Here is a 230,686-nt window from a genome sequence, read left to right on the forward strand (position 1 = left end):
CCAAGTCTGAATAGGGCGTATAGTTGCATGTCGTAGACCCGAAACCGGGTGACCTATCCATGGCCAGGATGAAGCGGAAGTAAAATTCCGTGGAGGTCCGAACCACGTTGGTGTTGAAAAACCATGGGATGAGCTGTGGATAGCGGAGAAATTCCAATCGAACTCGGAGATAGCTGGTTCTCCTCGAAATAGCTTTAGGGCTAGCGTCGATTAATTGAGTAATGGAGGTAGAGCACTGAATGAGCTAGGGGCTGACAACAGTTACTGAACTCTATCAAACTCCGAATGCCATATACTTTTATTTCGGCAGTCAGACTGCGAATGATAAGATCCGTAGTCAAAAGGGAAACAGCCCAGACCATCAGCTAAGGTCCCAAAGTGTAAGTTAAGTGGAAAAGGATGTGGGATTTCTAAGACAACTAGGATGTTGGCTCAGAAGCAGCCACTCATTCAAAGAGTGCGTAATAGCTCACTAGTCAAGAGATCCTGCGCCGAAGATGTCCGGGGCTAAAACTTACCACCGAAGCTATGGGTGTACACTATGTGTACGCGGTAGAGGAGCTTTCTGTACTGGCTGAAGTCATACCGTAAGGAGTGGTGGACGGTACAGAAGTGAGAATGTTGGCATAAGTAGCGAGAGTTAAGTGAGAATCTTAACGGTCGAAAACCTAAGGTTTCCTGAGGAAGGCTCGTCCTCTCAGGGTTAGTCGGGACCTAAGCCGAGGCCGAAAGGCGTAGGTGATGGACAATCGGTTGATATTCCGATACCACCAATGGACGTTATTAGAAATGGGATGACGCAGGAGGATAAGATGTGCACACTATTGGATGTGTGTCTAAGCATTTAGGCGGAGCAAGCAGGCAAATCCGTTTGCTCTTAACGCTGAGATGTGATGGGGAAGGGAATTTATTCCTGAAGTATCTGATTCCACGCTGCCAAGAAAAGTCTCTATCGAGGATATTGGTGCCCGTACCGCAAACCGACACAGGTAGGTGAGGAGAGAATCCTAAGACCATCGGAAGAATTGCTGTTAAGGAACTCGGCAAATTGACCCCGTAACTTCGGGAGAAGGGGTGCCTACGAAAGTAGGTCGCAGAGAATAGGCCCAAGCAACTGTTTAGCAAAAACACAGGTCTCTGCTAAAGCGAAAGCTGATGTATAGGGGCTGACGCCTGCCCGGTGCTGGAAGGTTAAGGGGATTACTTAGCGCAAGCGAAGGTATGAACTTAAGCCCCAGTAAACGGCGGCCGTAACTATAACGGTCCTAAGGTAGCGAAATTCCTTGTCGGGTAAGTTCCGACCCGCACGAATGGCGTAATGATTTGGGCACTGTCTCAACAGCACATCCGGCGAAATTGTAGTGCCAGTGAAGATGCTGGCTACCCGCGATTGGACGGAAAGACCCCGTAGAGCTTTACTGTAGCTTAGCATTGAATTTCGGTATTGTCTGTACAGGATAGGTGGGAGACTGAGAAACATGGGCGTCAGCCTGTGTGGAGTCATCCTTGGGATACCACCCTGACAGTACTGAGGTTCTAACTGGAGGCCATGAATCTGGTCACAGGACATTGTTAGGTGGGCAGTTTGACTGGGGCGGTCGCCTCCAAAAAAGTAACGGAGGCGCTCAAAGGTTCCCTCAGCGCGGTTGGAAATCGCGCGAAGAGTGCAAAGGCAGAAGGGAGCCTGACTGCGACACCTACAAGTGGAGCAGGGACGAAAGTCGGACTTAGTGATCCGGTGGTACCTCGTGGGAGGGCCATCGCTCAACGGATAAAAGCTACCTCGGGGATAACAGGCTGATCTCCCCCAAGAGTCCACATCGACGGGGAGGTTTGGCACCTCGATGTCGGCTCGTCGCATCCTGGGGCTGAAGTAGGTCCCAAGGGTTGGGCTGTTCGCCCATTAAAGCGGCACGCGAGCTGGGTTCAGAACGTCGTGAGACAGTTCGGTCCCTATCCGTCGCGGGCGTAGGAAATTTGAAGGGAGCTGTCCTTAGTACGAGAGGACCGGGATGGACAAACCTCTGGTGCACCAGTTGTCACGCCAGTGGCATCGCTGGGTAGCTATGTTTGGAAGGGATAAACGCTGAAAGCATCTAAGCGTGAAGCCCACCCTGAGATGAGATTTCCCATAACTCGTGCGTAAGCACGGTGTTAGTAAGACTCCTGGAAGAACACCAGGTTGATAGGTTAGAGGTGTAAGCATGGTAACATGTTCAGCTGACTAATACTAATAAGTCGAGGGCTTGACCTTAATATATATATGAAGCGAAAATTTCACTGTGCAATTTTGAGAGAATATAATTTTCTCAATCTGGTGATTATGGCATGAAGGTAACACCCGTTCCCATACCGAACACGAAGGTTAAGCTTCAATGCGCTAATGGTACTGCAGGGGCAACCTTGTGGGAGAGTAGGTCGTCGCCAGGTAAAAATGGATCTTTAGCTCAGCTGGTTAGAGCTACCGGCTCATAACCGGTCGGTCCGGGGTTCGAGTCCCTGAAGGTCCACCAAAAAAAACAGTTCTATTGAACTGTTTTTTTATTTTCAACAATTATTAATTTTAAAAAAAATTTTTTTATTAACATAAATCACGCGGATATGTGTGGATAATGTTGATACATTTTGTATAAAAGATAAGTATATATACTTACGAAAGCAAAACTGTACAGTTATGTTTAATATAAATGATTTATATTTACTCACATATATTAAAGAAGGATTGGCATAAATATTTATGCCAATCCTTTTGGTGTTTAAAAGAGATGTATTTTAAACAAGATTTAATTATTAAAATATATGGACACTCATTCAGGCGTGTCAGTATAGTTAATTCTTAGTATTTTTGAGTAATATGGAGCATACAAACACTAATGTTATTATATAAATGTTAGTTAAAATACAAAACTATATTCTTATGATAAGATATTCCTTGTCGTTGCGAATGAGTAACGATAAAAACAAATTGGTCTTTGAAAATTAAACAGAGAAATAGGTAAAATAGCGAAATAATATTTCGCTTGACCAGTTAATTACTTTAGATAAAAAAGTAATTTTAGTCGTAAGACTAAAAAGTATGTAATGAGCTTGCTAACCAGCTTAACAGTTGGCGCAGATTATTCATTTCAAATAAAAAGTGTAAACTTTTAAATTGAGAGTTTGATCCTGGCTCAGGACGAACGCTGGCGGCGTGCCTAACACATGCAAGTCGAGCGATGAAACCCTTCGGGGTGGATTAGCGGCGGACGGGTGAGTAACACGTGGGTAACCTGCCTCAAAGAGGGGAATAGCCTCCCGAAAGGGAGATTAATACCGCATAATATGTTTTGATCGCATGATTGAGACATCAAAGGATTCTCTTTAGAGTTTCCACTTTGAGATGGACCCGCGGCGCATTAGCTAGTTGGTGAGGTAACGGCCCACCAAGGCAACGATGCGTAGCCGACCTGAGAGGGTGATCGGCCACATTGGAACTGAGACACGGTCCAGACTCCTACGGGAGGCAGCAGTGGGGAATATTGCGCAATGGGGGAAACCCTGACGCAGCAACGCCGCGTGAATGATGAAGGCCTTCGGGTTGTAAAGTTCTGTCTTCTGGGACGATAATGACGGTACCAGAGGAGGAAGCCACGGCTAACTACGTGCCAGCAGCCGCGGTAATACGTAGGTGGCAAGCGTTGTCCGGATTTACTGGGCGTAAAGGATGCGTAGGCGGACATTTAAGTCAGATGTGAAATACCCGAGCTTAACTTGGGTGCTGCATTTGAAACTGGGTGTCTAGAGTGCAGGAGAGGTAAGTGGAATTCCTAGTGTAGCGGTGAAATGCGTAGAGATTAGGAAGAACACCAGTGGCGAAGGCGACTTACTGGACTGTAACTGACGCTGAGGCATGAAAGCGTGGGGAGCAAACAGGATTAGATACCCTGGTAGTCCACGCCGTAAACGATGAATACTAGGTGTCGGGGGTCGAACCTCGGTGCCGCAGTTAACACAATAAGTATTCCGCCTGGGGAGTACGATCGCAAGATTAAAACTCAAAGGAATTGACGGGGGCCCGCACAAGCAGCGGAGCATGTGGTTTAATTCGAAGCAACGCGAAGAACCTTACCTAGACTTGACATCCCCTGCATAACCCAGAGATGGGCGAAGTCCTTCGGGACAGGGTGACAGGTGGTGCATGGTTGTCGTCAGCTCGTGTCGTGAGATGTTGGGTTAAGTCCCGCAACGAGCGCAACCCTTATCATTAGTTGCTACCATTAAGTTGAGCACTCTAGTGAGACTGCCCGGGTTAACCGGGAGGAAGGTGGGGATGACGTCAAATCATCATGCCCCTTATGTCTAGGGCTACACACGTGCTACAATGGTGAGTACAAAGAGATGCAAGACCGCAAGGTGGAGCCAAACTCAAAAACTCATCCCAGTTCGGATTGTAGGCTGCAACTCGCCTACATGAAGCCGGAGTTGCTAGTAATCGCGAATCAGCATGTCGCGGTGAATACGTTCCCGGGCCTTGTACACACCGCCCGTCACACCATGAGAGTTGGTAACACCCGAAGTCCGTGAGGTAACCGTAAGGAGCCAGCGGCCGAAGGTGGGATTGATGATTGGGGTGAAGTCGTAACAAGGTAGCCGTAGGAGAACCTGCGGCTGGATCACCTCCTTTCTAGGGAGTAGATGCAAAGACTTCGGTCAATGCAAAACATCTACTGTAATTACTCGTAACCTATTCTCTGTTTAATTTTGAGAGACTAATTTTAGTTACTCTTTAGAGTTAAATTAATTCTTCCGAGTTAACTAATAAATAGTTTTTCTAAAGTGAAATTCCAAAAATGGGGGTATAGCTCAGCTGGGAGAGCACCTGCCTTGCACGCAGGGGGTCAAGGGTTCGATTCCCTTTACCTCCACCATTAATGGGTCTATAGCTCAGCTGGTTAGAGCGCTGCTCTGATAAGGCAGAAGTCGATGGTTCGAGTCCATTTAGACCCACCATTTTTTATGTTCTTTGAAAATTGCACAGTGAAATTAAAGTTGTTTTAATAAGTTTAAAACTACGTAAGTAGTTATGAATGAATTTAATACAATTTCGCAAAATCAATCAAACCGTCTATTTAAATAGGCGAAGTTGTCTATGCAAATAGACAAAGATAAAGGTTAAGCTACAAAGGGCGCATGGCGAATGCCTTGGCACTAGGAGCCGAAGAAGGACGCGTTAAGCTGCGATAAGCTTTGGGTAGGCGCAAATAGCCTGTGATCCAAAGATTTCCGAATGGGGGAACCCACATAGTAACAACTATGTACTGCATACTGAATAAATAGGTATGCAGAGGTAGACCCGGGGAACTGAAACATCTAAGTACCCGGAGGAAGAGAAAGAAACATCGATTTCCTAAGTAGCGGCGAGCGAAAGGGAAAGAGCCCAAACCTAGGTCTTTGACCTAGGGGTTGAGGATAGATCATAAATACTGCAATTCCTTAATTGAAGATAGCTGGAAAGCTGCTCCGCAGAAGGTAATAGGCCTGTAAATGAAAAGGAAAAACAGTCAGATCTAATCCAGAGTACCACGAGACACGTGAAACCTTGTGGGAAGCAGGGAGGACCACCTCCCAAGGCTAAATACTACCTAGTGACCGATAGTGAAGAAGTACCGTGAGGGAAAGGTGAAAAGAACCCCGGAAGGGGAGTGAAATAGAACCTGAAACCGTGTGCCTACAACCGGTCGGAGCACTTTATATGTGTGACGGCGTGCTTTTTGTAGAACGAGCCAACGAGTTACGATATGTAGCGAGGTTAAGTACTTAAGGTACGGAGCCGAAGGGAAACCAAGTCTGAATAGGGCGTATAGTTGCATGTCGTAGACCCGAAACCGGGTGACCTATCCATGGCCAGGATGAAGCGGAAGTAAAATTCCGTGGAGGTCCGAACCACGTTGGTGTTGAAAAACCATGGGATGAGCTGTGGATAGCGGAGAAATTCCAATCGAACTCGGAGATAGCTGGTTCTCCTCGAAATAGCTTTAGGGCTAGCGTCGATTAATTGAGTAATGGAGGTAGAGCACTGAATGAGCTAGGGGCTGACAACAGTTACTGAACTCTATCAAACTCCGAATGCCATATACTTTTATTTCGGCAGTCAGACTGCGAATGATAAGATCCGTAGTCAAAAGGGAAACAGCCCAGACCATCAGCTAAGGTCCCAAAGTGTAAGTTAAGTGGAAAAGGATGTGGGATTTCTAAGACAACTAGGATGTTGGCTCAGAAGCAGCCACTCATTCAAAGAGTGCGTAATAGCTCACTAGTCAAGAGATCCTGCGCCGAAGATGTCCGGGGCTAAAACTTACCACCGAAGCTATGGGTGTACACTATGTGTACGCGGTAGAGGAGCTTTCTGTACTGGCTGAAGTCATACCGTAAGGAGTGGTGGACGGTACAGAAGTGAGAATGTTGGCATAAGTAGCGAGAGTTAAGTGAGAATCTTAACGGTCGAAAACCTAAGGTTTCCTGAGGAAGGCTCGTCCTCTCAGGGTTAGTCGGGACCTAAGCCGAGGCCGAAAGGCGTAGGTGATGGACAATCGGTTGATATTCCGATACCACCAATGGACGTTATTAGAAATGGGATGACGCAGGAGGATAAGATGTGCACACTATTGGATGTGTGTCTAAGCATTTAGGCGGAGCAAGCAGGCAAATCCGTTTGCTCTTAACGCTGAGATGTGATGGGGAAGGGAATTTATTCCTGAAGTATCTGATTCCACGCTGCCAAGAAAAGTCTCTATCGAGGATATTGGTGCCCGTACCGCAAACCGACACAGGTAGGTGAGGAGAGAATCCTAAGACCATCGGAAGAATTGCTGTTAAGGAACTCGGCAAATTGACCCCGTAACTTCGGGAGAAGGGGTGCCTACGAAAGTAGGTCGCAGAGAATAGGCCCAAGCAACTGTTTAGCAAAAACACAGGTCTCTGCTAAAGCGAAAGCTGATGTATAGGGGCTGACGCCTGCCCGGTGCTGGAAGGTTAAGGGGATTACTTAGCGCAAGCGAAGGTATGAACTTAAGCCCCAGTAAACGGCGGCCGTAACTATAACGGTCCTAAGGTAGCGAAATTCCTTGTCGGGTAAGTTCCGACCCGCACGAATGGCGTAATGATTTGGGCACTGTCTCAACAGCACATCCGGCGAAATTGTAGTGCCAGTGAAGATGCTGGCTACCCGCGATTGGACGGAAAGACCCCGTAGAGCTTTACTGTAGCTTAGCATTGAATTTCGGTATTGTCTGTACAGGATAGGTGGGAGACTGAGAAACATGGGCGTCAGCCTGTGTGGAGTCATCCTTGGGATACCACCCTGACAGTACTGAGGTTCTAACTGGAGGCCATGAATCTGGTCACAGGACATTGTTAGGTGGGCAGTTTGACTGGGGCGGTCGCCTCCAAAAAAGTAACGGAGGCGCTCAAAGGTTCCCTCAGCGCGGTTGGAAATCGCGCGAAGAGTGCAAAGGCAGAAGGGAGCCTGACTGCGACACCTACAAGTGGAGCAGGGACGAAAGTCGGACTTAGTGATCCGGTGGTACCTCGTGGGAGGGCCATCGCTCAACGGATAAAAGCTACCTCGGGGATAACAGGCTGATCTCCCCCAAGAGTCCACATCGACGGGGAGGTTTGGCACCTCGATGTCGGCTCGTCGCATCCTGGGGCTGAAGTAGGTCCCAAGGGTTGGGCTGTTCGCCCATTAAAGCGGCACGCGAGCTGGGTTCAGAACGTCGTGAGACAGTTCGGTCCCTATCCGTCGCGGGCGTAGGAAATTTGAAGGGAGCTGTCCTTAGTACGAGAGGACCGGGATGGACAAACCTCTGGTGCACCAGTTGTCACGCCAGTGGCATCGCTGGGTAGCTATGTTTGGAAGGGATAAACGCTGAAAGCATCTAAGCGTGAAGCCCACCCTGAGATGAGATTTCCCATAACTCGTGCGCAAGCACGGTGTTAGTAAGACTCCTGGAAGAACACCAGGTTGATAGGTTAGAGGTGTAAGCATGGTAACATGTTCAGCTGACTAATACTAATAAGTCGAGGGCTTGACCTTAATATATATATATGAAGCGAAAAATTTCACTGTGCAATTTTGAGAGAATATAAATTTTCTCAATCTGGTGATTATGGCATGAAGGTAACACCCCTTCCCATACCGAACAGGTCGGTTAAGCTTCAATGCGCTAATGGTACTGCAGGGGCAACCTTGTGGGAGAGTAGGTCATCGCCAGGTAATGTGGCTGGATAGCTCAGTCGGTAGAGCAGAGGACTGAAAATCCTCGTGTCCCTGGTTCGATTCCTGGTCTAGCCACCAGTTTTTGGCGCTATAGCCAAGCGGTAAGGTCAAGGTCTGCAAAACCTTTATTCCCCGGTTCAAATCCGGGTGGCGCCTCCAAAGCACTTTGTAAATATACAAGGTGCTTTTTTTTCGTTCACTATGATTTAATGAATATATTGAAATAAAACTTCAGAAGCCTTATAAAGTGGGTAATCCTACAAAATATTGTAGAACATTAAAATGAAAAATGGATAATTTTATAAGCTGAAATGTATAAGTTTACATTTATGGAGATACACTTATACTAAGTTCATATTCTTTAATAGGTATAAATAAATGATATGACAATAACATTTTATAAAAAGTAGTAATATAGAGATAAACTTAGAAATACATATGTTGATACATATAAACTACTATAAACATGCTATATGCTCATATACTAAGGTTATACACACTATAAGGAACTTAGGACAAGTAGATTAATATATGAAATGCTAGTATAATCACATATGTTGGACACAAAACTATTTATGCCTAACTTTTTAAATTACTTCAGGGGGTCTAAAATTTTATGTATAAAGAAATGGTTCAAAGAAAAAAATTTCCAGCTGTGGTATTATTGTTTATTACACTAATAACGTTTATATGCCTATCAGATTTATTACCTAAGATAAGTATAGGTAGCATAAATTTAAAAACATTTATAACTATGTTTTTTAATACATTAATGCTAGCTCTTTGCTATATTGAGTTTTCAAAATGTAAGATTAAGTATAAATATTCTATTGTGGCAGATCAATTTATTATTCATAAAATAAAAGGTGAAGATGCTAAAATACTAGAGGATATTAAATTAAAGGATATAGAGTTTATTGGTAAATATAGTAATTGCAATGCAGATATTCATGTTAGCAGTAGTAAAAAGTATTTGTGTTCTACATTTAATGGAAATAAGTTTTGTTGTGTATATAAAGCAGGGGATAAATTCAAAAAGTTTTACTTTGAGCCTAGTGATGGTCTTATGAGTAAGATTAGGTCAATAAAAGCTAAACCATTATTTTAAAAAATAAAATTAGAGATTTATATAAGAAGTATAATTAAATTATGATTATACTTCTTTTTTTTATTACAAAGATATTTTCTAACTGTTAATCATATGTTATTTTACTTCAACTGTAATTTCTTTGAGTAAATCTTCTTTTTCAATAATGTCTAGCCCAGTTATGGCAAGAGCTATTGCGGCTTTTATAGTATTATCTTTACTGAAGTCTGTCTGAGTTTCTAGAGCAAATGCTTGCGATGGGCAACTTATTAGGGACTTCTGTGTAATAGCTATTGAGGGGTATATGCATGGAGTAATATGGCTTATAGAGCCTATACCTAATCCATATCTTGCATTTTTACATGGTTCAATATCAATAATGCCGGATTCTTTTAAGTTATGTGTAAATATCCTTGATAGTGATTTATTAGTTAAAAGTTCTTCAGAAGGTAATTCAAATAGGCTAATATCTGCAGTCATATTCATTATTTCAGACATTGATCTAGTAAGATCCAACACAGTTTTTTCTAATACTTTAGCCTCAGTTAGTTTAGTAGCTGTCAAATATAGTTTAGCCTCGGACTTAGAAAATGAGTTAGGACAAGAGGATACATTCTTTATAGAGACAGCATCAATAGATAAACTCTTGTTTAATCCTTTTATTAATTGATTTAAGGCATTAAGTATAAACAAATAGGTATCTAAAGATGAAAAGTTACTAAGCTCTTTATTCTTAGTATTAATATCTTGCCTATACACAATTTTAATTGGAATGGTAGCCATGGAGGTACCACTTTCTGCATTGCTTATATCAGAGTGAGGTGCAATGATAACATCAATATCTTCAAAACATTTTTCTTTTGTTAGTGTCAATTCTGATCCATTGGAGTAACCACCTGGACATCCTAGTAAAATTACACTCCCACCACTTTTAGATATTACCTTTGATAAACCCAGGGCTGCTGCAGTAGAAATACTTGCATTTACGTTATTACCAAAAATATGACCTACATTTTCGGTGGCTGTATACTTGCATATATAACATATCTTAGGATGACCACTCCCGTATTCAGCATAAAAAGAAGTAGGAATATTACAATAGTTTTCTTGTATTTCGAAATTATGATCTTTTAACATATTTATTATATAGGAACAACCCTTATATTCTTTATAACTTGTTTCTGGATTATCATAGAGGTATTTAGATAAATTATGTATATCGTCTTTTATAGTACTTAAATAACTTATAATCTCTTGTTTCATGCAATGAACTCCTCTCAAATTTTCGATATTATAACATAGTTAGTATAACCTAAGGTGCATAAATATATTGATATTAACAAATAAAGTTTTATAAGGTCATATAACAATTTTTAATAGCTTGTTTTGGCTTAAAATGTAGATAAATATATTTCCAATAATTATGTGGACAAAATAAGAAACCGTACTTACTTGAATAAAATATATAATAAGAGGCTATACTTTAGGTAGTTTTAGATACACCTAGGGTGATGATTTAAGAGAGCAAGTTTAAGGGGGAAATTATGAAAAAAGAAAAATGTATTATATGTAGAAAGCCTCTAAATGATGGTATAATAATAAATGGAAGAGGAATTTGTGTGAATTGCGAAGGAAGAATTATAGAAGCAAAGGCTAATACGGATTTCTATGAATATTACAAGAACTGTATAAGAAAGACTTTGGTACAGTTTATACCAAGAGGAGTGACTAAAGATTGTCAAGACTACCACTTGTAGAAGGAGTGTTAAAATATATAAAAGAAAGAAATATTCCATTTGCTATGCCAGGTCATAAAGGTGGGCGTGGATTTTTAAAAACGGTGAAAGGTAAGGAACTTTATAAAAATCTTATAAAAGGCGATATTACTGAGGTTTTCGGACTAGACAATCTTCATTGTCCAGAGGGCATAATAGAGGAATCTCAAAAGTTGTTGAGTGAATACTATGGAAGTATTAAATCTTATTTTCTAGTGAATGGAAGTACTAGTGGGAATCTAGCTATGATTTTCTCATGTTTTAACGAGGGCGACAAAATTATTGTAGAGAGAAATTGTCATCGTTCCATATTTAATGCCATTATCATGAGAAAATTGAAACCAGTATACATTAAGAATAAAATTAATTCTAAATATGATGCTCCTTTTCCCTTAGATAAGGAGCATTTTTTATATTTAATTAATAAAAATAAAGATGCTAAAGGTATTATTGTTACCTACCCTAATTATTATGGTATATGCTTCGATTTACCATATGTCATTGAAGTAGCTAGAAAATATGATATGAAGGTATTGGTAGATGCTGCACATGGTGCTCATTTTGGGGCATCGGTGTTATTACCTGAAAATCCTTTGAAAATAGGAGCAAATATGGTAGTTATGAGTGCACATAAAACACTACCTAGTTTAACACAAACAGCTTTTTTACATGTTGGTGAAGGTATTGATACTAGTAAAGTAGATTTTTATGTAAGTGCTTTTTTAAGTACAAGTCCCTCCTATATGCTTTTATGCTCTATGGATTATGCAAGATTTTATATTGAGGAGTATGGTGAAAATGACTATGAAAAGTTAATTGAACTCTGCCAGTTTTATAAAGAAAAAATTAATAGTCTAGGAAAATTTTATATTTTAGGACCTGAAGACTTACATGAGATGTCAGTAAATCATGATGAGGATATTAATAAGTATACTATGGATTTAACTAGGTATATACTAAATGTACCTAAAGGTTATAGTGGGCATAAATTATTAGAATATTTAAGAGTAAACAAAATTCAAGCTGAGATGAGTGATAGTAGAAACGTAGTTTTAATATTCTCTCCCTTTAATTCGCAGCAAGATTTTAAGTTCTTGTACAAAGCTCTTAAAAACTGTGATATGAATACTTTAAAAGAGGAATATGTAGAGATAATAGATTACGATATTCCAATTCCAATTATGTACCCATATGAAGTAATGGGTATGGAAAAAACTATGGTAGAGTTAAGAAAATCAGCGGGTAAAATAAGTGCTGTAGCAATAGTACCATATCCGCCAGGAATACCTATTGTAATGCCTGGAGAAAGACTAGATGAGCATACTATAGATGTAATAGAATATTACATGCAGTGCAATGTAACAGTGCTAGGAATTAATGAGGGAAAAGTTGAAACAGTAGAGAAATAGATATTATAATTAATATCTATTAATATATACATATTGGTGGAGGGGATTGCATGGAAATTGGTCGTCTAATAGCATTAGAGGGTCCAGATGGTTCAGGAAAAACTACTCAAATAGAATTATTGGAAGGGTATCTAAAACAATCAGGATATGAGGTAGTAAGAACAAGAGAGCCTGGAGGAACAGAAATTAGCGAGAAAATCAGAGAAATAATATTAGATAACGATAATTCTAATATGAGCTATATGTGTGAAGCATTGCTCTATGCCGCGTCTCGTGCACAATTGGTTAATGAGGTTATAAAGCCAGCTTTAAAATCTGGCAAAATGGTCATATGTGATCGCTTTGTTTATTCTTCAATGGTGTATCAAGGAATTGGTAGAGGTCTTGGAATAGAGCGAATAAGAAGCATTAATCAAGCTGCCTTAGATGGACTAGAGGCAGATTTAACTTTTATGATTACCATCCCCTATGAGGAGGGACTAAAGAGGAAAAAAATGCAGGGGACTTTAGATCGATTAGAAAACAGTGGAAATGAGTTTCACAAAAAAGTTTTTGAAGGTTACTTAGATATTTGTAAAAAATATGATAAAATAGAAGTAATCAATGGCAATAGAAATGTAGATGAAATACATAAAGATATAATAAGGGCTATTAAAAAAATAAAATTATAAAAGGATGGGGTTATATGAAATTAGTTATTGCAATAGTACAAGATGATGATGCAAGTGATTTAATTGAGGTAATAACAGATAAAGATTTTAGAGTTACAAAACTCGCCACAACAGGTGGGTTTCTAAAATCAGGAAATACAACATTGCTAATAGGTGTGGAGAAAGAAAAGGTAGATGAAGTTTTGGCTATTATAAAGGATGTATGCAAGTCAAGAAAGCAAATAGTAACATCACCTTCACCTGTAGCAGGATCAACAGGAGTATATATGCCTTTTCCTATTGAAGTTGACGCAGGTGGAGCAAATGTATTTGTAGTTGATGTAGATAAGTATATAAAGGTATAACTATTTATAAGCAAGTATATAAATATAAATATATACTTGCTTATATGTATATGGAGGATTAAAATGAGTTTTGAGAGCATAATAGGTCATGATAATATAAAAAATCAAATAAGTAAATCTATAAATTTAGATAAACTATCGCATGCTCATCTTTTAGTTGGAGAGGATGGAATAGGAAAAAGTAAACTTGCAAGGAACATAGGGCTTAAGATTTTGGGAAAGAATAAAGATATGCAATACGCTGATTTAGTGGAATGGCATATAGAAAAAAATAAAAGTACTATAGGTGTAGGTTCTATAAGAACTTTAATTGAAGAAATTAATAAAAAACCCTATGAAGGGGATAAGAAAGTTATAATTATTTACGAAGCAGATAAAATGACGCCTCAAGCCCAAAATGCGTACTTAAAAACAATTGAAGAGCCACCTGTGAATGTGACTATACTTTTATTATGTGAAAACTTAGAAGTTATATTGGACACAATAAAATCAAGATGTCAAATCCACAAGCTAAAAAGTTTAACTGTAGATGAGATGGAAAAATTTCTAAAAATAAATTATCCGAATTTATCTTTAGAAGAAATAAAGGTTATTGTGGCCTTTAGTGATGGAATACCTGGAAAAGCAGAAAGATTTATTGGAGATAGTAATTTTAAGGATATTAGAAATATTACCTTGGAAATATTACTCCAGCTTAATAAAGTGGGAACTGAAGAGTTAATGAAGTATGAAAAGAAATTGTCCAATCAGAAGGAAAACTTTAAAGAAATATTAACTGCATTTCTTTCGTATATTAGGGACACTATAATATATAAAGAAATTGAAGAAGAAAATATAATTATTAACATAGATAAGTTATTAAGTATAAAAGAATTAGCCAATATATTTTCATTTAACAAATTAAATGGTATTATAAATATAATAAATGATACTAGAGAGAATTTGGATAGGAACGTTAACCCAGGGCTTACGTTCGAAGTAATGCTACTTAAGATGCAGGAGGTTTAACATGGTTACAGTAATAGGAGTAAGATTCAAAAAAGCTGGTAAAATATATTATTTTAGTCCGAATGATATAGATATTCAAAAGGGCAATAAGGTTATTGTTGAAACAGTAAGAGGTATAGAATTTGGAGAATGTGTTATTGGCATAAAGGAAATAAAAGAAGATGCTATAGTGTCTCCTCTCAAATGCGTTATTAGAAAGGCTACAGATGCAGATGCAGAAAAAGATTCAGAAAATAAAAGAAAAGAAAAGGAAGCCTATGAGGTTTGCTTAGATAAGATTCATAAACACGAACTTGATATGAAACTTATAGATGTAGAGTATACTTTTGATAATAATAAAGTTATATTTTACTTTACAGCAGATGGAAGAGTAGATTTTCGAGAACTCGTAAAGGATCTTGCGGCGGTGTTTAGAACAAGAATAGAGCTTAGGCAAATAGGCGTCAGAGATGAAGCAAAAATGATAGGTGGGCTTGGACCATGTGGTAGATCTATGTGTTGTTCTACTTTTTTAGGAGAATTTGCACCAGTGTCTATAAAAATGGCTAAAGAGCAAAACTTATCATTAAACCCTACAAAAATTTCAGGTATTTGTGGGAGACTTATGTGCTGTTTAAATTATGAGCAAGATACTTATGAAAAAATAAGAAAAACACTACCTACTATAGGATCCATAGTTGATACACCTTATGGTAGATCACAAGTTATCGGTAATAGCGTTGTAAAAGAATCTGTGAAAATTAAGATAAAACTTAATGGTAGCGATGAAGAAATAGTGGAGGTTAAAATTGAAGACCTAACATTAATTTCAGGAAGCTATGAAGATGCTGTAATTGTGGAGGACATTAAATTAAAATTAGAATTGGTTGAAAATGAAGAAGATTCATATATAATAAAAGAATTATTTAAAGATAATTAGGGGGATATAGATGAAGTCAGTTATAAAAGTATGCAATATGAATACTTCAAATGATATTAGTAATGTTAATCTAGCAATATCAAATAATCAAGGAGTTATTGCTTGCCAAATAAATGGTGAAAGTAAAGAGATAGAAATAATATATGATGATTATTTTGTTTCATTGGATAACTTAATTGAATCCATTGAAGATGCCGGGTACGCCGTTATATAAAAAATGACCCTTAATTAGAGTTTTATAAATGCCGAGTAAATAGTTTGAACAACTATTTATTTGGTGTTTTTTTATTTTGGTTTTTACAAGGTTAAAGCCTTAAGTATAATCATGACCTGTGAATACACTTTTTTTTATTGGAGATAATAATTTTGAAGGGAGGAGTGAATTATGAAGAAAGTGGCAGTGCAAAATGGATTGACCGCAATTAGTGATTACTTATGCAAAGAAGGATATAAAGTGAGAGAATTTGATAACAGGAAAAAAAATGCAGGTAATTTTTTGGATAAGTATGATGCAGTTGTTGTAACTGGTGAAAATCAAAATTTTATGGGAATAGAGGATACTATTTCGAGCACCCCAATTATTGATGCAACTGGGATGACAGCTGAGGAAGTTGCCAAGCGAATAGAAGCAAAGGAATAGATAATTAAATAGGAGTATAGAGGTTGTTCACTTATACGAGAGGTTGTTAACTTATGTGCAAAGTTGACAGCCTATTTTTATTTGCCTTGTCTGATTTAAATAGATATTAATAATATGATTTTAGAAAATAAAAAAATATTATTATATGTATGAGATTTTTAAATTCTGTCAATAATTAAAATGTAAATAATTTACTAATAAATATGAAAGGGGTTATAAAGATGAGAATGAAAAAAGGAATAATTAGTGTATCTACTATTGTTGTAGTAATCTTAGGAGTATTTTTTGCTTTAAGGTTTATTGGAGGATCCAAAACAGCTACTAATATAAAACCAACAGATGATAGTATAGTGCAAAAAAGTAATGAGGGATTAACAAATGAAAATGAAGGAAGTAATCTTAGCACTAGTGAAACACAGCAGGGAATTGAAAATACTGAGGGACAAAGTACTAATGAAATGGATGTTGCATATATAAATGACAAAACTAATGTTGGCATATATACTGTCAAAAAAGATGATACAGTATTTAGTATAGCAAAAACATATATGCCTAGTCAGGATAAAACTAAAATTGTAGAATTTATTAAAAATAGAAACAGTATAGATGCATCTTACAAAATTTCAGAGGGGCAGAAGATAGTAATTCCTTATGAAAAAACAATAGAAACATCAAAGACTGTGGAAACAGACGTTAATACTAGCGAATACATTATTAAAAAGCAAGATACCTTAACTTCAATTGCTAAAGTTAACATGCCTACTTATGCGGTAAAACAGGCTATAGAAATGATAAAAGAAACAAATAAAATTACAGATGAGAATAATATCAAAGAAGGAACACATATTTATATTCCTAAATAATAGCCAAGATAAGAAGCCTATTTTGAGACAATCAAAATAGGCTTCTTTTTTAGTACAATTAATTAAAATGATTTAAATCTTAAGTATTTTCATTTTACTACTTTCAGCAAAAAGAAAATCACCGTCCAAAGTCAGTAAAAAATCTATATTATTGTACTCCGCAGTAGCTAGGTGAAAAGCGTCATTTACAGATAATAAATTTTCGCACATAAAATTTTTAACTAGAGATATACAACCTTCAGAAATGTTGAGATATTTTATATTTATAATTTTTTCAAGTTCTGATATTATTTCTACAGACTTATTATAATATATACTTAATAAATTTCTTCGCATGGAATTTTTAGAAATATTATCAAAATACCTTTTATATGGAATATGAATAAGTCTGTCTTCTTTCCTTTGCTTTAATATTTTTGTGTCATGGCGGCTAAAGCTATTTGTTATAGCCCTAACGTTGTCAATTGAGTTATAGGGGCTAATATTATTTATTTTAGATTCAATGTCACTAATGAATAATTTGTACAGTATTTGATTTAAAACTTCTGCAGATATGATACTGGTAGTGTAAAATTCGGAGCCGCCTTCAGAAAGTTGCTTTAAGCATGACAGACAATCACTATGTTTAATATCGTCATCATATATTAAGCTAAGCACGAAAGAGGCATCTAATAATACAGAATTTTTGTTGAAAACCATATTCTTAAAAGGATATAATATTAATTCCATTTTAACCTCATTAAAATCAATTATTCTATAATTAATATATATTCAACAATGGTAAGTAATAGTAGTTTTATGAACTATGAATAATGAATTTATTATTTTATAAATAGTATCCCCTTGATTTAACAATAAAATTTGAGGTATACTTCTTTTAATGCTATTTATATAGTTAACATAAATTTCAAAGAGAGGAGATACATAATGGAGTTTTTAAGAAATGATGAAACTTTAGATGATCTTCAACTAAAGGGTATTCAGGTTATACAAAAGAAAGATGCTTTCCGCTTTGGTGTGGATGCAGTACTACTTGCTAATTTTGCGAAAGTAAGAAAAGAGGCTAAAGTTGTTGATTTATGCAGCGGTACGGGCATAATTCCATTCATATTAGCTGGAAAAACAACTGCAAGCGATTTAATTGGTATAGAGATTCAAGAAGAACTTGTAGAGATGGCAAATCGTTCTGTAAGATTTAATGATTTAGACCGTAAAATTAAATTTATACATGGAGACTTAAAGGACGTAGAACTTATTAAAAGTATCTCCAAAGTAGACATTGTTACAGTTAATCCACCTTATAAACTTCAAAATTCAGGCTTAATAAATTTAAATGATAAAAATGCTATAGCAAGACATGAGATTTGTTGTACATTAGAAGACGTAATTATTGCATGTAGAATTCTACTAAAGGATAGTGGAAGGGTGTATATGGTACATAGACCTGATAGATTAGTTGATATTTTATGCACTATGAGGAAGCATAGAATCGAGCCTAAACGTATAAGAATGGTGCATCCTTGTGTAAATAAAGCACCAAACATTGTACTCATCGAGGGGCAAAGAGATGGAGGAGCCTTTTTAAAATGGGAGACACCCCTTTATGTTCATACAGAGGACGGCGGATATACTAAGGAAATTACTGATATGTACAATTCGGATACAATTTAATACTAGGTACATTCAAATAAATGCAAATATCAAAGTAAAGGGTGATAATAATGGTAGGAAAATTATACTTAGTCCCAACCCCTATAGGGAATTTAAAGGATATTACACTTAGAGCACTAGAGGTGCTACAAAATGTAGATATAATAGCGGCAGAAGATACAAGGCAAAGCTTAAAACTCTTGAATCATTTTAATATAAAAAAAACACTTATAAGTTATCATCAACATAATGAACAAGGGAAAAGTGAAAATTTAATTGATCAGATAAAAGAAGGTAAAAACATAGCTATAATTAGTGATGCTGGCTCGCCCGGGATATCAGACCCTGGAAGTGTCATAGTTCAAAGGTGCATAGAGCAGAATATAAAATTCGAGGTGCTACCTGGAGCTACAGCAATAACTACTGCACTTGTATATTCCGGCCTTGATACTACAAAATTTATATTTAGAGGGTTTTTACCTAGAGAGAATAAAGAGAGAAAGCCTATTATAGATGATTTGTTAAATAGGAGTGAAACTTTAATTTTTTATGAGGCACCTCATAGACTTTTAAGTACTTTAGAATTCTTATATGAAAACATCGGAAATAGAAAAATATCAATGTGTAGAGAACTTACAAAAATGTATGAAGAAATAATTAGACTGACATTAGAACAAGCTATAGAATACTATAAAGAGAAAGCTCCTAGAGGAGAATATGTATTAGTAATAGAAGGTAAGAGTAAGGAAGATATAGATAAAGATGAAAAAGCAAAATGGGATACACTAACTATAGAGGAACATATAGAAAAGTATATGAATGAAGGAACGGATAAAAAAGATGCAATGAAAAAGGTTGCAAAGGATAGAGGTATGGCTAAATCTGAAATATATAAGCATTCATTGAACATTTAATGATATTTCGCCTTCGAGGATTATAAACAGCTACAGTGCAGGTGATGATTTAACCACTCTGGAGTTGACAATATGAAAGCATGGAAAATGAGAAAATATATACAAATATAGTAAAATAAACATAAATTTTACAATTATCGTGAAAATATATGTTTAAATATAAGGATATGTAAAAAAGTTTACATTTTAATCTATGTTTTTCATTGAGGTTGGTTTAAAGTAGTGTTATAATAAAATTGTTGATTTAAGAAGGCTTAAATTATATGAATACATATTTCCATATAGGGGGGATTAGATTGCGTAAAAGGATGTTATCATTGTTAGTAACAATAGGACTTGTTACTTCGATAAGTATGCCAATATTTGCAGACCCATTATCAGACAAGCTTAAAAATCAAAAAAATCAGCTTGAAGAGCAAAAGAGCGCATATAAGCAAGCTCAAAGCAAGGTTGATGACATAGAGGCGTCTATTGAAAAAATGGATGCAGACATAGAAAAAATTTATGCAGAAGTAGATAAAACAAAATCTAAAATAGGTGAAACTGAGCAGCAAATAGAAACAACAACAAAAGGTATACAAGTTGCAGAGGCAAGTATTAAAGAAGAGGAAGACTTATTTAATAAGAGAATGCGAAGCATGTATATGAACGGTGTTGACAGTTATGTAGAAGTTTTATTGGACTCAGAGGGAATAGAAGATCTTATTTCGAGAGTTGAGAACATAAAAAAGATTGTTGAATATGATAATAAAATTATCGGAGAATTAACAGAGAAAAAGAGTAAAATTGAAGCTCAAAAGGTGACACTTGAAACTGAAAAGACTAATCTAGTGCTTTTGAAAACTGAGAATGAAAATAAAATAGACAAGCTTAAAGTGAAAAAGGGAGAACAAAATACATTAATCGCAGAAGCTAAAAAGCAAGAACAATTATATTCTAGCAAAATAGGCGATGCAGAGGCAATTGTAAATGCTACTATGAAGCAAATACAAGAAATAAAAAATAGGGTTCCTAAGTATACACCATCTAGAGGTGCTTCATCACTTAGCAGTGATTCAGTAGTTGCTTATGCATGTAATTTTTTAGGAACACCATATGTTTGGGGTGCTGCAGGTCCTACAAATTTTGATTGTTCTGGTTTTATGCAATACATATATGGGCATTTTGGTGTCTCATTAACTAGAACTACTTTTACACAGATAAATGAAGGATCATATGTTGCTCGAGAAAATTTACAAGCCGGAGATTTAATTTTCTTTGGTACAGATGCAGATCCACATCATGTGGGAATGTATGTAGGTAATAATTCATATATTCATGCACCGCGTACCGGAGATGTTATTAAAATATCGGCATTGACGAGAAGCGATTACCTTACTGCAAGAAGAGTTAAATAAATTTGAAACTGGACAGGCTACTTTAATTAGCCTGTTTTTTTCAAGAGAATTATAAAAAGGAATCCTATAAGTTATAGGATTCCTTTTTATTAGTTGGTGCATTTATTTTTCTTGTTTAAGTTGTTCAAGACAAGGCTTGCAGATATTTTTACCTCTGTAATTAACTACATCTCTGGCATCACCACAGAAAATACATGCTGGTTGATATTTCTTTAGTATAATTAGTTCGCCATCAACGTAAATTTCTAAAGCATCCTTTTCAGCAATATCCAGGGTTCTTCTAAGTTCTATTGGGATAACAATTCTTCCAAGTTCATCTACTCTTCTTACAACACCGGTTGATTTCATAATAATTCCTCCTTAGGATAACAATTTCCGACAACTTAATTTTGAAATATTAATAAATATGACGTATAAAGTCAAAATTTCACTTGATTAATTTAGTTAATATTACAAAATTAATATTTACTTCCATCTAAAGTTAATATACTACCATATAATACAAATGTCAATATATTTTTTAAAAAAATACAAATTTTTACCATGCTTCTAATGTCTTTAAAATCAATAAATAACACTATAAAAACCTTTCAGAGCCACAAAATTCAATGGGAAAACAGTTTTTTGTAGCATAGAAATATATCACAAGTAAAATAGTAATTTTATGGATATATATATTAATATATGTCGAAGGGTTGTACTACTAATTGTGTATCTAACAATCTAATGATTATAAAAAGCAAAATATAGTATTAATCATTTAAAAATTTAAATATTTTGACATTAATGGAAATTAATATAAAAGAAAGTCAGTTTAACCTGCTGGATTGTAAAAAAAAAGAAAATTTATTATAAATAAAAAAATATAAAATAAAGCTAATAAAAAAAAGTATAAAAACCATATTGTATCAAGGCATATTTTATAATGTTAATGTGTTAATGTATATAAAGTGATATAGTTAGAGGGGGAAAAGAGATGTGAGCCCTTTCATGGGTAGATTAGATGATATAGGAACTTCTAGTTCTAATTACAATAGTTCATTGAAATAGTACAAAAACAAATAGCAGAAAAAGGTGAAAATTGAAAGTAAATAAGTAACATCATACTGTTTATTCCACACAAGGATTAACAGGTTATGCACAGTCCATAATTGGACAATGTGGATAATAAACTTGTCAAAATTACTTTTAATATGTAAAAGCCTTTGAATAGTGCTTTCAATATAAATTAAGTTGTCCACAGCTTCTGTTGATTAAATGTTGAAAACTGTGGATAACTTAATTATAATGTTTAGAATTTGGCTATTTGCAATATTAATTGTGGGTTAAATCACATATATTTTTTTAGTTCTAAGTTTAAATCTAGGCGACTAAGGCTAGCTATCTCATTATTTAAATTATTATCAAAATTTAATTCTGTCAAAGCGGATATAAAGCATTCTTTTTTTTGTAAACTTTCTTCAATATTTGAAATACACATTGAATTATTTCTAATTGACATATTGCCAATAATTTCATTTATCTTTTTATGAGCTTCAGCCACATTGTATCTAGCAAATGCTTCATTTCTATATATTTTCATATCATATATATTTTGCTGCAGTTCCCTTAGTTGTAATTTTAAAGCTTCACCCTTTGTAGTTGCATTGTAATAACTTGTGTTTAGTAAGTCAAAATATTTATCATTATCTAATCTTTTTTCAAGGATTTTTTTAGCAAGTGCCTCATTACCTCTATTTAATGCGAGTTTAATTGTTTGGCTATATTCATCAGATTCTTTAGATAAGCTGTCTAGTCTCTTCTCAATTTCATGTATATTACCTAAAATTTTTGCAGAGGAAAGTTTTGCATCATTTAAGATGAATTCCATATCCCTTATCTTTTGATCTAGCAGTTCTAAGGGGCTTTCAAATTCATCTAAAATACTGCTTATTTTAGATTTTATAAGATAATACAGTCTATTTATAATTGTCATAGTAACCTGGTTTCTTAAATCTAAACATATATGAACATTTAATTTTAAAAACCAGTATTCACCTCACTTTCTATTTTTTTAATTTTATGAAAAACGTATACTATTCGGTCTTGAAATAATGTTAAGACTTTTTAACCCATATCTTTTTAGTATAATATTATCTTTAGTTGTCATATTAAACTGTTTTCTATCTGGATATAATGCTGTTATATATCCAATATAACATACGCCATTTCGTTTAGTATATTTAACGTAATCTCTTAATTTAAACCCATCAACAACGGTTTCTACATCACCTTTTGATTTTTTGCGTAAAGGTTTTATATGCCAATCTTTAATGTTGATATCTGTAGATTTAATTTCAGTGCCACAAACGACTAATGCATCATTAGAATGACTTTTTTCTATATTCCAGTCTATTCTATGATTTGCAGTATCTGCTCCCGTAGTCAAAGATAGTGGTGCTATTTTTTCAAGTTCCACTTGCAGATATTTTTTACCCTGCATAACGTGCATTGGATGTCTAAGACACAAACTCTTACCCTTGATTTTGGTTAAATATTCATCCATCAGCTGCAATTCTTTGCCAAAAGTTTTTATATGGCATTTTTCGCATAGAGTTACGCCATTATAAATACTATCTGCTCCACCACTATTTTTGGGTTTAGCGTGGTGCATTTGAAGTTTAATGTTAGAGTTACAGTCTACGCATTTAAAGTTATCTCTCATAAATACAGCTAATCTAATATTATTATCAAGTCTATTTGACTTTTGATACTGCCATTTGTATAGGGCTTTACCCTCAACCATTGCCCTTATGTCTATAAGAACATCTTCAAGATATATTGCATCTATCTTAGTCCATTTTAACAGTTTATTTACAACCCTTAATATAGACTGTTTCTTTTGTAGTATAGTTGGCGCAAGTCTATTCTCGCGTTTAGATGTGCGTCTGTTATCAAATCTCTTTTTACGATATCTTTTATGGTACCTATGATACATTCTATAGCCCTTTCTTATCGTCATTTTTTTAGAAACATCTTGCCTTAATTCTATGGTACCCTTAAAAATCGTTTTAACTTTTGTGTTACATTGCTGAATTATTCCCAGGCCAACATTTTTACTTCCATCATCAATTCCTAGATAATTTTTAACATCATCATTATTGTCGTCATTAACTATTTTTTGTAACTGTATTACCATTGGAAATTTATTAAGCATTTTAGCTTTGTTTTTCCTAATTAGATAATATGATTTATTTTTGTTGCAGGGACTTAATCTGTTGCCAGCTAAGTCCACTACAAAAGAATATTCGACCATCTCTAGTCATCCTCCTAATGGGCATTTTTCTTCTTGCCAATGTCAAATGGTGGTGTATTAAGTTTTGATGTGTCTAACCATAGCAATGCCTTAGGTTAGTTTCTTTCTAACTATCGTAGGGCTTCAGACTGAAGTACATCTAAAGGTACGTCTTTAACCAGTCATCTAACGTAGTTCATCGTGCTATTTCTTTTTCAAGAAACTACACTCACTGGGGCTTGAAAGCAACCTTCACTCCTTACAGTTTGTATAGTTTTGTTCAATATTGTTAAATGTTTTGTAAGCAGTTTGGTAGCTCCTTATTTTTACATATTTATAAAGATTGGAATATATTTTAAAGAATTAATAGTTTATTAAGAAAATTTCATTGCTACTATTATGGTAATATCTTTCTTTATATATACTATAATTTATATATACATTTTTAGATGAAAATATGAGGTGGTTTACAGTCAGAAGATAAAAGAAAACGCAAAAAACAATAGCATACAGGAAATAACTTGTAATAGGGTTATACTTACCTTATAATACAAATATAATCGAATTTATATTCGACAGAATATAAAACTTATTTTAATTGGGATATTAATTTTTGGAAGGTGATAAAAATTGGATAAGGCCAAATTTACCCTAGAAACTATAAACTTATTATCAAAATCAATATCAGAAAGTAGTATAATTCCCTATGAGGAATTACCTCAATATGACTTGTTTTTATCTCAAGTTATTGATTATTTAAATGATAAATTTGAGGCTGACAAGTACACTAATAATATAGTACAGAATTATATAAAAAGTGAAGTTATATCAAAACCAGAAGATAGTAAAAAAAGAGGATATACAAAATTACATCTTGCGCAGTTGGTATTACTTAGCCATATGAGACCTGTACTTACAGCAGAAGAAATTAAAAAAGTTTTTAGATTAGCCTTTAATGAAATTAATGATAGAGATGATGATATTATTTCATGGGAAAGTGCTTATAAGATTTTTTCGGATATGCAAAAGGAGAGTTTTAATGATTTTTCAGGGAAACAGTTTTGTGACGAAGAAAAATTAGAAAAAACAATTGATGCACTAGATTTAAAAGAAAGTGATAAGGAAAGAATATCAGTTTTTTTGGTTGTAATGACTTTAGTATCTCAAGCTAGTGCAATAAAAAAATTAGTTCAAAGAATTGTAGAGGATTATGAAACTTAAAAAGTAGAATATTCTAGAAAAAATAAAAGATCCTATAAATTATAGGCCTTTTATTTTTTTATTGCTATTTATTATTAACATGAACTATTTGCAGTTTCCGTTGTTATTATTTTAAAGGATTCTCCAAATATGCTTTTAGTGTATATGATCTTTGTATCTTCAAAAACATAGGAAGACTCATTATCTACTATAAAGTTTATTCCGTTTACTGACTGTAAAATATCATCTTCTTGTTGTTCGTCCAGAACAACACCCAATATTGGGCCTCCTCAACCAAAGCCTTTTATAAGCAATCTAACTGAAGATTTACCTTTTTGTAAAAGTTGTTTGTTTAATGCGTTTTTAGTAACTTCATCAAAAGAAATATTCATATCTTATCCTCCTTGTACCCACCAGGGGTATGTATTAATATTATTATATGGGTTATTTATTATTATGTCAAATAAAATATGAAAATATAAAATAATTAAATATGAAAATATAAAATAATTTTTATAAAATTTATTCATTAAATGTATATATTTATACAGTTAAGAACACCGTTTCTTTTATATTTTATAAGGTTATAAAGAATTTTAATAAATCAAAGGGAATTGGGCAGAATACTTATGCAAATATAATGAAATCTCAATGGTTGACAAGGGTTGTATAACAGGATAGTATAAAAATATGGATAATATAAAAATATTGTAAAAATAAAAAAATATTTTGGGGGTTTAGTAATGAAAATAGTATTAGCATTAGGCGGAAATGCACTTCAATCAGATCCTAAAGACAAAAGCCCAGAGGCACAGCTTAAAACTTGTAAGGAAACAGCTAAGTCAATAGTGGATCTCATAGAAGAAGGACACAGGGTATCTATAGTTCATGGAAATGGTCCTCAAGTAGGTCAAATTGTTGCAGCAGTAGAAGCCGCCCAAAAATTCGATGAGGGAAATGTATTGTTCCCATTTGATGTATGTGGAGCATTTTCACAAGGATATATAGGATATCACCTTCAAAATGCTATAGGTGAAGAATTAAGAAATAGAAGTATAGATAAGACTGTAGGAACTATAGTAACTCAAGTAGTAGTTGATAAAGATGATCAAGGCTTTCAAAATCCAACTAAACCCATAGGTTCTTTTTATACTGCGCAGGAAGCTAAAAAATTAGAAAAAGAACATGGTTATATAATGAAAGAGGACGCAGGCAGGGGATATAGAAGAGTGGTTGCATCTCCGAAGCCTATTGATGTTATAGAAAAGGATTTAATAAAAGAGTTAGTGGATATGGGAAATGTGGTTATATCTTGTGGTGGCGGGGGAATACCTGTTATTCGCGATGGCGGCATGGTTAAGGGTGTTGCAGCGGTTATAGATAAGGATTTTGCTGCGGAAAAACTTGCAGAAATACTAGATGCAGATGTGCTTTTAATATTAACAGGAGTAGATAGAGTTTGTGTAAATTATAATAAACCAGATCAGAAGGAACTTAAACAAATTACGCTTGATGAGCTTAATGACTATATTACTCAAGGTCAATTTGCTCCAGGGAGTATGCTACCAAAGGTTGAGGCTTGCAAAAAATTCATAATGAATAATAAAGATAAAACAGCGATTATAGCATCATTGTCAAAAGCTAAAGAGGCATTAAAAGGTTTGTCAGGAACAAAAATTATATACTAATTATTTCAAATAGGAGGGTAAAAAGAGGATGGATAAGAGAAAAATCAATGTTTATTCAGAAATAGGCAATTTAAAAACTGTTCTTATACATAGACCTGGAGAAGAAATTGAAAATCTTATACCAGAATATCTAGAAAGACTTTTATTTGATGATATTCCATTTCTAAAGGTAGCCAGACAAGAACATGATAATTTTGCTAAAATATTGCAAGAGAATGGTGTGGAAACCTTATACCTTGAGGAGCTAGCTGTAGAAGCAATAAAAGATCCACAAGTTAAGGAATTATTTTTGGATGAAGTTATAGAGGAATGTGGTATAAATGAAACTAAAATTATAACATCACTAAAGGATTATTTATATTCATTACCTGAAAAAAAAATGATAGATAAGGTGATGGCAGGAATAAGAAAAAAAGAAATTGAGATTAAAGAACAGTATGATGAGTATCCATTTATAATGGACCCTATGCCAAATCTATATTTTACAAGGGATCCTTTTGCATGTATTGGAAACGGAATAAGCTTAAACTCTATGAAAACTAAAACTAGAAGGCGTGAAACAGTGTTTGGGAAATATATTTTCAAGTATCACCCAGAACTAAAGGATTCAGCAATACCATTGTGGTATGACAGAAATGAGGTATATAATATAGAGGGTGGAGATGAATTAATCTTATCAAAAGACGTTATAGCTATCGGCCATAGTGAAAGAACTGATAAAGAAGCAGTTATAAGTATGGCTAAGAATATATTTGAAAAGGGCGAGTCTTTTAAAACAATTTTAATTTTCGATATTCCTAAAACTAGAGCATTCATGCATCTAGATACTGTATTTACAATGATTGACTATGATAAATTTACTGTTCATCCAGGAATTGAAGGTACCTTAAAGGTTACAGCTATAACTTATGATCACAAGAATAAAGAATTAATAACTAGAGAAGAAGAAGGCAGTTTGGAAAAAATACTTTCTAGTCATTTAAAAAAGGACATTACTTTGATACGCTGTGGTGGCGGAGATAAGGTTATATCAGGGAGAGAACAATGGAATGATGGATCAAATACACTAGCTATATCTCCTGGTACCGTAATAACTTATGAGAGAAATTATGTTACTAATGAGATTTTAGATAAAAACAATATAAGAGTACTTCAAATGCCTTCAGGTGAGCTATCAAGAGGCAGAGGTGGCCCTAGATGTATGTCTATGCCATTCTATAGGGAAGATTTAATATAATTATAAAAAAATTCGATTAAAGATACGAGAGGGGAATTTATTATGTTTAACTTAAGAAACAGAAACTTTTTAACGCTTATGGATTTTTCACCAAAAGAGATTAATTATTTTCTCGATTTAGCGAGAGATCTAAAAAGAGCTAAATATGCAGGAACAGAACAGCAAACATTAAAAGGTAAAAACATTGCATTAATATTTGAAAAGAGTTCCACAAGAACAAGGTGTGCTTTTGAAGTAGGAGCACTAGATCAAGGAGCACATGTAACTTACCTTGGACCTACAGGGACTCAAATTGGTAAAAAGGAATCTGTAGCAGATACAGCTAGAGTTCTTGGAAGAATGTATGATGGAATAGAATATAGAGGATATGGTCAAGAAGTAGTTGAAGAACTAGCAAAATATGCAGGAGTGCCAGTTTGGAATGGATTAACTACTGAAGATCACCCTACTCAAATTCTTGCTGACTTTTTAACAATACAAGAACACTTTACAAAACCTCTAAACGAAATCAAATTTGTTTATGCTGGTGATGGAAGAAATAACATGGCAAATGCTCTTATGATAGGAGCTGCGAAGATGGGTATGGACTTTAGAATAGTTGCTCCAAATTCATTATTCCCTGAAGATGCACTAGTTAATAAATGTAGAGAAGTAGCTGTGGATACAGGAGCCAAAATCACTATTACTGATGATGTAGCACAGGGAGTAAAGGATGCAGATGTAATATACACTGATGTTTGGGTATCAATGGGAGAAGCAGATGAAGTTTGGGAACAAAGGATTAGTGTATTAAAACCATATCAAGTTAATAAACAAATGATGGATTTGACACATAATAAAGATACTAAATTTATGCACTGTCTACCAGCATACCATGATTTAAAAACTGGGGTTGGTAGAGAAGTGTTTGAAAAATTTGGAATGAATGGTGTTGAAGTTACAGATGAGGTATTTGAAAGTTCAGCTTCAATAGTATTTGATGAAGCTGAAAATAGAATGCATACTATAAAAGCAGTTATGGTGGCAACACTAGGAAATTAACATTATATCAGTTTAGGTGATATTTAATTTAAGGATATATTTTATTAATAAAAACTTTCGGATTTATTCTGAAAGTTTTTTGTTTTGAAATTATATGTTTTTTTATATTGTCTTTTAGTAAAATATAAAAGAATAATTCAAAGTTATCAAAAATTACGCATAAATATTGGTATACCATAATATTTATTAATTTATACTTAATAAATATAAAAGGGGTAGATATATATGCTGGGTAAGATACCATTATTAATTTATGATATTTTTGGGGATAAAGTAGAAGTTATGAATTATACGAAAGTTTATTTTCAAAATAGAAATGAAGAAGGGTATGTACTTCATGTAGAGCAACATGATAGAATTACATCTATAAGTGAGTTCGACTTAGAGAAAAGAGAAGATAAGTATTATTGTAACAGGAAGTTATTTAGTTAAGTAAACTTTAAATATAGTGTTTAACAGGAGAAATCTTAAAATCATACATGATTTATAAATCATAAAACTTGTGTGATTTTTTGTATTTATAGCAATATAATATAGTTGTAGTATAATCAAATAAAGAGGACTATATTTTGCTTACTAAATAAAAGATATTGCCTAAAATATAAGTGTGAAATAACCTGAAATTAGTGAAAAACATAAATTTATGCGAAGTTAATAGTTTATACACTGTTAAATTCAATAGAAATGGTTTATAATTTTATAACATTAGCATTTGAACATTAATAAGTCTGGATAAAGGTATGTTTATCTATATTATAAATGACAGCATAATCACAATAACTGATACAGGGGGTAAAATATGCTAAGCCAGCAAGAAAAGATAATGGTTCTAGAAAATTTTAAAGAAGAAAATCAACCTATAGAGATAATAAATGAATTAAATGATGGAGAATCTGGTGCAGCAGTATATACTGTGGAATTTGGTGAATCTCGAAAACTCGGAGTTTTAAAGATTCAAGAAATGAATGAAAGTGGATTACATAATAAAGCCTTTTTACAATCAACCGAGAATGCTATTGAAGGATATATACCTAAAATTATTGACGAAGTGGAAATACAATGCAAAAACAATTTAATAAGATTCGGTGTGTTATATGAACTAGGGGGAGATAACGTACTAGGAATTAAAACCCTAAAATATTCATTAGAAAATGAATTAGCAATAGTTAAGCAAACTTCAGAACAAGTAGCTAAATTTTTGTACACATGGAATAAACCGCACACGTCCGAAATTAGTTCTCCTATTGATATAATGAAAACCTCCTTAGGTTATAGATTTATGGATGAAAAACTTATAAGAGCTTTTGAGACCTTAACGATTGATGAAGATAAAAAATGGTTAGTTATTGATGGAGTGGACAAATTCTTCCCAAATCCCTATAGATTCTTTACAGATGAAGAGGTTTGGGGTGGTAGTGAGGTGAAATATTTACATTCCTGTATACATGGAGATTTTCATGGAGGGAATATTATTGTTTCAGTGAAGAAACCCTCTATTATTGATTTTGGAAGTTACCAAACTCATAGTAATATTTTTTATGATACAAGGTACTTAGAATTACATTCACTAATGGACTATCTAAAATTTGATAGTAATAAGCAAAGAAAATTTTGGATTAGTTTATGTGAAGAATTAACCAAAAATGTAAAGTACGTTGATATACCAGATGGCGATGGAGCTAGTATACTTAGGGATATAATACCAGAATTAAGACATGGTATAGACTATTTACTTTCGGATTCTAGAAATAAATTATATGAGCCATCTTTTTATTTAGCTGGAGTATCTGCAGGACTTAACTTCATTCGTAAAACAAAGGATGAAAATAAAAGAATGGCAGCGATGATATATACAATGTATAACTTAAGGGCTGTTTTAAAACATGAACTTATAGATTTATATAATCCTAGCCTATCCTCATGCACTAGTGTTCAGTGGTTTTTAGATGAAACTTCGATAAGCGAATATTTAGATAAGGATTCAATATATAAGATTGATCAAAAGGCATATCATATTTCAGGTATAATAAAAAATAAATCAATAGAGCTTACTGTGGAGCCTATTATAAACTTAAAAAGTGGAAAGGTTAAGTCATTAGAAATACTAGTTAGGGATTCAAGATTAGAATTCTTCCCGGATGAAATGTTTGAAAAGGCTAGGCTTACTGGAGACTTGGAAAATCTTACATTGCTAGCTTGTGATAAATTGTGCAATTATCTAGATAAACTCAAACCGTTTATTGAAGAAGGATTATTTTTCAAACTTCAATCGGATACAACAAGGCATACTATAAAAAAAGTTATAAATAAATTACAAGGTACAAACTTAGTTTTAGAAATTACTCAACGTATACCAAGAAGTGCGTTTTGGCGTAATTTTGCTCATGAGTTAAAATTCAAATTAGCAATGGAAAACTTCGGGGAAGGTAATTCTAATATGGTGGAATTAATAAAACTGAAGCCACATTTTATAAAAATTTCTCCACAAATTGTTAGAGATGTTCATAAAGATGAAATAAAAGCATTAATGGTAGAGCACATGGTTAAAATGGCTATAAAAACTAATATGAAAATTATAGCTGAGGGAATACGAACTTTAGATGAAAAGAAAAAGCTAATAGAACTAGGAGTTGAATACGGACAAGGTACACATTTTTCTTCTACCATGCTTATTGATCATGCAGATTATGAAATTTGGGAAAGTGGATTTTAGGGTCTTAGGTATTTATTTGTGGACATTTCTTTTATAAGAAGTGTCCACAGTTTTTTTATTTTAGAAAAATTGTAAGAATCTATTTTAAAAGGCATATGGCATTAGAAGAAATTCCCTCGCAGCGACCAGTAAACCCAAGACCTTCCTCTGTAGTAGCTTTAATATTGATTTTATCTATAGGTAATTGTAGTGCCAATGCAATATTTTCTACCATATAAGGGATGTGAGGAGCCATTTTAGGTCTTTGTGCAATGATTGTAGCATCGATATTTTCAATTATATAATCCTTAGCTTTTACTAAATCACCTACATGTTTAAGAAGAACAATGCTACTGGCACCTTTATATGTGGCATCAGTATCAGGGAAATGCTTCCCAATGTCACCTAGAGCTGCGGCACCTAAAAGAGCATCCATAATAGCATGAATAAGAACGTCTGCATCTGAATGACCTAATAATCCAGTTTCATGGGGTATGTTTACTCCGCCAAGTATTAAATTTCTATCTTTAACTAATTTATGAACATCGTAGCCCATTCCAATTCTCAATCGAATTACCTCTTTTCAATTTAAATATTTATTATTTTCATGTGCCTAATATAGCATTTTATAGTGAGGTAATCAAGAAAATTTATTATGGAATGGTTACAAGTATATAATTGTAGATATAACTACCATATTTAAATATGATATAATATTTAGATATATAGAAAAAAATTACAAAATGGATGGGGGAAAAGTTGTGAAAAAGAGCTGGATTGGAATACTTATGATGATTATAGGAGCAGTTATTATTATTTCTGCACTATCTATGAGATATCAGGCGAGTAGAACACAAAAGGTTATGATTGAAGATTTTAAGAAAAATATTCAAAAGGCGGATGAGCAGTTAGGTATTAGTGAAAATATAAAGACTGTTGATAAAAAAGCTTCAACTACCACTAAAGGAACCATTGGAATTATCTCCATTCCTAAAATCAATCTAACTGTAGCACTTAGCGAAGGGGTTGGAATGGATATATTAAAATATGCAGTAGGTCATTTTACTGGAACCCCAATGCCGGGAGTTAAAGGCAATTTTTGTGTTGCAGGTCATAGAAGTTATACCTATAATCAATATTTTAATAGATTAGATGAATTAAATATAGGTGATAAAATAATGGTTACCACTATGGCTGGAGAGTTTGAATATGTGGTTTATGAAAGTAAGGTGGTAAAACCAGAAGAAATATCTGTTTTAGACAACACAGAAGACGCAGAAATAACATTAGTAACCTGTACTCCCATAAGAGTAGCTACTCACAGACTTATAATAAAAGGAAAAATTGTAAGCAAATAGTCGAAAAGTTATTAACATGTTATCAACAAAACTGTGGATAATGTGCATAACTTTAAAATATAATTTTCAATAATTTTCATTAAAATAAAAAAAATACAATATATTTTTTAAAATTTCTCTAATTAATACTAATAATCACTCCATATTATCAATTCCACAAGTTATACACAGAGAAATTGTGGATAATGTGCATAAGTATTGAATTGTATATAATAATTTTTAAAAATGATACATAGTTTTAATACATTTGTGGACTAGTAAATTTTAATGTGTATAATCTGTTAGTCTAAATAAAAAACAATAAAAAAAATAAATTATCAACAAAATTTTAAAAATAAAAAATATTTAAGTAAAAGATATTTGTGCAAAATATGAAATTTATCATTTATATTTGTAAATTTAAGAATTTTTACCATCACAATACTTGATTAAATACTTTTTAATGGTATAATATGTTTTGTGGCAAATTAATACATTAAAAAATAGTTACACAAACACAAATGAGTATTATGCTATTTGCTTTAAAGTATAAAGACAATAGTAAATATAAATAACATTACTTAGGAGGAAATTTAAATGGTTAAAAAAGTTCTATCGAGTATTTTGGTATTGGTAATGGCAGGATCCTTAGTGGCTTGCAAAAGTAACAAAATTGTAACTAAAGATGATACAGCTACAAAGCAAACAGAAACAAAAAAGACTGAAACTGCAGAGCCTGCGAGTGAGGTAATTAAGTTTGAGTCAGTAGGTCAAATGATGGATAGCATCTCAGAGAAAGATCACTATTACTCAGATCAATATAACTTAAAGATATTGAAAAAGGAACCACTTGCAGTGTACGAGGCTAAGGCAGATGTCATAACGCAAAAGGCTATGGTAGATAAAAAAATTGATAACAAAAGTGCAAAGGTATATAAGTACTACAACAATATTAATGGCGTACGCTTTGAAAAGGACTACATAGTTGTATATGATGCGAGTAAAGTGCCTACAACAGTATATGAAGTAATAATATCATTGTCAGATAAAGATGAACCATCTTTAAAAGAAGTTAAAGAAAATAAAGCAATTATAACTGATGAATTTAAAGCATTATTTCCAAAAGAGTTAGAGGTTAAATAAAATAGTTATTGTTAGCTAAGATTAACAAGTTATCCACAGCCTAGCTGTGGGTTATGTTGATAACTCTACATAAATAAAAAAAGGCACACAATTTTGTGTGCTTTTTTAATATAAAAGCAAGCTATAGGCTATATTACTTTGAGGCATTTTCAGTTTTAATTGAATCGGAAATCAAATCATTAATTCCTAATAGTTCATTTGGTGTTAAGTATCTCCATTTACCGATAGGTAGTCTATCTATAGAAACATTCATAATTCTAAGCCTCTCAAGTTTTACCACCTCATAACCTAAACACTCGCACATTCTTCGTATTTGACGGTTAAGGCCTTCTGTTAAAATTATTCTAAAGACATATTTGCTTTCTTTTTTTACAATACACTTTTTAGTTACCGTATTAAGTATAGCTATGCCATTTCCCATATTTTTTATAAAATCCGGGGATATAGGTTTATCTACAGTAACAATATATTCTTTTTCGTGGTTATTGCCTGAACGCAGAATTTTATTTACTATGTCGCCATCATTTGTTAGAAATATAAGACCTTGAGAAGGTTTATCAAGACGTCCTATGGGAAAAATTCTTTTTGGAAAGTTTATAAAGTCTATAATGTTACCCACAATCTTATGCTCCGTAGTGCAGGTTATTCCAACAGGCTTGTTGAAAGCTAAATAAACTAATTCCTCGTTATGTTTTAAGTGGTTACCATTTATTTCAATGTAATCTGCTGCAGATACCTGAGTGCCCATTTCAGGGAGCTTACCATTTACTTTGACCTTACCTTCAACGATCATTTTATCTGCCACGCGCCTAGAGCAAAAACCAGTTTCACTTATATATTTATTTAATCTAGTTTTTGAAGTGCTATTTTCACTGTGCTGAATAATGGTTTTTTCTTTATCATTATGTATGGGTTTCATTTCACACCGTCCTTTGGAATTATAGAGCAAAATTAAGTTGAATAATTAATAATATATGGTAAAATATTATAATATATGGTTAAATATCCATACATATATAAATAATGAAATAATTACTGGAAAAACTGATTCTAAACAAAAATAATATTTTACTTCATTATATTAAATAATCATCGAAATATAAAGAGAAATGATAAATTAATTAATTGAATTTTATTGTGAAGTCTTTAATTAAGATACTTTAGTGAAAATTTAATGAAAAGTATAGGGGGAAGGTAAATTGCTAAATAAAAATTCTTTAAACAAGGTAAGTTTATTTCTAATAGTGATATGTGGTTTATTTCTATTTATACCAAACACTGTTATAGCGGCCGGAAATCCGACTCAGTGGGTACAGAAAAATGTAAAAGTGGAAGCTAATAAAGTATGGAAGATTAAGTTTAATCAAGAAATAAATGTGGACAAGCTTAGTACAAGTGTTAGGGTTTACAATCCTAGCGGACTTCCAGTACAGATAAGGACATCCTATGCCAATAATACTATAACAGTAGTACCAGTTTCAGCTTATATACCTGGACAAACTTATTCACTCCAAATTTCTCAAACTATAACGGGCTTACATAGTAATCAACTCAAGGCACCTATAACTATGAGTTTTACAATAGCGGTACCAGATAATCCGCAGTTAATAAATACTGTTAATAAGAACTATGTTTATAAGCAATATGATACGACATTAGATCAAATGGTAGCTATACAAAGTAAATGTAGCTCGGTTAATGTTGTAAATAATTATTATTTAACTCCTAGTAATATAGATATTTATCAATACTTGAATCCTAAAAATTTTGAGTACCATGATTATGCGGTATATCAATTTTTAACATTAAATTATATTGAAGGAATTACTGCAGAAGAGCTAAACAGTGTATTAAAAGGAAAGGGAATACTAGAGGGACAAGGAAAAACATTTTTAGATGCTTGTTTTAAATATGATGTGAACCCGGCATATGCAGTTGCGCATGCTTTCTTAGAAACTGGCAATGGTAGCTCAATACTCGCTAATGGTGTGATGGTAAGTGAAGTTGGTGGACAAGTATTAGAAGAAAGTAAAAGTACATATAATATGTTCGGTATAGGAGCTTTTGATATAGATCCAAATAAACTAGGTTCAGAAAGAGCTTACATAGAGGGATGGTTTACGCCAGAACTTGCTATAGATGGTGGGGTCAAATGGATTGCTACCCAATATATAAAGAATGTTACCTACAATCAGAATACATTATACAAAATGAGATGGAACCCAGCAATTCCAGCAAATACTTATCGTCACCAATATGCAACAGATATAGCTTGGGCATATAAGCAAAGTTATAGAATAAAAGAAATTCTTGATAAATGTACAAATGCAAATTTAAAATTTGAAATACCTCAATATAAATAGAACTAAGGGTATCCTGCAAAGGATATCCTTTATTTTTTATAAATTTAATACCAATCTTTTGAGTTATAAAGTAAGGTTAAAATAAGTAATTAATATTATTTGGTAAAATCACCATATTATATGGTAAAATGGTGATATAGCTATAAATAATGGAATATTTGTATGATGAATTGTTCATTAACAAAAATAATGGCTAATATAATTATGTTTCTTGGTTAAGCCGGTAACTAAACCACATTAGTGGATTTAAATAAAAAGTATAGGGGGAAGATAAATTGATAAATAAAAAGTTTTTAAACAAGTTAAATTTATGTCTAGTAATAATGTGTGCGTTATTTATATTTATCCCAAACCGCGTAACAGCAGCTATAAATTTGAATGTGAAGCAAATGGAACATAGGAACAATGTAAAAACTGATAGAGTATGGAATATTAAATTTAATCAGGGGATTTGTGAGGACAAGCTCACTGCGGGGGTTGTAGTCTATAGTCCACTTGGAGAGATAGTAGGCACAAAGATATCTTATGACCCTATAAATAATATCGTGAAAATAGAACCACCGGTGGCAGGATATAAAGCAGGGCAAACTTATTCCCTACAAATTAATGATAATATAAAGGATTTATATAGTAATTCAATGAAGGCACCTGTTATAATGAATTTTACCATAGAAGCAGCAGATACAGAGCCAGTAAGTAATAGCAATAAGGAATATATTGCAAATGAATATGACACGACGCTAAATCAAATTGTAGATATGCAAAGTAAATTTAAACCTGTTAATGTAGTAATGAATTATGATTTAAAGCCTAGTAACTTAGATATTTATGAATATATGAATCCTAAAAATTTTAAAAACCATAATTATGCTGTATATCAATTTTTAAAGCTAGATTCTTATACTGTGGGTATCACTGCAGAAGCTTTAAATAGTTATCTTAAAGGTGGGTTAGGTAATGGTGTATTAAATAACCAAGGAGAAACTTTTTTAAAGGCAGCTAGTGAAAACAATATTAATGTAGCATACCTAACTGCACATACAATGTTAGAAACCGGACATGGAAAATCAAATTTATCTAAAGGTATTATGGTAAGCGAAGTTGATGGCATACAAGTTGCACCTAGATTAACATATAACATGTTTGGTATAGGAGCAACTGATATTGCTCCTGATAAAAATGGTTCTGAGTACGCATATCGTAATGGGTGGTTTACAGTAGAGGATGCAATAATGGGTGGAGCCAAATTTATTTCTGATGAATATATAAATAATGTAGCACGAAAACAAAATACACTATATAAAATGAGATGGGACCCGGCTAACCTAGGGAGTGTAGCAACTCATCAATATGCTACAGACATAGCTTGGGCGTACAAAATCAGTTATACAACTAGAGAAATTCAAGATAAAGATATAAATGCAAATTTAAAATTTGAAATACCACAATATAAGTAGAACTAAGGGTATCCTGCAAGGATACCCTTAGTTATTTTTAACTAGTCCATTATTATTTACTAATACCTTAAAATTATGAGCACTAGCATATTTTATAAACTCAGTTAAGTCAACGGGGGTATCATTTTTATATCCGGAAATAAATATAGAAATTTTAAAGCCATCATCCGCATGAGCTTTAGTTAGGTATTTTTGTTTAATAGACTCATCTAGAATTAATTTTAAGGCTTGTCCTAATGAATTATGTTCTAGTGAAAGAAGTTGCTTAATTTTGTAGCCTCCAGAGCTTATACCTTCAACTTTTTTAATTTTATCTGTACCGGTTACCTCCATCTTTAAAGAGCAATTCATGTCTACTATAACGGAGTAATTATCTTTATTATCTAAATATAATTTTTTTATTGAAAATAAAAGTACTAGCAAGCAAACTATTACTAATAAATATTTCCAAATGGCTACGCTTTGAAATTCTTGACCTGCATATAGCTCACCTATTTTGGGTTCAACTGTGTTCTTTTCAAGAGTAGCAAATTCATTATTTGCAGTTATGATATACACTTTGTTTTTTTCAACATTGATTATTTTACCAGCTTTACGCATAAGAGCACCTCTTTCATATGATAATAGGTAGTATACTATATATTTATAATGCTTGACATAAGGTGAAAAAATTGGTACTTTCATTGTAGTAAAGTATTAAATTATGGCTTAAATTTAGAAATATATAAGATGATCAATAGTATCGAAGATGATTAATAGCATCGATGATGATTAATAGTAAACAGAGGTATATTATGATAGAGATATTTTCAAATAAAGGTTATTTATTTATAGGTATCATAATTATAGCAAATATTATAGCTTTTAATGAAATAATTAAAATATTAATGATTAAAAAGTCTAGAGAATTTGATGAAAAAATTAATGCTACTACTAATATATTTAAATCTACAATGGATATCAAAGATATTTTAGATGCATTAATAAAAAATCTATATGAAATTTTAGATTTTGATGCAGCTATAAGTATATTTAAAAATGATAATGATTATGAGCTTATGGCTTGTCATGGATATGGTGAGAAAACAAACATAAGTAGCTTTTTACAAGAGAATAAATGCATCGAAATAATAAAAAAGGTTATAGAGCTTGATAAGCCTTACTATATTAAAGATTTAAAAAAAATAGAATATACATATTATAACACTGAGTTTCAATTGTTATTATATCACATGAGGAGCTTACTTATAATTCCAATAATATATAAAAAAAATATATATGGATTAGTTATGATATTAAATAATAAGAAAGCGGCATACAATGTAGCGTCAATAGCTAAAGCTTCATCCCTAGCTAGCCAAGTGGCTGTAGCTATAGAAAATGCTATGCTTTTTCAAAAACTTAAGGATATGGATAAGATGAAAACAGATTTTTTATCTACTGTTTCTCATGAACTTCGAACGCCATTAACTTCAATTATTGGTTTTGCTGAAATGGTTAAGCGAAAATTCGAAGGGTCTATAATGGAGGAACTAGATCTTGAAAATGAAAAAAATAAAAGAGTAGTTGGTACGATAAAGAGAAATATAAATATAATTTTATCAGAAGGTGAGAGATTATCTTGTCTTATAAATGATTTATTAGATATATCAACAATGGAAGCGGGAAAAATTAGTTTGAATATGAGAGAAATTGACATAGAGGAAATTATAAACCAGGTAATAACCTTAACTAATCCAATTATTAGAGATAAATCGGTTCAAGTTATACTAAACATAAGAGAGTCACTTCCTAAAATTATGGCAGATAAAGATAAATTAGTTCAGGTAATAATTAACCTTATTTCTAATGCCATAAAGTTCACGGAGCAAGGGTGCATAGTATGCACAGCTAGAGCAGTGGAGGGAAATATAATAGTAAGTATTAGTGACACAGGGATTGGTATTAGGGAGGAAGATAAAAAAAATATATTTGAGAAATTCAGCCAAGTTGGCGATACTCTTACAAAGAAACCTAGAGGAACAGGACTTGGACTATCAATATGTAAGTATATTATTGAAGAGCATGGTGGAGAAATATGGGTTGAAAGTGAAATAGAAAAAGGAAGTGATTTTTCATTTAGCATACCTATTTCAGGGCAAAAATAAATAAATATCATAACTTATATATATAGAATAAAAAAAGTATTTCGTGTATAATATATTCATTGGAAACTTGTTGCAAGTTTACCAACTATAGAAATTAATGGTTATGATAAAATATTAACAAGTGAACTGTAAAACATGAAATAAATAACAAAATCTTATTTATAACACTTGTGGACTAAAATCAAAGGGGGTGGATTTTTGAGGAAAGGTAAAGAAGTATTTAAAGTTTTGTTACTTATATTCCTTACTATAATTTTAAGTGGGGATTTTAAATATGTAATGGCAGTAGAACAAACCGTCAAGGTAGCTTTTGTAGGAGTAGACCATTCTCCATTAATTGAAGGGGATAGTGAAAGCTTTTATTTAACCGCTGTGGGAGCTAAAAAAGTCAAATATAGAGTTTTTTTATTGGATGTTAACATGAATAAAAAAATAGAAATTACTAAGGGTTATACAGAAGCTTTAGATGCTACTAAACCTTATATAATTAGGCCCAGTGAGAACTTTAAATTAGGCAAATACAAGTTTATAGTTTGGGTTAAAGAAGAAAGCTCTGTAAAAAATTATGATAGTGAGTATATAGCTAGTTTAAATTGTGTAAATAGAGATGATAATAATAGGGTGTATTCAGCAGGTGATATTGACATTTCCAGAGATGTTTACACAGTAGGCGAAAAGGTAATGATAAATGGAATTAAAAATATTAGCGGCATGAAAGGTCCATATACATATAAACTTCATGTATACGATACTGAAACCAATGAGTGGATAATAGATAATAAGGGGTATAGAAATAATTTAGAATGGGTGCCTACAAAAGCTGGAACTTACGTTTTAGTAGTTTGGGATATGTCTTATAACTCTACACTCTGGAAGAACTTAATGAAAAATCCGGAAAGCAGGTTATATGAAGGCTGGAAACTTAAAGTTATCACAGTAAAAGATGCAGAAAAAAATGTACAAGTATCTTTTGTGGGTGTTGGGCATTCACCACTAGTAGCAGGTGAAAAAGAGAAATTTTATCTTACTTCAAAGTATGCGGAAAAGGTTCAATATAGAGCATGGATATATAGCGAAAACACAAAGACCTGGGAAGATATTACTAATGGTTATACTCCTTTAGTAGATGCAGATAATCCCTACGAAATTTCTCCAGATAAGAAGTTTTGGGTTGGAAAATATAAACTTTGGATATGGGTGAGGGGCGAAAAATCACTGAAAGAATTTGATAATTATAATGTTTCTTATCTGAATTGTGTTGGAAAAGATGATGGCGAGAGAGTTTATACCATAAATGATATGAATATAGAGAAAAGCACATTTAAAGTAGGAGAAAAAGTGACAGTAGCTGGGATTAAAGATATAAGCGGAATGGTTGGGCCATACACGTACAAGCTTCACATTTTTAATACTACAACAGGTAAGTGGATAATAGATACTAAACCATATAGAGGGCAAGCAGAATGGACGCCCACTGCTGCTGGTACATATGTTTTAGATTTATGGACAATGTCTTCTAATTCTACACTATGGCAAGTTATGAAAAATGATCCTAGCCAAAAACTCTATGAAGGCTGGAAATTGAAAGTTATAAAAGTTATTCCTCAAGATGATCCAGGAACTGTAGTGGAACCAGCGAGGCCTTATACTGCAGTTAATAGTTTTTCAGAGTTATATACGGCTATAGATAATAAGTATGATGTAGTAATAAATGATCCTAAGGTAGCTGCAGTATATGACAAGGCGAAAAACATTGTAAATAATATAACTAACAGCAATATGAGTGAATTAGAAAAGGAATTAGTTATTCACGAATATGTTGTGAAAAACACAGCCTATGATTATGATAATTATATAAAGGAAACAGTGCCAGAGGACTCTTATACAGCTTATGGAACATTAATTATTGGAAAGGCTGTTTGCCAAGGATATGCTGATACAATGAAGTTACTATTAAATTTAGCTGGGATAGAGGCCCAAGTTGTAGAAGGTTATGCAAAAGAACCTCATGCTTGGAATATGGTAAAAATTGAGGGAGAATATTATCATCTAGATGCCACCTGGGATGACCCAATTCCAGATGCTGGGGATAAGGTGACATATACTTATTTTAATTTATCTGATGATCAAATCTCTAATAAATACCATGAGTGGAACAAGAAAAATTATCCAGTGAGTGTCAGTGACAGATTTCAATATCTACAATCAATGGAACATGCTGTCATAGATGGGACTTGGATATATTTTACTAATCCACTAAATGACAATAAATTATATAAAATGTCACTAGACGGAAAAATACAAGCGAAACTTGTTGATTCAGAAGCTTGGTATGAAGCAATAGATGAACAGTGGATTTATTACAGTAACTATTCAAATGGGGGATTTTTATACAAGATAAGAAAAGATGCCCTGGGAAATACTAAGTTAAATAATGAATGGTCTGTTGACGTACAGGTTCAGGGTGATTGGATATTATATAAAAACAAGTTGGAAAACAGAGTTTATAAAATGAAAAAAGATGGAAGCGAGCGACAATTAGTAAATTAATCATCTAAAAGAATAAAAGGCATTAATGAAGTGGTTGATTTTTAAAAATTAACCACTTCATTAATACTTAAGTAAGTTTTGGGGTAAAAAATCTAAAGGTTTACAATTAAACATTCATGGGGGGCAAAAAATTGAAAAAGAAAATGTACATAATAAGTTTTGTGGTATTGTTTTTTACAATAATAGGATTTCAATACAAAGTGGAATATGATATAAGGTCACAACCACCATCGGATAAATGGAGTAAAGAGGTGGCCATTTCTAAAGGCAATGTTACATCCTTTCCTAAAATATTAAAGAATGATAAAAATAACATTGTAGCATTTAATGATGGGGAGAAGTTACAGCTTGTAGAAACAGATGATTTAGGGAAAAAAATTGTGGAGAAAACCTTTGAAACCAAGACCACTTTAGTCAAAGAAGTTAATTTGTTAAAGGTACAAGATTTTTTTTATCTTAGTTACAATTCTTATGAGAATGGTACTAATAGCTTGAAAATTATAAAATTGGATAAAGAACTAAAGGAGCTAGAGACAGCAAGAATAGAAAATATAACGGAGACCTATCAAATCGGTGAAGATATTTTAATAGTAGGTTATAAGGACAAAATTCAAGTTTTAGATATGACTAAGGATTCTAAGATGGATTTTAATATAAAAGGAGCAACCTTATTTTCAGGTGTGAAAACTGAAAGTGGATATATCTTTACATATTCTAATGGAGAAGAAGGTTTTAGTTATATAACGGTGCAGGGTGGAGTGGCATCATCGCCTAAATTAGCAGGTGTGCTAATCAAAAGTGGAGCTATGACATTCTTGCACACTGCCACCTCTAGCGACAGTAAAAACGGATATTTATTAATTGAATACAGTGTACAAGGAGAAATCGTAGGGAATAGAATTCTAGAATTTGCACTAGATGGAAGCAATAAAAACTCTAGTGATTTGTACATTAATGATAATAAAAATATATATAATGTGGTTGGTACTTATTCCAAGGACGGTGCTAGATTTTTTGCCACAACTGAAAGAATATTTGGAATTAAAGATAGTCAACAGAGTATAGTTGATTTTATTTTAAAGGATAATAAGGTAGCTAGCTATAGCTATGTAACAAGATTAACGGGACTTACTACTTATCCGGCAATAAGTGGAGACACAGTTGCATACGCTAGTTATAATAAAAAAGACGAATATGGGGTTTACCTAGGATCACAAAATGAAGAGTTTAAGAAAGCTAACAACGTCCATTTACCTATAGAAACAAAGCAAGCAACCACAAATACTCTGCAAGGGTTTGTATATAGCTTAGTTTATTTAATATATCCTATTAAATGGCTAATGCCTACAGCTTTTTTAATATCTATTATGACTTTTTTTTCTTATAGTTTTACAGATAAAAAAAAGAAATTATATTTCATACTTATTTCAATTGTGAGCTTTGCATTAAAAATATCAGTTATATTGAGTAATTCCTATGGAGATAAGATCTATTTACTTCCACATGTTTTAGCACATAAATGGATGGCAATATTGACTGGCATTGTTATAAGTACCTTATGCTATTCTTTTGGATATAACCTATATAATAAAGATTTAGAAGCAATGCCAATTAGCAAATTTGGTATAGCTTTAGTATTAGACACAATGTTAACTATGATGATATTTGTACCGTTCTTTTTAACATTTTAAAAAGTACTAAAGCGTATTAGGCACAATTAAATAAAAGGTCCCACAAACATAAAAAATGTTTGTGGGACTTTTTCATATTATATATATCTAAACCTATAGTGGCAATAAATTTTCATTATAGTATAGGAGAAAGTAATCTTGACACAGATTCCTTGAACTTAACAATAAAACTTCTATTAGTATATTTTTGGAGAGTTAACTCATCACAAAACTTTAAATCATCATTAAAAAAGCCATCTAATTTAGAAGTTATATCTTTATCATATATAAAAGCATTAATTTCAAAGTTCAGAGTAAAGCTTCTAATGTCAAGATTAGCAGTACCTACGGAACTTATAGAACCATCAATAGAAAGGAATTTACTATGGAGAAAGCCCTTAGTGTAGGTATAACATTTGACACCAGATTCTAGTAGTTCTCCCATGTATGATGTAGAGGCCCAATAAACAAAGGGATGATCTGGTTTACTAGGTATAATAATGCGTACATCCACTCCAGACAGTGATGCTATTCTTAAAGCCTCTAATATACTATCGTCCGGAATAAAATAAGGAGTTTCAATAAAAATATTTTTTTCAGCTTTACTAATCATTTTCAAATACCCATTTTTAATAGAAGTGAAAGTTGAATCAGGGCCGCTTGAAACCATTTGAAGACCTGTTTTACCAAGGTGGGTTCTGTGAGGGAAATATCTGCTATCAAAAACAGAATCTTCATTGGCAGCAAATCTCCAATCCATTAGGAAGTGGAGTTCCAATGCGTCTATTGCATCTCCTTGTATGTATAAATGGGTATCTCTCCAAAATCCAAATCTTTTAGAAAGTCCTAAATATTCATCACCAATATTAAAACCACCTACAAATGCATACTTCCCATCAATAGTGCAAATTTTACGATGATTTCTAAAGTTTACTCTAAGATTTATATAAGGAAGAAAGGGGGGAAAGAAACAAGCGACTTTTCCGCCAGCCTTAGTTAAAGAAGCGAAAAAAGACTTAGAAACTTTAAGGCATCCCATACCATCATAGAGTAATTTTACTTCTACCCCTTGTTTAGCTTTTCTACATAGAATATCAAGAATAGTATTTCCTAAATTATCATTTTGAATTATATAATACTCCATATGAATATATAATTTTGCATCTTCAAGGTTTTTTTTAAGTTGATCAAACTTTGATTTACCATCAATAAATATAGTTACCTGGTTATTATTAGTGTAAAAGGCATTATCGCTGCAAAGATTGAGTTCCATCATATCAGAATATTTACTTAAAAAAGGATTGGTTTTAATTAGTACTTCATTATTTAAAAAATCCTTTTGCTTATCTATAATAGAGGTAAGATTTTCTTTTTCCTCTTTTTTTAGCAAAAACATTCTTTTTCTTTTCAAATTTTGACCAAGAAATAAGTACAATATAAAGCCTATGCTTGGTAAAAATAGTAACACCATAAGCCAAGTCCATGTGCTTGCGGGGTTTTTCCGCTCAATAAAGACAACTGCTAAGGCAAAGAGGATATTTATAAAAAACAACAAATTGAAAAAACGTAATAGCAATTCACTAGTAAACATATGAGCCTCCAAAAAATTCATTATATATTATAACTATAGTATACAGATAAAAGTGTATAAAGAAACATGTAAAAAATAAAAAATATATGATTTTTATAAAAAAAATCTAAAAAAATAAATATTTCAATTTTATAATTTATAATAGTAAGGAAGTAGTGAGTTATATGGTATAATAATAGTAAATTGCTAAAGCCAATTTATGGGGGATAAGGGTATGGGCGGAGTTCATAGAAAAGTTAATGAGGAAATAAGCCAATCCTTAGAACTTATAAAAGAATTAGAGAATGTGGTGAATGAGATTCAGAAAAATGAAGCCCTATTCCATTCTGATATCCAAAATATGTCATTAGAGAGCAAACTGTGTATATTAGATAAATGGGTTAATTACGTAGGATGTTATAATGGACTGAATGAAATTAGGAAAAAATATAAAAATGAACTTATATTAAAACATACTGAAGATTCACACACTAAATTTAAAAATATATTATTAATTTATGCTTCCACCATAGCAATACGTAAAAACTCTGTATTATTGGCAAGCATCATTGAAAAAAACAAGTATCTGGAGTCAATGTTAAATGAAAGTAGGCCTGAATACAATATTAACAAAAAACAATATTATCACATTACACAAGAAATTACAGAAATTTCTTATATGATATCACTGTTTAGAAATAAACACTACTTTGATTTTATGGTAAATTACTATGAGGTTTCTGGTTACGTGCGAGATGAAATTGAAAGAGAATTATTAGATTATGCAAGTTATAATTATTTAAATGTAATAAAACTTGTTAGAAATCATAGGAGTATTGTTTTTAACAATATGATTGATTTTTTTGGGAAAAACGTTTTTGATTTTTGGTTCCCATTTCAAAAATGGGTTGCTATAAGTATTACTGGAGTAGATTACTCTAGTAGAAAAGAAAAGTATGTTAGCAATGAAGACATTAATATTATAAAAGCTGAATTGCTACCAGGTGATGTACTTTTAAAGAGAAATAATTACCAATTAACCAACATAGGATTACCTGGATTTTGGACTCATTCTGCCATTTATATAGGTTGCTTAGAAGAACTAGATGAGTATTTTGTGGACATACCTCTAGATGGTTGTTGTTTGTGTGTGTCAGAGTATTTAAAAGTAAGTTATCCTAAAGTATATGATAGTTTATGTGAAATAAATAATGGACAATATATTATAGAAGTTATTGCTCCCGGTGTGGTAATAAATCCCCTAGACTCTATTGCAAAGGTTGATTATTTTTCGGCCTTACGCCCTAAACTGTCTAAGGAAGATAAATTAAAAGCATTATTTGTAGCTTTTGAATATTTAGGAAAGGCATACGATTATAATTTTGACATTATGACAGATAACTCTTTGTTTTGTAGCGAACTAATTTATAAGTCTTATTTATGTTCAAGCAATAAGAAAGGACTTACATTTATATTAGAGCCAAAAGCAGGGAGATTATTACTTTCACCCAATAGCATTATCAAAAAATTTGATGTAGAATTTAATAGTGAAAATGCAGAATTTGAGTTTGTACTATTTTATGATGGTAGTGAAAGAGAAAGAAAAGCTATAAGCAAAAGTGCAAAAGAATTAAGCGCAACTTGGAAGTTGAATAAGTGGAGAATTGTAAAACGTAGGATTATTTTAAATACACAAACAAGGTATCCTGTAGTAAAGTTTCATTCAGTGTTATCAAAGTTAAGAATTATTTTATATGGTATGTTTTATTAATCGGGATATATGTATATAATATAAAGTATGTATTAAAAAACACAGTTAAAATATTAGATTAAACTCTAAAATAGAAAGTAGGATAAATAATAAATATGAGAAATATAAAAATTGTAATAGAATATGATGGTACTAAGTATAAAGGATGGCAAAGACTTGGAGATAGTGATAATACGATTCAACACAAAATAGAAACCGTTTTAAGCAAAATGGCGGGGGAAAATATCGAAATTACCGCGTCTGGTAGAACAGATGCAGGAGTACATGCAACAAACCAAGTAGCGAACTTTAGAACAGAATCTAGTATGTCAGACCATAAAATGCGTAGTTACTGTTATGAATATTTACCAGAAGATATTGTAGTGAAATCAGTTGAAGAAGTTGATATGAATTTCCATGCAAGGTACAATGCCAAGGTTAAAAAGTATGTTTATAATATTTGTAATAATAAAGCACACAATGTATTTAACAGAAAATATGAATACCATATACCACAACCTTTAAATATTGAAAAAATGAGAAAAGCATCAGAATATTTAATAGGAGAACATGATTTCCAAAGTTTTACAACGCTTAAAACTAAGAAAAAATCAACTGTAAGAAACATTTATACTATAAATATTGTGAATGAAGATGGAAATATAGAAATTAGTATTCAAGGAAATGGATTTATGAAAAATATGGTAAGGTTAATAGTTGGAACTCTTATTGAAGTAGGTCTGGGTGAAAGACCCGCAGACGGAATCAATGATATTTTAGATAAAAAGGAAAGAAAATATTCAGGACATATTGCACCAGCTAAAGGATTATTTCTAGATGAAGTTAATTATTAAAAATTTAGCTGCGTTGTAACCACAATTTGCACAAAGATTAAATGTCTATAAAAATTAATTTAATATTATACCTTGCCTCTAAATGTGTTAAATGGTTAGAGACAAGGTATTTTTTATAACTATTTTTTATATATATTAACAGTATTCTAAACGAATTTTGTTACTATTGTTAAAGGATTATCAGAAAAAAATATATTGAGAAGCATTTATAAAGACATGCTTTACTATAATATTGTATTGTTGTATGATAATGTTAGTAAATATCTAATTATAGTATGAAGGTGGTACCAAGTGGAAAAGTTGTATATTAACATTGATAATACTGAATATCTAAAATTTAAAGTAATGGATAATATAAAGAATAATGGTTATAGTAGTAATTATTGGGGGGGAGACTTTATTTCTATTCCTGCTATAAAAAAAATATCTAATTGTATCGTTGATCTTATTGAAGGTATTAATGGGGTAGAAAATCAAGCAGAGTACACAGAAATTTCATCTATAATTATTAATAATATGATTAAATATATTGAAGTGCAAGGCATTGAAAAGCTTAATATTGGATTTATTATAGGCACGTTTAAGTGCTATAGAAACTCATATATTGATGTTGTTTTAGAAGAGGATTGCCATAATAAAAGTAAGCTGAGAATTACTAATTATATAGAGAGATTTTTTGATAAATTAGAAATAGCGGCTTGTAGTGAGGAATTATTCATTGGAAAAGTAAAGAAAACTGAAGATGCACTAAGAGAAAGTGAAGACCGTTATAAAAAGCTTATAGAAGTCATGCCAGATGCTATGTATGTTCATGACCATGGCAAGATAGCTTATACAAATAAAGCTGGTGCTAAGCTAATGGGATATTTAGAGCCGGAAGAAATATTAGGTAAATCATCCTATGAATTGTTAGAAATCGACGATTATAATAAAATACTAATACAACAGCAAGATGATATTACCATGAGAAGTGGCTATTTATCTCCTGTTGAAAGAAAATATTTTAGAAAAAGTGATGGTAAATGTTTGGAAGTAGAGACTACAGCCACTGTAATAACATCTGATAGTGAAAAAATAATTTTAAGTATTACAAGAGACATATCTGAGCGTAAAAGGATAGAATTTTTAAAACAAAAAGTTAGGCAAAAGACACTTTTACTAAATAAAACTATTGAATATAATAAACTAAGAACAGAATTTTTTGCCAATATATCCCATGAATTAAGAACACCACTAAATATGATACTGGGATCTATTCAACTTGTAAACATTACAACCAATGATAAGGTAATAATAAACCCTGAAATTAAGATTGAAAAATATATGTCCATCATAAAGCAAAATTGTTACAGATTAGTGAGGCTAGTAGATAATCTCATAGACATTACAAAAATTGATGCAGGCTACTTAGATATTAGTTTGCAAAATGGAGACATTGTAAAAGTAGTAGAGGATATAGCGTTATCTGTAGTAGAATATGTTGAGAGTAAGGGTCTAGAACTTATTTTTGACACTGATATTGAAGAAAAGTTTATGGCCTTTGATGCAGATAAAATTGAAAGAATTATGTTGAATTTAATATCCAATGCTATTAAATTTACTAAGCCTTGCGGGAAGATATATGTTAACATACAAAACAAACAGGAAAATATAGTAATATCTGTAAGAGACACAGGAATCGGTGTGCCAATAGAAAAACAAAATGAAATTTTCGAAAGATTTATTCAGGTAGATAAATCACTATCTAGAAAACAAGAAGGTAGTGGTATAGGTTTATCACTAGTTAAATCATTAGTTGAAATGCATGAAGGAAAAATATACATCAATAAAGAAATAACTGAGGGTACCGAATTTGTCATTGAACTGCCAGTTAAAATTTTAGATAATATAAAAGCAAGTAATGAAATTTACAATTCAGCTGAAAATGATATCGAAAGGATAAAAATCGAGTTCTCTGATATATACTCATAAAAGCCATTAAGGGACTAATATTATTAGTCCCTTAATGGCTTTTATAAGCTTAAGTATAAACTAGATAATTATGTGCCTTTTATAGTTGCAAAGACAAATTACAGTATACCTTCATTTTTTAATATATCTTCAATTTCATCAACTTTTTTAGAGAGGATATAAAAACTTTCTTTTAATACATTCTTTGGAAGAGGCATTTCTTTTATAGTTTTTTCTAAGGCTTCTATAGTTTCTAGTGCATCATCAATTCCCTTTTGTGCTAGCTTTATATTGTTTTCTTTCATTTTTCAATCTCCTTTAACTTTTGTTTTGTGTATACTCAAATTTTAACATTAGTAATTACTAATTTCAAATGAATTAGAATTTCTATTTTATAGGAAATTATGAAATTAGCTTTTCTTATTCTTATAAACCTTATTTTTAACATCTTTTAAAATAGAATCTAGACCCTTGAATTTTAAGTCAGGAAAGGCTTTTATAAGCCTTGAATAATCGGGACATTTTTTTATAAACAAGGAATCATATTTTATTTTCAATTCTTTTATAATATTTTCAATTTCAGATTTCTTCTTGCTTACTTTCATTTCAGCATTTTCTATTAACCCATCCAACCTAATTTTAAGTTCAAATATATCTTTAGTATTACCTAAATTTAATTTAAAATCTGATAGTTTTTCAGTTAAATCTGAATATGCTGTATTTAATTGAGTTAAAAGAGATCTTAATTTAAATATTGTTATTACAGTAATTGTAAAATCAATTATGAAATATACAAGCGTAATATTAAAAAGTATTCTGCCGGTGCTCGGTGGAACTAAATTTACTATATGTGCAATATAGGGATGAACTACCTTTAAAATGAACATGGAAACAAGCCCCCATATTAAAGAAAAGGATAAGCAAATTCTTCCATGAAGATTATAGGGAGTATCACTGTAATCCCACCAAGTACAATTAAATGCAGTTTCTAGAATATAACCTGTTATGTATTCTAGAAAAGAAGTTAAGAATACTGAACCTAAAAAAAGAAAAATATAATTATTTCCTATAGGTTTTAGCAAAATAATTATTGACAGTGTACCAAAGCCGTAAATAGGACAAAAGGGACCATGGAGGAAGCCTCTATTAACGAATTCCCTTTTGTTTATAGTCGCATATACTGTTTCAATGCACCAGCCCATAAAGGAATAGATAACAAAATAATAAAAAAATGTAAATACACTAGAATTTAATAAGGATGTATTAATCATATATTGGCTCCTTTTTTAGTGTTAATGACATTTAAGATGATGATTAATCGTATATTCAACAAGAAAATGATAACACAAAAAGTGTTTTTTTTATAGTAAATAGAATGAATAAAATATTAACACATGCAATTATATACGAATAACAACATATATATTAATGAAGCACTGATGATTTATTTAAATTTTAGGAGGAAATATATGATAAATATCATTTGGTTTTTAATTTTGTCCTTAGGAATAGTTATTGGAATTTTAACAGGAAGAGGAGAAGTTTTATCAAAGGCAGTCGTTTCATCAACATCTGGTGCTGTTGAACTGGTAATGGGCCTGGTTGGAATGATGTGTCTTTGGTGTGGCATAATGAAAATTGCTGAAAAAAGTGGACTAACTGATAAATTGGCAAGTGTACTTAAACCAATTTTAAAAATTGTATTTAAGGAAGCTGGAAAAAACCAAAAGGCAATGTCTAGTATTACTATGAATTTAACAGCAAATATGATGGGGTTATCAAATGCTGCCACTCCTTTTGGTATAAAAGCTATGGAGGAGATGCAGAAAAATAATAAGGTCAAAGATACAGCTAGTAATGACATGGCATTATTTTTAGTTTTAAATGCTGCCTGTATTCAGTTTTTGCCTACAACAGTGATATCTATAAGAGCTGCTTATAATTCACAAAATCCAGCAATTATTATATTGCCAGCCATAATTGCTACAGGTACTGCTGCAATTTTAGGGGTAATTTATTGTAAAATTTTGCAACGCTACTTTTAATAGCATTTAAGAAGGAAAATTTCTTTAAATGGTTTAATGTAAGAATAATAAATATTGATATTAAAATTTAATGGGGTGGGTGAATTAAAGTGATTGTGGGCAATTTAGTATCATATATTTTAAAAGGAATAATTCCAATTATTATTGGATTTGTAGTAATTTACGGAGTTATTAAGAAGGTAAAGGTATACGAGTGCTTTGTTGAAGGAGCAAAGGATGGAATAACTATTTGTCTGAAAATTTTTCCGTACCTTTTAGCTATGATTATAGCTGTTAATGTATTTAGAGCTTCAGGGGCTTTAGACTTTTTTATTTATTTAGTAAAACCGGTTGTTGTGTTTATTGGACTCCCACCGGAGGTTGTTCCCCTAGTTTTAATAAAACCTCTTTCAGGAAGTGGGGCGCTGGGAGTATTTACTGACATCATAAAACAATATGGAGCAGATAGTTACATAGGAAATGTGGCATCTATAATAATGGGCTCAACGGAGACTATCTTTTATACCTTGACAGTATATTTTGGAGCAGTAAATATAAAAAATATTAGGCACACACTATTTGCAGCAATACTAGCAGATATAACAGCAATTATAATGGCGGTTAACTTAGCTAAGTTTTTCTTTTAATGAAAGCTCAACAGCAACGGAAACTAGGTCGGAAACACAATACCCAAATATGACAATATTATAACATATATTGTAAAAAAGTGAAAAGTGTGATAGTATAACTGTGGATATATTAGTTTGTTAAAAAATTAATAATTGTTATCTGCCACAGAGAAAGGCAAGGAGGAAGAATATGATTGAAATAATTGATGTGAATAAGAGTTACAATGGCAAGGATAAAGCAGTAGACAACATAAGTTTAACTATAAGAGATGGTGAAATTTTTGGATTTCTAGGTCCAAATGGAGCAGGTAAAACTACTACCATAAAGATGATTACAGGAATATTAAGTGCTGATAGCGGAAAAATCACTATTAATGGAATCGATATAGAAAAAAATGATTTAGAGGCTAAAAAACAATTTGGCTTTGTGCCAGATAATCCGGACATGTTCTTAAGACTTAAAGGTATCGAATATTTGAACTTTATGGCAGATATTTATGATGTACCTAGCAAACTTAGAAAAGAAAGAATTGAAGCCTTGGCAAATAGATTTGAAATGAGTAATGCACTTTCAGATGGGATTCAAAGTTATTCTCATGGCATGAGACAAAAAATAATTATTATGGGTGCCCTTGTTCACGAGCCAGAAGTTTGGATTCTAGATGAACCAATGACGGGGCTTGACCCTAAATCTTCATATGTTTTGAAAGAAATGATGAGAGAACATGCAAATAACGGTAAAAGTGTATTTTTCTCAACTCATGTTTTAGAAGTAGCTGAAAAAATATGTGATAGGGTTGCAGTAATAAACAAGGGGAAAATGTTGTTCTGCGGAACACTAGATGAACTAAGGGAGCACTTCAAAGCTAGTGGGTCACTTGAAAAAATCTTCTTGGAGATGACTGAAAATGAGTAAATTTGTAGCTTTAACTAGGGTGCTATTAAAAACTGGAACTGGATCCTCCGGTGGCAAGAAAAATAAAAAACAAATAAAAGGGATACTTCTTGGACTGCTTTTAATCATAGCGCTCACACCTATGGCAATAGGGTTTGGAAAGTTTATATCTGCGGCCTATGATGGATTACATGCCATGGGACAAGAAGCAGTTATTTTGGGCTTTGGATTGTCTGTAGTATGTGTGGTTGTTTTTTTCTTTGGAATTTTTTATGCCATGGGTATATTCTATTTTTCTATGGATGTAGAAAATTTATTACCGCTACCTTTTAAGCCCTGGCACATTATGGGGGCTAAATTTGCTGTAGTATTAATTTATGAATACCTTACTGAGCTTATATTTTTTCTGCCTACAATAATTGCTTATGGTATAAAGAGTAGCGGTGGAGTCTTGTATTATATCTATGGAGTTATTATATTTTTATTATTACCTATAATCCCATTAGTAATGGCGTCTGTTATAAATATGATTATAATGAGATTTACTAATATCGCAAAAAACAAGGACAGGTTTAGACTAGTAGGTGGACTTATAGCAATGGGTTTTGGTATAGGAATTAATATTTATACCCAAAGGTTTGCACAAGATATTAGTGGAACAGAAATTACCAAAATGTTTGCAAAGGGAAATAATTCACTAGTTGATTTGGTAACAAAAATGTTCCCTAGTACTAAGATAGCTGTAAATAGTCTAATTAAGACATCTAATATTCAGGGGTTTATCAATTTGATTTTATTTATAATAATAACAGTAGCTGCATTAATGATATTTATAATATTAGGTCAAGCATTGTATTTTAAAGGGGTTATGGGAGTATCTGAAACATCTTCAAAGAGGAAAATCCTTACCAGCAGTGAACTTATAAAAAATACAACGCAAAATTCTTCTTTAAAGGTATATACATTTAAAGAATTAAAATTATTATTTAGGACGCCAATTTATTTTATAAATTGTGTTATTATGAATTTTTTATGGCCAGTGTTTTTACTTATACCAATTTTTGCACAAAAGGGTGGTTCAGCGCAACTTAACATGTTAACTGAGTTTTTACAAAACAACAAAAGTTCAGGCATAGCAGTAGGTGCTTTCTTTGCATTTATGGTGTTTGTATCTTGTAGCAATGCAATCGCTACTACAGCAATATCAAGAGAAGGTAAAAACCTGTATATATTAAAATATATACCTATGAAATATAAAGATCAGCTTATGGCAAAGGTATTATCAGCAGTAGTTTTAGGAGTAGCTGGTATGCTTATGGTGTGCTTAATTGCTCTAGTATTGCTTAAAGTACCATTGGATTTAGTTTTATTAATGATTATAGTTGGGTTTTTAGGAATATTATTTACATCCTTTATAGGAATATTTATTGATTTGAATTTCCCTAAACTTCAGTGGGATACAGAGCAGAAGGCTGTAAAGCAAAACCTTAATGTGATTATTAGCATGATTATTTGTGTAGCTTTAGGTGGGATTACAGTATTTATGGTTATCAAATTTGAGCTAACTAAATGGGCTGTATTTGCTTTAATATTAGTATCATTTACAATTGTAGATTTACTTCTATATTATTTATTAGGCACAAAAGGCGTAAAAATGTTGAGGAAAATAGAATCTTAGTATAAAATAATATAACCTAAGTATAATTTTAGAATTTTAGGTTAAAAATATTGACACAGTGATTTAATTGTAATATACTTACTATTAAACAAATGCGATGATGAGAAGAGTAATGGGTCTAAATGTTAAAAGCGAGCTGAGATAGGTGAAAATCAGTAGCATGGAAACTTATGAACATGGCCTCTAAGCAGATTATCTGAATAAGAGTTTGAAAGCATAATTATAAAATATACTTTTGAATTTAATTATTAGGAGAATACGGGTTCAACCGTTATATTGACAGGTGATGATGGTCACCCATGGAGTTCTTTATAGTGATGTAAAGATGAATTAGAGTGGTAAAACGTTAATACGTCTCTAAACAGAAAGTTTTTTCTGTTTAGAGGCTTTTTTTATTTTCCGGGAAATTATAATATTTTAGGATTATTATAAGTTAATTAATATATTTCTACATGTTTTTGTTTTCCAAAAACTTAAAACGACAAATAAATTTAATTTGAGAGGTAGGAGAAAAATATGACTAAAAAAACTTATTACATTACCACACCAATTTATTATCCATCAGCAAATCTACACATCGGCAATACTTATACAACAGTATCTGCGGATGCAATTGCTAGATTTAAGAGGCTTACGGGGTATGATGTAATGTTCTTAGCCGGAACAGATGAGCATGGTCAAAAGATTCAAAGAATAGCAGAAGAAAAAGGCGTTACTCCAAAAGAGTATGTAGATGAAATAGTAGCAGGCATAAAAGAATTGTGGAAAATAATGGACATAAGTTATGATAAGTTTATAAGAACTACAGACGATTATCATAAAAAAGCCGTTCAAAAACTATTTAAGAAGTTGTATGATCAAGGTGACATATACAAAGGTGCATATGAAGGTTGGTACTGCACTCCTTGTGAATCTTTCTGGACAGAGACTCAGGCAGTAGATGGAAAATGTCCTGATTGTGGAAGACCAGTAGAGAGAGCAAAGGAAGAAGCATATTTCTTTAAAATGTCAAAATATGCGGATAGACTTATAGAGTACATTGAAGCTCATCCTGAGTTTATCCAGCCAGAATCAAGAAAGAATGAAATGTTAAATAATTTCTTAAGACCAGGTCTTCAAGATTTATGCGTTTCAAGAACAACATTTAACTGGGGAATACCAGTAGAATTTGATCCAGGTCACGTTATATATGTATGGGTAGATGCTCTGTCTAACTATATAACGGCCCTTGGATATAATGGAGAAGATACTTCCCTTTATGAAAAATACTGGCCAGCGGATGTCCACCTAATAGGTAAAGATATACTAAGATTCCATACAATATATTGGCCAATTATGTTAATGGCATTAGAACTTCCTCTTCCTAAACAGGTATTTGGTCATGGCTGGCTTCTTTTTGATGGTGGAGTGAAAATGTCAAAATCTAAAGGAAATGTAGTAGACCCAGTAATACTAGTTAATCATTTTGGAGTAGATGCGGTAAGGTATTATTTGCTTCATGAGATACCATTTGGTTCTGATGGAATATTTACTAATGAAATATTCATAAAGAAAACAAATTCGGACCTCGCTAATGATTTAGGCAACTTGTTATCAAGAACTGTAACAATGATAGAAAAATATTTTGATGGAGTTATTCCAGCACCCTCAGAAAGTGCAGATGTTGATAATGAACTAATAGAACTAGCACTTGCAGTGCCAGGTAAAGTAGAGAAGGCTATAGATGAGCTTAAAATTCCTGAAGCATTGGATCACGTTTGGGCACTTATTAGGCGAACTAACAAGTATGTAGATGAAACTTCACCATGGATACTTGGAAAAGATGAATCCCAAAAGGGAAGACTTGGTACAGTACTGTATAATTTAGCAGAATCATTAAGAATGACATCAGTGTTAATATCAGCATTTTTACCAACTACAAGTGGTAAAATAAATGATCAACTAAATGTAGAAGCAACTACCTGGGACAGTTTGGCATCCTTTGATGGAACAAGTGCGGGAACAAAAGTTAATAAGGGTGAAGTAATGTTCCCAAGAATAGATGTGGAAGCTAAAATAGAAGAGCTTAACAAACTTGTAGAGGAAAATAGGAAAGCAACACAAAAACCTACTATGGAGAAAGTAAAAGAAGAAATAACTATAGAAGATTTCGAAAAAATAGATATGAGAGTGGTTAAAGTATTAGAATGTGAACCAATGAAGAAATCTAAAAAACTCCTTAAGTTAAAAGTAGATTTAGGCGGAGAAATAAGGCAGGTAATATCAGGAATAGCCCAGAACTATAAACCAGAAGAATTAATTGGAAAGTATGTAGTCCTAGTAGCTAATTTAAAGCCTGTTACACTTAGAGGTGAATTATCACAGGGGATGATCATTGCAGCAGCGTCTCAGGACGATAGTAAGTTATTTGCAATATCAATACCAGGGGAATTGCCTACTGGAAGTACAGTAAGGTAATTCCAGTAGACAAAGCATGAAGTGCTAGTAAATTAGGCTTCATGCTTTTGTATTTAAAATAACACAGTCTATTGAATTTTAATAAAGTTAGATTTATAATTAGTAATTGTAACTATTTCAGAGAATAGCAAAGATCAAAACAATTAATAATTGTTTTGTACTACAAAGAACCGTGAGGGGAGATACAATTGAAAATTGTTTCGTACTCCAGAGAACGGCAAGGAGGAAAAATAATATGAAATTTCTTATAGGTTCCTTAGTTGGAGCTGTTATCGGGTACATAACCAATTGGTTAGCTATAAAAATGTTGTTTAAGCCACACAAAGAGATTAGAATCGGTAAATTCAAAGTTCCATTTACCCCAGGACTTATACCAAAAGAAAAGTCTAGGATAGCTAAAAGTGTAGGTGAGGCCATAGGCCAGAATCTTTTGACGAAGGAAACAATTATACAGTCATTATGCAGTGAAAATATGAATGAACAATTGGATTCTTGGGTGCAAACTAAAATTAGTGCTATAGAAAATAGCGAGGCTACAGTAGAAAATGAGATAAAAGGCTTATTAGGTGATGAGTATTCTAATTTTTTAGGGAATACTAATAGTAATATTTCTAAATTATTTATTGAATATATAAATGAAGAAGATGCTAAACAAGCCATTGCTAAATATGTAAGCACCCAAATAATGTTAGAATTAACAGCATCGCCACAAGCAATTTGTGAAAGTGAATTATATAATTCAATAAAAAATAAGATGATAAGTGCGGCTATTGAGTATAAGGGTACAGAGGGTTTTTACGGAGAGATTCAAAATATATTAGATGAAAAGTTAAATGACTTAAAGGTTTTAGATAAGAATTTTGAGGAAGTTATACCTAAAGGGATAATAGATAATGTGAAAGTATATGTTTATGGCAAAAGATATGATATAGCTATGGCAATAAAGAAAATAATGAAAGAAGAAAAAAATAGGAAAAAATTGAGGAAAATTGTAGGAGAAACAATAACAACTAAACTAAATCCCATGATAGCAATGTTCGTGAATGCTGACAATACTTATGAAAAAGTTGTTACGGGTATAAATGAATTCTTAGATGAAGATGAAAACCATAATGATATTGCACTAATTATTAATGATATAATAGACAAGTTTTTGAAGAGCTCAATATCTAGCGTGTTTTCTGAATTTTCTAAAGAAGGTATTGACGATGGGTTAAAGCCTCTAATTGATTTGTTTACAACAAAGATTGTAGATGAAAAACTTATTAGAAATACCTTTGATAAGCTTGAGGATAAGTTTAATAATTATATATCTATTGAGGCGGTACTGGAAACAACAGGAATAGATTATAAAAATGCAATAGAAAAAATTATAAAGAGTCGAATAGAAGCTATGGCGGAAAGCAATTCTGTTAAAATAAAAATCACAGAAATAGTTTCATTGTTAATTAATAGATTGTTAAATGTTGAGATTAAATCAATATTTGTGGGAGAAGGGGACAAAGTATCTAAGTCTATTTCTAAAGTGGTTAAAGAATTATACAATAAATTTATAGAGAATAAGGCTGCTGATGTAATTGAAGTGTTAGATGTAGCTAAAATAGCTGAAGATAAAATTAATGAATTTGATGTAGCTTTTTCAGAAAAAATCATACTGGAAATTGCTAGTAAAGAGTTAAGCGCAATAACTTGGCTAGGAGCACTGCTAGGAGCAATTATGGGATTACTATCTCCTATATTAGGTTCACTTTAACGACATTTCAGTGGGAGGATAACAATTGAGAATTGTTATCTGCTCCAGAGGTCTACATGGGGGTAAATCTCCTTCTGAAGTAGTTAATTGTAGCTTCGAGGATGATGATTTAATACATTGAAAGGAAGGTGAAAGCTGTAATTAAACTTATGAAATTATTGAGTTTAATACAGTATTTATTATGATATTTGATTCACATGCACATTATGATGATGATGCTTTTAATGAAGATAGAGAAAAAATAATACTGGGATTAAAGGATAAGGGTGTAATAGGGGTTTTAAACTGTGGTGCATCATTGGAAGGTGCACGAAGGTCAGTAGAATTATCAAGTGAATATGACTTTATATATTCGGCAGTAGGAATCCATCCTGAGTATGCAGGCATTGTTAATGAGGAAGTTATTGAAGAACTAAGGAATTTAGCTCAAAACCCAAAGGTAAAAGCAATAGGAGAAATAGGGCTAGATTATTATTATGAAGAAAACCCACCTAGAGATATTCAAAAGGCTGCATTTAAACTTCAAATGGAGTTAGCAAGAGAACTTAAATTACCGGTGGTTATACACGACAGGGATGCTCACAAAGATACTTTAGATATATTAAAGGAATTTCCTGAGGTTATTGGCACCGTTCACTGCTTCTCAGGAAGTGTTGAATTTGCTGTGGAATGTTTAAAGTTGGGGTATTATATAGGATTTACTGGAGTCATAACCTTTAAGAATGCAAAAAAAATAGCAGAGGTTGCAAAGGTTGTACCAATGGATAGGATACTAGTAGAAACTGATTGTCCATATATGGCACCAGAACCAAATAGAGGTAAAAGAAATCAGTCTGATTACATTGAGTTCATAATAGAAAAGATATCAGAAATCAAGGGCAAAACCATAGAAGAAATAGAAAATATAACAATTTTTAACATAAAAGAGTTGCTAAAAATAAACAAATAGTATATAATTATTAGTAATTCTATCTGTTGGAAAAAAAATACAATAAATCTGTAATTAAAATTATGTAAAGTACATATAATTTTAATGGTAAATACTATTTTACTAATTTACCCTGAAAGACTGGATTAATCATTTTATTTTTAAATTATAATATAATATAATTTTATATTATAATTGTATGCACAATGATGCATTTACAGTCAAAACTAAGAGTAATGGGGAGGGAATTTGACATATTTCTTGCTTCAAGGTATAATACCCAAGTACTCTTGACTAAGGGAGGGAATTTTTATGATGAAAAACGCGAAAAATAATTTGAAGTACTATTTTTCAAACGGGCCCAAGACAGTTTTTATAGTAATGATGTTATTAACATGTATTACGGTGACTATATTTAACATGAAAAAAGTTATATCGGTTATTGTTGATGGAAAGTCCATACAAGTTATAACTTTAAAAAGCAATGTTAATCAAATACTAAAAACTAATAATATAGCACTAGGGGCAAAAGATCAAATAACAGTTAGTTTAGACAGTGAAGTAAAAGACGGAGACAAAATATATATAAAAAAAGCTGTAAATGTTAAAGTTAAAGTTGATGGGAAAGAATTGAATATTCAAACTGCCGAAAATACAGTAGCAGATATGCTGAAAGCAGAAAATATTGTATTAAGTGGTGAGGACAAGGTTACCCCGTTAAAAAGTGATTCGCTAAAATCAGGGTTACAAGTACAAATAACAAGAGTAAACACTGATGTTCTTCAAGAAGTTAAAGCGATTGACTTTGCAACTGAATTTAAAAACAGCAACGAATTGGACAAAGGTGTAAAAAAAGTTATTCAAACAGGAAAAGCGGGTCAGAAGGTTATTACTTCATCTGTTGTCTATGAAAATGGCAAAGAGGTATCTAGAAAATTAGTAAGTGAAAAACTTAAATCACAGCCGGTTAAGCAAATAGTTGCACTAGGTACTCTTGGTGTATATACACCATCACGTGGAGGCGACATTCATTATACTGAAAAGCTTAGGGTTAGGGCAACAGCATATAATGCTGATTTTGATAGCACTGGTAAAAGCCCTGGTGATTCTGGCTATGGTATAACTTCCACTGGAGTGAGGGCAAAAAGAAACACAGATGGCTATAGTACTATAGCTGTGGACCCTAGAGTTATTCCACTGGGAACCAAGCTTTGGGTAGATGGATATGGACTTGCAATTGCTGAAGATATAGGTGGAGCAATAAAAGGTAATCATATAGATTTATATTTCGATTCAAATAATGAAATGATGGATTGGGGATCTCGGAGTGTCGATATTTATATTTTGAAGTAGGAGCATTAGCTCCTTTTTTTTGCTTTATAGTTCACTAATAAATAGTGTTCACTATTTATAAGTAAAATGATATTATAGATACAGTAATAAAAAGAAATACTAAAGGATATCTTTATTTTTTATTAATATATAATAGTAAGTGCCTTAGATTAGTATGGTATGGAGGATGACATGGATAATATTATGATTAAAGAAGTAATAGTAGTTGAAGGAAGAGACGATGTTACAGCGGTTAAAAGAGCAGTAGATGCTGAGCTAATTTCTGTAGGTGGTTTTGGAATCAACGAAAAGATAATCAACAAAATAAGAGAAGCTCAAAAACGAAATGGCGTAATAATCTTTACTGATCCAGACTTTGCTGGAGAAAAAATAAGAAGAATTATTTCCAAAAGAGTAGCAAATGTAAAGCATGCATATATATCTCAAAAGGAAGGTACCAAAGATGGAGATATTGGTGTTGAAAACGCATCACCTGAAACAATATTAAGAGCTCTAGAAACTGCAAAATTTGAAGTTCAAGAGAAAAGAAGTGAATATAATATAAAGGATATGATATTTTTCAAGTTGACAGCCGATAGTAGAGCAAAAGAAAGACGGGATGCACTAGGGAAAGAATTAGGTATAGGATACGGTAATTCCTCACAATTTATAACTAGGTTAAATAATTATGGAATTGTAAAGGAAGAATTTATAGAAGCCCTTAAAAAGATAGATAAGGAGATGGACTATGGAAAATTTAACCATTAGCGAAGTTGCAAAGAAATATGAGTTTAGGTTTAAAAAGGGCCTGGGTCAAAATTTTTTGATAGATGACTCTGTGCTAGAAGACGTGGTTAATGGAGCAGAGGTTAATGAAGAGGATTTTATTATAGAAATAGGACCGGGGTTTGGAACATTAACTAGAGAACTTTTAAAAAGAGCTAAAAGTGTTTGCGCAATTGAATTGGATGAAAAGCTTTTTCCCATTTTAGAAGAGGAACTTAAAGATTACAATAATTTTGAGCTTATTCATAAGGATGCTCTTAAAGTAGATTTTAATGAACTTATGGGGGATGAAAAATCCGTAAAGCTGGTGGCTAATTTACCATATTATCTCACCACTCCAATAATTGTTAACTTACTTACCAAAGGTTATGATTTTAAATCACTAACTATAATGATACAAAAGGAAGTTGGAGAAAGGATAGACTCTGATCCCGGCTGCAAGGCTTATGGAGCCTTTTCAATATTAGTTCAATACTACTGTGATACAAAAATTATACGATTAGTGCCACCATCAGCATTTATTCCACAGCCCAAGGTAGAATCTATTGTTATTAGATTAGATAGATTAAAGGAGCCCAAGGTTAAGGTTAAAGATGAGGCCTTATTCTTTTCTATAGTAAGGAAATCTTTTAATATGAGAAGAAAAACTTTATGGAATGGTATCAAAGATATTGGTATTGGTAAAGAAGAATTACTAAAATGTTTTGAAAGAGCAAACATTGATTCTAGTAGAAGAGGCGAAACACTATCACTTCAAGAATTCGCGTTGCTTTCAGATGAAATAGGGTCTATAAAATAAATTTCCAAATGTTGTTCACTTTTTATTACATACTTCATATAGTATAATGAATAAGTTTTATATGGAGGTAAAAGAAGGTGACACCTAAAAAAAGTTATAGTAGGTACTTTATTATATTGCAAGAAGATGAAAAAGGTTATTCTTTAGACTCTGATAAAATTCCTTCCGGTTATGCAAAGTTAGAAATGAAAAATAATAAGTGCAAGATTTCATACTATGTGCAAAACCTAAGGAAAGAGAAACAACCTTATTACATGATTTTAATATGTGGTAAAAAAGATGTGAATAAAATTGTAAAACTGGGTAAATTGAACATAGACGATTATGGTAGGGTAGACATTTCTAATGAATATGACATGGAAAATATTGCAGATACGGGCATATCAGCTGAAAAGATTGTTGGAGCTGCAATTGTGAAATTTCTAGATACCAATGTGGTATCAATAATGAGCGGATTTTCAACAACAGACAAACCAAATGAATGGAGAAACTATCAATTAGCAGATTTCAATAGTGGAAACAAAGAAACAAGAACGGATGATATAATTAATGAATTTGATGAATATGAACAAAATATTGAATTAATTAAAATAAAAAATGATGAAGTAGTTGAACATTCAGGAGCTCAAAACAATGTGGGTGAAGAAATAAATACGGACCAAAGAGGTAAAGTTGAAGATGTTGAAATTTCAGATGAATTAGAAGAGATTAAAGCTAAAGAGCCGGAAGCCAGAGAACCAGAAGCCAGAGAACCAGAAGCTAGGGAACCAGAAGCTAGAGAACCGGAAGCTAAAGAACCGGAAGCTAGAGAACCAGAGGCAAAAGAGCATGATGATGTTTCTGATGGAAATAGAAATAAGGATAAAAAACAAAATAAAGAAGAGCAAGAAAACAAGCAGAGTGATTATGATAAATGTGAATATCCTAAAGGTGCTATGGGAAATTTCTTTAAAACAGTAGCACTAGGTTTTGATGAAGCACCTAATTTTTCTAAAGAAATGAAATGGTGCAAATGGTATAAAGTACCTGTGAATACTCTAGAGAGTATGTATGACTTCAGTGACTATAATAAATATACAATAGCATATTATCCTATGATTTGTTACTATCCATATATTAGAAACTATAAACATTTTATGCTAGGATATAAATGTGACTCCACTGGAAAAATGAAATATATTGTTTATGGAATACCTGGAAGCAGATCTAAAGGTCATCAGCCCTATGGAGGCAAAACTGGTTTTGTATCTTGGATTGCGGATAGTGAAAATAGTGAAATGGGGCACTGGCTGATGTTTTATGATTTTAAAAAATCTACAATTGTTGTCCCTTTAAAAAAATAATATATGAAATTAAATGTGCGACTATATAATTTAGTCGCACATTTAATTTTTTAATATTTTTTTAATATGTATCATATAGTATATTAATATTAATATAGGGAGGGGCATATTGAGGATTATATTTATAAACAGAAAAAAACTTGGAATTATAGTAATACTAATGGGCCTTATGATAACACTTTTAGGAATATCAAAAGGATTCGATAAACAATTAAAAACCACCATTCTTGTAGAGCATAATATTAATTTGCTAAATGATTTCCATGCTTTAAATGGGAAAGTAAGTTATAAATTACCAGAAGGATGGACAACTAAAGAAAAAAAATTTTCTGGTGGCGAGATTATATATCACAATGATTTTCAATCATCAGATGCAGTAATTCATGGATTTGTAGAAGTGTGGACAAGTAAACAGAATTTGAAAACATTTTTAGATAATAGTAAAAAAATATCTCAGGAGCAAAATGCAATTAAAAATTATAAATTAGACAGTGTTATTATAAATGGTAAAAAAACATATTTAGTGCAATACTTAATTAATGTAACTGATAATAATTGGTACAAGGTCTATGAGTATTTTATAGATGATGGAAGTGAATTTTATAGATTTTCATTTTTCACAAGGAATGTTAATTTTAAAGAAGCTTTTGGAGCTATTTATGAAAGTATAGTGGAGACATTTAAAATTAATTAAAGTTGCTTAAAACTTTTTAAAGTATTATAATTTAGCTAATGTCATTTTAAAAGAAGAAGTTATAACTAAGGAATCCATAGCTACATTGTAAGTGTATATAGCGTCTTTAACGAACTTTTAATTAAGAGGAGTATTATTGTTCTCTTAATAATTGATTGTGCTAGGTGGCTTAAATAATAAGATTAAGGCAAATTAACTAGTAATATACAATTACATCTGATAGTTAGGATAACAATTGATGATTGCTATATCCCGCAGAGAGTAGCGAGGAGGATAACAAATGCACAAAAATAAAAATAAGCTCCTTATATTTTCATTTATAATCATAGCCGCGTTTATATTTACAGGATGTAAAAGATTTGATGGAATTAAAGTAAAGCTTGGAGTAAAGAATAATGATTTTGAATATATTAAGCAAGGCAGAATTAAAAAGATAATAATACAAAGTACTAGGGATAAAAGTTTTAGATTTGTGGTTACGGATGAGATAGCCATAAAAGACTTGTATGAAATTTTATCAACATCTAAGGAAGTTGGTGAAAAGTCAACACTTGAGTCTGATTATATATTTGAAATGTATGAGGGCATAGATAAAGTTCACAAATTCAACTATATAGCAGGGCTTGATGAAAAAGATGGAGCCAATTTGTACAGCACAGATAAGAGTTATATTGTATCTAAAAGAATTGATAATGATATAATACAAAACTTTTGGAATATTAGAAAGCCTATAGATTTTAAAACTGTATATTATGATTCAATTTCAAAGGTATTAGATAAGTATGTAAAGAGTAATGCTAAAGTTGATGATAAAGGCAAAAAAATAGGTATTGATATAAGTGAAGATAATAGTGTAGCTAAATTTGTACTATCAACTGATTTAGAAACCTTTAAAAGTAAAATACTAAATGATTACAATGCTGTCCTACTAAAAGGTAAAAGTGCAGATTATGATGTATTAATAAAGGTTAAAACAGAAGGGTATAAAGCTACCATATACAAGTCCTCTGTTACAATTAAGACTGCACTTAGTGAGAAAGAAAAGTTATATTACGTAGTAGCCAAATATGATAAAGGACTATGGAACATTGAAACTTTTGAAGATAAAAAACCTGCCAAATTTTAAAGATAGTTAATTAAGTCAATCAAAAAAAATAACTAGCGAGTATGCTAGTCTATTTTTTTAGATGTCTAAATAATAAAAAGTTATATTTGTAAATAAATACAGCTTTTTATTATTTAAATTCTATTAGAAAAAACTTTCCATTTTATCGTTGAGAAAATTAGTGGTACCAATATTTATATCAACAGAATCTCCTATTTTTGAATCTTTAGGTAAACGAGAAATACTTACATCCATAGTAGTTCCATCTAAAAAATTTATAAAAGCATCTGTATTGTCCATATCTATTATTTTTCCAAACATTATGAAAACATCCTTTCATAGTTTATAAACTAGTTCTTGTATAGTTTTAGCAAAAATCACTATTATATTCATGAAAGTGATAATGTTTTTGTGCAATAATAAAACAAAGTACAGAGCAGTATTTAAGTTTATTACGTATAGCAGATATAACTAAAAACCACCTATCACAAAGTGATAGGTGGTTTATCTATAATTGATGTATATTATAGATTACTTTAGATTTTGAATTATAATCTAGTAACGTTTGAAGCTTGAGGTCCTCTAGCTCCAGTAGTTATTTCGAATTGAACTTGTTGTCCTTCTTCTAAAGATTTATATCCGTCTCCTTGAATAGCTGAAAAATGTACGAATACATCTTCTTCTCCTTCTACGGATAAGAATCCAAACCCTTTTTCTGAATTAAACCATTTAACTGTACCTGTTTTCATATAACTTTCCTCCTGAATAAAAAAATTTGTAACATTTGTAACATAAAACATTTGTAACATAACTATTATAATACTACACTTTAGTAGATTTTTAAATAGTTTTTCAAAAATAAAATAAATAATCCTATAATTTCTTTATTTATTTACTAAAAATTCTTCTAAACCCAATTTATTTTATTATATTATTTCATAATTTAAAATGCATATAGGCTAGCTTATTTTTATAAAACTATTTTAATTTACAACACTATATTATTTATAATAGTTTTAATAGTGATTGCTTTATGTTCTAAATATAGTTTGGCTTTTAATATTATTTTTATACTATTTAATTTTTTTTAAATTTTTAATGTCAACAGTACAATATGGATAAAAAACCAAAGGATATTGAGATAATCAAAACTTAAATGGGTTTATTATATGATAGAAGTTAATTTTGAAATTGAAATAAAATTTTCACTAGAGTATAATAAGCAAAGTACAAGATATTGTGTTTAGGGAGGCCTAGTTATGCTACATGTAGTCAAAAGAGATGGACGAGAGGTTCAATTTGATTCAATAAAAATAACAAATGCCATAAGAGGAGCGGCGGATGAGATAGCTTTTAACTTAAAAGAAAGTGAAATTATAGAGCTAACTCAAAAGGTGCTTGAAAGAATTGAGGATTTGGACAAGCAGCAACTTTCTGTGGAGGAAATACAGAATATTGTTGAAGATAAGCTTTTAGAAAACGGTCATAAGCCTATTGGAGTAGCGTTTTCTAATTATAGGCGTGAACGTAACAAGATTAGAGAAATAAAATCAGACCTTATGAAAGCTATAGAAAAAATAGGAGTAGAGACAGATAGAGATAATGCTAATGTTGGCAATAATTTTAGTTCTAAGTTACTTAGAATTGCTAGTGAATCTAACAAATGGCATAATTTATCTATGATGCCTAAGCATTTAGCAAAAGCACATGAAAATGGTGATGTATACTACCATGATTTAGATAGCTACAATTTAACTGTAAATTGTTTGCATATACCAACAAAAGAAGTTTTAGAAAGAGGTTTTAATACAGGCTACGGTTATATAAGGCCAGCAAAAAGGATAGAGTCTGCAGCAGAGCTCTCATGTATTTTACTTCAATCAACGCAGAATGATATGTTTGGTGGCCAATCACATCCAAATTTTGATAATGATATGGCTGCATTTATAGAATATACAAGGCAGGAAATAAGGCAAGAAATTAGAGAGCTTGGCGTAGATGAAAATAAGATTAATGAGTTTGCAGAGCGTAAATTAAGAAGAGCTATAGAACAATCCATGCAGGGCATAGTATATAATCTAAATACAATGCATAGCAGGGCAGGATCACAAGTGCCTTTTAGTTCAATGAATATTGGAATACCAGAATCTAAAGACGCGGCACTAGTATGTGAAATATTTTTAACTGAATATGAAAAGGGACTTGGAAAAGGAGAACAACCAGTATTTCCAAATATAATTTTTAGAGTTAAAAAAGGTGTGAATAGAGAAAAAACTGATCCATATCACTATTTATATAAGCTTGCTTGCCGCGTTGCTAGCAAGAGAATGAATCCTACTTTTATGAATTTAGATGCTGATTTTAATAAATTCTACTATGATCAAGGAATTACGCCAGCTACCATGGGATGCCGTACTTATATCTGCTCTAATGTAAATGGAGAGGCGGGAACAAAAGGCAGAGGCAATATTGCACCTGTAACTATAAATCTTCCTAGGCTTGGTATATTAGCTAAGGGGGATGTAGATAAGTTTTATAGATTACTATATGTTAAGTTAGAACTTTCTAGAGAAGCACTTATGCATAGATATGATGTGCTTAAAAAATTAAGGGTTAAGGATTTACCTTTTGTAGCGGGCCAAGGACTAATGCTTGGAAGTGAAGGACTCGCACCTAATGATTCTATAGAACCTATTTTAAAGAATGGGTCATGGGCTATTGGGTTCATAGGTCTTGCTGAAACCCTAGCTGCAATAACCGGTAAACATCACGGTGAATGCGCAGAGTCTAGAAAATTAGGGGTTGAAATAATATCCTACATAAGAAAGTATACTGATAGGTTAATAGAAGAAACTAAGCTTAATTGGAGCACTTATGCAACGCCGGCTGAAGGGTTAAGTGGTAGATTTATACTTCAAGATAAGGCTGTATTTGGTGAAATACCAGGAGTTACGGATAAGGAATACTATACAAATAGTTATCATATTCCCGTAGGGTATCCAATATCCATTGCTGAAAAAATAGATATTGAAGCACCTTATCATAATTTATGTAATGGTGGACATATTAGCTATATAGAACTGGATGATTACCCAACAGGGGAAATTATAATGGACATATTAGATTATGCTTATAAGCAAACAAACATTAGTTATTTAGGAATTAATTTTCATATAAGATATTGTAAAGACTGCGGAACCTATCTCCAAAGTGGGGTTCAAAAATGCACGAAATGTGGTAGTCATAATATACAAGGGATTTCAAGAGTAACTGGTTACTTAAGTTTGGATGAAAGATTTGGTAGTGGAAAAACAGCAGAGAGAGCAGATAGAATATCTCATACTGGGAATCATATAGCTACCTATTAAAAGGCGGTGTACTTTAGTGAAACTTCAAATAGGTGGGTTTTTAGATAATTCACTAGTCAATGGGGATGGAATGAGAGCTGTAGTCTTTGTATCTGGATGCATGCATAAATGTGTGAGTTGCCAAAATCAGGTTATGCAAGGATTTGATTATGGTGATTCTGTTTCAGTACATGATATTCTAAGTAAAATAGCGAAGAATATGCCCATAATAAAAGGAGTAACTTTTTCAGGAGGAGAACCTTTTGAAAGTGCATTAGCACTATCAAAATTGTCAGAAGGAGTCAGAAACCTAGGATTAAATATTTGGTGTTATAGTGGGTACACTTATGAAGAGATAATACATAGTGGAGATAAAGACAAACTAGCTCTACTAAGATACATAGACGTACTTATTGATGGTAAATTTAATGAAGAATTAAAGGTAGGTGCTTGTAAGTATACTGGCTCATCAAATCAGAGAATCATTGATATAGGGAAAAGTATTTTAAAAAATGAAATTATATTATGGGAATAAATATACAAAGAGAAGCCCTCCACTTTTGAAGTGGAGGGCTTCTCTTTTAGATATAATTTAATATTTTGACAGACATTGAGTCCCTTATCTCATCATTAATTAACAGTTTGTTACTATCTATTTTTGTTGCATTTTTCATATACATAAGAAATGTTTCTACCCCATCTAAGGGAAAGGTCACTAGTGAAGTTTTATAGTGCATGGGTATAACTATTTTGGGGTTTATTCTCTTAGTAACTTCCGCAGCTTCCTTGCCATTAAGGGTGTAATTACCACCCACAGGAATAAACAATATATCTACAGTCCCAATAGCATCTATATCGTCATCTGAAAGAAGGTGGCCTAGATCACCTAAATGGCATAAGGTATATTCATCCATCTTAAAAGTGAATATTATGTTATCACCACGTTTTGCACCTTTATTTTTATCGTGATAAGAGGGAGTACCTTTTATAGGTATATCACATAGATAAAACATACCAATTTTATCTATGATTTTATAATTACCATTTAGCTCTTTAGTATAATTATGATCAAAATGTTGATGACTTATGGTTACAATGTCTGGACTACCTTTATAAATTTCATATCCTATAGTAGCATCAAAGGGATCTGTTAAAAGCTTTCTACCTTTTGAATCTTGCAAAAGAAAAGATGAATGACCTAGCCAAGTTATTTCCATGTAAATTCTCCTTTTGTTAAAAGATTTTTAAATATTTTATCTTAAATTGAAACAAATTGTTAAATGGTACGTATTGTATAGTGAGAGAATATTTTATCTGGTTGTTTATCATTCAATTATGGCACATTTCCTTTAGTAATATACTATCTCAAAAGTAAATATATTAAATTTAATAAATCTTTGGAAAATATTAAAAAATATTTATAAACTATAGAGATGGGAATAAAATTGTAGTATAATTATCTCAGGATTAATACCATAATTTACAATCAAGCTTAAGATTATCTAAATAATGATATAAATAAATAAATAAATAAATAAATATGAAGGTTTAGGAGGGGTTATATGAAAAATATCTTTAAAGTATTTACAATTATGATTTTAACTTTTGCATTGCTGATACCTATGCAGACAATAGTTAAGGCTAGTACCTATGTAGATATGGGTCCTAAGACAAATGTGGTAGTTAGCAAACCCTGGACAGTGAGCTTTAATAAATCTTTGAGTTCTACTACTGTTAATGCCACTAACATTAAGGTGCTCGGAGAAAATAATAATTACATAGACATTAATGTTGGTTTAGCTAATGACAATAAAAATGTAATAGTCCAACCTGTAAAAAATTATGAGGCTAATAAGACATATACTTTGGTAGTTACTCAAAATGTTAAATCTACAGACGGAAAACCTCTTCCTAAAGAAGTTAGAATGGCGTTTAATACTAAAAGTGCACCTACAAGACCAAGTGAGGTTACTGTATGTATAGATCCAGCGCAGTACTTTAAAAATATCACTGGTGCAAATGGTGCTAAGGCTAAGGATATAAATTTAAGTGTAGCGTTAAAACTAGGTGCTATACTAAAAACAAGAGGATTCAATGTAGTATATACTAGAACAACTGATTCAGTACCTTGGAGCGTGAGTGGCGAGGATGATGCAAAAGCGGCAATAGCAAAGAATGCAAAGGCTGATGTGTTTTTAAGTATAAATACTAATAATTCTTCAAATACTGAAGCAAGTGGTATTGAAACGTATTACGTATCTGATGTTAGTAATAACAATAAGGTATTAGCAGGTTCAATACAAAGTGAACTTGTAAAAGCAACAGAATCAATTGATAGGGGAATAAAATTAGCAAGTGATACAGCAACTTTTGAAATATTAAAAAAGACAAGCTGTCCCGCAGTAATGATGGAATTAGGGTTTTTAAGCAATCCAGTAGAAGAGAAATTAATAAGCAGTGACAAATATCAAAATAATGCTGCAAAGGCTATGGCTAATGGGCTCATGAATTATGCTGGCTTTGCAAATACAGATGCTAATTATGTTTCTATTTTTGATATATCTTCAGTTGGAGATATAATGGTTAATTTACAACAAGGTAGCACCTATATTTTCCCTAAAACGGTACAAGCTACTATGAGTAATAACGTGGTAAAAGATGTTGCAGTAGAATGGCTTAAAAGTTCAGTTGCTCTAAATGATATAGGTATTTATACTTATGAGGGAGTTATAGCAAATTATAGTAAGACAGTTAAAGTTACAATTAATGTTACTAAAAAGACCTTCAAGATAGTAATAGATCCAGGGCATGGGGGATATGATCCAGGAGCAGTAGGAGCAATGGGAACTCAGGAAAAGGCTATAGTATTACAAATTTCTTTTAAGATAGGAGATATATTAATTAGAAATGGTGTTGAAACTGTATACACAAGAGAAATTGATAAAACACAAAGTCTTCAAGAGAAATGTGATGTTTCGAATAATGCTAAACCAGATTTTTTTGTAAGTATTCATGCCAATGCCGCTACTCCGTCAGCTAGTGGCATTGAGACTTATTATTCTAGTGGGAGTGCAGCTGGGCAAAAGCTGGCTCAAACTGTTCAAACTGAATTAATTAATACAATGGGAAGACTGGATAGGGGAATTAAAACTGCAAATTTTTATGTTTTAAATAATACAGATGCTACCGCTATATTAGTAGAAACATCCTTCGTCTCTAATCTAGAAGAGGAAAAACTACTAATTACCGATGATTATCAAAATAAATTAGCTTTGGCAATTTCAACAGGTATTCTTAAGACTCTAGGAATAACTAATATAGTGCCTTAATTAAAATCACAATAAAAAATCACCTAAATAGTATTTATACTATTTAGGTGATTTTTTCATTACAGTGGATATATAGTTTAGATATCTAATAAATTCTTTTTATAGTTGGTATAACAAAGTCTAAGTTCTTCCATTTGTGCATCTAATTGTAGTTGTAAGGCAGAAAGCTCTTTGTAGTTTTCTATTTTGGAAGCTTCTTTTATTTTAGTAAAAAGGCTAGTCTTAGAATAAGTGTCCTTCATTATAAAGTGTCTTAAATCATTAATTCTTTGCCAATTTGCTAAATCTAAATCTAAAGCCCTTTCTGGAGTATGAATCATTTTAGAATTTCGAATTTCTTCTGCATAAGCATTCAATATTCTATTATTTATTTCAGTAACCCATCTAGTAGTTATTGCCATTTTAAAACTATTTAATAAACTAGTAGTAAATACATCATGAGCCTTAAGAACTTCAAGTTTTTCAGGATATTCATCGAGTCCAAGAAGATTTTCATAAATGGTTTTAGGTGCTTTTCCGAAATACTCCTCACGCTCTTCAGTTGTGTAGAAATCAAATACATTTTCTTCACTTCTGTATGCTCTATGCTTTTCTAAATAATCACTGTCCTCGCCGGGTGCTTTAGATAATTCTTTCAAAAGGTCATCTTCAGATTTATTGTTTTTTATAGAGTATACAAGTCCATCTAGCATTCCCATATATATGGTAGCTAAAGCTAGGTAAGTATTAGTATGTGGATTTGGAGCTCTAAGCTCAAATCTTGTAGCAAGGGGATTATCAAGGTCTCTTATTAGCGCGAGTAGTATAGATCTATTTCTTGAAGGAACATCTACACTATGGCCAAGTGAAGTTACTATGCAAACAGGAGCCTCGAAACCAGGCTTTAATCTTCTTAGTGAATCATTTGTTGGAGAAATAAATGGATTTATTACTTCATAATTTTTAAGTACGCCCATTGCGGATGCATAACCTATAGTGCTTAGGAAGTGTTTTTTAGTTGAAGTAAATAAGTTAACTCTCTTGCCGTTTTTTAATTTTACAGTTACACCAACATGAGTATGTTTACCACTGCCAGCTACATCTTGCACAGGTTTTGCTAGAAAGGTAACATCTAACTTGTTACGTCTAAATGTTTCTCTTACTAAATTTCTGATAAATAGTTCATTATCCGCGCATTGAAGAGCATCAGAAAATTTCCAATCTATTTCAAGCTGTTCCATAATATGCGTTAGAGAACCAGTTTCTCCTAGTTGAGCTTTTACACCACCAACCTCTTTATGTCCCATTTCTGGTTCAAAACCATACTCTCCCATTAGAGTAAGAGATTGTTCTAGGGCAGTTCTAACACTTCCTTTAAGTCTACTCCAATATTGCTCTTTTAGTTCTTGAGAAGTAGATAGTTCCTCTATATCAGCGCTATTGCTATCATTAGGTGTTTTTACCCAAAACTCTAACTCAGTAGCAGAAGTAAGTAGGATTTCATCAATATCTTCATATGAAAAATTAAAGGAAGCTAATGCTGATGGATATTCTTTAAATAAATTAAGAAGGGTTGTTTTGAAAGAGCTAACGGATTTTTTTAAGATAGATCTTGAATCCACTGGAATATTATTATGCAATAATAAACATGGAATCTTTAATGTCCCTACAGGTAGATTTGTTTCACGGTCAATATTTTCATAATTGTAGTCGATGAACCAATTACAATCAAAATCTGCTAGCATGTCTGTTTTAGCATTATTTAGAGTAGCGATTCCAGGGAATACTACGGATGAACCGTCAGTTTGTATAGCCCCCTTAGAGAAACCACTAATGTCATTTAAAAATACAGTCATTGGAATTCTTTCATCGGTGTCATTTCCGGATAGGTCAATACCTACTAGAGAAACGAATTTCACCTCAGCGTGGGCAAGTAAAATTTCTTTAATATCTTTTTCAGAATGATTTTCTTTTGGAATTACATAAATCAAATTTTTCAAAATAATCTTCCTCCTTTAAAATATATTCTTTTTATTTAAAAGCCACGAAAGCGACTCCATTAATATTTTTAGAAATAGAATAATGTTCACATTAAAATAACACTTTCATTTATATATATGGAGATTATTTGTCTAAGACACAACTAAATAAAATGATTTTATTACAATAATGAAAGTATGTCAATACAAAACATCATGAATTATATTTAAATACAAAACAATCAGGCTATTTTGCAAGTTGAGTAAAATATGAATTCATTTTGTAAACGTATTCTAGTCTTATTTTTAATTCAAATTACGGTAAAATTCTTTTTTATCTAATATTATATCACATATATCTATGAAAAAATGCATATTTCATAATGAAAGTTGTAATTATAGCCATAAAACCATAGTATTCACGTACTATTTTAATAAAATAGGTATGAATGTTCGTAAAAATAAAATTTGAATTTTAAGTGTATAGCCTTCTTTATGGAAAATATAAGAATAAATCAAAAAGAAATTGACAATAAAAATTCATTATTATATAATTGTAGGAAGTTCATACTGATTTATAATGTATTTAAATTATTATGAGTAAAAAAGGCACTGATTAGGAAAAGTATTTAAGCAGGTAACTTACAGAGAGTGGGGCAAGGTGTGAACCCATAGTGAAAGTTTGAAGAAAATCACCTAGGAGCTGAGAGCTGAAGATGTAGTAAGCTTATCCGTATTTCTGCGTTAAAGGAAAAAGTATGATAGTACTTTAATTTGTATTTATGATATAGGTGGCATAACGAATTTAACTTCGTCCTATTTAGGATGGAGTTTTTTTATATTTAAAAATATTGTAGCCCGTAGGTTATAAGTAGCTGCTAAGATGATGATCAGCCCCGCAGGTGATAATTTAAATAATTATTCCATAAATTCAACCAAATCTAAGTGCCTATTATTAAGTCAATGAAATAAAGAAAGGAGTTTTATTATGTACAAGAAAAATGACCCTTCAAAAAGTTTTATGGATATAGAAAAAGATATACTGAAGCTTTGGAAAGAAAAGGACATTATCCAACAGAATTTTGATTTAAATGAGGAAGGAGAGTTCTTTACTTTTTATGATGGTCCACCAACAGCCAATGGTAAGCCACATATAGGACACGTTTTAACAAGAGTTATGAAGGATATAATTCCAAGATATAAGGTAATGAAAGGTTACAAAGTTCCTAGAAAAGCAGGTTGGGATACTCATGGACTACCAGTAGAACTAGAAGTAGAAAAAAGACTTGGGATTAATGGTAAACCTGGAATAGAATCATATGGAGTAGAAAAATTTGTAACAGAATGTAAGAATAGTGTTTTTAGCTATGTTAGCATGTGGGAAGAAATGTCTGAGAGAGTTGGATACTGGATAGATATGGAGAATCCTTATGTAACTTACCATAACGATTATATCGAATCAGTTTGGTGGGCATTAAAGCAAATGTGGGATAAGGACTTAGTATACAAAGGGCATAAAATAATGCCGTATTGCCCGAGATGTGGAACATCGCTATCCTCTCACGAAGTAGCTCAAGGATATAAGGATGTAAAAGAAACTTCAGTTTATGTGAAATTCAAAGTAAAAGGCGAAGAGAAGTCTATACTTGTGTGGACTACAACTCCTTGGACGCTTCCAAGTAACGTGGCACTTGCAGTGAACAAAAAATATGATTATGTTGAAGTGGTACAGGAAGATGAAACTTTAATACTTTCAAAAGAATTACTAGGAAAATTAGAGGGAGATTATGAAGTAGTACGAGAATTTAAAGGAGAAGCGCTTTTAGGCCTTGAATACGAACAAATGTTTAAATTCGAAACACCTAAAGAGAAAGCCTTCTATATAGTTCATGGGGACTTTGTAACTCTGTCAGATGGTACAGGTATAGTTCATATTGCCCCTGCTTATGGTGAGGACGATAACATGCTTGGAAAACAAAATGATTTGCCACTTATTAATTTAGTTGATATAGAAGGTAAGTTTATAGATTGTGTTACTCCATGGAAGGGTGTTTTTGTCAAAGATGCTGATGCTAAGATAGTAGAATATCTAAAAGAAAATAATGTCTTATATAAATCAGAAAAATTCACACATTCCTACCCGCATTGTTGGAGATGTGATACACCACTTTTATATTACCCAAGAGATAGTTGGTTTGTAAGAATGTCTTCAGTTAGAGATAAACTTATAGAAAATAATAATAAAGTTAATTGGATGCCAGATAACGTAAGAACAGGAAGAATGGGTAAATTTCTTGAAGGAGTTATAGATTGGAGTATAAGTAGAACTAGATATTGGGGAACTCCACTTCCAATTTGGGAATGTGAATGCGGCCATCGCGAAATGATAGGAAGTATAGCAGAGCTAAATGAAAAGGGAATTGATGTACCAGAAGGAATAGAACTTCATAAACCATTTATAGATAAGGTACATTTAAAATGTCCAAAATGTAATAAATCAATGACTAGGGTAGAAGAAGTTATAGATGCCTGGTTTGACTCTGGGTCAATGCCATTTGCACAACATCACTATCCATTTGAAAACAAAGAAATGTTTGAAGCAAACTTCCCAGCTCAATTTATTTCAGAGGCAGTAGATCAAACAAGAGGTTGGTTCTATACACTACTTGCGATATCAACTACTGTATTTGATACAAACCCATTTGAAAACTGTATAGTACTTGGTCACGTCTTAGATAAAGACGGACTTAAAATGTCTAAGCATACAGGAAATGTGCTCAGTCCATTTACAGTGCTAGATAATCAAGGAGCAGATGCTCTAAGATGGTATTTTTATACTGCTAGTGCTCCATGGCTTCCTTCAAGATTCTATGAGGATGCAGTTATTGATGCACAAAGAAAGTTTATAGGAACACTTTGGAATGTATATTCCTTCTATATTCTATATGCTGATTTAGACAATTTTGACCCAACTAAATATGAGAATTTTGTGTCTGAGAATATAATGGACAAATGGATGATGTCAAAATTAAACTCATTAGTTAAGAGCACAGATGACCATTTAACAAACTATAGAATAACTCAAGGAGCTCTTGAACTTGAAGCCTTTGTTGATGAACTTTCTAATTGGTATGTAAGACGTAATAGATCAAGATACTGGGTAGAATCACTTACAGATGATAAGATAGGCGCTTATATGACATTATATAGAGTTATAACAACTTTTGCTAAAATAGCGGCTCCTTTTATACCATTTGTAACAGAAGAATTATATCAAAACCTAGTAGTTACCTTCGACAAAAACGCTCCAGAAAGTGTTCATTTATGTGCTTGGCCTGAATATAGAGAAGACCTTGTGGATAGTCTTTTAGAAGAAGAAATGGATAAGGCTTATAAAACTGTTAAACTAGGAAGAAGTGCTAGAAATGCTGCTAATATAAAAAATAGACAGCCACTAGCAAAAATGAGAGTTAGTCTTGGATCTCTTCCAGAATATTATGGAGACATAGTAAAAGAAGAACTTAACATTAAGGAAGTAGAGCTAGGAGCTGATCTTTCTAAATATGTTAAATTTGAAATAAAACCAAACCTTCCTGTGCTAGGAAAGCCATATGGTAAATTTATACCTGGCATCAAAAAAGCTATAGGAGCTATGAACCAGATGGAACTTGCTCAAACGATAAATAATGGTGGGGTAGTTACTATAGAGGTAAATGGAACAGAAATAGAATTAAATAGTGAAAGATTACTTGTTACTATGCAAGGGCTAGAAGGCTATGCATTTGCTGGAGAAGGCGAAATGGGAGTAGTCTTAGATACTAACATCACAGAAGAACTCAAAGAGGAAGGAAACGTACGCGAGATCTTGAGTAAAATTCAAAACATGAGAAAAGAAAGCGGTTTTGAAGTTGCTGACAAGATCAGACTGTATGTGTCTGGAAATGAAATGCTTCAAAATATAATTTTAAAATTTGAAGAGCAAATCAAACGGGATACATTATCTGTAGAAGTTGTATACAATGCCAAAAGAGAATACATTGCAGTTAAGATAAATGGAGAAGATTTGGAACTCGCTGTAGAAAAAGTATAATTAATAATTTGGAAGTATGCGATATTTGTCGCATACTTTCTTTTTAATCATAAAGTGAAGATATTATTGTAAAATTTATTTAAATGGGCAACACTATAATTATACTTATAGGTAAAGTTCGTATTATAGCTTGAAATAAGAAGATTTTATAAGTATAATGATATGATGAGTGCTTTCTTAGGACACGAAAAATAATCGGATAAGAAAAAAAATAGGAGTTGAGAAATATGGCTGCTTCAATAAAAGATGTTGCAAGAGAAGCGGGAGTTTCTATTGCCACAGTATCTAGAGTTTTAAATGATATAGATGTGGTAAATGAAGATACGAAGAAAAAGGTAAAGGATGCTATAAAAAAATTATCATATAGACCTAATATAGTTGCTAGAAGCTTAAAAACACAAAAATCTAGTACTATAGGAATAATTATACCGGATATATCAAATCAATTTTATCCGGAAATTGTTAGAGGGTGTGAGGATGTAGCTAATATTTATAATTATAATATTATGCTTTGCAATGCGGATTTAGATGTAGATAAAGAAATGGAAGCACTAAGAATACTTAAAGAGAAAATGATAGACGGAGTTATATACATGAGTAATTCCATAGAGCAAAATATTATAAGTTTAATAAAAGAGCTTGAAATGCCAACGGTGCTTGTAGAAACTACGGATGCTGATGGAATATTTCCTAGCGTTTCTATTGATAATATAACGGCAGCCTCAGACGCAGTAAAATATTTGATAAATAAGGGCAACAAAAAGATTGCATATGTAGGTACCACTACAGATAAAGTTAATGCATTATCTAAAAGGTACACAGGTTACAAAAAAGGATTAGAGGAAATGGAAATAAACCTTGATAAAGAGATAGTTTATTTTGGTGGAGTTAAGGCTAGAGATGGTTATGCAGGAATTAATACTATATTAGATAATGGTACAAAGGTAGATGCAGTATTCTGTGCTAGTGACGAAATTGCTATGGGAGTAATAAATGCACTAAGAGATAGAGATATTAAAGTTCCTGGCGACGTAGATGTTATGGGTTTTGATGATATCTATTCAGCTTCAATATTCTATCCAAAACTTACTACAGTATCTCAACCAATGTATGATATGGGCTCTGTAAGTATGAGAATGCTTATAAAATCTATAAACAATTTAGTGGTTGAGGAAAAACATTTTATATTACCTTATAAAATAGTGGAGAGAGACTCCTGTAAATAATAATAAGTCTTGTTAAAACAGATTCTGTTTTAATAAGACTTTTTACATTATTTGAATGTGACTTATACAAAAGATAATTTAATTAAGAAGTTGGAGGTATTAAAACTTTGAATATTAATAATAAAGTAGAGAAAGTATTTTCGTATTTATTGTGTATTAAAAATATGAATGAGAAAACTATAAGAAATATTAATGAATATGAAAGTGTATATTGGCAAAAAGAACTTCAAAACATTAGCGGATGTACATTTAACTGTGATGAAAATAAGGATTATTGGTTAACTATAGATGGGAGAGCAGAAAAACTATATAATCAGTTTCAAAAAACATATCTACAATTAGAAAAAAACAGTGAAGATTTAGAGATCATTTGGTCAAATGGACTTTTAACTTGGGAAAAGGAAGGCAAAAAAATAGTCCATCCTATTTTTACAACTAAGATGGAAATAAAATTTGACATAGTGAAAAAAACATTTACTCTAAAGCCATATAATAATCAAACCAATGTAGAACTTGAGTTTTTAAATGAATATTTAGAGGTTAACTTAGATAATTTACTAGCCCTTCGCAATAAAGCAAAAGACATGGCTCTAGATGTGAGAAATATCGAAATGGCTTCAAATATTTTTGAAGAGATAGCTATGCTTTTAAAAGCGCACAAGGAAGGCGCTTATATTGAGGATCTAAGTGATGAATCCGATATACTGATTCAATCTAATATACAATTTTACAATGCACCTTGCATAATACTACGCAAGGTGGACACAAGACTCTGGAATGTGGAACTAAATGATGTATTGGCACAAATAAGAGCGGGGTTTCCTATACCTAAAACTATAGAGGCCTTGGTCTCGGATAAAGAAGTAGTACAAGATATTGAAATGCTAGATGAGTGGAAGGAGGTAGGAGAAGATGTGTTATTTCCACTACCTGCGAATCAAGAACAAATGGAAATAACTAAGAGACTTGCTGAGAATTATGGCATTGTTGTACAGGGACCACCAGGTACTGGTAAAAGCCATTCTATAGCTAATTTAATATGTCATCTATTGGCTCATGGTAAAAGGGTATTAGTTACAAGCCAAACAGATAGAGCATTAAGAGTTTTATCTAATAAAATACCAGAAGATGTTAGAGCATTATGCATCAGCATATTGGGAAATGATACGAAATCATTAGAAGAATTGGACGAGTCTGTTAGAAAAATAACAGAAAATTTATCCATGGACACTAAAGAATTACGTAAAGAAATAAAACTCCTAAAATATAAACTTATTAATTGTCGTGAGTCGCAGAAGAATTTATATGGAGAGTTAAAATGTATTGAGGATAGAGAAAATGAGAAAATAGAATATGAGGGTCAAAAATATACCTTAATGAATATGGCTAAGTGGGTTAAAGAGAATGAAGTGGATCATTCTTGGCTTGTAGATAAGCTTTCTTTTAATACGGAAAAGCCACTGGACACTGAGGAGTTTAAAAAGCTAGTTACCTTGTCAAGTATAATTAAAAAAGAACAAATTCATGAAGTAAATAACATGAAAAAGTACATAGAAGTACTGCCTAAAGAAATTGATTTATGTGATAAAACTGCAGAATTATTTAAATTAGAAGAGCAGAAGCAAATTTACCAGGATAATATTAAAGATTTAAATAATGCAAGTGATATAGACTATGGAAATAGAAGACTTCTAAAACTTGTAGATGATGCCATAGAAAGACTTGAAGGATTTGAAAATAACTGGCTAAAGAATGTGATGAAATATTATTATTCTAATAATGAGGCGCAAGGCCTTTGGCAGCAATTAGTACAAAAATGCAATGAATATATAAAAAACATAAATAAAATTAAACAAGAATTAAACAATCACAAATTAGAGCTACCAAAGGATGTTGATATAAACAAATTTAAAGTGGACTTTGATGTTGTAGCAAAAGCAATTAGAGAAAAAGGAAGACTAGGAATCATATTTAAGATGCTTCATGGAAATCTTAAATATTTATTTGAAGACCTTAAGGTGGATTTTGAGCTTATAAATAGCGGAGACCAAATAGTGGTGGTTGATTTATATATAAAGTTACAGTTATTAGAAAGAGAACTCAAAAATTTTTGGAACAATACAGTAAAAGAGTATGGTAGAGTGCTTATAGATGATTCAGATTTGAACTATATAATGGGTGTGTCTGAGGATATTGAAAGTATTCAAACAATTATTGACTTTGACAAAGACTTTAGAAATAACATAATAAATTTTTTACCGGATAAAAATTTTACAGGCAAAAAATTGCCTGGCAATAATTTGCCCGGCAATAATTTGCCTGGCAATAATTTGCCAAGTAAGCTATCTTGGTATGAGAAAGAAACATATATTTATCTTAAAAAGGGATTCGAGAGTTTAAAGTATATAAATGAATATAATAAATTGAACTATGAAATGGAAGAAATTAAGAAAAATTTTCCTAGTGTAGGGTGTTTAGAAAAATTACACAACGCTATAAACAAAAGGTGCATTAATGATATACAAGTTGTTTATTTAGAAATAGATAGTCTAATGAAAGTAGCTCCTCAGGTGTTAGAATTAAAAGAGCTAAGTAATAAATTACAAGCATGTTGTCCAATTCTACTTAATAACATCACAAATGGTGAAGATGAAATTATGAAGAATTTACAGTGTGCAGATTGGGAAAAGGCATGGAAGTGGAGTAAATGGAATGAGTTATTGAGTAAATTAGGTGAGGTCTCTGTAGAAGCCTTAGAGAAAAATATATCACAGGAAAAAATTAAAGAAAAATATATTATAGGAGAACTTGTTTCTAAAAGAAGTTGGTTTAATCAAATAGAGCATACTACAGAAGCTCAAAAAAGAAGCTTATTTACTTGGATGGAAGCTATAAAAAGAATAGGCAAAGGAACAGGTACCCAGGCAGTAAAGTATAGAAAAATTGCACAAAAGGAAATGGACAATTGTAAAGATGTAATTCCTGTGTGGATTATGCCAATAAATAGAGTTATGGAGAATTTAAAGCTTACAGATAATTTATTTGACGTGGTAATTGTGGACGAGAGCAGTCAAAGTGACATATCAGCTATAACGGTTTTGATGCGGGCTAAGAAGGCAATTATCGTAGGAGATGAAAAGCAAATAAGTCCTGAAGCCATTGGGAAGGACCATTCGGTTGTAGAAACTTTAATTAATACATACTTAGAAGATATCCCTCATGCTGAGTGGTTTGATTTAAAAACTAGTTTATACAATACTGCACTAAGAGTATTTCCAAATAGGTTGTTATTAAAAGAACACTTTAGATGCGTGCCTGAAATAATTGGCTTTAGTAATGAATTGTGTTATTCAAACGAAATAATACCTTTAAGAAGAATAGATGCTTTGGAAAAAGTCGGTCCCTTTATAGTAACCTCTAAAGTAATAGATGGATGCAGGGATGGGACTAAGGCTCTAAATATACCTGAGGCAGAGTGCATTGTAGAGAAGATATTAGAGTGTTGTAGTAATGAAAGGTATAACGGAATGACTATGGGTGTTATATCGCTTCTAGGTGATGCCCAAGCTGAATTAATACAAAGCCAATTAGTAGAGAGGCTTGGCATGGAGGAAATGCTACAAAGAAGACTTATCTGTGGAGATGCTTATTCCTTCCAAGGGGATGAAAGAGATGTAATGTTCCTATCTATGGTTATTGCAAATAATGCTAAGTTTGCCGCTCTAACTAAAGGGTCAGACATAAGAAGATTTAATGTGGCTGCAAGTCGAGCCAGAAATCAAATGTGGCTATTTCACTCAGTAGATTTAGAGAACCTTAATAATAAATGTGTTAGGTACTCCTTATTAAAATATTGTTTAGAGCAGAATGAACCAAAGGAAGAGATTAAATCCTTTGAATATTTATTACTAAATGATTTTGAAGAGCATATAGCAGGAAGTATAAAAGGCCTTGGATATAAGCTTACACCAAAAGTTAAAGTTGGAAAATACACTATAGATTTTGTTGTAGAAACAGATTTATCCTCGGAAATGAAGCAGGCTAATTATAAAAAAATAGCAGTGCAGTGTATCGGAATGACTGCGGATGAAGATTATAATTGGCAAAAGCACTATGAAATGCAGATGTGTCTTGAAAGAATGGGTTGGGAATTTTATAAAATACGTGCTAGTGAATTTTATAGAAATCCAAGAGTAGTTATGGAAAAATTGAAAGAAAAATTAAGCGATTTTAAAATGCAAATGTAATAATAGGTATTATGACAGCAATATACTAAAGTATAAATCTTTTAAATAAGAGGGTGAGAGGGATGACTAGCGACGTGAAGAATATAATATGGATGATATGGAGGAATAGCGAAGGTGAATCCTTTAAAGTAGGCGAATTATCTAGACGAGAAGAAAAATATTATTTTAAATATGATGCTTCAGGTGTTAAAAAGGCTGAAGAATATGGATTCTCTCCATTACCTAATTTGCCTAGAATAGATGTAGAGTATTTCAGAGAAGAATTATTTAGTTCCTTTTCAAAGCGTCTTCCTGGGCATGGTAAGAAGGATATAAGCTCTGTTTTGAAGCAATATGAACTTGAAGAATATGATGCCTTTGAATTACTAAAAAAAAGTGGAGGTAAAATTTCAACAGATAACTTTGAATTTATTTACCCACTTGATGAAGAACGCATTATTTTGGATGAGAAATAGATATGTTTAAATATAAAGTGTGTAAAATGAAAATATATGTTTTCATTTTACACACTTTATATTTTTAAAACCATGCAAACTTTAGTATTTAGGAAATATTGAAAATTCATTAAAAGTATCATCTGGGTCTTCCTTATCTGGATATTCATGGTTTTTATCTTTATCATTATCTTTCGGTGCAAAGGGTCCTATAGAACTTACTAACTCTCTAAACTCTCCAAAATAATTCTCTTCAGGCATATCATCATAAGGGTAAGGAGTATCCTTAGGTAACATAGTCTAATTCTCCCTTTCTAAATATATTTTAAAAAGCAAGCAATGAAAAAATTGCTTTTCACTATATATATTGGATAAAAACATATTAAATTATGCAGAAAAATACACACAACATTATTTATTATAAATTGTGCTCACAACATAGACTAAGGCATCATAAAATGAAATGAGTAATAAATTGGGGTGGTATTTTTTGCTATATGTACTAATTTTAGCAGGTGGAAAAGGAACAAGACTTTATCCTCTATCTCGTGCACAAAACCCAAAGCAGTTTTTGAATATTATTAATAATAAGAGCTTTTTAAGAAGCACTGTGGATAGAATAAAATGCTTAGTTAGCAATGAAAATATTTACGTAGTTACAAATGAAGATTATTTCGAAAAAATTTGCAGTGAACTTCCAGAAATTCATAAATCTAATATATTTGTAGAGCCTAGTAATAAGGAGACCGCTACATTAACTTTATAGGTCATTTTTAAAGCGAAAAATCCCCCTATGTTTATACATAGGGGGATTTCAACACTAATGCTTAGTTAAGTTTTAACATTTGTATTCCTGTTAGAGAACTCGTAGCATCCATTTTGAATGTAGTTTGAGCTTCTGCAGTAGTGAAATATACATTTCCTATAACTTTAGTATCTATTAACTGGAAGTTTTTTGCTGATACATAAATGTCACCAACAAAGATTCCTTTTTGAATACTAGCATCGATACTCTTAATTGTCAATTTTGGAGCTGTTAAAGTAAATCTACGAGTTACAGCATACTTATCATCTTGAGAATAAAGAGCTATTTTTCTCATTGAAACTGGAGGAGTTTTTGTATTCATTTTATCGCCATCTAAAACAAGTTCTTTAGTAGTAGTTAAATCTTTTGAAACAGAAGCAATCCAATTACCCTTTGTGCTAATTGCATTTTCAAAAGCAGCTACATCATTTACTAATGAGGCGCTTGTTACAGCATCTACATCTATTAACTCTTTGTTTCCTGTTACAGAACTTGTAGCATCCATTTTGAATGTATCTTTAGCTGCTTGAGTAGTGAAATATACATTTCCTTCAATTCTAGCATCAACTAATTTGAAGCCTGTTGCTGAAACATAAAGGTCACCCTTGAAGATTCCTTTTGAAATATTAGAATCTTTACTTTTAATAGTTAATTTTGGAGCTGTTAGAGTAAATCTAGCAGTTGTATAGTTATCACCATCATGATAGTAAAGACCTATCTTACGGCCTGTTGGAACTTGTACTGGTGGAACAGCTTTAGTATCAAGCTTTGTAAGGTCGCCTTCTAAAACAAGATCCTTATTAATAACTAAATCTTTTACAGGACAAATAATCCATGTACCAGTTTTACCTATTGCGTTCTCAAAAGAAAATTTATCGTTATCTACTAATGAAGCAGACGATATTGAATCTACCATTGATGGCGCTTGTGACAAGGTCTGTGTTCCTGTTACAGTGCTTCCAGCTTCGATTATGAATGTCTTTTGTGCTTCTATATTATCAAAATACACATTTCCTTCAATTTTTGAATTACCTGCTAATTTGAATTCTGTTGAATGAACGTAAACATCTCCTATAACTTTAGAATCTGTTAATTTGAAGTTACGAGAACTAACGTAAAGTTTACCCTTGAAAATTGAGCTTTGAATATTAGCTTCTGGGCTCTTAATTGTTAATTTTGGAGCTGTTAGAGTAAATTTATTAGTTACAACGCTTTTACCATCTTGTTTAGCTGAAGTATAAAGAGCTATTTCACGTTGGATAATATCAACACCTGCAGCATCTTTTTTGCCATTTGAAATTTTTCCTTCTAAAACAAGTTCTTTAGTAGTAGTTATATCACTTAGAGAAGCGGCAATCCATTTACCATCTTTGCTTATTGCTTTTTCAAAAGCGGTAGCATCATTTACTATTGAAGCTGTTGTTACAGTATCTACTTTTATTAAATCTTTAGTTCCTGTTACAGAGGTTGTAGCCTCTGGTTTGAATGTATCTTTAGCGCCTTGAGTAGAGAAATATATGTTTCCTTGAATATTAGCATTTTTTGTCATAGTGAAGTTTGTTGCTGAAACATAAACATTTCCTACAACTGTAGCATCTATTAATTTGAAGTCTGCTGATGTAACATAAAGATCACCCTTGAAAATTCCATATTCTAAACTGCTCATAGGACTCTTAATAGTTAATTTTGGAGCTGTTAATGTAAATCTAGCAGTTATAGCACGTTTATCGTCTTGAGTGTAAAGACCTATCTTACGTTGGATAAGGTCAGCGCCTGTTACAGTATCTTTCTTACCATTTTTAAAATCGCCTTCTAAGACAAGTTCTTTAGTACTAGTTAAATCTTTAGTAGTAGTAACAATCCACTTACCATCTTTGCCAATTGATTTTTCAAAAACGGCAGCATTATCTACTAGTGAAGCAGAAGTTACAGTATCAGGTGGCGTAACAACAGGTGGCACTACAACTGGTGGAGTAACTACTGGTGGCACTACAACTGGTGGTTTAACAACTGGTGGTTTTGGCGCTACTGGTTTTGCATTTAACTTAGCAAAAGTAGCTGGTCCAACTAATCCATCAACAGCAAGAGCATTCTTACCTTGATAGTTCTTAACTGCAGCTAAAGTTAGATTTCCTAAAATACCATCAACAGTAAGTTTGTATCCTTTTAAGTTAAGAGTAGTTTGTAGAGCCTTAACATCGTTACCCATAGAATTGAATCTAAGTAAACGAGTTACACCTGTTGATGTATTATAAGCAGGTGATGTATTTTGATTAGTTGACGTAGATGGTTTAGATGGTTTAGTTGGTTTAGCCGGAGTAACTGGAGCTACTCCAGTAGCAGCTGAAACAGCATCTACACCAAAGAGTCCGGTCTTTGGACTATCTACTGCAATTGAAAGTGCGAATATTGCTACTAAAGCGCAGCTTAATGCTTTTAACCTTTTATTCAATGAAATCCCCCCTATTTATTATATGTATATAATATTTCAACGAAATAAAAACAATTTTTTTCTAGGATAATAAAATCACAACTTCGTTTGTTAAATATCAAACTAGGAATATATTGTTATTATACGTAAAATATTTACAAGCAAATTATACCAATAAAATAGTAAAAAGTAATTATATTGTTCATATTGTTCACAATCATTTGAAAATTCATTTTAAATTTGAATTAATTTAAGGGGAATTGCAATAAAAGTACCTAAATTTATAATATACATGACTATTATTTTTAAAGCATATATTAAAGTGAAGTACTTAGTGGAGGGGTTACAGTGACAAAAATTATTTTCAAAATAGAGAGGCACTATGGAAATAAGGATTTAAAAACAATAATAGAGAATCTGTTGTCAATGAAGCTTTCAAATTTAAAATTTAATAGTGAAGCATATGATAAATTTTATTACAATATGGATAATGATAAAAAAGCCATCATTCAGGGGGCAAGTAATAAGTGAATAGTTTGAGAAAAACATGGGATGTAGCGGTTTATGCAAGAGTTTCATCAGATAAGAAGGAGCAGCAAGAGTCCATGCCAGCACAGGTGGAAAGTTTAAAAAAATGGTTACTTGAAAAAAGTGAAACGGACTGTGAGTCTGTATATAATCTTGTAGAGATATATGAGGATGTGGGATTTTCTGGTTCTAATTTTGAAAGAGATAGCTTTATTCGAATGAAGGAAGACATAGAGCAAGGTAAAATAAATATGATTGTAACCCGAGATCTTTCAAGATTTTCAAGAAACTATATTACAGCAGGATATTATTTAGAGGAGTATTTCAAAATAAATGAAGTGCGTTTTATATCTGTGCTTGATAATGTAGATACACTACAGGAAATAAATGATATAATACCATTTAAAAACATACTAAATGAGATGTATATTAAAGATTGTTCAAGACGGTCTAGGGATGGATTAAAGCAAAGAATGATACGGGGGTCATCAATTGCCAGTAAGCCACCCTATGGCTATAAGTTTGAAGAAGAATACGCGGGTAATGTAAAAACAATAAGGTTAGTGGCAGAAGATGATGAAACAACGGAAACTGTAAAAGAAATATTTGAACTATATCTTAAAGGGTATGGGTTTGGAAGGTTAGCGTCTTATTTAAATTCTAAGGGCATAGCCCCGCCTTCTGCGAAATTAAATAATTTTTCACTTTCTAAATTCGGACTTTGGACTAATAATACCATTAAAACAATTTTAAATAACCCTAAATATGGTGGCATTATGGTCCAAGGAAGATGGAGAAAAATCAGTTATAAAATAAAAAAAGTAAGACCTACCCTTCAGGAAGAATGGATCTATGGGGGGGAATTTAAAGGAATAGTATCAAAAGAAATATTTGAACAAGTTCAAAATATTATAAGTAAAAGATCTAAAAGTTATAGATACAAAGGCCAAAATATATATATGTTTTCTTCTGTACTGAAATGTAATGAATGTGGAGGAGGTATGTCTTATAGAAAAAAATTTCAAGGATATAAATGCACTAATAGTCAAATGGGGGGAGGAAGATGTACTGCACATTCTTTAAAGGAAGATGAGCTAAAGGATATTATAACTTACGATTTAATGCAATCTGCTTTAAGAGAATTAAATGTACAAGAGATATATAACAATATAGATAAGTTCATTAATAAGAGGGAAAATCATGGTAACAAATATAAAAATATAGAAAGTGAATTAAAAAAATTGGATAGACAATTTGAGGAATTATATTCGGATAAGTTTAATGGAAGAGTAAGTGAAAGAAATTTTGAAATTTTATCTAATAGTATTGAAAAAAAACAACAAGAATTAGTTAATCGAAAAAAAGAAATGCTAATAAATCTAGAAGTATCCAGAAATTATGATGATATGTATGTAGTTTATAAAAACGAGATTGACAAAGTTTTGAGGTTCCAAAACTTAGATAGAATTATGGTAGAAAACTTAGTAGAAAAAATTATTGTTTCTGAAGATAAGAAAATGGGACAAAAGAGTATTGATATATTTTACAAATTTAAAATTTGATTATAGAGTAACCCATAAGGTTAATAAGGAGACTGCTACGTGTATAGGTCTATCTGCTGCCAAGCTATTAAAACAAGACAAGGAAGCAACTATGATAGTGCTACCATCTGATCATTATATAGAAAACGAAAAGGAGTTTAAAGAAACTGTGCTACAAGCAGTTGAAATTGCAAACAAAAAAAGAGTGCTAGTCACCATAGGTGTTCAGCCTACAAGACCAGAGACTGGTTATGGTTATATAGAAATGGGAGACAGGGCAACTGGTGATATACCCACGTTCAAAGTAGAACGTTTTTTAGAAAAGCCTAACACCGAAGTAGCAAAGGATTTGCTCTTAAAAGGAAACTTCCTTTGGAATAGTGGTATGTTTGTATGGAGAGCAGATGCTCTCCTTACCAAAAGGCATTACGTCAAAAAAAAATTTTTTGGGAGAATTATTCATGAGTCTTCTCCCACCAATACTAATTTGACTTTCTTCGTTTTACCATCCCAATAAACTCTTTTAACAACAGAGGATATTAAAATCTTTTTTTCTTCATGAGAGGCAAAGTCAATCATATCTGAGAACCTAAAATATGATTGTATGAGAACATCGAGATTCATTTGATATTGCAGAACTAGGTTATCACTTTCTTTAAGTTCTTTTATTTTAAAGTTATCGTCTTTCTTTTGTTTGTTGAGAGTTTCTATCCTATTTAGTATGACTTTTGAAGTGTCTCTATCTGAAGTAAGTGAAAGAGTTGTTAATAGGTTTTCTATAGAAAGGTCAGATTGTATTATTAAGTCAGTTAGCCTTTGTATTTCTGTTTCTACGGAACCCTTTTGAATCTCATTTTTATAACTTTTAAGTCTTTCAACTAAAAGACCATTATCACAGCATATTTCTTTAAGTTCATTTAAAACAACGGTTTCTAGTAAGATTGCATCAGCATTATTGTTTTGGCACCTTGTGTGACCAGAATCATATTTTAAAGAGCACACATAGTAGAATTTTCTCTGTTTAGTTTGTAAATCTATTCCACCATACTTTACTCTCATATAACCGCCACATTGAGCACAACGTATTAATCCTGTTAATAATGCTGTATTTGTCTTTCCCATACGAGGTGCTCTCTCTTTATTTTCAATAAGTAAATTTTGTGCTTTAAGCCAATCCGTATCGGAAATAATACCTTCAGCATTGGCTATAGCAAATACCCATTCAGTGGGGTCTTTTAGCTTACTGCCTGACTTATCTTTTGTTTTATTATAAGTTAGTATGCTATGTACCCCGTCAGGCTCTCCATAAACTGAAACTCCTTCTTTTTCAAAGAAATTCACAATCACTCTTGTTGCTTTCACATAAACAGGATTATTTAGAATGTAGCTTATTTTACTTCTAGCCCATTCAGTATTATTTCTGGTTTTCATATTATTACTTAGTAGATATTTTACAACCTGACTCATAGATTTTAGCTCTAAATACTTACTGTAAATATCTTTAACCATGACTACTTCTTCAGGAACATGGCAGAGTTTAAAGTAGTACCTTTCCTTGCCATTGGGGTCTTTAAAGGTTACTTGTTCACTTTTATAACCTAATGGTGTTGTACCGCCAAGCCACCTACCTGTCTTTGAAAGCTCTAGCATATTATCACGAATTCTCTCGCCTATACTCTCACGCTCTAATTGTGAGAATACTACTGAAACACCCATCATAGCTCTTCCCATTGGGGTCGTGGTGTCGAAATTTTCAGATACGCTTATAAAATCTATTTCTAATTTATCAAGTTTTTCTCTTAAAATTGAGAAGTCTAAAACGCTACGGCTGATTCTATCTAATCTATAGCAAATAATTACAGAAAATTTGCTAGAATTTGCATCTTCAATCATTTTTTTATACATCGGTCTATCAGTGGATTTACCGCTGTAACCCTCGTCTTCATAAATTAAATGTTCATCTATATCCAATCTTTTCAAATATTCCTTGCATGCGGTTATTTGTTGTCCAATGGATTCACCTTTACCTGTGAATTTAGATTTACGTGTGTAAATTGCGGCTGTTTTCATAATTTATTATTAATTGATGATAAAGAAAAAAGATGTATCACCAGATTAACGTTCACCTCTAATCGGTTTTATTTTTAATATTCTATTTACTGATATAGTTATCTTTTTTAGTATTTGTTTTTTTAAGTTCTAAGATTAATTGTTCAATACTAGAGGATGATAGTTTATTTTTTAAAATCTTGAAAACTGCTTCTGTGTAATTATTTCTAAGTTCAGATTTATCTTTAGGGTGTACAACTTCAACAAAGTATTGTAAATCCAAAACATACCCCTTAAAATTAATATCAATTTATTATATGCTAAGGATTTTATGAATAGGACAGGTCTGTAAGAACTCAAAATTATGTGTAGTCGATATATTGGGAATCTTAAGAAATACTGAAAGGGTCTCCCCATTTATACCATGATTGACTGTGATTTTATCAATAATGTCATCAATTATCATTCTTTTTAATCTTAGTTCTGACGGGCAAAGTTCTTTTGTCTCTAAGTTTTTTATGTCACGAAATGATGAAAAAACTTTACTGAAATTAAATCTAAACTGTTCATAAGACATAACATCGAGGTCTGCTATTTTAGCACATGTTTTTATCTCGATTTCTAAGTTATTTTTTCTGATGCTAACTAAAGATATTGTTTTATTAATAGCTATAAAAAAGTTATCATTATAAAATTCAACATCTTGGTTTTTTAAGATAAGGTTATTTTCGATAACTTTAGTGCCAGCAATAATAATAGCATCTAATTCGGCAACTTCTACTTTTTTCTTATCTATTAGTAAGCGTACATTATTTTTTTCATCTCTAAGAATATTAGAATATACTGAATAATATTTTTCAATCAAGCTAGTATCTTGAATTGGCTTTCCAATATAGCTATAAAGCAAATCAAAAACATAGACTTCAATTTCCTTTTGGGGAATGGAAATACTCCATTTAGTATATGATTTCATTTTATTATTAATTAATTTCTTATATTTTTCATTGTTACAGGAACAATAGTATACGCTTTTCTTGCCCTTGCCATAGTTTTTCGCTTTTAAAGGTTTAGCACAACCCCCGCAAATTAGCTTTCCTTTTAGCAAGAAATTGCTTGTATAAGACATATTATTTATGCCCTTCTTAGAATTTTTAATTTCATGAATCCTATTAAAGAAGTCTGAGGATACTATTTTAATATTATCGTCTAGCAACGACCTTACAATATCGTCATTCTCTCCAAGCTGATGTTTAGATTTTCTATTCCAAATTAAGTTACCTATATACATTTCATTATTTATTATTTGAGACAGTGTACTCTTGCTAAAGCTTTTGATATTTTCACTGGGAAACTCATCATTTATTATTTTAGTTATCTCAGAGTAAGAAAATCTAAGATTATAAAGAGAAAATATCCTTTTAACTATGTGGGCTTTGTCAATATCTTTGATGAAGATTTTTTTCTTTGCTATAGGATGATTTACCAGATTATATCCATAAGCAACAGGTCCGCCAGCATAATATCCATTTTCAATATTCTTTTTTTGACCACCCTTGGCACGTTGACCAATGAGCCCTGCTTCTAACATCGCAATATTAGAGAATACTAAATCCGTAAATTTATCTATATAATCATCATTTTCAGATAATTTTTCTGAAGTGCCTACATAGTGGATAGTTACTTTGGCTTTAAATAATAAGCTTTTTATTATTAAAGCTTCAGAAAAGTCGCGGGCTAGCCTATCTCTGTAGGTTAATATTAGGTGATTAAATTCATGTTTTGCTGCTCTAACTAAAATTTCCTCAAAGGCAGGTCTATTAGTTACAAGTTCCGTTGTTGATGATTTTTTAATTTTAGTGGCAGATTTAGATTCGTCTAGAATCTCTATCAAATCCAGGTCATTTTCTATTGCATAATTTCCTATAGCTTCTATCTGAAAGGGAACACTACTACCATCAGTTTTTTGTTTTTCAGTAGAGACACGAGCATATCCTATGGCTTTATTTAATATCTTAGAACTTGACTTGTTATTTTTTGATTTAGTCATTTAACATACACACTCCGAATAGCACTTTTTAAAAAATTAATTGGTACTGACTTATTGTTAGTAAAGTATTTAATTAGATTTTCTCTAAGATTAAATATCTCATTAGTACCTTGAGGTGATTGTTCAGCTATTTCCTTTAAGTAAGTTATCTTTCTTTGTTGTAATGTTGTAATGAAAAGCTGTATCTCTTTAGATTTTTCAGATTCAGAATTAATTAATTTAGATGAATCTTTTGAATTTTGTGTTATATAGTCTAAAGCTAGTTTAATACAATTCTTTTCATGTTTTTTTACCTTATTTTCTAGATGGATTATGTTTAAATCTATTTGTCGTATAATCAAATTTACTTCTCTTACAATTAGTCCGAAAATATTATTTTCAATTAATGCGTCAATAACCAAATCTGAGATTTTGTTTTTAGATATGGTAATGCTGCACTTGGGACAAGTGTACAAGTCATTGCTGAATATTAGTTTGGATTTACAGTTGTCACATTTTACTTTTATGCCTAAAATATCTTCAGTTTCTTTAGGGATTTCCAATCTTTTGAAATTCAACACATGCGTAGCAACTTCAAACCAGAGGTCCTTATCCACAATAGCATCAATATTAACTGCCATGTTATAAACATTATTTTCATTTAATAGATAGCGGGAATCATTATTATCGAAAATTAAAAGTTCGTTATTGTTACTAGCATTAATTACATTTATTCCACAATAATGATGGTTTGTGAGCATATACTCAAGAGTAGCAGGGTTAGAGCAGTGAGTGCAACATTTGGTTAGCATCAATTTAAGTTCTGTAGGAGTGTACTTTGAGTTTTTCTTTTGAAGTTTTTTTATTTCTTTTTTTATAGGTGAATATTCAATTTCATCAGAAATATTCTCCACTATATTTTTAAAATTAGTTTCGATTTCATTATTAAATATTTTACCTAGAGCGATTATTTCTTGCTGAACTTTTTTAAATCTAATGATATAATCACCAGAAGCATTATTATAAATTTTGAAGCAAGAATTAATAAAAGCGGCTTCTAATGGTTTCTTTTCATAATAGATTTTTACTTCTTTGACTACATCTGCATCATTAATTTTATCTGTAATATATGCTCTATTTTTTATTGACGTATACCCAAAATTTTCATATCTAAGGAAAAGTATGCCATTGATGCGTTTATGATTTCTACCATTTGTTGTTTTTTCTTTTATTTTATTGGGTTCTAGTTCTGCAATTGAAAGAAACATATTAACCATAAAGTTTCTATAAATTGGGTTCATATTTTCAAATTCAAGCATATCTGAGAAAATTAATTTTACACCTAAAGATTCTAAAAGTTTTACTGTGTCATGGTAGTCATTAGTCTGTCTCCATAAACGGTCAACTTTCCAGATAATAAGATTTTTAAAATGACCAGCCTTTGCTTCTAAAATCAGTTGTCTAAATCCTTTTCTTTTTTCTGGCGGAATGGTAAACCCAGACCCTTCATCTTCAAAAGATTTATATACAATGAGATTAAGTTTTGAAGCAACTTCTTTACATTGGTCTATTTGAGTCACGTTAGAAGTGCTCTTAGTATCTTTGGTTGAGTGCCTGGCATAGATAGCAGTATAATTTTCAGGAATTAATCCTTGATATAATTCGTCATTCATCAGTGTTTTGTTCCTCCGATTTAGAATTTTCTATTATATATTCTATAAAATCACTAAGGAAAATATGCAATGCATGTTGATTCTCAGTATAAATTATTTTAATTTGGTATGTGTCACTGATATTTTTTCTTATAAAAATCAATCCTTTCTTTTAAACTATGTAAAAACTATCCATTTAATAAAATTTGTTGAAATATTAAAAAAAACCTACATATACGCTCGGTAATTAAAAATTAAAAAAAGATTATATAAAGTTTATATAAAATTTATATAGTAATTATATAAAAACTATATAGAATTATTTTATGATAGGTAATAGTTGTTTGTAGCTAAATTAAATTTTTAAAATGATAAAAAATGATGTGCCATAAGCGTATATATAGGAAAATAAAATTAAGTATGATTTAGAATTTGGAATATTTAAAATTAAAAAACATATTAAGTAAATAAATTTCTAGGAAGTTTGGTGTAGTAAAAGAAAATCACGTTGTATTTCTTTAACGGTATCAGCAAAATGTTGTTCCAAACGTCCAATGTCCTCTTGCTTAACAATGTAGGATACTTTTATATTTTTGGATATATAATAGTAACTTATAATCTTAGGATAATATCCTAACCTATGCTTCACTAAAATTAAGTAAAGAGAAAGTTGAGAGTCATCCATAGGATTCAAAACATAATTCACGTAGGCAGAGCTTTTGTAGTCTAAAACTTCTAGTTGACCGAAATCATTGATGAAAGCCTTATCCACCTTTCCAAATAGCACTGTAGTACTGCTTATTTCTTTAGTAATCATCTCCTCCACTAATAATATTTTTCTGGATTTATCCTTAGGGTCTTCATAATACAACTTCAAGATATCCAAACCTTTTATAAAGTACCTGGTTTCTTCTTCTTTAGTTTCATAACCAAGAGATATCCAACTTTCTTTAAAAAATTGGTTAAGAATTTCTAGAGTTTTATCTCTATCATTTTTAATAACGTTAAATTTAGCAAGGGTTACATGTAGGCTATCTCCAAAAGCCAGATACTTGTTATATTTACTCTTGCTGTAAGATTTATTACCTGTATAGTTTTTAATGAATTCTTGTTTATCTCTAGAGTATTGGGTTATGCTACAATGTCCAAGGTACAATTTCATATAGTCACACCTCCTTCATTTAGTAGTATAACCAGTTTTTGTTGCATTATTCATATATATGAAATTCATTAAAATGAAAAAAGGCTACCCAATTGGGTAGCCTTCAACAATTAATTATTTTATTTTAAAATCATTAATATAATTTATTTCAGATAAAATTTTAACAGTAAATTTTTTTATGAATTCCATATCATAGCTATGATGCCGTATACTTTCAATATATGCATTTGCAATAGCGGTAGCATTTCTTGTGATTAGTTTTTTGTTTGCCTCGGGAAATTCAAATAAACTTTCAGATTGGTATATGTTGTCTAAGCGTAAATCTAAGTCCATATCAATATTAGGTTCTGGTATAAAGTCTAAAGGTGACATACCCAGTGACTTACATAAGTTAGACATTAAATCGATATTAAAAGTATCAGTTTTCGCATTTTCTAAGTTGCTCATAAATCCCACAGATACATTTAAAATGGTAGAAAGCTGTTGTATGTTTAAGCCCTTTTGAAGTCTTTTTTCTTTAATTAAATTCCCTAGATTGATTTTATAGCTCCCCATAAAGCACCCCCATTATCGTAAATATTTCTATTGTTTGATATTCAACATTTGTTTTTAATTTCCTTTAATCAGCATAATAAAAATCACCATTATATATATGTATAGTAATTTTACATTAACTCAAGCCCATATTACTAAACAAAAATACTATGATTGGGTTACTTTTAAGTAATTCAATTATACATGTGAAGTATAATAAAGATTAATTTGAAGAATAAGTAATGAAAAAGTAATATTTTAGAATATATATTGATTCATTTGATTTTATGGCAAAATGTGAGATAATATATTCAAGTAGTACATTTTAATATATGAAAGTATATTTTGAAAGAAAAACATAATTATTAATATGATTTAGAGGGTGTGTGTATGGAAATAAAATTAGATTTAAGAAAAAATTTAAGTGCGAGTAAAAAAATTAGAATTGAAGAAATACAAAAACAAATCGTACCTGTTATTGCTAGGACAACTAATATTAATATAGATTTTACTGAGCATGATATAAGTCATGCATTAAGCGTAGAAGAAATGTATACTAATTGCTTCCCTAATATTGATGAAGTTTTAACTGAAGACGAGAAATATTTACTCATAATTTCCACATTAATTCATGATGTTGGTATGGTAGGTCAAAGTAAGTACAAGCTTGAAGAAAATTATGATAAAGAGCTTAGAGAAAGTCATAATTATAGGTCAGGTGATTTTATAAAACAATACAGTCATGTTTTAGGTATAATGGATAGAGATGCAAGGGTTATAGAAAAGATAGCACAGGGGCATAGGTTAGTAAACTTAAATTCCCTACCAGAATCAGAGCCATTTGGAATTGGCAATAGTATTAGGATAAGACTTTTAGCTGGTCTTTTAAGATTAGCTGATGAATTTGATATTCTTGAGGAAAGAGCACCTTATTTGGTAAAAGAATTTTTGAATGTAAATACTGAAAGTGCAGTACACTTTGACGTTCATAGGACATTTCAAGGAATAGAATTACATGGAAATACTTTAAAGATTGTATCATATGTGCCGAATAGTGAACTAGAAGATGAAGTAATTAAGTTATGTGCAGGAATATGTAAAAAATTTGATGAAGTTAAACCTATTTTAAATGAAAATGATATTAACCTTATTTCAATTGAAGTAAATATAGTTGCAACTGAGGTCGTTAAGCATGAAATTATGCTGTGTTTAGCATGTAAAGGAATTATAGAAGAAGATGAATTAATTAATGAATTTAAGATTAGAAAAATGGATGATGTGATTGAAGCTCTCAGAGAGCTATATGCAACAGGGATTATAGAAAAGAATGCTATGGGATTAGTTTTATCTGAAAAATTAAGACATTTTAAATATATCAAGGATATATTTATTGGTAGCAGACATGAATTGGAATTTACAAAATCAATATATTTAAATACTTATTTAAAAAACATCTTTGAAGATTACGTAAAGAGCAAATTTGGTGTTTTTTATGAGAAAGGTCAATGTGAAGACCGTATAAATATTCTGACACATTCTCCAACAAGTATAAAGTATTTTTTTGACTCAAATAATACTCCCTATGAAATTGGAAGTGTTGATAGAAGGACAACCTTAGAGCTAGGATTACTTCATGCATTAGCTATAGATGCATTAAAGTATCCCGAAGAGTTAACAGAAGAGGTTTTACTTTCATCAAAGGCTATTGAAGAAGAAGTAAATAATAAATTATATAGTTTCTTGAAACTAATTTCCGCTATCCCACAAGCAGAAAAAAAAAACAACAGTTTATAGAAAACAATAATATATTGGGTGAAAATTTAGAAACTAACCCAGATTCAAAGGGTAGGTTTAAAATAGTCAGTACGTATTCTCAAAATCAGCTTAAGAATACAGATTTTTTCACTCTTTATTTGGCTTCAGCAATTTCAGGACAGGAAGTTAATTTTGCAAAAGATATAGAAATAAGAGATATTGAATTTGATGAGCATGAGTTAGACATGAAAAGTCAAAATATTGTATCATTTAAGATGATACCTAATATGGATTATAAGCCGAGTGAGATTGATACTTTCTTCAATTTAGAAATAGATGAAGTAATGAATGTTATGACTATGTCACTTTCAATTACAGATAAAGATAAATTAGAAAAATATAATTATTGCATTAATTTAAGATTTACTGAAGGTGGAGAACTAAAACTTAAATTTAATTATAATAATACAACAAATATTAATAAAATAATGAAATTTAATAGGATGATGAATATATGGAGTATAAAAGGGTTTAGAAGATTCTATATTAAAGACAATGAAGGAAATATTCTTTTGAGTACTGTCATGGGAAAAAATGATGAAAGTAAAAATGAAAATATATATTTTGATAATTTAATAGGTGTGTTTAAAAACAGTAGAGAGGTTATTGAGAGTATACCACTATGTATCTCGTCGGAGAGTATAGCTGATATTGAAAGTTGGGATTTAAAAAGTATTAAGATTAACAATGAAGAGTTGTTATTAGTAGATAGAATAAAAGAAAAATTATCCCAAAATGTATCAATAGTTAGAATGTTTTTAATAAATCAAGAAAATAAATATATAATTTCAGTAGTTCATTTAGGATGTCTACCTTATTTACTTAATATGGTAAGTTTTCTAATGAAAACGAGTAACAAGAAAAAAAATAATGAGGTAGAACAAAAATTAAAAAATGATGATGTAACTTTAACATTTGAAAAGTACATTTTTAGTAGCTACCCAACAGATATTTATAAGGTTATTAAAACTATGTTTTACTCTACAAATAAACCTTTAGAGAAGATAATTAACTATGTACTTAATGACAAAGGCGAAAAAGCGATAGGGAAAATTCATATTGATTTGAGTGAAAAATATTCAAGTTATTGGCATAATAAAATACAAGATGTGGATATAAAAATTTATATATGTGAAGAAGAACTTTGTAAAATTAATGAACTGAATACTTTGCAGCAAGAAAAGAAGTATGTGCAAGCAATTCCTTTAATGGAGAATTTTCAGCATAGAAGTTTTGTTTCTAAGGAAAATTTAGCTTTTGCTTATTGTTTAAATAAAGATTTTGATAAATCAATAGAATTATGTAAAATCGTAATTAAAGATAATTATAAATCAGTTTGTCACTTTACTAAAGGATTGGCATTAGTATTGAAAGGAGAGTTAGATAAGGCATATATTTCATATATGTATGGGTTGCATCTTATAGATAAGAGTATTTGGTATCCCCATATCAAGGATAATTTATTAAATGAAATTCAGAAAAATGGAACAGAAAAAGGAGATATGGTTAAAAGAATTCTAGAAAATATTGAGTTATTCAATATAAGGAATACAAATGGTAGGCATAAAAGATGTTTTTGTGGAAGTGATAGAAAATTTAAGGATTGTCATGAAAAAAAATTACTTGAAACAATAAAAAACGATTTATTTTGATATGAATTTGGGTTTAATCCATCGTGCTTGACTTCGCAAATAAAAACCTCGACTAATTAATTAATTAATCGAGGTTTTTCTGTGCTCTAATTTACTTGTATTACAGCATAAACCATTTTACTTAATGTGAAATGAGGAAACAGCTATTTAGTTATAGCTGTTATCTTTATTAGTAAATTATTTTATGTACATTATCGCTAGGATGAATATGGATTAGAAAATTTTTTTCTATTATTATAGAATTATTCAAATATGTGGTAAAATCATAAGCGTATTTACTTTAATTGGATTAACTATAGTATTGTAGTATATAGCTAAATAAGTGCGATATATGATAGAATAAAAGAACTGAGATAAAAAAATAGATTTAGTCAAGGATGTGAATATATTGGTTATGGAACTTGAATATAGTGCAAAGTTAACTGGAGAATCTTTTTTAATGTATGAATTTAAAATTATAGCAAAGTTAAAAAAAGAGGGCTATTCAGATAAAGATATAAGAAAAATGGTCTTGGAGGAAAACTTATTTCAATATAAGTTCAAATCAAGTATTACTAGAAGGTTAACTCCATTAATACAAAGAATTAACATAATAGATGATAATTTAATAAATATGCTATTACTTGACCCATTAGGAGATGGGTCAATAATAAATTTGTATGCAATAATGAAAAACGATAGATTGTTTTTTGAGTTTATGAACGAAGTTGTTAGGGAAAGAATATTAACTAATGATTTATATTTGGAAAAGAAAGATATAAATGTTTTTATTACAGAAAAGAAAGAACAGAGTGAAGTGGTTGATAAATGGACTGATGAAACTATAGCTAAGCTAAAACAAGTTATTTTTAAGATATTATCAGAAGCAGGTGTGTTAGAGGATAAAAAATCAGGTAAGCTAAGTAGGTTAATAATAACATCAGAGATTAAGGATTATCTCATAGACATAGGAGATAAAGTTTACATTCAAGCTATGGGAGAATATATGATATAAGGAAGTGAAAAATGGTGAATGATTTATATGATAGACTTCAAAAGATAATAGATAAAGTTAAAACAGAAAAGTTTATTGAAGGAAGAGGTCTTGGAAATGAAATTAGTTACTACATATTTGATTATGACCCAAAAGAAGAACTAGTTGTCAGGGAGTATGTTCAATATATAAAGAAACAATTAAATAAATTGGATTCTAATAGAAAAGTAATAGAGTTTGATTTATATAAAATTTTTATAGAGCTTTTGAAAGAAGAAGATGTTTTTGAAAAGATTGTTTCTTTAGAGAAAGAATCAGGTAAAGAATATGTGCTAAATGCAGTAACTCCATTTATTACATCAGGGATGTTTGCTGAAAAAATAGCTAGGGAATCAGAAGGATATGACTTAATATTTTTAACTGGTATAGGAAAAGTTTATCCGTTTATGCGTTCGCACAACATTCTTAATAGCTTACAACAATTTTTAAATAAAAGACCATTGGTATTATTTTATCCAGGTAATTATAGTGGACAAGATTTAACATTATTTAATTTATTCAAAGATGAAAATTATTATAGGGCTTTTCCGTTAGTTACAGATAAATAATATTATTTCAAACACAGAATGAGAAAATTTGGGGAGGATTAACATGATTATTAAAGACATGTTTATTAGGGATATAGGGCGTGAAATTAGCGGGGTTATAAAGGTAGGACAAACAGATGAAAAAAAGGTTTACCAAGAGTTAGATGAGTATGTTGTTACTAAAGAAATATCTAAGCATTTATCGAAGTTTTATGAGAATTACAGTAAAGGCATTAATGGAAATACAGATAAAATGGGAGTTTGGATTTCAGGTTTTTTTGGAAGCGGTAAATCTCATTTCCTTAAAATATTGTCATACTTATTAGACAATGAAAAAATTAAGGGTGAAGATGCAATTGATTATTTTAAAGGAAAAGTAGTAGACCCAATGCTTTTTGCAGAAATGAAAAAAGGTGCTAATACCGATACAGAAACTATAATTTTTAATATTGATTCTAAAAACCCGATTAACAATAAGAGTAAAGAAGACGCTATTTTGAGAATATTTGTTAAAGTGTTTAATGAGCATCGTGGTTTGTGTGACGAAATACCAGGTGTAGCTTATATGGAGCAACAGCTTATAAAAGATGGTGTTTATGAGCAATTTAAACAAGAATTTTATGATATCAGTGGAAAGGAATGGACACATAGGAGAAATGGGTTCTTTTTAGATAAAGACTTTGTTGCAAAAGCTATATCTAAGGTTCTAAATACATCTCTTGAAAGTGCAAATGAGTTTGTAACAAAAGGTGTTAGCGATTATGAAGTGAGCATTGAAAAGTTTGCAAAAGAAGTTAAAGAGTATATAGATACTAAAGGGAAAAATTTTCACTTGATTTTCCTTATAGATGAAATAGGTCAATACATAGGAGATAATCCTACATTGATGCTAAATCTTCAAACTGTTGCTGAGGATTTAGGTACATACTGCAAAGGTAAAGTGTGGATAATGGTAACTTCACAGGAAAGCATAGATTCCTTATTTAAAGTTAAGGGAAATGACTTCTCAAAAATACAAGGGAGATTTGATACAAGACTAAGCTTATCTTCAATATCCGTTGATGAAGTAATAAAGAAGCGTATACTTGACAAAGGACAGGATGCAGTATATCTTCTAAAGGATTTATATAAAGAAAAAAGTGCTATACTAAAAAATCTTATAAGCTTTGATAATGCAAGGAAGGATTTACTCGGATACTGTGATGAGAAAGAATTTGCAGAAGTATATCCCTTTGTTCCATACCAGTTTAAAATATTGCAAAATGTATTTGAGCAGGTAAGGAAGCATGGAAGTTCAGGAAAGCATCTATCAGAAGGTGAGCGGTCAATGATTTCTGCTTATAAAGAATCTGTACTTAAATATGCTGATGATAAAGACGGAGTTTTAATTCCTTTTCATGCTTTTTATGATACTATAGAAGAATTTTTAAATCCTACTATTTCAAGGGTTATTGAAAGAGCTTCTGAAAATCCTGAATTAAAAGAAAATCCTATGAATTTGAAACTTTTGAAAGTGCTGTTTATGATTAAATATTTAAGTGATGAACTACCTGGAAACTTAGAAAATATTGCAACACTTATGGTTAATAGTATAGATGAAGATAAATTAGAACTAAAAGAAAAAATTAAAGAATCATTAAGAAAACTTCAATCTAATACTCTTATACAAAAAAATGGTGACACTTTTACGTTCTTAACTGACGAAGAGCAAGATGTTAATAGAGAGATTAAGTTTGAAAAGGTAGAGGAAGATGTTATAAAGAAGGAATTATCAAATTATGTTTTTTCAGGTATATATGAGGACACAAAATTTAGACACACAAAACCGTACTTATTTCAGTTTAATAAAGTGATGGATGAAAAACCTTATGGTAATCAAACAAGTAATATAGGAATAAATATTCTTACTCCATTATCAGATGATTATTATAAGAGTGATAATGAACTTATATCAAAGTCATTTCTAAATAAAGAAATGATTGTTAAGCTTGGTGGTAGCGAGGGCTATATTGAGGAACTTACTGAAGCAATGAAAATTGATTCATATATTAAAAAGAAGAATGTAAATTCTCTACCAGAAAACATACAAATTATTATTACAACTAAACAGGGAGAGATGAGATTAAGAAAGTTAAGGGCTAAAGAGTTATTAGAAAGTGCAATACTGCAAGGTACATATTTTGTAAATGGAGAAAAGATAGATATAAAAGGGGCAAGTGCTAAAGAAAAAATAAACTATGGATTTAGTATACTTGTTAATAGTATATTTAATAAGCTTGGATACATTAAATGCAATTTATCAACTGAAAGTGAAATGGTATCACTTCTAAAAAATAATATTGAGCAGTTAGGGTTTGATGCTGTAGAGCAATACAATAATGAATTAGCTGAAAATGAAGTATTTAATTTTATATGCCTTCAAGAAGATAATCTTCAACAAATTAGAATGAAGATAGTATTAAACCGATTTAAAGATGCACCTTATGGTTGGAATGAAATAGATATTTCTGGAGTAGTAGCAAAGCTATTTAAACAACAGAAAATAAAATTAAGATTAAATGGAGAATTTTTAGAAATAGATAGTGCAAATAAAGTAGTTGATGCTTTAACAAAATCAACAGAAGTAGATAAAGTTATAATTAATAAGAAAGTAAAAGTAGATGAACCACTTATCAGGGCTGTTAAAAATATAAGCTTAGAGGTATTTGGAAAAATTAATCTACCAGATGATGAAGACGGATTAGCGAGGGCTGTAAGAGATAAAATTATTACAAAAATTGATGAGTTAAAAGAATATATAAACAGATATGGAAGTAAGAAATATCCAGGCAAGAGCTTGTTTGAAAAAGGAGTAAAAATATTTAAGGAAGTAATTGAAAATAAAGATAATTTAACTTTCTTTACATCATTAAAAGAGAAAGAGGATGAATTACTTGATTGGGTAGATGATAGTGCCTATGCTTTTGCTTTCTTTGATAATCAAATTGATATATTTGATAAAGGATTAAACATTTTTAAGAAGTGTCAAGAGAACAAAGATTATTTAAATGAAGCACTTATTCAAGATATAAAAAGTTTGGAAGATATTCTGCATGACCCAATCCCATATAAACGTATCAGAAATATTATTGACATTGTTCAAAATATAGAAAAAAGGTTTAATGTTATAGTCGAAGAAAAAAAGGATAAATCTAAGATTAAAATAAAAAATGATTTTGATTATTGTTTGCTAAAATCAAATCAGTACGGGGTAAGTAGTAATACCGCAGAACTAATTAGAACATTTTATAATAGCTTAATTTTAAAGATAGATGAATATACTGACATATTCAAGATTGATGCTTCTATAACCCAAAGCAATAACAAAAGGGAATATTTTGACCAATCTATTAATAAAGAGATTGCAGAATATCTAAGGAAGAAGAAAGCAGAAGAGGCTATAGGTATAACAATTGCAGACCCCCCAATAGTAGAACCTGAATCAATACCTAAGAAAGTTGAAAAGGTTAATGTTGCAGGGTTAGTTCAAATTAAATCATTAAAGACTGTAGATGACATAGAGGTGTATATTAGGGAGCTAAAAAGTAAACTCAGAAGCATTATAAATGATAATAAAGAAATAGAGATTGAATAATTAATGTTAGTGGGAGATTATATTTATCTCCTACTAATTTATTTAATAAACTGGAGGGTTAAGATGAATAAGAATGCACTAAAGATTTTTGCGATTGAATCCAGAAAAGAGTTAATAGAAAAAATACAAATAAAAGCTATGCAGTATGGCATAGAAAAGGATAAGATTAAAAATTCTCAAACAGTGAGTAGTGACTCTATAGTTATTAATGGAAAACCACTTAGTAAAGAAGAAAAACTACAAAGAGAAAAGCTTATAACAAAAATAAGGGACATTAATGAAAAAGGTGAAGATGGATATAGTAGTGCAATTGAAGAAGTTGCATATACTTGGTTTAATAGATTCACAGCATTAAGATTTATGGAAGTGAATAATTATATGCCTACAAGAGTTAGAGCCTTATCTTCTGCTACTGAAGGAAGTGTTGAACCAGACTTAATAAAAGAAGCCAGTAATGTAGACCTTCCTGTAGATAAGCAAAAAATATATGAAATGAAGCTAAACAATGATATGGAAGGTTTATTTAAGTATATGATTATAGCTCAATGTAACTCTTTAAATAAGACTCTTCCATTTATGTTTCAAAAAATTGGAGACTATACAGAATTATTGCTTCCAGATGGTCTTTTAAATGAAGGCTCTTTTGTAAGGAAACTTACAGAAACTAAGCTAATAGAAGAAAGTGATTGGGAAGATGTAGAGATTATAGGATGGCTTTATCAATATTATAATTCAGATGAAAAAGATAGAGTAATTCAAGCTAAAAAGAAATATACAAAAGAAGAAATACCATTTGCAACTCAGTTATTTACACCTGATTGGATAGTTAGATATATGGTCCAAAACTCATTGGGAAGGTACTGGGTAGAATCTCATCCAGAGCATAGAGAGTTAAAGAAAAACTGGGAATTTTATCTTGAAAGCCCTAATGGAGAGACAGAATTTGAAGATAAATTAGCACCATATATAAATAAGGATTTAAAGGTTGAGGACATAAAATGTTTTGACCCAGCTTGTGGTTCAGGACATATATTAGTGTATATGTTCGATATGTTATACCAAGTATATGAAAAATGTGGATATATGAGTAGAGAAATACCAAAGCTTATCATAGAAAATAATATTTATGGACTTGATATAGACGATAGGGCTTATCAACTTGCTTGTTTTGCTGTTATTATGAAGGGAATGAAGTATAATAACAGACTTCTTAGAAATATAGAAAAAGATGGCATAAAGATTAATATAGCATCTATACAGGAAACTAATAATTTAAATGATGACGATATAGAGTATATAGCAGGGGGAGCTTCAGGGGAAAATTATGATAAGACAAAGGCTTTTATTAAGCAATTTGAAGATGCTAAAATATATGGCTCTCTTATAAAGGTAGAGGAGGTTGGTAAAGGATTTTTAGAGAAAAGGTGTGATTATATATCTAATAATCCAGTAGAAAAGATAGAGTATCAATCTTCAAAAAACAAACAAGTAGATGAACTGTTAGAAAAATTAATAAAACAAGCAGATATAATGATTAAGACATATGATGTTTTAGTAACAAACCCTCCATATATGGGGAGTAAATTTATGAGTTCTGAATTAACAAATTATATTAAGAACAATTATAATGATGTAAAGTCAGATTTGTTTTCTGCATTTATGGATTATAGCTTTAAAAAAGTTCATAATAATGGTCATTTAGGATTTATGACTCCTTTTGTTTGGATGTTTATATCAACTTATGAAAAATTGCGTGAAATGATAATTAATAACTTTGATATTAGTAGTTTGATACAACTTGAATACTCTGGCTTTGAAGAAGCAACAGTACCTATTTGTACGCTTACATTGCGAAATTATAGCAACGATTTAAGTGGAGAATATATAAGATTGTCAGATTTTCCAGGAAGTCATAATCAACCAATTAAAACATTAGAATCAATATCAAAGCCTAATTGCGGATATAGATATAGTTCTTTAAATAAGGACTTTAGTAGAGTGCCAGGCTCCCCGATTGCATACTGGGCTAATGAAAAAATCAGGGTGATTTTTGAAAAAGAGCAACATATAAAAGATATTGCGTATACATGTATAGGAATGAGAACTGGAGATAATAGTAGATTTTTGAGATTATGGTATGAAGTTAACAATGAAAAAACAGGATTTGCTTATAGTAACAATATTGATGCAAAAAAAAGCAAATTCAAGTGGTTCCCATATAATAAGGGTGGAGAATTTAGAAAATGGTATGGGAATCAAGATTTTGTAGTAAATTGGGAAAACGATGGTGAAGAAATAAAGAAAGAAACTCGTCTTAAATATCCTCAATTAGGAGAAAATTTAGGATGGAAGATTAGTAATGAAAAATTTTATTTTAAAAAATCTATAACATGGTCATTTATTAGTTCTTCAAAATTTGGAGTTAGATATTCACCAAACGGTTTTATATTTGATGTAGCTGGGTCATCTGTTTTTCCTAAAGAAGAAGATATATTTTACTTAATGGCTTTTTTATGTTCAAAATTAGCCTTTGAATTTTTGAAAATGCAAAATCCTACTTTGAATTTTCAAGTTGTAAATATTGCATCATTGCCACTTATTTTACCGAAAAGTAAAATAGTAAAAGAAAAGATAGATTATTTAGCAAAATCAAGTATAGATATATCAAAGAATGATTGGGATTCTTTAGAAACATCTTGGGACTTTAAAAAACACACCATATTAGCATTCAAGGATGATACTAATATAATAGATATAGCTTACCAAAATTGTAATGAATTTGCTGAAAAACAATTTTACCTACTAAAAGAAAATGAAGAAGAATTAAATAGGATGTTTATAGAGATATATGGTCTTCATGATGAAATGACACCAGAGGTTGAAGAGAAGGATGTGACTATAAGAAAAGCAGATAGAGAAAAAGATATTAAATCCTTGATTTCCTACGCAGTAGGTTGTATGTTTGGTAGATATTCGTTAGACCAAGATGGTCTCGTATATGCTGGAGGAGAGTTTAACTCTACAAAGTATACTACATTTAAGGCTTATGAAAATAATATTATTCCAATACTTTCAGATAGTTATTTTGAATATGATATAGTGGCTAAGTTTGTGGAATTTGTTAAGGTGACTTTTGGAAAAGAAACATTATCAGAAAACCTTACTTTTATAGCAGAAACTCTGGGAAATAAGAATAGCGAAACCGCTAAAGATACTATAAGAAGGTATTTCCTTAATGATTTCTTCAAAGACCATGTTCAAACATATAAGAAAAGACCTATATATTGGTTATTTACATCAGGTAAACAAAAAGCCTTTAATTGCCTAATTTACATGCACAGATATGATAGAAACACATTATCAAGTATAAGAACAGATTATTTGCATGAACTTCAAGATAGATTAGATACAGAAAGTAGGGCATTAGTAGATGTTAGAGAAGGTGATTATTCTACTAAGGAAAAGAGTGAGGCTAAGAAGAAACTTACCCTATTTGACAAGCAAATAGATGAATTAAAGAAATATGATGAAGTCCTTCATCATATGGCTGATATGCAGATTGAAATTGATTTAGATGATGGAGTAATTGCAAATTACGAAAAATTCAAGGGCTTATTAGCGAAAATTTAATATATAATTGTATAGTCCCTATTATAAACGTTATAATTATAATAGGGACTTATTTCTAATTGAATTACTTTATATTATTCATATTAGAATACAATCCTATGAATGAAACAATTTTACTTTAGGGAGATGAAGGAATGGCGAACATTGATGTAATGGATTCCCTTAAAAATGAATTTAATCAGCCTTTGAAAAATGGGGAAAAACGAAAGATTATTTTTTGGAATGATTATGACAGAGAATTTGAGGATGTAATTAATGAGGTTAATATAGAGGGAGTTAGGATTCATAGATTAACTCCTACAAATAGTTTTTTTACCAAATATCTTATTGAGGAAGAGGATATTAAATCGAACTTTTTATTATATAATACAGTAAAAATTCAAGATAACAAAGAGAATTGGCTATTAGATATAGTTGTATATTCAGAGCAATTCTATGCTGATAAAACTTCTTTAACAATGAAAGAACTTGAAATAGATATTTCTCTAAGAGATATATTTAGTGAACATAAAGAGTTTTTTAATTCAATGGAAAGAAGAAATAAGTTTGATAGATTTGAAGAAAATATTGATACAAAAGAAAAATTAGAATTGGGCATTTTAGGAGCAGTATGTAACTCAAAGACTATAGAGTTTGAAGAAGTTTTAAAAGTAGTATTGATGGAATCTTTAAATCAACAGGATAATAAATACTATACTGCTTTTGAAAAATACAACATAGAAAAAGTGTTTTGGGATTATGCAAAAATAAAGTACGGGTTTGTTAAGGAGAATAAAACTTTAACAAAATTATTTGTATACATTATATCAACTGTATTGGGTAGCTACATTAATGAAGAAAAATTAAGCAGAATTAGTGAGTTTATTGGGAAAAACAAACCTAATTGTGTTGTTTTTATAGACCACTGGATAAATCATAAAATAGATTATATGAAGTACGATTTGTTAGCAGAGGAGTATGAAAAAGAAGTTAATGCTTCACAACTTATAGAGGTATTAGATATTGATGATTATAAAGATATAGACGTATTAAAGGTTTTTGATAGAGCAATAATTAAAAATATTGTGGAAAGCTTGGAAAATAAAAGTGAGGATTATGATAGATTTATAGAACTTATAAGAGGAAGAAGGACTAAACATTTCTATGAACAATATGAGGGTGTTTACGAAGCACTATTAAACGTTGTTGAAATGCACAAGTTTTACAAAAAACATAATATGGGAATTCCACAAAAGAATAATGAAAAAATATTTAAAGATTACGTTTCTGAGTATTATAAGATGGATACTTTTTATCGAAAAGTTTATTATTTTTATGATTTACAACCAGAGAGTAATGTTATTAATAGGCTTAAATCATTAGCTGAAAATTTGTATGTAAATTGGTACTTACCTGAAATTGGGACTAATTGGACTTCAGCCATAAGTGAGGATATGAAAAAAGATTGGAGAATACCTGGAATAGATAATCAAAGGGATTTTTATAGAACATATGTTAATCCTTTGGTATCTAAGGGAGACAGAGTATTTGTAATTATATCAGATGCCCTTAGATATGAGGTTGGAGCAGAAATAGCTACAAAGCTTAACGAAGAAGTAATTAATTCAACGATTATATCTTCAATGCTATCCACTGTACCATCCATAACTAAACTAGGGATGGCTGCATTACTTCCACATGATACTATAAGTATTAAGGCTGATGGCAGAGTATTTGTAGATGGAAATGATAGTAGCGGAGTACAAAATCGAAATAAAATATTAAATAAAAACTTTGATAATAGCATAGCTGTTGATTATCAGAAATTACCTAAGAATAAAATAGAATTTTCTGATGCTCTAAAGGGGTATAAGCTCGTATATGTTTATCATGATACTATTGATGCAACTTCAGATAAGGGAGCGACAGAAATATATACAGTTGAAGTGGTGCAAAAGGCTGTGGATGAAATATTGGATTTAGTGCATAAAATAACTGATTGGCTTGGAGGAATAAATGTTCTTGTTACAGCAGACCACGGATTTATATATCAGAGAAGCGATTTAGAAGAGAGTGACAAGATAGGTAAAGAAGCTGTTGAAGTTATAGATAAGAACAGAAGAAGTTTCATTACAAAAGAAAATAGAGAAATTGATAATCTTTTAAAAATAGATATGAAGTATCTATTAAATGAAAATGATGTTTTTGCCTATATGCCAAAATCAAATATTAGGTTTAAAGTTCAGGGAGAAGGTAGTAAATTTGTACATGGTGGAGCTACTCTACAAGAGTTAGTTGTTCCAGTAGTTTCATTTAAGAATATAAGAAGTTCATATAAAAATAGCATTAAGGCTGAAAAGGTTAAAGTTAAATTAACAAATGAAGTTAGAAAGATTACTAATAGTATATTTAAGCTTAATTTTTTTCAAACAGAAAAAATAAACAAGAAGATAACTTCCTCAACATTAGAAGTTTATATGATGGATGTAGAAAAGAATATTGTTTCTAATATTGAAACCATGATAGCTGATTCAATTAATGAAAGACCTGAGGAGCGAGTTTTTAAAATTAAATTAACATTAAAAGCCATGAATTATGATAAAAATAAGAAATATTACCTTATTATTAAAGATAAAGAAACAGGCATTGTATTAGAAGAAATACCATTCGTCATTAATTTAGGAATAGCAAGTGATTTTGATTTTTAAGAAAGGTTTGGGGAGGATATAAATGGAGAACGATGGAATTAGTTTAGATTTAGATAAGAAGCTTAATAAATATTTTTCTGGTAGGGTAGTTAGAAAAGACCTTACAAAATCCATTAAAGAAGGAGCAAACGTGCCAGTTTATGTACTTGAATATCTCTTAGGAATGTATTGTGCTACTGATGATGAAGATAGTATAAATGAAGGTGTAGAGAGAGTAAAGGATATTCTTTCTCAGAACTTTGTACGCCCAGATGAAGCGGAAAAAATAAAATCTAAAGTTAGAGAGCTTGGACAATTCACTATAATAGATAAACTGACGGTAAAATTAAATGAAAGAATAGATACATATGAGGCGGAGTTTTCTAACCTTGGACTAAAAGGTGTGCCTATATCTCCGAGTTATGTTAAAGAATTTGATAAGCTACTTCAGGGTGGTATATGGTGTATCTTAAAAATGGATTATTTTTTTGATGAAGAGGTAAAAAATTCAAATCCATTTAGTATATCAAGTTTAAAACCAATTCAAATGCCTAATATGGACATTACAGAAATATTTGAGGGAAGAAAAAACTTTACAAAGGAAGAATGGATAGATGTTATTGTTCGTTCAACTGGGATGGAGTGTACGCAGCTTGAAGATAAAGTTAAGTGGCATTTACTTGAGAGGCTTGTGCCATTAGTTGAGAATAATTATAACGTATGTGAACTTGGACCAAGAGGGACAGGTAAATCACATGTTTATAAAGAAATTTCGCCTAATAGCATTTTAGTTTCGGGGGGACAAAGTACCGTTGCTAATCTTTTCTATAATATGTCTTCAAGAAAAGTTGGATTAGTTGGCATGTGGGATGTTGTTGCTTTTGATGAAGTTGCTGGAATTAGCTTTAAAGACAAAGACGGAATACAGATTATGAAGGATTACATGGCTTCTGGTTCTTTTTCAAGAGGAAAAGAAGAAAAAGCTGCGTCCGCTTCCATGGTTTTTGTAGGAAATATTAATCAAAGTTTAGATTCACTGATAAAAACTTCTCATTTATTTGCCCCATTCCCTGAAGAAATGGCTAATGACTGCGCTTTCTTTGACAGGATGCACTTTTACATACCTGGTTGGGAAATTCCTAAAATGAGACCTGAGTTTTTAACAGATAATTATGGATTTATTGTGGATTACATGGCAGAATTTTTTAGAGAAATGAGAAAACGTTCATTCTCTGACGCTATGGATAAATACTTCAAGCTTGGTAATAATTTAAATCAAAGAGATGTAATATCGGTTAGGAAGACTGTTTCAGGGCTTCTAAAGCTTATCTACCCTAATGGTGAATTTACTAAAGAAGACGTAGAAGAAGTATTAAAGTATGCACTTGTAGGAAGAAGAAGAGTAAAAGAACAGCTCAAGAAGATAGGTGGCATGGAGTTTTATGATGTACACTTCTCTTATATAGATAAGGAAAGCTTAAGTGAAGAGTTTGTTTCAGTTCCAGAACAAGGTGGAGGAAAACTTATACCAGAAGGTCTTGGAAAACCAGGGCATGTATATGTTGTAGGACATGGTGACTCAGGAATGATTGGTGTATATAAAATTGAAAACGAAGTAGTAAGTGGAACTGGAAAGTTTGGAAAGTCTGGAGCAGGTTCAAACAGAGATGTAAAAGAAGCTTTAGATACTGCATTTAGGTATTTTACATCAAATTCAAAGAGTATTAGTAATTCTATAAGCACAAAATCAAAGGATTTCTTGATGCACATAAGTGATATGCAGGGAATAGGATTAACACCAGAGCTGGGAATCGCAGAACTCATAGGACTTTGTTCAGGTGCGCTAGAAAAGCCTGTTCAAGAAAGCCTTGCTGTATTAGGTAATATGACTGTTGGAGGAACTATAAGTAAGATAGAAGGATTTGCTAACTGTTTACAGGTGTGTGTTGATGCGGGAGCAAAGAAGGTTTTAATACCAGCTTCAGCAGTTGTTGATTTTCAAACTGTACCACCAGAGCTGCTTATTAAAGTTCAACCAATATTCTACTCAGACCCTATTGATGCAGTATATAAGGGATTAGGGGTAAGTTAAGTAGAGCAGTTAATTATTTTTTAATTAGTTGAGTTGAGGTAATTGAATTAGTGGTTGCAATTATGTGTTTTAAATCTAAACATTAAAATACAAAATTGCGTTCATTCACATTTTCAATTGTTTATTATAAGAAATCAGTTAAAATTTATTTTAAAGATACTAATAAAGAAATTGTGGGGGGGGAAAATAGTGAAAGAAGATGGAGACAAGTTATCTCTAAAATTCACTTTAGGTTTGGCTGCAAATACATTAAGCAAACAATCTGAAAGAACAAGTAAGGTGTTGAGTGGTATGGCACTTAGTAATATGGCGGCAATGAGTACATCATCAATTAGCGCATCAATACTAGGCGTTAGTGAAGTGATGGAACAGTTTCAAAACAAATTGGGAAAACAGTTTAAAGGTATAGACTTTGGCATGATTTCAGCACTGAGTACATATTCAACGAATACATCATCAATTAGCGCATCAATACTAGGCGTTAGTGAAGTGATGGAACAGTTACAAAACAAATTGGGAAAACAGTTTAAAGGTATAGACTTTAGCATGATTTCAGCACTGAGTACATATTCAACGAATACATCATCAATTATGGCATCAATACAAGGTATTAGTGGAATGATGGAACAGTTTCAAAACAAATTGGGAAAACAGTTTAAAGGTATAGACTTTAGCATGATTTCAGCACTGAGTACGGCAACACTAGGAATTAATGGAATGATGGCACAATTTCAAGATAAATTGGGCGACCAGCTTAAAGGTATAGACCTTAGTAATGTAAAAATAAATGAGAATGGAACAGTTGATTATTTAGATGAAACTATTAACATTAAAGATGCTATAGAGGATGTTAGTTCATATTTCTTAGAGAATATGGAATCAGAACAAGAAGTGGAACAGAGCGCTAAATCCGTAACAAAAATAAAGTCTATTATTAATATATTAATGTTTATTTTCATGTTTGTACTAATTATAAACACACAGCCCCAATTGGTTAGTACATCACTTGAAAAAACACCTATTAAACAGCAAATAGCAGAAAATATAGGGAAACTAAGTGGAAATGTTGAATCTGGATTAGATGAGATGGTAAAATTTTTTCTTTTTATTTTTGCATTTGGGAACAAAGTAAATGGGGAAATAAATGCGTTTGCCATTGCGAATCCTGCATCGTTTATCTTTAGATATGAGGCAATAAAATATATTTTAAAAAGAATTTACAATACTCTAAAGAAACAAAGAGAAAGCAGTAACTATCCAGATGAGATTTTAAATGATAGAAAAAGGATTATAAAATTGATTAAAAGCCAACTTAAAGTTTCGATTGAAAAGCATTTTAATAGCGAAATAATCAATAAGATTTATCAAGGCAATTTTGGCTTAGTTAATAAAAAGTCATTAGATGTGAGGACAAGCAATAATTTTAAATCCCAAATAATATATAAATTGATATTAGGTGAGGTAGTTATTATTATAGGGAAAAATAGGGAATGGACGGAAATACAATTTGTTGGTAAGGACAATTGCGATTATGGGGGGTGGGTATCTACTAAATACATACACAGAGTTGATTAAAATAGAGGTCTTTATTATTATCTAGAGGGTAGCAAACATAAATTTCCATTTATGGTACAAGCTCGGGGGGCGTAAAAATAACTGGAAGTTATTGGTAGATAGTGCCAAAATGAATTAAAAAGCTGAGGAACTACAGCAAGTAAGAAGTCTTCATATAATTAATGATAAATTTAGACTAAAAAATAGTAGCCCTCCGCCGCAAGTGGAAACTACTATTTTTGATTTTAAATTTTAGTAATATCAGTTCAGTTGTCTAAACAACTAGAATTGTATTTTAGCAGGATGTTAAAGCAACCTACTACTATTATTATATCTATCTCTTATAATTATACAACATTATTTTGGCGTATTGATTTCGGTTATTTCTGCATCGTTTTTTTCAATCTACCTGTGAGGAAATTTCTACCTATATTATATTAAATTTCAAGATTAAATATTATGTTAGACTTTTACTTAATTATGATAACTCTGCTTTTAGCAAACATAAATTTTCAGTTTATGGTACACCTCGGGGGACGTAACAATAACTGGAAGTTATTGTTTGCTATTAATTTTAAGCATGAGGCAGAATAGCCTTTTAATAACGCTGATAGGATAATGTTAAGACATAATAAATGAACATTGCGACTTAACTCTTTTTAATTGCCATTTCCCACTTTTTCTGTTAATTTGCTATACCTATCACTATTTATACCCCATCCAATTAGAGAATTTAATAAACCCGTAATAGCACCAAATATCAAAGCAACAAACATAGTTTGGCTTTGTTCATATCCATACATGCTAAGTTTGTTCAATATAAAAACTATGCCAATTATACCCATCATAATAGCGTAAGAAATAATATTTTTAATAGTAAATCTTAACATTCCTTTTTCCTTTATTTTTTTCCAAGATTTAATGAAACTTTCATCATCGTCATGAAATAGCCTCGATACTTTGCTAGGCTTTATCCTATTTGTTTTAATTAAATATTGGAGAGTAAGACTTAAAACAGGAATTGCAACAAGAAAAATAATTAATATTTTTAATAACCCCATGTTAAAACCTAATCTTTCCCATGCTACCATAACAATACCCCCTTTTTTATATTAAAAGTATACCTAATCTATTTATATCTATGTCTAAGTGATAAATCTTTGCTTCGTCCAATTATACAAGTATGTCCTTATTCAATTATATAGAATATTAATGTAAATTTCAAATATTTAACATATAAATAGCAATTTTATTTTCAATGAGACAATTCAATATTTATATTAAATAATACTGTATCTTCCATTGTGTACGACCATCAATTGATTATTACCGTATATAATATATATTTATAAAATATAATAAAGATGGCTAATATGGTATTATGTTTATGTGAAATAATTATAGAGGTGATAGGAATGGTTGAAGGAAAAAATAAACCAATAAAGGGAAAGAACTGTTTAAACCTGCAATTAAGCTATGAAATTACAGACAAATACTTAAATACGTCCAATTTTGTTAAATATAGATTTAACTTATCTTTTGAAGAAATAGTTAATTCACTATACAGTTGGGCTAAAAAAAATAATTTTAAAGATATGTGGAAAATAAATAATATGCTTGAAATACCTAAAAAAATATCTCAATTTGAACCATGGGCATTTCTAGAATTTAATAATGGAAATTTTTATACCTATGGAACAATATCAAAAGGAAGCTTGGAAAAAATAAAATATATGCTGTTAGGTAATATTTATGACTTCATTAAAGAAAATAAAGTGCAGCTAAATATAAATGAAAACTATGAGTATACAAATTCAATAGTTGGTATAGATGAGATAAAAGTACATGAGAAGTTAGTAAAAGCAAAAATAATTCTAGATATATGCTCTAAGCCATTTATGTATGATAATAAAGAGTATAAATTTTTGCCATGTCATAATCCTAATGGCGGATTAGAAGCTGTAACAGAGGTTATCAGTTACACTGTGGATGATGAATATTATGAAAATGGTAATTTGAAAAGTAAAGGTAATACATATAAAATTTCTTATGTTATAAAACCTAATCTGGTTAATTATAGCGGAAAAATGTATTTTGAGCCTGATATTGTTGTGAGAAGGTATGTTGATAATGCAGTAAATTCTGAGAATCTTGGTACACAATTCCGAAAAAATAGGGTTATTAATATAAAACACACTCTATACATAAAGAAAGAGGATAGATATATTACAATAAGAATAGCTAAAAATGATAAGTACGACGAAAATAATGAATATAGTTTTCCTATAAGATTTTACTATAAAGATTTTGTGTTAGAAAATTGTTTAGCTACTAAAGAACAAATAAAATTAAAAGATGTAGTGCAAGCATTAACTCATAAGAGTAAAAATGATGATATTCTACTGGGATATCATACGTCTATGGATGATGATATTTCCACAGGGATTGGAAGCGGAGCACATGCAAATGATAAAGTATTAATACATAAACATATCCTCAGTTGCTGTAAAGGTGCAATTCATTTGCCGCCTTTTAGAATTGTTCCTTTTAAATATGATGACTACCTTAAATTTCGAGAAAAAAAGAAAATAACCTCAACAGCAATAGATGAGGGTAAAATTGATTTTAATAAAATAAGGATAAAAAAAGATGTTGATAATTTAAATTTATACATATTTAAAACGGCTCAACAATTGCCTAAAGAAAACACTGATGCCAAGGAAATAGAAAGCCATGAAGGTATAAGCGCTGAAGATGAAGCATCATTATGTAGTGAGGAAGATAATTTTAAAGTTAAAAAAACTTTAGATATTACTAAATATATAGATGAATTTTTCCAATATCCAACTATAGTACTGGCGGATATTGAGAACACAAATTTTTCTTCGGAAGAAACTAAAAACACCAAAATCAACAAAAATATTAAAAAAATAGATACATTGAAAAAATCAAAACTACTTACAACAAAGGTTGATGAGGTAACATATTTATTACATTTGCAAAATAAAGATTTAGTTTTAAATATAATTGAGATTGAAGATAAAGATATTGTTTCAAGAAAAAAAACTGAAAGTGAAACATCAATAGAGAGGGCTAATATTATCAAAAGCAAGTTAGGTTCATTTAAGGAAAACTCAGTGGCTTTAATAGAACTCAAGCAGGAAAATGCAAGAATAGATGCAAAGGGTATTATTAGAGATGCTTTAAATAAAATGGGAATTGTTAATCAGTTTATAATACCTATTGGGTCTACGAGTAAAATGAATAATAAAACAAGGGCATCTTTATTAGATTTATTTAATGATTTTGGATTTACTAATTCAAATATAAAATTAGGTGACAAAGTTATATATTCATTTGGATATATAGACCTAAACCCAAATGAAAAGGAAATATATGAAGAGGCTAAAAATGAAACAACTTCAGATAAAACATGCAAATCAAGGCAAGTTATTTCATTTGTTATAAGAATGGATGATGATACTATTGAGGTTCAACCCATACTAGAGCAATATACAGAACAATGGTTTCATATATCCGAAATTAATAATATTTTATATAAAATAAAGAAACAAAGGGCAACATCTTTAAATATACCATTTAAGACAGATGAAGAAATACTTGAAGAGATAAGGAGCGTAATAGAAGAAGACGAAAGGAGTAAAATAGTAATTATCTCCCATCAGCTAAAACAACCAGAAGAATTGACAGCAAGAATGTTTCTATCATTGATGAATGCATCCATTGTTCAAACTAGTATTTCAAAAACAGAGCTTGCTCAAATAAATGAAGAAACTGATAAAACGGGTATATTAAAATGCATATATAGGCTTAATGACTTGTATTATCGTAGCGTTGGAGAAAAAGTAATAGGTATGAAGCCAAATGCTAATGAATTTAAATATGACGATTTTACCAAAGAATACAAATATAGGAATCTATTTGATATAAAAATTGTTAAAAGTGATATGGATAACGATATATTAGCATCAATAATACACAATTTAAGAAATACAGTAACTACAAAGGTACACCTAAACACTGATATATTAACAGAACATGTATTTTCATTTGGAAAACATTTATTCTAAGTGGTAGAAAATATATATTGAACATTACTTTTAAGCGGGAGGGAGGAATTTATATGGATAAGGTAGAAGATGAATTTAGAATGTTTGAAGAAATCATAGAATTTTTTAATAAATTTTCTAGAGCAAACGATATAAAGGGGCTATATATTTTATTTCAAAGGTGTAAACTTAATCTCTCATCAGTGGAGCAGTGCAATACATTAACCGATTTTGTTAGGCTCCTAACAACTGAAGCAGTAACTAAATTTGGATTACAATCTGATAATAGATATTTTAGTGCAGACAAATTATTAACTCTAACAGTATTAGATGAAGGTTACAATCTTCGAGAAGAATGGAAAAACTTTTTATTAGACTTTAGGCAGGGCGGAGGATATATTGAAAAGAGATTCCAAAATTTAATGAGGTTATGTAGCAATGTTGCTAAAAGTGGTGGGAATGGACAAGCAATGTATAACCTATTTAGGATGGACTACCTAATAGTTAAACCAATTGCTAATTTTTATGATTTTGAAGCGGATGTATATGGCGTCCTAAAACATTTAGGTAATAATTTTATAGGAGATTTCCGTAAATTATTTTGGGATTTCTATGAAAAAAATAATTTTGAAAAAGAATATTATATATGCTCAAACTGCAAATATAAGGTTACAGAAGATATTAAACATATTTTTTGTAAAAATGCCAAGATTGAAAAAATTGAACTAAAGAGTGGAGAATATATTATAAAAGAGGATGTATATAAGGATTATACTTTAAGAGGCATAGTTGAAAAGGACATGTATAACGCCTTAATTGAAAACGGTTTTGAGGCATACTTATATCCATCACTTGAAAAAGAAGGGGATATTAAAGTAGTAATATATAACAAAGTATATTTTCTTGATGGTAAATCATATACTCAAACAGCAAAATTAGTTAAGGATTTGAAAGAAGAAAAATATAATAATAGAATTATTGTGGTTCCAGACTTAAATTATAAGGACCAAAAGGAATATATAATACAATTGCAAAAAGATGGAGAATTATATTTTGATGGAGAGGCAAGAGTTTTTAATGTTACAGATTTAATTAAGTATTTTAAATTAGAAAGACAATATATAGAAAATGAAGTTGCTGTGGAGGTGGAATAGTGAATAAAAAGTATACTTTTAAAGAGATAGCTAATTCTAAACAGCCTTGGTTTAAAGCTGTATATGGTGATATTGCTGAACTAAATCAAGATACACTAGCATTTGATTCTATAGATAATTACTCTAAAAAGATATTTGAATATCAGAAGAAAATGTTTATATATGCGGAACACTTATTGTTTTCTGGTTATTTAATATATGGTAAAAAATTTACACTTGATGATGTATGTGCAATATATACAGCTATGCCAGAAGCCTTTACCGATTTAAATTATGATAAATATAAAGTTGCTATTAATTCATTTTGGTATTTAAATGACTTTGAAGCAAGTGAAAGGGATAAAAGAAGTTGCATTAAATTTTATTTGAAGCAAAAAAACGAGCTCGTAAAAGACATTAAAATGTTTAAGCAATCTATAGATGGGTTAATAATCTTTAATGAGCCGAATTTTTTCTCGGAAAGAATTAATATATATACAAATTTATTTGAAAATAATAATTATACATTAGACCTAATTGGAGAGGTAAATAAGAAAAGGCAAGAGGGTGAAGAAGAGAATTACAATATTTTAGGGAAATATGTAGAACATAGAATAATTGAAAAAAATAATTGTGGAACTGAAATATATGAAAAGCTAAATGGAGCATTAGATACAATTGATGATGAATTTTTACATGCAATGGGGGAACACTTTGTTGATAATACTAATAATACAACAATTTTTAAAGTAAATGATGGAAATGTTACCCCTATAGGAAAACTTTTAAAACTTCAAGGTGATTATACACATATTGCGGGTAAAACAGGTACAGGGAAAACGGTTCAGACTAATATAATTAATAAAAAATTATCTGAAACTAAAAACAAAATTCTAATAATAACAGACACTCATGCTAATAGTAAAAGATGCAAGAATGAACTAGACAAACTAGGTATAACATCAACCATGCTTATGGGAAGAAATCGAAGTGATTATGTTAAAGAGTTTCATGAAGCCATGTCACAGGGTTATTCAGAATTAAATGGATTACAAGTTATTATGGATAATGAAGATTTTTACGAAAATTTAGATTATTCATGTAATTATTCAGGCAATAAAACAATTCTTGACCCTAAAGATGGTAAATTTATACACAATTGTTCCGCCTGTAAAGATGCTAATTCTTATATGACCTGCGGATTTAATGAAATGTACAGAAGAATTATTGAAAGTGATATTATTATAGGAACAGCTAGAACTTTATTACAATCAAAGGCTCCTAAAAACTTAGATAAAGAGCGCAGAACTCTTTTTGAATTATGCATTCTTATTAGCGATATAGTAATTGTGGATGAAGTAGATGAAATACAGAAGCAATTTGACGATACTTTTTATGAAAAATTGAAAATATACTCAAGTAAGTCTGTTGACAATAAACTACAATCTGGAGATGTAGAAAACTATATACGCTTAATTAATAGCATAGATAGAACACATACTGTTAACATAAAAAAGATAGCTCAGTTTAAAAGTCTTGTTATGAAATTGGATGATACTGTAGATATACTAGTTAACATGTACCTTCAGGAAGGTAAGCAGGATTTTGTAAGGGATATTATAAGAGTAGGCAATAATTTTAATATACCTTCATTGATTGAAACGTATTTCCATAACTATATAAAAAATACGAATGATGAGGAATTCCATAAAAATAAGTTTGAGTTTTACAGATTTCTTAACAATGAAGACCGACTTAATTCTTTATATGATGATTATTTTTTAAGGATTAAGACTGTCATTTCAACTGAATTTGATGTGGATGAAGAGCAACAAAGCTTACAGGAGGCTTGCATTGGAGTTTTTAAAGATTTTCATGATAAAATAAAAAATAAGGCACTGTTTGAGTTAGTTTCAATTCAACTTAAATCAATTAGAGCAGGTAAATATAAAAGTAAGGACCAAAGAGAAAGCGAAAGAATATTATTTTTCATATTTATATTACTGTTATCAATTATTGACCTGCTATATATACAAATTAAAAGACTAGAAATTGGAATTGTTGGATACGCAAAAAATAGTGAAGATGAGCAGCTTAAACAATTTATATCAAGAGCTTTATCAGTAAACGACATTCCATTTTTACCAAATAACTTAATAGATAATTCTATGAATGGGTATAGTCTTAAAGATGAAAATAACTGCTTAATCCTTAATAAAATTCAATACTATGGAATAGGAAGAGAACTTTTGTTTAACACAACTAAAGTCCTTTCGGTTATGTATAATACAAAGGTAGTTCCTATGCTAATGGCTTCTGCAACTAGCATAGATACCCAAGGTTCAATGTATACAGTTAAGCATAAGGCTAATTTACTGTTAGAGAACAGAAAATCTAGTGATAGTAACTCTAAGAAAGGTAATCCAGGAGTAGTAGTAAAGTGCCACGTTTTTAGAGATGAGAATGGGATATGCACTTTATCTGGTACAGATTTCTCAAATAGAGATAAAAATACTATAAGACTTGGAAAGCAAGTTACAAGTAAGCTATTGATAGACTTACTAGAAGAAACAAAAGAAAGTGGAAATGGTATATTAATTACGGTGTCTAGTTCGAAATTAGCAACATTATTATATAACACTATTAATATTCCTTATATTAATAAAAAAATGCTATGGACGAAATCCTTTGAAGAGAAATTTGACAATTCAATACATATAGACAAATCCAACGTAGAGAGGTCATCAGAATTAGGTATTGATATACTTATTGCAGTTAATAAATCAATAGCACGGGGATACAATATACTTAAGCTTGATAAAAATATGAAGTATATTGATAAATCTTATTTTCAACATATTATAATATTTAATAGATACTTGCCATCTGTTGATGATGATTCAACTACAATATCCTATACTCATGACTATATTACAAGGCAATACTTTAAAAAGGTAAAAAGTCATGGTAAGGACTTGATTGCTTTGAGACAAAGGATAAATAAAATGCTGTTAAAACTTAAGTTTCAAAATTCTTATAAATCATATGATGATGATGTAAAGAGCATGATAGCTGGTAATATGTTTGCAGATTTATCACAGATAAAAGGGAGAGGGCAAAGAGGAGGAACAACATGTTTTATACATTTAGTAGATGCTAGTTTCTATCTTGGAACTGCTAGAGCTACAGAAAGGATAAATGTAAGGCAAGTCATTTCTTCAAAGAATAAAGAGTTATCAGATGATTTAATTGAATTTGATGATAAGGAATCTATATTCCAGAAATTTATAGATATATTAAATGTAGAAGATATTCTTGTAGATAGACTATTTGATGATATGAAAAATGGGTTTGCTAATCATACAGTTATTACTCATGATTAATATCTGTGTGACTAATATAAAAAGAAATAAGATATAGCTTGATATATAAATAATAGGAACCTCTATTCAAGGCATATTCGCCTACCCAATAGAGTTTCCTTTACTTAATTAAAACCCAACCAAAATAGTTCCAAGTTTGAGACTTAACAATGATAAATTAGAGTGGAATTATCCCAATTTGACAGGGTACTAGCAGCAAACATACAGGCTTCATATAGAAGAATATATGTAATCAAAGAGGATATCCTGAAATATCTTTGAGTCCTTAATTTGTTCTACTGCCTCTAAATTATGCTTATCTTTTAACTTTTCTATCGCTTTATTAACTAAGTCCTCACTCAATGTTAAGTCATACCGTTTACTTTTAGAGGAAGTAAGTTTTAAAACTTCTTGAACAATAGTTGAAGTATCGGGGGTGTATGTTCTCAAAGTCTCCTCAGTTTTGGTGTTGATTTCAGGGGTTAGCCCTACTAATGATTGCAGTATCTCCGCACTTAATAGTTCCTGTTTCAAAATTCGCTCCGCCAATTCGGATATGTGGTTGTTATATTGGAGAGATTTTAATTCGTCATCAGGTACATTAAGTTCAGGAGGGTTTTTTACAACTTCATTTAATTGTATTAAGGTAAGAGGGTCTTCGTTGTTAATTGATGTTAGCCCAGAAGTGCCTAAGATTTGAGTCTCTTGAGCTACTACGGAGTTCACCCATCTTTTACTTACGTCATCATATTCAATTTCACTTTCTTCTAAGAAAGCTCTTATTTTATCGTTTGTAAGTCCTTTAACTTTAATTTCTCGGTTTTTGGAAAGCTTTATTATATTAGAGTAGTTTAAATTTTCATTAATTATATTTGGTTGTATCTCTTTTAAAAAACTAAGCTGGGTAGGATTAATTTTGTTATCAGGCATAAATAACTCCTTTATAAATTTCTAAGCATTATATATTTATAAAGAAATATTTGAAAATAGAACGAAATTTTAAAAAACACATTAATTAATAGTAGGCAAGTCGTTCCATACGGTATGCCGTATGGAACGACTTGCCTACTATTAATTTAATATATTTAAATTATTTTACTATTTATATTAATAATTTATTTAATTTTTAATAAAATTATATTATACTTTTTTCTTAATTTATAAATTGATTTCTTCAATATTTGTTTATTTTAATATCTAAATCTGGTTTACACATAGAGTGCATGTGATAATTAAGGGAAGCCCTTTTATTTTGGGTTTCCCTTAATTATCATATTATATAAATTGTGACTTAACCATAACAGAGATTAAGCATATTTGGTACAGTCAATACCATTACGACGCACTTTAAGAAAATTATGTTATACTTCCTTTGCATTGGAGTATCCAAAAGTTGGAGGTTGATATAATATATAAAGTGGGTTAAAATTACTATGGATTTTCGTTTTTTTTATGCCGTTTTAAAGAAGTAACCCAAATTTTTAAGCGTGTTCCTAGCACGAGAAACCAAATTTTAAACTAGGAGGGAAAAATAACTATGAATTACAAAATTATCAAAGTAAAATGTAACATAAAAAAAATTTCATTGGCATCCAGTAGAAGTAGTAAAAAAATTATCCTAAATGATGGGAAAGAATTTTATGTTCCTATAAGCGAAAATTTAGTGTGTGGAGATTTAATTGAAGCCGAACTCAGATATCAAGGTACCGCGTACAATGGACAGTTAATTATGTTTGCCGAAAACATTAAAAAGGTAAAAGAATAAAAGAGTGTGATAAACAGGAAATAGAAAGGTAGAAATTTTTGAAATTCTTATCTTTCTATTTTTTATAAAGTATTCATTTCTAATATAACAAAAGCTGCACTAGTAAGTACAGCAATAATTAATAGGATTTCATAATCATCTTCACATAAAAACATTTACTGACTTAATCATAATTAAATAAATTTCATTATATCTTAAATAGTATGCATAAGTATGCTTAAATTTCACCAAAATAATCTCTTAACCTAATCTTTAAAGCTTCTGACATATATAATGCATCTGAAGTGCTGAACAGCTCTAGAGGGCTAAAATCATCATATTCTCTATCATTAAAATTATTAAATAAATTAAATGCTAACTTTGTTACTTTTCTACTACTAGAAGTCTGCCAACCTCTATCTAATGCTTCTGGTTCTATGTGCCTACCTTCAAAATTATATAAGCTATTTATACTTCGCCTAGTATCCTTATTTAAAGCCAACAGATAAAACAAAGATAATCTCTCCACATCATTCACTTCTACATTATCACTAGCTATAAACTCTAAAAAGGATTGTTCATGCTCAGTATCTTTAAATCTAATATTCATTTTTATAACCTCTCTTATTTAATAATTTCTATAATGTTATGTTGCCACAGTTGTGTTTATGTAATATTTACATAAAATATATAGAATAGTGTGCCATAAAGAGCTGTAAGGACAGCCTCGAAGCTCAAAGAGCTAATTAAAAATATGTTTTTAATTATACTAAATCTTTAAATATTTGAGGTAGGACCTTTCTATTTAGTAAATTTATTCTAAATTGTTTTGGTGTAGTCATATTATTGAAAAACTTAAGGATATTGAAATATGGGTCGGAGATTGCAATCCATACCACATCTAGTGGGTAGTTTAAAATATATAATTTTTCTTTAAGTCTAAAATCATCATCTGGTTTATTAATGCCCTCGTAAAGTGTATTGGAATAAATAAGATAGCTCTTCCCTTCAACATTTATTTTGATTTTTTTATGGGTATTTTGTAATGCCAGTATATATTTACTCATTTAATTACCTCCTTTAATTTTATGAATTGATATCGTGATGGATATGAAAGCTTTCTTTCCCAATCGCCTATATCAACTGGACTTATCTTTAAAATCTTAGCGGCTTTCTTTTGGGTAATTTTTTTGTTTTGTCTCCAATCAAGTATTTTTGTAGAGTAATCAGAAAAGATAAATGAATAGTAGTCGTCATAGAATATTGAAGGGGATAGGTTGGAGTTAGTACATATAGATTCTAATATTTCAGGTCTTAAAAAAATATCGTCCAAAGATTCTAGAGTGCAGCTATTACAAACCAGCTCTATAGTATCGTTAATCTTGTCTTGCTCTATTTTGTTTTCAACCATTTTAGGAACATAAATTGAGGTGAAGACATGCTTTAGATATGATTTTTCAACAAAAAATTCGTAAGAATTGGTTAATGCACTTTGGTACAGAGAGCAGATGTGTTCTTGCGAGAGATGGAGAAGTACTTACCTAAGATGTATAAGCGATTAATGATGGTATATCAAGCAATAGATACTGATGAAGAAAGTGAAGTGATAAAAGAACAATACAATGAAATAGATGGAATATCAGTGGATTTTGGTATAATGCAAAAAACTAGAAAGGCTTTTGTTATAAAATGTGAGTTTGTATGGGATGACATAGGGACATTTGCAGCACTTTCAAGATTCTTAAGCAATTTACGGGGCAACAATGTTTTGGGTAATACATTTATGGAAGAAAGCCAAAATTGCTCAGTATTTGGTAAAGATAGATTGATAATTGGGTTTGGTATAAAGGATCTCATAATTGTAGATGCAGGAGATGTTATATTGGTAATGGATAAAAATAAGGATCAAGAGATCAAGCATCTGGTTAATGAACTTAAGGAGTATGAAGTAACGGAAAAATATATATAATCTAATAATAAGAAATAATTCCATCACATATAATGTGGTGGAATTATTTAGTTGTTATAAGTATTACAGGAATGTTTGTAAATAATGTTGACATTTATGCATTTCTTTTGTATAATTAAAATTGTCTTCGGGGTGTAGCGCAGCTGGGAGCGCGCGTGGTTTGGGACCATGAGGTCGCAGGTTCAATCCCTGTCACCCCGACCAAAAAAAGAGTTGTCTTATGATAACTCTTTTTTTTATGTATTATATTTTTAAAGCTTTATTCTGAATTGTAATATACTCGTCCAACTCTTCAAGAGATCTTGTTATAAATTCATAGATAACATATTGTGGATCAATTAAATTAATAAGTTTTTTCACATCTACATCACTAAAGGGTTTATGCATGTCTATCTTCATTATATGAAAAAGTACATTTTTTTTCATTTCATTTAATGGTAATTTGCTTTTGTGATTTACTTCTATTTGCTCTTTTACATACTTACCTGATAAGGAACAGTTAAGGTGTATACCTCTAGCATAAATCCTTTATTAGAGTACTGAACCTTTTTTAATAATTGAAGTAGCATATCTTTGCTCATGATCTCCTCATCAGTATATGTGAAACCATAGGTGTATGAATGCTCCACTTGCACATGCTCACATGAAAAACCACATATTCAGCTCCAATTTTATCCTATATTATGTTTTCCTAAAAAATTTGTTATTTTTGAGCTATTGCCATGAAATCTGTCCGTATCACATTTGTAGGTTGAAAGATTTATAAGTTTTAGCAATTAGCACACCTCCCTTTTATTCTTAATTCAAATCCTAATTCCATCTATAGATACTTTTAAAATAGTATATCATATATTTTGAAAATTGTTGTTTTATTAGAAATACATGATGATTTTAATTTGATTGTAAATGCTAATTTCCTCATTATAACAATTTACATAAATACACGAAATACACACAATGTTGACACGGTGCTGACATGATAAGTGGATAATATGTAAAGTATACAAACAATAAAATTTATAAATGAGGAGAGATTAAAATGAAAAGTATATCTTTAAAAACAAAAATAGTAACAGGATTAATAACAGGAGGCATGCTTTTATCCTCTGTTAGTTTAGCTTTTGCAACAACTACTAAACCAGAAAGTGTTAATGGAAAGGCACCTTTTAAAAATGAATTTAAACAACCCAAAGATGAACTAGAAGCTACACTTAAATTAGGTGTTAGTTCAAACATAATTACACAGGCAGAAAGCGATAAAATTTTAGCATATGAAAATAGCAAAGTTAAAACTAAAGATAGCAAAAAAATGAATAAGGGAGAAAAACCAGATTTGTTTAAAGAATTAGTCAGTAGCGGTATATTGACACAGGCAAAGGCAGACGCTCTAAAATCTAGTGAACGAATTCAAAGAGATGCTAAAAGACAACAGGAGTTAGGAGCAAATTTAGCAAAGCTTGTAACTGATAAGACTATAACTCAGGATCAATCAGATAAAATTAAAGCTGCCATAGTTAAAGAAGAAGCTTTAAAGAAAGCAGATTTTGAAAAGACTAAAGCTATGACTCAGGAGGAGCGCAAAGCATATATGGATGCGAGCAAGGCGAGTCATGTTAATCCACTAAAAGCTCTTGTGGATAGTAAAGTTATAACGGAGGCTCAAGCTGACAAAATAGGCTTTGGTGGTCCTGGTAAATTTAATGGGAAGGCACCTTTTGAAAAGGAATTTAAACAATCAAAAGCTGAACTAGCATCCACACTTAAGGTAGCTGTTACTTCAAACATTATTACACAGGCTGAAAGCGATAAAATTTTAGCCTATGAAAACAGCAAAATTAAAACTAAAGGTAACAAAGAAGTGAATAAAACAGAAAAACCTGATTTGTTTAAAGAATTAGTCAGTAGCGGTATATTGACACAGGCAAAGGCTGATGCTTTAAAATCTAGTGAGCAAATTCAAAGAGATGCTAAAAGAGAACAGGCTTTAGAAACCAGTTTAGCAAAGCTTGTAGCTGATAAGACTATAACTCAAGATCAATCAGATAAAATTAAGGCTGCCATGATTAAAGAAGAAGCTTTAATGAAAGCAGATTTAGAAAAGACTAAAGCTATGACTCAGGAAGAACGCATTGCATATATGGAGGCAAACAAGGGGAGTCATATTAATCCACTAAAAGCGCTTGTAGATAGTGGAATTATAACTCAGGCCCAAGCTGAAAAAGTAGGACCTGGTAGCCATGGTGGACCTGGCGAAGGCAGACATATGTCAGGGTTTAAGGGTAAATAATTTTTTGTAAAAATTAAATTATAGCTGAAATATAAATAGAGGGAGCATGCTAGGGATAAACCTATCATGCTCCTTTGCAATTTTAATATTTATAATAATTAAATTGAAAATTTAGGTAAGACCACACCCTGTGCAATATAACGACATTTTAATAAATATATAGTATACTTAAAAGAGGTTAGATTTGAGTAAATTAAAGAATACAATAAGTTAGAGAGTGTGATATCATGAAATTTTTAGGAAATATAGAAAGAGAAGATATATGTATTAAACAAATGTCCATAATCAAAGCTTTTTTTGTAATGATCATATCATTTTTACTGGAATCCTTAGGACAAATACCAATAGTAATATTAAATCTATTTTCTAAACAATATACAAATATAGCACCATATATAAACTTTGCTGCGGGGGTATTAGTTAAATATTTTGTTATTATTATTTTATTAAATTGGTATAGTAAAAAGTCATATGATAAGCCTCGTAAACACAGTTTAAACGGGAAAAAATTTATTTATGTGGCTTTAATTATTATAGGCTTTCGTTTAGCCTATGATAATAGCTTAATTTATTGGGTTAATATGATACCTATGCCTGAGATTATAAATGAAGCCTTTGACGAAATAGCTATTTCACCTATTATTTTGATACTTACTGTTGCGGTTATAGCACCTATATATGAGGAAGTTATTTTTAGAGGAATTTTGCTAAAGGGTATGGCGAGTAAAATAGACCCTACATTAGCACTTATATTATCAGCCTTATTTTTTGCATTGGTTCATATGAATATTCCTCAGGGTATAAACGCATTTTTACTAGGATTAATTATTGGAGCTATATATCTAAATACAGGTTCAATTTATTTATGTATATTTGCACACTTTATAAATAATTCCTTGGGAATCACCATATCAGGAGTTTTCCAATTAATAAGCGGAAAGTATGCCATATTAATTCGTGGGACAGCTTTCATTGTAGGAATTACAATTTTAATTATTGCCTATGGATGGTATAAGCGAAATAGACCAGGAGATATGTTAGACATATACAAAGAATTTATAGAAATATAATATTAATCACAAAACAAAGGCCTCCACTATAAAGATAATCATGATTATCTTTATAGTGGAGGCCTTTGTTTATTTTATTAATTTATATGGAATGATTGTTTTAAATTATCACAAAAATGTAATTTAGTATGAAAGGAAGATATTGTTTTGCATGGAAAATTACTTATAGATTCAATTTTTATTACAGCTATTATTAGAAAAAAATGACGGATTACTCATATGAAATTGCATAATATCTTTACAAATCTATCGTTAGACTATATAATAATCTTTAAATTGAATTATTAATATATATACAATTCATAAAACTTATAATTATACGTAATAGTTAAACAAGAAAAAGTGAATTAGGAGGATAACAAATGAAGAAGCTGCAAATAACAAATTATAATGATGCGCATAGGATGGGAATAACCAATTTACAGGCAAAGCATGGGCAGCAGCCTATGTTATTCAAAGATATATTCCCATACTCAGAAATTCCAAAGGTGGTTTTTGGAAGCCAGCAGATTCCAATGTTTATACCTGAAGATATTTGGATTACGGATACTACATTTAGAGATGGACAACAGGCTATGGACACCTATACTGAGGAGCAAATCATTAAAATATTTGACTATCTACACAGGCTTGATAATAATTCTGGAATAATTAGACAAACAGAATTTTTCTTGTATACTGAAAAGGATAGAAATGCAGCTTTTAAGTGTTTGGAAAGAGGGTATAAATTTCCAGAGGTAACTTCCTGGATAAGAGCTAATAAGGAAGATTTTAAGCTGGTAAAGGACATGGGACTTAAGGAAACGGGAATGCTTATGTCATGTTCAGATTATCACATCTTCAAAAAACTTAATATGACAAGGCAGCAGGCAATGGATTTATATCTTTCCTTAGTGGAAGAAGCCTTAGCAAATGGTATAGCTCCAAGATGCCATCTTGAAGATATAACTAGAGCTGATTTCTTTGGATTTGTAGTACCCTTTGCACAGAAGCTTATGGAACTTTCTAAGAAGTCTTGTATTAAGATAAAAATCAGAGCCTGTGATACACTGGGACTAGGATTACCTTATTCAGGAACGCAGCTGCCAAGAAGTGTACAACATATAATACATGGCTTAAGGGTTTATGCAGGGGTTCCACCAGAGTCTCTTGAGTGGCATGGGCATAATGACTTTCATAATGTAGTATCAAATGCTACTACTGCATGGCTTCATGGGTGCTCAGCTATAAATACCTCGCTTTTTGGTATTGGTGAGAGAACAGGCAACTGCCCACTTGAAGCTATGATTATAGAATATGGTCAAATAAAAGGAAATGTAAAAGATATGAATCTAAAGCTTATATCTGAAATCGGTAAGTATTTTGAAGGGGAGTTTAAATATAGCATTCCACCTAGAACACCATTTGTAGGTAGTGAATTCAATGTTACTAGAGCTGGGATACATGCAGATGGAATATTAAAGGATGAAGAAATATATAATATTTTTGATACTGAAAAAATATTAGGTAGACCAATTGTTGTAGCAGTTAATGAACATTCGGGTCTTGCGGGAATAGCAGCTTGGGTTAATACTTATTTTAGATTAAAGGAAACAGACAAGATAGACAAAAAAGATCAGAGAATTCATATTATAAAAGAATGGGTAGATAAGCAATATGAGACAGGGCGAAACACTGTAATGAAAAATGAAGAGCTAGAATCAATTGCAAAGAAAATTATTCCGGAGTTAAGTGTAGAATCACAAAACACTACAGCTTGTTAATATGAGTTAGGTATTATATATATATGAAGAATGGAGGAATATTATGTCGTTTAATGTTGCGCAAAAGATAATTAAGGGCCATTTAGTTAAGGGTGAAATGATTTCTGATCTTGAGATTGCAATTAAAATTGATCAAACTTTAACTCAAGATTCTACAGGAACCATGGCCTACCTTCAATTTGAAGCTATGGGAATTGATAGTGTCCAAACAAAAAAATCCGTTGCTTATATAGACCATAATATTTTACAAACTGGCCCGGAAAATGCAGATGATCATTTGTATATACAGACCGTTTGCAAAAAACATGGCATATATTTTTCTAAACCGGGTAATGGAATTTGTCATCAAGTTCATTTAGAAAGATTCGGAATTCCAGGACAAACACTGCTTGGATCTGACAGTCATACTCCTACAGGCGGGGGCATAGGAATGCTTGCTATAGGCGCTGGAGGACTAGATGTAGCAGTTGCAATGGGTGGTGGAGAATATTATATAATAATGCCTAAAATTGTAAAAGTAGAGTTACTAGGACAACTTAACCCCTGGGTTTCAGCTAAAGATATTATATTAGAATTATTAAGGCGTTTAACGGTTAAGGGTGGAGTTAATAAAATATTTGAATATGCAGGAGTTGGCGTTAAAACTCTAACAGTACCAGAAAGAGCGACTATTACAAACATGGGTGCGGAACTTGGAGCCACTACTTCAATTTTCCCTAGTGATGAGATAACCTATAAATTTTTAAGTGCACAAAGTAGAGAAGGGGATTATATAGAGCTTAAGGCAGATGAGGGCGCAGTATATGATGAGATAATCCAAATAGATTTGAGCACAATTGGGCCTCTTGTTGCTTGTCCTCATAGTCCAGATAAGGTAGTTTTTGTATCATCACTAAAACAAATAAAAGTAGACCAAGTGCTAATAGGTAGCTGCACTAATTCATCCTATGTTGATATGATGAAAGTTTCAAAAATACTTAAGGGAAAAACTATACCAGAAGAAGTATCGCTTTCTATTGCGCCAGGTTCGAAGCAGGTTTTAAGTATGCTTTCTAAAAATGGTGGACTTTCTGATATGATAGAAGCTGGTGCAAGAATTTTAGAAAGTGCCTGTGGTCCATGTATAGGTATGGGGCAAGCCCCTTCAACGGATGCAGTATCACTAAGAACCTTTAATAGAAACTTTAAAGGTAGATCTGGAACCATGTCAGCTCAGGTGTATATTGTGAGCCCAGAAGTGGCTGTTGCATCAGCAATTGCAGGGTATATAACGGATCCAAGGGAGCTTGGTCAAGCTATTGAAGTGACCATGCCAGAAAAATTCACAATTAACGATAATTTAATAATAAGTCCCGCAGAAGAGGGCACCAATATAGAAGTAAAAAGAGGACCTAATATTAAACCATTTCCTAAAGTGGAAAAATTAAAAGAAAATGTACTAGGGAAAGTTTTAACTAAATTACAGGATAACATTACAACGGATGATATAATGCCATCCAATGCGAAGTTACTTCCCTTTAGATCTAATATTCCTTATTTAGCAGAATTTTGTTTAACTCCTTGTGATGAGAATTTTCCAGCTGTAGCTAAAGAAAATGGGGGTGGAATTATAGTCGCAGGCTCAAATTATGGGCAAGGTTCTAGCCGTGAACATGCTGCACTGGCACCTCTTTATTTAGGAATTAAGGCTGTTATATCAAAATCTTTTGCAAGAATTCATAAGGCTAATTTAATTAATAACGCTATAATACCCTTGGTATTTGATAATTCTAATGACTATGAAGACATAGATGTGATGGATGAATTAATTATTGAAGATGCTGCAGAGCAGCTTAAAAGAGGTATTGTTATTGTACGTAATATAACAAAGGGAGTTGTGTATAAAACTCTACCTGAAGTAACACAAAGAGAAAAAGAGATGCTTATTTATGGTGGCTTAATTAATCTTATGAAAAACAAGAAAAAGGTAGGTGAATAGAATCATGGAACATAATATTACACTTATACCTGGTGATGGAATTGGACCAGAAGTAACCTCAGCTACCGTTAAAGTAATAGAAAATAGTGGAGTCCGAATTAATTGGGAAATAGTGCGTATGGGTGCAGAAGTTATAGAGGAATTTAATACTCCTATACCACCCTACGTTTTAGAAAGTATTAAAAAAAACAAAGTTGCATTTAAAGGGCCTGTAACTACTCCAGTTGGTACAGGGTTTAAAAGTGTGAATGTCACTCTAAGGCAGGAATTAAATCTTTATGCTAACATAAGGCCTATAAAAACATTTGAAGGGGTTCCATCAAGGTATGTTGATGTAGATTTAATAATAGTAAGAGAAAATAGTGAAGATTTATATGCAGGAATAGAGCATATGATTACAGAGGATATTGCGGAAAGTATAAAGATAATAAGCAAGAAAGCTAGCGATAGAATAGTAGAGTATGCTTTTAAATTGGCAAAAGAGCAGAATAGAAAAGAAGTAATAGCTGTTCACAAAGCAAATATTATGAAGCTCTCCGATGGATTATTTTTAAAATGTGCAAGGAACATAGCAGATAAGCATAAAGAAATAGCTTTTGGAGACATGATAGTGGATGCTATGAGCATGAAGCTTGTTATGAACCCAGAAAAGTATGATGTACTTGTAATGCCTAACCTATATGGAGATATTCTATCGGATATGACAGCAGGCCTAATTGGCGGACTTGGACTAGTTCCAGGTGCAAATATCGGAGAAGAAGGTGCAGTTTTTGAGCCAGCTCACGGATCTGCTCCAGACATAGCGGGTTTAAACATAGCAAACCCTACTGCTTGCATTTTATCTGGTGTAATGATGCTAAGATATATAGGCGAAGTAGAAGCGGCGGACAAAATAGAGAAAGCTGTGGAAGCTGTGTTAAAAGAGGGGAGATATTTGACCTGTGATTTAGGTGGTAATACTGGAACTCTCGAGTTTGCACAAGCTGTAATTAATGAAATGGGAAAATAAATAGTTAATAGCTATTAATTTAATAGTTACCCAAAAGATAACTCATGATTTGTTTATGAGTTATTTTTTTTGTATCTAATTTTAAAGTAGATATGTATTTGCTATAATGAAGATAATATATTGAAACAAGAGAAAGGATAAAGGTTTTAAAATGAGAATAAATAAACTCCTTAGTAATCATGGTATTTGTTCCAGAACATACGCCAATAGACTTATCCAGGAAAAAAGAATAATAGTAAATGGACACCTGTGCATACAAGGTCAATGGGTGGAAGAAGAAGATATTATTCTTATTGATAATGAGCCTATTCCTGTGAAAGATAAAGTCTATATTGCACTAAATAAGCCAGTGGGAATTACCTGTACTGCAGAAAAGAGCGTGGAAAGTAATATAATCAGTTTTATGAATTATCCAGAATATATATTTCCAGTAGGAAGACTCGACAAAGCCTCTCAAGGATTAATATTGATGACAAATGATGGAGACCTTGCAAATAAAATTTTAGAATCAGAAAACCAGCATGAGAAAGAATATATAGTAACTGTAAATAAGCCTTTTGATGAATGTTTTATAAAAGGAATGTCTGAAGGTGTGCAAATTTGTAGTGTTATCACAAGAGCTTGCAAAGTTAGTAAGGTAAGCGCAGATACTTTTCGTATTATTTTAACCCAGGGACTCAATAAACAAATCCGCAGAATGTGCGGTGCTTTTGGATACAAGGTTGTGAGACTAGAAAGAACTCGAATTATTAATATAAAAATTGAGGGAATAGATAACGGCGAGTGGCGCCACTTAACAGAGAAAGAGGTAATGGAATTGAGGAATGGATAGAAATAATAAGTTATTTATAAATCTGTTAAATACAATCTTTATAATCCTTGACTAAAATATATGAAAAAGAAAATACTATACTGAAAAGTATTTTTGTAGGAGGATTATAAATGAAAAAATTTGTTTGCACAGTATGTGGATATATACATGAAGGAACTGAGCCACCAGAAATATGCCCAATTTGTAAAGCTGATAAAAGTAAATTCAATGAGGTAAAAGATAACTTAGAATGGGCGGATGACCACATGATTGGGGTGGCAAAAGATGTGGATAGTGAGATTGTAAGTGACCTAAGAGCAAACTTTATAGCTGAATGTACAGAGGTGGGTATGTATCTTGCTATGGCAAGGCAGGCATATAGAGAAGGTCTTCCAGAGGTTGGTGAGGCATATAAAAGAATTGCTTCTGAAGAAGCAGAACATGCATCTAAGTTTGCAGAGCTTTTAGGTGAAGTGGTTAAGCCCAATACGAAAGAAAATTTAAAGGCGCGAGTTGAAGCCGAGTATGGAGCCTGTGCTGGAAAGAAAAAGCTTGCAGCTCTTGCAAAAGAAAAAAATCTTGATGCTATTCATGATACAGTTCATGAAATGTGCAAAGATGAAGCAAGACATGGAAGGGCTTTTAAAGGGCTTTTAGAAAGATATTTTGATAAATAAATAGTTACAAAGGGCCCCTTAGATAGATACTAAGGGGCCCTTTTTTTATTAAAAACATTTGTTTATGTGGTTTTAAAAGTTGAACAATTAGTTTCTAAGTACAAATTCACATTATCGCCACTGACATTTATAGATTTAGCACTACAGAGATTATTTGAGTTATAGCTACAAGTGCCTACGTTGCAGGTAATTGCGGTACATTCATTACCACTTTCATTAACATTATTGGTAAGATCACTATAGATTTTAGCATCTAAAAAAGAAGCACAACATGTTTCACAATCTTCTTTAGCACTTTTTCCACCAACATTTACTATGTTAGCAAAGCAGATATTTTCATCATTATGGGAGCAATTTGAAACACTACAGTTAATTTTTGACATAGTATCCCTCCTTAATCACCTTCAAAAATCCGTCCTATCTTTGACTTATTATTTTTTCAGATGTCTTATTATACCTACTAAGAAGTTTAACCAAAAATAAAGAAAATATTTATAATAGTGTTTTTAAATAAAAGAATTATCAATTTTGCTATAGTTCTCTTTATTTTAAAGGATTTTTTATGAAAGTATAGAATGCTAATACTAGGTAACTATTGGAAATAAGTAAAAGATAGATATATATTAATTATAAGTACTTTAATATAATCAGCATACGCAAATTTAAAGGAGATTAGAAAATATGCCAGACTGTAAAATCAATATGGATATAAAAATATTAGTTGTGGAAGATGAAGTATCCATTAATGATATTTTAACAACTGAATTAAAAGCAGATGGATATAGTGTAAGAAGATACACTCTTATGCTGCTTTAATATTATAAAAAAATAGATTTTTGCAGATTTTAAAATAAGTGAGCAACTTTATATATATGCAATACGTACTACCGTATATAGAAAAATATATGATTGCACTAGTTGTAATAATTTGGTAGGATATACTTATATAGATAAATTAATTGGACAATTTGTATTTTATATAAGGTCTACACTTAGTGACTTTGCAAAAGGGGGCTGTTTATGAAGTTCATAAAGAAAAGTTTAAGTTTTTTCTTAAGCCTTACATTAATTATGATTGTAAATGCTGTGATAGGCATAGGCTCAATTAGAATAGGCATATTTCCAAGGCTTCAGAGTTATTTAGTTACATCTTTTATGGTTACTATGAGACATCAATATGTAGCAAATATTGTGGCGACAGGAAGTACCCTCGATAAAATAATGGCCTCCAACACAGTTGCAACAATTAGTGAGGGTACTAATACGGAGGAGATAAAGATAATTGACGAGGAACCACAGGAAGACGCGTTAGGGGATTTATTTAAAAATAAAGGGACGCCAGATGTAAACTTAACCAATATAAACAATGATAAATTCAGAGGATATATACTTACTGTTAGTAATCCTAAAAGAATAAAATTAGCTGTCACAAAAGGCCTAGGAGAGTCTGGAACATTCATAAATGATTTAATTAAAGAAGAAAAGGGAATAGCGGGGGTTAATGCTTCAGGGTTTGTGGACGTAGCTGGAAAAGGAAATGGTGGAGTGCCTACAGGCATTATTATAAAGGATGGAGAAATATTATATTATGAAAAGGGGTTTAAAAGCTATAGTCTAATAGGATTCAATAAAAGTGGAATATTAATTTTAGGAAACTATACTATAAAACAAATTAAGGATCTAAACATACAAGATGGAGTATCCTTTGGACCGTTTCTCATAGTAAACAATAGACCAGCAAAAATTTATGGGGATGGAGGCTGGGGAATTAATCCTAGAACAGCCATTGGTCAAAAAGAAGATGGTAGCGTTGTTTTTGTTGTAATAGATGGAAGGCAATTGCAGTCAATAGGAGCAACAATAAGAGAAATACAAGACATAATGATAACAGAGGGCTGCATTAATGCTGCCAACTTAGATGGTGGTTCATCTTCTGTTATGTACTATGAGGGGAAGCTTATAAACAGTCCAAGTAGTAAGTATGGAGAGAGGCCTCTTCCAAGTGCTTGGATAATAAAATAAAGAAATCATTATATTTTAAATTCAGTGCTTTTACACTGTGGAATGTGGTATAATAAAAATAATGTAGTAAAAATGAACATGCGTATTTTAGAGAAAAATTAAAATATTAAATAAAAATTAGGGAAATATTAAAGTTATACGCAATTTTAAATCCCTTATAGGAATGTAAAATAAATAACATGTCAAAGATGTAATTGACTAGTTATTTTTTGAAGATTCTTAAATAGAAGAAAGAGGTGTCCTATTATAAATAAGGAAAATAAAACAGAAGAAACTAAAGTTGAGATTAAATCCAACAAACACCAAACACTAGAAGAAGTTACAATTTTAAAATTAGTTAAAAAAGATGGCACAACTATTGATGGCAAAATAGATACTACAGATTTACAAAGGGTATTAGAAAAAGGCCTTTGGTTTGCAGAGTGGAACAAAGATCTTAATAATTACTTAGCACAAAATTTAGGTAGTTATTATATTGAAGAAAAAAAATATAGAAGAAAGCAAAGTCTACAATCTTTTATATTAGATGTTCATCCAAAAGCACCTGTTAGACATATCAATGGAGATTCCCTAGATAACAGAAAATCCAATTTAGAAGTATATAATCAAAATACAATTAATGATTATGAAGAAATAGATGGAGAAACTGTTGCAGTAATATTGAGAGATAGATATGGTAAAGAAAAATCAAGGACTTTCATTGATAAAGAAGATGTAAATAGAGTAGTTAATAATGGATATACTTGGGTTCTATTTAAAAAAGATACAGAACCTTATGCTATAGCAAATACTCCTGAGGGAAAAATTTATTTAAATAGATATATAATGGGTACAGCTGAAGATATGGTTACTCATCCTATAAATCTTAATACATTAGACAATAGAAAAGCTAATTTAGAAAATAAAAGAGCCGATTTAGAATTTGTTAAACCAGGTGAAGAAACAGAAACTGAAAACTAATAAGCATTGTAAAAGCAGTATAGAAGATAGTTCTATACTGCTTTTTGTTAATGTGTTATTTATTTGGGCTTTGAGGAACTTTGATTTGAAATTGATTTGTTTTACCCATAATATAGGCTAGCTTAATTATAGATTTTTCCTCCTGCGTCATTTCTCTCTTATACATTTTTTCAAATTGATTCATTAAATTACAAAAATCAATTTTGTAATTTTCAGTAGTGGATCTGTTTAACCTTGTTTGTTTATATGGATTATATACCTTAGCTTTAATTTCACTGCTATAGATTTTTTTAAAGACTTCGGCTGTGTAGAATGCATCGTTAAAAGCATCATGAAATTGACTTTCAATAGGTATACCTAGTAGTTTAGATGCGTTGCCCAGTCCAATATTAATTCCCTTTTGGCAATTAAGCTCCTTAGAAGCATAGGACTGTATGTTTATGTATTCTGTGGGCACCATGGTTGCATCTAATTCATGATACTCTATATTACGAAATAATTCTTTTATATCTGCCACGCCCCATACACATAATACACTTTTATCAGTGTTCATAAAGTCTATAAGTTCACCGTACATTTCTTTAAAGGATTTGCCACTATTTAGCTCATCCATTGTTATTCCAGTGAGTTCTTTTACAAAGGGATTTAGGGTAGTATATATTTCCGGCTTTATTAATACATCTAGAGCTCCAATTCTCTCTAAATTTTCATTTAGCTTTATGGCACCTATCTGAATTATTTCGAAAGGACATTTAGGGTTTGTTATAGTTTTAGGTTCCACTCCAAAATTGTAGCCCTGATTAAATTCTAAATCAAATACTATATAGTTCATCAGATTACCTCTATATTTGTTTATTTTTTCAATATCCATTATATAGTATATCATTTATAATCATAAAAAACACATACACTGTTTTTCTAGTTTAACAAAAAATTGAACAATCTCTATAAAGTAGTTTATAATATAGATAGTATGTATATTATATTTTTATAGGATTTTGTACATATTGGGTTAATGGTATTATTCGTAATGAGATAATTACCTAATGAAGAAATGAAAAACTGATTAACATACAGTAAATTATTGAACATAAGAAAGGAAGTTTTATATATGGGAAAAATATTAGTTTTAGCAGAAAAGCCCTCCGTTGGAAAAGAACTGGCAAAAGTCTTAAATTGCAGTCAAGGCGGAAATGGGTATTTAATGGGACAAAAGTATATTGTTACTTGGGCACTAGGACATCTTGTTACACTAGCAGGGCCTGAGGATTATGATCAAAAATATAAAAGTTGGAAAATGGAAGATCTTCCGATGTTACCAAAGGATTTAAAATTGGTAGTGATTAAAGAAACTTCAAAGCAATATAAGGTTGTGAACGAACTTCTTAAAAGGGCTGATGTAGATGAATTGGTTATAGCAACAGATGCAGGGCGAGAAGGGGAACTTGTGGCACGTTGGATTATTCAAAAGGCAGGCTTTAAAAAGCCAATAAAAAGGTTATGGATCTCCTCCCAAACTGAAAAAGCAATAAAGGATGGATTTGCAAGTCTTAAACCTGGAAGAGATTATGAAAACCTATTTTGGGCAGCACAATCAAGAGCAGAAGCAGATTGGCTTATAGGACTTAACGTTACTAGAGCCTTAACTTGTAAATATAATGCTCAATTATCGGCTGGAAGGGTACAGACGCCGACTTTAGCACTTATTGTTGATAGAGAAAATGAAATAAAGAAATTCGTTGGAAAGGATTACTGGACAGTAAATGGTAAGGTAAATAATTTTACAGTGAATTGGTCCAGTAAAAATGGAGAATCACGTACCTTTGACAAGCAAAAGGCAGAGGATGTAGTTGCTAAGGTAAACAATCAAATGGGCACCGTGGTAGAGGTAAATAAAGCCTTTAAAAAAGAACTTCCACCACTTGCATATGATTTAACGGAGCTTCAAAGAGATGCAAATAGAAAATTTGGGTATTCTGCAAAGCAAACCCTTAATTTAATGCAGAGATTATATGAAAACCATAAACTATTATCTTATCCAAGAACAGACTCTAGGCATCTCACTACGGATATAGTAGCTACATTACTTGACAGATTAAAAAGTATAGCCATAGGACCTTACGAAAAAGCTGCTAGAAATATAATAAAAGGTAGAATACAAACTACAAATAGACTTGTAGATAATAGCAAGGTATCAGATCATCATGCTATAATTCCTACAGAGCAACATGTGGATTTATCAAGCTTAAACAAAGAAGAAAGAAGCATTTATGACTTAGTTGTAAAAAGATTTTTAGAAGTCTTAAGCCCAGCTTTCGAGTATGAGCAAACTACTGTAAAGATAGAGGTAAAGGGTGAAAGTTTTTCTGCAAAAGGAAAAATAGTTAAATCAAAGGGCTGGCGAGAAATAAGTAGCTCTGATGATGTGGAAGAAAAAGATCAGTCTCTTCCACCAATAAATAAAGGGGAAGCAGTTAAACTTACCTTGGTTAGATCTGTAAATGAAAAGACAAAGCCACCAGCTAGGTATAATGAAGCAACCCTGCTTACAGCTATGGAGCATCCCGGAAAAGATATACAAGATGAGAGCTTAAGGGAAGCCTTGGATAACACCTCAGGACTTGGAACTCCAGCCACTCGTGCAGATATAATTGAAAAATTATTTAACATCTTTTATATGGAGAGACGCGGTAAAGATATTTTCCCAACCTCAAAGGGAATACAGTTAATAGACTTAGTGCCACAAGAATTAAAATCTCCAGAGCTTACTGCTAAGTGGGAAAAGCAGCTTCAACTTATAAGCAAAGGAAAAGCGAATTCTATGAACTTTGTAAAAGATATGAGAGAATACGCTTCGAAGCTTGTGAAAAACGTTGCAGGTTCATCGGAAGTATATAAACATGACAATGCTACAAGAGTTAAATGTCCTGAGTGTAGTAAGTATCTTCTTGAGGTTAACGGCAAAAGGGGGAAAATGCTGGTATGTCCAGATAGAGATTGCGGATACCGAAAGGGAGTCTCACAGGTTTCAAATGCACGCTGCCCTACTTGTCATAAGAAAATGGAGATTAGAGGAGATGGAGATAATAAGATCTTCGCTTGTGGTTGTGGCTATAGAGAAAAACTTTCGGCTTTTACTAAGCGTCGAGAATCAGAAAAAGGTGCTTTAGATAAAAAAGATGTTAGTAGATTTTTGAACCAGCAGAATAAGAAAGATGAACCAACTGGTAATTCTGCTATGGCGGAGGCTTTTGCCAAGTTTAACTTAAAATAGTAAACTGTAACACAATGTATAAGTGTTTTATACGTTGTTGAAGATATTATGCTAATATTTAATACGGATAAATAAAAAAAATGAAGAGTTAGTAATGAGATTAGTTTAATCATTACTGACTCTTCGTTTTTTAAATACAATAATATGCAAAGATGCAAATAAAATTACTACTTAAATAAATCCTCTATAGAAACTTTGAGAGCTGTGGGGTACGGCAACGAAAAATATATTAATTAGAGCTTCAAAAGCCAATATATCTTTAAGGGGCCTTCTATTTATTAACTAAACCATTAAATGATTTTTTGTTTTTAAAGTTAGGTATTTATATAAAACAAATAATTTAATAATGCCGATATGATATATTGCATTATTAAATGTATGTAAACTGTAAAAGAATTATGATAAAATAATACTACATCAAAGGATGAGCTTATGAGTTTTAAACAAATATACCTTAACATTATTCAGGAACTATTTATTTATATATAATAATTAGGAAAAACCCCTCAATCATGAAAAAAATCATAATAATATTTAATGGTGGAACAATATCTATAAGAAAAAGATGAATATGAAAAGAATTATTGTTAATTTTAAATTATAAAAGCAATACATTTGGATATTATCTTTAAAAAATAAAAATAAGATTTTGGTAGGAGGAAGGTTTGTGGATACTACTGATTATAGGATTCTTGAGATACTTTTAGAAGATGGAAGAATACCTATGAAGGAACTTGCCAAAAGGGTAGCACTTAGTGCACCTGCAGCAGCAGAAAGAGTAAAGAGACTTGAAGAAGAAAATATTATAAAAGGTTATAAAGCTGAAATAAACTACGCTAAACTAGGAAAAAAAATTAATGTATTTATAAATGTAGGTGTAAATGTTCAAAGATCTGAAAAATTTATGGAATTTATTAAGAAGGAGGATTCTATAATCGAATGCTATCAGGTTACTGGACCATACTGCAAGATTTTAAAAGCTAGATTTGAGGATATTGCAAGTCTGGAAAAACTTATTGGAAAGATACAAATGTATGGAAATACTGAAACATTTATAATACTTTCTTCATTAGAAAAAGAACATATACTAAAACACGATAAAAATACTTAATTAGGTTAGAGTATATTAATAACATACATAATATAATAATATCTTAATGAATTGAATTTACATATATAAAAAGATAATAATTATTACAACAATAAGATAAAATATTAAGTTAATTATAAACTAGGAGGATAAAAATATGGATAAATTAAGTCTTCAGCGTAAAGAAATAGAGGAGGTTTATGGTAAAATAAGCCCTTTTGAACTTAAAGATAAATTAATCGACCTTGCGGAGGAATCAAAGAAAAGCGGTACACACTCACTACTGGATGCAGGCAGAGGGAATCCTAACTGGATTGCAGCGTCGCCAAGAGAAGCCTTTTTTACTTTTGGTCAATTTGCAGTTGAAGAAAGTCGTAGGGTATGGAGTGATTGCGACTTAGCTGGGATGCCAAAAAAAGAAGGAATTGCAGAGCATTTTATGGATTTTACAAAAAAACATCAAGATGCACCAGGAATTGAACTTCTTAGTAAAATGATTAATTATGGTATAAAAGTCAAAGGATTTAATTCCGATGACTGGATTTACGAATTAGTAGATGGAATTATTGGCGACAATTATCCAAAACCAGATAGAATGTTACAACATATTGAAAGTGTAGTTAATGATTATCTTATTCAGGAGTTATGTTACAATAAGTCATTTAAAGGGAAGTTTAAGACATTTGCAGTTGAAGGTGCAACGGCTGCAATGTGCTATATTTTTGATACATTGATTGCAAACAATATATTGTCAAAGGGAGATAAGATTGCACTTATGGCGCCAATTTTTACACCTTATCTTGAGATACCTCATTTACCCCGTTATAACTTTGAAGTTATTGAAGTCTTGGCTGACGAAACAACTGAGGATGGTAAACGTACATGGCAATATTCTTCTAAAGAAATTGAGAAAATAAGTGACCCATCTGTAAAGGCATTATTTATAGTTAATCCAAGCAATCCAGGTTCTGTTGCAATGAAAACAGAAACTGTTAAACAGTTAAAAAATATTGTTGAAAATGATAATCCAGATTTAATGATAATTTCAGATGATGTATATGGTACTTTTGTAGACGACTTTCGTTCATTAATGACAGATTTGCCATACAATACAATCGGAGTATATTCTTATTCAAAATATTTTGGGGTAACAGGATGGCGTCTTGGAACTATTTCACTTTATGAAGACAATGTATTTGATAAATTATTAAGGCAGCAAGATGAAGATAAAATGGAAAGAGCAAGAAGACGGTACGGCGGGATTTCTACTAATCCTGATAGTATTGCGTTTATCGATAGAATAGTAGCAGATAGCCGCCAGGTAGCACTTAATCATACTGCAGGACTATCAACACCACAACAAGTACAAATGGCATTTTTTTCGTTATTTGCTATAATCGATAAAGAAAATATATATAAACAATTAACAAAAGATATTTGTCGTAACCGCAAAAGACTTTTGTTCGAAGGATTGGGATTAGATTTACAGTTAGACCCATTGGATGCTTCTTACTATACTCAATTTGATTTACTGGAGTGGGCAGGCCGAAATTATAATGATGAATTTGTGCAATATTTACAAGAAAATTATAAACCAGTAGACATTCTTATACGTCTAGCAGAGCAATCTTCCATAGTGTTATTAGGCAGTAGTGGATTCCATGGACCAGAGTGGGCTATCAGAATATCACTTGCAAATCTTAATGATGAATCTTATTCTAAAATTGGGCAAGTTCTTCAAAAAGTTTTGGAAGATTATGAAAAAGAATGGAAAGAATCTAAAACTACTTAATAAGTATGAGGTTACCTCATGAGGAGTACCTTGTGAGCATAGATAAGAAAATGATATCAAAGGCTTAGAAGATTCTAGGTGAAAATCAAAATGTGTTTTATATTCCCTCAGACTTAGTAAAATGTATTTACAAATAAAATTGTGAATACATTTTTTTACTTTTTGGAATGAAATATAAATGATAATATTGGTTATTATGGTAAGTTAATAATAACAGAAGATTGAAAAAAATATTCTTTTGTAAATTGCAAAATTATTAAATTAAGTTTATTGATTTATAGATTTTAAAAAATATTTAGCTAAGTGTAAAAAGCTATTTATTATAAAGTTATATTCGACATGAATTTAATTGTATATTTTGTCGAATTCATCTAGAAAAAAAATTTTTCTATTTTTTAAGATGAAAAGTATTAAATAAGTGTTTAGAAACTATTTATATAATTAAATTATAAGCTATAATACACTTAGGAGGTATATATGATAGATTTTAGAAATAAACCCATGATAAGTAAATATAGAAAACTTTTAAATGTTACTCATGAAGAATTAGGTAGAGGAATAATAGCAGAAGATATTATAAAACTTTTGGAAAAAGGTAAACGTAAGTTAACTATCCCTACTGCCAGTATTTTAGTAATAGAGGTATTAGCGAGAGCAGAAGATAAAAGCCTAATATATTACAATTTATCAGTTGCTTATAATAATATTGGTGATGATGAAAAAAGTTTGTAGAATGTTATGAAAAGATATTTGAGTGTTATGATAAAGATAATAGATTTAAATATTTCGAAGAATATCTTGAAGGATTATCCATAGATTTAGATTTATTCTTACAAGATACAAATCTAATAAATAGGATATTGATTTTAATAGTTCAATATCTAAATAAGTTTAATAACTTGACTATTGTTGATGAAATCTTATGTAAGTTAAGGGGAAATTAATAAGAAAAATAAAATTAAAAAATTAAGTACAATATGTATAGTTTATGACCATTGAAATTAAATGGATACGTGCAATTTAGAGTACGGTTAATCATAATGGATTAAGGTCTAGTAACCAACTAATTTAAAGGAGGCATACTGAGTGGAATTATTAAAAACAACCTATCTACAAAAAACCTATGGCACAGGTGAAGCATCTGTCAAAGCACTAAGATCTACAGACTTAGTTATTGTAAAAGGTGAGTTTACTGCAATAGTAGGACCAAGTGGTTCGGGAAAAAGCACACTTCTACATCTATTAGCTGGTATTGATAAACCTTCAGCAGGTAATGTATATATAAACGGAATTGATATTTACGCTATGAGTGAAAAAGATTTATCTAGGTTCAGAAGAAGAAGTATAGGTTTTATATTTCAGTTCTTTAATTTAATTCCAATATTATCTGTAGAAGAAAACATTAAACTTCCACTTTTAATGGATGGGAAAAAGGTGGACGAGGAATACATAAATGAACTTATGGAAATATTAGATATAAAATCTAGAAAAACTCACCTGCCTGGAGAAATATCTGGAGGTCAGCAACAGCGAGTATCAATAGCGAGAGCACTTGCTAATAAACCTTCAATCATATTTGCGGACGAGCCTACTGGAAACTTAGATAGTAAAAATAGTAAGGAAGTGTTAGAACTTCTTACCAAATCCATAAAAAAGTACAACCAAACTCTTGTAATGATTACTCATGACTCACAGGTAGCAGCGTGTGCAGACAGAATTATAACTATATCTGATGGGGAAATCATAGAAGATAAGAGGGTGAAGTAATGAAATGCTTTTGGTCTTTAATTCCACGTTCATTATCTAAAAACAAGAAAAGAATTTTTTTTATAGGAGTCGGAATAATACTATCTGTTTCTTTAATTGTATCTTTAAGTATCATAATTGAAACCTTGAAGAAATCCTCTTATCAATCTATGGTAGATAATGAGGGGGGAGCATATGATGCTTTCTTTTTTACTTATGGTAAAAAAAATTTAGAAAAATTGATTAAAGATTCTGTTGTAGATAAGATATCAATTTCTGCATACTTAGGAACGTATAAAATACCCAATTCTAAATATACTTTAGAAATAAATGGCTATGATGAAAATATTACAGAACTTCTTAATCTTAAACTGTTGCATGGGATATATCCAGAAAATAGCGATGAAATAGCTATTGAAGAATGGGTACTAGATAATTTGCCTAAGAAATATAAAGTTGGAGATAAAATTAATTTACCAATAACAATGCAATATAAAAACAAAAAAGGTAAATTTGAAAATCTTGATAAAGAAAAAGAATTTACATTAGTAGGTATATTTGAATATAAATTTAATACTAATCAAAAAAAGAATACAGCAATTGCTTATGTTCCTAAAAAATATGTTGAAACTATCCTACCTCCAGAAGGAATTGAATATAAAGGATATCTAACTATAAACCCTAATATGCCTATCCAAAGTGGGCAGCAGTTATTAGTAGTGACTGATGATTACAAAGATATAGAATTTGTTTGGAATTCTCTGAAAATATTACTATTACAAACTTATAAAACTATTAATTTTATAAGTATAATTCTATATATAGTAATAAGTATTGTAGCTAGCGTAATAATTTATAATATATTTAACATATCCGTTACAGAGCGTATTAAGGAATTTGGAATATTAAGAGCTATAGGGGCTTCCCCAGGAGAAATCAAGCTGCTTGTCTTGGGCGAGGGATTAATTCTAGGTTGCATATTTATACCTATGGGAATTATTATAGGAAACATTGTAATTAAGGGGATTATTATTCTTATATCTGGATATAACAACTTTAGTGGAATAATGAACATTCCTAGGAATGGTATTATAGCTTCATTTTTAGTTGGGTTTTTAACTATAGTAATGGGAGTTTATTCACCAGCTAGAAAGGCATCTGAAATATCTCCGATAGAAGCAATAATCTCCAATAATAATCTTCAATTGAAAGGTAAGAATATAAATAATAATTTGCAAAATAAAAGTTTTTTAAGTAGAACCTTTGGATTTGCAGCTGATTTGGCTTATCTAAATTTATATAGAAATAGAAAAAGATTTTTAACAACTGTAATTTCACTATGTATAAGTATAATAATGTTCCTATTTGTAAATTATTTGATAAACGCTTCAGACCCATTGAAAACACTTAAAGTTAGAATGGGCGGTGATTTTGTAATATCTACTAATAGTGAACCAAATTATGCATTATTGGATAGTGATGTAGATGGTATTAAAAATATAAAAGGTATAGATAAAATAAATAAATTAAAAGTGTCACAATCATTTATGCAGGTTCCAAAAGATAAAGTTACTTTTAATGGACTCAAAACCATAGAAAAAGAAAGCAATTATACAGCTCAAACAAAATTTGATTTTGAATCAGGTATTTTTAAACTTAAAACAGATGTTCTTGCTTATACGTCAGATGATTTAAGTATTATGAAGCAGTATTTACTGGATGGGAATATTGATAAAGAGGAGATGGATGAAAGGCCAATTGTTATCTTAGCCCAAAATTTAAATTACAGTAATAACACTAAATTAAAAGTTGGGGATAGTATAGAATTGAGCTATGCTGAGTATAACGATGATGGAATGAATGTAAAAAATAGTAGTGAAATTTTCACTATTGGTGCTTTGTTAAAGGAAGATTTTAGCTCTATTGATGGGCAATCCAATAATGTAATAATTATGGGTGAGAAAACTGCTGAAAAATACCTTAGAATTAAGGGCTACCAACAAATAAAGATTAATCTAAGTAAAGATGCAAATTATGCTGAAATAGAAAAGGATTTAAAAGATAAGATGGAAAAACATCGCGGTTCAACTTTGGTATCATTTAAAGAAGAATTAGAAAAGGCTAAAAAGGATAATCTTCAATTTTCTTTAATAATGTATAGTTTTGTAGTAGTAGTAGCCATAGTTAGTATTGTCAATTTACTTAACATTATGAGTATGAATGTACTGTTAAGAAAAAGAGAAATCGGAATGCTTAGAGCTTTAGGTTTTGGAAATGATGAAGTTAAGAAAATGATAATAATTGAAGGAATGCTTTATGGTTTTACAGCTGCGTTTTGGGGTACAGCCGTAGGAACAATACTTACTTATTTACTTTACTTAATCACAAGGAAAAATCTAACAAAAGGTATGACTTGGAGTGTACCCTTGTTAACTATAATAGTGACATTTTTAGTAACTATAGTTATTTGCTTATTAGCTTCAATAAATGCTTCTAGAAAAGTGTTTTCTTCAAGTATTGTTGAGTCTATAAAAGAGCTTTAGAATAAAATAATGATTTAGGGGTTAGATGAAAATGAAAGATTAAAGGTGCTTTAGGTAAAAAGGATGTTAGTAGATTTTTAAATCAGCAGAATAAGAAAGATGAACCAACTGGTAATTCTGCTATGGTGGAGGCTTTTACCAAGTTTAATTTAAAATAGTAAAAAATAACATGATGTATAAGTGGGTTTACTTATATGGTATGTTATTTTTATTTACTGGTAAATAAGTAATTGATTTACAATCTTTCGATGAATTGCTAAAGAGAAGTATAAACAAAAACAGAGTTGTAATTGGTAAATTTATGTTATAATGTATTAATTAAGTCGATTTGCTAAGAATATTTTGCAACAAACTATTTTGTAGAAAAGGAGTAATTAAAATGAATAATGAGATGGGTAAGTGGAGTTTAAAAGAGCTTTATTCTTCTTTTGAAGGAGAAGATTTTAAAAATGATATTAAATTATTTGAAGAACTTATTGAGACGTTAATAAATTGGAACAGAAATAACTTGAATAGTTATGAAGATATTGTTTACAAGTTAGAGTGCTATGTAGATAAAATGGAAAAGATTTGTAGGATAGATAGCAGAATAAGTGCCTTTTGCAGTTTAAGTATTTCAGCAAATGCAAGTAACTCTAGTGCAAAAAAATATTTAAGCATGATAGACCAAATGGAAACTAATCTTACAGAAGTTGAAGTTAGCACTGCAAAATGGATAAGTAATATGGAAGACTTAGAGGGTGTTATAAATTCTTCTGATAAGCTAAAAGAGTATGAGTTTTATTTTAAGGAAATTAAGACTAAAAGCTCTCATATTCTAAGTCAGCAGGAAGAAATGTTAATAGAAAAAATGCGTTTAACAGGTTCAAGTAAGTGGTCGAAATATAGAAATCACATAACTGCCAACCATAAGGTAGAAATAGAGTTAGATGGTAAAATTCAAAGTATAGGTATAAATGAAGTTAAAAACATGCAGTTCTCAAAGGATGGGGAACTTAGAAAGAAAGCTTATTTTGCGGAAAAAAAGAGCAATGATAAAATTGCTGAGGGAGTACTTGCAGCGTTAAATGCTATAAAGGGCGAAGTAATTACTTTAAGTGAAATTAAAAAGTATAAATCACCTCTTCACAGAACCTTAGAAAATTCTAGAATGGATGAAGAAACTTTAAATGTTATGATTGAGGTTATGGAGGAGAATTTACAAGAATTCCAAAGATATTTTTTAAAGAAAGCTGAGTTACTAGGACATAAAGGCAAGCTACCATATTATGATATTATGGCCCCGGTAGGTAATAAAAATATGGATTTTACATTTGAAGAAGCAAGAGGATTTATAGTTAAGCATTTTAGTTCTTTTTCAGATGAAATGGGAGAACTTGCAGTAAAAGCATTTGATAATAGATGGATAGATTGGGGAGTACGCGAAGGAAAAAGAGGGGGAGCTTTCTGTAGTAATTTACATTGTATAAAGGAAAGTAGAATTTTATGTAGCTATAATAATAACTTTAAAAACGTATGTACCTTAGCACATGAACTTGGGCATGCTTATCATGGAATGATGCTTCAAAAAGAAAGTGTTTTAAATTCATCATATCCAATGCCGCTTGCAGAAACTGCATCAATTTTCAGTGAAACATTAGTAAGAAATGCAGCACTAAAAACAGCGGACGCGGATGAAGCTCTATCAATTTTAGGTACAGATCTTGTAAATTGCAGTTCAGTAATTGTAGATATTTATGCAAGATATATTTTTGAAAAAGCTGTATTTGAAAAAAGAAGTGAAGGGGAATTATCATTAGAGGAAGTAAAAGATTTAATGATATGGGCGCAAAAAAAAGCTTATGGAGATGCCATTTCGCAGGAGACACTAGACCCATTTGCGTGGATTCATAAAAATCATTACTACTATCCAGATGCAAACTTTTATAACTTTCCATACGCTTTTGGATTGTTATTTTCAAAAGGACTTTATAATATGTATCTAAATGAGGGTTCTTCATTTGTGAAAAAGTATAATGAATTATTGTGTATCACAGGTAAATCTACTATATATGATGTTGCAAAGTCAGTTGATATAGACATACATGATAAAGACTTCTGGAGAGGTTCTATGAATATTGTGAAAAAGGAAATAGAGGAGTTCTGCAATAGCTAAGTAACGGTAATATTAGTTACTACGAAACTTAAGTTTTAAATATGAAAATTGTTTATCTCAAAATCAATTTTAGTGAATAATTTAAAATAAGTACTATCAAAACTTATTAAATAAGTTTTGATAGTACCTTTATTATACCTGGTGAAATCATGAATGTAGCTTTAAAAATCTTGCACCATTTTTATACTTTAAAACAGCCCTAATCTTCTTTAGATGCATATCCTTCCATATCTTCTGTAAGTTTTATTATTTCATCAATTATATTTCCTATATGCTCTATAGTATCTAATAGTGGTTTTTCTGTTGTTATATCTACTCCTGCCATTTTAGCAAGTTCTACTGGTGTTTTAGTTCCGCCTGCTTTTAGAACTTTTCTCCAGTCATCAACGGCTGGTTGTCCTTCCTTTAAAATTCTTTTACTTACTTCTGTAGCTATGGTAAGCCCAGCACTATATGTATATGGATAAAGTCCCATATAATAATGTGGCTGTCTCATCCAAGTAAGTTCTGCGCCATCAACTATTTTCACGCAGTCTCCCCAGAACTTTTCTAGCACATCTTTTTTTATTTCATTAAGAGTTGAAGCCTGCACACTTTCACCTGCATCTATTATTTTATAAACTTCTCTTTGATACGCAGCCTCTAACAGATGAGTTACAAAGTTATGATAATACGTACGGCTAATAATAGAAGATAAGACCCATCTCTTAAATCTAGGCTCATCATTTGTTTTCATAAGATAATTTGCCATAAGCAATTCATTCATAGTAGACGGTGCTTCTACAAAATATAAAGATGGCTCTGCATCAAATATATTTTGATTTTCATTAATTAACTGAAAATGCCCTGCATGACCTAATTCATGAGCAAGTACAAATGCCTCTCTCATTTTCTCAGACCAAGATATCAAAATAAAAGGATGATTCCCGTAAGGCGTAGCACAAAAAGCACCTGTTGATTTTCCTTTGTTTACAGCAAAATCAATCCATCTTTCATCATAGCCCTTTTTAACCATTTCTAAATAATCGTCACCTAATACGGATAATGCTTCTTGAACATATTTCTTAGATTCCTCTACGGATATGGTTGGCTCAAAAGCAGGGTCTACTTCAAGCTTTAAATCTGCAAAGGTCATTTCATCAATTTTATGAATTTTCTGAAGTAGTTTTGCATATTTTCTCATATGTGGTGCTAGCTTTTCCATGATTATATCTATTTGTCTATCATATAATTCCCTCTCTATCTGTTGAGGAAATAATAAACTATCTATAACAGAATCAAAGCCTCTAAGAGTTGCTAATGTTTTTTCTTTTTGAACATGAGTCTGATAAAGTGCTGCTACTGTATGTTGATATTCTCCGAGTTTTGAAGAAAAAGCTTCGAAAGCTGCTCTTCTAATTTTAGTATTAGTTTCATACTCCCATTCATTTTCAAAAAGTACAAAACTAAGAGGATATTCAGTGCCATCTACAATAAAATTTTTAAAATCCATATCACTTAATTTAGTCGTATCATATATGGAATAAGCGGAATCTAGAGTGCCTGATAAAGCGGATAATACTTTTTCTACTTCTGGATGTAGTGAATGTTTTTTCAATCTTTTTATTTCATTTAAATAATGGCTATTTTCTTTTGAACCATCTATTGCCTCATCTATTATTTTCTCGTCCGCTTCCCTAATTTCACTTGTTACAAAGCTTAATTTACTTCCTAAATTCGATGATATGTTAATAAATTTCATATATCTAGCTTGATTTTCTATATTAGTTTGATCTGTAGAAACTGCAAGACTTGCATAGGATCCTACAAGGTTTTCATTTTGCAGTACCACTCTCATTTTATCTAAACACTCATTTATAATACTAGCTGAATTTAATTTTTCTTTATAGTTTTTTTCTATTTCTAACGTAAGCTCTTCTAAACCTGTTATAGCTAAATTATACTGCTGCTCTGTTTGGTACATTGAAGATAAATCCCAAGTAAGTGACTTGTCTACATCTTTTCTTTGTTTTAAAGCTGTTTTCATTATAAAGCCCCCTTTTTTTAGTTATACTGTTGTTTTAAAGTGTTTGAATATTATAAAATGTATTTTATATACATTCTATAGTAGGGTGATAAATTCCTTTAAAGTGGCACCTAAGGATGTAAATAGTATACGCAGCATAGAAAGATTCCTAACATCAGGAAATCGGGATCTATAGGCTTTAGTGCAAATTCCTAATAGGCAGTGTTGTTACTTGAATTCTGTGTTACAATGTATTACATAGAGTAACAAATATAGAAAATGATACAATTTATGGAATGGTTAGCTTTTATAGTTGCATATTATTTAGCATATTTAATAGACAAGCTTAATAGCTAGGAATAAACATGTAAGTAAGAGATTGCATATATTATGTCAGTTTGTTTCGATGAAAGTATGCAATCTTTACTATATATTTATAAAACATAATTAAAAAAGAGAGAAGGGTTATAAAAATGGCAGTTAGTTTAAAAAAAGGTCAAAAAGTAGATTTAACGAAGACAAATCCAGGATTAATAAAGGTATTAGTAGGACTAGGTTGGAGTACAAACAAGTATGACGGTGGTTCAGACTTCGATTTAGACGCAGCAGCATTTTTAACAGGAGAAAATGGAAAAGTAACTTCAGATTCAGATTTTATATTTTATAACAATGCAGAGCATGCATCAAAATCGGTTAAACATATGGGCGATAATAAGACAGGAGCAGGAGACGGAGATGACGAACAAATACTCATTGATCTATCTTTAGTACCAGCAAACGTTCAGAAGATTTCATTTACTGTAACGATTAATGAAGCAGAAGAAAGAAAACAAAACTTCGGGCAAGTTTCAGATTCTTACATAAGAGTAATGAGTGGAGACGGAGTTACTGAGTTAATTAAATTTGACTTGGGAGAAGACTTCAGTATCGAAACAGCTATAGTAGTTGGGGAACTATATAGAAATGGTGCTGAATGGAAATTCACTGCATTGGGTAGTGGATTCGAAGGTGGTTTAGGAGCTTTATGTACTAACTTTGGAGTTAGTATCTAAGATTTAATAACAATAAACTACTGTGTACTTTAATTATTGCACAGTAGTTTATTTTGAGAAACAACTGAGAATGGAAGTTCACGGCAACTAGTATAACAGAATTATCGGCAAGATATAACTAATAAGAAGAGTGAGCATCAGTAGCTGGAGGGGGAGCTGCTGGTGCTTATTTTGTTGTAGGAAGAATGAGCTAATTTCAATCATTTCCTAGAACAATATTGGTATTTAGCAAAATAGAAGAACAACACAATAACTGAAATTATGAGCAAATGCGACATAATATTACAAAATAACCACCAATAAAAGATGCAAAGATCTCATTTAGATGTTAGTATAGGTATACAAAGAGAATAACTTGCTTTGTATATTAAAATTATGAAGGTGAGGTACAAAACATGAATAAAACTTTAAGACCATTAATATTAACTTTAGGAATTTTAGTAACAACAGGAATAAGTTCAGCTGTGTACGCACAAGATTGTAATACAACTAACTACAAAGCGGTGTACGCAAAAAATTGTAATATCAGCAATTACACAGTTAAGCCAGGAGAAAGTTTTAAGGATATATGTGCTAAGTATGGTATAAAAGTTCCACAGGTAGTAACTCCTACAAAGGTAACCCCATGTAAGGCAATACCTGCTAAAGAAACTCCAGCAAAAGCAACACCAGCACCAGCACCAACACCAACACCAGCACCAACACCAACACCAGTAACACCAGCAACACCAGCTAAAGCAACGCCTCCAAAGGCAGCAACTGCACCAGCTTTAACTGAAAATAACAAATTAGAAAAAGAAGTAGTAACACTAGTTAATCAGGAAAGAGCGAAACAAGGACTAGCTCCTTTAAAGGATAATTCGCAGCTTTCAAATGTAGCTAGAACTAAGTCAGAGGATATGAGAGATAATAACTATTTTTCTCATACATCACCAACTTATGGATCACCTTTTGATATGATGAAAAAATTCGGAATAACATATACGGCAGCTGGTGAAAACATTGCAATGGGTCAACCAACTGCAGCTTCAGTAATGGATGCTTGGATGAACTCCCCAGGACACAAAGCTAATATTTTAAGTGCTAATTATACTGAAATAGGTGTGGGAGTAGCAAAAGATGCAAGTGGAACTGTTTATTGGACTCAAGAGTTTATAGGAAAATAAATGAGTTAATTCAAATCTATGTTTCTAAATATTGGATTTCTACAATATTTAGAAACATAGATTTTTTTATGGAATAAAAGCCTTTGAAGTGGAGTATAATGCTTGTTATTATATCTAAAATTGCCATTAAATTCATAGATTGTTTTATGAACTTTATGTTACAATTAAATATATAATATTAGAAAGGATAGTGAGGATGCAATGAAAATAATGAGAAGAATTGAAAGACAAATGAATGACGTAGAAGTACTAGAACTTTTAAAGAATACTGAATATGGTATACTTTCGACCTGTGGTGAGGACAATCAACCTTATGGAATCCCACTAAGTTATGTGTTTATAGATAAAAATATATATATTCATTGTGCAGGCGTTGGCTCTAAACTAGATAATATCAGTGTAAATGATAAGGTGAGTTTCACAATAGTTGGAAAAACAAAGGTTTTGCAAGATCAATTTAGTACAGAGTATGAAAGTGCTATAATCTTTGGACGAGCTATCATGCTTGCGGAAGAAGAAAAATATGAGCCACTAATGGAGTTTATAAGGAAATATAGTCCTGATTTTATAAAAGAGGGACAGTTATACATAGATAGAGCCAAAGAAAAAACAACATTAATTAAAATAGAGATATATAGTTTTAGTGGAAAGCATAGATTGTAAAGAATATAAATTTATTAAAATGAAAATTAATTGAAATAACTTGTAAGGAGGTTATTACAGTAGTTGGAGGGTTATAATAAATTAGAGAGTGGGATAGAATGAAATTTTTAAGAAACATAGAAAATGGATCCATAAACATCAAACAAATGGGAATCATTAAAGGGTTTCTTGTAGTACTTCTATCAATTTTGTTGGAGGTGTTAGGACAAGTACCTGTAGAAATTAAAAATTTATTTTCTGGGAGATTTGAAAAAGCATTACCTTTTGTAATTTTTGCGTTTGGGGTGCTTGTTAAATATTATGTTATTATCATTTTACTCAAGTGCCTAAGTAATTCAAGAAATGAGCGAAAACTTAAATATCACATAAATCCGATGAGTTTTGTTTTTGCAGCTATCATGATTATAGCATTTCGTCTCATATTTGATAATAGTCTAACTTTTTGGGTTAGTAGGATATCCATGCCAGATTTTATAAATGGAGCCTTCGAAGAACTCACTGTTTCACCAATTAAATTAATACTTAGTGCTGCGGTAATAGCACCTATATACGAAGAAATAATTTTTAGAGGAATATTATTAAAAGGAATGTCAAAAAAAATAAATCCAACTATAGCCCTTGTAGTATCTGCATTATTCTTTGCAGTAGTGCATTTAAACGTTCCTCAAGGAATAAATGCATTTTTACTAGGTCTGGTTATTGGATTTATATATTTAACAACGGACTCAATTTATTTAAGTATATTTGCACATTTCATAAATAACTTACTTGCTCTTTCAGTTTCCTCTAGTTTTGCATTAATAGGAGGGAAATATGCTTTAGAAATTCATGGAATGTTTTTTATTTTAGGCGTTATACTTTTAGTAATAGCTTGCATGGGGTATGAGCAAAATAAAATTAGAAATGTATCAAGTAGTTACAAACATTATATAGGAATATAGATTCGAATTAAATAAATAGCTAGGATTTATAGCATATCTCCACCCTACGATAATTAATATTGTCATAGGGTGGAGATTTTTTTATCTTATAGAAAGTTGTAAATCTTCTTCTAAAGTCTTTAGTATTGAAGCACTGCAGGTAATGATATAATGATATAATGAATATAAATTTTAAAAAAAATATGTAAAAAAATAGATATAGGTAGGTGTTTTTGTTGAAAAAAAAGAGTAAGTTCTTAAGTTTATTGTTTTTAGCTATTTTTGCAGTATCATTTGTAGGGTGTGAAAAAAATAAAGACAATGAGGAAAAAAATGTAAGTATGTATATGTGGGGAGGTAGCGAATCCATAAATAACTATATGGACAAGTGGGTGGCTCCTAGGTTAAAGGATAAGGGCATAAAATTAAATAGAGTACCTGTAACAGATATAAAGGATACAATAAATAAATTAATTACAGAGAAGCAAGTAGGGAAAATTGACGGAAGTGTAGATATACTTTGGTTAAATGGCGAAAATTTTAAACTTTCAAAGGAGAGTAAAATTTTATCAGAACCTTTTGTTGATGCATTATCAAACTATAATAAGTATGTTGCAAAGGATTCCCCTGAAGTAAAATATGACTTTGGTGAAGAAACTAGCGGACTTGAAGCACCATGGGGGAAAGTTCAATTTGTTTTTATATATGACTCTGAAAAAATAAAAACTCCTCCTAAATCCTTTGCGGAGCTGAAAATATGGATAAAAAATAATCCGGGAAAATTTGCTTATCCCTCTTCAGATGATTTTACTGGAAGTGCATTTTTACGACAAGGATTATTTGAACTAAATGGTGGATATGAAAAATTTATGACAGATTTTAATGAAAAAGCCGTGGAGGGACAGACAAAGCCGCTATGGGATTATCTTAATGAAATAAAACCGTCTCTTTGGCAACAAGGTAAGACTTATCCGGAAACTCTTGCAAAGCTAGATAAGCTATATTCTAATGGAGAAGTATGGATGACCATGGGCTATGATGAAGCAAGAGCAGAAAGTGAAATGAAAAAAGGTAACTTTCCAGATTCTACAAAAACATTTGTATTGGATAGGGGAACCTTAGCTAACACTCATTTTTTAACTATTCCATTTAATTCAAGTCATAAAGGTACAGCAAAGGAAGTAATAGACTTTTTGTTAAGTCCAGAAGCACAAATAGCAAAACTCAATCCTGATAATTGGGGAGATGGACTTTCAATAGATATTAATAAGTTATCACCAGAGGATGTCAAAAAAATAAATGAAATAGATAGAGGGAAATCAACTTTAAATTTAAAAGAACTTCAAAGTCATAGAATACCTGAAATTAAGGCTGATTACGTGAAATTTATAGAAAAAGGATGGATTGATAATGTGGCAAAAAAGTAGACCTTATATATTAATTTTACCTTCATTAATAATCATAGTAACACTATTTTTTGGAGGATTAATATTAGGATTACTTCAAAGTCTAGGATTCATGGCTGTAGGAGGGACTTCACATTTTACTATAAATGCATATAAACAACTTATGCTTTCAAAAGACTTTATAAACTCATTAGCTTTAACTTTAAGGATAGCATTAGTTTCAAGTGTTTTATCAGGAGTTTTAGCAGTAATCACAATTAGATTATTATTTATCCTAGGGGAAAATAGAAAAACTGCTTTTTTCAGAAAAGTGTTTCAGGTGCCCATGTTGGTACCGCATGTTACTGCGGCATATCTTATAATGCTTTTGTTCATGCAAAGTGGGTGGTTCTCTAGCATAGCCTATTCTATGGGGATAATTAAAAGCATGGATGCATTTCCTAGTGTAGTTAATAATCCAAATAGTTTGGGCATTGTTTTAACCTATATATGGAAAGAAACACCGTTTATAATGCTTATGATTTTTCCTATAATGAGTAGAACGCAAGATTCTTGGTTAGAAATAGCACAGGTTTTTGGCGCTAGGCGGCAAGAGTTTTTTAAAGAGGTAATATTGCCTTTAATTATACCAACCTGGTTATCATCCGTACTTATAGTATTCGCTTTTACCTTTTCAGACTTTGAGGTACCCTATTTACTAGGGATCACATATCCCAAGTTTATTTCTGTATATGCTTATAATATGTACTATAATGGACAACTTTCAGATAGACCGATTGCATTAGCTGCAAACTTTATTTTAGCTATTATCACAGCAATACTAGGCTTTGCAGCATATAAATTAGCACAGCGAAGAGATGATATGGAAGCGAGATGGTAAAAATCAATGAAAAAGCATAGTAAGGTTATATACTACATTACAATAATCATTCTTTTATTAGCCTTTTTATTGCCATTTATACCTTTGTTTATAAATAGTTTAGCTTACGATTTTAGATGGCCAAGGATTATTCCTAGTAACGTCACATGGAGGGCCTTTAAATATGTTTTTTATGAAAATCCAAATACCTATGAGGCAATCTTTAATACTTTAATCATTGCTACTTCTGTAGTTGTCATTGATATTTTGATAGCAGTTCCTGCAGCTTTTTCCTTAGTAAGATATGAATTTAAGGGGAAATTTATAATAAAAGTGATTTTATTTGCACCTATTATTATTCCGTCTTTTACTGCAATTATGGGAATGTATGTAGTTTTTATAAAGCTTGGCTTAACAGAATCTATATATGGAGTTATTTTAGCGCATATTTTACCTACATTACCTTACATGATAAAGGCTTTAATGGTAAGCTATGGAACTTTAGACTCATCATTAGAACATCAGGCTGCAGTACTTGGGGCTGGACCAATTTCTAGATTTATTTATATAAGTCTTCCACATATACTTCCAGGCATGGTTGCGGGGGCTGGTCTTACTTTTTTAATTTCTATAAGCCAGTATTTTCTAACCTTTTTAGTTGGTGGAGGTAAGGTTATTACTATATCTATAATAATGTTTCCTTTTATAAGTGGAGGAGACAATGCAATTGGTTCAGTATATGGAGTATTATTTTCTTCACTAGCAATAATAAATTTAGTTTTAATAGACTTTGTGCTTAAAAAGTATTATAAGATGAGAAATTTTAAAATTATTTAGGAGTGATTTTATGGCGAGACTAGAGATTAGGAATATAAGCAAGAAGTATGAGCAACAATATACTGAGTCATTTTCGCTGGTTAATATAGATCTAACTGTTGAGGATGGTGAATTTCTATCTATTTTAGGTACATCTGGATGTGGGAAGACCACTATATTGGGTATTATTACAGGAATCATAAAGCCGGATACTGGTAGCCTGTTTGTAGAAAATGTAGATATTACAGAAATGCCTATTGAGAAAAGAAACTTTGCATTGGTAGCTCAACAGCCTTTGCTATTTCCCAATATGAATGTAATGGACAATGTGGCCTTTGGGCTAAAAATGAAGGGTGTTAGTAAAGGCGATAGATTAGAGCTAGCTAATGATATACTTAGTAAACTAGGACTTAAAGGACTAGAAAAAAGATTTTCCACTCAGCTAAGTGGAGGAGAGAGGCAAAGAGTAGCCATAGCAAGAGCAATGGTCACAGCGCCTAAAGTTCTTTTAATGGATGAACCTTTTAATGCATTACATGAAGAATTAAGGGTAGATATGAGGGAACTATTATATAAGTTACATAAGGAAAACAGGGTTACTACTATTTTTGTAACTCATTTTAAGGAAGAAGCAAACTTTCTCTCTGATAAAATTGTTATAATGTCAAAAGGAAAAATAGATGAAATAAAACTTTTATAAATACATAGAAACCCTCTAAAGTAATAATACCTTAAAGAGTTCCTAAAATTTATAAAAGTTTATTACATTATATTATAGTATAATGCATTATTTTAATTCACTCATCATTTGAGTAGCTTCATTTTTTAATTGTTGAACCTCATTATCTGGAGCATCCTTTGTAGGATACCATCCTTTTTGTTTCATAGCATCAAATAATTTATATTGAATAGTCTGAGTGTTTTTAAAGTTGTCTACTAGTGTATTTCTTAAATTTTCACAAGAAGATTCAGTTATTCCTGTACTGTACGCGGAAATAACTTGTTTTTCTGTAGCAAGTAAATCTTGCATTAAATCTTTTTCAGGCATACTTGTATTCATACTAATCCCTCCATTTATTTATTTTATTGATGAGAATCAAGGTAAGTTTTTAAAGTAGTAAAGTTTTGTTTGTGTGTTTGGCTAGCTTCATTGCAAAGGTTTTTTAAATTTTGATCAGTGCATTGAGTTCCATATTGATTAAACTTTTTATTAAGCAATGCTTCATATCCTAATTGATCCTTAATAACTTTTAGGTTATTGCTTTCTAATTGTTTATTTGTAGTATTCATCATATTTGTTACCTCCAATTTTTTATTAGGACCACTACAGCAATATTGTGTGCCTTTTATGTTAAAATATAAGTGGTAATTTAATGTAACAACAATATATAATTTAATTGCAATCTAGAGGTGTTTTATTTAATATGCAACAAAAAAATAAAGGACATTACAATTTTTTTGTAGTAAATAGTGTAAATTTAAGAAAACTTTAAGGTGACATTAATTAATTCTTAATAATAATAGTGTACAATAAAGTTATAAACAAGGTTAGATTAGATGGGAGTGACAATTATGCCTACTATAAATATGCTTTCCACAGCGGATAAAGTCAAAGGCCAGGGGGTAGGATCGGCTTACCTAGAGCAAGTGAATTTAGTGCAAGATGGATTGGATAGTGAATATAAAGTTGTAATAAATAAGAGAATAAGAGCCGAAATAATGCATTATCATACTATCGATCTTAAGCATTATTTAAGTGTGCCTTTTGCTAAAAAGAAAGGTGTAACCGTAGGGTACGTGCATTTTTTGCCTGAGACAATTGAAGGAAGTATCAAATTACCAAAATTAATTAAAAAGATTTTTTATAAATATATTATAAGTTTTTATAACAGTATGGATTATTTAGTTACAGTAAATCCTAATTTTATAGATAGGCTTGAAGCTTATAATATTGATAGAAAAAAAATCACATATATTCCTAACTTTGTTTCAACTGAAAAATTCTATAAGCTTTCAACTGAGGATATTTGCGTAGCTAAAGAAAAATTGAAAATTGAAAAGGATGCTTTTGTTGTGCTTGGCGTAGGTCAAATACAAACTCGAAAAGGTGTCATTGATTTTATTGATATCGCAAAAAAAATGCCTGAAGTACAATTTATTTGGGCGGGTGGCTTTTCTTTTGGAAATATTACGGATGGATATAAGGAATTAAAAAATCAAATTGAACATGCACCTAAAAATATTTTATTTACAGGAATAGTTGAAAGAGATTTGATGAATGCTATATATAATGTATCGGATGTTCTTTTTATGCCATCTTATAATGAGCTTTTCCCTATGTCAATACTTGAGGCAATGAATACTTACACTCCAATACTATTAAGAGATCTGGAACTATATGAAGATATATTATTTGATTATTATTTAAAAGAACATGATAATGAGGGTTTCATTAAGGCTATAGAAAAGTTAAAAAATGATTCAAGCTATTACGAGCAGGCTAAAGAAAAAGCTATAAGAGGGCACAATTTTTATTCAAGAGAGAATGTACTTGATATGTGGAAAAATTTTTATAAAAAGGTATATCGGATAAAAGGGCGGTAAGTTAATGAAAAATTATAAATTTAATTTTATTTTGGGGATAGCTTCTGGAATTATATTTATTTTGCTGATTATTTTCACAAATGGTTGGATGGATTTAATTCATCAAATGAAAAATTTGCAAATTCAATGGATAATTGTAGCAGGTATAGCTATGGTGTTATATTGGATTTTTGAAGCTAAAACATTGCAAAGTGTTATATTTTTAATCAAAAAAGATTATAAATTTAGAGAAGCATTTAAAGTTACTATGGTAGGACAATATTTTAATTCAATTACCCCTTTTGCATCCGGGGGTCAGCCAATGCAATTATATGCACTTACGAAACAAGAATTAGGAGCTGGTAGCTCTGGTTCGGTGCTGATGATTAAATTTATTATCTATCAATCGGTATTAACTATATATTCGTTAATTCTTATATTTTGGAAGGCAAGTTTTTTCAAAAGTAAAATGAGTAATTTATTTTATTTAATAGGCATAGGATTTGCAGTTAATGCAGGCGTAATTATGTTTTTAATTATATTTTCAAAATATCGTAAATTGACGCATAAATTGATAATAACCTTATCTAAGATTTTAGATAAGCTTAAATTGGTAAAGGATATTTCAAAATTGGAAATGCGCATTAACGACAATTTAGATCAATTTCATGATAATATGGAGATTGTAAAGCATAGTGGTGCACAGATGTTTAAAGCTATTATCTATACAATATTTCAGCTAACAATAATTTTTAGTATACCTTATTTTATTTATCTTAGTTTTGGGATGAGGGGTGCTAGCATAGAAAGTATGATAGCCGGAACTGCCTTTGTAATGATGCTAACAGCTTTTATACCATTACCTGGAGCCGTGGGTGGAGCAGAGGGCGCTTTCTTTATGTTTTTTAGTTTATTTTTTGCAGCTAATAACATAATGGCCGCTATTTTATTATGGAGATTAATTACATTTTACTCTTGTATAATTTTTGGATTTTATGCCTTTATGAAGAAGTAAGTACGGTAAATTAATACATATTAAACAAGAAAATTATAGTATTTAAGGGGGCTGATTATGAATATCGGAATTTTCACTGATGCATATTATCCACAAGTAAGTGGAGTGGTTACATCTACTTTTATATTGAAAAATGAGTTAATTAGACTTGGTCATAGCGTAACTATCATTACAGTTGCACACCCGGATGTAGAAGAGGAAGAAGGTATAATGAGATTGCCTAGCATACCATTTTTTCTTTTACCTTCCCAAAGAGTTGGGATGATATATTCACGTAAAATTATGATTAGAATAAAGAAATTAGATTTAGATATTATACATACACAAACAGAATTTAGTGTAGGGATATTCGGAAGAATAGTTGCTAAAAAATTGGATATTCCTGTAGTTCATACTTATCATACTATGTATGAGGATTATATACACTATGTATCCCGTGGAATAATGCTTAAACCTGCTTCGCAATTTGCTAAAAAGGTAAGTAAACTATATTGCAGAGACTGCAGTGCTATAATAGTACCCACATTAAAGGTAAAAGATGCGTTGCAGCATTACGGGTTATTAAGACATATTGATATAATACCTACAGGAGTTGACCTTGAACCTTTCAAAAGAAGTAATTACAATGAAGACCTTATAGAAGATGAAAAAAGATCTTTTGGAATAAAAGAAGCTGAGCCAGTTATATTATTTATTGGGCGATTAGCAAAAGAAAAAAGTTTAGATATAATTATAAATAGTATGAAGGAACTAATTGCGAAAATACCAAATTGTAAACTTCTGATTGTGGGTGGCGGACCTGAACGTGAAAATCTAGAAGCTTTAGTTGCTGAACTTGATATTGAAAAATCCGTAGTATTTACTGGGGAAAAACCTTGGGCGGAAATTGGCAGGTATTATCAAATGGGAGATGTGTTTGTAGGTGCTTCACTAACTGAAACACAAGGATTGACCTTTACAGAAGCTATGGCGGCACAAATTCCTGTGGTTGCTAAGTATGATAAAAATTTAGACGATCTAATTCAAGATAAAATTAATGGAAGAATTTTCTATAGAGATGAGGATTTAGCTGGAATATTATATGAGGTTCTAATGAATAAAGAGGAATGTGCAAAAATGGTGGAAAATGCTTATGATGGAATAGAGCCATTATCATCTAGGCGTTTTGGTGAAAGTGTAGAGAAAGTTTACATGGAAGTTGAAAAACAAAATTATATGTTACAAAATCAAAAGATAACATAATTAATTTAGATAATAAAGCTGCTTTATGCAAGAGGTTAATAAGTTGCATGGGCAGCACAATAATTTTAAAAATAAACATTACCAAAATGCTATTTTTGTAATATAATAGATTTATATATAAGAATAATCAAAAGATCACTTTAATATGAGGGGATGTAGCTCAGCTGGGAGAGTACTTGAATGGCATTCAAGGGGTCGTGGGTTCGAGTCCCATTATCTCCACCAAAGAACTCCGAGTAAATCCTTCGGTAGTAATGCAATAGCCTAATAAATAAAAAAATATCTGATGATATAAGTTTACAAAACTATATTATCAGATATTTTTATTTTACTATATGTATCCTATAATATTTGTTTTTTTGGTACAATGATATAAATACAAAAGAAATGGAGCGATTAAAAATGAAAATACTTTATTATGATTGTTTTTCAGGTATTAGTGGAGATATGAATTTAGGAGCATTGCTAGACTTAGGTATAGATGAGAAATATTTAATAGATGAATTAGACAAGCTAAAGCTAAATGGATATGAGATAAAAGTTTCAAGGGGCATTAGAAAAGGCATAGAGGGTACTAAGGTAGATGTAATATTAGAAGATCTTCATGGTGATGCTGAAGGTACGCATCATCACCAACATCTTAATGGTGAAAACGTAGATGGACACTCACATGGACACATAATCAATAAGCATAGTCATCATGAACAGCGAAATCTTAAAGACATTGAGAAAATTATAGATTGCAGCGAGTTAAGTTCCAAAGTCAAAGAATTAAGCAAGAAAATGTTTATGAAGGTTGCGCTAGCTGAAGCAAAGGTTCATGGAAAACCACTATATGAAGTTCACTTCCATGAGGTAGGCGCAGTAGATTCTATTGTGGATATAGTAGGAGCTTCCATTTGCATAAGTTATTTAAATGTTGATAAAATAATGAGTTCCTCCGTAGAGCTTGGTGGTGGGTTTGTTAAGTGTGCTCATGGAATTATACCAGTGCCAGCACCTGCTACTGTGGAAATATTAAAGGGAATACCAGTAAAACTCGGAGCTGTGCCCTTCGAAACTACAACACCTACTGGTGCCGCAATTCTTGCGGCTAATGTCTGCGAATTTAAAGATAATAATAATTTTATTGTAAATAAAATCGGATATGGCATAGGTAACAGAGATACTGAAATTCCTAATGTACTAAGAGTAATGCTCGTAGAGGAGAATAATTTGTCTAATACTAATAAGGCAGAAACTGAAGACAAAGTATTTCAAGAGATTGTTGAATGTAACATAGATGATATGAATCCAGAGTTATACGAGTACATCATTGATAAGCTTTTTAGTGAAGGTGCTTTGGATGTATATTTAACTCCAATTATAATGAAAAAGGGAAGGCCAGGCATAAAAATAAGCGTTTTATGCAGGTCAGCTAAATTAGAAAAGATGAAAGAAGTATTATTTAGAGAAACTACTACCTTTGGGGTAAGAACTTTTAAAGTAGATAAAACCATGCTTGAAAGAAAATTTACCAAAGTAAATACTTCTTACGGTGAAGTTACAGTGAAAGAAGCTCATTACAAAGGTGAAAAGATAAAAAGCAAGTTAGAATATGAGGAATGTAAGAAAATAGCTGACAGTAGAGGAATATCAGTAAGAGAAGTGTTCGAGAATTTAAAAAAAGAAATCAATATATAGATAATAGTGGAGGTAAATATGTTAAAACAAAAATATGATAATTTGAAAAGTTACTTAAAGAAGCTTGGTAGTGTTGCCGTTGCATTTTCAGGAGGGGTGGATAGCACTCTATTACTGAAAGTTTGCAGCGATGTGCTCTTGGAAAACGTTCTAGCGATTATGGTAATAGCTCCTTATACACCTAAATGGGAAGTTGAGGAAGCTAAAGTTTTGCTAAAACAGTTTGGGGTTAAATATAAATTTATTGAAGTAGAAATGATAGATGAAATAAGGTTTAGTCCAAGAGATAGATGTTACATCTGCAAAAATGCTATTTTTACTAAAATAAAGCAGCAAGCAAGTGCTCTGGGAATATATAATATTTTAGATGGTACTAATTTTGACGATACTAAAGATTATAGGCCAGGGCTCAAGGCACTAAAGGAATTAAATATAATAAGTCCGCTTTTGGCAAATGAATTTTCTAAGGCAGATATAAGAAGTTTATCTAAAGAGCTTAAGCTGCAAACTTGGAATAAGCCAGCCTATGCATGCCTTCTGTCAAGGATACCTTATGGACAAGAAGTTATTGATATAGACCTTGAAAGAATAGAAGCTGCTGAGGTATATTTAATGAAACTAGGATTTAGTGGAGTTAGAGTTAGAAGTCATGAGGATTTAGCTAGAATTGAATTACCAAAGAGCTATTTTGATAAGATTCTAAATGAAAATGTCTTAGAAGAAATCTCTATGAAACTTAAAGAACTTGGATTTAAATATGTAACATTAGACCTGGAAGGATATAAAATGGGAAGCTTAAATTAAAAAGGTGGGGAATGTATGAATTCAGAAGAAACGAAGAAATTTCTTAAATCCATAAAAAGTGGTGACATATCTATTGAAGAGGGTATAGATAAATTAAAAGATTTGTCTTATTCGGATTTAGGATTTGCAAAGATAGATAATCATAGAGAACTTAGAGTTGGGTACCCAGAGGTTATATATTGTGAAGGGAAAACTGTGGAGCAGATAAATGGTATAGTTAGTTTAATGCTTACGAAAGACGTAAACATTCTTGGTACAAGGGCATCGCAGTTAATGTATGAAGGGGTAAAAGAAATATGTGATGAAGCACAGTATAATGAGCTTGCAAGAACTATTGTAATTAAAAAAAAGGAAGTAGAAATTTCAAGTACCTATATTGCATTAGTTACAGGAGGAACTTCTGATATACCAGTAGCGGAAGAAGCGGCGATTACAGCTGAAATCTTTGGAAATAAGGTGGAAAGAATTTATGATGTAGGTGTAGCCGGTATTCATAGACTATTTGAAAATCTAGATGTTATAAGACGTGCGAGAGTAGTAATTACTGTAGCAGGTATGGAAGGCGCTTTAACTAGTGTGGTAGGGGGCCTTGTGGATAAACCGGTTATAGCAGTTCCAACTAGTATAGGCTATGGAGCTAGCTTTAAGGGGCTCGCTGCATTATTGTCCATGTTAAACAGTTGCTCTAGTGGAGTTAGTGTTGTTAATATTGACAACGGCTTTGGAGCAGGATATTTAGCTAGTATTATTAATAAATTATAAATTAGATTTAATTTTTATATGGTGTTGATTACCTCATATTCTAAAAGTGAGGTAATCCACACCATTTTTACGTTACCAAATTTAACTTCTTATTAGATAAATTATAATCGTGATGGTGAAAGAATGTAGGGGATTTTTCATGGAATAAACTTAGAGTCTGTTAGCAAATTATCTACTAGCAGAACATCCTACATTCTTTCACCATCTTGGAGTAATTATAGAGAGTTAGTATTGTATACACTTTCATAAGCTTTAAGAGTATTGATTGCAGTGTTTTGCCAAGAAAATTCACTTGCTCTTTTTAACCCCTTATAGCTAAGTTCTGCTCTTAGAATATCGTTACTTAGCAAGTTGCCAATAGCTGAAGATATTTCTGAGATATCATAGGGATTTATTAAAATTCCTCCATCTCCAACGACTTCTGGAATAGAGGTAATGTTAGATGCTATTACAGGAGTGCCACAATTCATTGCCTCGAGTGGAGGGAGTCCAAAGCCTTCGTAAAAAGAAGGATATACAAAAGCATCACAAGAGTTATAGAAAATGGGTAAATGTTCTTCTGGAACATAACCGGTGAAAATAACATGAGAGTCTATTTTCAATTCATTTGTAAGTTTTACTAACCTTTGGCTAGAGTCCTTATAGCCACCTACAATAACTAAATTATAATTTTTATTTAGATCCTTATATATTTTAGAAAAAGCAATTAACACCGAAGACACATTCTTCCTTTCACTAAACCCTCCTAGGTATAGTATAAATGGGTCTGATAAATTATACATATCCTTTAGAAAGGCTTTACAAAGAACTTTATCTAAAGGGGTATATTTTTTATCTGCAGCTAGTGGAGTTACAAAAATCTTATTTTCATCTATAGGGAAAAATCTAAGAATATCCCGCTTTGAAAATTCTGACACAGTTATTATTCCATCAGCATTTCCTATAATTAAGGGCATTTCTTTTAAAAATTTTAGTAAATATCCTTTTCCCACTGTTTCGGGCATAACGTATGGAATTAAATCGTGAATAGTTATTATTTTTTTGCAAGATATTTGCTCAGAGTAACCTATTCCGTTTTGGGGCATATGATATATGTCTATTTTCTCTTTTGACAAGTTGGCTGGAAAATAGTGATCCTCAAAGAATCTTTGATGTCTTTTAGAGGTCATTATTATTTTGCAGTTTTCTTTTTTTATACTTTCGTAATTATTACCTGACCAATAAACATTGTAGTTATTTATAGAATCTATGTTAATTAAATTTTTAAGTAGATTTTCTGTATAAGTGCCTATACCTGTGCCACTATAAAAATTGATACCTCTAGCATCAATTGCAATCCTCATGGGATTCACTCCTTAATATTATTAGAAAAACCCTGTATTCATAATTAACTCATCTCGGTTAAAAGATAATATATATTAATATATTATTTCAACTTAAAAAGTGTGCTATTTGCCTAAAGATAATTGTGCACAAATTATTCAGTGCGTTCATATACTACAATAGAACAATATTTCGGAGGCATGCATTTGGAAATCCAGGAATTAAAGCAGTTAGTAAAAGACAATTATTCTCTTTGTATTAATAATATAGAGAAAATAAAAAATGTATACAGAATAGAAACTGAAAATGAGATGTATTGCTTGAAAATCATTAATTATGACTTTAAGCATTTTTTATTTATTATTGGTGCAATAAAACATTTGCAGGTTAATGGTTTTCAAAAGATACCTGGAATTATTGCGACTATTGATAACAAAGAGTACATTAGCATTGAAAAGAAATACGCTTATTTAACACCTTGGCTAAACGCAAGAGAATGCAATTATGATAATCCTGTAGAAATAAAATTATGTACCTCAAAGCTTGCGCAGCTTCACAAAAAAAGTTTGAATTTTAAAGTTACACCTGACATGAAACCTAGAATAGGATGGTTAAAATGGATAGAAACTTTTAAAACCAGAGAAAAGGAAATATTAGATTTCAAAAGAAGAATAAATGAAAAAGAATGCATTACGGAATTTGATAAAAATTATTTAATAATAATGGAGGAAGAGCTGACGAGAGGCAATAGATCAATATATAATTTATGCAAAAGTGAATATATAAATAAAATGAAAGAGGAAATTAAACATAGGGGGTTATGCCACCATGATTATGCTCATCATAATGTATTAATAGAAAAAAGTGGAGGCGTGAATATTATTGATTTTGATTATTGCATCTTAGACACTCATTTACATGATTTAAGTAGCCTGCTTATAAGGAGAATGAAAAATGGCAAATGGAGCTTAGATAATGCACTTTTTATTATGGATGAATATGATGCTACAAATTCCATATATAAAAGTGACATAGAGGTAATGGCAGCATTTATGGAATTTCCTCAGGAATATTGGCAAACAGGAATTCAGTATTATTGGGAAAAAAAGGACTGGGGAGAAGAGTTTTTTTTAAAGAAACTTGAAAAGATTAATGAGGATAGGATGGATAGGCAAATTTTTATAGAAAAATTAAGAAAAATAAATTATGGGAGGTAGTATTGTGGGGAAAAACAAAGAGGAAATGTACAGTAAAGAAAGTGAAATTGACATCATTCAGCCACAGGAATCCACTGTAGAAGAATATGATATGAAGCTTGAGAGGATGGAGGAGGAGGTTAAAAAACTTAAAAAAATTAGAAAAAGACAAAAGAAACTTAGTGAGTTAGAATTTGAGCAAAGAGAGATATTAAAGAAAATGGAGAAGAATTCTAAAAAGAATAGATAGTATGTGGTTATTATATAGCAATTAATAGATCTAATTAGAGGTGGTGCCAGTGGCAATAAGCATCTATAATGATTTTTCTGACTATATGGTGTTTAAGGGTATTAAGAATGTATTAGCAACAGATTTTAAATATAAAAATGTAGATTCAGACATAACTGAAGAATTAATAATAGAACAGTTTGGTGCTATTCATGATTTTCATGAGAAATCTTTGGGGTTTAATGGATATCTAAGGAATAGGTTAAATAACAATACAGGAAAAGTCATAGAAGACTATAAAATTTATATTAAAAGGCTGACTGGGGATATAAATAGTATTAAGACAACTCAACCTAAAAATTCCTTTGAAGAATTAGTTATTGAATATGGGGAAGGAGTTATAAAAAGAGGGGAAGCGTGTATAAGAGCAGTATATCAAACTGACTATATAGGGATTATAACAAGAAGTATGAGAAAAACAGAAATATGCTTAGGCAATACAGATTTCCAAAACCTCCAAAAAAATAATTTTACTTACGTAGTTAGTTTTGAAGATTGTAGCTATAACATGGTGGAAATGGATTGTTTTATTTTGCTTAGTAAATTAAAAAGAAAAGGATTGGAACTTGATTTTCAAAGACTTGCACACGAATTCTGTTATATCGAAGGACTAGATGAAAGTAGCTTCGAATTCCTAATAGCTCTAGTTTCTTATCCACATGAATTTATGAAATGTTGTAATAAGTATCGTGAAACGAAAAATAAGGTACAAGAGGACAGATTTTCTAAGAAACTTTTAAAAGCCTTAACGAAAGATGGAGATTCTTTATTTTAAGTTAGAAAGTGAATAATAAAAAACACAATATTGTATTATCGAAGATAATAAACAGCTTCGAGGATGATAAATAGCTTCAAAGATAATAAATAGCTGAGATAGGAATGATTTAATGAGGTGAGAACATGTTAGACGTTAGATATAAAGATAAGACTTATTTAAGTAAATATGATTTAGATGTAAATTTATTTAGCGAATTTGATTTATTGGTGAGCGATGTTATCCCAGTAAGAAAAGTATTTATACTAAATACGGATAAAGGGGATAAGGTTTTAAAAAAAGTGAGCTATAGCATTTCCCAACTTGAATTTATTAATTATGGTCTTGAGTATATTAAAAACAATAATTTTAATAAAATAATTGAATTCGAAAAGACAAAAGATCAACTCATATATGTCCATTGGAAAGATGATATATATTGTATCATGAGTTTAGTGGAGGGTAGAGAGTGTGAGTATAGCAATCCTGTAGATGTCATGTTAACATCCAGAGCACTAGCTGAGCTTCATAGGTCATCGGAGGGGCTTATAAATGAAGAAGCCTTCCAGATACTATTAGTACAAAATCAAAAGCGGTATTTATGTGGTAAAATAATAGAAAATTTTAATAAAAAATTAAGTGAACTTATGTTTTTTAAAAGTATAGCAACACTATATGAAAATAAAAATGAGTTTGATTATATATTCTTAGAACACGAAAAGTATTATGAGGATAATATAAAACAAAGCATAAAAATTCTGGAAGCATCGGAATATTATAATTTATGCAAGGAAAAAGAAAAAATTGTATTTTGTCATCATGACTTAGCTCACCATAATATATTAATTAATGTGCAGCAAGTATATTTCTTAGACTTTGATTATGCAGTGGTAGATTTAAAGGTACATGATATTTGTAATTTCATAAACAAGGTCATTAAAAATTTCGCCTATGATATAGAAAAATGCCATAGCATTTTAAATGAATATATATCAGTAAGCCCATTAGATCATCGGGAACTAAAGGTATTGTACGGGATGCTTAGCTTTCCTGAGGATTTTTACAGTATAGCAAGAGATTATTACACAAGAAAAAAACAATGGAGTGAAGAGGTATTTTTAAGCAGATTAAAAAGCAAAGTGGAATATAGAGAAAATAGAGAAGCGTTTTTAGAGGACTTTAAGAGCTATTATAATTGCTAGTTAAGAATCCCCCTATAGTGATAAATACACTATGGGGGGATTTGATTTTTTTGGGATTTATAAAGATGCCTGGCAGTGTTATTTATTCAATAATATATTTGTATAAGCTTTTAGAGTATCTGCTGCCGTATGTTTCCAAGTTAGGGTAGAGGCCCTTTTTAACCCTTTAGTTATAAGGGATTGTCTTAAGTCATTATCAAGGAGAGCATTATACATTTTCTCACTTAAATCAACAATATCATATGGATTTACAAGTAGCGTTGAATCTTTAACTATTTCAGGAATAGAGGTAACGTTTGCGGCAATTACAGGGACTCCACAAGCCATTGCTTCAATTGGAGGTAATCCAAAACCTTCATAAAAAGAAGGATATACAAAGAGCTCACAAGCATTATACATGAAGGGTATATGATCCATAGATATAAACCCCGGGAAAATCACTTTGTCTTCAATGTGAAGCTCTTGTACTCTTTTTTTATACATATCATAGGATTTGCCTTTGCTACCTGCAATGACGAGTTTCATATCTTTTTTTAATTTCGGTAAAAGTATGCTAAAGGATTCTAGGAGTCCAAGAATATTCTTTCTAGGGCTAAATCCTCCGATATATAGAATATAGTCTCCAGATATAGAGTAATTCTTCTTAATAATAGATTTACTAAGAGTTTTATCGTAGGGTTTATAAATATCTTCACTAGCTAAATAAGTAACATGTATTTTTTCACTTGGAAAGTTAAAAGTTTCAATAATATCTTGTTTTGAATATTCAGAAACAGTAATTATTCCATCGCACAGGGAAATAATATCGGGTAACTTTTCGTTGAAAATCCTTAAATATTGCTCGCCAACTGTTTCTGGCATTTTATAGGGGATAACGTCATGCAGCGTAATAACGAAGGGACAGTCTTTGTTTTCAGGTAATCCAATACCATTTTGAGGAACGTGGTATATGTCCATATATTTGTCTATTAATGGGTTAGGGATATTCACCTCATTCCAGAAGTTATTTTGATTTTCTTGTTTAATATTTTTTATGTGAAAATTCTCCTTAAAGGGTATGTCGAGCGTACAATCATTTGGTACAAAAAGCGAATAATCATTATAGTTGTCTATTTTATTTAAAGAGTGAATTAGTTGGTAACAATAAGTTCCTATACCAGTTCCCCTATACCATTTTGCAGCTCTTGCATCAATTCCGATTTTCATTTTAAGACTCCTTAAATACTGATTAATATGTGAGTATACTTTATTATATTAAAAGAAAGCATAAATGTTATTAAAAACTATAAGAATATATTCTAAAAAAAAATATTAGTAATATAAATTATAAGGGGGGGGATGAGTAACATGATGAGGGAATTTGAAATTGAAAGACAGTATGGTATTAAGATAGAAAGTATACGTCCCAACAAGGGAGTTTATTTTCTAAAGACAGATGATGGAGCTAAATGTCTAAAGAAAATCAATTATGGAACACAAAAACTTTTGTTTGTATACGGGGCCAAAGAACATCTTGCAAAAAATGGATTTGACAAGATAGATAGATATTTTTTGAATACTGAAGGTAATCCTTATGCCTTAGTTAATGAAGATATTTACACATTATCGTCCTGGATAGATGGTCGTGAATGTGATTTTCATAATGAGGAGGATTTAGTAGAAGCTGCAAAAAAATTAGCTTATATGCATATTGCATCTAAGGGATATGAACCACCAGAAAATAGTAAGCTAAAAACAGATCTTGGAAGATGGCCACATTTAATGGAAAAAAGAATAAAGTCCTTTGATAAAATGAAAGACATGATTAGAAAAAAGAAGAACTTTAAAACTGATTTTGATATTAATTATATTAAGAGTGTGGATGCTCAAAAGGAACTCGGCAAAAGGGCTATGGCTATATTAGATGATTCATTGTACTTTGATATATGTAGGCAAACAGAAGAAGAAAAAGGGTTTTGCCACCATGATTATACACATCATAATATTATTATTGATAAAAAAAATGATGTTAACATAATTGATTTTGATTATTGCAAAAGAGAAGTGAAAGCATTTGATTTATCTAATTTTTTAATTAAAGTGCTTAAAAAGCAGGATTGGGACATAAAATATGCTGAAATAATACTCGAGGCATATAGTAGTGTAAATCCTCTGTTAGAAGAAGAGTATCGACTTATATATGCATTTTTAGTATTTCCACAACGCTATTGGAGGCTTTGTAATAGATATTATTATAATGAAGTTACTTGGATTCAAAATACCTTTAACAAGAAGATGGAGGAGTTAATTTCTGAAAAAGAAAAATGCCTGGCATTTATTGAAGAATATAAGAAAGTCTTCAATCAGAGATAGCATAAATCATGATATGTATAGCATGCTTGCTATATATTAAAGTTATGTAGATATAATGTTTACATAACTTTTTTACTTTCACCTATTAACTATATTTTCATAATATATATTACAAGCTTAATATGGAGAGGATATTGTGGAAATAGGAGACGTTGTAGTAAGAAAATCATACGGTGGAGACATAACATTTAAAATAATAGACATTATGACTCTAAATCATACAGAGGTGTATTTACTTAAGGGAATAAATTTAAGAATTGAAGCAGATTCTTTAAGTGAGGATTTACAATTAGTATCAGAAAACAAAATTGGTGAAATCGATAAGGTCTTTAATAAAAAAGTAAACGCAGCTATTAAAAGAATATTAATGAGCAGGATAAAAGGAACCAGAGGGTCCCCCATAGATATTAATGGTAAAATCAAAGACCTACAGTTGAAACAAGAAAAATATAAAGAATACAAAGAATATAAAAATAAAGAAATGATTTTTGGGAGACCAGGAAAAATACTACATGTCGATGGAGATGCAGAATATTTAGAGGTTTGCCTAAAAACATATAAGCAGCTATCTATAGACGCTGTAGGGAGAGTAATTTCGGAAAGAAATCAACCAAATGAAATAGTAAATTTAGTTAAAGAAGTTAAACCTGATATAGTAGTAATTACTGGCCATGATGGAATGATAAAAGGAATATCAGATTATATAAATTTAAATAGTTACAGAAATTCAAAGTATTTTGTAGAATCGGTTATAGCTCTTAGATCATATAATAGTAACTATGATGATTTAGTTATATTTGCAGGAGCATGTCAATCTTGTTATGAGGCAATTTTAGATGCTGGTGCTAATTTTGCTTCTTCTCCAAATCGTGTCTTAATCCATTGCTTGGATCCCGTTTTAGTAGCGGAGAAGATAGCCTATACAAATATAGAAAATGTTGTAGCAATAGAAGATGTTATACAGAACACTATAACAGGACTTTCAGGTATAGGTGGATTACAAACTAGAGGCAAGTATAGAGAGGGATTTCCAAAGTCTCAGTATATATAGATAGGTCAAAAATCTTCAAAAGATACATGCTTATTATTTTGAAGCACCTAAACAATCCCCCATATTTTGTATGGGGGCTTTGTTTATAAATCTGAATATATAAATATTAAAAGGAGATACTATTAAGGTTAGTATTTAAAATGTTACGTAATTAATATATATTGGTGTCTTATAATGTGAATCTCCATAAAACAGAGAAAAATCAATTCTCTGTAGAATAATCTATAAAAATGTACTTTGTTAACATATAATTAACATTGACAAAATTGTTATATTAGTGATAAAATGATAAGTTTGCTTGACAAATATAAATATACCGTGTATAATATATAATGTGGAGAGAAGGTGTTTACTTGGAACAGATAAATGTACTGACTTCAATAAAAGATGAAATTGAAAGTCATGTTGGCGAAAGAGTAACATTAAAAGCTAATGGTGGAAGACGAAAGATTCTTGTAGATAATGGAGTTATTGAAAAGACATATACAAGTATTTTTGTTATTAGATTAGAAAATGACACCCACAGAACAGTGACATATAGTTATTCAGATGTTTTGACAAAAACAGTTCAAATAGTTTTTGCAGGATAAGACGATACTGTACCTTGGTATCGTTTTTACATTCATAAATTAACAGGGCATATATTAAATAGGATGTATTCCGTTATTAATAACGGAATACATTCTACATAATATGTGCTTTTTTTATTTTATTGAAAAATTATGATGAATTTTGCAATACGAATAAAAGCATGGAATATCATATTTCCCTTACTACTTCTATATATATTAATAGTAGGTATTTTAGGAGGGTAACAATTCAGAAGTGTTGCCACAATAGAAATACAAGGAGGTATAGTATGGAGATAAATTTAATAAGAGAAAATATAGAGTATGAGCAACTGCTAGGAGAAAATACTGCTGATACAGTAGTAAAAGAAGAATATGTAATACCGGATACTCATCCAGATGTCAGAGAAATTCTTATGTTGGATGTTAAAGCCATTATAAACTCCAAAGAAATAATTGAAGATAAGGTGTATTTAGAAGGGCAACTTCAATATAATGTACTTTATATTTCAAAAGATCAAGAGCGCACTGATGTGGAAAACGTAGTATATAGTTCCAAATTTTCAAATACAATTGGCATAATGGGTGCGAAGCCCGAAATGCTTTGTGATGCTGAGTGTTTTGTAGAACATATGGAGTGTAAAATAGTAAATGAGAGAAAAATATGTCTAGAAGGTATTTTAAAATTAAAATCTGAAGTGTACAAAAGTTTTAGTTTTCAAATAGTTAAAGATATTGAAGCTGTAAAGGATATTCAATATTTAAAAAATCCAACTAGTATAGATAAAGTTACAAGGAGTTTTAATGGAGAGCTTATTGGTAAAGCAAATATAAAAGTTCCAATGGATAAACCTGAAATCCTTAAAGTTATAAAATGTGATGTTAATGTTCATAAAAAAGAAGTAAAATTGTTTGACGGGAAAATTCAAATCAATGCTTTTGCATGTATTAATATGATGTATAAGGGAAAAGATAGCAGAGAATTATTTTACATTGAACAGGAAGTTATGTTAAATAAAGAGTTAGATTTCCAAGAAGTAAACCCTTATATGGAAAATTATACAGACTTTAGGGTAGATGCTATGGGATTTGACATTAAGGAAGATGATTTAGGAGAAAAAAGAATTGTTGATGTAGAGTTTTTGATAAAAACAAATACAAGGGCTATGCATAAAGAAGAAGTGGATATGATTGAAGATGTATATTCACCAACTACAAAACTTGAGATGGATAAAAAAGATTATGGACTTAATGTAATGCAAGGACAATTGTTAACTGAGACCTTAGTTAAGGGAGATATAGAATTAAGTAATGCTATGGCAAAGCCTAGCAAGGTTATTATGTGCAACGCTACCGTATGTGTAACAGAGAAAAAGGTTATTGAGGATAAGGTTATAATTGAGGGTATAATGAATGTAACTGTACTATATAGAAGTGATGATGAAGAAAAATATCTTTCTGCTGTGTCTGAAGAGATTCCTTTTACCTGTGGGGCTGAGATATTAGGCACTAAGATAAATATGAGTAGTGTATGTAAGGTAACACTTGAAAATGTAAATGCGGATATTGAGGTTGGAAATATAACGGTTAGAGCTGTAGTGAAAGTATATACAAGAGTAAATTACATGGTACAAAAGAAATTTTTAGTTGACGTTTATCCTATAGAGGGCGAAGTACTTAAGAAAAAAGCTAGTATTACCATTTATATAGTTCAATCCGGAGACACCTTATGGAAAATTGCTAAAAAGTATAATACTACAATGCAAGAAGTTGCAAGAGTTAATGGAATTGAAGATCCTAATGTTATAAAAGTTTCACAAAAACTTATAATACCAGGTAGAATAATTATATAGATGTATTTTAATAAATAACAAGTCAGTATATTATTATATTTGACTTGTTATTTATTTTACATGTACCTTATTTAAAATTATATGTAGCAATATTAAATTTGTTGTAATATACTAATTTTATTAACCATATTTCACAAGAAAAGGCTAATCTTATATAAGGCTGTGAATTCCTAAGGAGGAATAAACAGTTATTAATTAATTAAGTGGCTTTAGTAGATTCACAATAAAGAGTTGGAGGTAAATCATGTTAGTAAAAGCTTATGGAAAAATAAACATATCTTTAGATATAGTAGGTAAAAGAGAAGATGGATATCATATGCTAAAAATGATTATGCAAAATGTAGATTTATATGATTCTATGTCCTTTCAAAAATGCAATAAAGGTATTAATATAAGCTGCAATAAACCTTACATACCCACAGATGAGAAGAATTTAGTATATAAAGCTGCAAAACTATTTATGGACACTTATGATATTAGCGAAGGTGTAAATATATATCTCAAGAAAAATATTCCAGTCGCTGCGGGTATGGCAGGCGGAAGTGCAGATGCAGCAGCTGTTTTTAAAACATTGAAACAATTATTCGAAATAGATATAGACGACAATGAACTTATGAATTTAGGTGTCAAAATAGGTGCAGACGTCCCTTATTGTATAATGGGTGGAACTGCTTTGTGCGAAGGTATAGGGGATATTATTACGCCCCTGGCGCCTTTCAAAAACCAAATTTTAGTATTGGTAAAGCCTAATTTTGGAGTATCCACGAAAGAGGTTTATAAAAACTTAGATATTAGTAAAATCTTTAAGCACCCAGATACAGAAGCGTTAATAAAAGCTATGGAAGAAGAAAATTTAGAAGATGTATGTGGCAATATGAAAAATTTACTTGAAAATGTTACCCTAAGAAAATATCCAGTTCTCAAAAGAATAAAAGAAGATATGATTAGAATGGGAGCAATGGGTGCGATGATGAGCGGAAGTGGCCCCACGATATTCGCTTTTTTTGATGATATGTTAAAAGCTCAAAGATGTTATGATAAATTTAAAACTCAATATAAAGAAGTATATATAACAAGAACTATTTAGAATTAATTTTATAGTGGTATATAAGAACGTGGAAAAGCCCTTGTGGTTTTTTCGCGTTTTTATATTGTGCGACCAGAATGGGCGGAGCATAAGCTACATTTAAATAAATAACAAGTCAGTATACTAGTATATTGGACTTGTTATTTATTTAAATGCGCCTAAGTGAATATTTTCTGCAAGTGTCGTTAAAACTAGCTTAAGCAAAGTAAAATCGGTTTGCTTACATATAGTGTTTAAAAATTTATTTTTTTGAAATTTGTAATGAAGCAGGGAGAAAAATAATGAAAATTTTAGATTTATTTGATGTGTACTTTTTAACGATGATGGTAATCCAAGGCTCAGTTGTACTTACTATGGATGCAAGAAATTTTAAAAAAACAGAAAATGACAGCACCAGCAAAAAAGCACGTATCATAGGCTCACTCGCAATTATTATAGCTATTATTCTATTTACACTGAGGTCTATATTTTAACGACATTCCAGAAGGAAAGTCTCTTACTTTTAAAAGTGGGCGGATAACCAGTGAGAATTGGTATCTGCCAGAGGAATACAAGGCGGATACATGTTGCAACAAAGAAAAAACTTCAGAGGGAGTCTAAATCTCCTTCTGAAGTCGTTAATATCGCAGCTTCGAAGAAGATGAACAGCTGCGCAGGTGTGATGATTTAACTGAATGTTAATAATTAAGGGTATAGTTCATCTACACATATATAAGGACGTGATGATTATGAAAGAGATAATTGATGATAAGATCCAACCTGAAGCAGAAAAAAACATAGAGTACTTAAAAGAACTTTTGAAAGATAACTCGGATGTTATTTTTAGGACTTTTAATGTGGGAGATTGGAAAGCAGCACTAGTTTATATTGATGGAATGGCAGATAAACTGCTATTAGATCATTATGTATTAGAACCATTAATGTTATGTTCAAAAGGAATAGAAAATGTAGAACAAATAAAAGACAGTATACTTTCAGTGACTGATATGCGAGAAGTAAAAAAACTAAGTGAAGGAGTTAATGCCGCCCTTTCGGGGGAAACATTAATGTTTATAGATGAGTTAAATTATGCCTATGTTATTGCCACACGACTTTTTCCTGCTAGAGGGGTAGGTGATCCATCTGGTGAAACGGTAATTCGAGGAGCAAGAGATGGTTTTACAGAAATTCTAAGATTCAATACTGCTTTAATTAGAAGGCGAATTAGAGATACAAGGTTAAGAATTAAACTTAAAGCTATAGGAGCTAGATCGAAAACCGATGTGGCTATTATGTATATTGACGATATAGTCAATAAAGAAGTACTTCAGGAACTTGGGCGTAGAATAGACAAAATAAACATTGATGCAGTTCTTGATTCCGCCTATATTGAGCAACTAATAGAGGATAATAAATATTCTCCCTTTCCTCAAATACAAAGTACAGAGAGGCCAGATGTAGTAGCGGCGGCGCTGTACGAAGGTAGAGTAGCATTGGTTGTAGATAATTCACCCTTTGCAATTATTGTTCCAGCTACCTTGCCTAACTTATTTCAATCCCCAGATGATTATTATCAAAGGTGGATGCATAGTTCTATGGTTAGATTTATTAGGATGCTTTCTATACTTATCTCTCTTACGGCACCGTCACTGTATGTAGCAATTACCTCTTTTCATACAGCTATAATACCTACTAAATTAGCCTATGCTATAGCAGCTTCTAGGGAAGGTGTGCCATTTCCTGCATTTATAGAAGCTATAATTATGGAATTGTTTTTAGCGCTTCTTATGGAAGCTGTGGTTAGATTGCCAAGGCCTATTGGAGCTACTATTGGTATTGTAGGAGGCCTTATTATAGGGCAATCCGCAGTGAGTGCAGGATTAGTTAGTCCCATTATGATAATTATTGTGGCAATTACTGCTATTACTACATTTGTAACTCCTAATTATGAAGTTACTATGGCTTTTAGACTTGTGCGATTTCTGCTTATTATTGCTTCAGCAATTGTAGGTCTTTATGGGATAGTTATTGGGCTCATTATACTTCTCATTCATCTAGTTAGAATGAAAAGTTTTGGAATACCTTATTTAGCACCAGCGGTTAATACTAATATTGCGGATTTAAAAGATATGTATATTAGAGGTCCTATATCAGGGCTAAAAGAAAGGCCTAAATATATGAAAACAGGAGATAAGATAAGACAAAAATAATTTATATCATCTTTTATGTGGAGGTGAAAGGTATATTATGAAGGATAAAAAAATAATTGAAGATTTTGGGCTATTTACTACTATTGTGGTAGCTATAGTAAGTATAGGGACATTTTCCTGCCCGAAAGAAGTCATTGATAAAGTAGGAAGCGATGCCTGGATAGTTACTTTAATCGGGGGGGTAGTAATTTTTTTATTACTATATCTTATATATATGGTTATTAAGAAAAATGATTTTGAGGATCTTACAAATATATTGCAGAATAATTTTGGTAAGTTTCTTGGAGGAGTATTTGCTATTACCTTTGCAATTTATAGTATATTTATTGTTGCCCTGGGAATGAGGGAATTTGTTGAAGTAATTAAACTATTTTTATTAAGACAGACTCCTACAGAATTTATTTTAATGATTACTATTTTAACAGGAACATACTTAGTTAGAGGTGAAATAGGTGATTTAGTTAAGTTTAATGAAATCTCATTTTGGATTATGTTTATTCCGGCTTTTGTAGTTTTAATACTTACCGCAGTAAATGCGGACTTTACAAATTTATTACCAGTACTTAATAATAAACCCGCTGATTACTTTAGGGCATCTAGATATATTTTATTCTGTTTTGGCGGAATTGAAATAGCCTATCTTATTCTTCCTTATGTCAAGAATAAGAACAATTCATCCCGAGTGTTAAAAAAGAGTATTATGTTTGTAACATTTTTTTATCTAATTGTAATAATACTTGTTTTAGCTGTGTTCTCTAAAATGCAGAGTAGGATTTTATTATGGCCAACTATTTCTATGATAAGGTCGTTAGATATACCAGGCACATTTATAGAGCGATGGGAAGGAATAGTAATGGCGTTATGGGTGCTTTTTTATTTCACTACCTTTGTTAACACATACTTCTTTTCTAGTGAGATTGTGAAAAATGTATTTAAATTGAAAGATATTAAACTATCTTCACTTTTAATTATGCCTATTATTTATGTCATAGCATTATATCCAGAGAATATAGCAGAAATTTATACTTTGCAATTCGAAACTACGCCAGTCATATTAACGGCTATATTTGTTTTTGTATTGTTGCCAATACTTATCTTGTTCATAGGTAAAGTTAAAGGTAAAGAGAGGTGGAAAAGTAAGGATGAAATTTAAGAAAGTTTTACCGGTTATCCTAAGCTGCATAATACTTAGTGGATGCTGGGATAAAGTAGAAATAGATAGGCTTAATTTCATATCTACCATAGCTATTGACCCAGGAGAAGATATTGCTAAAGAAAAGGAATTAAAAGGTATTAATCCAGAAGAACCCTTTGCTGAGAGGCAGATTAAAAAAATTAATGTAACTTATGGATTTCCAGATATGAGCATGCTAGGTCCGGGAAAAAGTGGAAGCACACAGGAAAAATATATTAACACGCAGGCGTACTCTATGGAGGATGCTTATTCTGAAGCTATGGCTAAAAGCAGTAGAGATATATATATGGGACATACTAAGCTACTTATATTAAGTAGCAATTTATTAGAACATAAAGATACTGTAAAAGAGATAGTAGATTATCTGCAACGGAATCCTAGCATAAGTAGGATGACTCAGGTAGTTGTCGCAGATGGTAAAGCTGAAGACTATATAAAATTTAAACCGATGACAGAGAATAGTACCCAATATTATATTTCAGGGCTTATGGATAACAGCAAGAGAAATTCTAGAATTATGAGCATAACTTTAAATGAATTTCTTATTCTCTTAAGCGAAAATGGAAATGCATTGCTACCTAGAATAAGTATAGATAAGGAAAAAAATGAATTGATTTTAACTGGTGCTGCTATAATTAAAGATTATGAAGTAAAAGGGTATTTTACGCCACTCGAACTAATGGATATTCAGTTACTAAGTGGAAAGTTTAAAACTGGAAAAAAAGTTATCTATATGGATGGACACCCTGTTGACTTTATAATTGACGGATATAATAGGAAAATGAGAGTGGAGGAAAAAGGAGATAAGTTAGCCATTAATATTGATATCAACATTGAGGGCCAACTAGGTGAATATTATGTAGATAAAAAAATACTTAATAAAGATGAGCTAGCTAAGTTGCAAAATGCTTTTAATATCTCCATTAGTGGGGAGTGTGAAAAAATCATGCAAATCGCTAAAGGTGAATTTGAAATAGATCCCTTTGGGACCCGCGAACATATTGAAAAGTTTAAACCTTCTTTATGGAACAAAACAGAAAAAGATTGGAATGAGAAATATAAAAATGCAATAGTTAAGGTTAATGTTAATTCTGAAATAAGAAGAATTGGTGCAGTTCAGTGAATATAATTACACAATATGGTAATAACTTTAATATAAATTATTTTATTCAGGGGGGATAACATTGAAAAAATTTATATTAACAAGTATTACTATAACTATTATAATCGCTATAGTTTTAAATGGCAGTAATGTGGCTACAAAAGCTACTCAAAATGATATTGCTGGCAAACTTATTAGGTTTCATGTAATAGCTAATAGTGATGACAAAATAGATCAAGGATTAAAATTAAAAGTAAGAGATTCTGTTTTAAAATATGTATCACCAAAACTTGTGGATTGCAAAAGTATAGAACAATCAAGAAAAATTATAAATAATGAAGATAAAAATATTAAAAAAATTGCTGAAAGCGTTATTAATAAAAATGGCTTTAAATATTCAGTAGCTACAACCCTTTCAAAGGAATATTTCCCAGTTAAAACCTATGGAAATATAACTTTGCCTCAAGGTGAATACGAAGCTTACAGAATAATTATTGGAAGTGGCAGTGGACAAAACTGGTGGTGTGTTATGTTTCCGCCATTATGTTTTGTAGATATTACAAAAGGAAATGTATCCTATGAAAAAACCGAGAGTGAAATGAAAGAAGTATTATCAGATGATGAATATAATTTGGTAGATAATACTATAAATGATGCTGTAAATAATAAAATAGTTGTGAAATTTAAAATATTAGAAGTTTTTAACAAATTATTCAGTTAAATAAAATATCAAGAAAACTACTACAAGATAGTGATGCATAATGACTATCTAATGATAAAGAATTCCAGGAGGAAAACATATGAAAATGCTAAAGAAAAGAATATTGTATACAAGTGCTGTAACTATAATTGTTGTATTTTCAACTACTTTTGCTATACTAATGTTTTTGGAGAGGTTAGATTATAGAAATTATCTTCAAGGTCAATATAGTAAAAATATGTATGAACTTATTAGTTCTGTACAAAACATAAGAATAAATCTAGGCAAAGCTGCTATTGTTGGTTCGAGGGAACAGAGTATAGTAGTTTTCGAAGAGATTTTTAGATATTCAGCTACTGCAAATGATAAATTGCATTCTTTGCCAATAGACCAATCAGTTGTTGGAGACACTAGTCAATTTTTAACTCAAGTAGGGGATTTCTGCTATAGTCTAGCCAAAGCAACATCGGAAGGAAAGGATCTAACTGATAAGGAATATGGAGTAATTGACGATTTAGAAAAGCAATCATATACGCTTCAGGAGCAATTAAATGGTGTGCTCTCCGACATAAATGTTGGTAAAGTGAAGTGGGGAGAGATTAGAAAAAAAAGTACTGTTGCATTTGCAAAAGCAGGGGATAATCTTGTAAATGAGAAATTCAAGGGTATACAAAAACAAATAGTTCAATACCCTGCATTAATTTATGATGGGCCTTTTTCAGATAATATATTAGAAATAAAGCCGAAAATAATGTCTCAAAAAGAGGTAAGTCAAAGTGATGCAGTTAAAACAATAAAAAATATATTTGGAGAAGATAAAATTGTAAGTGTAGAAAATAAAGCAGTGCAAGGGAAGACTAGAATACCCACCTATACATTTTACGTAACATTTAAAGGCCGGGATAAAAGTGAGCCTAAAACAGTAATAGAAGTAAGCAAAAACGGAGGAAGAATAGTATATTTATTAGATAATAGGACTATTGGTAAACCAACAATAGATATTAATAAGGCCATAGAAGGTGGAAGTGCGTTCATTGGAAAAATAGGATATAAAAATATGGAACCTACCTATACGCTAAATTATGAAAATACAGCAGTAGTAAGCTACGTATATAACCAAGGAGAAGTAGTTATTTATCCTGATCAAGTAAAGCTTAAGATCGCACTAGATGATGGTAGTATTATAGGAATTGAATCTGAAAAATTTTTAGTGTCTCATGTTGAAAAAAGACAGATAGCTGCGCCAAAAATAACCGCAGTAAAAGCCCAAGAAAGGGTTGGCAAGCGGCTGAAAATAAATAAAATTAGCTTGGCAATTGTACCTACTGAGATGAATAAAGAGGTTTTGTGTTATGAATTTATAGGCTCATATAAGGAGAAAAATTTTATAGTATATATTAATGCTAATACTGGATATGAGCAAAGAATAATGGAGATAATAGATACGCCCAATGGGAAATTAACTATTTAGCCATATGAGGTACTAGGAGCCTGAAAAGGCTGCCTTGTGAAGAGAGGATATATTGCATAAAGTGCATTTATATCCTCTATTCTATTGAATTTTTTTTGATTTACCATTATAATTTGGAGTGATGTCATTATGGAGGTCATTTAAAACTTGATATTTAGAGCTTGAAATTAAAATACAAAGTATTTTATAAAAATGATATAATATAATAATAAATTTATTTGGTAAACATATGTTTTTATTACTCATAAACTAGTTATTATGGTTATAAGGAGAGATGATAAATGAAAAAGAAAATAGCAGTATTATTTGGTGGACAGTCTACCGAACATGAGGTTTCTAGAGTATCAGCAACCTCGGTATTGAAAAATATTGATCCAGCGAAATATGATATATACCCTATTGGAATAACTAAAGATGGGTTATGGTTTGAATATACTGGAAAATTAGATAACATAGAAAGCGGAGAATGGGAAAATGACGAATTTTTTAAAATTCCAGAGGGACAAAAACTTTTATTTAATAAAGAGGTAGATGTAGTATTTCCAGTATTACATGGACTCTTTGGGGAAGATGGAACTATTCAAGGGATGTGTAAATTATTAAATATACCTTGTGTGGGTCCTGGAGTAATGTCTTCTGCTATTTGCATGGATAAAATATATACAAAATATTTATTAGAAAATTTTAATATAAAACAAGCTGATTATGTGGTAATAAATGCGCACGAGTATGTAGAAGATAAAGACATACTAATAGAGAAAATAGAAAAAAAACTGGGCTATTCAGTATTTATTAAACCATCTAATGGAGGGTCTTCTGTAGGGATAACCAAAGCACATAATAAAGAGGAGCTAATACTAGGACTAGAAGAAGCGCTAAAACACGATAGAAAAGTTTTAGTTGAAAAGGCTATAAATGCAAGAGAAATTGAGGTAGCAGTACTGGGAAATGACTATCCTGAATCATCTACACCAGGAGAAGTAATTCCAGCCAAAGAATTTTATGATTATGAAGCTAAATATAAAAGTGAAGCATCTAAGCTTTTAATACCCGCGGCACTTAGTGAAGTTAAGCTACAAACAATTAAAGAGCAAGCTATAAAAATTTATAAAATACTAGATTGCGCTGGTATGGCAAGAGTGGACTTTCTAGTAGACAAAGAAACTGAAGATGTTTATTTAAATGAGGTTAATACTATACCGGGGTTTACTAAAATAAGTATGTACCCTAAAATGTGGCAAGCCACAGGTAAAAATTTTGGGACGCTTATTGATGAACTTATAGAACTTGCTATAGAAAGAAACAATAAATAGTAGCTATTTATTTGATATTGACTTATATAGAGTTAAATCTATTTTATTTATATTAATAAAATACAATAAAGAGAGGAGAAATTTTATGACAACAGCTTTAGCTATGATTTCTGGAGGCCTGGACAGTATACTCGCAGCAAAACTTGTAAAAGATCAGGGCATAGAAGTTATAGGAATATGCTTTAAATCCTATTTTTTTAATGAGAAAAATGCACTGAATATTGTTAAACAAATAGATATACCACTACAAGTTGTAGACTTTTCAGAGGAACATTTGGAGATGGTAAAGAATCCAAAACACGGACACGGTAAAAATATGAATCCATGTATCGACTGCCATGCTATGATGATGAGACATTGCGGGGAACTATTAGAAAAATTCCATGCAGACTTTATTATAACAGGAGAAGTTTTGAATCAAAGACCTATGTCTCAAAATAGGTCCGCTTTAGACATAGTGAAAAATGAATCTGGAATAGGACATAAAATCTTAAGGCCCTTATGTGCTAAAAATCTTAAAGAGACTGAAATGGAGATAGATGGTTTAATAGATAGAGAAGCTCTTTTGGATATAAGTGGCAGAAATAGAAAGGTTCAAATGGAACTAGCAGAAAAGTGGGGTATTAAAGACTATCCATCACCTGCTGGTGGATGTAAGCTTACGGAGCCTAACTATTCTAGAAGGCTTAAGGAACTAATAGAGCATAAGGAGAATACATCTAAAAAAGATCTAGAACTATTAAAAATAGGAAGACATTTTAGGGTATCTAAAGATGCTAAGATTATATCTACGAGAATGCAGGAAGAGGGAGAAATAATAGAACAACTTTTAAGACCTGATGATTTAATGTTCTTACCGAGGGACTACAATGGTTCTACTGTTGTTATTATTGGTAAAGCCACAAATGAAGATATTGAGTTTGCAGCTAAAATTACAGGTAGATATTGTAAAGGTAAAGATGAAAAAAATATAACTATTAAATATGGTAAATATGGTGAACCTTTAGATGAATTTATAGATATAACGCCAGCAACAGAGGAAGAAATAAACAAATATATTTTAAATTAGCGAGGAGCAACATTATGAAGAAAAATGCAGTGATTTCAATTGTTAGTAAACAATCTGACAATGAAGAGGTTGGAGATGCTATAGAGGTGGTGACACCTGGTGAATTTTATAAAAAAGAAAATTCTTATTATGCAGTATATGAAGAGACTGAGATTTCAGGAATGAAGGGAACTACTACTACATTAAAAATTGATAAAGAACATTTTACACTTATAAGAACTGGAACTACTAATACAGAAATGAAATTTAAAAAATATTCAAGGGATTTAACACTATACAACACACCTCATGGTGCGTTAGATTTAACTGTAGATACTAAGGAGTTAAAGATGAACGTGGATAGTAATGGTGGAGATGTATTTATAGATTATGATATGATAATAGGAAATCAACAAATTTTAAGTACAACTCTAAAAATTAGTATCAAAGCACAATAGTAATTAAGGCTATGTTCTAATATTAGAACATAGCCTTTCTTTAATTATTATAAGGTTTGGAATATTTAGATATGACCAGAAGCAGAATGTAATACAAGATAAGAATCTAAATTATAAATTAAACTTAAAAAAAAAGAGATTTTATATAATAAAATTCTCCAAAAAAAGAAAACACAAAAAACACTAGTTAATCACAAAAAAGTGTGATAAGATGTTAATATTGTTTTTGAAAATAAATATGTCAGTTTACTATACGATTGTATTTATAGGGTAATTTCTATTATAGAAGTATAAAGAACATCTGTCAAGCTATTTTTAGAAAAATCAATATAAACGTTTTATATAGGTATGCATTAACAATATTAGAAGAAAATAAAAACATATAAGCAAAAATGAATAAAGTATAGGAGGAATAATAATGAGCACTAAGTACATATTTGTCACAGGTGGGGTAGTATCATCTTTAGGAAAAGGAATAACCGCAGCGTCCCTTGGCAGGCTTTTAAAGAATAGAGGGTTAAAGGTTTCTATGCAAAAATTTGATCCATATTTAAATGTAGACCCAGGCACCATGAGTCCTTATCAGCATGGAGAGGTTTTTGTTACAGATGATGGAGCGGAAACAGATTTAGATTTAGGACATTATGAGAGATTTATTGATGAAAATTTGAGTAAGAGCAGTAATGTAACTACAGGAAAAGTATATTGGTCAGTTATAACAAAAGAAAGAAGAGGAGACTATTTAGGTGGTACAGTACAAGTAATACCACATATAACTAATGAGATAAAAGAAAGAGCTTATAGAGTAGCTAAAGAAAAAGATGTAGATGTAGTTATAACTGAAATTGGTGGAACTGTTGGAGATATTGAGTCGCTACCGTTTTTAGAAGCAATAAGGCAGGTTAAATATGAGGTAGGAATAGAGAATGTTTGCTTTATCCATGTTACATTAGTGCCATATTTAAAGATGGCAGGAGAACTTAAAACAAAACCTACTCAGCATTCTGTAAAAGAACTTAGAAGTATAGGCATTCAGCCAGACATTATAGTATGCCGCTCTGAGGAGGAAATATCTGATGACTTGAAGGCTAAAATCGGGCTATTTTGTAATTTAGAAGCAGGCTCAGTAATTCAGAATTTGGACGCTGAGAACTTATATGAAGTACCGCTTATGCTTCACAAAGAGGGATTAGATACTCTAGTGTGTAAAAAATTAAAACTAAATTGTCATGAAATAGATAACGCTGATTGGACTTCCATGGTATATAGGTTAAAAAATTTATCAGGAAATGTGAAAATAGCACTAGTTGGAAAATACGTAGAACTTCATGATGCATATATTTCTGTTGTTGAAGCATTAAGCCATGGAGGGCTTTATAATGATTCTAATGTAGAAATTAAATGGGTAAATGCTTGTGATGTAACTTCAGACAATGCAAGTGAAATGTTAGGGGACGTTAATGGCATATTGGTTCCAGGCGGATTTGGCGATAGAGGAATAGAAGGCAAAATAGAGGCTGCAAGATATGCTAGAGAAAATAAAGTGCCATTTTTCGGTATATGTCTTGGTATGCAGTGTGCTGTTATAGAATATGCAAGAAACGTGGCAGGACTAAAAGGAGCTAATAGTTCAGAGTTTGAAGCGGAAGTGGAGTATCCAGTAATAGATTTAATGCCGGATCAAAAGGATATAGATGAAAAAGGCGGTACTATGAGACTGGGATTATATGCATGTAAATTAACAAAAGATTCTAATGCTCATGAAGCCTACAATGATGAAGTGATATATGAAAGACATAGACATAGATATGAATTTAATAATCAGTATAGAAAAACAATAACTGATGCAGGACTTATGCTTACAGGAACAAGCCCTGATGAAAGATTAGTAGAAATAGTTGAAATTAAAGATCATCCTTGGTTTGTTGGAGTTCAGTTTCACCCAGAACTTAAATCTAGACCTAATAAACCGCATTCACTGTTTAAACAATTTATTAAGGCATCTTTAGAACATAAAAAATAACATTTATTATATCCTATAGAGTGGACAGTAAAAAAGTCTAACCTATAGGATTTTTCTTAGACCTTAATATGAGACAGCTATCTAGATTAGCGGGAAAATAAAATTACCAATAAATTTCAATCAAAATTAAGGAGGAATTTTATAAAATTAATAGAATTTAATATTAAAGACTATATTGCAGCATCGCAGACGATGATTTAATAGCTTTTATCTATTGCACAGGAAATTGAATGAAAAATATATAAATGGAGGTGGAAAAATTGATACTCGATACGAATATTGCTATGGCTTTAAAGGATTCTAATGGTCAATATAAGGTGGAGGAACTTACGATATTTGAAATAGAGAGTATGAAGACTAGATTTCCATGTTTATATGTTGAATTGAATAAAGGTAATGAAATATTAATTGAGGTTAAATGCTGCCTATGCGGTGACTACCATTCTTATCATTATAATATTAATGAACTTTTGAAAACAAATATGGTAATAGGGGGATGTGAGCAATTAGCCTTGCCTATATTTTTCATTGGTAAGAATGAAAAAGTTATAAAAAAAGTAAATGAGCATAGACAGACTATAGAGAAAATTTATGCCATGATATAAAATAAATGGTAGGTAATTATAAAATACACATAGATCTTAGCGGTTTATGTGTATTTTTAATATAGTGGATTAAAGTTTTAAAATAGGATATACTTAAAAAAGTATATCATTTCAAAAAAATCATTGGATAGTAAATACGTTTTTAAATTCCCATGATATTTATTAAATATTATATATAAAATACCCTTCGGAGGTGCAGATTTTGATAAACAAAGATTTTGAAAATATGACAGTAGTTGAGCTGAGGGAACATTGCAAAGAACTTGGTGTTAAAAACATTTCTAAATTTAAAAAAAATGAGTTAATTGAAGAAATAAAAAAGATGACACCAGTTTCATTGCAAAGAGATGGAGTTATTTTAAAAGAAAAAATAAGTCCTAAAATCACTTCTAAAGTTCAAGATGATATTATAGAAAATTCAGAGCAGCAAATCTCAAATGATCCAATCCAGACTGAGAAAACTCCTAATAATGAAGACATTGATACTGGTTTTAAAAATCAAAATGAAAATAAAAAAGAAAAGTTACAAGAAATGATAAATGAATCAGGATCGGCAAGAGGAGTTCTAGAAATAATCGAAAATAATAGTTATGGTTTTTTAAGAGGGCATAATTATTTATCAGGTCAAGATGATATTTATGTTTCACCATCTCAAATTAGAAGATTTAATTTGCAAACAGGTGATGAGGTAGAAGGTAAAGTTAGAACTCCTAAAGAGGGAGAAAAATTCAAAGCGCTATTGTATGTACAGGGAGTAAATGGAGAAAATCCGGATAGGGCTGTAGGCAGAAGGCCCTTTGAAAAGTTAACGCCTATTTACCCAACACAAAGGTTGACACTAGAAACTAGTCCAACAGATCTTTCTTCAAGAATGATGGATATTATTTCTCCTATAGGTAAAGGTCAGAGAGGTATAATTGTTGCACAACCAAAAGCAGGAAAAACAACACTTCTTAAAAAAATCGCTAACAGTATCTCCATAAATCACCCAGAAGTAAAATTAATTGTTGTTTTAATAGATGAGAGGCCCGAGGAAGTTACAGATATGCAGAGATCTATTAAAGGCGAAGTTATTTATTCCACTTTTGATGAAGAACCAGATCATCATACAAAAGTTGCTTATATGGTACTTGAAAGAGCTAAAAGAATGGTAGAGCAAGGGCAAGATGTAGTCATTCTATTAGATAGTTTAACTAGACTTTCCAGAGCTTACAATTTAACTGTAACCCCTTCAGGAAGAACACTATCCGGAGGCCTGGACCCTAGTGCGCTTTTGATGCCAAAGAAATTCTTCGGAGCAGCTAGAAACATTGAAGAGGGTGGAAGTTTGACAATCCTTGCTACGGCACTTATAGAAACTGGAAGCAGAATGGATGATATGATTTTTGAAGAATTTAAGGGTACAGGAAATATGGAAGTTCACTTAGATAGAAAACTTCAAGAAAGAAGAATATTCCCTGCCATTGATATTTATAAGTCAGGAACAAGAAGAGAAGATTTATTGCTTACTAAGATTGAAATGGAAACTATATATAATTTAAGAAAGATAATGTATAGAGAAGGTAATGCTACAGGAGTAACAGAAAAACTCCTAAACTTAATAGCTAAAACTAAGAATAATAGAGAGTTTTTAGAAATGCTAAATAAGAATTTTGAAGTATTGGCTAGATAATATAATAGAAATGAAAAAATGGAAAAGATAATTAAATCTTTTCCATTAATATATTATTCTGCGTCGTTTTCAACTTCACTCTTTATATTGAATTTCTTCATGAATCTGTCTACTCTTCCACCAGCATCAATATTCTTTTGCTTTCCAGTGTAGAATGGATGGCAGTTAGAACATACGTCTACTTTAAGTTCTGCTTTAGTAGATCCTGTAATAAAAGTGTTTCCACATGCACATTTAACAACTGTGTCTTTATGGTATTCTGGATGTATTCCTTCTTGCATATTTTTCACCTCTTTCAAAAAATAGATATATACCCGTATTGTCAACTATTCAAGTTTATCATATAATTGATTATTAAGTCAATAAGAATAAAATTAAATTTGACTTTATTATATAGTGTATATTTGATAAAATACATGTAGTTAGTTTTTTTATAAAATTGGAGGCAAAAGTATGTATGGACCAAAAAATCATGGTTGGGTGGAAGTTATTATAGGACCTATGTATAGTGGAAAGTCTGAAGAACTTATACGTAGAATAAGAAGAACCAAAATTGCAAAACAAAAATTACAAGTTTTCAAACCGGAAATTGATAATAGGTATAGCAAAGTAGACGTGGTATCTCACTGCGGAGAGAAGGAAGAGGCTGTTCCGGTTAAGGATAGCTCAGAACTTCTAGGCCTATTAGATGCGGATACACAAGTAGTTGCTATCGATGAGGTGCAATTTTTTGATAAGGGTATAATTGATGTAATTACTACACTGGCTGATAATAATAAAAGAGTTATATGTGCGGGACTAGATATGGATTTTAAGGGTGAACCTTTCGGACCTATACCGGCACTACTTGCTGTAGCAGAATTTGTGGACAAAATCCAGGCTATTTGCGTAGTGTGTGGTAATCCTGCCACTAGAACTCAACGTTTGATTAATGGAAAGCCAGCTAAATACGAGGATCCTATTGTGTTAATTGGAGCGTTAGAATCCTATGAAGCCAGGTGTAGAAAGTGTCATATTGTTCCTAGAGAAGGGGTGTAACTATGGCTAAAAATGTTAATGTTGGAGGTCAGGCAGTAATTGAAGGGGTTATGATGAGAGGAAGTGCGGGTATTGCTACTGCAGTGAGAACCGAGCAAGGAGAGATTGTGGTAGAGAAAAAAAGCTATATGTCCTACACTAAAAAGAATAAACTTTTAGGACTTCCTATAATAAGAGGATTTATTTCGCTGATTGAATCCTTAGTGATAGGTGTACAAACTTTAAACTATTCAGCTTCTTTTTTCGAAGAGGAGGGCGAACCTTCAAAATTAGATAAATTAATAAAAAAAATATTCAAAGAAAAAAGTAATGATATAATTATGGGAGTATCACTTGTTATTTCGCTGGTTATATCTGTAGGGTTATTTTTTATTTTACCAACTCTAGTAGCTAATGTTTTTAGTAAAATGGGGACAAGTACCATGGGTATGAATATCGTAGAAGGAATTATTAGAGTTTTAATATTTTTATTATATGTGTATCTTATTGGCAAAATGGAAGATATTAAGAGAGTGTACCAATATCACGGTGCGGAACATAAAACCATATTTTGTTATGAAAACAATGTTGAATTAACTCCAGAGAATGCAGCTAAATTTGGAAGACTACATCCAAGATGTGGCACGAATTTTTTATTTTTAGTTATGATAGTCAGCATAATAGTGTTCTCTTTAACTGGTTGGAATTCAATTGGGGAGAGAATAATGTATAGGATTATACTTCTTCCACTAATTTCAGGTGTAAGCTATGAAATTATTAAATGGATGGGTAAAAGCCGAGGTTCCTTAGCTAAAATTCTTTCTTACCCAGGCCTTAAATTGCAGAATCTTACTACAAGAGAACCAGATTTGGCGCAACTAGAGGTGGCAATAAAAGCTCTTAAAGTAGCTGAGGGTATTGAAGATTAATTAGGACGTGATTATGAAGGGCGGTGCAAGTAATGAATATAGGAGAAATACTTCTTAAGTCCTATGGAATTTTAAAAAAAGTTGGAATTGAGAGCTATTTGTTAGATTCGCAACTTTTACTAGGCAAGGTTTTAAATGTTGATAAATTGTTCATAATGCTTAATAGAGGTTTTGAACTTAACCACCAAGAGGAAAATGAGTTTTCGCGGCTAATCCAGCTTAGGGAAAGAAAGATGCCTATAAAATATATTCTTGGGGAATGTGAATTTATGGGTATGGATTTAATAGTAAAGCCTGGAGTTTTAATACCAAGACCTGATACTGAAATTTTAGTTGAAGAAGTAATTAAGCATATAAATGAAAAAGCTTATACTAAAGTGTGCGATGTTTGTAGTGGAAGTGGAGCTATTGGCATAGCCATAGCCGGATTTGTTAAAGGTGCAGTGGTAATGCTTTATGATATATCAGACGATGCAATAGCTGTTGCAAAATTAAATATAGAGAGATTTGATTTGGCCAGTAGGGTTAATGTAGAGAGCAGTGATTTATTACAAAGTGCTATTGAGCAGAATAAGAAATTTCAAGTGGTGGTTTCTAATCCTCCTTATATAAGAGAAGAAGTTATACCTACTTTGATGGAGGATGTAAAAAATTATGAGCCCTACATAGCACTTAGTGGTGGAAAAGATGGTTTGGATTTTTATAGGAGAATTACAAGAGAGAGTTTGCTGGTTTTAGAAAAGGGTGGTCTTTTAGCTTTGGAAATAGGTTATGACCAAAGAGAGGAAGTTCGGGATATTCTTTTAAAATCTGGATTTAATAACATAGAATGTATTAAGGATTTATCAGGAAATGATAGGGTTATTAAGGGCATATTAATGGATTAAGCCACTTTAGTGGGACTCTACGCCTTGTGAATTAAGTCGCTAAAGTAGAGTAATTCATAGTTATGTTGGATTTGTATATCGAACATAACTATGGTATAATGTTTAGATGTGAAAATATATATACGGAGTGATAAATAATGTTAGATAGGCTTGAGTTTACAGAAAGTAAATATGAAGAAATCACAATGAAAATTGGAGACCCTTTGGTTATTGCTAATCAAAAGGAATGGCAAAAACTTTGCAAAGAACATGCAGAATTGGAAATACTTGTTACGAAATATAGAATATATAAAAAAGCTAAAGAAGATTTAGAAACAAACAAAGAAATGCTTAAAGATGAATCTGACAAAGAAATGAAAGATATGATTCAAGATGAAATTAAAGACTTAATTCAAACTAAAGATACTATGCAGGAAGAATTAAGGATTTTGCTTTTGCCTAAGGATCCCAATGATGAAAAGAACGTGTTTATAGAAATTAGAGCTGGAGCAGGTGGAGATGAAGCAGCATTATTTGCAGCAAATCTATTTAGAATGTACACAAGATATGCAGAGCGTAATAAATGGAAAGTTGAAGTAATGAGTGCTAATGAAACAGATATTGGCGGATTCAAAGAAGTAGTATTTATGGTAAAAGGTGACTCTACCTATAGTAAATTTAAATATGAAAGTGGAGTACACAGAGTTCAAAGAGTTCCAGATACGGAGTCAAGTGGAAGAATCCATACATCGACTGCGACTGTTGCGGTGCTACCAGAGGTTGACGATGTAGATATTGAAGTTAGCGCTAATGATTTAAGGATAGATGTGTTTAGAGCATCTGGTAATGGTGGACAGTGTGTTAATACAACAGATTCAGCAGTAAGAATGACACATATTCCTACGGGACTTGTAGTTTCTTGCCAGGATGAGAAATCCCAGTTAAAGAACAAAGAAAAGGCTCTGAAGATATTAAAATCTAGGCTGTTTGATAAAGCCGAGGCTGAAAGATCTGCAGGAATAGCTGAAGATAGAAAGAGTCAAGTAGGTACGGGAGATAGAAGTGAGCGAATAAGAACTTACAACTATCCTCAAGGAAGAGTAACGGATCACAGAATAGGCTTAACATTATATAGATTAGAAGCTTTTCTTGATGGTGATATAGATGAGATGATGAATACTTTAATAACTGCTGACCAAGCAGAGAAGATGAAAGCCATGGGGAATAATGATTAGTAGACTTTCTTGTTATTTATTTGAATATGCTTTTGTGAAATCTTATTATTGTAATTGAAAGGTGAGAGTAATGAATATAAATAAGGCCATTAGAAAGCAAAGAAAAACTTACAAAGGGTTTATGCTATCGATGTGCTTTATTTTTGTTTTACTACCTATTATGTTAATAGCATCAAAGATTGTAAATGTATTTCTTGTGATATATTTAGTTTGCAATGAGCTACTTATTGCTATAGTTATGATTCTTAGATTTAATGAAGAATATATTGATTTCAAATTGGAAGGATACAAAATAAGCATATGGTGTGGAATTGCAAAAATTAAATTTATTATTATATGCAAAAAAGTTGTTTTCGTTCATACTGAGGACCAAGGTAAGAACTTAGAGATTATTATAATAACAAAATCTAAATTTAGAAATAAAAAAATCTACCCCATAGATATTAATTTTTTAAAAAAATACCCTTATGTAGCACAGATGTATAATAAAATTAAAATTGATAATCCGGAAGATACATATTTCTACTTTATAATTAAACATGGTGGATTCAAAAAATATATTTTACTGGATGACGTGTATAGATCTTGTGTTGACGCAATATTTTCAGGAGATGCTATAGAAAAAATTAAAGAATATAGAGAATACTGCATAAACCCCCACTAATACAAATAAAATTAGATATAGAGAAATAAGTAGAGTGTATAAACGCTTCTATACTTTATTCTCATATGGAATTGTAAGGTATATGATTATAATTCTATAGAAGTGGGGGTATAAATTTGAACAGTAATGTTGCTTTTATAATCTTATTTTCTGGCGTAATAGCTTTGATTGGTACTATGGCAGGGGCATTTTTAGGCGTTGTTATGAACAAACCTTCGCGAAAGTTCTTAGGAAATATTATAGGGTTTGCATCAGGACTTATGCTTTCTATTGTAGTTTTTGAACTTATCCCAGAGGCTACGGAAAAAACTGGCTTGTTTGGAACATTATTATTTTTAATACTAGGCATTATCATTGTTGTATTAATAGATAAAATCAGCAGCTTAACAGGTAATGCAAATTCTCAATATACAAAGGTAGCTTTTATGGTTGCTATTGGAATAATGCTTCATAATTTTCCCGAAGGTCTAATAATGGGATTCGGGTTTGTTAATGGAGAAAATTTAGGGCTGAAAATGAGTGTAATAATTGCAATACATGATGTGCCTGAAGGTTTAGCTGTGGCAGCACCTCTAATGCTTTCAGGAATAAGAAGTGGGAAAATATTATTTTATGCATTTTTAACAGCACTTCCTACTGCCATTGGTGCCTGGATAGGAATTTATATTGGCAGCATATCTGTAAATATATTAGGTAGTGCTTTAGCATTTGCTTCAGGGGTTATGCTATATGTGATTTATGGAGAGATGATTCCTCAGTCTAAAAAGCTTTGGTCTGGAATTACCAATACATTGGGAATACTTTTAGGTATAATAGTGGGGTTAATAATGACTAACGTGCTTTAACGACATTTCAGAAGGAAAGTCTCCAACTTCTATAAGTGGGAGTTGCATGCTAAACAGATAGAAAATTCCAGTTGGAGTCTAAATTTCCTTCTGAAGTCGTTAATATTGCAGCTTCGAAGAAGATGAACAGCTTCACAGATGATGATTTAATTAAGAGGTGTAAGGATGAAAACGAAGATAGCAATAATAGACGAAAATAATATAAATCAAAATATAATTGATGAAGCAGGGCTTGTTATAGCTGAAGGCGGATTAGTTGTTTTTCCTACTGAGACAGTTTATGGTCTTGGAGCTAATGCATTAGATACGCTGGCTATTGAGAAGATTTTTAAGGCTAAGGGAAGACCTCAGGATAACCCCCTTATTGTTCATGTAGCTGATTTTAATATAGAACCTTTAGTTAGAGGAATACCTTGCATAGCAAGGCAAATTATGAACGAATATTGGCCAGGACCCATAACGTTGATTTTTAATAAGTCTGATTTGATTCCGATTACTACAAGTGCGGGGCTAGATACAGTAGGTATACGGATGCCTTCAAATTTAATTGCTAGAAAGCTTATTGAAGCTGCAGGGACGCCTATTGCAGCACCCTCAGCCAATATATCAGGTAGACCTAGTCCTACTGATGTGGAAAGTTGTATTGAGGACTTAAGTGGAAAGATAGAGTATATTCTAGGTGGAGAGAAAAGCGAGGTAGGTCTTGAGTCAACAATAGTGGATTGTACTTGTACTCCTTTATGTATATTAAGACCCGGCGCTATAACCATTGAGATGCTAAGAGAAATAGACAATGAAATATATATTGATAAAAATGTAATGTCTAAGCCAAAGGATGACTTTAAGCCTAAAGCGCCTGGTATGAAGTATAGACATTATGCACCAAAAGCCCCAGTAAAAATTATATGTGGAGATTTAGAAAAAACTATTGCAAAAATCAATGAAATAGTGCAGAATAGTATGGGCAAGAAAAAAATAGGGATTATGGCAACAGATGAAACGTTGGATAAATATCCTTGCGGCACTGTTATTTCTTTAGGTAGCAGAAAACATCTAGATACTGTGGGTAGAAACCTTTTTGAAGTTTTAAGAAGCTTTGATGCTTTAGATGTAGACTCAATATTGTCGGAAGCATTTGAAGAAAAGGGCATAGGTGTTGCTATAATGAATAGGCTTAAGAAGTCAGCAGGTTTTGATATAACTTATGTATAGGTAGATAACAGTTTATAATTGGTATCTATTCTAGAGGAATACGAGGAGTATAACAACTGATAATTGTTACCTACCCCAGAGGAATATGAGGAGGAACTATGGATATATTGTATATTTGTAATGAAGAAATGCGAAAAAGCTATATTATAGAAGCTATTTGCAATAAGATATTTACTGTAAATAATATAAAACCATATGCTATGTATATTCCGATTTATTCAAAGTTTTTTGATGGATTAAAGAATAATGTATTCTTATTATGGGACAATACAAGGAAGATAATGGCATTTAAATAGTTTATTTAAATGCTGATATCTTCTTTTTTTGTAATATAATATCTTTTAATAAGAAAATATATGTTGGAGGTGTTTTACTATGAAAATAGCATTGGGTAGTGATCATGGTGGTTTAGAATTAAAAAAACAGATAATCCTGCATCTGGAGAGTAAAAACATTGAGACAAAAGACTTTGGAACTTATACGGAGGATTCTTGTGATTATCCAGACTATGCATTAGAAGTTGCAGAGACAGTAGTGGCAGAAAAGTTTGAACTAGGTATATTAATATGTGGCACAGGTATAGGAATAGGCATAGCTGCTAATAAAGTCCCTGGTATAAGGGCTGCACTATGCCATGATACTTTTAGTGCTCATGCTACTAGAGAGCATAATAATGCTAATATACTTACGCTTGGCGCGCGGGTTATTGGTATTGGTTTAGCACTAGATATCGTGGATGCTTTTATAAATGCTAAATTTCAAGGAGAAAGACACCAAAAAAGAATTGATAAAATCACTGAAATTGAGAAAAAATATTCTAAATAAACATTAAAAATATTAGGAGGAAATATATATGAGTAAAGTTACACAAATATCACACCCACTTATACTACACAAATTGGCGTTCATAAGAGATAAAAATACAGGTTCAAAGGATTTTAGAGATTTAGTTCAAGAGGTTGCAATGCTTATGGCTTATGAAGTTACACGTGATATACAATTAGAGGAAGTAGAAATTGAAACTCCTATTTGTACTACTAAATGTAAAGTTTTAGCTGGAAAGAAAATGGCTATAGTTCCAATACTAAGAGCAGGTCTAGGAATGGTTGATGGTATGCTGGAAATTATACCAGCAGCTAAGGTAGGGCACATAGGAATGTATAGAAACGAGGAGACATTGCAACCCGTTGAGTATTTCTGTAAATTACCTCAGGATATTAATGAAAGAGATGTAATTATTACAGATCCTATGATTGCTACAGGAGGTTCTGCAATAGATGCAATTTCAGCTCTTAAAAAAAGAGGGGCTATAAATATAAAAATTATGTGTCTTATAGCTGCACCAGAGGGAATTAAGGCTATTCAGGATGCTCACTCAGATGTGGATATATATGTAGCTTCAATTGATGAAAAATTAAATGAAAAAGGATATATAGTACCAGGCCTTGGAGATGCTGGAGACAGATTATTCGGCACTAAATAGTTGATTATTATAATTTAGGCGCATGAAAATAAATAACAAGTCAAAGGCGCAAAATAGACTTGCATACTGATTTGTTATTTATTTTCATGTGGCTTATCATTGAAAGTTTAAAAAGCAACTTACAGAAAATCATCTGTAAGTTGCTTTTATTGTTTTACTCAATTGAATCTTATTGAAAATATCTATTAAGTAAACCCTTAAATGCGGAGCCATGACGGGCTTCATCTTTACACATTTCGTGTACTGTATCATGGATTGCATCATAGTTAAGTTTTTTAGCTAAAGTAGCTAAGTCTTTCTTACCTTGACAAGCTCCATGTTCAGCAGCAACTCTCATTTCAAGGTTTTTCTTAGTATCTGATGTTACAACTTCTCCAAGTAACTCGGCGAATTTTGAAGCGTGATCCGCTTCTTCAAAAGCTATTCTCTTATAAGCTTCTGCAACTTCTGGAAAGCCTTCTCTATCAGCCTGACGGCTCATTGCTAAATACATACCAACTTCAGTACATTCTCCAACAAAGTTAGCTCTTAATCCTTCAACAACTTCTGGATTAACGTCTTTAGCAATTCCGATTTTATGTTCATCTGCCCAGACCATTTCATTTTCATCTTGCTCTACAAACTTATCACTTTTTGCACCACAAATTGGACAAACATCAGGTGCTAAGTTTCCTTCGTGGATATATCCACATACTGTACAAACAAATTTTTTCATTTTTATTTTCCCCCTTGTATTTCTCTGGAGTAGATAACAATTATTAATTGTTATTCCCCTGGCATTGTTTTATGTAAGATAACAATTATTATAAGTAATACAATTCACTATATAAATAGGAACTTTGAACTTAGATTACCCATAACATTAACTATACACGAATGGATAACTATTATCAAGTAAAATTTAATATTTGTATAGAAAAAAATAAAATAAGTTCCACATTTACATTATACTAATATGTCATTAAGGCCCTCTAAATCTTTTATTTTGACTAAATTCTTATTGAAATCTATTAAGCCATCCGCCTTCATATTAACAAGCTCCCTTGAAAGGGATGGCCTTTGAACACCTAGGTGCTCAGCAAGGCCTTTTCTAGACATAGGCAGAGTAAGTGCTATGGAGTTTTGAATTTCATATTGAGAAATCAAGTAATTTGATATTTTTTGTCTTAGTGTTTCGAAGGATAGTTCTTTAATTTTTTTATTTAATAAAAGAATTTTACTTGATAGAAGTTGCATAAAATTATTCAATACTTTAGGGTAGGCGCTACACATAGATATAATATCTTTTTTTGAGATATAAAGTATAATTGCTCCTTTAGAAGATACTATAGTGGCTGGGTAGATATTTGTTTCTGAAAAAGCTATTGCTTCACCAAAGGTTTTCCCTCTATTTAATTTTGCCAATGTAACTACTTTTCCACTAGCATAATGTTTTTGTACTTCCAGCTCGCCTTGGATTACAATTCCGAGTGATTCACAGATGTCACCCTCTAATGCCACTATACAAGTACGGCATTCAAAACAGTTTTTACAGTTATCGGAAATGGAGTAGTTTATATTTATAATTAAATTTTGCAATTCTGCAACCGTCAAATCTTTAAATAAAATACAATGCTTTAAACAATCTATTAGTTTATCCATAAAATCACCCTCGAATTTTCAATTTGGTAACATGAGTTACATATTATCATAAGTAATTCTAATATAATTTGTATAGACAGTCAATTAAATTATCACTGGGGTACATGAAAACAAATGAAATATGTAATAAAATTAAGTGCTAGTTATTTAAATGCGACTTTAAAAAATATATAAAAAATTCAGGAGGAGTTAAAATGAAAAGAGATATTATTAGTATAGATGAAAGTAAATGTAATGGTTGTGGAATATGTATAAGTGGCTGTCATGAAGGAGCCATAGAGCTCGTTGACGGTAAGGCTAAATTAATAAGCGATGAGTATTGTGATGGACTAGGAGATTGTTTACCTCAGTGCCCTACAGATGCTATCAAAATAATTCAAAGAGATGCCGCAGATTATGACCTTCAGGCTGTTGAAATAAAAAAAGAGCAACAAAGTGTAAAACCTAATTTGCCTTGTGGATGTCCTGGTACAATGGAAAAGTCCATAAAAAGAAATATTGATTTAAACATAAAAAAAGTACCAACTAAAATAAATAACGATGCAGAGGACTCAGTAGCTTCAGAATTAAATCAGTGGCCAGTGCAGTTAAAGTTGGTTAATTCTAAGGCTGGATTTTTAAATGGCGCAGATATATTAATCGCAGCAGATTGCACAGCTTACGCTTATGGAAATTTTCATAAGGAGTTCATAAAAGGAAGAGTAACATTGATAGGCTGTCCAAAGCTTGATGATAATGAGTATTACAAAGAGAAAATCGTAGAAATATTAAAAAATAATGATATTAAAAGCATCACAGTAGTTAGAATGGAAGTACCTTGTTGCGGAGGTATTGTTAGTTCTGTAAAAGGAGCTATGCTTGAGGCTGGAATAATAGTACCATATAAAGAGGTAACTATTGGTGTAAATGGAGCATTAATTTAGATTCTCATCCATGTTTAAAACTATATTTTCTCCATATTTAAGTTTTTTAGAAAGCATATATTATGAAAAATAATATATGCTTTTTTAAATTTATAGTAAATTTACATATATAGCATATTAAACACTTTAAATTCTTAATTTTTTAGTGTAAAATGATAGGGACTGATTATTAGATTATAGATTTAGTTTTCGATTTCTTATCTACATAATTAAAATATATTTATGTGAGGTATGTTTATGGAAAGAATTGACAAACATAATTATTATTTAGACATATGCGAAACCATATCTGAACGAGGAACTTGTTTGCGTAGAAATTTTGCAGCTATAATAGTTAAAAATGATGAAATTATATCTACGGGATATACTGGAGCGCCTAGAGGCAGAGTGAATTGTTGTGATTTAGGAGTTTGTAGAAGAGAAGAATTAAAAATTCCAAGGGGCACAAGGTATGAACTTTGTAGATCGGTGCATGCAGAACAAAATGCGATTATATCAGCTCGTAGAAATGATATGATAGGGGCGACTTTATATTTAATTGGAAAAGAAGTAAATAATGGTGAATTAGTTAATGATGCATCTCCTTGCTCTTTATGCAAGAGATTTATAATTAATTCGGGTATAGAAAAAGTAATAATCAGAGACAACAAAATACAGTATAAAATTGTATATGTAGAGGAATGGATAGAAAATGATGACTCACTTCAAGGTGATGGTGGATATTAATATCTCAGCGCCGCAGGTGATGATTTAACCTATATTTATCAAATAAAACACTGTTTTTGTGAAAGAAAGGTTTTTTTATGAGTGATATTTATATTTTAGCGATAATTACAGCTTTAATTTCTTTTATAATTACCCCGTTAGTTAAGAAATTTGCAATAGTTGTTAATGCCATTGATATTCCTAAAGATGAAAGGCGAGTTCACAAGAAACCTGTTCCGGTTATGGGAGGACTTGCCATATATATATCTTTTGTTATAGGGGCAATTTTATATAATGGCATTTTAACAAAGTCCCAACTAGGTATAATTGTCGGTGCAACTATAATCGTTGTTGGTGGCATGATAGATGATATAAAAGAGTTAAGTCCTAAATACAAGCTTTTAATACAAGTTATGGGGGCTGCATGTCTTTTAATATCAGGCATAAGAATATCAATTTTAACTAATCCTTTTAGAGAATTTTATCCATATCTAAACATAGGATGGGTAAGTATTCCTGTAACGATAATATGGATTATAGGTGTGACTAATGCTTTTAATCTAATAGATGGATTAGATGGACTCGCAGCGGGAATAGCATTTATATCCTGCGTTACTCTAATGATAGTTTCTATAATTAATGGAAGGCTGGAGCCAGCATTTTTAACGGCTGTGTTAAGTGGGGCGATTTTAGGATTCTTACCATATAATTTTAACCCGGCTTCCATTTTTATGGGGGATACGGGCTCTCAATTACTAGGGTTTCTACTAGCTGCAATTTCAATTGAAGGTGCTATTAAATCTGCAACAGCATTTGTTATAGCAGTACCAATTCTAGCTTTTGCATTACCTATTTATGACACCCTTTTTGCTATGATTAGAAGGAAAGCTAATGGAAAGTCTATAATGCAAGCAGACAAAGGCCATTTGCACCATCGGCTTTTGGATATGGGACTCAGTCAAAAGCAAGCAGTTATTATTATGTATTTTATAAGTGCTGCGCTAGGTGGGATTGCCATTATAGCCATGCAAATGAGTAATCAAAGGGCATATTTTTTGTTAGCACTAGTAATGGTGATAACAGTCTCAATGGCTTGGAAATATGGTATTTTTAAGCACAAAGAGTAAGTTGTGTATCTTTGAATTTAATAATTACTAATGTCCATGTGGTTATAATTTAAATTGAATTAAATTAGGAGGTTACCCTGGTGGAAAATATTAAAGTTATAGTGATATTTGGTACAAGACCTGAGGCTATAAAAATGGCACCTCTAGTTAAAGAATTAGAAAAAAATTCTCAAATACAATGTGTGGTATGTGTAACTGCTCAGCATAGAGAACTATTAGACCAAGTCTTGGAACTATTTAACATAGAGCCTCAGTATGACTTAAACATAATGAAATCAAAACAAAGTTTAACAGGAATAACCTGTTCTGTGCTTCAAGGGCTTGAGGAAATCTTTGAAAGTGAGAAGCCAGATATAGTGCTTGTACATGGAGATACTACTACGACATTTGCAGCATCCCTTGCAGCTTTTTATAGAAAGATACCTGTTGGACATGTGGAAGCTGGCCTTAGAACTCATAATAAGTTTTTCCCTTATCCAGAAGAAATCAATAGGAAGCTAACTGGAGCACTAGCGGATTTACACTTTGCACCGACTAATACCTCTAAAGAAAACCTATTAAGGGAGGGAATAGAGGAGAGTGCTATTTTTGTTACAGGAAATACAGTCATAGATGCTATGAAGTTTACAATTAAAGAAGACTATATTTTTGAAAATTGTGAGCTAAATGAGATTGACTATAAAAATAAAAAAGTAATAGTGGTTACAGCTCATAGGAGAGAAAATTGGGGAGTTGGAATTGAAAATATATGTAATGCCCTGAAAATTGTTGTATGCGAAAATAAAGATGTAGAAGTGTTGTATCTAGTTCATCCAAATCCACTAGTGAAGGATATGGCGTGCAGCATTTTAAAAGATGAGGAAAGAATACATTTGCTTGAGCCCATTGATACATGTGAAATGCATAATTTAATGAAGAAATGTTACTTAGTAATGACCGACTCAGGTGGAATTCAAGAAGAGGCTCCTCATCTATGCAAGCCGGTTTTAGTCCTTAGGGATGTAACTGAGAGGGTAGAGGCAGAGCAGGCAGGCACGGTAAGGCTAGTTGGAACAGATGTACAGAAAATTGTATTAAATGCTAACATGCTTCTAAGAAATTCAGATGAGTATAATCGTATGAGTACATCAATTAATCCTTATGGTGATGGAACTGCTTCTGTTAAAATAGTAGATTCACTATTAGAGCATTTTAAGATATATTAAAATCTTGTTAAAATAGGTTTAAGAATTTAGAAATTAAATTTTTAAACCTATTTTTTTAGTATTTATACAAATAAAAACTTTCAAAATAAAAGTTTTAATGTTATAAAATTCATATTCAGCTACAACAACCTAAGGTGCTTTAATGTATTGTATATCCTGATATATGGTATTTTAAAGCTTATAGCAATCAAAATAAGAATAATTTAATATATATTTTTAGCCCGTAAAAATAAATATATTATAAATAATAAAGATATTATAAGAAATTTTGGGGCTAGAAAGAATGAAATATTGCAATTGTTCTAATAAAACGAACAGTTCAGCCGTCAATTAATTTTTTTTATATAGTCTTTGTAAATGTTTAACTAGATAAAATAATATTAAAAAGTTCTTAAAAGTTAGTAAAACCAACAGTATTGAAATGGTAAGTATAAATATTATGAATATTGAGAATATTAAGCATATTAAAATAAATAAATTAATTGAATAATGTAATTGTAAATTATTTGAAAAGCCGTAATATATCACAATATAGACATATTTAGAGGATTAATGAGATTTTACTCGAAAAACTAACTCAAATGCTTCTATATATCGAAAAATTGAGAAATTCTAGGTTTTATTTATGAAAATTAGTAGACTATAATTGAATTTGTTAGCACATGGCGAGGAGAAGAAGAAAGTGGATAGTGATTTTAAAAATATGTTTAAAAAAATTGTTATGTATGATTTTTTTATTTCTTTGATTTTTACTGCAGTGATTTATTTTACAGCTAAATCATATGCATTATTTTTTTTATTAGGGTTAATAATAGCATTAATGAACTTTTATGTTAATGGTATTACAGTGGAGTATTCTCTTAATAAAAATACAAAGAACACATGGATAATAATAGCAGGGTTTTTCATAAGAGTTTTTTTTGTAAGTATCATTGGTTTTATCATTGGTATACATAATATGTTTAATATAATTGCATATATTTTTGGGTATAGTTCGCAGTTTATATCTTTATTGTATTATGGAATAAATAATAAGAACATTGAAGGGAAGTGATTTAATGGAAAAAATATACCCGTTATTTCATATTAGGTTCTTTGGATACAATATTGGAATTGCACAAAGTGTAGTTGTTCAGTGGGTAATAATAGTTTTAGTAGCTATGTTATGTATTTACTTTACAAGAGACTTGAAAATAATTCCTAATAAGAAACAGAATATAATAGAAATAGTTATGGATTCTATAAACAATCTTGTTAGGGATAATATGGGTGAAGACTACATGGGTTTTGTACCATTTATAGCAACATTTGCAATTTTTTTAACTTTTATGAATAATACGGGACTGATAGGTATTAGGCCTCCAACAGTAGATTATAGTGTAGCATTAGCATTAGCATTAATAACATTCGTTGTTGTTCAAGGGTTTGCCATTAAAAAAATTGGCTTAGGTCACTATTTTAAAGGGTACACCGAGCCATATGCATTTATATTACCAATTAATTTAATAGAGCGGGTTATGCTGCCAATTTCATTAAGTTTTCGATTATTTGGAAACATGATTGCAGGTGTAGTAATAATAGATTTGGCATATAAAAGTTTAGCGAGTCTGACTGTATTTGCCCAATTAATTATCCCAGTACCGTTACATTTTTATTTTGATTTATTTGATGGAATGATTCAAATGGTTATTTTTGTTATGTTGACTATGGTTAATATAAAAGTTATTGCAGAACATTAAGTTTAGTTTTAAAAATTAAGGAGGAATTAATATGAACAACATTGACCCGAAATCATTTATAACAGCTATGTCTGCTATAGGCGCAGGTCTTGCAGCAATAGGATGTATAGGTGGAGGAATAGGAACAGGTAATGCTGCGGCTAAAGCAGTAGAAGGCGTTGCAAGGCAACCAGAGGCTAGAGGATCTATAATTAGTACCTTAGTTATAGGTGCTGCATTCTCAGAAGCTACAGCTATTTATGCGTTTTTAATAGCATTAATTTTAGCGTTTAAGTAATATGGTATATATCAAAATTAAAAATTTTGAAATTAGGCCTGAAGGGGGCTTTAATAGATAATGAATGTATATTTATCTACAATTATATTTACTTTTATTAATTTTATAATATTGCTTTTTATCTTAAAGCGCTTTTTAATTAAGCCGGTAAATAAGATAATGGATGATAGACAAGATGGAATAAATACGTCTATTAAGAAAGCTAAAGATGATGAAGAAAAAGCAGCAATTTCAAGAGAAGAAAAAGACCGATTGTTGCATGAGTCAAAGGTAAAGGGAAGAGAAATAGTAAAAGAATATAAAGTTAATGCCGAAAATATTTCTCAAGAGATCATTGATGAAGCAAAAAAAGAATCAATTATAATTATTGAGAGATCAAGAGTCGAAATTGAAAGAGAAAAAGAAAAAGCACAAAGTGAAATTAAAAAACAAGTTATAGAGTTATCTTTGGTATTGGCTGAGAAAGCGCTTGAACAGCATATTGATGAAAAAGAACATAGAAGGTTGATTGAGGATTTTATCTTTAAGGTAGGTAGCTAATATGTATGAATACTTAGATAAAAGATATGCACTAGCGCTATATACAGTTGCTGAGGAAAAAGGGAAAGTAGAAGAATATTTAAATGACCTTAGAGAAATTGTTTCACTTATGAAGAATGATATTGAATTTCTTAAAGTTATTAAATATCCGCAAATAAGTACTTCTGCAAAAAAGAAAATGTTTATTAAGATTTTCAAGGGAAGAATTGATGAGGACCTTTTATCTTTTTTACTTATCCTTATAGAAAAAGACAGGATATTGTTTACTGAGGAAAAACTTAAAGAAATGGAAAAAATCCATTTAGAGCGCAATAATACACTACTCGTAGAAGTTATAACGGTAATACCTCTTGAGGCTTCGGAAAAAGAAAATTTGCGCATGAAATTATTCAAGATGTTTGATAAGAATATTATCTTTCATGAAAAATTGGATAAAAACATTATAGGTGGAGTATATATAAGAGTTGGCGATTATGTTATTGATGGTACAATAAAAAGTAAGTTTGAGGAAATGAAAAAATTAATGTTTAAATAGGAATAGAGGTGAGTTTATGAATATAAAACCAGAAGAGATAACATCCATAATAAAGAAAGAAATAGAAAGATATGAAAAGAAAATTGATACTGTTGACTCAGGAACCATAATTCAAATAGGTGATGGAATTGCCAGAGTGTATGGATTAGATGAATGCATGGAAGGTGAACTTCTAGAATTCCCTAATGGAGTATACGGTATGGCCCTGAATCTAGAACAAGACAATGTAGGATGTGTATTACTAGGAACCGGAGAAGATATCAAAGAAGGCGACGTAGTAAAGAGAAGTGGTAAAGTAGTTGAAGTTCCTGTAGGGGAAGCCTTAATAGGAAGAGTCGTAAATTCACTAGGTGTGCCAATAGACGGTAAAGGTCCAATTAAGACTACGGAGACAAGACCGGTCGAAGTAGAAGCACCTGGAGTTATTGAAAGACAATCCGTTAAAGTACCTCTTCAAACGGGAATAAAAGCAATAGACTCTATGGTACCAATTGGAAGAGGTCAAAGAGAACTTATAATTGGGGATAGGCAAACAGGTAAGACAGCCTTAACTATAGACACTATTTTAAATCAGAAGGGCAAAGATGTTGTATGTATATATGTTGCAATTGGTCAAAAACAATCTACTGTTGCACATATTGTTAACACCTTGTCTGAAATGGGAGCCTTAGATTATACAATAGTTGTGGCATCCACAGCTTCTCATTCAGCACCACTTCAGTATTTAGCACCTTATGCTGGATGTAGTATGGGAGAATACTTTATGAACAAAGGCAGAGATGTATTAATAGTGTATGATGATTTATCTAAGCACGCAGTAGCCTATAGAGCTATGTCACTATTACTCCGTAGACCACCAGGCAGAGAAGCTTACCCAGGAGATGTATTTTATATTCATTCAAAATTATTAGAAAGAGCAGCAAAACTTTCAGATAAATTAGGTGGGGGATCATTAACTGCCCTTCCTATAATAGAAACTCTAGCAGGGGATGTTACGGCATATATACCAACAAATGTTATTTCCATAACAGATGGTCAAATATTTCTTGAGGCGGAATTATTCCATTCAGGACAAAGACCAGCTGTTAATGCTGGAATATCAGTATCAAGAGTTGGTGGAAATGCTCAAACAAAAGCAATGAAACAAGTAACCGGAACTTTAAGGCTAGAACTTGCTCAATATAGGGAACTAGCAGCTTTTGCACAATTTGGTACGGATCTTGATAAAGATGCGAAAATGAGACTAGAAAAAGGAAAAAGATTAATTGAGATATTAAAGCAAGATCAATATATGCCAGTATCAGTAGAGAAGCAAGTTATGATTTTCTTTGCTGGAGCTAATAACTATCTAATGGATATTCCAGTACATCAAATAACCAGATTTGAAAGTGAATTTTTGGAGTACATGGATACACATCATAGAGAAGTGGGTAAGGCAATAGTAGAAGTAAAGGTATTAAATGATGAAATAAAAAAACAACTTATTGAAGCTATAGAAGAGTTTAAAAAAATATTTTCAGTTGAAAATATTTAACCACATTTCACAAGAAAATAGTTAATATACCACCTTTAGGTGATAATTAATTTGCCTTCATAATATATTTATGGAGGCGGAGGAGAGGTGAAACATGGCAGGTATGGGGCTCCTTGCAATTAAACGGAGAATAAAATCCATAACAAACACTACTAAGATCACCAGAGCCATGGGACTAGTCGCCACATCTAAATATAAAAAAATAAGGGAAAAGGTAGATACTAACAATAATTATCTATATGAGATTGAGGAAAGTATTAAGCAGGTTTGCGATAATTATGAAGAGGATAGTATTTATATAAGAGGAAATAATAACAACAAAAAATTGTATGTTGTATTGACCTCAGACACAGGTCTCTGTGGCGGCTTTAATTGGTCAGTAGCAAATGAAATTATTGATAGAGTCAAAAGAAGTAAAGAAGATTACAATATAATTATTGTAGGTCAAAAAGGAAGAATTATATTTAAAAAGCTTAATATTGAAACTGTGGCTGAATACGTTGAAATTTCAGATGTTCCTTCTCAAAAGGAAGGTACTACTATTATTAATCATGCGCTTAACATGTATACAAGTGGTGAAGTAGGTGAAGTTTACATCGTTTATAAAAAGCTTATTTCAGCATTGAAAAATGAAGTTAAAGTTGAAAAGCTACTTCCTCTAAATTTTGAAAATAAAGAGAATAATAGTAGTGATTACGTAGATATTAAAGCAATAAACGAAAAAACTCTGCATGAAATTACATCATTATTTCTAGGTGGAAAAATGTTGAATTCGTTGCTACATTCAAAAGCTAGTGAGCACAGGGCTAGAATGGAAGCTATGGGGTCAGCTACTAACAACGCTAATGATATACTTGATAAACTTAATTTAAGTTATAATAGAATTAGGCAAAGCGCCATTACACAAGAGATTGCGGAAATAGTTGGGGGAGCAGAAGCTCAAAGGTAAAAAGGAGAGAATACAATGCCAGGACATATAGGAAAAGTCGTTCAAATAATAGGCCCTGTTATAGACATAAAGTTTGACTCAGATAGTCTTCCTAATATTTATAACAGCATTGAAATTCAGATGGAAGATAGGGTAGTTGTAGCTGAGGTTGAACAGCATATTGGTGATGATATTATTAGAGCAGTAGCTATGGAAAGTACTGAAGGTTTAAGGCGAGGACTTGAGGCTGTTGACACAGGTAATCCAATAACAGTACCAGTTGGAAATGTAGTACTGGGAAGGCTATTTAGTGTTCTTGGAAAGCCTATGGATGATATGGGAGAGGTTAAAGTAGATACATATATGCCTATTCACAGATTAGCCCCAACTTTTGAGGAACAGTCTGTTGAACCAGAAGTGTTTGAAACAGGTATTAAGGTAATAGACTTAATAGCGCCATATCAAAAAGGTGGGAAAATTGGTCTATTTGGTGGTGCAGGAGTTGGAAAAACTGTACTTATTCAAGAACTTATGAATAATATTGCAAAAGAACATAATGGACTTTCGGTATTTACCGGAGTTGGTGAGAGAACGCGTGAAGGTAATGATCTTTATAATGAAATGAAAGAGTCAGGAGTTATATCGAAAACTGCTCTGGTTTTCGGTCAGATGAATGAGCCACCTGGAGCTAGAATGAGAGTTGCGTTAACTGGTCTTACTATGTCAGAGTATTTTAGAGATCATGGGCAAGATGTACTGTTATTCATAGATAATATATTTAGATTTACACAGGCTGGTTCCGAGGTATCTGCGCTACTAGGCAGAATACCAAGTGCGGTTGGTTATCAACCAACACTTGCGACAGAAATGGGAGAATTACAAGAACGAATCACCTCGACAAAGCAAGGCTCTATAACATCAGTTCAGGCTGTATATGTACCAGCAGATGATTTAACAGATCCTGCTCCGGCTACTACATTCAGTCATCTTGATGCTACTACAGTGCTTTCTCGTGGAATAGTTGAACTTGGTATTTATCCAGCAGTAGATCCACTAGAATCTACTTCAACAATGCTTGATCCTAGAATAATTGGCAGAGAGCATTATGATGTTACAATAAAGGTTAGACATATCCTTGAAAGATATAAAGAGCTTCAAGACATTATTGCAATACTTGGCCTGGATGAATTATCTGAAGAAGATAAGATGGTAGTACTAAGGGCAAGAAAAGTTCAAAGATTTTTATCTCAACCATTTACTGTAGCTGAACAATTTACGGGCATGAAAGGGAAATTTGTACCGGTAAAAGAAACAGTAAGAGGCTTTAAAGAAATACTTGAAGGCAAACATGACAAATTACCAGAAGCAGCATTTATGTTTGTTGGAACTATAGAAGAGGCAATAGAAAAAGCAAAAACTATGGCTAGTGAATAAGGCATTTTTAAGAATATGTACCTAGAAAGGTCAGTGTTTTTATATGGCAAATAGTACAAAACTAACTATACTTACGCCTGAAAAGGAGTTTTATAGTGGTGAAATCCTGAGTTTGAACACGGAGGGTGAGGATGGAAAATTTGGTATCCTTGCTAAGCATGTTCCTATGGTAGCTCCATTAAAACCAACAGTTACAACATTTATTGATTTATCTGGTAAAGAATTAAAAGCCTTTACATCAACAGGGATTTTAAGAGTATACCTAGGTGGAGTAGAAATGTTATGCAGTGCCTGTGAATGGCCTGAGGATATAGACGCTTTAAGAACAAAAAAGTCCAAGGAAAGAGCAGAAGAAAGATTACTTCATAAAGATGGAGTTGATGTTAAAAGAGCAGAGAATTCTCTTTTAAGATCACTCATGAGAATGAAGACAGTAGAATAGAGATTAAAAAATGGAGATATTAGGTTATCTCTATTTTTTTTTATGCTTAAAAGGTGACAAATTCTTTTAAGCACGTTTTCATTAAAATTTTATATATTAATAATATAGTGAATAGATTTATAGTAAAATAAGTTGTTGAAATACCTCTACCTATATAATGAATGGAATAACCCTCTTCACATTTGTGCTGAGGGATGATTTTATTAATAGCAAAAATATTTAAAAACCATTATTTATAGAATAAAATAATAAATTTTGGTCAAGAATTTAATTGAAGGTAGGGGGATTAAAATGAGAAGAAAAAGTATTACACTTTTGTGTATAGTATTATGCCTTATTATATTACAAGTTAATGTTATATTATTAAATGCACAGGAGAAAGTTAATTTATTTGACGAAATATTACTAGAAACAAAAGGTAAAACTGTAGAATACGGATTGAAAACATCCTTTAAAACTGGAGAAGACCCGAAAGAAGTTTGTAACTATTTAATTCGAAATTTAGGATTTGATAGTAATGAAATAAAATTAAACAATTATGAAAATAAAGATTCATATTGTATAGATTTTTCAAGTGATAATCTTCAGGGTTATATAGAGACCGTAAAATACAATAGTGAGAATGTTATAACAATAAACATAAGCAAAATAGATAATGAAAATGGATTAGAATCTCTCAAAAATAAAGTCAGTAATGTTATTGGAAGTAGAGGCGAAAATATTAGATTTTTTCTTTACTTGAAGGCGAAAATACTAGAGAGAAGCCAGGATGTAATTAGTGAGGATATTTATGGTGTTAATAAAAGGATAATAAAAAATTTAAAATCTCACGGAACTGAAAATATCGAGACTGTAAGTATAAATAACGGACTAAGTACTATAGCATATACAAAACAGTACACTAGCAAGGTAAACAATAACAAGCTAATTGATTTTAATTATGCTGTATGTAATTATTCATCCGGAAGGTACATTATCATTGGGACACCTGAAATAATTACAACTTATTAAAACTAACAATATAATGGAGGAAAAAAATGGATAAATTAGTTATAAAAGGTGGGAAAAAATTACAAGGTGAAGTGAATGTTAGTTCAGCTAAAAATTCAGTGCTTCCTATACTTGTAGCAACCATATTAAACGGTAATAATTGTACCATTGAAAATGCGCCTATGCTTGAAGATGTATTCGTAATTTGTGAAGTACTGAAATCTCTTAAAGCAAATGTTAGTATAGATAGAATAAATAATAGGGTGAAAATTAATACTGCCAATTTATTTGATAATGACGCTAACGATGAATTAGTAAGAAAAATGAGGGCATCTTTTTTAATTATGGGGCCCATGCTTGGGAGATTTGGAACTTTCAAGATTTCACTGCCCGGGGGATGCAATATTGGAACTAGACCAATTGATCTTCATTTAAAGGGCCTTGCGGCACTTGGAGCAGAAATATCGGTAGGACACGGGTATGTGGAAGCAAAAGCAAAGAAACTAAGAGGCAACAACATATACTTAGATTATCCTTCAGTAGGCGCTACAGAAAATATAATGATGGCAGCAATGCTTGCAGATGGCGAAACAGTAATAGGGAATGCTGCTGAAGAGCCAGAAATTGTAGATTTAGCAAGGTTTTTAAGGGCTATGGGAGCGCAAATAAGTGGCGAGGGAACAGACACTATAAGGATTTTAGGAGTTAAAGATTTTAAAGAAGTTGTTTATAGACCTATATATGACAGAATTGAAGCTGGTACATTTATGATAACTGCTGCAATGACAAAGAGCCTAATTAAAATTAATGGCGCTGATGAGGTTCATTTAAAACCAATAATAGCAAAGCTTACAGAAATGGGAGTTGCAATGGAGATTAATGAGAGCAGTATAATTGTTGATGGAAGGAAAAAACTGAATCCGGTGGATATAAAGACTATGCCATATCCAGGATTCCCTACAGATATGCAAGCTCAGATGATGAGTTTATTATGCACTGTAAAAGGTACAAGTATAATTACAGAAACTATATTTGAAAATAGATTTATGCAAGCCGTAGAACTCAAGAGAATGGGTGCAAATATAAGAATAGATGGTAGAAGTGCTGTAATAGAGGGTATAGACACGTTTACAGGTTCAGAAGTAACAGCTACAGATTTAAGAGCTGGAGCATCACTAATCCTGGCAGGACTTACTGCAGAGGGGTCAACTACAATAAGCGATATATATCATATTGATAGAGGCTATGTTTCTATTGAACAGAAATTAAAGGGGCTGGGTGCAGATATAGAAAGGGTGAGTTCTTAAAAACAGCGGGAAAGTATAATTATATTGAGAGAAGTATTTAATAATAAAACGCAGAAGGTTGCTAGAAGCTGCAAAGTTGATAATTTAATATGAATTTTAAAGAATTGAGATATATTAATTAATAATAATTAATATATCTCAATTCTTTATTTATATTAAAAATTTTCTGTGCTTTTTATTCATTGTGGAATTAACACTTCAAAAAAAGTAATATTATTTATCTTTATATAATATGTATAAAGTGATATTTATTTTATAACGAGAGGAGAAAAGCATGAGAAGAGTTTTTATTACAGCACATTTGAAAAACTTCCTTCTATTAATTATTGCATTTATTTCATTTATAGTTATAACTTCTGTATTAATAGTGGGCGTAGGGGATAATAAAAGCTTAAATAAAAGTAAAAACTCTATAATTAAACAAGAAGAATATAAAAGTCTTATTAAAATTAGCTCACTTCCCCAAATTTCTAAAATTAAAGTATTCATATCAAAGGAAAACAAAATAAAAGAAATCAATTTAGAAGAATACATTACTGGAGTTGTTGCAGCGGAAATGCCTGCTGAGTTTGAGATAGATGCACTAAAAGCTCAAGCAGTGGCTTCTAGGACTTACGCATTAGCTCATGTTACTGAATTAGGTGGAATACTATGTAAAAATGCTAATGGGGCAAATTTATGCGATACAGTTCACTGTCAAGTCTATGTGAGCAAAGAAGAACGAATAAAGTTATGGCCAAAAGGCTTAGGCGAAAAGTATTGGGATAAGATTAAGACGGCGGTGGTGGGCACACAAGGAGAAGTTTTAACCTATAACAATAGCTTGGTAATGGAGCCCTATTATTTTGCAACTAGCAGTGGTAAAACGGAAAACTCTGAGGAGGTATTTAGCAATAACATACCTTATTTAAGAAGTGTAGAAAGCGGAGGTGAAGAAAGAGCACCAAAGTTTAAAAGCAGTAAAATTTTTGGATACAATGAGCTAAGTCAGATTATAAATAACAATTACAGTAATGCTAAGGTAACCTCAACTAACATAAAAAAACAAATAACAATAATTGATAGGACTGAGGCAGGAAGTGTTAAAAATATTAAAATAGGAAGTATAACCATGACGGGTAGTAAATTTAGAACTATGTTAGGTCTGAATTCATCAAATTTTGAAATAGTATTTAATTTGAAGAGTGTAGAGATAGATACCACTGGTTATGGCCATGGGGTAGGAATGAGCCAATGGGGTGCAGATGCAATGGCTAAGGAAGGAAAAAATTATATACAAATATTAAATCATTATTATCTAGGAACTGTTATATCCAAATAAAAGGTTATATTAATAAACTAGTTATCTTTTTTTATAAAAGATAACTAGTTTAATTTTTTAGGGCGTGAATTTTTAAGATTTAATAAATATAAGTAAAAAATGTTAAATTTAAGACCTAAAAAACGTAAATTTAAAGAAATATAATATAAATGTGAAATAAGTGGAAAAAATTTTATAAAATATGTATGTTTTAATACAATATGGACAAAAATACAAATGGAGGTGTTTGTATGGATAAGAAAGCAAACAATAAGACATTAAATTTTTTTAAGAAAGAGGGCTTTTATGTAGTTTTATTTATTTGTTTATGTATAGTAGCAACAGTTGCAACTATAACGGCAAGTAATAATAAAAAGTTTTCAAGTAATCAAGAAGCAATAAAAAATGAACAAGCAAATGCAGGAGACGTTCTAAAAGAGCAAGAAAAACAATATCAAGACGCTCTTCAAGTAAAAAAAGAAAATTCAGGTAAGAATGAGGTGCTTAAACCAGTACCTAATATTCAAAAGGTTACAACTGGAAACTTAACATCACCAGTTTCAAAATCAGTTAATGCTACATTTACAAAACCTGTAGCAAATGGACTGCTTGCAAGAGGCTATTCAAAGGATATTGACTACTCATACAGGTGGAAGACTGATGGCAGCTATAGAACTAACTTGGGTATTGCTATTCAAGCAAAGCTAGGTGAACCAGTTTTAGCTGTTATGGATGGAATAGTAGAAAAAGTTGGTAGCGATGAAAAGGGCAAGATGGTTGAAATAAAACATCAAAACGGTACTATTACTAAATATTATAATTTAGAAGAAAAGATATTAGTAAAAAATGGTGATAAGATAACAAAAAAACAGCAAATCGGTACTGTAGGAAATACTAGTTTAAACTCATGCAATGAAGTGTATGGTCCACATTTATATTTTGAAGTTTTGGAAAAGAACATTGATCCTAAAACCAGTAAAACTATTGAATATATAAACGTCGACCCTACTAGATATGTACAATATGAGAAATATCAACCTGTAGCAACAAAACAATAGCCAATAACCATACCAATTAGTCATTTTTCTGAAATATATGGCAAAATGACTAATTGGAATGGAATTTAAAATGGAGTTAAAGCATATTTATAAATAGAGAAGGGTCAAGGAGGTAACACTTTGAAAGACTATATTGAAGATCGAGTACTGGAAGTTGCTAAGTATATTATTGAGTCAAAAGCTACAATAAGGAGAACCGCCAAAGTGTTTGGAGTTAGCAAAAGTACTATACACAAGGATATGACAGAAAGATTGCCTACAATAAATCCTCAAATTGCTAACCAAGCAAAAACAATTTTGGATTTAAATAAATCTGAGCGACATATCAGGGGAGGAAGAGCAACAAGACTTAAATACAAGGCAGTTGAAGGATAAAAACATTTCAATAAAAAACATAATAAATATTAAAGCTAAAAAAGAGGATTTTTTTGTGGCTTTATAGAATAGAGTTTAGTATAATTTAAATAATGAATATACTAAAGAGCAGGAGTGAGTTTTGAGATGTTTTTTTTTAGAATAGGTACAGATATGGGAATAGATTTAGGTACAGCCACAGTACTTGTATATATCAAGGGAAAAGGTGTTATCTTAAAAGAGCCATCTGTCGTTGCCATAGATAGAAATAATGATAAGGTATTGGCAGTAGGAGAAGAAGCTAGGCAAATGATAGGAAGAACACCAGGCAATATTGTGGCAATACGTCCTATGAGGGACGGAGTTATTTCAGATTATGATATAACAGAAAAAATGTTAAAGCATTTTATTAGTAAGGCTTGTGGGAAAAGAAGATTATCAGCTCCAAGAGTTGTCATATGCGTCCCTTGTGAAGCAACGGAGGTAGAGCGAAGAGCTGTAGAAGATGCAGGAAGAAATGCCGGAGCTAAGAAAGTTTATCTTATAGAAGAACCACTAGCGGCGGCAATCGGAGCAGGACTTGATATTACTCGCGCAAGCGGTAATATGGTTATTGATATTGGTGGAGGGACTACAGATGTTGCAGTTATTTCTTTAGGTGGTATGGTTGTACGTGAATCAATTAAAGTAGCCGGAGATAAGTTTGATGACGATATTATAAAGTATATAAGAAGAAAGCATAAGCTGATGATTGGTGAGAGAACTGCAGAAAATTTAAAAATCAACATAGGTTGTGCTTATAAACAAGATGAAGAGACTACGATGGAAATAAGAGGAAGAGATTTAATCACAGGTCTTCCTAAAAACTTACAAGTAACATCGGAAGAAATGCGAGAAGCTTTAAGCGAGGCAGTAAATTCAATAGCAGAATGTACACATTCCGTGTTAGAAAAAACACCGCCAGAGCTGTCAGCTGACATAGCTGACAAAGGTATTGTTATGACTGGTGGCGGTTCACTGTTAAAAGGACTAGACAAACTTATACAGGAAATCACTAAAGTCCCAGTATACCTTGCTGAGGATCCCGTTTCATGTGTAGCACTGGGAACAGGTAAAGTATTGGATTATATGGATAAGCTAGATAATTCATTTAATGGAGGCGACAGATATTTAACAGATTAAAAAGTGTAAACAAGCTATATGAATAAGCAATACAATTAATCTAATAATTGTATTGCTTATTTTTTTTATTATATAATGCACTATAAATTAAAGGCTGTAGATAATTATTTAAAATAAAATAGTTTATAAAACTGGATCTAAATTTTTTTCTTCATTGCTGAGTGAATACAAATAATATGAATGCAAAAGGGAACGGCTCAAAACGCTAGCAATTTCCATTACTAAACTTAGTCTTATGTTTCTATTAGTGAACAGTTCACTATCATCACTTGAATCTACTATGCCTATTAATGAAACATTGCCTACTTTAGGAAGTGTTTTTCCTACACCTTTTCCAGGATGGATTGGATAATTTCTAGCTTGAATCTCACCAATATTTGATATGTCTCCTAAACATGCATCTACACCTATTATAGTGCAATTTGGATGCAGTGCATTTATTTTAGCTAATTTACTATCAATGTTCAAGGCGTGGATTGGATTATCAATAGTGCCATATACAGGTAGTGGGAAGGAGCTATCTTTTAAAAATGTACCCACTAAAGGGCCTAGACAATCACCTATACATCTATCAGTGCCTATGCAAACAACTAAAGTGTTTTTATCAATATAGTCTTTTAGAAAGTTAGAGATTGTATAGTATGCTAAAGGGTCTTTATAATGGGTTTTAGCTTTACTCAAGAAATATACCTCCTTGTATTGCGCTGTGAATAGATTATTTTCCTATCAATAATTTATATGAATAAATTCCTTGTATTATTATGATAAAAGAATAAAAAAATGATAAATTGGAAAATAATCTATATATACTAATTATTTGAGGTGATATTAACATGAAGAAAATAAATTTATTGTTGATTATTATATTTTCTACTGTTGTAAGCATAGGTGTAATGCTTTATTACAGTAGCTTTGCAATTAAAGCAAAGTATTATGAATCAGATAAATTAAAAAAACAGGCAGTAGTTGGGTATAAAAAAGATTACATTCCAAAAGATACTATAAATAATGATAACCAGGGTAGAGTGATTAAAAAAGTTGATGAAGAAACTTCTAATGTAAAAGAAGAGTTAGAAAAAGACGATTTAGCTAAAAGTGAATTAAGTGATGAACAAAAAAGTAGTGTTAATTTGAATGCAAATCCATCAAGTAGAGATATTGAAAAAAACAATTGGAACAAAGATATGACCAGTGACATATATGCACTTAAACCAGCGGATAGCCTGGAGAATGACCATTACAATGCAAAGCAGCAGGAACAATCAGTATTTAAGGTATCAACAGGGAAAATAGAAGAAAGTCTAACAACTTCTGATAAAATAAAATTACTTTATGTAAGCTTCCAGCTAGGAAAAGAGAATTATAAAAAAGTGAAAGATTATTTATATGAAGTGGATGCTGAAGATGGTGTCCTTAAAGCACTGAAATTACTAAAAGAAGAATTATCCAAAAAAGAATATGAAAAAGTGAGAAAAATAGCTGGAAAGTTTATAGATATGGATGCTGCGGAAATGCTAAAATAGTCATATTACTACTAAGTAATATAAAAAATAATTTATCTTTTCTAATGAAGAATAATAAGTTATATTAATGCTTAAAATAGAGTAAATATGCGATTGGTATAGCAATGTAGAGAAGAAGTCGCTAATTCGAAAAAAGAGAACTTGAAATTAATTAATTATAGTTGTATAATAATTCTTGTCGACAGGATAAAGAGACGAAAAAATAATATGCTGGCATGGCTCAACGGTAGAGCAGCTGACTTGTAATCAGCAGGTTGTAGGTTCAATTCCTATTGCCAGCTCCAAAAGTGGAGGAGTTCCCGAGTGGCCAAAGGGGGCAGACTGTAAATCTGTTACGTAATGTTTCGATGGTTCGAATCCGTCCTCCTCCACCATTTTTATTATAATCACCGCAAATTATGGGAGCATAGCTCAGCTGGGAGAGCATCTGCCTTACAAGCAGAGGGTCACAGGTTCGAACCCTGTTGTTCCCACCATAATAATTTTTTTAAGAATAGAATGAATGCTAGCATGGCTCAACGGTAGAGCAGCTGACTTGTAATCAGCAGGTTGTAGGTTCGATTCCTATTGCTAGCTCCATATATGGAGGAGTTCCCGAGTGGCCAAAGGGGGCAGACTGTAAATCTGTTACGTAATGTTTCGATGGTTCGAATCCGTCCTCCTCCACCAAAAGACATCTGTAGATGTCTTTTTTATTGATTTTATTTTAAAGTCAATCAGGATCTGTTGACACTGAAAAACTTATGTGGTATTATGATATAAATTTAATATTGATAACTCTTATCAAGAGAGGTGGAGGGAAAAAGGCCCTATGAAACCCGGCAACCGGTGCAATGCACCATGGTGCCAATTCCTGCAGGTTTATTCTGCGAGATAAGAAAGATGGTGAAAACACCTCTTCTTATATATAGAAGGGGTTTTATTTATTTTAAAAAATATTTTCAGGCATTAGAAGGGAGAATTATAATGAAAAGATTATTTACATCAGAATCAGTTACAGAAGGACATCCAGATAAAATTTGTGACCAAATTTCAGATGCTATACTTGATGCTATTTTAGAGCAAGATCCACATGCTAGAGTTGCTTGTGAAACAGCGGTTACTACAGGGATGGTTTTAGTCATGGGAGAGATAACAACTTCTTGTTATGTAGATGTTCCTAAAGTTGTTAGAAGTACTATTGAGGGAATAGGATATACTAGAGCGAAATATGGATTTGATGCCAGTACATGTGCAGTAATTACATCTATTGGTGAACAATCAGCAGATATAGCTATGGGAGTTAACGAGGGACTAGAGTCTAAGAAAGGCACGCAGGATAAGATAGATTCAATAGGTGCTGGAGACCAAGGCATGATGTTTGGATTTGCCACTAATGAGACACCAGAGTACATGCCACTTCCAATTGCTATGGCTCATAGACTTGCAAGAAGATTAAGTGAAGTAAGAAAAGATGGCACACTAGACTATTTAAGACCAGACGGAAAGACACAAGTTACTGTAGAGTATGAAGATAATAAGCCAATAAGAATAGATACTATTGTTATTTCAACTCAACACGGAGAAGAGTCAACTCATGACCAAATTGAAAATGATTTAATAGAACATGTAATAAAACCTACAGTTCCAAGTGAGTTATTAGATGAAAACACTAAATATTATATTAATCCTACAGGTAGATTTGTAATTGGAGGACCGCAAGGAGACTCTGGTTTAACAGGAAGAAAAATAATAGTAGATACTTATGGTGGATACGGAAGACATGGCGGTGGAGCATTTTCTGGTAAAGACCCAACAAAAGTTGATAGATCTGCTGCATATGCTGCAAGATGGGTTGCTAAAAACTTAGTAGCTGCAGGAGTTTCAGATAAATTAGAAATAGAACTCGCTTATGCTATAGGTGTAGCTAAACCGGTATCTATAGAGGTTGACACTTTTGGAACAGGAAAAATTGCAGATAATAAAATTGTTGAAATAATCGAAAAAGTATTTGATTTAAGGCCAGCTGTTATTATAAGAGAATTAGATCTTCAAAGACCTATTTACAAACAGGTAGCAGCTTATGGACATTTTGGTAGAACTGATTTAGACCTATCATGGGAAAGACTAAACAAAGTTGAACAAATAAAAAAATATTTATAGAATAAAAAATATGTATAATGAAAAGAGGGATAACAATTAGTAATTGTTATCCCTCTTTTGCATAATTAATTAAAAAGTTTACTCCAGGCAATTTAAATAATCCTAGAAATATTAAATTTCAACCTATTATATGGATTATTAATTGAAATTTTGATAAAACTTAAGATAGGGGTATTTTAAAGGTAAAAAACCTAAAGTACATATGATATAATAGTAGAAATATAAATAATATTTTTACTAGTATTGCTACTATATAAATTTATAAATAGGGGAGATTTTATGCCAGAAATACAAGGAATCATCGAAGATATAGTATTTCAAAATGAAGAAAATGGGTATATAATTGCTCATTTGAATGATAAAAAAGATATAATAACTGTTGTAGGCATTGTTCCCTACATAAGTGAAGGACAAAATTTAAAATTAACAGGAGAATGGGTTAACCATGCTCAATTTGGAAAGCAATTTAAAATAGCATACTGTGAGGAAGTATTACCAAGTTCTATTGCAGGTATAGAAAAATATTTAGCTTCAGGAGTTATTCAAGGAATTGGACCAGTAACTGCTAAAAAAATTGTAAAGCACTTTGGAGAAAATACAATGAATATACTTGACAATGAAATCCAAAGATTAAATGAGATTGATGGTGTGGGAGAAAAGAAGATTAAATTAATTCTAGAGTCTTATTCTAAGCAAAGAGAAGTAAAAAATATAATGATATTTCTTCAAACCTACGGAGTAACACCTAACCAATGTGTAAAAATTTATAAAAAATATGGAGGAGACTCTATAAAGGTAGTACAGGATAATCCTTATGTGTTAACTGAAACTATCGCTGGAGTAGGATTTAAAATTGCAGATAAGATAGCTCGGAGTTTAGGTATTGACAAAGAGTCGCCTTTTAGAATACAAAGTGGAATTAATTATGTGGTTAATGAATTTTGTGCCATGGGGAATACTTATATGCCTCTGGTCAGGTTACATAGGGAAGCTAAAAATATTCTTGGGGTTTCTCAGGAAGAAATTGAGAAGAATATTTTTGATAATGTAGTGCAGGGAAAATTGAAAGTGGAAAATATTGATGAAGAAGAATGTGTATTCACCATGCCTTTCTACTATTGTGAGTTAAGTATTACTAAAAAAGTTATAAATTTATCTATAGCACAGTATGAAAAATTAGATTTAGACATTGAAGAGGAAATTGAAAAATTTGAAAATGAAAAGGCTATAAGTTTTGCGATATCCCAAAAGGCTGCTATTTGTGGTGCCGCTGAAAATGGTATGGAGGTTATAACTGGAGGTCCTGGTACAGGTAAAACTACTATAATTAATTGTATTATAGAGGTGTTTGAAAAAGCTGGAATGAAAGTATTCATGGCTGCTCCTACTGGCAGGGCCGCTAAAAGAATGACAGAAGCTACTGGCAGGGAAGCTAAAACTATACATAGGTTACTCGAGCTTGGAATGGGTGGCGATGATGGGTCGCAGTTTTTTAGAGGCGAGGAGGCCCCTTTAGATTGTGATGTGCTAATTATTGATGAAGCCTCTATGATAGATATAATGCTTATGAATAGTTTATTAAAAGCTATTAGCATAGGCACTAGACTTATAATTGTGGGTGATGTGGATCAATTGCCATCTGTGGGTCCTGGGAATGTCCTAAGAGACATTATTGATAGTAATTGTGTTAAAGTAGTTAAACTTAAGGAAATTTTTAGGCAAGCACAAGAGAGTATGATTATTGTCAATGCTCATAAAATTAACAATGGTGAAATGCCTATTTTAAATAAAAGGGGTAAAGATTTTTATTTTATTGAAAATGATGAGCCTGACAAAATTTTGGATAGCATAATTACTTTAATTAATACGAGACTACCAAAATTCAACAAAGAGTGGGACAAAATGAAGCATATTCAAATACTCTCACCTATGAGAAAAGGGATACTGGGCATAGAAAATTTAAATGAAAAGCTTCAAGAAATATTGAATCCTAAGTCTAAATATAAAAAAGAAAAAGAATATAGGAATACTATATTTAGAGTAGGAGACAAGGTTATGCAAATTAAAAATAATTATTCTATGAAATGGAATAAAGTGGGTTTAAAGCACGATGAAGATGGCATCGGGATTTTTAATGGGGATGTAGGTTATGTTAATGACATCGATGAAGATAATGAAAATGTCATTGTAGTATTTGATGATGATAAGCGGGTAGAATACGAAGGGGTATTTTTAGATGAACTAACTTTAGCTTATGCTATTACTATACATAAAAGTCAAGGTAGTGAGTTTGAAGTTGTAATTATGCCTATGTTTATGGGGCCGCCACTTTTAATGAACAGAAATTTGCTTTATACAGGAATAACTAGAGCGAAGAACATGGTTGTTTTAGTTGGAAAAACAAAAGCTATCAATTTCATGAAA

Annotated in this window: 189 protein-coding genes, 12 tRNA genes, 5 rRNA genes, 4 pseudogenes, 1 riboswitch and 1 other annotated feature (2 of these 212 cut by a window edge); of the genes and pseudogenes, 169 read left to right on the forward strand and 41 right to left on the reverse strand. The window is 31.3% G+C overall.

Translation table 11 applies throughout. The annotated features are described in order from the left end of the window. The 11 genes from G9F72_RS00725 to G9F72_RS00775 all read left to right on the forward strand — a co-directional run. Positions 1 to 2,254: ribosomal RNA gene (locus G9F72_RS00725) — 23S ribosomal RNA — on the forward strand; it begins 671 nt to the left of the window's first position. 59 nt (positions 2,255 to 2,313) lie between these two features. Then, positions 2,314 to 2,430: ribosomal RNA gene (gene rrf, locus G9F72_RS00730) — 5S ribosomal RNA — on the forward strand. 6 nt (positions 2,431 to 2,436) lie between these two features. Continuing rightward, positions 2,437 to 2,513 (forward strand) — tRNA-Ile (locus G9F72_RS00735). A 634-nt stretch (positions 2,514 to 3,147) separates the two neighbouring features. Next, positions 3,148 to 4,663 (forward strand): 16S ribosomal RNA (locus tag G9F72_RS00740). Positions 4,664 to 4,831: 168 nt separating this feature from the next. Beyond that, positions 4,832 to 4,907, forward strand: a tRNA-Ala gene (locus tag G9F72_RS00745). 5 nt (positions 4,908 to 4,912) lie between these two features. Continuing rightward, positions 4,913 to 4,989 (forward strand) — tRNA-Ile (locus G9F72_RS00750). 160 nt (positions 4,990 to 5,149) lie between these two features. Beyond that, positions 5,150 to 8,074, forward strand: a 23S ribosomal RNA gene (locus tag G9F72_RS00755). A 63-nt stretch (positions 8,075 to 8,137) separates the two neighbouring features. Then, positions 8,138 to 8,254 (forward strand): 5S ribosomal RNA (gene rrf / locus G9F72_RS00760). The 16S, 23S and 5S rRNA genes sit together here with 5 tRNA genes alongside, the layout of an rRNA operon. A gap of 5 nt (positions 8,255 to 8,259) precedes the next feature. Then, positions 8,260 to 8,335 (forward strand) — tRNA-Phe (locus tag G9F72_RS00765). A gap of 6 nt (positions 8,336 to 8,341) precedes the next feature. Then, positions 8,342 to 8,416: transfer RNA gene (locus tag G9F72_RS00770), tRNA-Cys, on the forward strand. Positions 8,417 to 8,873: 457 nt separating this feature from the next. Beyond that, positions 8,874 to 9,365, forward strand: coding sequence for a hypothetical protein (locus G9F72_RS00775; RefSeq protein WP_164960103.1), 492 nt, complete (start codon positions 8,874 to 8,876; stop codon positions 9,363 to 9,365). 96 nt (positions 9,366 to 9,461) lie between these two features. On the opposite strand, the gene G9F72_RS00780 is transcribed toward G9F72_RS00775, so the two are convergent. Beyond that, positions 9,462 to 10,607 carry a M20 family metallopeptidase gene (locus tag G9F72_RS00780; RefSeq protein WP_164960104.1) on the reverse strand — a complete coding sequence of 382 codons (1,146 nt, stop codon included), beginning with the start codon at positions 10,605 to 10,607 and terminating at the stop codon, positions 9,462 to 9,464. Between the two features lie 281 nt (positions 10,608 to 10,888). Here G9F72_RS00780 and G9F72_RS00785 point away from each other — a divergent pair, with 281 nt between their 5' ends. The 9 genes from G9F72_RS00785 (at position 10,889) to G9F72_RS00825 (ending at position 16,973) form a co-directional block, all read left to right on the forward strand. Next, positions 10,889 to 11,101, forward strand: coding sequence for a sigma factor G inhibitor Gin (locus G9F72_RS00785; RefSeq protein WP_164960105.1), 213 nt, complete (start codon positions 10,889 to 10,891; stop codon positions 11,099 to 11,101). Next, positions 11,080 to 12,528, forward strand: a complete 1,449-nt coding sequence (locus G9F72_RS00790; RefSeq protein WP_164960106.1) for an aminotransferase class I/II-fold pyridoxal phosphate-dependent enzyme — start codon at positions 11,080 to 11,082, stop codon at positions 12,526 to 12,528. The genes G9F72_RS00785 and G9F72_RS00790 overlap by 22 nt, the downstream gene beginning before the upstream one ends. A gap of 50 nt (positions 12,529 to 12,578) precedes the next feature. Continuing rightward, entirely contained in the window at positions 12,579 to 13,199 is a 621-nt protein-coding gene (gene tmk, locus G9F72_RS00795; RefSeq protein WP_164960107.1) for a dTMP kinase, read from the forward strand. A 14-nt stretch (positions 13,200 to 13,213) separates the two neighbouring features. Beyond that, a complete protein-coding gene (locus tag G9F72_RS00800; protein ID WP_164960108.1) occupies positions 13,214 to 13,543 on the forward strand; it encodes a cyclic-di-AMP receptor in 330 nt (109 codons plus the stop codon). Positions 13,544 to 13,606: 63 nt separating this feature from the next. Continuing rightward, entirely contained in the window at positions 13,607 to 14,551 is a 945-nt protein-coding gene (locus tag G9F72_RS00805) for a DNA polymerase III subunit delta' (RefSeq protein WP_164960109.1), read from the forward strand. A 1-nt stretch (position 14,552) separates the two neighbouring features. Continuing rightward, positions 14,553 to 15,470, forward strand: coding sequence for a stage 0 sporulation family protein (locus G9F72_RS00810; protein WP_164960110.1), 918 nt, complete (start codon positions 14,553 to 14,555; stop codon positions 15,468 to 15,470). A 10-nt stretch (positions 15,471 to 15,480) separates the two neighbouring features. Further along, entirely contained in the window at positions 15,481 to 15,684 is a 204-nt protein-coding gene (locus tag G9F72_RS00815) for a heavy-metal-associated domain-containing protein (RefSeq protein ID WP_164960111.1), read from the forward strand. Positions 15,685 to 15,855: 171 nt separating this feature from the next. Continuing rightward, a complete protein-coding gene (locus tag G9F72_RS00820) occupies positions 15,856 to 16,110 on the forward strand; it encodes a YkuS family protein (RefSeq protein WP_164960112.1) in 255 nt (84 codons plus the stop codon). A 221-nt stretch (positions 16,111 to 16,331) separates the two neighbouring features. Next, positions 16,332 to 16,973, forward strand: a complete 642-nt coding sequence (locus G9F72_RS00825; protein ID WP_164960113.1) for a LysM peptidoglycan-binding domain-containing protein — start codon at positions 16,332 to 16,334, stop codon at positions 16,971 to 16,973. Between the two features lie 72 nt (positions 16,974 to 17,045). On the opposite strand, the gene G9F72_RS00830 is transcribed toward G9F72_RS00825, so the two are convergent. Then, complete coding sequence (locus G9F72_RS00830) at positions 17,046 to 17,702, reverse strand: PIN domain-containing protein (RefSeq protein WP_164960114.1); 657 nt, start codon at positions 17,700 to 17,702, stop codon at positions 17,046 to 17,048. Positions 17,703 to 17,900: 198 nt separating this feature from the next. Between G9F72_RS00830 and G9F72_RS00835 the strand changes: the two genes are divergently transcribed. From G9F72_RS00835 to G9F72_RS00845, 3 genes are all read left to right on the forward strand, one after another. Continuing rightward, a complete protein-coding gene (locus G9F72_RS00835) occupies positions 17,901 to 18,644 on the forward strand; it encodes a tRNA1(Val) (adenine(37)-N6)-methyltransferase (protein ID WP_164960115.1) in 744 nt (247 codons plus the stop codon). A gap of 50 nt (positions 18,645 to 18,694) precedes the next feature. After that, complete coding sequence (gene rsmI / locus G9F72_RS00840) at positions 18,695 to 19,537, forward strand: 16S rRNA (cytidine(1402)-2'-O)-methyltransferase (protein WP_187356124.1); 843 nt, start codon at positions 18,695 to 18,697, stop codon at positions 19,535 to 19,537. A 296-nt stretch (positions 19,538 to 19,833) separates the two neighbouring features. Further along, the gene (locus tag G9F72_RS00845) at positions 19,834 to 20,934 is read left to right on the forward strand and encodes an NlpC/P60 family protein (RefSeq protein ID WP_164960116.1); all 1,101 of its coding nucleotides are present in this window, start codon (positions 19,834 to 19,836) and stop codon (positions 20,932 to 20,934) included. 102 nt (positions 20,935 to 21,036) lie between these two features. On the opposite strand, the gene G9F72_RS00850 is transcribed toward G9F72_RS00845, so the two are convergent. From G9F72_RS00850 to iscB, 3 genes are all read right to left on the reverse strand, one after another. Then, positions 21,037 to 21,282: an AbrB/MazE/SpoVT family DNA-binding domain-containing protein gene (locus tag G9F72_RS00850; protein ID WP_124996827.1), complete on the reverse strand. Its 246-nt coding sequence runs from the start codon at positions 21,280 to 21,282 to the stop codon at positions 21,037 to 21,039. 982 nt (positions 21,283 to 22,264) lie between these two features. After that, on the reverse strand, positions 22,265 to 22,909 hold the full coding sequence (locus tag G9F72_RS00855; protein WP_164960117.1) for a PspA/IM30 family protein: 645 nt from the start codon (positions 22,907 to 22,909) through the stop codon (positions 22,265 to 22,267). A gap of 84 nt (positions 22,910 to 22,993) precedes the next feature. After that, positions 22,994 to 24,229, reverse strand: coding sequence for an RNA-guided endonuclease IscB (gene iscB, locus G9F72_RS00860; protein ID WP_224675911.1), 1,236 nt, complete (start codon positions 24,227 to 24,229; stop codon positions 22,994 to 22,996). Between the two features lie 609 nt (positions 24,230 to 24,838). Between iscB and G9F72_RS00865 the strand changes: the two genes are divergently transcribed. Beyond that, positions 24,839 to 25,429, forward strand: coding sequence for a DUF1836 domain-containing protein (locus G9F72_RS00865; protein ID WP_164957052.1), 591 nt, complete (start codon positions 24,839 to 24,841; stop codon positions 25,427 to 25,429). 74 nt (positions 25,430 to 25,503) lie between these two features. Here G9F72_RS00865 and G9F72_RS00870 read toward each other — a convergent pair whose 3' ends face one another. After that, positions 25,504 to 25,686, reverse strand: a complete 183-nt coding sequence (locus G9F72_RS00870; protein ID WP_164957051.1) for a hypothetical protein — start codon at positions 25,684 to 25,686, stop codon at positions 25,504 to 25,506. Positions 25,687 to 26,151: 465 nt separating this feature from the next. On the opposite strand from G9F72_RS00870, the gene arcC reads away from it, so the two are divergent. The 5 genes from arcC (at position 26,152) to G9F72_RS00895 (ending at position 32,087) form a co-directional block, all read left to right on the forward strand. Further along, positions 26,152 to 27,096 carry a carbamate kinase gene (arcC, locus tag G9F72_RS00875; RefSeq protein ID WP_164957050.1) on the forward strand — a complete coding sequence of 315 codons (945 nt, stop codon included), beginning with the start codon at positions 26,152 to 26,154 and terminating at the stop codon, positions 27,094 to 27,096. A gap of 28 nt (positions 27,097 to 27,124) precedes the next feature. Beyond that, positions 27,125 to 28,333 (forward strand): arginine deiminase, encoded by a 1,209-nt coding sequence (arcA, locus tag G9F72_RS00880; protein WP_164957049.1) that lies wholly within the window; start codon positions 27,125 to 27,127, stop codon positions 28,331 to 28,333. Between the two features lie 39 nt (positions 28,334 to 28,372). Continuing rightward, positions 28,373 to 29,374, forward strand: coding sequence for an ornithine carbamoyltransferase (gene argF / locus G9F72_RS00885; protein ID WP_202054846.1), 1,002 nt, complete (start codon positions 28,373 to 28,375; stop codon positions 29,372 to 29,374). Positions 29,375 to 29,599: 225 nt separating this feature from the next. Beyond that, positions 29,600 to 29,806 carry a hypothetical protein gene (locus tag G9F72_RS00890; protein WP_164957047.1) on the forward strand — a complete coding sequence of 69 codons (207 nt, stop codon included), beginning with the start codon at positions 29,600 to 29,602 and terminating at the stop codon, positions 29,804 to 29,806. A gap of 367 nt (positions 29,807 to 30,173) precedes the next feature. Further along, positions 30,174 to 32,087, forward strand: coding sequence for an EAL domain-containing protein (locus G9F72_RS00895; RefSeq protein WP_164957046.1), 1,914 nt, complete (start codon positions 30,174 to 30,176; stop codon positions 32,085 to 32,087). Between the two features lie 79 nt (positions 32,088 to 32,166). On the opposite strand, the gene ispF is transcribed toward G9F72_RS00895, so the two are convergent. Next, positions 32,167 to 32,634 carry a 2-C-methyl-D-erythritol 2,4-cyclodiphosphate synthase gene (gene ispF / locus G9F72_RS00900; RefSeq protein WP_164957045.1) on the reverse strand — a complete coding sequence of 156 codons (468 nt, stop codon included), beginning with the start codon at positions 32,632 to 32,634 and terminating at the stop codon, positions 32,167 to 32,169. Between the two features lie 193 nt (positions 32,635 to 32,827). Between ispF and G9F72_RS00905 the strand changes: the two genes are divergently transcribed. Together G9F72_RS00905 and G9F72_RS00910 are read left to right on the forward strand one after the other, a co-directional pair. Next, the gene (locus tag G9F72_RS00905; protein WP_224675912.1) at positions 32,828 to 33,424 is read left to right on the forward strand and encodes a class D sortase; all 597 of its coding nucleotides are present in this window, start codon (positions 32,828 to 32,830) and stop codon (positions 33,422 to 33,424) included. A gap of 576 nt (positions 33,425 to 34,000) precedes the next feature. Then, positions 34,001 to 34,546 (forward strand): hypothetical protein, encoded by a 546-nt coding sequence (locus G9F72_RS00910; protein ID WP_164957044.1) that lies wholly within the window; start codon positions 34,001 to 34,003, stop codon positions 34,544 to 34,546. Positions 34,547 to 34,679: 133 nt separating this feature from the next. On the opposite strand, the gene rluF is transcribed toward G9F72_RS00910, so the two are convergent. Next, the gene (gene rluF, locus G9F72_RS00915) at positions 34,680 to 35,465 is read right to left on the reverse strand and encodes a 23S rRNA pseudouridine(2604) synthase RluF (protein ID WP_164957043.1); all 786 of its coding nucleotides are present in this window, start codon (positions 35,463 to 35,465) and stop codon (positions 34,680 to 34,682) included. A 280-nt stretch (positions 35,466 to 35,745) separates the two neighbouring features. On the opposite strand from rluF, the gene G9F72_RS00920 reads away from it, so the two are divergent. After that, a complete protein-coding gene (locus G9F72_RS00920; RefSeq protein ID WP_164957042.1) occupies positions 35,746 to 36,909 on the forward strand; it encodes an N-acetylglucosaminidase in 1,164 nt (387 codons plus the stop codon). Positions 36,910 to 37,184: 275 nt separating this feature from the next. Further along, positions 37,185 to 38,366, forward strand: coding sequence for an N-acetylglucosaminidase (locus G9F72_RS00925; RefSeq protein ID WP_164957041.1), 1,182 nt, complete (start codon positions 37,185 to 37,187; stop codon positions 38,364 to 38,366). Between the two features lie 27 nt (positions 38,367 to 38,393). Here G9F72_RS00925 and G9F72_RS00930 read toward each other — a convergent pair whose 3' ends face one another. Continuing rightward, positions 38,394 to 38,966, reverse strand: a complete 573-nt coding sequence (locus G9F72_RS00930; RefSeq protein WP_164957040.1) for a hypothetical protein — start codon at positions 38,964 to 38,966, stop codon at positions 38,394 to 38,396. Between the two features lie 194 nt (positions 38,967 to 39,160). Here G9F72_RS00930 and G9F72_RS00935 point away from each other — a divergent pair, with 194 nt between their 5' ends. From G9F72_RS00935 to G9F72_RS00945, 3 genes are all read left to right on the forward strand, one after another. Beyond that, positions 39,161 to 40,513 carry a GAF domain-containing sensor histidine kinase gene (locus G9F72_RS00935; protein WP_164957039.1) on the forward strand — a complete coding sequence of 451 codons (1,353 nt, stop codon included), beginning with the start codon at positions 39,161 to 39,163 and terminating at the stop codon, positions 40,511 to 40,513. A gap of 198 nt (positions 40,514 to 40,711) precedes the next feature. After that, positions 40,712 to 43,063, forward strand: a complete 2,352-nt coding sequence (locus G9F72_RS00940; RefSeq protein ID WP_164957038.1) for a DUF5050 domain-containing protein — start codon at positions 40,712 to 40,714, stop codon at positions 43,061 to 43,063. 131 nt (positions 43,064 to 43,194) lie between these two features. After that, positions 43,195 to 44,754 (forward strand): hypothetical protein, encoded by a 1,560-nt coding sequence (locus G9F72_RS00945; RefSeq protein WP_164957037.1) that lies wholly within the window; start codon positions 43,195 to 43,197, stop codon positions 44,752 to 44,754. Positions 44,755 to 44,869: 115 nt separating this feature from the next. Here G9F72_RS00945 and cls read toward each other — a convergent pair whose 3' ends face one another. Beyond that, on the reverse strand, positions 44,870 to 46,324 hold the full coding sequence (gene cls / locus G9F72_RS00950) for a cardiolipin synthase (protein WP_202054844.1): 1,455 nt from the start codon (positions 46,322 to 46,324) through the stop codon (positions 44,870 to 44,872). A gap of 214 nt (positions 46,325 to 46,538) precedes the next feature. Here cls and G9F72_RS00955 point away from each other — a divergent pair, with 214 nt between their 5' ends. From G9F72_RS00955 to G9F72_RS00965, 3 genes are all read left to right on the forward strand, one after another. Then, positions 46,539 to 48,074: a YiiX/YebB-like N1pC/P60 family cysteine hydrolase gene (locus tag G9F72_RS00955; RefSeq protein ID WP_164957035.1), complete on the forward strand. Its 1,536-nt coding sequence runs from the start codon at positions 46,539 to 46,541 to the stop codon at positions 48,072 to 48,074. A gap of 95 nt (positions 48,075 to 48,169) precedes the next feature. Then, positions 48,170 to 48,907: a tRNA pseudouridine(38-40) synthase TruA gene (gene truA, locus G9F72_RS00960; protein WP_164957034.1), complete on the forward strand. Its 738-nt coding sequence runs from the start codon at positions 48,170 to 48,172 to the stop codon at positions 48,905 to 48,907. A 291-nt stretch (positions 48,908 to 49,198) separates the two neighbouring features. Further along, positions 49,199 to 50,878 carry an ATP-binding protein gene (locus G9F72_RS00965; RefSeq protein ID WP_164957033.1) on the forward strand — a complete coding sequence of 560 codons (1,680 nt, stop codon included), beginning with the start codon at positions 49,199 to 49,201 and terminating at the stop codon, positions 50,876 to 50,878. A gap of 98 nt (positions 50,879 to 50,976) precedes the next feature. Here G9F72_RS00965 and G9F72_RS00970 read toward each other — a convergent pair whose 3' ends face one another. Beyond that, complete coding sequence (locus tag G9F72_RS00970; RefSeq protein WP_164957032.1) at positions 50,977 to 51,162, reverse strand: hypothetical protein; 186 nt, start codon at positions 51,160 to 51,162, stop codon at positions 50,977 to 50,979. 105 nt (positions 51,163 to 51,267) lie between these two features. Continuing rightward, positions 51,268 to 52,128 (reverse strand): putative ABC transporter permease, encoded by an 861-nt coding sequence (locus tag G9F72_RS00975; RefSeq protein WP_164957031.1) that lies wholly within the window; start codon positions 52,126 to 52,128, stop codon positions 51,268 to 51,270. Positions 52,129 to 52,326: 198 nt separating this feature from the next. Between G9F72_RS00975 and G9F72_RS00980 the strand changes: the two genes are divergently transcribed. The 13 genes from G9F72_RS00980 (at position 52,327) to G9F72_RS01040 (ending at position 67,301) form a co-directional block, all read left to right on the forward strand. Further along, the gene (locus G9F72_RS00980) at positions 52,327 to 52,902 is read left to right on the forward strand and encodes a nucleoside recognition domain-containing protein (RefSeq protein WP_164957030.1); all 576 of its coding nucleotides are present in this window, start codon (positions 52,327 to 52,329) and stop codon (positions 52,900 to 52,902) included. A 95-nt stretch (positions 52,903 to 52,997) separates the two neighbouring features. After that, positions 52,998 to 53,528, forward strand: a complete 531-nt coding sequence (locus tag G9F72_RS00985) for a spore maturation protein (protein WP_164957072.1) — start codon at positions 52,998 to 53,000, stop codon at positions 53,526 to 53,528. A gap of 172 nt (positions 53,529 to 53,700) precedes the next feature. Next, positions 53,701 to 54,426, forward strand: a complete 726-nt coding sequence (locus G9F72_RS00990) for an ABC transporter ATP-binding protein (RefSeq protein ID WP_164957029.1) — start codon at positions 53,701 to 53,703, stop codon at positions 54,424 to 54,426. Further along, positions 54,419 to 56,083, forward strand: a complete 1,665-nt coding sequence (locus G9F72_RS00995) for a putative ABC transporter permease subunit (protein ID WP_164957028.1) — start codon at positions 54,419 to 54,421, stop codon at positions 56,081 to 56,083. Before G9F72_RS00990 ends, G9F72_RS00995 begins: the two co-directional genes overlap by 8 nt. A gap of 516 nt (positions 56,084 to 56,599) precedes the next feature. After that, positions 56,600 to 58,540 carry a methionine--tRNA ligase gene (metG, locus tag G9F72_RS01000; protein ID WP_164957027.1) on the forward strand — a complete coding sequence of 647 codons (1,941 nt, stop codon included), beginning with the start codon at positions 56,600 to 56,602 and terminating at the stop codon, positions 58,538 to 58,540. Between the two features lie 235 nt (positions 58,541 to 58,775). Then, a complete protein-coding gene (locus G9F72_RS01005; RefSeq protein WP_164957026.1) occupies positions 58,776 to 60,293 on the forward strand; it encodes a DUF445 family protein in 1,518 nt (505 codons plus the stop codon). A 181-nt stretch (positions 60,294 to 60,474) separates the two neighbouring features. Then, positions 60,475 to 61,242, forward strand: coding sequence for a TatD family hydrolase (locus tag G9F72_RS01010; RefSeq protein WP_164957025.1), 768 nt, complete (start codon positions 60,475 to 60,477; stop codon positions 61,240 to 61,242). Positions 61,243 to 61,533: 291 nt separating this feature from the next. Beyond that, positions 61,534 to 62,574 carry a 3D domain-containing protein gene (locus tag G9F72_RS01015; RefSeq protein WP_164957024.1) on the forward strand — a complete coding sequence of 347 codons (1,041 nt, stop codon included), beginning with the start codon at positions 61,534 to 61,536 and terminating at the stop codon, positions 62,572 to 62,574. A 183-nt stretch (positions 62,575 to 62,757) separates the two neighbouring features. Next, complete coding sequence (gene rnmV / locus G9F72_RS01020; protein ID WP_164957071.1) at positions 62,758 to 63,321, forward strand: ribonuclease M5; 564 nt, start codon at positions 62,758 to 62,760, stop codon at positions 63,319 to 63,321. Further along, complete coding sequence (rsmA, locus tag G9F72_RS01025; protein ID WP_164957023.1) at positions 63,302 to 64,138, forward strand: 16S rRNA (adenine(1518)-N(6)/adenine(1519)-N(6))-dimethyltransferase RsmA; 837 nt, start codon at positions 63,302 to 63,304, stop codon at positions 64,136 to 64,138. Before rnmV ends, rsmA begins: the two co-directional genes overlap by 20 nt. A gap of 77 nt (positions 64,139 to 64,215) precedes the next feature. Continuing rightward, complete coding sequence (locus G9F72_RS01030; RefSeq protein WP_164957022.1) at positions 64,216 to 65,481, forward strand: hypothetical protein; 1,266 nt, start codon at positions 64,216 to 64,218, stop codon at positions 65,479 to 65,481. Positions 65,482 to 65,590: 109 nt separating this feature from the next. Next, entirely contained in the window at positions 65,591 to 66,175 is a 585-nt protein-coding gene (locus tag G9F72_RS01035; protein WP_187356053.1) for a hypothetical protein, read from the forward strand. Positions 66,176 to 66,455: 280 nt separating this feature from the next. Next, positions 66,456 to 67,301, forward strand: coding sequence for a hypothetical protein (locus tag G9F72_RS01040; RefSeq protein WP_164957021.1), 846 nt, complete (start codon positions 66,456 to 66,458; stop codon positions 67,299 to 67,301). A 123-nt stretch (positions 67,302 to 67,424) separates the two neighbouring features. On the opposite strand, the gene G9F72_RS01045 is transcribed toward G9F72_RS01040, so the two are convergent. Together G9F72_RS01045 and G9F72_RS01050 are read right to left on the reverse strand one after the other, a co-directional pair. Further along, positions 67,425 to 67,601 carry a hypothetical protein gene (locus tag G9F72_RS01045; protein ID WP_164957020.1) on the reverse strand — a complete coding sequence of 59 codons (177 nt, stop codon included), beginning with the start codon at positions 67,599 to 67,601 and terminating at the stop codon, positions 67,425 to 67,427. Positions 67,602 to 67,828: 227 nt separating this feature from the next. After that, entirely contained in the window at positions 67,829 to 68,029 is a 201-nt protein-coding gene (locus G9F72_RS01050; RefSeq protein ID WP_071611001.1) for a cold-shock protein, read from the reverse strand. Between the two features lie 510 nt (positions 68,030 to 68,539). On the opposite strand from G9F72_RS01050, the gene nrdD reads away from it, so the two are divergent. Continuing rightward, positions 68,540 to 70,648, forward strand: coding sequence for an anaerobic ribonucleoside-triphosphate reductase (nrdD, locus tag G9F72_RS01055; protein WP_164957019.1), 2,109 nt, complete (start codon positions 68,540 to 68,542; stop codon positions 70,646 to 70,648). A 16-nt stretch (positions 70,649 to 70,664) separates the two neighbouring features. After that, the gene (gene nrdG / locus G9F72_RS01060) at positions 70,665 to 71,162 is read left to right on the forward strand and encodes an anaerobic ribonucleoside-triphosphate reductase activating protein (protein WP_164957018.1); all 498 of its coding nucleotides are present in this window, start codon (positions 70,665 to 70,667) and stop codon (positions 71,160 to 71,162) included. 46 nt (positions 71,163 to 71,208) lie between these two features. On the opposite strand, the gene G9F72_RS01065 is transcribed toward nrdG, so the two are convergent. After that, positions 71,209 to 71,844, reverse strand: coding sequence for an MBL fold metallo-hydrolase (locus tag G9F72_RS01065; protein WP_164957017.1), 636 nt, complete (start codon positions 71,842 to 71,844; stop codon positions 71,209 to 71,211). Between the two features lie 345 nt (positions 71,845 to 72,189). Between G9F72_RS01065 and G9F72_RS01070 the strand changes: the two genes are divergently transcribed. Further along, positions 72,190 to 73,956 carry an N-acetylmuramoyl-L-alanine amidase gene (locus G9F72_RS01070; protein WP_164957016.1) on the forward strand — a complete coding sequence of 589 codons (1,767 nt, stop codon included), beginning with the start codon at positions 72,190 to 72,192 and terminating at the stop codon, positions 73,954 to 73,956. 77 nt (positions 73,957 to 74,033) lie between these two features. Here the strand turns inward: G9F72_RS01070 and G9F72_RS01075 are convergent, their stop codons facing one another. Continuing rightward, complete coding sequence (locus G9F72_RS01075; RefSeq protein WP_164957070.1) at positions 74,034 to 75,938, reverse strand: glutamine synthetase; 1,905 nt, start codon at positions 75,936 to 75,938, stop codon at positions 74,034 to 74,036. 579 nt (positions 75,939 to 76,517) lie between these two features. Beyond that, positions 76,518 to 76,736 (forward strand) — a binding site (T-box leader). 166 nt (positions 76,737 to 76,902) lie between these two features. Between G9F72_RS01075 and ileS the strand changes: the two genes are divergently transcribed. The 4 genes from ileS (at position 76,903) to G9F72_RS01095 (ending at position 85,932) form a co-directional block, all read left to right on the forward strand. Next, complete coding sequence (ileS, locus tag G9F72_RS01080; RefSeq protein ID WP_164957015.1) at positions 76,903 to 80,004, forward strand: isoleucine--tRNA ligase; 3,102 nt, start codon at positions 76,903 to 76,905, stop codon at positions 80,002 to 80,004. Between the two features lie 227 nt (positions 80,005 to 80,231). Beyond that, complete coding sequence (locus tag G9F72_RS01085; protein WP_164957014.1) at positions 80,232 to 81,230, forward strand: LacI family DNA-binding transcriptional regulator; 999 nt, start codon at positions 80,232 to 80,234, stop codon at positions 81,228 to 81,230. A gap of 107 nt (positions 81,231 to 81,337) precedes the next feature. Beyond that, entirely contained in the window at positions 81,338 to 85,477 is a 4,140-nt protein-coding gene (locus G9F72_RS01090) for an AAA domain-containing protein (RefSeq protein WP_164957013.1), read from the forward strand. Between the two features lie 74 nt (positions 85,478 to 85,551). After that, entirely contained in the window at positions 85,552 to 85,932 is a 381-nt protein-coding gene (locus G9F72_RS01095; protein WP_164957012.1) for a HipA N-terminal domain-containing protein, read from the forward strand. 81 nt (positions 85,933 to 86,013) lie between these two features. Here G9F72_RS01095 and G9F72_RS01100 read toward each other — a convergent pair whose 3' ends face one another. Next, on the reverse strand, positions 86,014 to 86,208 hold the full coding sequence (locus G9F72_RS01100; RefSeq protein ID WP_164957011.1) for a hypothetical protein: 195 nt from the start codon (positions 86,206 to 86,208) through the stop codon (positions 86,014 to 86,016). Between the two features lie 193 nt (positions 86,209 to 86,401). Here G9F72_RS01100 and G9F72_RS01105 point away from each other — a divergent pair. Then, positions 86,402 to 86,665, forward strand: a pseudogene (locus tag G9F72_RS01105) (sugar phosphate nucleotidyltransferase); the annotation flags it as partial. Positions 86,666 to 86,738: 73 nt separating this feature from the next. Here the strand turns inward: G9F72_RS01105 and G9F72_RS01110 are convergent. Further along, positions 86,739 to 89,168 carry a peptidoglycan-binding domain-containing protein gene (locus tag G9F72_RS01110; protein ID WP_164957009.1) on the reverse strand — a complete coding sequence of 810 codons (2,430 nt, stop codon included), beginning with the start codon at positions 89,166 to 89,168 and terminating at the stop codon, positions 86,739 to 86,741. Positions 89,169 to 89,495: 327 nt separating this feature from the next. Here G9F72_RS01110 and G9F72_RS01115 point away from each other — a divergent pair, with 327 nt between their 5' ends. The 3 genes and pseudogenes from G9F72_RS01115 to G9F72_RS01125 form a co-directional block, all read left to right on the forward strand. After that, positions 89,496 to 89,678: a hypothetical protein gene (locus G9F72_RS01115; protein ID WP_164957008.1), complete on the forward strand. Its 183-nt coding sequence runs from the start codon at positions 89,496 to 89,498 to the stop codon at positions 89,676 to 89,678. Then, entirely contained in the window at positions 89,675 to 91,237 is a 1,563-nt protein-coding gene (locus G9F72_RS01120) for a recombinase family protein (protein WP_318010938.1), read from the forward strand. The genes G9F72_RS01115 and G9F72_RS01120 overlap by 4 nt, the downstream gene beginning before the upstream one ends. A gap of 10 nt (positions 91,238 to 91,247) precedes the next feature. Beyond that, a pseudogene (locus G9F72_RS01125) lies at positions 91,248 to 91,661 on the forward strand (sugar phosphate nucleotidyltransferase); the annotation flags it as partial. 14 nt (positions 91,662 to 91,675) lie between these two features. Here G9F72_RS01125 and G9F72_RS01130 read toward each other — a convergent pair. The 6 genes from G9F72_RS01130 to G9F72_RS01155 all read right to left on the reverse strand — a co-directional run bounded on the left by G9F72_RS01130 (position 91,676) and on the right by G9F72_RS01155 (position 98,660). After that, positions 91,676 to 93,286 carry a recombinase family protein gene (locus tag G9F72_RS01130; protein ID WP_164957007.1) on the reverse strand — a complete coding sequence of 537 codons (1,611 nt, stop codon included), beginning with the start codon at positions 93,284 to 93,286 and terminating at the stop codon, positions 91,676 to 91,678. Positions 93,287 to 93,368: 82 nt separating this feature from the next. Next, positions 93,369 to 93,548, reverse strand: a complete 180-nt coding sequence (locus tag G9F72_RS01135; protein WP_164957006.1) for a hypothetical protein — start codon at positions 93,546 to 93,548, stop codon at positions 93,369 to 93,371. Between the two features lie 30 nt (positions 93,549 to 93,578). After that, complete coding sequence (locus tag G9F72_RS01140; RefSeq protein ID WP_164957005.1) at positions 93,579 to 95,312, reverse strand: recombinase family protein; 1,734 nt, start codon at positions 95,310 to 95,312, stop codon at positions 93,579 to 93,581. Then, a complete protein-coding gene (locus G9F72_RS01145; RefSeq protein ID WP_164957004.1) occupies positions 95,309 to 96,964 on the reverse strand; it encodes a recombinase family protein in 1,656 nt (551 codons plus the stop codon). The genes G9F72_RS01140 and G9F72_RS01145 overlap by 4 nt, the downstream gene beginning before the upstream one ends. A gap of 454 nt (positions 96,965 to 97,418) precedes the next feature. Beyond that, complete coding sequence (locus G9F72_RS01150) at positions 97,419 to 98,105, reverse strand: PD-(D/E)XK nuclease family protein (RefSeq protein WP_164957003.1); 687 nt, start codon at positions 98,103 to 98,105, stop codon at positions 97,419 to 97,421. A 114-nt stretch (positions 98,106 to 98,219) separates the two neighbouring features. After that, positions 98,220 to 98,660 (reverse strand): helix-turn-helix domain-containing protein, encoded by a 441-nt coding sequence (locus G9F72_RS01155; RefSeq protein WP_164957002.1) that lies wholly within the window; start codon positions 98,658 to 98,660, stop codon positions 98,220 to 98,222. Positions 98,661 to 99,029: 369 nt separating this feature from the next. Between G9F72_RS01155 and G9F72_RS01160 the strand changes: the two genes are divergently transcribed. The 9 genes from G9F72_RS01160 (at position 99,030) to G9F72_RS01200 (ending at position 117,263) form a co-directional block, all read left to right on the forward strand. After that, on the forward strand, positions 99,030 to 100,433 hold the full coding sequence (locus tag G9F72_RS01160) for a phosphohydrolase (protein WP_164957001.1): 1,404 nt from the start codon (positions 99,030 to 99,032) through the stop codon (positions 100,431 to 100,433). Positions 100,434 to 100,447: 14 nt separating this feature from the next. After that, on the forward strand, positions 100,448 to 102,106 hold the full coding sequence (locus G9F72_RS01165; protein WP_164957000.1) for an SEC-C metal-binding domain-containing protein: 1,659 nt from the start codon (positions 100,448 to 100,450) through the stop codon (positions 102,104 to 102,106). A gap of 394 nt (positions 102,107 to 102,500) precedes the next feature. Continuing rightward, positions 102,501 to 103,100, forward strand: a complete 600-nt coding sequence (locus G9F72_RS01170; protein ID WP_224676256.1) for a DUF1819 family protein — start codon at positions 102,501 to 102,503, stop codon at positions 103,098 to 103,100. An 11-nt stretch (positions 103,101 to 103,111) separates the two neighbouring features. Further along, positions 103,112 to 103,687, forward strand: a complete 576-nt coding sequence (locus tag G9F72_RS01175; protein WP_164956998.1) for a DUF1788 domain-containing protein — start codon at positions 103,112 to 103,114, stop codon at positions 103,685 to 103,687. 43 nt (positions 103,688 to 103,730) lie between these two features. After that, on the forward strand, positions 103,731 to 107,300 hold the full coding sequence (brxC, locus tag G9F72_RS01180; protein ID WP_164956997.1) for a BREX system P-loop protein BrxC: 3,570 nt from the start codon (positions 103,731 to 103,733) through the stop codon (positions 107,298 to 107,300). Between the two features lie 63 nt (positions 107,301 to 107,363). Continuing rightward, positions 107,364 to 110,930: a BREX-1 system adenine-specific DNA-methyltransferase PglX gene (pglX, locus tag G9F72_RS01185; protein ID WP_164956996.1), complete on the forward strand. Its 3,567-nt coding sequence runs from the start codon at positions 107,364 to 107,366 to the stop codon at positions 110,928 to 110,930. Positions 110,931 to 111,064: 134 nt separating this feature from the next. Next, positions 111,065 to 113,617 carry a BREX-1 system phosphatase PglZ type A gene (gene pglZ / locus G9F72_RS01190; RefSeq protein ID WP_164956995.1) on the forward strand — a complete coding sequence of 851 codons (2,553 nt, stop codon included), beginning with the start codon at positions 111,065 to 111,067 and terminating at the stop codon, positions 113,615 to 113,617. A gap of 22 nt (positions 113,618 to 113,639) precedes the next feature. After that, positions 113,640 to 115,688, forward strand: coding sequence for a protease Lon-related BREX system protein BrxL (gene brxL / locus G9F72_RS01195; RefSeq protein WP_164956994.1), 2,049 nt, complete (start codon positions 113,640 to 113,642; stop codon positions 115,686 to 115,688). Positions 115,689 to 115,877: 189 nt separating this feature from the next. After that, entirely contained in the window at positions 115,878 to 117,263 is a 1,386-nt protein-coding gene (locus G9F72_RS01200; protein WP_164956993.1) for an SH3 domain-containing protein, read from the forward strand. Positions 117,264 to 117,901: 638 nt separating this feature from the next. Here G9F72_RS01200 and G9F72_RS01205 read toward each other — a convergent pair. Next, positions 117,902 to 118,333 (reverse strand): hypothetical protein, encoded by a 432-nt coding sequence (locus tag G9F72_RS01205; protein WP_164956992.1) that lies wholly within the window; start codon positions 118,331 to 118,333, stop codon positions 117,902 to 117,904. A gap of 324 nt (positions 118,334 to 118,657) precedes the next feature. Between G9F72_RS01205 and G9F72_RS01210 the strand changes: the two genes are divergently transcribed. From G9F72_RS01210 to G9F72_RS01220, 3 genes are read left to right on the forward strand one after another with little or no spacing between them, the layout of a single operon-like run. Beyond that, on the forward strand, positions 118,658 to 121,333 hold the full coding sequence (locus tag G9F72_RS01210; RefSeq protein ID WP_164956991.1) for a hypothetical protein: 2,676 nt from the start codon (positions 118,658 to 118,660) through the stop codon (positions 121,331 to 121,333). Between the two features lie 53 nt (positions 121,334 to 121,386). Further along, positions 121,387 to 122,466 carry a hypothetical protein gene (locus tag G9F72_RS01215; protein ID WP_164956990.1) on the forward strand — a complete coding sequence of 360 codons (1,080 nt, stop codon included), beginning with the start codon at positions 121,387 to 121,389 and terminating at the stop codon, positions 122,464 to 122,466. Continuing rightward, positions 122,466 to 125,828, forward strand: coding sequence for a hypothetical protein (locus tag G9F72_RS01220; protein WP_164956989.1), 3,363 nt, complete (start codon positions 122,466 to 122,468; stop codon positions 125,826 to 125,828). Before G9F72_RS01215 ends, G9F72_RS01220 begins: the two co-directional genes overlap by 1 nt. A gap of 210 nt (positions 125,829 to 126,038) precedes the next feature. Here the strand turns inward: G9F72_RS01220 and G9F72_RS01225 are convergent, their stop codons facing one another. Next, positions 126,039 to 126,737 carry a hypothetical protein gene (locus G9F72_RS01225; protein ID WP_164956988.1) on the reverse strand — a complete coding sequence of 233 codons (699 nt, stop codon included), beginning with the start codon at positions 126,735 to 126,737 and terminating at the stop codon, positions 126,039 to 126,041. Between the two features lie 607 nt (positions 126,738 to 127,344). On the opposite strand from G9F72_RS01225, the gene G9F72_RS01230 reads away from it, so the two are divergent. After that, on the forward strand, positions 127,345 to 127,572 hold the full coding sequence (locus G9F72_RS01230) for a hypothetical protein (RefSeq protein WP_164956987.1): 228 nt from the start codon (positions 127,345 to 127,347) through the stop codon (positions 127,570 to 127,572). 217 nt (positions 127,573 to 127,789) lie between these two features. Here G9F72_RS01230 and G9F72_RS01235 read toward each other — a convergent pair whose 3' ends face one another. The 3 genes from G9F72_RS01235 to G9F72_RS01245 form a co-directional block, all read right to left on the reverse strand. After that, positions 127,790 to 128,161, reverse strand: a complete 372-nt coding sequence (locus tag G9F72_RS01235; RefSeq protein ID WP_164956986.1) for a DUF6075 family protein — start codon at positions 128,159 to 128,161, stop codon at positions 127,790 to 127,792. A gap of 154 nt (positions 128,162 to 128,315) precedes the next feature. After that, on the reverse strand, positions 128,316 to 128,618 hold the full coding sequence (locus G9F72_RS01240; protein WP_164956985.1) for a hypothetical protein: 303 nt from the start codon (positions 128,616 to 128,618) through the stop codon (positions 128,316 to 128,318). After that, entirely contained in the window at positions 128,615 to 128,962 is a 348-nt protein-coding gene (locus tag G9F72_RS01245) for a multiprotein-bridging factor 1 family protein (protein ID WP_164956984.1), read from the reverse strand. The genes G9F72_RS01240 and G9F72_RS01245 overlap by 4 nt, the downstream gene beginning before the upstream one ends. 114 nt (positions 128,963 to 129,076) lie before the next feature. Between G9F72_RS01245 and G9F72_RS01250 the strand changes: the two genes are divergently transcribed. Next, a complete protein-coding gene (locus G9F72_RS01250) occupies positions 129,077 to 129,520 on the forward strand; it encodes a mannose-6-phosphate isomerase (RefSeq protein WP_164957068.1) in 444 nt (147 codons plus the stop codon). Positions 129,521 to 129,648: 128 nt separating this feature from the next. Continuing rightward, positions 129,649 to 129,724: transfer RNA gene (locus G9F72_RS01255), tRNA-Pro, on the forward strand. 39 nt (positions 129,725 to 129,763) lie between these two features. On the opposite strand, the gene G9F72_RS01260 is transcribed toward G9F72_RS01255, so the two are convergent. Then, positions 129,764 to 129,946: a hypothetical protein gene (locus G9F72_RS01260; protein WP_224675913.1), complete on the reverse strand. Its 183-nt coding sequence runs from the start codon at positions 129,944 to 129,946 to the stop codon at positions 129,764 to 129,766. Positions 129,947 to 130,559: 613 nt separating this feature from the next. Between G9F72_RS01260 and G9F72_RS01265 the strand changes: the two genes are divergently transcribed. The 7 genes from G9F72_RS01265 (at position 130,560) to G9F72_RS01295 (ending at position 139,115) form a co-directional block, all read left to right on the forward strand. Next, complete coding sequence (locus tag G9F72_RS01265) at positions 130,560 to 131,807, forward strand: hypothetical protein (RefSeq protein ID WP_164956982.1); 1,248 nt, start codon at positions 130,560 to 130,562, stop codon at positions 131,805 to 131,807. 227 nt (positions 131,808 to 132,034) lie between these two features. Continuing rightward, on the forward strand, positions 132,035 to 132,877 hold the full coding sequence (locus G9F72_RS01270; RefSeq protein ID WP_164956981.1) for a CPBP family intramembrane glutamic endopeptidase: 843 nt from the start codon (positions 132,035 to 132,037) through the stop codon (positions 132,875 to 132,877). Positions 132,878 to 133,281: 404 nt separating this feature from the next. Continuing rightward, the gene (locus G9F72_RS01275) at positions 133,282 to 134,640 is read left to right on the forward strand and encodes a 2-isopropylmalate synthase (RefSeq protein ID WP_224676257.1); all 1,359 of its coding nucleotides are present in this window, start codon (positions 133,282 to 133,284) and stop codon (positions 134,638 to 134,640) included. A 43-nt stretch (positions 134,641 to 134,683) separates the two neighbouring features. Next, a complete protein-coding gene (locus tag G9F72_RS01280; protein WP_164956979.1) occupies positions 134,684 to 136,618 on the forward strand; it encodes an aconitate hydratase in 1,935 nt (644 codons plus the stop codon). A 4-nt stretch (positions 136,619 to 136,622) separates the two neighbouring features. Then, on the forward strand, positions 136,623 to 137,627 hold the full coding sequence (locus G9F72_RS01285; RefSeq protein WP_164956978.1) for an isocitrate/isopropylmalate dehydrogenase family protein: 1,005 nt from the start codon (positions 136,623 to 136,625) through the stop codon (positions 137,625 to 137,627). 151 nt (positions 137,628 to 137,778) lie between these two features. Further along, the gene (locus tag G9F72_RS01290; RefSeq protein ID WP_164956977.1) at positions 137,779 to 138,459 is read left to right on the forward strand and encodes a pseudouridine synthase; all 681 of its coding nucleotides are present in this window, start codon (positions 137,779 to 137,781) and stop codon (positions 138,457 to 138,459) included. Positions 138,460 to 138,569: 110 nt separating this feature from the next. After that, positions 138,570 to 139,115 (forward strand): NADH peroxidase, encoded by a 546-nt coding sequence (locus G9F72_RS01295; protein WP_164956976.1) that lies wholly within the window; start codon positions 138,570 to 138,572, stop codon positions 139,113 to 139,115. A 62-nt stretch (positions 139,116 to 139,177) separates the two neighbouring features. On the opposite strand, the gene G9F72_RS01300 is transcribed toward G9F72_RS01295, so the two are convergent. Further along, positions 139,178 to 139,498, reverse strand: a complete 321-nt coding sequence (locus G9F72_RS01300; protein WP_164956975.1) for a DUF1540 domain-containing protein — start codon at positions 139,496 to 139,498, stop codon at positions 139,178 to 139,180. Between the two features lie 319 nt (positions 139,499 to 139,817). On the opposite strand from G9F72_RS01300, the pseudogene G9F72_RS26865 reads away from it, so the two are divergent. From G9F72_RS26865 to G9F72_RS01310, 3 genes and pseudogenes are all read left to right on the forward strand, one after another. Beyond that, positions 139,818 to 139,907 (forward strand): annotated as a pseudogene (locus G9F72_RS26865) (DNA-binding response regulator); the annotation flags it as partial. Between the two features lie 228 nt (positions 139,908 to 140,135). Then, positions 140,136 to 141,137, forward strand: a complete 1,002-nt coding sequence (locus tag G9F72_RS01305; protein ID WP_164956974.1) for a phosphodiester glycosidase family protein — start codon at positions 140,136 to 140,138, stop codon at positions 141,135 to 141,137. Positions 141,138 to 141,797: 660 nt separating this feature from the next. Further along, positions 141,798 to 142,097: a hypothetical protein gene (locus tag G9F72_RS01310; RefSeq protein ID WP_224675914.1), complete on the forward strand. Its 300-nt coding sequence runs from the start codon at positions 141,798 to 141,800 to the stop codon at positions 142,095 to 142,097. Positions 142,098 to 142,152: 55 nt separating this feature from the next. Here the strand turns inward: G9F72_RS01310 and G9F72_RS01315 are convergent, their stop codons facing one another. Beyond that, on the reverse strand, positions 142,153 to 142,929 hold the full coding sequence (locus G9F72_RS01315) for a 3'-5' exonuclease (RefSeq protein WP_164956973.1): 777 nt from the start codon (positions 142,927 to 142,929) through the stop codon (positions 142,153 to 142,155). Between the two features lie 279 nt (positions 142,930 to 143,208). Between G9F72_RS01315 and G9F72_RS01320 the strand changes: the two genes are divergently transcribed. From G9F72_RS01320 to G9F72_RS01350, 7 genes are all read left to right on the forward strand, one after another. Then, positions 143,209 to 145,371: a DNA topoisomerase III gene (locus G9F72_RS01320; protein ID WP_164956972.1), complete on the forward strand. Its 2,163-nt coding sequence runs from the start codon at positions 143,209 to 143,211 to the stop codon at positions 145,369 to 145,371. 667 nt (positions 145,372 to 146,038) lie between these two features. After that, the gene (locus tag G9F72_RS01325; protein WP_164956971.1) at positions 146,039 to 146,482 is read left to right on the forward strand and encodes an Lrp/AsnC family transcriptional regulator; all 444 of its coding nucleotides are present in this window, start codon (positions 146,039 to 146,041) and stop codon (positions 146,480 to 146,482) included. Between the two features lie 136 nt (positions 146,483 to 146,618). Further along, positions 146,619 to 148,253 carry an aspartate 4-decarboxylase gene (gene aspD, locus G9F72_RS01330; RefSeq protein ID WP_164956970.1) on the forward strand — a complete coding sequence of 545 codons (1,635 nt, stop codon included), beginning with the start codon at positions 146,619 to 146,621 and terminating at the stop codon, positions 148,251 to 148,253. 477 nt (positions 148,254 to 148,730) lie between these two features. Then, on the forward strand, positions 148,731 to 148,985 hold the full coding sequence (locus tag G9F72_RS01335) for a hypothetical protein (RefSeq protein WP_164956969.1): 255 nt from the start codon (positions 148,731 to 148,733) through the stop codon (positions 148,983 to 148,985). 354 nt (positions 148,986 to 149,339) lie between these two features. Continuing rightward, entirely contained in the window at positions 149,340 to 150,020 is a 681-nt protein-coding gene (locus tag G9F72_RS01340) for an ABC transporter ATP-binding protein (protein ID WP_164956968.1), read from the forward strand. After that, positions 150,020 to 152,542 (forward strand): ABC transporter permease, encoded by a 2,523-nt coding sequence (locus G9F72_RS01345; protein ID WP_164956967.1) that lies wholly within the window; start codon positions 150,020 to 150,022, stop codon positions 152,540 to 152,542. The genes G9F72_RS01340 and G9F72_RS01345 overlap by 1 nt, the downstream gene beginning before the upstream one ends. A 379-nt stretch (positions 152,543 to 152,921) precedes the next feature. Further along, complete coding sequence (locus G9F72_RS01350; protein ID WP_164956966.1) at positions 152,922 to 154,697, forward strand: M3 family oligoendopeptidase; 1,776 nt, start codon at positions 152,922 to 152,924, stop codon at positions 154,695 to 154,697. Positions 154,698 to 154,896: 199 nt separating this feature from the next. On the opposite strand, the gene pepF is transcribed toward G9F72_RS01350, so the two are convergent. Continuing rightward, positions 154,897 to 156,723 carry an oligoendopeptidase F gene (gene pepF, locus G9F72_RS01355; protein WP_164956965.1) on the reverse strand — a complete coding sequence of 609 codons (1,827 nt, stop codon included), beginning with the start codon at positions 156,721 to 156,723 and terminating at the stop codon, positions 154,897 to 154,899. A 452-nt stretch (positions 156,724 to 157,175) separates the two neighbouring features. Between pepF and G9F72_RS01360 the strand changes: the two genes are divergently transcribed. The 8 genes and pseudogenes from G9F72_RS01360 (at position 157,176) to G9F72_RS01395 (ending at position 164,284) form a co-directional block, all read left to right on the forward strand. Beyond that, positions 157,176 to 157,754 carry a TerD family protein gene (locus G9F72_RS01360; protein WP_164956964.1) on the forward strand — a complete coding sequence of 193 codons (579 nt, stop codon included), beginning with the start codon at positions 157,176 to 157,178 and terminating at the stop codon, positions 157,752 to 157,754. A gap of 646 nt (positions 157,755 to 158,400) precedes the next feature. Next, positions 158,401 to 158,920 (forward strand): annotated as a pseudogene (locus G9F72_RS01365) (CAP domain-containing protein); the annotation flags it as partial. 201 nt (positions 158,921 to 159,121) lie between these two features. Next, positions 159,122 to 159,583, forward strand: a complete 462-nt coding sequence (locus G9F72_RS01370; protein WP_164956962.1) for a pyridoxamine 5'-phosphate oxidase family protein — start codon at positions 159,122 to 159,124, stop codon at positions 159,581 to 159,583. A gap of 98 nt (positions 159,584 to 159,681) precedes the next feature. Continuing rightward, positions 159,682 to 160,524: a CPBP family intramembrane glutamic endopeptidase gene (locus tag G9F72_RS01375; RefSeq protein ID WP_164956961.1), complete on the forward strand. Its 843-nt coding sequence runs from the start codon at positions 159,682 to 159,684 to the stop codon at positions 160,522 to 160,524. A gap of 215 nt (positions 160,525 to 160,739) precedes the next feature. Then, positions 160,740 to 161,930 carry an ABC transporter substrate-binding protein gene (locus G9F72_RS01380; RefSeq protein ID WP_224675915.1) on the forward strand — a complete coding sequence of 397 codons (1,191 nt, stop codon included), beginning with the start codon at positions 160,740 to 160,742 and terminating at the stop codon, positions 161,928 to 161,930. Beyond that, positions 161,914 to 162,789: an ABC transporter permease gene (locus G9F72_RS01385; RefSeq protein ID WP_164956960.1), complete on the forward strand. Its 876-nt coding sequence runs from the start codon at positions 161,914 to 161,916 to the stop codon at positions 162,787 to 162,789. The genes G9F72_RS01380 and G9F72_RS01385 overlap by 17 nt, the downstream gene beginning before the upstream one ends. 6 nt (positions 162,790 to 162,795) lie before the next feature. Beyond that, positions 162,796 to 163,605, forward strand: a complete 810-nt coding sequence (locus G9F72_RS01390) for an ABC transporter permease (RefSeq protein WP_164956959.1) — start codon at positions 162,796 to 162,798, stop codon at positions 163,603 to 163,605. Positions 163,606 to 163,615: 10 nt separating this feature from the next. Beyond that, complete coding sequence (locus G9F72_RS01395; RefSeq protein ID WP_164956958.1) at positions 163,616 to 164,284, forward strand: ABC transporter ATP-binding protein; 669 nt, start codon at positions 163,616 to 163,618, stop codon at positions 164,282 to 164,284. An 87-nt stretch (positions 164,285 to 164,371) separates the two neighbouring features. On the opposite strand, the gene G9F72_RS01400 is transcribed toward G9F72_RS01395, so the two are convergent. After that, positions 164,372 to 164,632 (reverse strand): spore coat protein, encoded by a 261-nt coding sequence (locus G9F72_RS01400; RefSeq protein WP_164957065.1) that lies wholly within the window; start codon positions 164,630 to 164,632, stop codon positions 164,372 to 164,374. 35 nt (positions 164,633 to 164,667) lie between these two features. Further along, positions 164,668 to 164,877 (reverse strand): hypothetical protein, encoded by a 210-nt coding sequence (locus tag G9F72_RS01405; protein ID WP_411955924.1) that lies wholly within the window; start codon positions 164,875 to 164,877, stop codon positions 164,668 to 164,670. Between the two features lie 279 nt (positions 164,878 to 165,156). Between G9F72_RS01405 and G9F72_RS01410 the strand changes: the two genes are divergently transcribed. From G9F72_RS01410 to larB, 7 genes are all read left to right on the forward strand, one after another. Next, entirely contained in the window at positions 165,157 to 166,188 is a 1,032-nt protein-coding gene (locus tag G9F72_RS01410) for a glycosyltransferase family 4 protein (protein ID WP_164956957.1), read from the forward strand. Positions 166,189 to 166,192: 4 nt separating this feature from the next. After that, positions 166,193 to 167,182, forward strand: coding sequence for a YbhN family protein (locus G9F72_RS01415; protein WP_164956956.1), 990 nt, complete (start codon positions 166,193 to 166,195; stop codon positions 167,180 to 167,182). A gap of 57 nt (positions 167,183 to 167,239) precedes the next feature. Further along, positions 167,240 to 168,424, forward strand: a complete 1,185-nt coding sequence (locus tag G9F72_RS01420) for a glycosyltransferase family 4 protein (RefSeq protein ID WP_164956955.1) — start codon at positions 167,240 to 167,242, stop codon at positions 168,422 to 168,424. Positions 168,425 to 168,573: 149 nt separating this feature from the next. Next, positions 168,574 to 168,649 (forward strand) — tRNA-Ala (locus G9F72_RS01425). A 177-nt stretch (positions 168,650 to 168,826) separates the two neighbouring features. Further along, positions 168,827 to 170,107 (forward strand): nickel pincer cofactor biosynthesis protein LarC, encoded by a 1,281-nt coding sequence (gene larC / locus G9F72_RS01430; protein WP_164956954.1) that lies wholly within the window; start codon positions 168,827 to 168,829, stop codon positions 170,105 to 170,107. An 18-nt stretch (positions 170,108 to 170,125) separates the two neighbouring features. After that, positions 170,126 to 170,911, forward strand: coding sequence for an ATP-dependent sacrificial sulfur transferase LarE (larE, locus tag G9F72_RS01435; protein WP_164956953.1), 786 nt, complete (start codon positions 170,126 to 170,128; stop codon positions 170,909 to 170,911). Between the two features lie 15 nt (positions 170,912 to 170,926). Next, the gene (larB, locus tag G9F72_RS01440) at positions 170,927 to 171,673 is read left to right on the forward strand and encodes a nickel pincer cofactor biosynthesis protein LarB (RefSeq protein WP_164956952.1); all 747 of its coding nucleotides are present in this window, start codon (positions 170,927 to 170,929) and stop codon (positions 171,671 to 171,673) included. Between the two features lie 215 nt (positions 171,674 to 171,888). Here larB and G9F72_RS01445 read toward each other — a convergent pair whose 3' ends face one another. Continuing rightward, positions 171,889 to 173,016, reverse strand: a complete 1,128-nt coding sequence (locus G9F72_RS01445; RefSeq protein ID WP_164956951.1) for a glycosyltransferase family 4 protein — start codon at positions 173,014 to 173,016, stop codon at positions 171,889 to 171,891. Between the two features lie 186 nt (positions 173,017 to 173,202). On the opposite strand from G9F72_RS01445, the gene G9F72_RS01450 reads away from it, so the two are divergent. From G9F72_RS01450 to G9F72_RS01465, 4 genes are all read left to right on the forward strand, one after another. After that, positions 173,203 to 174,213 (forward strand): CotS family spore coat protein, encoded by a 1,011-nt coding sequence (locus G9F72_RS01450; RefSeq protein ID WP_164956950.1) that lies wholly within the window; start codon positions 173,203 to 173,205, stop codon positions 174,211 to 174,213. A 4-nt stretch (positions 174,214 to 174,217) separates the two neighbouring features. Further along, positions 174,218 to 174,442, forward strand: coding sequence for a hypothetical protein (locus G9F72_RS01455; protein WP_224675916.1), 225 nt, complete (start codon positions 174,218 to 174,220; stop codon positions 174,440 to 174,442). Between the two features lie 49 nt (positions 174,443 to 174,491). Then, positions 174,492 to 175,256, forward strand: a complete 765-nt coding sequence (locus tag G9F72_RS01460) for a spore coat protein (RefSeq protein WP_164956949.1) — start codon at positions 174,492 to 174,494, stop codon at positions 175,254 to 175,256. Positions 175,257 to 175,381: 125 nt separating this feature from the next. Further along, positions 175,382 to 176,437: a CotS family spore coat protein gene (locus G9F72_RS01465; protein ID WP_164956948.1), complete on the forward strand. Its 1,056-nt coding sequence runs from the start codon at positions 175,382 to 175,384 to the stop codon at positions 176,435 to 176,437. A gap of 78 nt (positions 176,438 to 176,515) precedes the next feature. Here the strand turns inward: G9F72_RS01465 and G9F72_RS01470 are convergent, their stop codons facing one another. Next, a complete protein-coding gene (locus tag G9F72_RS01470; RefSeq protein ID WP_164956947.1) occupies positions 176,516 to 177,643 on the reverse strand; it encodes a glycosyltransferase family 4 protein in 1,128 nt (375 codons plus the stop codon). 141 nt (positions 177,644 to 177,784) lie between these two features. Between G9F72_RS01470 and G9F72_RS01475 the strand changes: the two genes are divergently transcribed. The 17 genes from G9F72_RS01475 to rho all read left to right on the forward strand — a co-directional run bounded on the left by G9F72_RS01475 (position 177,785) and on the right by rho (position 197,125). After that, positions 177,785 to 178,789 carry a CotS family spore coat protein gene (locus G9F72_RS01475; protein ID WP_164957062.1) on the forward strand — a complete coding sequence of 335 codons (1,005 nt, stop codon included), beginning with the start codon at positions 177,785 to 177,787 and terminating at the stop codon, positions 178,787 to 178,789. A gap of 136 nt (positions 178,790 to 178,925) precedes the next feature. Further along, positions 178,926 to 179,840, forward strand: a complete 915-nt coding sequence (gene yabG, locus G9F72_RS01480; RefSeq protein ID WP_164956946.1) for a sporulation peptidase YabG — start codon at positions 178,926 to 178,928, stop codon at positions 179,838 to 179,840. A 332-nt stretch (positions 179,841 to 180,172) separates the two neighbouring features. Next, entirely contained in the window at positions 180,173 to 180,430 is a 258-nt protein-coding gene (locus G9F72_RS01485) for a Veg family protein (protein WP_411955925.1), read from the forward strand. A gap of 269 nt (positions 180,431 to 180,699) precedes the next feature. Next, positions 180,700 to 182,262: an SPOCS domain-containing protein gene (locus G9F72_RS01490; RefSeq protein ID WP_164956944.1), complete on the forward strand. Its 1,563-nt coding sequence runs from the start codon at positions 180,700 to 180,702 to the stop codon at positions 182,260 to 182,262. 244 nt (positions 182,263 to 182,506) lie between these two features. Then, positions 182,507 to 183,349, forward strand: coding sequence for a 4-(cytidine 5'-diphospho)-2-C-methyl-D-erythritol kinase (gene ispE, locus G9F72_RS01495; protein ID WP_164956943.1), 843 nt, complete (start codon positions 182,507 to 182,509; stop codon positions 183,347 to 183,349). Between the two features lie 281 nt (positions 183,350 to 183,630). Further along, positions 183,631 to 183,822: a CLC_0170 family protein gene (locus G9F72_RS01500; RefSeq protein WP_164956942.1), complete on the forward strand. Its 192-nt coding sequence runs from the start codon at positions 183,631 to 183,633 to the stop codon at positions 183,820 to 183,822. A gap of 255 nt (positions 183,823 to 184,077) precedes the next feature. Further along, entirely contained in the window at positions 184,078 to 185,538 is a 1,461-nt protein-coding gene (locus G9F72_RS01505; RefSeq protein ID WP_164956941.1) for a spore germination protein, read from the forward strand. A gap of 37 nt (positions 185,539 to 185,575) precedes the next feature. Beyond that, positions 185,576 to 186,691 (forward strand): GerAB/ArcD/ProY family transporter, encoded by a 1,116-nt coding sequence (locus G9F72_RS01510; protein WP_164956940.1) that lies wholly within the window; start codon positions 185,576 to 185,578, stop codon positions 186,689 to 186,691. Next, positions 186,681 to 187,856 (forward strand): Ger(x)C family spore germination protein, encoded by a 1,176-nt coding sequence (locus G9F72_RS01515; protein WP_164956939.1) that lies wholly within the window; start codon positions 186,681 to 186,683, stop codon positions 187,854 to 187,856. Before G9F72_RS01510 ends, G9F72_RS01515 begins: the two co-directional genes overlap by 11 nt. Positions 187,857 to 187,917: 61 nt before the next feature. Continuing rightward, a complete protein-coding gene (spoIIR, locus tag G9F72_RS01520; protein ID WP_164956938.1) occupies positions 187,918 to 188,556 on the forward strand; it encodes a stage II sporulation protein R in 639 nt (212 codons plus the stop codon). A gap of 79 nt (positions 188,557 to 188,635) precedes the next feature. Next, entirely contained in the window at positions 188,636 to 190,006 is a 1,371-nt protein-coding gene (ypeB, locus tag G9F72_RS01525; protein ID WP_164956937.1) for a germination protein YpeB, read from the forward strand. A 281-nt stretch (positions 190,007 to 190,287) separates the two neighbouring features. After that, a complete protein-coding gene (locus G9F72_RS01530; protein WP_164956936.1) occupies positions 190,288 to 191,319 on the forward strand; it encodes a D-alanine--D-alanine ligase family protein in 1,032 nt (343 codons plus the stop codon). Between the two features lie 85 nt (positions 191,320 to 191,404). Further along, positions 191,405 to 192,388, forward strand: coding sequence for a tRNA 4-thiouridine(8) synthase ThiI (locus G9F72_RS01535; protein ID WP_164956935.1), 984 nt, complete (start codon positions 191,405 to 191,407; stop codon positions 192,386 to 192,388). A 14-nt stretch (positions 192,389 to 192,402) separates the two neighbouring features. Continuing rightward, positions 192,403 to 192,825, forward strand: coding sequence for a DUF1934 domain-containing protein (locus tag G9F72_RS01540; RefSeq protein WP_164956934.1), 423 nt, complete (start codon positions 192,403 to 192,405; stop codon positions 192,823 to 192,825). A gap of 418 nt (positions 192,826 to 193,243) precedes the next feature. Then, the gene (locus G9F72_RS01545) at positions 193,244 to 194,848 is read left to right on the forward strand and encodes a CTP synthase (RefSeq protein WP_164956933.1); all 1,605 of its coding nucleotides are present in this window, start codon (positions 193,244 to 193,246) and stop codon (positions 194,846 to 194,848) included. 260 nt (positions 194,849 to 195,108) lie between these two features. Next, a complete protein-coding gene (locus tag G9F72_RS01550) occupies positions 195,109 to 195,453 on the forward strand; it encodes a hypothetical protein (RefSeq protein WP_164956932.1) in 345 nt (114 codons plus the stop codon). A gap of 202 nt (positions 195,454 to 195,655) precedes the next feature. Next, on the forward strand, positions 195,656 to 197,125 hold the full coding sequence (gene rho / locus G9F72_RS01555) for a transcription termination factor Rho (protein ID WP_164956931.1): 1,470 nt from the start codon (positions 195,656 to 195,658) through the stop codon (positions 197,123 to 197,125). Positions 197,126 to 197,178: 53 nt separating this feature from the next. On the opposite strand, the gene rpmE is transcribed toward rho, so the two are convergent. Beyond that, positions 197,179 to 197,406: a 50S ribosomal protein L31 gene (gene rpmE, locus G9F72_RS01560; protein ID WP_164956930.1), complete on the reverse strand. Its 228-nt coding sequence runs from the start codon at positions 197,404 to 197,406 to the stop codon at positions 197,179 to 197,181. A 172-nt stretch (positions 197,407 to 197,578) separates the two neighbouring features. Between rpmE and G9F72_RS01565 the strand changes: the two genes are divergently transcribed. The 11 genes from G9F72_RS01565 to upp all read left to right on the forward strand — a co-directional run bounded on the left by G9F72_RS01565 (position 197,579) and on the right by upp (position 205,376). Beyond that, on the forward strand, positions 197,579 to 198,163 hold the full coding sequence (locus G9F72_RS01565; RefSeq protein ID WP_164956929.1) for a thymidine kinase: 585 nt from the start codon (positions 197,579 to 197,581) through the stop codon (positions 198,161 to 198,163). Between the two features lie 2 nt (positions 198,164 to 198,165). Next, positions 198,166 to 199,071 carry a DUF1385 domain-containing protein gene (locus tag G9F72_RS01570; RefSeq protein WP_164956928.1) on the forward strand — a complete coding sequence of 302 codons (906 nt, stop codon included), beginning with the start codon at positions 198,166 to 198,168 and terminating at the stop codon, positions 199,069 to 199,071. A gap of 32 nt (positions 199,072 to 199,103) precedes the next feature. After that, the gene (prmC, locus tag G9F72_RS01575; RefSeq protein WP_164956927.1) at positions 199,104 to 199,958 is read left to right on the forward strand and encodes a peptide chain release factor N(5)-glutamine methyltransferase; all 855 of its coding nucleotides are present in this window, start codon (positions 199,104 to 199,106) and stop codon (positions 199,956 to 199,958) included. 134 nt (positions 199,959 to 200,092) lie between these two features. Then, complete coding sequence (gene prfA / locus G9F72_RS01580) at positions 200,093 to 201,172, forward strand: peptide chain release factor 1 (protein ID WP_187356056.1); 1,080 nt, start codon at positions 200,093 to 200,095, stop codon at positions 201,170 to 201,172. A gap of 70 nt (positions 201,173 to 201,242) precedes the next feature. Beyond that, a complete protein-coding gene (locus G9F72_RS01585) occupies positions 201,243 to 201,836 on the forward strand; it encodes a hypothetical protein (RefSeq protein ID WP_164956925.1) in 594 nt (197 codons plus the stop codon). A gap of 116 nt (positions 201,837 to 201,952) precedes the next feature. Continuing rightward, positions 201,953 to 202,681, forward strand: coding sequence for a ZIP family metal transporter (locus tag G9F72_RS01590; RefSeq protein ID WP_224675917.1), 729 nt, complete (start codon positions 201,953 to 201,955; stop codon positions 202,679 to 202,681). 71 nt (positions 202,682 to 202,752) lie between these two features. Continuing rightward, the gene (locus G9F72_RS26870; RefSeq protein WP_263486672.1) at positions 202,753 to 202,881 is read left to right on the forward strand and encodes a hypothetical protein; all 129 of its coding nucleotides are present in this window, start codon (positions 202,753 to 202,755) and stop codon (positions 202,879 to 202,881) included. After that, entirely contained in the window at positions 202,847 to 203,893 is a 1,047-nt protein-coding gene (locus G9F72_RS01595; RefSeq protein ID WP_164956924.1) for an L-threonylcarbamoyladenylate synthase, read from the forward strand. The genes G9F72_RS26870 and G9F72_RS01595 overlap by 35 nt, the downstream gene beginning before the upstream one ends. 98 nt (positions 203,894 to 203,991) lie before the next feature. Beyond that, positions 203,992 to 204,189, forward strand: a complete 198-nt coding sequence (locus tag G9F72_RS01600; RefSeq protein WP_164956923.1) for a hypothetical protein — start codon at positions 203,992 to 203,994, stop codon at positions 204,187 to 204,189. A 79-nt stretch (positions 204,190 to 204,268) separates the two neighbouring features. Further along, positions 204,269 to 204,718 (forward strand): ribose 5-phosphate isomerase B, encoded by a 450-nt coding sequence (gene rpiB, locus G9F72_RS01605; protein WP_164956922.1) that lies wholly within the window; start codon positions 204,269 to 204,271, stop codon positions 204,716 to 204,718. 28 nt (positions 204,719 to 204,746) lie between these two features. After that, positions 204,747 to 205,376, forward strand: a complete 630-nt coding sequence (upp, locus tag G9F72_RS01610; RefSeq protein ID WP_164956921.1) for a uracil phosphoribosyltransferase — start codon at positions 204,747 to 204,749, stop codon at positions 205,374 to 205,376. Between the two features lie 169 nt (positions 205,377 to 205,545). Here the strand turns inward: upp and G9F72_RS01615 are convergent, their stop codons facing one another. Continuing rightward, positions 205,546 to 206,091, reverse strand: coding sequence for an NADH peroxidase (locus tag G9F72_RS01615; protein ID WP_164956920.1), 546 nt, complete (start codon positions 206,089 to 206,091; stop codon positions 205,546 to 205,548). A 230-nt stretch (positions 206,092 to 206,321) separates the two neighbouring features. Further along, positions 206,322 to 207,017: a Crp/Fnr family transcriptional regulator gene (locus G9F72_RS01620; protein ID WP_164956919.1), complete on the reverse strand. Its 696-nt coding sequence runs from the start codon at positions 207,015 to 207,017 to the stop codon at positions 206,322 to 206,324. A gap of 194 nt (positions 207,018 to 207,211) precedes the next feature. Between G9F72_RS01620 and G9F72_RS01625 the strand changes: the two genes are divergently transcribed. The 19 genes from G9F72_RS01625 (at position 207,212) to G9F72_RS01715 (ending at position 224,597) form a co-directional block, all read left to right on the forward strand. Then, positions 207,212 to 207,940: an ATP-binding protein gene (locus G9F72_RS01625; protein ID WP_164956918.1), complete on the forward strand. Its 729-nt coding sequence runs from the start codon at positions 207,212 to 207,214 to the stop codon at positions 207,938 to 207,940. Positions 207,941 to 208,177: 237 nt separating this feature from the next. Then, positions 208,178 to 208,666 carry a deoxycytidylate deaminase gene (locus tag G9F72_RS01630; RefSeq protein WP_164956917.1) on the forward strand — a complete coding sequence of 163 codons (489 nt, stop codon included), beginning with the start codon at positions 208,178 to 208,180 and terminating at the stop codon, positions 208,664 to 208,666. Between the two features lie 77 nt (positions 208,667 to 208,743). After that, on the forward strand, positions 208,744 to 209,772 hold the full coding sequence (locus G9F72_RS01635; RefSeq protein WP_164956916.1) for a glycosyltransferase family 4 protein: 1,029 nt from the start codon (positions 208,744 to 208,746) through the stop codon (positions 209,770 to 209,772). A gap of 80 nt (positions 209,773 to 209,852) precedes the next feature. Beyond that, positions 209,853 to 210,977 carry a non-hydrolyzing UDP-N-acetylglucosamine 2-epimerase gene (gene wecB, locus G9F72_RS01640; protein ID WP_164956915.1) on the forward strand — a complete coding sequence of 375 codons (1,125 nt, stop codon included), beginning with the start codon at positions 209,853 to 209,855 and terminating at the stop codon, positions 210,975 to 210,977. A 682-nt stretch (positions 210,978 to 211,659) separates the two neighbouring features. Next, positions 211,660 to 212,031 (forward strand): ATP synthase subunit I, encoded by a 372-nt coding sequence (locus tag G9F72_RS01645; protein ID WP_164956914.1) that lies wholly within the window; start codon positions 211,660 to 211,662, stop codon positions 212,029 to 212,031. Positions 212,032 to 212,035: 4 nt separating this feature from the next. Continuing rightward, on the forward strand, positions 212,036 to 212,716 hold the full coding sequence (locus G9F72_RS01650) for a F0F1 ATP synthase subunit A (RefSeq protein WP_164956913.1): 681 nt from the start codon (positions 212,036 to 212,038) through the stop codon (positions 212,714 to 212,716). Positions 212,717 to 212,747: 31 nt separating this feature from the next. After that, positions 212,748 to 212,993: an ATP synthase F0 subunit C gene (gene atpE / locus G9F72_RS01655; RefSeq protein ID WP_164956912.1), complete on the forward strand. Its 246-nt coding sequence runs from the start codon at positions 212,748 to 212,750 to the stop codon at positions 212,991 to 212,993. A 60-nt stretch (positions 212,994 to 213,053) separates the two neighbouring features. Further along, a complete protein-coding gene (locus G9F72_RS01660; RefSeq protein WP_164956911.1) occupies positions 213,054 to 213,533 on the forward strand; it encodes a F0F1 ATP synthase subunit B in 480 nt (159 codons plus the stop codon). A gap of 1 nt (position 213,534) precedes the next feature. Further along, a complete protein-coding gene (locus tag G9F72_RS01665) occupies positions 213,535 to 214,068 on the forward strand; it encodes a F0F1 ATP synthase subunit delta (RefSeq protein ID WP_164956910.1) in 534 nt (177 codons plus the stop codon). Positions 214,069 to 214,084: 16 nt separating this feature from the next. Beyond that, complete coding sequence (atpA, locus tag G9F72_RS01670; protein ID WP_164956909.1) at positions 214,085 to 215,602, forward strand: F0F1 ATP synthase subunit alpha; 1,518 nt, start codon at positions 214,085 to 214,087, stop codon at positions 215,600 to 215,602. 94 nt (positions 215,603 to 215,696) lie between these two features. After that, complete coding sequence (gene atpG / locus G9F72_RS01675; protein ID WP_164956908.1) at positions 215,697 to 216,551, forward strand: ATP synthase F1 subunit gamma; 855 nt, start codon at positions 215,697 to 215,699, stop codon at positions 216,549 to 216,551. 15 nt (positions 216,552 to 216,566) lie between these two features. Next, positions 216,567 to 217,964 (forward strand): F0F1 ATP synthase subunit beta, encoded by a 1,398-nt coding sequence (atpD, locus tag G9F72_RS01680; protein WP_164956907.1) that lies wholly within the window; start codon positions 216,567 to 216,569, stop codon positions 217,962 to 217,964. Positions 217,965 to 218,007: 43 nt separating this feature from the next. Further along, on the forward strand, positions 218,008 to 218,406 hold the full coding sequence (locus tag G9F72_RS01685; RefSeq protein ID WP_164956906.1) for a F0F1 ATP synthase subunit epsilon: 399 nt from the start codon (positions 218,008 to 218,010) through the stop codon (positions 218,404 to 218,406). Positions 218,407 to 218,697: 291 nt separating this feature from the next. Beyond that, on the forward strand, positions 218,698 to 219,417 hold the full coding sequence (locus G9F72_RS01690; protein WP_164956905.1) for a YwmB family TATA-box binding protein: 720 nt from the start codon (positions 218,698 to 218,700) through the stop codon (positions 219,415 to 219,417). Positions 219,418 to 219,443: 26 nt separating this feature from the next. Next, positions 219,444 to 220,703 (forward strand): UDP-N-acetylglucosamine 1-carboxyvinyltransferase, encoded by a 1,260-nt coding sequence (gene murA, locus G9F72_RS01695; protein WP_164956904.1) that lies wholly within the window; start codon positions 219,444 to 219,446, stop codon positions 220,701 to 220,703. A gap of 274 nt (positions 220,704 to 220,977) precedes the next feature. Beyond that, the gene (spoIID, locus tag G9F72_RS01700) at positions 220,978 to 222,024 is read left to right on the forward strand and encodes a stage II sporulation protein D (protein ID WP_187356052.1); all 1,047 of its coding nucleotides are present in this window, start codon (positions 220,978 to 220,980) and stop codon (positions 222,022 to 222,024) included. Between the two features lie 230 nt (positions 222,025 to 222,254). Beyond that, entirely contained in the window at positions 222,255 to 223,061 is an 807-nt protein-coding gene (locus tag G9F72_RS01705) for a M23 family metallopeptidase (protein WP_164956903.1), read from the forward strand. Between the two features lie 120 nt (positions 223,062 to 223,181). After that, the gene (gene spoIIID, locus G9F72_RS01710; RefSeq protein ID WP_164956902.1) at positions 223,182 to 223,436 is read left to right on the forward strand and encodes a sporulation transcriptional regulator SpoIIID; all 255 of its coding nucleotides are present in this window, start codon (positions 223,182 to 223,184) and stop codon (positions 223,434 to 223,436) included. Positions 223,437 to 223,562: 126 nt separating this feature from the next. Then, entirely contained in the window at positions 223,563 to 224,597 is a 1,035-nt protein-coding gene (locus G9F72_RS01715; protein ID WP_164956900.1) for a rod shape-determining protein, read from the forward strand. Positions 224,598 to 224,720: 123 nt separating this feature from the next. On the opposite strand, the gene yyaC is transcribed toward G9F72_RS01715, so the two are convergent. Beyond that, positions 224,721 to 225,278 (reverse strand): spore protease YyaC, encoded by a 558-nt coding sequence (gene yyaC, locus G9F72_RS01720; protein ID WP_164956899.1) that lies wholly within the window; start codon positions 225,276 to 225,278, stop codon positions 224,721 to 224,723. A 152-nt stretch (positions 225,279 to 225,430) separates the two neighbouring features. Here yyaC and G9F72_RS01725 point away from each other — a divergent pair, with 152 nt between their 5' ends. The 8 genes from G9F72_RS01725 to G9F72_RS01760 all read left to right on the forward strand — a co-directional run. Next, entirely contained in the window at positions 225,431 to 226,120 is a 690-nt protein-coding gene (locus tag G9F72_RS01725) for a hypothetical protein (RefSeq protein WP_164956898.1), read from the forward strand. 209 nt (positions 226,121 to 226,329) lie between these two features. Continuing rightward, positions 226,330 to 226,404 (forward strand) — tRNA-Thr (locus G9F72_RS01730). 5 nt (positions 226,405 to 226,409) lie between these two features. Then, positions 226,410 to 226,494, forward strand: a tRNA-Tyr gene (locus G9F72_RS01735). A gap of 26 nt (positions 226,495 to 226,520) precedes the next feature. Next, positions 226,521 to 226,596: transfer RNA gene (locus G9F72_RS01740), tRNA-Val, on the forward strand. Between the two features lie 28 nt (positions 226,597 to 226,624). Beyond that, positions 226,625 to 226,699 (forward strand) — tRNA-Thr (locus tag G9F72_RS01745). A gap of 5 nt (positions 226,700 to 226,704) precedes the next feature. Continuing rightward, positions 226,705 to 226,789, forward strand: a tRNA-Tyr gene (locus G9F72_RS01750). Positions 226,790 to 226,897: 108 nt separating this feature from the next. Further along, a riboswitch (SAM riboswitch) is annotated at positions 226,898 to 227,000 on the forward strand. 86 nt (positions 227,001 to 227,086) lie between these two features. Then, on the forward strand, positions 227,087 to 228,262 hold the full coding sequence (metK, locus tag G9F72_RS01755; protein WP_164956897.1) for a methionine adenosyltransferase: 1,176 nt from the start codon (positions 227,087 to 227,089) through the stop codon (positions 228,260 to 228,262). Positions 228,263 to 228,541: 279 nt separating this feature from the next. Next, positions 228,542 to 230,686, forward strand: the 5' portion of a protein-coding gene (locus tag G9F72_RS01760; RefSeq protein ID WP_164956896.1) for an ATP-dependent RecD-like DNA helicase. Its footprint extends 99 nt past the window's final position; the window shows 2,145 of its 2,244 coding nt (coding positions 1–2,145); it begins with the start codon at positions 228,542 to 228,544; the stop codon falls past the right edge of the window.

Origin of the sequence: Clostridium estertheticum (assembly GCF_011065935.2) — a bacterium.
In the GTDB taxonomy this organism is placed as follows: Bacteria; Bacillota; Clostridia; order Clostridiales; family Clostridiaceae; genus Clostridium_AD; species Clostridium_AD estertheticum_A.

What these genes read in the sequence shown, in the direction of transcription:
- G9F72_RS00775 (WP_164960103.1), top strand. Translation starts at nt 8,874, where the DNA reads ATGTATAAAGAAATGGTTCAAAGAAAAAAATTTCCAGCTGTGGTATTA.
- G9F72_RS00780 (WP_164960104.1), bottom strand. Translation starts at nt 10,607, where the DNA reads ATGAAACAAGAGATTATAAGTTATTTAAGTACTATAAAAGACGATATA.
- G9F72_RS00785 (WP_164960105.1), top strand. Translation starts at nt 10,889, where the DNA reads ATGAAAAAAGAAAAATGTATTATATGTAGAAAGCCTCTAAATGATGGT.
- tmk (WP_164960107.1), top strand. Translation starts at nt 12,579, where the DNA reads ATGGAAATTGGTCGTCTAATAGCATTAGAGGGTCCAGATGGTTCAGGA.
- G9F72_RS00800 (WP_164960108.1), top strand. Translation starts at nt 13,214, where the DNA reads ATGAAATTAGTTATTGCAATAGTACAAGATGATGATGCAAGTGATTTA.
- G9F72_RS00805 (WP_164960109.1), top strand. Translation starts at nt 13,607, where the DNA reads ATGAGTTTTGAGAGCATAATAGGTCATGATAATATAAAAAATCAAATA.
- G9F72_RS00810 (WP_164960110.1), top strand. Translation starts at nt 14,553, where the DNA reads ATGGTTACAGTAATAGGAGTAAGATTCAAAAAAGCTGGTAAAATATAT.
- G9F72_RS00815 (WP_164960111.1), top strand. Translation starts at nt 15,481, where the DNA reads ATGAAGTCAGTTATAAAAGTATGCAATATGAATACTTCAAATGATATT.
- G9F72_RS00820 (WP_164960112.1), top strand. Translation starts at nt 15,856, where the DNA reads ATGAAGAAAGTGGCAGTGCAAAATGGATTGACCGCAATTAGTGATTAC.
- G9F72_RS00825 (WP_164960113.1), top strand. Translation starts at nt 16,332, where the DNA reads ATGAGAATGAAAAAAGGAATAATTAGTGTATCTACTATTGTTGTAGTA.
- G9F72_RS00830 (WP_164960114.1), bottom strand. Translation starts at nt 17,702, where the DNA reads ATGGAATTAATATTATATCCTTTTAAGAATATGGTTTTCAACAAAAAT.
- G9F72_RS00835 (WP_164960115.1), top strand. Translation starts at nt 17,901, where the DNA reads ATGGAGTTTTTAAGAAATGATGAAACTTTAGATGATCTTCAACTAAAG.
- rsmI (WP_187356124.1), top strand. Translation starts at nt 18,695, where the DNA reads ATGGTAGGAAAATTATACTTAGTCCCAACCCCTATAGGGAATTTAAAG.
- G9F72_RS00850 (WP_124996827.1), bottom strand. Translation starts at nt 21,282, where the DNA reads ATGAAATCAACCGGTGTTGTAAGAAGAGTAGATGAACTTGGAAGAATT.
- G9F72_RS00855 (WP_164960117.1), bottom strand. Translation starts at nt 22,909, where the DNA reads ATGACAATTATAAATAGACTGTATTATCTTATAAAATCTAAAATAAGC.
- iscB (WP_224675911.1), bottom strand. Translation starts at nt 24,229, where the DNA reads ATGGTCGAATATTCTTTTGTAGTGGACTTAGCTGGCAACAGATTAAGT.
- arcC (WP_164957050.1), top strand. Translation starts at nt 26,152, where the DNA reads ATGAAAATAGTATTAGCATTAGGCGGAAATGCACTTCAATCAGATCCT.
- arcA (WP_164957049.1), top strand. Translation starts at nt 27,125, where the DNA reads ATGGATAAGAGAAAAATCAATGTTTATTCAGAAATAGGCAATTTAAAA.
- G9F72_RS00890 (WP_164957047.1), top strand. Translation starts at nt 29,600, where the DNA reads ATGCTGGGTAAGATACCATTATTAATTTATGATATTTTTGGGGATAAA.
- G9F72_RS00895 (WP_164957046.1), top strand. Translation starts at nt 30,174, where the DNA reads ATGCTAAGCCAGCAAGAAAAGATAATGGTTCTAGAAAATTTTAAAGAA.
- G9F72_RS00910 (WP_164957044.1), top strand. Translation starts at nt 34,001, where the DNA reads ATGGTTAAAAAAGTTCTATCGAGTATTTTGGTATTGGTAATGGCAGGA.
- rluF (WP_164957043.1), bottom strand. Translation starts at nt 35,465, where the DNA reads ATGAAACCCATACATAATGATAAAGAAAAAACCATTATTCAGCACAGT.
- G9F72_RS00930 (WP_164957040.1), bottom strand. Translation starts at nt 38,966, where the DNA reads ATGCGTAAAGCTGGTAAAATAATCAATGTTGAAAAAAACAAAGTGTAT.
- G9F72_RS00935 (WP_164957039.1), top strand. Translation starts at nt 39,161, where the DNA reads ATGATAGAGATATTTTCAAATAAAGGTTATTTATTTATAGGTATCATA.
- cls (WP_202054844.1), bottom strand. Translation starts at nt 46,324, where the DNA reads ATGTTTACTAGTGAATTGCTATTACGTTTTTTCAATTTGTTGTTTTTT.
- G9F72_RS00955 (WP_164957035.1), top strand. Translation starts at nt 46,539, where the DNA reads ATGGGCGGAGTTCATAGAAAAGTTAATGAGGAAATAAGCCAATCCTTA.
- truA (WP_164957034.1), top strand. Translation starts at nt 48,170, where the DNA reads ATGAGAAATATAAAAATTGTAATAGAATATGATGGTACTAAGTATAAA.
- G9F72_RS00970 (WP_164957032.1), bottom strand. Translation starts at nt 51,162, where the DNA reads ATGAAAGAAAACAATATAAAGCTAGCACAAAAGGGAATTGATGATGCA.
- G9F72_RS00975 (WP_164957031.1), bottom strand. Translation starts at nt 52,128, where the DNA reads ATGATTAATACATCCTTATTAAATTCTAGTGTATTTACATTTTTTTAT.
- G9F72_RS00980 (WP_164957030.1), top strand. Translation starts at nt 52,327, where the DNA reads ATGATAAATATCATTTGGTTTTTAATTTTGTCCTTAGGAATAGTTATT.
- G9F72_RS00990 (WP_164957029.1), top strand. Translation starts at nt 53,701, where the DNA reads ATGATTGAAATAATTGATGTGAATAAGAGTTACAATGGCAAGGATAAA.
- G9F72_RS00995 (WP_164957028.1), top strand. Translation starts at nt 54,419, where the DNA reads ATGAGTAAATTTGTAGCTTTAACTAGGGTGCTATTAAAAACTGGAACT.
- metG (WP_164957027.1), top strand. Translation starts at nt 56,600, where the DNA reads ATGACTAAAAAAACTTATTACATTACCACACCAATTTATTATCCATCA.
- G9F72_RS01005 (WP_164957026.1), top strand. Translation starts at nt 58,776, where the DNA reads ATGAAATTTCTTATAGGTTCCTTAGTTGGAGCTGTTATCGGGTACATA.
- G9F72_RS01010 (WP_164957025.1), top strand. Translation starts at nt 60,475, where the DNA reads ATGATATTTGATTCACATGCACATTATGATGATGATGCTTTTAATGAA.
- G9F72_RS01015 (WP_164957024.1), top strand. Translation starts at nt 61,534, where the DNA reads ATGATGAAAAACGCGAAAAATAATTTGAAGTACTATTTTTCAAACGGG.
- rnmV (WP_164957071.1), top strand. Translation starts at nt 62,758, where the DNA reads ATGATTAAAGAAGTAATAGTAGTTGAAGGAAGAGACGATGTTACAGCG.
- rsmA (WP_164957023.1), top strand. Translation starts at nt 63,302, where the DNA reads ATGGAAAATTTAACCATTAGCGAAGTTGCAAAGAAATATGAGTTTAGG.
- G9F72_RS01040 (WP_164957021.1), top strand. Translation starts at nt 66,456, where the DNA reads ATGCACAAAAATAAAAATAAGCTCCTTATATTTTCATTTATAATCATA.
- G9F72_RS01045 (WP_164957020.1), bottom strand. Translation starts at nt 67,601, where the DNA reads ATGTTTGGAAAAATAATAGATATGGACAATACAGATGCTTTTATAAAT.
- G9F72_RS01050 (WP_071611001.1), bottom strand. Translation starts at nt 68,029, where the DNA reads ATGAAAACAGGTACAGTTAAATGGTTTAATTCAGAAAAAGGGTTTGGA.
- nrdD (WP_164957019.1), top strand. Translation starts at nt 68,540, where the DNA reads ATGCTACATGTAGTCAAAAGAGATGGACGAGAGGTTCAATTTGATTCA.
- G9F72_RS01065 (WP_164957017.1), bottom strand. Translation starts at nt 71,844, where the DNA reads ATGGAAATAACTTGGCTAGGTCATTCATCTTTTCTTTTGCAAGATTCA.
- G9F72_RS01070 (WP_164957016.1), top strand. Translation starts at nt 72,190, where the DNA reads ATGAAAAATATCTTTAAAGTATTTACAATTATGATTTTAACTTTTGCA.
- ileS (WP_164957015.1), top strand. Translation starts at nt 76,903, where the DNA reads ATGTACAAGAAAAATGACCCTTCAAAAAGTTTTATGGATATAGAAAAA.
- G9F72_RS01085 (WP_164957014.1), top strand. Translation starts at nt 80,232, where the DNA reads ATGGCTGCTTCAATAAAAGATGTTGCAAGAGAAGCGGGAGTTTCTATT.
- G9F72_RS01100 (WP_164957011.1), bottom strand. Translation starts at nt 86,208, where the DNA reads ATGTTACCTAAGGATACTCCTTACCCTTATGATGATATGCCTGAAGAG.
- G9F72_RS01130 (WP_164957007.1), bottom strand. Translation starts at nt 93,286, where the DNA reads ATGAAAACAGCCGCAATTTACACACGTAAATCTAAATTCACAGGTAAA.
- G9F72_RS01140 (WP_164957005.1), bottom strand. Translation starts at nt 95,312, where the DNA reads ATGACTAAATCAAAAAATAACAAGTCAAGTTCTAAGATATTAAATAAA.
- G9F72_RS01145 (WP_164957004.1), bottom strand. Translation starts at nt 96,964, where the DNA reads ATGAATGACGAATTATATCAAGGATTAATTCCTGAAAATTATACTGCT.
- G9F72_RS01150 (WP_164957003.1), bottom strand. Translation starts at nt 98,105, where the DNA reads ATGAAATTGTACCTTGGACATTGTAGCATAACCCAATACTCTAGAGAT.
- G9F72_RS01155 (WP_164957002.1), bottom strand. Translation starts at nt 98,660, where the DNA reads ATGGGGAGCTATAAAATCAATCTAGGGAATTTAATTAAAGAAAAAAGA.
- G9F72_RS01160 (WP_164957001.1), top strand. Translation starts at nt 99,030, where the DNA reads ATGGAAATAAAATTAGATTTAAGAAAAAATTTAAGTGCGAGTAAAAAA.
- G9F72_RS01170 (WP_224676256.1), top strand. Translation starts at nt 102,501, where the DNA reads ATGGAACTTGAATATAGTGCAAAGTTAACTGGAGAATCTTTTTTAATG.
- G9F72_RS01175 (WP_164956998.1), top strand. Translation starts at nt 103,112, where the DNA reads ATGGTGAATGATTTATATGATAGACTTCAAAAGATAATAGATAAAGTT.
- brxC (WP_164956997.1), top strand. Translation starts at nt 103,731, where the DNA reads ATGATTATTAAAGACATGTTTATTAGGGATATAGGGCGTGAAATTAGC.
- pglX (WP_164956996.1), top strand. Translation starts at nt 107,364, where the DNA reads ATGAATAAGAATGCACTAAAGATTTTTGCGATTGAATCCAGAAAAGAG.
- pglZ (WP_164956995.1), top strand. Translation starts at nt 111,065, where the DNA reads ATGGCGAACATTGATGTAATGGATTCCCTTAAAAATGAATTTAATCAG.
- brxL (WP_164956994.1), top strand. Translation starts at nt 113,640, where the DNA reads ATGGAGAACGATGGAATTAGTTTAGATTTAGATAAGAAGCTTAATAAA.
- G9F72_RS01205 (WP_164956992.1), bottom strand. Translation starts at nt 118,333, where the DNA reads ATGGTAGCATGGGAAAGATTAGGTTTTAACATGGGGTTATTAAAAATA.
- G9F72_RS01210 (WP_164956991.1), top strand. Translation starts at nt 118,658, where the DNA reads ATGGTTGAAGGAAAAAATAAACCAATAAAGGGAAAGAACTGTTTAAAC.
- G9F72_RS01215 (WP_164956990.1), top strand. Translation starts at nt 121,387, where the DNA reads ATGGATAAGGTAGAAGATGAATTTAGAATGTTTGAAGAAATCATAGAA.
- G9F72_RS01225 (WP_164956988.1), bottom strand. Translation starts at nt 126,737, where the DNA reads ATGCCTGATAACAAAATTAATCCTACCCAGCTTAGTTTTTTAAAAGAG.
- G9F72_RS01230 (WP_164956987.1), top strand. Translation starts at nt 127,345, where the DNA reads ATGAATTACAAAATTATCAAAGTAAAATGTAACATAAAAAAAATTTCA.
- G9F72_RS01235 (WP_164956986.1), bottom strand. Translation starts at nt 128,161, where the DNA reads ATGAATATTAGATTTAAAGATACTGAGCATGAACAATCCTTTTTAGAG.
- G9F72_RS01240 (WP_164956985.1), bottom strand. Translation starts at nt 128,618, where the DNA reads ATGAGTAAATATATACTGGCATTACAAAATACCCATAAAAAAATCAAA.
- G9F72_RS01245 (WP_164956984.1), bottom strand. Translation starts at nt 128,962, where the DNA reads ATGGTTGAAAACAAAATAGAGCAAGACAAGATTAACGATACTATAGAG.
- G9F72_RS01250 (WP_164957068.1), top strand. Translation starts at nt 129,077, where the DNA reads ATGGAGAAGTACTTACCTAAGATGTATAAGCGATTAATGATGGTATAT.
- G9F72_RS01260 (WP_224675913.1), bottom strand. Translation starts at nt 129,946, where the DNA reads ATGAAAAAAAATGTACTTTTTCATATAATGAAGATAGACATGCATAAA.
- G9F72_RS01265 (WP_164956982.1), top strand. Translation starts at nt 130,560, where the DNA reads ATGAAAAGTATATCTTTAAAAACAAAAATAGTAACAGGATTAATAACA.
- G9F72_RS01270 (WP_164956981.1), top strand. Translation starts at nt 132,035, where the DNA reads ATGAAATTTTTAGGAAATATAGAAAGAGAAGATATATGTATTAAACAA.
- G9F72_RS01275 (WP_224676257.1), top strand. Translation starts at nt 133,282, where the DNA reads ATGGGAATAACCAATTTACAGGCAAAGCATGGGCAGCAGCCTATGTTA.
- G9F72_RS01280 (WP_164956979.1), top strand. Translation starts at nt 134,684, where the DNA reads ATGTCGTTTAATGTTGCGCAAAAGATAATTAAGGGCCATTTAGTTAAG.
- G9F72_RS01285 (WP_164956978.1), top strand. Translation starts at nt 136,623, where the DNA reads ATGGAACATAATATTACACTTATACCTGGTGATGGAATTGGACCAGAA.
- G9F72_RS01290 (WP_164956977.1), top strand. Translation starts at nt 137,779, where the DNA reads ATGAGAATAAATAAACTCCTTAGTAATCATGGTATTTGTTCCAGAACA.
- G9F72_RS01295 (WP_164956976.1), top strand. Translation starts at nt 138,570, where the DNA reads ATGAAAAAATTTGTTTGCACAGTATGTGGATATATACATGAAGGAACT.
- G9F72_RS01300 (WP_164956975.1), bottom strand. Translation starts at nt 139,498, where the DNA reads ATGTCAAAAATTAACTGTAGTGTTTCAAATTGCTCCCATAATGATGAA.
- G9F72_RS01305 (WP_164956974.1), top strand. Translation starts at nt 140,136, where the DNA reads ATGAAGTTCATAAAGAAAAGTTTAAGTTTTTTCTTAAGCCTTACATTA.
- G9F72_RS01315 (WP_164956973.1), bottom strand. Translation starts at nt 142,929, where the DNA reads ATGAACTATATAGTATTTGATTTAGAATTTAATCAGGGCTACAATTTT.
- G9F72_RS01320 (WP_164956972.1), top strand. Translation starts at nt 143,209, where the DNA reads ATGGGAAAAATATTAGTTTTAGCAGAAAAGCCCTCCGTTGGAAAAGAA.
- aspD (WP_164956970.1), top strand. Translation starts at nt 146,619, where the DNA reads ATGGATAAATTAAGTCTTCAGCGTAAAGAAATAGAGGAGGTTTATGGT.
- G9F72_RS01335 (WP_164956969.1), top strand. Translation starts at nt 148,731, where the DNA reads ATGATAGATTTTAGAAATAAACCCATGATAAGTAAATATAGAAAACTT.
- G9F72_RS01345 (WP_164956967.1), top strand. Translation starts at nt 150,020, where the DNA reads ATGAAATGCTTTTGGTCTTTAATTCCACGTTCATTATCTAAAAACAAG.
- G9F72_RS01350 (WP_164956966.1), top strand. Translation starts at nt 152,922, where the DNA reads ATGAATAATGAGATGGGTAAGTGGAGTTTAAAAGAGCTTTATTCTTCT.
- pepF (WP_164956965.1), bottom strand. Translation starts at nt 156,723, where the DNA reads ATGAAAACAGCTTTAAAACAAAGAAAAGATGTAGACAAGTCACTTACT.
- G9F72_RS01360 (WP_164956964.1), top strand. Translation starts at nt 157,176, where the DNA reads ATGGCAGTTAGTTTAAAAAAAGGTCAAAAAGTAGATTTAACGAAGACA.
- G9F72_RS01370 (WP_164956962.1), top strand. Translation starts at nt 159,122, where the DNA reads ATGAAAATAATGAGAAGAATTGAAAGACAAATGAATGACGTAGAAGTA.
- G9F72_RS01375 (WP_164956961.1), top strand. Translation starts at nt 159,682, where the DNA reads ATGAAATTTTTAAGAAACATAGAAAATGGATCCATAAACATCAAACAA.
- G9F72_RS01385 (WP_164956960.1), top strand. Translation starts at nt 161,914, where the DNA reads ATGTGGCAAAAAAGTAGACCTTATATATTAATTTTACCTTCATTAATA.
- G9F72_RS01390 (WP_164956959.1), top strand. Translation starts at nt 162,796, where the DNA reads ATGAAAAAGCATAGTAAGGTTATATACTACATTACAATAATCATTCTT.
- G9F72_RS01395 (WP_164956958.1), top strand. Translation starts at nt 163,616, where the DNA reads ATGGCGAGACTAGAGATTAGGAATATAAGCAAGAAGTATGAGCAACAA.
- G9F72_RS01400 (WP_164957065.1), bottom strand. Translation starts at nt 164,632, where the DNA reads ATGCCTGAAAAAGATTTAATGCAAGATTTACTTGCTACAGAAAAACAA.
- G9F72_RS01405 (WP_411955924.1), bottom strand. Translation starts at nt 164,877, where the DNA reads ATGATGAATACTACAAATAAACAATTAGAAAGCAATAACCTAAAAGTT.
- G9F72_RS01410 (WP_164956957.1), top strand. Translation starts at nt 165,157, where the DNA reads ATGCCTACTATAAATATGCTTTCCACAGCGGATAAAGTCAAAGGCCAG.
- G9F72_RS01415 (WP_164956956.1), top strand. Translation starts at nt 166,193, where the DNA reads ATGAAAAATTATAAATTTAATTTTATTTTGGGGATAGCTTCTGGAATT.
- G9F72_RS01420 (WP_164956955.1), top strand. Translation starts at nt 167,240, where the DNA reads ATGAATATCGGAATTTTCACTGATGCATATTATCCACAAGTAAGTGGA.
- larC (WP_164956954.1), top strand. Translation starts at nt 168,827, where the DNA reads ATGAAAATACTTTATTATGATTGTTTTTCAGGTATTAGTGGAGATATG.
- larE (WP_164956953.1), top strand. Translation starts at nt 170,126, where the DNA reads ATGTTAAAACAAAAATATGATAATTTGAAAAGTTACTTAAAGAAGCTT.
- larB (WP_164956952.1), top strand. Translation starts at nt 170,927, where the DNA reads ATGAATTCAGAAGAAACGAAGAAATTTCTTAAATCCATAAAAAGTGGT.
- G9F72_RS01445 (WP_164956951.1), bottom strand. Translation starts at nt 173,016, where the DNA reads ATGAGGATTGCAATTGATGCTAGAGGTATCAATTTTTATAGTGGCACA.
- G9F72_RS01465 (WP_164956948.1), top strand. Translation starts at nt 175,382, where the DNA reads ATGTTAGACGTTAGATATAAAGATAAGACTTATTTAAGTAAATATGAT.
- G9F72_RS01470 (WP_164956947.1), bottom strand. Translation starts at nt 177,643, where the DNA reads ATGAAAATCGGAATTGATGCAAGAGCTGCAAAATGGTATAGGGGAACT.
- G9F72_RS01475 (WP_164957062.1), top strand. Translation starts at nt 177,785, where the DNA reads ATGATGAGGGAATTTGAAATTGAAAGACAGTATGGTATTAAGATAGAA.
- G9F72_RS01485 (WP_411955925.1), top strand. Translation starts at nt 180,173, where the DNA reads ATGTGGAGAGAAGGTGTTTACTTGGAACAGATAAATGTACTGACTTCA.
- G9F72_RS01490 (WP_164956944.1), top strand. Translation starts at nt 180,700, where the DNA reads ATGGAGATAAATTTAATAAGAGAAAATATAGAGTATGAGCAACTGCTA.
- ispE (WP_164956943.1), top strand. Translation starts at nt 182,507, where the DNA reads ATGTTAGTAAAAGCTTATGGAAAAATAAACATATCTTTAGATATAGTA.
- G9F72_RS01500 (WP_164956942.1), top strand. Translation starts at nt 183,631, where the DNA reads ATGAAAATTTTAGATTTATTTGATGTGTACTTTTTAACGATGATGGTA.
- G9F72_RS01505 (WP_164956941.1), top strand. Translation starts at nt 184,078, where the DNA reads ATGAAAGAGATAATTGATGATAAGATCCAACCTGAAGCAGAAAAAAAC.
- G9F72_RS01510 (WP_164956940.1), top strand. Translation starts at nt 185,576, where the DNA reads ATGAAGGATAAAAAAATAATTGAAGATTTTGGGCTATTTACTACTATT.
- G9F72_RS01515 (WP_164956939.1), top strand. Translation starts at nt 186,681, where the DNA reads ATGAAATTTAAGAAAGTTTTACCGGTTATCCTAAGCTGCATAATACTT.
- ypeB (WP_164956937.1), top strand. Translation starts at nt 188,636, where the DNA reads ATGAAAATGCTAAAGAAAAGAATATTGTATACAAGTGCTGTAACTATA.
- G9F72_RS01530 (WP_164956936.1), top strand. Translation starts at nt 190,288, where the DNA reads ATGAAAAAGAAAATAGCAGTATTATTTGGTGGACAGTCTACCGAACAT.
- G9F72_RS01535 (WP_164956935.1), top strand. Translation starts at nt 191,405, where the DNA reads ATGACAACAGCTTTAGCTATGATTTCTGGAGGCCTGGACAGTATACTC.
- G9F72_RS01540 (WP_164956934.1), top strand. Translation starts at nt 192,403, where the DNA reads ATGAAGAAAAATGCAGTGATTTCAATTGTTAGTAAACAATCTGACAAT.
- G9F72_RS01545 (WP_164956933.1), top strand. Translation starts at nt 193,244, where the DNA reads ATGAGCACTAAGTACATATTTGTCACAGGTGGGGTAGTATCATCTTTA.
- rpmE (WP_164956930.1), bottom strand. Translation starts at nt 197,406, where the DNA reads ATGCAAGAAGGAATACATCCAGAATACCATAAAGACACAGTTGTTAAA.
- G9F72_RS01565 (WP_164956929.1), top strand. Translation starts at nt 197,579, where the DNA reads ATGTATGGACCAAAAAATCATGGTTGGGTGGAAGTTATTATAGGACCT.
- G9F72_RS01570 (WP_164956928.1), top strand. Translation starts at nt 198,166, where the DNA reads ATGGCTAAAAATGTTAATGTTGGAGGTCAGGCAGTAATTGAAGGGGTT.
- prmC (WP_164956927.1), top strand. Translation starts at nt 199,104, where the DNA reads ATGAATATAGGAGAAATACTTCTTAAGTCCTATGGAATTTTAAAAAAA.
- G9F72_RS01585 (WP_164956925.1), top strand. Translation starts at nt 201,243, where the DNA reads ATGAATATAAATAAGGCCATTAGAAAGCAAAGAAAAACTTACAAAGGG.
- G9F72_RS01595 (WP_164956924.1), top strand. Translation starts at nt 202,847, where the DNA reads ATGAAAACGAAGATAGCAATAATAGACGAAAATAATATAAATCAAAAT.
- G9F72_RS01600 (WP_164956923.1), top strand. Translation starts at nt 203,992, where the DNA reads ATGGATATATTGTATATTTGTAATGAAGAAATGCGAAAAAGCTATATT.
- rpiB (WP_164956922.1), top strand. Translation starts at nt 204,269, where the DNA reads ATGAAAATAGCATTGGGTAGTGATCATGGTGGTTTAGAATTAAAAAAA.
- upp (WP_164956921.1), top strand. Translation starts at nt 204,747, where the DNA reads ATGAGTAAAGTTACACAAATATCACACCCACTTATACTACACAAATTG.
- G9F72_RS01615 (WP_164956920.1), bottom strand. Translation starts at nt 206,091, where the DNA reads ATGAAAAAATTTGTTTGTACAGTATGTGGATATATCCACGAAGGAAAC.
- G9F72_RS01620 (WP_164956919.1), bottom strand. Translation starts at nt 207,017, where the DNA reads ATGGATAAACTAATAGATTGTTTAAAGCATTGTATTTTATTTAAAGAT.
- G9F72_RS01625 (WP_164956918.1), top strand. Translation starts at nt 207,212, where the DNA reads ATGAAAAGAGATATTATTAGTATAGATGAAAGTAAATGTAATGGTTGT.
- G9F72_RS01630 (WP_164956917.1), top strand. Translation starts at nt 208,178, where the DNA reads ATGGAAAGAATTGACAAACATAATTATTATTTAGACATATGCGAAACC.
- G9F72_RS01635 (WP_164956916.1), top strand. Translation starts at nt 208,744, where the DNA reads ATGAGTGATATTTATATTTTAGCGATAATTACAGCTTTAATTTCTTTT.
- G9F72_RS01650 (WP_164956913.1), top strand. Translation starts at nt 212,036, where the DNA reads ATGGAAAAAATATACCCGTTATTTCATATTAGGTTCTTTGGATACAAT.
- atpE (WP_164956912.1), top strand. Translation starts at nt 212,748, where the DNA reads ATGAACAACATTGACCCGAAATCATTTATAACAGCTATGTCTGCTATA.
- G9F72_RS01660 (WP_164956911.1), top strand. Translation starts at nt 213,054, where the DNA reads ATGAATGTATATTTATCTACAATTATATTTACTTTTATTAATTTTATA.
- G9F72_RS01665 (WP_164956910.1), top strand. Translation starts at nt 213,535, where the DNA reads ATGTATGAATACTTAGATAAAAGATATGCACTAGCGCTATATACAGTT.
- atpA (WP_164956909.1), top strand. Translation starts at nt 214,085, where the DNA reads ATGAATATAAAACCAGAAGAGATAACATCCATAATAAAGAAAGAAATA.
- atpG (WP_164956908.1), top strand. Translation starts at nt 215,697, where the DNA reads ATGGCAGGTATGGGGCTCCTTGCAATTAAACGGAGAATAAAATCCATA.
- atpD (WP_164956907.1), top strand. Translation starts at nt 216,567, where the DNA reads ATGCCAGGACATATAGGAAAAGTCGTTCAAATAATAGGCCCTGTTATA.
- G9F72_RS01685 (WP_164956906.1), top strand. Translation starts at nt 218,008, where the DNA reads ATGGCAAATAGTACAAAACTAACTATACTTACGCCTGAAAAGGAGTTT.
- G9F72_RS01690 (WP_164956905.1), top strand. Translation starts at nt 218,698, where the DNA reads ATGAGAAGAAAAAGTATTACACTTTTGTGTATAGTATTATGCCTTATT.
- murA (WP_164956904.1), top strand. Translation starts at nt 219,444, where the DNA reads ATGGATAAATTAGTTATAAAAGGTGGGAAAAAATTACAAGGTGAAGTG.
- spoIID (WP_187356052.1), top strand. Translation starts at nt 220,978, where the DNA reads ATGAGAAGAGTTTTTATTACAGCACATTTGAAAAACTTCCTTCTATTA.
- G9F72_RS01705 (WP_164956903.1), top strand. Translation starts at nt 222,255, where the DNA reads ATGGATAAGAAAGCAAACAATAAGACATTAAATTTTTTTAAGAAAGAG.
- G9F72_RS01715 (WP_164956900.1), top strand. Translation starts at nt 223,563, where the DNA reads ATGTTTTTTTTTAGAATAGGTACAGATATGGGAATAGATTTAGGTACA.
- G9F72_RS01725 (WP_164956898.1), top strand. Translation starts at nt 225,431, where the DNA reads ATGAAGAAAATAAATTTATTGTTGATTATTATATTTTCTACTGTTGTA.
- metK (WP_164956897.1), top strand. Translation starts at nt 227,087, where the DNA reads ATGAAAAGATTATTTACATCAGAATCAGTTACAGAAGGACATCCAGAT.